Annotated in this window: 208 protein-coding genes, 6 pseudogenes and 1 riboswitch (2 of these 215 cut by a window edge); of the genes and pseudogenes, 123 read left to right on the top strand and 91 right to left on the bottom strand. The window is 69.0% G+C overall.

Features of this window, described 5'->3' with window-relative positions; all coding sequences use genetic code 11:
- The 13 genes from V1460_RS25250 to V1460_RS25190 all read left to right on the top strand — a co-directional run.
- Positions 1–696, top strand: the final stretch of a protein-coding gene (locus V1460_RS25250; RefSeq protein ID WP_338675900.1) for an AAA family ATPase. 1,212 nt of this gene lie to the left of the window's left edge; the window shows 696 of its 1,908 coding nt (coding positions 1,213–1,908); its start codon lies beyond the left edge, outside the window; its stop codon occupies positions 694–696.
- A gap of 308 nt (positions 697–1,004) precedes the next feature.
- Positions 1,005–1,217, top strand: a complete 213-nt coding sequence (locus V1460_RS25245) for a hypothetical protein (protein ID WP_338675899.1) — start codon at positions 1,005–1,007, stop codon at positions 1,215–1,217.
- Positions 1,218–1,653: 436 nt separating this feature from the next.
- Positions 1,654–4,458, top strand: coding sequence for an ATP-dependent helicase (locus V1460_RS25240; protein ID WP_338675898.1), 2,805 nt, complete (start codon positions 1,654–1,656; stop codon positions 4,456–4,458).
- Positions 4,459–4,552: 94 nt separating this feature from the next.
- Entirely contained in the window at positions 4,553–4,819 is a 267-nt protein-coding gene (locus V1460_RS25235) for a hypothetical protein (RefSeq protein WP_338675897.1), read from the top strand.
- Positions 4,795–5,208 carry an SsgA family sporulation/cell division regulator gene (locus V1460_RS25230; protein ID WP_338675896.1) on the top strand — a complete coding sequence of 138 codons (414 nt, stop codon included), beginning with the start codon at positions 4,795–4,797 and terminating at the stop codon, positions 5,206–5,208. Before V1460_RS25235 ends, V1460_RS25230 begins: the two co-directional genes overlap by 25 nt.
- Positions 5,209–5,408: 200 nt before the next feature.
- Positions 5,409–6,839, top strand: coding sequence for a hypothetical protein (locus V1460_RS25225; RefSeq protein WP_338675895.1), 1,431 nt, complete (start codon positions 5,409–5,411; stop codon positions 6,837–6,839).
- 127 nt (positions 6,840–6,966) lie between these two features.
- Complete coding sequence (locus tag V1460_RS25220; protein ID WP_338675894.1) at positions 6,967–7,155, top strand: hypothetical protein; 189 nt, start codon at positions 6,967–6,969, stop codon at positions 7,153–7,155.
- 224 nt (positions 7,156–7,379) lie between these two features.
- Positions 7,380–8,372, top strand: a complete 993-nt coding sequence (locus tag V1460_RS25215) for an AAA family ATPase (RefSeq protein ID WP_338675893.1) — start codon at positions 7,380–7,382, stop codon at positions 8,370–8,372.
- Positions 8,373–8,558: 186 nt separating this feature from the next.
- Positions 8,559–8,726 carry a hypothetical protein gene (locus tag V1460_RS25210; RefSeq protein WP_338675892.1) on the top strand — a complete coding sequence of 56 codons (168 nt, stop codon included), beginning with the start codon at positions 8,559–8,561 and terminating at the stop codon, positions 8,724–8,726.
- 5 nt (positions 8,727–8,731) lie between these two features.
- On the top strand, positions 8,732–11,644 hold the full coding sequence (locus V1460_RS25205; protein ID WP_338675891.1) for a hypothetical protein: 2,913 nt from the start codon (positions 8,732–8,734) through the stop codon (positions 11,642–11,644).
- A gap of 67 nt (positions 11,645–11,711) precedes the next feature.
- Positions 11,712–12,140, top strand: a complete 429-nt coding sequence (locus tag V1460_RS25200) for a hypothetical protein (RefSeq protein WP_338675890.1) — start codon at positions 11,712–11,714, stop codon at positions 12,138–12,140.
- 9 nt (positions 12,141–12,149) lie between these two features.
- On the top strand, positions 12,150–12,764 hold the full coding sequence (locus V1460_RS25195; RefSeq protein WP_338678196.1) for a thiopeptide-type bacteriocin biosynthesis protein: 615 nt from the start codon (positions 12,150–12,152) through the stop codon (positions 12,762–12,764).
- An 879-nt stretch (positions 12,765–13,643) separates the two neighbouring features.
- Entirely contained in the window at positions 13,644–13,898 is a 255-nt protein-coding gene (locus tag V1460_RS25190) for a hypothetical protein (RefSeq protein WP_338675889.1), read from the top strand.
- A 91-nt stretch (positions 13,899–13,989) separates the two neighbouring features.
- Here the strand turns inward: V1460_RS25190 and V1460_RS25185 are convergent, their stop codons facing one another.
- From V1460_RS25185 to V1460_RS25150, 8 genes are all read right to left on the bottom strand, one after another.
- Positions 13,990–14,373: an HU family DNA-binding protein gene (locus tag V1460_RS25185; RefSeq protein WP_338675888.1), complete on the bottom strand. Its 384-nt coding sequence runs from the start codon at positions 14,371–14,373 to the stop codon at positions 13,990–13,992.
- A gap of 132 nt (positions 14,374–14,505) precedes the next feature.
- Positions 14,506–14,871, bottom strand: coding sequence for a hypothetical protein (locus V1460_RS25180; protein WP_338675887.1), 366 nt, complete (start codon positions 14,869–14,871; stop codon positions 14,506–14,508).
- A 41-nt stretch (positions 14,872–14,912) separates the two neighbouring features.
- On the bottom strand, positions 14,913–16,640 hold the full coding sequence (locus tag V1460_RS25175) for a hypothetical protein (protein ID WP_338675886.1): 1,728 nt from the start codon (positions 16,638–16,640) through the stop codon (positions 14,913–14,915).
- Positions 16,641–16,653: 13 nt separating this feature from the next.
- Positions 16,654–22,200, bottom strand: a complete 5,547-nt coding sequence (locus V1460_RS25170; RefSeq protein WP_338675885.1) for a hypothetical protein — start codon at positions 22,198–22,200, stop codon at positions 16,654–16,656.
- Positions 22,201–22,366: 166 nt separating this feature from the next.
- A complete protein-coding gene (locus V1460_RS25165) occupies positions 22,367–27,493 on the bottom strand; it encodes a type IV secretory system conjugative DNA transfer family protein (RefSeq protein ID WP_338675884.1) in 5,127 nt (1,708 codons plus the stop codon).
- Between the two features lie 136 nt (positions 27,494–27,629).
- Entirely contained in the window at positions 27,630–29,711 is a 2,082-nt protein-coding gene (locus V1460_RS25160) for a hypothetical protein (RefSeq protein ID WP_338675883.1), read from the bottom strand.
- Between the two features lie 143 nt (positions 29,712–29,854).
- The gene (locus V1460_RS25155; protein ID WP_338675882.1) at positions 29,855–32,764 is read right to left on the bottom strand and encodes an AAA family ATPase; all 2,910 of its coding nucleotides are present in this window, start codon (positions 32,762–32,764) and stop codon (positions 29,855–29,857) included.
- A 257-nt stretch (positions 32,765–33,021) separates the two neighbouring features.
- A complete protein-coding gene (locus V1460_RS25150; protein ID WP_338675881.1) occupies positions 33,022–34,260 on the bottom strand; it encodes an ATP-grasp domain-containing protein in 1,239 nt (412 codons plus the stop codon).
- A gap of 157 nt (positions 34,261–34,417) precedes the next feature.
- On the opposite strand from V1460_RS25150, the gene V1460_RS25145 reads away from it, so the two are divergent.
- A complete protein-coding gene (locus V1460_RS25145; RefSeq protein WP_338675880.1) occupies positions 34,418–34,699 on the top strand; it encodes a hypothetical protein in 282 nt (93 codons plus the stop codon).
- Between the two features lie 42 nt (positions 34,700–34,741).
- Here V1460_RS25145 and V1460_RS25140 read toward each other — a convergent pair whose 3' ends face one another.
- The 12 genes from V1460_RS25140 to V1460_RS25085 all read right to left on the bottom strand — a co-directional run bounded on the left by V1460_RS25140 (position 34,742) and on the right by V1460_RS25085 (position 46,713).
- Positions 34,742–35,284, bottom strand: a complete 543-nt coding sequence (locus tag V1460_RS25140; protein ID WP_338675879.1) for a hypothetical protein — start codon at positions 35,282–35,284, stop codon at positions 34,742–34,744.
- 137 nt (positions 35,285–35,421) lie between these two features.
- Complete coding sequence (gene mobL, locus V1460_RS25135) at positions 35,422–37,710, bottom strand: relaxase MobL (protein ID WP_338675878.1); 2,289 nt, start codon at positions 37,708–37,710, stop codon at positions 35,422–35,424.
- A 94-nt stretch (positions 37,711–37,804) separates the two neighbouring features.
- The gene (locus tag V1460_RS25130; protein WP_338675877.1) at positions 37,805–38,842 is read right to left on the bottom strand and encodes a hypothetical protein; all 1,038 of its coding nucleotides are present in this window, start codon (positions 38,840–38,842) and stop codon (positions 37,805–37,807) included.
- Complete coding sequence (locus V1460_RS25125; protein WP_338675876.1) at positions 38,842–39,366, bottom strand: hypothetical protein; 525 nt, start codon at positions 39,364–39,366, stop codon at positions 38,842–38,844. Before V1460_RS25125 ends, V1460_RS25130 begins: the two co-directional genes overlap by 1 nt.
- Before the next feature lie 10 nt (positions 39,367–39,376).
- Complete coding sequence (locus V1460_RS25120) at positions 39,377–40,003, bottom strand: hypothetical protein (RefSeq protein WP_338675875.1); 627 nt, start codon at positions 40,001–40,003, stop codon at positions 39,377–39,379.
- Positions 40,000–40,215, bottom strand: a complete 216-nt coding sequence (locus V1460_RS25115) for a hypothetical protein (protein ID WP_338675874.1) — start codon at positions 40,213–40,215, stop codon at positions 40,000–40,002. Before V1460_RS25115 ends, V1460_RS25120 begins: the two co-directional genes overlap by 4 nt.
- Positions 40,203–40,628 carry a hypothetical protein gene (locus tag V1460_RS25110; RefSeq protein WP_338675873.1) on the bottom strand — a complete coding sequence of 142 codons (426 nt, stop codon included), beginning with the start codon at positions 40,626–40,628 and terminating at the stop codon, positions 40,203–40,205. Before V1460_RS25110 ends, V1460_RS25115 begins: the two co-directional genes overlap by 13 nt.
- Before the next feature lie 114 nt (positions 40,629–40,742).
- A complete protein-coding gene (locus V1460_RS25105) occupies positions 40,743–41,444 on the bottom strand; it encodes a hypothetical protein (protein WP_338675872.1) in 702 nt (233 codons plus the stop codon).
- On the bottom strand, positions 41,441–42,421 hold the full coding sequence (locus tag V1460_RS25100) for a hypothetical protein (RefSeq protein ID WP_338675871.1): 981 nt from the start codon (positions 42,419–42,421) through the stop codon (positions 41,441–41,443). Before V1460_RS25100 ends, V1460_RS25105 begins: the two co-directional genes overlap by 4 nt.
- Before the next feature lie 196 nt (positions 42,422–42,617).
- Entirely contained in the window at positions 42,618–44,819 is a 2,202-nt protein-coding gene (locus tag V1460_RS25095) for a phage tail tip lysozyme (protein ID WP_338675870.1), read from the bottom strand.
- Between the two features lie 58 nt (positions 44,820–44,877).
- Entirely contained in the window at positions 44,878–46,182 is a 1,305-nt protein-coding gene (locus tag V1460_RS25090) for a hypothetical protein (protein WP_338675869.1), read from the bottom strand.
- 138 nt (positions 46,183–46,320) lie between these two features.
- Positions 46,321–46,713, bottom strand: coding sequence for a hypothetical protein (locus V1460_RS25085; RefSeq protein WP_338675868.1), 393 nt, complete (start codon positions 46,711–46,713; stop codon positions 46,321–46,323).
- Positions 46,714–47,139: 426 nt separating this feature from the next.
- Here V1460_RS25085 and V1460_RS25080 point away from each other — a divergent pair, with 426 nt between their 5' ends.
- The 6 genes and pseudogenes from V1460_RS25080 to V1460_RS25055 all read left to right on the top strand — a co-directional run bounded on the left by V1460_RS25080 (position 47,140) and on the right by V1460_RS25055 (position 52,798).
- On the top strand, positions 47,140–47,649 hold the full coding sequence (locus tag V1460_RS25080; RefSeq protein WP_338675867.1) for a helix-turn-helix transcriptional regulator: 510 nt from the start codon (positions 47,140–47,142) through the stop codon (positions 47,647–47,649).
- A gap of 554 nt (positions 47,650–48,203) precedes the next feature.
- Positions 48,204–48,662: pseudogene (locus V1460_RS25075) on the top strand (IS5 family transposase); the annotation flags it as partial.
- Positions 48,663–49,205: 543 nt separating this feature from the next.
- Positions 49,206–49,433 (top strand): hypothetical protein, encoded by a 228-nt coding sequence (locus V1460_RS25070; protein WP_338678402.1) that lies wholly within the window; start codon positions 49,206–49,208, stop codon positions 49,431–49,433.
- 352 nt (positions 49,434–49,785) lie between these two features.
- Entirely contained in the window at positions 49,786–50,163 is a 378-nt protein-coding gene (locus V1460_RS25065; RefSeq protein WP_338675866.1) for a hypothetical protein, read from the top strand.
- The gene (locus V1460_RS25060) at positions 50,157–51,437 is read left to right on the top strand and encodes a tyrosine-type recombinase/integrase (protein ID WP_338675865.1); all 1,281 of its coding nucleotides are present in this window, start codon (positions 50,157–50,159) and stop codon (positions 51,435–51,437) included. The genes V1460_RS25065 and V1460_RS25060 overlap by 7 nt, the downstream gene beginning before the upstream one ends.
- A gap of 209 nt (positions 51,438–51,646) precedes the next feature.
- Positions 51,647–52,798, top strand: a complete 1,152-nt coding sequence (locus V1460_RS25055; protein ID WP_338675864.1) for a methyltransferase domain-containing protein — start codon at positions 51,647–51,649, stop codon at positions 52,796–52,798.
- A gap of 62 nt (positions 52,799–52,860) precedes the next feature.
- Here the strand turns inward: V1460_RS25055 and V1460_RS25050 are convergent, their stop codons facing one another.
- Together V1460_RS25050 and V1460_RS25045 are read right to left on the bottom strand one after the other, a co-directional pair.
- On the bottom strand, positions 52,861–53,160 hold the full coding sequence (locus tag V1460_RS25050; protein ID WP_338675863.1) for a DUF397 domain-containing protein: 300 nt from the start codon (positions 53,158–53,160) through the stop codon (positions 52,861–52,863).
- Entirely contained in the window at positions 53,099–53,953 is an 855-nt protein-coding gene (locus tag V1460_RS25045; protein ID WP_338675862.1) for a helix-turn-helix transcriptional regulator, read from the bottom strand. Before V1460_RS25045 ends, V1460_RS25050 begins: the two co-directional genes overlap by 62 nt.
- Before the next feature lie 362 nt (positions 53,954–54,315).
- Here V1460_RS25045 and V1460_RS25040 point away from each other — a divergent pair, with 362 nt between their 5' ends.
- The 12 genes from V1460_RS25040 to V1460_RS24985 all read left to right on the top strand — a co-directional run bounded on the left by V1460_RS25040 (position 54,316) and on the right by V1460_RS24985 (position 67,052).
- The gene (locus V1460_RS25040) at positions 54,316–54,705 is read left to right on the top strand and encodes an ATP-binding protein (protein ID WP_338675861.1); all 390 of its coding nucleotides are present in this window, start codon (positions 54,316–54,318) and stop codon (positions 54,703–54,705) included.
- A 152-nt stretch (positions 54,706–54,857) separates the two neighbouring features.
- Positions 54,858–55,157, top strand: coding sequence for a hypothetical protein (locus V1460_RS25035; protein ID WP_338675860.1), 300 nt, complete (start codon positions 54,858–54,860; stop codon positions 55,155–55,157).
- Positions 55,154–55,711 carry a hypothetical protein gene (locus V1460_RS25030; RefSeq protein WP_338675859.1) on the top strand — a complete coding sequence of 186 codons (558 nt, stop codon included), beginning with the start codon at positions 55,154–55,156 and terminating at the stop codon, positions 55,709–55,711. Before V1460_RS25035 ends, V1460_RS25030 begins: the two co-directional genes overlap by 4 nt.
- Before the next feature lie 823 nt (positions 55,712–56,534).
- Positions 56,535–57,395: a radical SAM protein gene (locus V1460_RS25025; RefSeq protein ID WP_338675858.1), complete on the top strand. Its 861-nt coding sequence runs from the start codon at positions 56,535–56,537 to the stop codon at positions 57,393–57,395.
- Between the two features lie 31 nt (positions 57,396–57,426).
- A complete protein-coding gene (locus tag V1460_RS25020; protein WP_338675857.1) occupies positions 57,427–58,569 on the top strand; it encodes a protein-L-isoaspartate(D-aspartate) O-methyltransferase in 1,143 nt (380 codons plus the stop codon).
- Between the two features lie 429 nt (positions 58,570–58,998).
- Positions 58,999–60,246, top strand: coding sequence for a methyltransferase domain-containing protein (locus V1460_RS25015; protein ID WP_338675856.1), 1,248 nt, complete (start codon positions 58,999–59,001; stop codon positions 60,244–60,246).
- Between the two features lie 120 nt (positions 60,247–60,366).
- Positions 60,367–61,086 (top strand): uracil-DNA glycosylase family protein, encoded by a 720-nt coding sequence (locus V1460_RS25010; RefSeq protein WP_338675855.1) that lies wholly within the window; start codon positions 60,367–60,369, stop codon positions 61,084–61,086.
- Positions 61,087–61,180: 94 nt separating this feature from the next.
- The gene (locus tag V1460_RS25005) at positions 61,181–61,957 is read left to right on the top strand and encodes a nucleoside 2-deoxyribosyltransferase (RefSeq protein WP_338675854.1); all 777 of its coding nucleotides are present in this window, start codon (positions 61,181–61,183) and stop codon (positions 61,955–61,957) included.
- A gap of 160 nt (positions 61,958–62,117) precedes the next feature.
- Positions 62,118–63,902, top strand: a complete 1,785-nt coding sequence (locus V1460_RS25000) for an AMP-binding protein (RefSeq protein ID WP_338675853.1) — start codon at positions 62,118–62,120, stop codon at positions 63,900–63,902.
- The gene (locus tag V1460_RS24995) at positions 63,899–65,032 is read left to right on the top strand and encodes a beta-ketoacyl synthase N-terminal-like domain-containing protein (RefSeq protein ID WP_338675852.1); all 1,134 of its coding nucleotides are present in this window, start codon (positions 63,899–63,901) and stop codon (positions 65,030–65,032) included. The genes V1460_RS25000 and V1460_RS24995 overlap by 4 nt, the downstream gene beginning before the upstream one ends.
- Positions 65,029–66,054, top strand: a complete 1,026-nt coding sequence (locus V1460_RS24990) for a beta-ketoacyl synthase N-terminal-like domain-containing protein (protein WP_338675851.1) — start codon at positions 65,029–65,031, stop codon at positions 66,052–66,054. Before V1460_RS24995 ends, V1460_RS24990 begins: the two co-directional genes overlap by 4 nt.
- Complete coding sequence (locus V1460_RS24985; protein ID WP_338675850.1) at positions 66,051–67,052, top strand: thioesterase domain-containing protein; 1,002 nt, start codon at positions 66,051–66,053, stop codon at positions 67,050–67,052. The genes V1460_RS24990 and V1460_RS24985 overlap by 4 nt, the downstream gene beginning before the upstream one ends.
- Positions 67,053–67,129: 77 nt before the next feature.
- Here the strand turns inward: V1460_RS24985 and V1460_RS24980 are convergent, their stop codons facing one another.
- On the bottom strand, positions 67,130–67,519 hold the full coding sequence (locus V1460_RS24980; protein ID WP_338675849.1) for a hypothetical protein: 390 nt from the start codon (positions 67,517–67,519) through the stop codon (positions 67,130–67,132).
- Positions 67,520–68,043: 524 nt separating this feature from the next.
- Here V1460_RS24980 and V1460_RS24975 point away from each other — a divergent pair.
- The 3 genes and pseudogenes from V1460_RS24975 to V1460_RS24965 all read left to right on the top strand — a co-directional run.
- Complete coding sequence (locus V1460_RS24975) at positions 68,044–69,144, top strand: phosphotransferase (protein ID WP_338675848.1); 1,101 nt, start codon at positions 68,044–68,046, stop codon at positions 69,142–69,144.
- The gene (locus tag V1460_RS24970) at positions 69,128–69,292 is read left to right on the top strand and encodes a hypothetical protein (RefSeq protein ID WP_338675847.1); all 165 of its coding nucleotides are present in this window, start codon (positions 69,128–69,130) and stop codon (positions 69,290–69,292) included. The genes V1460_RS24975 and V1460_RS24970 overlap by 17 nt, the downstream gene beginning before the upstream one ends.
- Positions 69,293–69,694: 402 nt before the next feature.
- Positions 69,695–70,066, top strand: a pseudogene (locus V1460_RS24965) (ATP-binding protein); the annotation flags it as partial.
- Between the two features lie 224 nt (positions 70,067–70,290).
- On the opposite strand, the gene V1460_RS24960 reads toward V1460_RS24965, so the two are convergent.
- From V1460_RS24960 to V1460_RS24950, 3 genes are all read right to left on the bottom strand, one after another.
- A complete protein-coding gene (locus V1460_RS24960) occupies positions 70,291–72,171 on the bottom strand; it encodes a hypothetical protein (RefSeq protein WP_338675846.1) in 1,881 nt (626 codons plus the stop codon).
- A 259-nt stretch (positions 72,172–72,430) separates the two neighbouring features.
- Positions 72,431–72,634 (bottom strand): hypothetical protein, encoded by a 204-nt coding sequence (locus V1460_RS24955; protein ID WP_338675845.1) that lies wholly within the window; start codon positions 72,632–72,634, stop codon positions 72,431–72,433.
- A gap of 412 nt (positions 72,635–73,046) precedes the next feature.
- A complete protein-coding gene (locus V1460_RS24950) occupies positions 73,047–73,169 on the bottom strand; it encodes a hypothetical protein (RefSeq protein ID WP_338675844.1) in 123 nt (40 codons plus the stop codon).
- A 164-nt stretch (positions 73,170–73,333) separates the two neighbouring features.
- On the opposite strand from V1460_RS24950, the gene V1460_RS24945 reads away from it, so the two are divergent.
- A complete protein-coding gene (locus tag V1460_RS24945) occupies positions 73,334–75,430 on the top strand; it encodes a hypothetical protein (protein ID WP_338675843.1) in 2,097 nt (698 codons plus the stop codon).
- Positions 75,431–75,614: 184 nt separating this feature from the next.
- Here the strand turns inward: V1460_RS24945 and V1460_RS24940 are convergent, their stop codons facing one another.
- Together V1460_RS24940 and V1460_RS24935 are read right to left on the bottom strand one after the other, a co-directional pair.
- Positions 75,615–76,268 carry an MBL fold metallo-hydrolase gene (locus V1460_RS24940; protein ID WP_338675842.1) on the bottom strand — a complete coding sequence of 218 codons (654 nt, stop codon included), beginning with the start codon at positions 76,266–76,268 and terminating at the stop codon, positions 75,615–75,617.
- 114 nt (positions 76,269–76,382) lie between these two features.
- Entirely contained in the window at positions 76,383–77,084 is a 702-nt protein-coding gene (locus V1460_RS24935; RefSeq protein WP_338675841.1) for a maleylpyruvate isomerase family mycothiol-dependent enzyme, read from the bottom strand.
- Between the two features lie 220 nt (positions 77,085–77,304).
- Here V1460_RS24935 and uvrA point away from each other — a divergent pair, with 220 nt between their 5' ends.
- Entirely contained in the window at positions 77,305–80,367 is a 3,063-nt protein-coding gene (gene uvrA / locus V1460_RS24930) for an excinuclease ABC subunit UvrA (RefSeq protein ID WP_338675840.1), read from the top strand.
- A gap of 113 nt (positions 80,368–80,480) precedes the next feature.
- Here the strand turns inward: uvrA and V1460_RS24925 are convergent, their stop codons facing one another.
- Positions 80,481–81,401 carry a carbohydrate kinase gene (locus V1460_RS24925; RefSeq protein ID WP_338675839.1) on the bottom strand — a complete coding sequence of 307 codons (921 nt, stop codon included), beginning with the start codon at positions 81,399–81,401 and terminating at the stop codon, positions 80,481–80,483.
- 184 nt (positions 81,402–81,585) lie between these two features.
- On the opposite strand from V1460_RS24925, the gene V1460_RS24920 reads away from it, so the two are divergent.
- The 14 genes from V1460_RS24920 to V1460_RS24855 all read left to right on the top strand — a co-directional run bounded on the left by V1460_RS24920 (position 81,586) and on the right by V1460_RS24855 (position 98,565).
- Complete coding sequence (locus tag V1460_RS24920) at positions 81,586–82,014, top strand: Rieske (2Fe-2S) protein (RefSeq protein ID WP_338675838.1); 429 nt, start codon at positions 81,586–81,588, stop codon at positions 82,012–82,014.
- A 125-nt stretch (positions 82,015–82,139) separates the two neighbouring features.
- Positions 82,140–84,281 carry an excinuclease ABC subunit UvrC gene (gene uvrC, locus V1460_RS24915; protein ID WP_407077524.1) on the top strand — a complete coding sequence of 714 codons (2,142 nt, stop codon included), beginning with the start codon at positions 82,140–82,142 and terminating at the stop codon, positions 84,279–84,281.
- Positions 84,278–85,252, top strand: a complete 975-nt coding sequence (gene rapZ / locus V1460_RS24910; protein ID WP_338675837.1) for an RNase adapter RapZ — start codon at positions 84,278–84,280, stop codon at positions 85,250–85,252. Before uvrC ends, rapZ begins: the two co-directional genes overlap by 4 nt.
- Positions 85,249–86,316: a uridine diphosphate-N-acetylglucosamine-binding protein YvcK gene (yvcK, locus tag V1460_RS24905; RefSeq protein ID WP_338675836.1), complete on the top strand. Its 1,068-nt coding sequence runs from the start codon at positions 85,249–85,251 to the stop codon at positions 86,314–86,316. Before rapZ ends, yvcK begins: the two co-directional genes overlap by 4 nt.
- Positions 86,307–87,296: a DNA-binding protein WhiA gene (whiA, locus tag V1460_RS24900; protein WP_093653140.1), complete on the top strand. Its 990-nt coding sequence runs from the start codon at positions 86,307–86,309 to the stop codon at positions 87,294–87,296. Before yvcK ends, whiA begins: the two co-directional genes overlap by 10 nt.
- A gap of 183 nt (positions 87,297–87,479) precedes the next feature.
- Positions 87,480–90,419, top strand: a complete 2,940-nt coding sequence (locus tag V1460_RS24895; protein ID WP_338675835.1) for a M14 family zinc carboxypeptidase — start codon at positions 87,480–87,482, stop codon at positions 90,417–90,419.
- A 197-nt stretch (positions 90,420–90,616) separates the two neighbouring features.
- Positions 90,617–91,621, top strand: a complete 1,005-nt coding sequence (gap, locus tag V1460_RS24890; protein WP_338675834.1) for a type I glyceraldehyde-3-phosphate dehydrogenase — start codon at positions 90,617–90,619, stop codon at positions 91,619–91,621.
- Between the two features lie 107 nt (positions 91,622–91,728).
- Positions 91,729–92,940, top strand: coding sequence for a phosphoglycerate kinase (locus tag V1460_RS24885; RefSeq protein ID WP_338675833.1), 1,212 nt, complete (start codon positions 91,729–91,731; stop codon positions 92,938–92,940).
- Positions 92,941–92,947: 7 nt separating this feature from the next.
- Positions 92,948–93,724 (top strand): triose-phosphate isomerase, encoded by a 777-nt coding sequence (gene tpiA / locus V1460_RS24880; RefSeq protein WP_338675832.1) that lies wholly within the window; start codon positions 92,948–92,950, stop codon positions 93,722–93,724.
- A 151-nt stretch (positions 93,725–93,875) separates the two neighbouring features.
- A complete protein-coding gene (secG, locus tag V1460_RS24875) occupies positions 93,876–94,106 on the top strand; it encodes a preprotein translocase subunit SecG (RefSeq protein WP_338678195.1) in 231 nt (76 codons plus the stop codon).
- A 110-nt stretch (positions 94,107–94,216) separates the two neighbouring features.
- Positions 94,217–94,552: an RNA polymerase-binding protein RbpA gene (locus tag V1460_RS24870; RefSeq protein ID WP_338675831.1), complete on the top strand. Its 336-nt coding sequence runs from the start codon at positions 94,217–94,219 to the stop codon at positions 94,550–94,552.
- Positions 94,553–94,755: 203 nt separating this feature from the next.
- Positions 94,756–96,435 carry a glucose-6-phosphate isomerase gene (gene pgi, locus V1460_RS24865; RefSeq protein WP_338675830.1) on the top strand — a complete coding sequence of 560 codons (1,680 nt, stop codon included), beginning with the start codon at positions 94,756–94,758 and terminating at the stop codon, positions 96,433–96,435.
- Between the two features lie 13 nt (positions 96,436–96,448).
- Positions 96,449–96,949 (top strand): PH domain-containing protein, encoded by a 501-nt coding sequence (locus V1460_RS24860; RefSeq protein WP_338675829.1) that lies wholly within the window; start codon positions 96,449–96,451, stop codon positions 96,947–96,949.
- A complete protein-coding gene (locus V1460_RS24855; RefSeq protein WP_338675828.1) occupies positions 96,946–98,565 on the top strand; it encodes a PH domain-containing protein in 1,620 nt (539 codons plus the stop codon). Before V1460_RS24860 ends, V1460_RS24855 begins: the two co-directional genes overlap by 4 nt.
- 88 nt (positions 98,566–98,653) lie before the next feature.
- On the opposite strand, the gene V1460_RS24850 is transcribed toward V1460_RS24855, so the two are convergent.
- Positions 98,654–99,043, bottom strand: a complete 390-nt coding sequence (locus V1460_RS24850) for a hypothetical protein (protein WP_338675827.1) — start codon at positions 99,041–99,043, stop codon at positions 98,654–98,656.
- A 735-nt stretch (positions 99,044–99,778) separates the two neighbouring features.
- Between V1460_RS24850 and V1460_RS24845 the strand changes: the two genes are divergently transcribed.
- From V1460_RS24845 to V1460_RS24815, 7 genes are read left to right on the top strand one after another with little or no spacing between them, the layout of a single operon-like run.
- Complete coding sequence (locus V1460_RS24845) at positions 99,779–100,909, top strand: inositol-3-phosphate synthase (protein ID WP_338675826.1); 1,131 nt, start codon at positions 99,779–99,781, stop codon at positions 100,907–100,909.
- Positions 100,906–101,970, top strand: a complete 1,065-nt coding sequence (locus V1460_RS24840) for an SCO3242 family prenyltransferase (protein WP_407077523.1) — start codon at positions 100,906–100,908, stop codon at positions 101,968–101,970. Before V1460_RS24845 ends, V1460_RS24840 begins: the two co-directional genes overlap by 4 nt.
- A complete protein-coding gene (locus V1460_RS24835; protein ID WP_338675824.1) occupies positions 101,967–102,929 on the top strand; it encodes a sugar phosphate isomerase/epimerase family protein in 963 nt (320 codons plus the stop codon). The genes V1460_RS24840 and V1460_RS24835 overlap by 4 nt, the downstream gene beginning before the upstream one ends.
- Entirely contained in the window at positions 102,926–103,612 is a 687-nt protein-coding gene (locus tag V1460_RS24830; RefSeq protein WP_338675823.1) for an EboA domain-containing protein, read from the top strand. The genes V1460_RS24835 and V1460_RS24830 overlap by 4 nt, the downstream gene beginning before the upstream one ends.
- Positions 103,612–104,460: a TatD family hydrolase gene (locus V1460_RS24825; RefSeq protein ID WP_338675822.1), complete on the top strand. Its 849-nt coding sequence runs from the start codon at positions 103,612–103,614 to the stop codon at positions 104,458–104,460. The genes V1460_RS24830 and V1460_RS24825 overlap by 1 nt, the downstream gene beginning before the upstream one ends.
- A 3-nt stretch (positions 104,461–104,463) precedes the next feature.
- Entirely contained in the window at positions 104,464–105,630 is a 1,167-nt protein-coding gene (gene eboE, locus V1460_RS24820; RefSeq protein ID WP_338675821.1) for a metabolite traffic protein EboE, read from the top strand.
- The gene (locus V1460_RS24815) at positions 105,627–107,027 is read left to right on the top strand and encodes a nucleotide pyrophosphatase/phosphodiesterase family protein (RefSeq protein ID WP_338675820.1); all 1,401 of its coding nucleotides are present in this window, start codon (positions 105,627–105,629) and stop codon (positions 107,025–107,027) included. Before eboE ends, V1460_RS24815 begins: the two co-directional genes overlap by 4 nt.
- 12 nt (positions 107,028–107,039) lie before the next feature.
- Here the strand turns inward: V1460_RS24815 and V1460_RS24810 are convergent, their stop codons facing one another.
- Both V1460_RS24810 and V1460_RS24805 read right to left on the bottom strand, forming a co-directional pair.
- The gene (locus V1460_RS24810; RefSeq protein ID WP_338675819.1) at positions 107,040–108,113 is read right to left on the bottom strand and encodes a polyprenyl synthetase family protein; all 1,074 of its coding nucleotides are present in this window, start codon (positions 108,111–108,113) and stop codon (positions 107,040–107,042) included.
- A 4-nt stretch (positions 108,114–108,117) separates the two neighbouring features.
- Entirely contained in the window at positions 108,118–108,984 is an 867-nt protein-coding gene (locus V1460_RS24805) for a methyltransferase domain-containing protein (RefSeq protein ID WP_338675818.1), read from the bottom strand.
- A 422-nt stretch (positions 108,985–109,406) separates the two neighbouring features.
- On the opposite strand from V1460_RS24805, the gene V1460_RS24800 reads away from it, so the two are divergent.
- Entirely contained in the window at positions 109,407–110,498 is a 1,092-nt protein-coding gene (locus tag V1460_RS24800; protein ID WP_338675817.1) for a cytochrome P450, read from the top strand.
- Positions 110,499–110,581: 83 nt separating this feature from the next.
- On the opposite strand, the gene pgl is transcribed toward V1460_RS24800, so the two are convergent.
- From pgl to tkt, 5 genes are read right to left on the bottom strand one after another with little or no spacing between them, the layout of a single operon-like run.
- A complete protein-coding gene (gene pgl / locus V1460_RS24795; protein WP_338675816.1) occupies positions 110,582–111,388 on the bottom strand; it encodes a 6-phosphogluconolactonase in 807 nt (268 codons plus the stop codon).
- Positions 111,385–112,419: a glucose-6-phosphate dehydrogenase assembly protein OpcA gene (gene opcA, locus V1460_RS24790; RefSeq protein WP_338675815.1), complete on the bottom strand. Its 1,035-nt coding sequence runs from the start codon at positions 112,417–112,419 to the stop codon at positions 111,385–111,387. Before opcA ends, pgl begins: the two co-directional genes overlap by 4 nt.
- On the bottom strand, positions 112,416–113,948 hold the full coding sequence (zwf, locus tag V1460_RS24785; RefSeq protein WP_338675814.1) for a glucose-6-phosphate dehydrogenase: 1,533 nt from the start codon (positions 113,946–113,948) through the stop codon (positions 112,416–112,418). Before zwf ends, opcA begins: the two co-directional genes overlap by 4 nt.
- Positions 113,949–113,953: 5 nt before the next feature.
- Positions 113,954–115,072, bottom strand: a complete 1,119-nt coding sequence (gene tal / locus V1460_RS24780; protein WP_338675813.1) for a transaldolase — start codon at positions 115,070–115,072, stop codon at positions 113,954–113,956.
- A 34-nt stretch (positions 115,073–115,106) separates the two neighbouring features.
- Complete coding sequence (tkt, locus tag V1460_RS24775; RefSeq protein WP_338675812.1) at positions 115,107–117,209, bottom strand: transketolase; 2,103 nt, start codon at positions 117,207–117,209, stop codon at positions 115,107–115,109.
- Between the two features lie 465 nt (positions 117,210–117,674).
- On the opposite strand from tkt, the gene V1460_RS24770 reads away from it, so the two are divergent.
- From V1460_RS24770 to V1460_RS24760, 3 genes are all read left to right on the top strand, one after another.
- Positions 117,675–118,622, top strand: a complete 948-nt coding sequence (locus V1460_RS24770; protein WP_338675811.1) for a heme o synthase — start codon at positions 117,675–117,677, stop codon at positions 118,620–118,622.
- A gap of 198 nt (positions 118,623–118,820) precedes the next feature.
- Positions 118,821–119,177, top strand: coding sequence for a hypothetical protein (locus V1460_RS24765; protein WP_338675810.1), 357 nt, complete (start codon positions 118,821–118,823; stop codon positions 119,175–119,177).
- A 135-nt stretch (positions 119,178–119,312) separates the two neighbouring features.
- On the top strand, positions 119,313–120,479 hold the full coding sequence (locus V1460_RS24760) for an amidohydrolase family protein (protein WP_338675809.1): 1,167 nt from the start codon (positions 119,313–119,315) through the stop codon (positions 120,477–120,479).
- 15 nt (positions 120,480–120,494) lie between these two features.
- Here the strand turns inward: V1460_RS24760 and V1460_RS24755 are convergent, their stop codons facing one another.
- The 3 genes from V1460_RS24755 to V1460_RS24745 form a co-directional block, all read right to left on the bottom strand.
- A complete protein-coding gene (locus V1460_RS24755) occupies positions 120,495–121,466 on the bottom strand; it encodes a COX15/CtaA family protein (protein ID WP_338678194.1) in 972 nt (323 codons plus the stop codon).
- Between the two features lie 105 nt (positions 121,467–121,571).
- Positions 121,572–122,396 (bottom strand): ABC transporter permease, encoded by an 825-nt coding sequence (locus V1460_RS24750; protein ID WP_407077522.1) that lies wholly within the window; start codon positions 122,394–122,396, stop codon positions 121,572–121,574.
- Entirely contained in the window at positions 122,393–123,319 is a 927-nt protein-coding gene (locus V1460_RS24745) for an ABC transporter ATP-binding protein (protein ID WP_338675808.1), read from the bottom strand. Before V1460_RS24745 ends, V1460_RS24750 begins: the two co-directional genes overlap by 4 nt.
- A gap of 211 nt (positions 123,320–123,530) precedes the next feature.
- Between V1460_RS24745 and V1460_RS24740 the strand changes: the two genes are divergently transcribed.
- The 9 genes from V1460_RS24740 (at position 123,531) to V1460_RS24700 (ending at position 130,872) form a co-directional block, all read left to right on the top strand.
- Positions 123,531–123,971, top strand: a complete 441-nt coding sequence (locus V1460_RS24740; RefSeq protein ID WP_338675807.1) for a YidB family protein — start codon at positions 123,531–123,533, stop codon at positions 123,969–123,971.
- Between the two features lie 171 nt (positions 123,972–124,142).
- Complete coding sequence (locus tag V1460_RS24735) at positions 124,143–124,949, top strand: metalloregulator ArsR/SmtB family transcription factor (protein WP_338675806.1); 807 nt, start codon at positions 124,143–124,145, stop codon at positions 124,947–124,949.
- Complete coding sequence (gene sufB / locus V1460_RS24730; RefSeq protein ID WP_338675805.1) at positions 124,946–126,367, top strand: Fe-S cluster assembly protein SufB; 1,422 nt, start codon at positions 124,946–124,948, stop codon at positions 126,365–126,367. The genes V1460_RS24735 and sufB overlap by 4 nt, the downstream gene beginning before the upstream one ends.
- A gap of 62 nt (positions 126,368–126,429) precedes the next feature.
- Positions 126,430–127,611 (top strand): Fe-S cluster assembly protein SufD, encoded by a 1,182-nt coding sequence (gene sufD / locus V1460_RS24725; RefSeq protein ID WP_338675804.1) that lies wholly within the window; start codon positions 126,430–126,432, stop codon positions 127,609–127,611.
- Positions 127,611–127,928 (top strand): non-heme iron oxygenase ferredoxin subunit, encoded by a 318-nt coding sequence (locus V1460_RS24720; RefSeq protein ID WP_338675803.1) that lies wholly within the window; start codon positions 127,611–127,613, stop codon positions 127,926–127,928. Before sufD ends, V1460_RS24720 begins: the two co-directional genes overlap by 1 nt.
- Before the next feature lie 7 nt (positions 127,929–127,935).
- Positions 127,936–128,700 carry a Fe-S cluster assembly ATPase SufC gene (gene sufC / locus V1460_RS24715; protein WP_338675802.1) on the top strand — a complete coding sequence of 255 codons (765 nt, stop codon included), beginning with the start codon at positions 127,936–127,938 and terminating at the stop codon, positions 128,698–128,700.
- Positions 128,697–129,965 carry a cysteine desulfurase gene (locus tag V1460_RS24710; protein ID WP_338675801.1) on the top strand — a complete coding sequence of 423 codons (1,269 nt, stop codon included), beginning with the start codon at positions 128,697–128,699 and terminating at the stop codon, positions 129,963–129,965. The genes sufC and V1460_RS24710 overlap by 4 nt, the downstream gene beginning before the upstream one ends.
- 11 nt (positions 129,966–129,976) lie before the next feature.
- A complete protein-coding gene (gene sufU / locus V1460_RS24705) occupies positions 129,977–130,450 on the top strand; it encodes a Fe-S cluster assembly sulfur transfer protein SufU (protein ID WP_338675800.1) in 474 nt (157 codons plus the stop codon).
- Positions 130,447–130,872, top strand: a complete 426-nt coding sequence (locus tag V1460_RS24700; RefSeq protein ID WP_338675799.1) for a metal-sulfur cluster assembly factor — start codon at positions 130,447–130,449, stop codon at positions 130,870–130,872. Before sufU ends, V1460_RS24700 begins: the two co-directional genes overlap by 4 nt.
- A gap of 128 nt (positions 130,873–131,000) precedes the next feature.
- Here the strand turns inward: V1460_RS24700 and V1460_RS24695 are convergent, their stop codons facing one another.
- Positions 131,001–132,146 carry a hypothetical protein gene (locus V1460_RS24695; RefSeq protein ID WP_338675798.1) on the bottom strand — a complete coding sequence of 382 codons (1,146 nt, stop codon included), beginning with the start codon at positions 132,144–132,146 and terminating at the stop codon, positions 131,001–131,003.
- A 115-nt stretch (positions 132,147–132,261) separates the two neighbouring features.
- Here V1460_RS24695 and V1460_RS24690 point away from each other — a divergent pair, with 115 nt between their 5' ends.
- From V1460_RS24690 to dapD, 3 genes are all read left to right on the top strand, one after another.
- Positions 132,262–132,582 carry a multidrug efflux SMR transporter gene (locus V1460_RS24690; protein WP_338675797.1) on the top strand — a complete coding sequence of 107 codons (321 nt, stop codon included), beginning with the start codon at positions 132,262–132,264 and terminating at the stop codon, positions 132,580–132,582.
- Positions 132,582–133,130 (top strand): TetR family transcriptional regulator, encoded by a 549-nt coding sequence (locus V1460_RS24685; protein ID WP_338675796.1) that lies wholly within the window; start codon positions 132,582–132,584, stop codon positions 133,128–133,130. Before V1460_RS24690 ends, V1460_RS24685 begins: the two co-directional genes overlap by 1 nt.
- Positions 133,131–133,382: 252 nt before the next feature.
- Positions 133,383–134,384 carry a 2,3,4,5-tetrahydropyridine-2,6-dicarboxylate N-succinyltransferase gene (gene dapD, locus V1460_RS24680; protein WP_338675795.1) on the top strand — a complete coding sequence of 334 codons (1,002 nt, stop codon included), beginning with the start codon at positions 133,383–133,385 and terminating at the stop codon, positions 134,382–134,384.
- Between the two features lie 15 nt (positions 134,385–134,399).
- Here dapD and dapA read toward each other — a convergent pair whose 3' ends face one another.
- On the bottom strand, positions 134,400–135,320 hold the full coding sequence (gene dapA, locus V1460_RS24675; protein WP_338675794.1) for a 4-hydroxy-tetrahydrodipicolinate synthase: 921 nt from the start codon (positions 135,318–135,320) through the stop codon (positions 134,400–134,402).
- A 274-nt stretch (positions 135,321–135,594) separates the two neighbouring features.
- Positions 135,595–137,445 (bottom strand): endonuclease/exonuclease/phosphatase family protein, encoded by a 1,851-nt coding sequence (locus tag V1460_RS24670; protein WP_338675793.1) that lies wholly within the window; start codon positions 137,443–137,445, stop codon positions 135,595–135,597.
- Positions 137,446–137,648: 203 nt separating this feature from the next.
- Between V1460_RS24670 and V1460_RS24665 the strand changes: the two genes are divergently transcribed.
- Positions 137,649–139,214, top strand: coding sequence for a hypothetical protein (locus V1460_RS24665; protein WP_338675792.1), 1,566 nt, complete (start codon positions 137,649–137,651; stop codon positions 139,212–139,214).
- Between the two features lie 257 nt (positions 139,215–139,471).
- Here the strand turns inward: V1460_RS24665 and V1460_RS24660 are convergent, their stop codons facing one another.
- From V1460_RS24660 to V1460_RS24650, 3 genes are all read right to left on the bottom strand, one after another.
- A complete protein-coding gene (locus V1460_RS24660; protein ID WP_338678192.1) occupies positions 139,472–140,644 on the bottom strand; it encodes a TerD family protein in 1,173 nt (390 codons plus the stop codon).
- An 82-nt stretch (positions 140,645–140,726) separates the two neighbouring features.
- Complete coding sequence (locus tag V1460_RS24655) at positions 140,727–140,957, bottom strand: hypothetical protein (RefSeq protein WP_338675791.1); 231 nt, start codon at positions 140,955–140,957, stop codon at positions 140,727–140,729.
- 59 nt (positions 140,958–141,016) lie between these two features.
- Positions 141,017–141,226 (bottom strand): hypothetical protein, encoded by a 210-nt coding sequence (locus V1460_RS24650; protein ID WP_338675790.1) that lies wholly within the window; start codon positions 141,224–141,226, stop codon positions 141,017–141,019.
- 266 nt (positions 141,227–141,492) lie between these two features.
- Between V1460_RS24650 and V1460_RS24645 the strand changes: the two genes are divergently transcribed.
- Positions 141,493–142,914, top strand: a complete 1,422-nt coding sequence (locus V1460_RS24645) for an NCS2 family permease (protein WP_338675789.1) — start codon at positions 141,493–141,495, stop codon at positions 142,912–142,914.
- Here the strand turns inward: V1460_RS24645 and V1460_RS24640 are convergent.
- From V1460_RS24640 to V1460_RS24630, 3 genes are all read right to left on the bottom strand, one after another.
- The gene (locus V1460_RS24640; protein ID WP_338678191.1) at positions 142,907–143,323 is read right to left on the bottom strand and encodes a hypothetical protein; all 417 of its coding nucleotides are present in this window, start codon (positions 143,321–143,323) and stop codon (positions 142,907–142,909) included. The genes V1460_RS24645 and V1460_RS24640 overlap by 8 nt on opposite strands.
- Positions 143,324–143,520: 197 nt before the next feature.
- The gene (locus tag V1460_RS24635; RefSeq protein WP_338675788.1) at positions 143,521–144,291 is read right to left on the bottom strand and encodes a hypothetical protein; all 771 of its coding nucleotides are present in this window, start codon (positions 144,289–144,291) and stop codon (positions 143,521–143,523) included.
- Positions 144,292–144,411: 120 nt separating this feature from the next.
- Complete coding sequence (locus V1460_RS24630) at positions 144,412–145,224, bottom strand: polysaccharide deacetylase family protein (protein ID WP_338675787.1); 813 nt, start codon at positions 145,222–145,224, stop codon at positions 144,412–144,414.
- 163 nt (positions 145,225–145,387) lie between these two features.
- On the opposite strand from V1460_RS24630, the gene V1460_RS24625 reads away from it, so the two are divergent.
- Positions 145,388–146,235, top strand: a protein-coding gene (locus V1460_RS24625) for an IS5 family transposase (RefSeq protein WP_407077521.1) whose coding sequence is annotated in 2 segments (ribosomal slippage) — positions 145,388–145,730 and positions 145,730–146,235 — 849 coding nt in all. Because the reading frame shifts where the segments join, the coding sequence is not laid out codon by codon here.
- Positions 146,236–146,254: 19 nt separating this feature from the next.
- Here the strand turns inward: V1460_RS24625 and V1460_RS24620 are convergent.
- Positions 146,255–147,604 (bottom strand): IS110 family transposase, encoded by a 1,350-nt coding sequence (locus V1460_RS24620; RefSeq protein WP_338671540.1) that lies wholly within the window; start codon positions 147,602–147,604, stop codon positions 146,255–146,257.
- 285 nt (positions 147,605–147,889) lie between these two features.
- A pseudogene (locus tag V1460_RS36490) lies at positions 147,890–148,225 on the bottom strand (response regulator transcription factor); the annotation flags it as partial.
- Positions 148,226–148,321: 96 nt separating this feature from the next.
- Here V1460_RS36490 and V1460_RS24610 point away from each other — a divergent pair.
- The 4 genes from V1460_RS24610 to V1460_RS24595 all read left to right on the top strand — a co-directional run bounded on the left by V1460_RS24610 (position 148,322) and on the right by V1460_RS24595 (position 151,988).
- The gene (locus V1460_RS24610) at positions 148,322–148,498 is read left to right on the top strand and encodes a hypothetical protein (RefSeq protein WP_338675785.1); all 177 of its coding nucleotides are present in this window, start codon (positions 148,322–148,324) and stop codon (positions 148,496–148,498) included.
- A 192-nt stretch (positions 148,499–148,690) separates the two neighbouring features.
- Positions 148,691–150,226 (top strand): aldehyde dehydrogenase (NADP(+)), encoded by a 1,536-nt coding sequence (locus tag V1460_RS24605; protein WP_338678190.1) that lies wholly within the window; start codon positions 148,691–148,693, stop codon positions 150,224–150,226.
- A 4-nt stretch (positions 150,227–150,230) separates the two neighbouring features.
- Positions 150,231–150,845, top strand: coding sequence for a DUF1349 domain-containing protein (locus V1460_RS24600; RefSeq protein WP_338675784.1), 615 nt, complete (start codon positions 150,231–150,233; stop codon positions 150,843–150,845).
- A 96-nt stretch (positions 150,846–150,941) separates the two neighbouring features.
- A complete protein-coding gene (locus V1460_RS24595; protein ID WP_338675783.1) occupies positions 150,942–151,988 on the top strand; it encodes an aminotransferase class V-fold PLP-dependent enzyme in 1,047 nt (348 codons plus the stop codon).
- Here V1460_RS24595 and V1460_RS24590 read toward each other — a convergent pair.
- Entirely contained in the window at positions 151,937–152,497 is a 561-nt protein-coding gene (locus V1460_RS24590) for a MarR family winged helix-turn-helix transcriptional regulator (protein ID WP_338675782.1), read from the bottom strand. The genes V1460_RS24595 and V1460_RS24590 overlap by 52 nt on opposite strands.
- Positions 152,498–152,684: 187 nt before the next feature.
- Between V1460_RS24590 and V1460_RS24585 the strand changes: the two genes are divergently transcribed.
- Positions 152,685–153,764, top strand: coding sequence for an alkene reductase (locus tag V1460_RS24585; RefSeq protein WP_338675781.1), 1,080 nt, complete (start codon positions 152,685–152,687; stop codon positions 153,762–153,764).
- An 81-nt stretch (positions 153,765–153,845) separates the two neighbouring features.
- On the opposite strand, the gene thpD is transcribed toward V1460_RS24585, so the two are convergent.
- The 4 genes from thpD to ectA form a co-directional block, all read right to left on the bottom strand.
- The gene (thpD, locus tag V1460_RS24580) at positions 153,846–154,736 is read right to left on the bottom strand and encodes an ectoine hydroxylase (RefSeq protein WP_338675780.1); all 891 of its coding nucleotides are present in this window, start codon (positions 154,734–154,736) and stop codon (positions 153,846–153,848) included.
- 3 nt (positions 154,737–154,739) lie between these two features.
- Positions 154,740–155,138 carry an ectoine synthase gene (locus V1460_RS24575; RefSeq protein ID WP_338675779.1) on the bottom strand — a complete coding sequence of 133 codons (399 nt, stop codon included), beginning with the start codon at positions 155,136–155,138 and terminating at the stop codon, positions 154,740–154,742.
- Positions 155,139–155,215: 77 nt separating this feature from the next.
- Positions 155,216–156,484 carry a diaminobutyrate--2-oxoglutarate transaminase gene (ectB, locus tag V1460_RS24570; protein WP_338675778.1) on the bottom strand — a complete coding sequence of 423 codons (1,269 nt, stop codon included), beginning with the start codon at positions 156,482–156,484 and terminating at the stop codon, positions 155,216–155,218.
- An 80-nt stretch (positions 156,485–156,564) separates the two neighbouring features.
- Complete coding sequence (gene ectA / locus V1460_RS24565; RefSeq protein ID WP_338675777.1) at positions 156,565–157,068, bottom strand: diaminobutyrate acetyltransferase; 504 nt, start codon at positions 157,066–157,068, stop codon at positions 156,565–156,567.
- Between the two features lie 457 nt (positions 157,069–157,525).
- Between ectA and V1460_RS24560 the strand changes: the two genes are divergently transcribed.
- The gene (locus V1460_RS24560) at positions 157,526–158,614 is read left to right on the top strand and encodes an amidohydrolase family protein (protein ID WP_338675776.1); all 1,089 of its coding nucleotides are present in this window, start codon (positions 157,526–157,528) and stop codon (positions 158,612–158,614) included.
- Positions 158,615–158,723: 109 nt separating this feature from the next.
- Here V1460_RS24560 and V1460_RS24555 read toward each other — a convergent pair whose 3' ends face one another.
- On the bottom strand, positions 158,724–159,056 hold the full coding sequence (locus V1460_RS24555; RefSeq protein WP_338675775.1) for a DUF6191 domain-containing protein: 333 nt from the start codon (positions 159,054–159,056) through the stop codon (positions 158,724–158,726).
- A gap of 319 nt (positions 159,057–159,375) precedes the next feature.
- Between V1460_RS24555 and V1460_RS24550 the strand changes: the two genes are divergently transcribed.
- On the top strand, positions 159,376–160,296 hold the full coding sequence (locus tag V1460_RS24550) for an SCO1860 family LAETG-anchored protein (RefSeq protein WP_338675774.1): 921 nt from the start codon (positions 159,376–159,378) through the stop codon (positions 160,294–160,296).
- A 265-nt stretch (positions 160,297–160,561) separates the two neighbouring features.
- Here the strand turns inward: V1460_RS24550 and cobC are convergent, their stop codons facing one another.
- Together cobC and V1460_RS24540 are read right to left on the bottom strand one after the other, a co-directional pair.
- Positions 160,562–161,686: an Rv2231c family pyridoxal phosphate-dependent protein CobC gene (gene cobC, locus V1460_RS24545; RefSeq protein ID WP_407077520.1), complete on the bottom strand. Its 1,125-nt coding sequence runs from the start codon at positions 161,684–161,686 to the stop codon at positions 160,562–160,564.
- Positions 161,687–161,877: 191 nt separating this feature from the next.
- Positions 161,878–162,261, bottom strand: a pseudogene (locus V1460_RS24540) (cobalamin biosynthesis protein); the annotation flags it as partial.
- Positions 162,262–162,308: 47 nt separating this feature from the next.
- Between V1460_RS24540 and V1460_RS24535 the strand changes: the two are divergent.
- On the top strand, positions 162,309–163,064 hold the full coding sequence (locus V1460_RS24535) for a ZIP family metal transporter (RefSeq protein ID WP_338675773.1): 756 nt from the start codon (positions 162,309–162,311) through the stop codon (positions 163,062–163,064).
- Between the two features lie 20 nt (positions 163,065–163,084).
- Here the strand turns inward: V1460_RS24535 and V1460_RS24530 are convergent, their stop codons facing one another.
- The 7 genes from V1460_RS24530 to V1460_RS24500 form a co-directional block, all read right to left on the bottom strand.
- A complete protein-coding gene (locus V1460_RS24530; RefSeq protein WP_338675772.1) occupies positions 163,085–164,470 on the bottom strand; it encodes a cobyrinate a,c-diamide synthase in 1,386 nt (461 codons plus the stop codon).
- Positions 164,464–165,072, bottom strand: coding sequence for a cob(I)yrinic acid a,c-diamide adenosyltransferase (cobO, locus tag V1460_RS24525; protein ID WP_338675771.1), 609 nt, complete (start codon positions 165,070–165,072; stop codon positions 164,464–164,466). The genes V1460_RS24530 and cobO overlap by 7 nt, the downstream gene beginning before the upstream one ends.
- Complete coding sequence (locus V1460_RS24520) at positions 165,072–167,153, bottom strand: putative cobaltochelatase (RefSeq protein WP_338675770.1); 2,082 nt, start codon at positions 167,151–167,153, stop codon at positions 165,072–165,074. The genes cobO and V1460_RS24520 overlap by 1 nt, the downstream gene beginning before the upstream one ends.
- Positions 167,154–167,247: 94 nt before the next feature.
- Positions 167,248–168,756 (bottom strand): cobyric acid synthase, encoded by a 1,509-nt coding sequence (locus tag V1460_RS24515; protein ID WP_338675769.1) that lies wholly within the window; start codon positions 168,754–168,756, stop codon positions 167,248–167,250.
- Positions 168,753–169,757 (bottom strand): cobalamin biosynthesis protein, encoded by a 1,005-nt coding sequence (locus V1460_RS24510; protein ID WP_338675768.1) that lies wholly within the window; start codon positions 169,755–169,757, stop codon positions 168,753–168,755. Before V1460_RS24510 ends, V1460_RS24515 begins: the two co-directional genes overlap by 4 nt.
- Before the next feature lie 31 nt (positions 169,758–169,788).
- Positions 169,789–169,943, bottom strand: a riboswitch (cobalamin riboswitch).
- A gap of 163 nt (positions 169,944–170,106) precedes the next feature.
- The gene (locus V1460_RS24505) at positions 170,107–170,328 is read right to left on the bottom strand and encodes a hypothetical protein (protein ID WP_338675767.1); all 222 of its coding nucleotides are present in this window, start codon (positions 170,326–170,328) and stop codon (positions 170,107–170,109) included.
- Between the two features lie 34 nt (positions 170,329–170,362).
- Positions 170,363–171,613, bottom strand: a complete 1,251-nt coding sequence (locus tag V1460_RS24500; RefSeq protein WP_338675766.1) for an inorganic phosphate transporter — start codon at positions 171,611–171,613, stop codon at positions 170,363–170,365.
- Between the two features lie 171 nt (positions 171,614–171,784).
- Between V1460_RS24500 and V1460_RS24495 the strand changes: the two genes are divergently transcribed.
- From V1460_RS24495 to V1460_RS24485, 3 genes are all read left to right on the top strand, one after another.
- Positions 171,785–172,492 carry a class II aldolase/adducin family protein gene (locus tag V1460_RS24495; protein ID WP_338675765.1) on the top strand — a complete coding sequence of 236 codons (708 nt, stop codon included), beginning with the start codon at positions 171,785–171,787 and terminating at the stop codon, positions 172,490–172,492.
- A gap of 80 nt (positions 172,493–172,572) precedes the next feature.
- Entirely contained in the window at positions 172,573–173,697 is a 1,125-nt protein-coding gene (locus tag V1460_RS24490) for an alpha/beta fold hydrolase (RefSeq protein WP_338675764.1), read from the top strand.
- Positions 173,698–173,896: 199 nt separating this feature from the next.
- On the top strand, positions 173,897–175,342 hold the full coding sequence (locus V1460_RS24485) for a hypothetical protein (RefSeq protein WP_338675763.1): 1,446 nt from the start codon (positions 173,897–173,899) through the stop codon (positions 175,340–175,342).
- 24 nt (positions 175,343–175,366) lie between these two features.
- On the opposite strand, the gene V1460_RS24480 is transcribed toward V1460_RS24485, so the two are convergent.
- Together V1460_RS24480 and V1460_RS24475 are read right to left on the bottom strand one after the other, a co-directional pair.
- Entirely contained in the window at positions 175,367–175,771 is a 405-nt protein-coding gene (locus tag V1460_RS24480) for a VOC family protein (RefSeq protein ID WP_338675762.1), read from the bottom strand.
- 206 nt (positions 175,772–175,977) lie between these two features.
- Positions 175,978–176,539: pseudogene (locus V1460_RS24475) on the bottom strand (neutral zinc metallopeptidase); the annotation flags it as partial.
- A 245-nt stretch (positions 176,540–176,784) separates the two neighbouring features.
- Here V1460_RS24475 and V1460_RS24470 point away from each other — a divergent pair.
- The 9 genes from V1460_RS24470 to V1460_RS24430 all read left to right on the top strand — a co-directional run bounded on the left by V1460_RS24470 (position 176,785) and on the right by V1460_RS24430 (position 182,750).
- Positions 176,785–178,383, top strand: coding sequence for an ABC-F family ATP-binding cassette domain-containing protein (locus V1460_RS24470; RefSeq protein WP_338675761.1), 1,599 nt, complete (start codon positions 176,785–176,787; stop codon positions 178,381–178,383).
- A gap of 383 nt (positions 178,384–178,766) precedes the next feature.
- Positions 178,767–178,982 (top strand): helix-turn-helix domain-containing protein, encoded by a 216-nt coding sequence (locus V1460_RS24465; protein WP_338675760.1) that lies wholly within the window; start codon positions 178,767–178,769, stop codon positions 178,980–178,982.
- 161 nt (positions 178,983–179,143) lie between these two features.
- On the top strand, positions 179,144–179,944 hold the full coding sequence (locus tag V1460_RS24460) for an enoyl-CoA hydratase/isomerase family protein (RefSeq protein ID WP_338675759.1): 801 nt from the start codon (positions 179,144–179,146) through the stop codon (positions 179,942–179,944).
- Between the two features lie 219 nt (positions 179,945–180,163).
- Complete coding sequence (locus V1460_RS24455) at positions 180,164–180,667, top strand: Asp23/Gls24 family envelope stress response protein (protein ID WP_338675758.1); 504 nt, start codon at positions 180,164–180,166, stop codon at positions 180,665–180,667.
- 25 nt (positions 180,668–180,692) lie between these two features.
- A complete protein-coding gene (locus V1460_RS24450; RefSeq protein ID WP_338675757.1) occupies positions 180,693–180,881 on the top strand; it encodes a hypothetical protein in 189 nt (62 codons plus the stop codon).
- A gap of 42 nt (positions 180,882–180,923) precedes the next feature.
- Positions 180,924–181,271, top strand: coding sequence for a hypothetical protein (locus V1460_RS24445; protein WP_338678187.1), 348 nt, complete (start codon positions 180,924–180,926; stop codon positions 181,269–181,271).
- A complete protein-coding gene (locus V1460_RS24440; protein WP_338675756.1) occupies positions 181,268–181,879 on the top strand; it encodes a DUF6286 domain-containing protein in 612 nt (203 codons plus the stop codon). The genes V1460_RS24445 and V1460_RS24440 overlap by 4 nt, the downstream gene beginning before the upstream one ends.
- Before the next feature lie 5 nt (positions 181,880–181,884).
- Positions 181,885–182,472 (top strand): alkaline shock response membrane anchor protein AmaP, encoded by a 588-nt coding sequence (gene amaP / locus V1460_RS24435; RefSeq protein ID WP_338675755.1) that lies wholly within the window; start codon positions 181,885–181,887, stop codon positions 182,470–182,472.
- A gap of 86 nt (positions 182,473–182,558) precedes the next feature.
- Positions 182,559–182,750 (top strand): DUF6381 family protein, encoded by a 192-nt coding sequence (locus tag V1460_RS24430; protein WP_338675754.1) that lies wholly within the window; start codon positions 182,559–182,561, stop codon positions 182,748–182,750.
- Positions 182,751–183,232: 482 nt separating this feature from the next.
- Here V1460_RS24430 and V1460_RS24425 read toward each other — a convergent pair whose 3' ends face one another.
- The 6 genes from V1460_RS24425 to V1460_RS24400 form a co-directional block, all read right to left on the bottom strand.
- Entirely contained in the window at positions 183,233–184,816 is a 1,584-nt protein-coding gene (locus V1460_RS24425) for an IS1182 family transposase (RefSeq protein ID WP_338674102.1), read from the bottom strand.
- 93 nt (positions 184,817–184,909) lie between these two features.
- Positions 184,910–185,665, bottom strand: a complete 756-nt coding sequence (locus V1460_RS24420) for an SDR family oxidoreductase (RefSeq protein WP_338675753.1) — start codon at positions 185,663–185,665, stop codon at positions 184,910–184,912.
- A gap of 55 nt (positions 185,666–185,720) precedes the next feature.
- Positions 185,721–186,557 (bottom strand): SURF1 family protein, encoded by an 837-nt coding sequence (locus tag V1460_RS24415; RefSeq protein WP_338678186.1) that lies wholly within the window; start codon positions 186,555–186,557, stop codon positions 185,721–185,723.
- Positions 186,558–186,629: 72 nt separating this feature from the next.
- Positions 186,630–186,863, bottom strand: a complete 234-nt coding sequence (locus tag V1460_RS24410; RefSeq protein ID WP_338675752.1) for a hypothetical protein — start codon at positions 186,861–186,863, stop codon at positions 186,630–186,632.
- A 108-nt stretch (positions 186,864–186,971) separates the two neighbouring features.
- Positions 186,972–187,949: a DEDDh family exonuclease gene (locus tag V1460_RS24405; RefSeq protein ID WP_338675751.1), complete on the bottom strand. Its 978-nt coding sequence runs from the start codon at positions 187,947–187,949 to the stop codon at positions 186,972–186,974.
- Between the two features lie 134 nt (positions 187,950–188,083).
- Positions 188,084–188,725 (bottom strand): TetR family transcriptional regulator, encoded by a 642-nt coding sequence (locus tag V1460_RS24400; protein ID WP_338675750.1) that lies wholly within the window; start codon positions 188,723–188,725, stop codon positions 188,084–188,086.
- A gap of 97 nt (positions 188,726–188,822) precedes the next feature.
- Here V1460_RS24400 and V1460_RS24395 point away from each other — a divergent pair, with 97 nt between their 5' ends.
- The 5 genes from V1460_RS24395 (at position 188,823) to V1460_RS24375 (ending at position 193,887) form a co-directional block, all read left to right on the top strand.
- A complete protein-coding gene (locus V1460_RS24395) occupies positions 188,823–189,629 on the top strand; it encodes an acetoacetate decarboxylase family protein (protein WP_338675749.1) in 807 nt (268 codons plus the stop codon).
- The gene (locus V1460_RS24390) at positions 189,626–190,510 is read left to right on the top strand and encodes an SDR family NAD(P)-dependent oxidoreductase (RefSeq protein WP_338675748.1); all 885 of its coding nucleotides are present in this window, start codon (positions 189,626–189,628) and stop codon (positions 190,508–190,510) included. The genes V1460_RS24395 and V1460_RS24390 overlap by 4 nt, the downstream gene beginning before the upstream one ends.
- Positions 190,511–190,585: 75 nt before the next feature.
- Positions 190,586–191,887 (top strand): amidohydrolase family protein, encoded by a 1,302-nt coding sequence (locus V1460_RS24385; RefSeq protein ID WP_338675747.1) that lies wholly within the window; start codon positions 190,586–190,588, stop codon positions 191,885–191,887.
- Positions 191,884–193,113 carry an amidohydrolase family protein gene (locus V1460_RS24380; RefSeq protein WP_338675746.1) on the top strand — a complete coding sequence of 410 codons (1,230 nt, stop codon included), beginning with the start codon at positions 191,884–191,886 and terminating at the stop codon, positions 193,111–193,113. Before V1460_RS24385 ends, V1460_RS24380 begins: the two co-directional genes overlap by 4 nt.
- A 36-nt stretch (positions 193,114–193,149) precedes the next feature.
- Entirely contained in the window at positions 193,150–193,887 is a 738-nt protein-coding gene (locus V1460_RS24375) for a VIT family protein (protein WP_407077519.1), read from the top strand.
- Between the two features lie 465 nt (positions 193,888–194,352).
- On the opposite strand, the gene V1460_RS24365 is transcribed toward V1460_RS24375, so the two are convergent.
- Together V1460_RS24365 and V1460_RS24360 are read right to left on the bottom strand one after the other, a co-directional pair.
- Positions 194,353–195,690 (bottom strand): CoA transferase, encoded by a 1,338-nt coding sequence (locus tag V1460_RS24365; RefSeq protein WP_338675745.1) that lies wholly within the window; start codon positions 195,688–195,690, stop codon positions 194,353–194,355.
- Positions 195,691–195,802: 112 nt separating this feature from the next.
- Positions 195,803–197,335 carry a S8 family serine peptidase gene (locus tag V1460_RS24360; RefSeq protein WP_338675744.1) on the bottom strand — a complete coding sequence of 511 codons (1,533 nt, stop codon included), beginning with the start codon at positions 197,333–197,335 and terminating at the stop codon, positions 195,803–195,805.
- A gap of 267 nt (positions 197,336–197,602) precedes the next feature.
- Here V1460_RS24360 and V1460_RS24355 point away from each other — a divergent pair, with 267 nt between their 5' ends.
- From V1460_RS24355 to moaA, 3 genes are all read left to right on the top strand, one after another.
- The gene (locus V1460_RS24355; RefSeq protein WP_338675743.1) at positions 197,603–197,989 is read left to right on the top strand and encodes a DUF485 domain-containing protein; all 387 of its coding nucleotides are present in this window, start codon (positions 197,603–197,605) and stop codon (positions 197,987–197,989) included.
- Complete coding sequence (locus tag V1460_RS24350) at positions 197,986–199,629, top strand: cation acetate symporter (protein WP_338675742.1); 1,644 nt, start codon at positions 197,986–197,988, stop codon at positions 199,627–199,629. Before V1460_RS24355 ends, V1460_RS24350 begins: the two co-directional genes overlap by 4 nt.
- A 176-nt stretch (positions 199,630–199,805) precedes the next feature.
- Positions 199,806–200,795, top strand: coding sequence for a GTP 3',8-cyclase MoaA (gene moaA, locus V1460_RS24345; RefSeq protein WP_338675741.1), 990 nt, complete (start codon positions 199,806–199,808; stop codon positions 200,793–200,795).
- 25 nt (positions 200,796–200,820) lie between these two features.
- Here moaA and V1460_RS24340 read toward each other — a convergent pair whose 3' ends face one another.
- Together V1460_RS24340 and V1460_RS24335 are read right to left on the bottom strand one after the other, a co-directional pair.
- On the bottom strand, positions 200,821–201,060 hold the full coding sequence (locus V1460_RS24340; RefSeq protein WP_338675740.1) for a hypothetical protein: 240 nt from the start codon (positions 201,058–201,060) through the stop codon (positions 200,821–200,823).
- 277 nt (positions 201,061–201,337) lie between these two features.
- Positions 201,338–201,682: a DUF3099 domain-containing protein gene (locus V1460_RS24335; RefSeq protein ID WP_338675739.1), complete on the bottom strand. Its 345-nt coding sequence runs from the start codon at positions 201,680–201,682 to the stop codon at positions 201,338–201,340.
- A 240-nt stretch (positions 201,683–201,922) separates the two neighbouring features.
- On the opposite strand from V1460_RS24335, the gene V1460_RS24330 reads away from it, so the two are divergent.
- Positions 201,923–202,198, top strand: a complete 276-nt coding sequence (locus V1460_RS24330) for a GlsB/YeaQ/YmgE family stress response membrane protein (RefSeq protein ID WP_338675738.1) — start codon at positions 201,923–201,925, stop codon at positions 202,196–202,198.
- Between the two features lie 192 nt (positions 202,199–202,390).
- On the opposite strand, the gene tyrS is transcribed toward V1460_RS24330, so the two are convergent.
- The 3 genes from tyrS to V1460_RS24315 all read right to left on the bottom strand — a co-directional run bounded on the left by tyrS (position 202,391) and on the right by V1460_RS24315 (position 206,647).
- Entirely contained in the window at positions 202,391–203,662 is a 1,272-nt protein-coding gene (gene tyrS, locus V1460_RS24325; protein ID WP_338675737.1) for a tyrosine--tRNA ligase, read from the bottom strand.
- A gap of 64 nt (positions 203,663–203,726) precedes the next feature.
- Positions 203,727–205,127: a metallopeptidase TldD-related protein gene (locus V1460_RS24320; RefSeq protein ID WP_338675736.1), complete on the bottom strand. Its 1,401-nt coding sequence runs from the start codon at positions 205,125–205,127 to the stop codon at positions 203,727–203,729.
- A complete protein-coding gene (locus tag V1460_RS24315) occupies positions 205,124–206,647 on the bottom strand; it encodes a TldD/PmbA family protein (RefSeq protein ID WP_338675735.1) in 1,524 nt (507 codons plus the stop codon). The genes V1460_RS24320 and V1460_RS24315 overlap by 4 nt, the downstream gene beginning before the upstream one ends.
- Before the next feature lie 309 nt (positions 206,648–206,956).
- Between V1460_RS24315 and fabG the strand changes: the two genes are divergently transcribed.
- The 3 genes from fabG to V1460_RS24300 all read left to right on the top strand — a co-directional run bounded on the left by fabG (position 206,957) and on the right by V1460_RS24300 (position 209,015).
- The gene (gene fabG / locus V1460_RS24310; RefSeq protein ID WP_338675734.1) at positions 206,957–207,676 is read left to right on the top strand and encodes a 3-oxoacyl-[acyl-carrier-protein] reductase; all 720 of its coding nucleotides are present in this window, start codon (positions 206,957–206,959) and stop codon (positions 207,674–207,676) included.
- Positions 207,677–207,680: 4 nt separating this feature from the next.
- Positions 207,681–208,448, top strand: a complete 768-nt coding sequence (gene fabI / locus V1460_RS24305) for an enoyl-ACP reductase FabI (protein ID WP_338675733.1) — start codon at positions 207,681–207,683, stop codon at positions 208,446–208,448.
- Between the two features lie 228 nt (positions 208,449–208,676).
- Complete coding sequence (locus V1460_RS24300; RefSeq protein ID WP_338675732.1) at positions 208,677–209,015, top strand: hypothetical protein; 339 nt, start codon at positions 208,677–208,679, stop codon at positions 209,013–209,015.
- A 65-nt stretch (positions 209,016–209,080) separates the two neighbouring features.
- Here V1460_RS24300 and V1460_RS24295 read toward each other — a convergent pair whose 3' ends face one another.
- Complete coding sequence (locus tag V1460_RS24295; protein WP_338675731.1) at positions 209,081–209,767, bottom strand: FadR/GntR family transcriptional regulator; 687 nt, start codon at positions 209,765–209,767, stop codon at positions 209,081–209,083.
- Positions 209,768–209,945: 178 nt separating this feature from the next.
- Between V1460_RS24295 and V1460_RS24290 the strand changes: the two are divergent.
- From V1460_RS24290 to V1460_RS24275, 4 genes and pseudogenes are all read left to right on the top strand, one after another.
- Positions 209,946–210,798: pseudogene (locus V1460_RS24290) on the top strand (hypothetical protein).
- Between the two features lie 4 nt (positions 210,799–210,802).
- Positions 210,803–210,919 carry an SGM_5486 family transporter-associated protein gene (locus V1460_RS24285; RefSeq protein WP_338675730.1) on the top strand — a complete coding sequence of 39 codons (117 nt, stop codon included), beginning with the start codon at positions 210,803–210,805 and terminating at the stop codon, positions 210,917–210,919.
- Positions 210,920–211,087: 168 nt separating this feature from the next.
- Positions 211,088–211,288 (top strand): hypothetical protein, encoded by a 201-nt coding sequence (locus V1460_RS24280; protein ID WP_338675729.1) that lies wholly within the window; start codon positions 211,088–211,090, stop codon positions 211,286–211,288.
- Between the two features lie 90 nt (positions 211,289–211,378).
- Positions 211,379–211,921: a histidine phosphatase family protein gene (locus V1460_RS24275; protein WP_338675728.1), complete on the top strand. Its 543-nt coding sequence runs from the start codon at positions 211,379–211,381 to the stop codon at positions 211,919–211,921.
- 223 nt (positions 211,922–212,144) lie between these two features.
- Here the strand turns inward: V1460_RS24275 and serB are convergent, their stop codons facing one another.
- Entirely contained in the window at positions 212,145–213,359 is a 1,215-nt protein-coding gene (gene serB / locus V1460_RS24270) for a phosphoserine phosphatase SerB (protein WP_338675727.1), read from the bottom strand.
- 178 nt (positions 213,360–213,537) lie between these two features.
- Positions 213,538–215,334, bottom strand: a complete 1,797-nt coding sequence (locus V1460_RS24265) for a streptophobe family protein (protein ID WP_338675726.1) — start codon at positions 215,332–215,334, stop codon at positions 213,538–213,540.
- Positions 215,335–215,560: 226 nt separating this feature from the next.
- Between V1460_RS24265 and V1460_RS24260 the strand changes: the two genes are divergently transcribed.
- Positions 215,561–218,134, top strand: a complete 2,574-nt coding sequence (locus tag V1460_RS24260; RefSeq protein WP_338675725.1) for an FHA domain-containing protein — start codon at positions 215,561–215,563, stop codon at positions 218,132–218,134.
- A 105-nt stretch (positions 218,135–218,239) separates the two neighbouring features.
- Here the strand turns inward: V1460_RS24260 and V1460_RS24255 are convergent, their stop codons facing one another.
- The 3 genes from V1460_RS24255 to V1460_RS24245 all read right to left on the bottom strand — a co-directional run bounded on the left by V1460_RS24255 (position 218,240) and on the right by V1460_RS24245 (position 221,098).
- Positions 218,240–218,974, bottom strand: coding sequence for a transglycosylase SLT domain-containing protein (locus V1460_RS24255; RefSeq protein WP_338675724.1), 735 nt, complete (start codon positions 218,972–218,974; stop codon positions 218,240–218,242).
- Positions 218,975–219,251: 277 nt separating this feature from the next.
- Positions 219,252–220,379, bottom strand: a complete 1,128-nt coding sequence (locus V1460_RS24250) for an S-adenosylmethionine:tRNA ribosyltransferase-isomerase (RefSeq protein ID WP_338675723.1) — start codon at positions 220,377–220,379, stop codon at positions 219,252–219,254.
- Between the two features lie 5 nt (positions 220,380–220,384).
- Entirely contained in the window at positions 220,385–221,098 is a 714-nt protein-coding gene (locus V1460_RS24245; RefSeq protein WP_338675722.1) for an SDR family NAD(P)-dependent oxidoreductase, read from the bottom strand.
- Between the two features lie 168 nt (positions 221,099–221,266).
- Between V1460_RS24245 and V1460_RS24240 the strand changes: the two genes are divergently transcribed.
- From V1460_RS24240 to V1460_RS24230, 3 genes are all read left to right on the top strand, one after another.
- The gene (locus V1460_RS24240) at positions 221,267–222,424 is read left to right on the top strand and encodes a GAF domain-containing sensor histidine kinase (RefSeq protein WP_338675721.1); all 1,158 of its coding nucleotides are present in this window, start codon (positions 221,267–221,269) and stop codon (positions 222,422–222,424) included.
- A complete protein-coding gene (locus tag V1460_RS24235; protein WP_338675720.1) occupies positions 222,417–223,061 on the top strand; it encodes a response regulator transcription factor in 645 nt (214 codons plus the stop codon). The genes V1460_RS24240 and V1460_RS24235 overlap by 8 nt, the downstream gene beginning before the upstream one ends.
- A gap of 172 nt (positions 223,062–223,233) precedes the next feature.
- Positions 223,234–223,476, top strand: coding sequence for a chaplin family protein (locus V1460_RS24230; RefSeq protein ID WP_338675719.1), 243 nt, complete (start codon positions 223,234–223,236; stop codon positions 223,474–223,476).
- An 83-nt stretch (positions 223,477–223,559) separates the two neighbouring features.
- Here the strand turns inward: V1460_RS24230 and V1460_RS24225 are convergent, their stop codons facing one another.
- Entirely contained in the window at positions 223,560–224,357 is a 798-nt protein-coding gene (locus tag V1460_RS24225) for a hypothetical protein (protein ID WP_338675718.1), read from the bottom strand.
- Between the two features lie 133 nt (positions 224,358–224,490).
- Here V1460_RS24225 and V1460_RS24220 point away from each other — a divergent pair, with 133 nt between their 5' ends.
- From V1460_RS24220 to V1460_RS24205, 4 genes are all read left to right on the top strand, one after another.
- Positions 224,491–225,285, top strand: a complete 795-nt coding sequence (locus tag V1460_RS24220; RefSeq protein ID WP_338675717.1) for an ABC transporter ATP-binding protein — start codon at positions 224,491–224,493, stop codon at positions 225,283–225,285.
- 80 nt (positions 225,286–225,365) lie between these two features.
- Positions 225,366–225,794, top strand: coding sequence for an NfeD family protein (locus V1460_RS24215; protein ID WP_338675716.1), 429 nt, complete (start codon positions 225,366–225,368; stop codon positions 225,792–225,794).
- A 102-nt stretch (positions 225,795–225,896) separates the two neighbouring features.
- Entirely contained in the window at positions 225,897–226,865 is a 969-nt protein-coding gene (locus V1460_RS24210) for an SPFH domain-containing protein (RefSeq protein ID WP_338675715.1), read from the top strand.
- 85 nt (positions 226,866–226,950) lie between these two features.
- On the top strand, positions 226,951–227,721 hold the full coding sequence (locus tag V1460_RS24205; RefSeq protein WP_338675714.1) for a sulfite exporter TauE/SafE family protein: 771 nt from the start codon (positions 226,951–226,953) through the stop codon (positions 227,719–227,721).
- A 79-nt stretch (positions 227,722–227,800) separates the two neighbouring features.
- Here V1460_RS24205 and V1460_RS24200 read toward each other — a convergent pair whose 3' ends face one another.
- The 3 genes from V1460_RS24200 to V1460_RS24190 form a co-directional block, all read right to left on the bottom strand.
- On the bottom strand, positions 227,801–228,334 hold the full coding sequence (locus V1460_RS24200) for an HNH endonuclease (RefSeq protein ID WP_338675713.1): 534 nt from the start codon (positions 228,332–228,334) through the stop codon (positions 227,801–227,803).
- A 182-nt stretch (positions 228,335–228,516) separates the two neighbouring features.
- Positions 228,517–229,053, bottom strand: coding sequence for a YbhB/YbcL family Raf kinase inhibitor-like protein (locus V1460_RS24195; RefSeq protein ID WP_338675712.1), 537 nt, complete (start codon positions 229,051–229,053; stop codon positions 228,517–228,519).
- A 55-nt stretch (positions 229,054–229,108) separates the two neighbouring features.
- Positions 229,109–229,891: a sporulation protein gene (locus V1460_RS24190; protein ID WP_338675711.1), complete on the bottom strand. Its 783-nt coding sequence runs from the start codon at positions 229,889–229,891 to the stop codon at positions 229,109–229,111.
- Positions 229,892–229,980: 89 nt separating this feature from the next.
- Here V1460_RS24190 and V1460_RS24185 point away from each other — a divergent pair, with 89 nt between their 5' ends.
- Together V1460_RS24185 and V1460_RS24180 are read left to right on the top strand one after the other, a co-directional pair.
- Positions 229,981–230,256, top strand: coding sequence for a DNA-3-methyladenine glycosylase (locus V1460_RS24185; RefSeq protein WP_407077518.1), 276 nt, complete (start codon positions 229,981–229,983; stop codon positions 230,254–230,256).
- A protein-coding gene (locus tag V1460_RS24180) for a DNA-3-methyladenine glycosylase (RefSeq protein ID WP_338675710.1) crosses the window boundary here: on the top strand, positions 230,253–230,686 show its 5' portion. 178 nt of this gene lie beyond the right edge of the window; only the first 434 of its 612 coding nucleotides appear in the window; it begins with the start codon at positions 230,253–230,255; the stop codon falls past the right edge of the window. The genes V1460_RS24185 and V1460_RS24180 overlap by 4 nt, the downstream gene beginning before the upstream one ends.

Raw genomic sequence — 230,686 nt, 5'->3', positions numbered from 1 at the left:
ACCGGCACCGAGCCGATCATCCTCAACATGACCGAATTCCACAGCGAGTGGTCGACGTCGAAGATCATCGGCGCACCTCCCGGCTATGTCGGATCGGACTCCAACCAGGAGCTCCCGTTCGACACGCTGGAGTCCAATCCCCACCGGGTGATCCTGCTCGACGAGTTCGAGAAGGCTGACAAGGCCGTGCAGCGCCTGTTCCTCTCGGCATTCGACGAGGGCTACATCCGCAATGCCCACGGCAAGATGCTGGACTTCTCCAAGGCCCTGGTCATCTGCACGACCAACGCCGCCCGTGATTCGCTCGACGGCAAGATGATCGGCTTTGGCGACAACCCGAAGACCATCTCGAACCAGAGCCTCAACAAGGCACTGGAGCAGTTCTTCGACGCCGAGCTGCTGGGCCGGTTCTCACTGGTCGTGGGGTTCAACCCCATCGACCGGCAGACCTACCGGCAGATCATGGCCGCCGACTACGAGCGGCAGCGTGAGCGGATCGTCGAGGCCAAGCCGCGGCTGGCCCAGGTGCTGCCCGTTTCGATGCTCGACGACGAACTGCGCGCCATCGAAGAGACCACCTACGTGGACTCCCAGGGTGCGCGGCCGGCGCGCAAGGCTGTTCGCACCTGGATCGAGGACCATCTCCTCGCTGCCCAGACCGGCGGCACAGCCTCGGCATCACCGTCGGACGACTGAGCAGTCGTCCGCATCGCACCGGGCGTACCTCACCCATACACCCTCATTGCTCAGGAAGGGCGGTCTCTGTTCGCTATGACCTGGATAAGGACTCTCAACGCGACGTCCCCGCAAGGGCAGCGAGTGGAGTACTGGCAGAACCCGGGAGGGGGATACTCCCTGGCCGAGTCCCCTGCGCAGGTGCGGGTGTCCGGTCGCACCGTGGTTAACGGCTGGTCATGCGATGGCGAGACGTATGCGGAGTATGCGCGCATCGTGCGTGAGGGGCACGCCCCTGTCAGCACCGACGCCTACAGAGAGGCGTGATCATGAAGTGGAACGAGTGCGAGAGCGGCATGGCCGTGCGGGACACCCGCACCGGAGAGGTGTTCAAGGTCGTCGGTCGTCGTGGAGTTACCGACGACGGCATCGCCACCGCCACCGACTGCGGTGCGTGGGTCGAGCAGATCGAGCCGGACTCTGACGGCATCAAGGAACTGTGGGTCGTTCACTGGTCGCACCTTGAACACGTAGCCGACTGATCCGCCGGCACATCGGGCGCACTCTCACTGGGTGCGCCATCCTTGTCTGCCCATGGGATCTCGATGTCGGCGATGCTGCCGTCGAAGGTCCCGACCGGTGCTCGGACTCGCCATCGAAGTGAGGTGAGCTGCCGCTGATGAACGACCACGCGCCTGGGCAGCGCGCGGTGTCCGGGGCGTGGCTTCGCCACATACCCCGGACTCAGGAGCCTAACGGCCCCTGACGGGTGGGTTGAGAGGAACGCGGGCGGGGCTCGTCGGCTGACGAGAGCCCCGCCCGCCTTCGCACCTGCGCCCATGACCCAGCCCTGTCGCTGTGCTCTTCGCTCGCCTTCGAGTAGGCGACTGGCTATTGACCTCTTGTCAGAATCGCTATGCGATGCTAATTGTGCGTTCTCTCAATCTGCCTCTCTACCCATTGAAGAAAGGCAACGACATGCCTGTCCTGCTTGATGATCTCGACCTCTCGGCCAATGCCGTTGCTCAGAAGGCCGTCGACCCGAAGTTCTTCTCCTCGAAGCTCACCGGCAACGGCAAGAAGCTCGGCCTGCTCAACGAGTCCCTGCTGCCGATTAACACTGCCACCAACACCGCCTACGCCATGGCCACCGACATCGAGGTCAAGCAGAGCTCGACGCAGCACGACATCACCACGACGTCGATCCCGCTCGCGCCGATCACGCGCCGCGCCCTGAACGCCGGCGCGTCCTTCACCCTGCCGAGCCCGCACGCCGACGACCGCTTCGCCGTTGACACCTCGTCCAGCCGATTCGACAACTGGGACGTTGCCTTCGACATGACCCCGCAGGCCCTCGTGTTCTACGAGGACAAGTCCGGCGACAAGTCCACGCGCGACCTCGTCATCCAGTATCGGATGGAGCTGTACTTCTTCAAGAAGGGGCTCTCCGAGCCCGAGTACGCGACTGCCGTCCCGCGCTCGGCCGGCAACGGCAACCACGACGCTGCCGTCTTCCTGCAGTGGGACACCAGCCCGCTGGAGAACGCCCGTGACTACGTCCAGGACGTGCTCGCATCCGCCGGCCTAGCGGCCTCCAACCTCGGTGATGAGTTCGACGAGTGGATGCGCCAGTACTCGATCTACGAGCGCATCACGCGCCTGGCCCAGATCTGGGACTCCGAGACGATCGCCGACGAGGTCTGCCGCTACATCCAGGACATGCCCGCGAGCCCGACGGAGCAGCACCTGAACATGCTCGCCGTCCAACTGCGCTACCTGGAGAACCACAACGTTCCGCTGGAGGCCTACCGTCAGATCCACAAGCAGTTGGATGCGACCTTCTCCGACCAGATCACCATGAAGCTGTCGAAGCAGAACCTCAGCCTGCTGATGAACCATACGCTCGACCACCTGGAGCAGATGAAGCCTCAGCTGATCGTGCCTGCGCAGCCGGCCACGCCTCCGAATCTGCCGCCCCACCTGTCCAAGCAGCAGCTCGACGCGCTCACCACGCACGAGCCGCTGGTGATGACGCAGGCAGGAGCCGGCACCGGCAAGTCGACCGTGATCCTCGAACGGATCAAGTACCTCGAAGCCTGCGGCGTCCCCGCCTCGGACATCACGGTGCTCTCGTTCACCAACGCCGCAGCCGACAACATCACGGAGAAGAATCCGGACGTCGGCTCGATGACGATCGCCAAGATGATCATCGACATCTACTCGATGAACCACCCGAGGCACAAGGTCTCGGCGATCGACACGATCATCAACTCGATCGACATCTTCTACCCGAACAGCCAGTTCGCGGCGACGTTCCGCCACCGCCTGCTGGAGGTCGACCAGAACAGGACTGGTGCCTTCACGGCACTGAACACTTTCGTCGAGAGCCACTTCGACGAGGTGATCGCCCTGCTCGACCGCATCGAGCAGACGTCGCTGGAGCTGCAGATCATCATCTGTTACCAGAAGATCGACGACATGGCCGAGCCGGCCCACGTGCAGTCGAAATACCTCATCATCGACGAGGTGCAGGACAACAGCGTGTTTGAGTTCATCTACGTGCTGAAGTACATCACCAAGCACGCTCAGTCCCTGTTCATCGTCGGCGATGCCTCGCAGACGCTGTACGAGTTCCGCTCAGCGAACCCGCGCGCGCTCAACACGCTGGAGGGCTCGGGGGTCTTCGCGATCTTCAAGCTCACGACGAACTACCGGAGCAACCAGGAGATCCTGGACTTCGCGAACGTCGTGCTCGGCGGGCTGGAGACCAACCAGTTCGCCAACATCCAACTGCAGGCGAACTCGCTCGCCATGCCCACTGCGGACTCGTTCCAGGAGAAGGTCACCCTGGAGTACCGCGAAGTGGCCAGACTCACCGGGTTCGTCACCCAGGACCTGCAGGCGATCGTAGGCAACACGGTCATCCCCGACTACGTGGACAAGTGCCTGGACCGGGGCGAGCAGGTGGCCTTCCTGGCCTACTCGCGCCGCGAGGTGTCCTTGATCCAGCATGTGCTCGAAAAGCGCTACCCGAACCGCCACGTCGCCTCTCTGGTCAGCGATCGCGTCTACGCCACGGACATCTTCTCGAAGTACATCAAGTTCTTCTGGAACGACGTCCGGCAGGCACCGCCGGCCAACGCCGCGTTCGTGGTCTCCCAGGGGATCAAGGACAACATGGACAAGCTGACGAAGAACGCTGCCAACACCAGCGTGGAGAAGGCGATCCTGCGCACGATCTCCGAGTGGTGGATCGAGAACAGCGCGATCATCAACGGTTGGGTCACGCTCTGCCACCAGGGCACGCTCACACACAATGCGCTCTTCGATCGGCTGCGCGACAACCTGCTCTCCTTCGAGATTCAGCGGAACCAGCAGAAGCTGAACATCAACAAGCAGAAGAACCAGGAGCGCAAGCGGAAGAACCTCGAGTCCAAGGCCGACCTGATCGTTTCGACGATCCACGGTGCCAAGGGTCTCGAATTCGACAACGCGGTCGTCCTCTACAGGGAGGACACGAAGATGACCCAAGATGCCAAGCGGATGTTCTACGTCGCCTTCACCCGTGCCATGAAGAGCCAGTACGTACTCGGCTACGGCACCGTGAAGAACCCTCCGATCCAGAGCAGCTACGAGCAGATCGTGACGGCTCTGACCGAGCGCGACAAAAGGAACGCCGCTCGCGCCCTCGGCATCGATCCGGACCTCCTGGACGACAACGACAACGACAGCGCTGCTCCCGGCAACACCGACGATCGCTCCGCGGTCGCTGCGGCCGTCTGACCAACCGCCGCCACCCCATGGCGCAGGGGCGGGTGTCTCGTTCGTCGAGAACACCCGCCCCTGCGGATTTCAGCATTTCAGACACCTGCCCAGGGTGCCCGGTACGGAGGCATACGGCGAACCGCTCGCCGAAGCCTGGCACTCCCTCGACCAATGGGCCGTCCGCGGCGAGGTCCTCTTCGCCGTCAACGTCCTGGCAGAACGCCAGGCGAAGCAAGCCGCACCCGCCATGTCCCCTCACGACCTCGGCGGGACGGCGGTGTTCGGGTATCACCGGGCGTTGCCGCCCGCCGCCTGCCTCCACCGCGCTCTTCGCCGAAGAACAGGAATCCACCCATGGACTTTCCCGGCCTGGAACTGACGATCCGCATGACGCTCGTGGCTGGCCCGGACATGCGTGTATTCGTCCCCGTACGGCTGTATTACAAGAATACCGACCCCTATGCGGTGCAGTTCTCCTTCGACATCACGCCCGACACGATGGTCCGCTGGGCGTTCGCCCGGGAACTACTGGCCCAGGGCCTCACCGCACCCGCTGGAATCGGTGACGTGAAGATCACCCCAGTCGGCCCGCTCCATAACCGCAGCCTCAGCATTGAATTGGAGTCCCTCGACGGATACGCACGCCTTGAAGGACCGGCAGCCCCCATCAAGGAGTGGCTCACCGAGACCTTCGAGGTCGTCGCCGCAGGCCAGGAGTCCAAAGTCGTCGACATCGACGGCTTCCTCGACGAGATTCTTCCCCGCTGACAGCGAAAGCCGCGCACGGCCCGGAGACCCACGGGGCCCGGGGCCCGGTGCAGGAAAACCCACGCCGCCATGTCGCACCAGTGGCGCCGCACACCTCTGCACATGCCCCATCCGCTCACGTCCCGGACAAGGAGCAAACCTGTGGCCACGCACTGAAGAAGACCTCGGATGTCAGCCTGGAGAAGGTAGGAGCACCGACCATGAACATCACTCGCGACATGCGGACCGTGATGCGGCAGTACGAACTTACGGAGCCGATGGTCCGCGCCATCTACACCGGCGAGAGCGACGAGGTCATCGACTGCAACTGGCGTACCGAAGCCGCCCTCATCGAGCGCCGCCTGATGCACCGCACTATGTCGAACCTGACCCTAAGGGGACGCGACGTCCTCGCCGCGCTCAAGGCCGCCGAGGGTGTCGTCGCGCCGGCCGCGGTCGAGACGCCGGCCCCGAAGGTCGTCGCGGGCCGCATCGTCGGCCATGCCGGCGTCACGAAGGGCTCCCTCCCGAAGCACTCCGACGACCCCCACGTCCGCGCCGCAATCGGGGCCCTGGGCGACCTCGAGCTCGCTGAGCTGACCGACGACTTCGACCCGGAGGCGGGCGCAGACGTCCGGGGCTTCATGGTCGAGCCGCGTGGACACGGCTGGGTTGCCGTGTACTGGGTTTTCGGCGGCCTCCTACGCGACCACAACGATAAGCCCTTCAGGGTCGAACTCCAGATCGCCGCCGACAACCTGCGCGACGCCTGCTGGCACGTCGAGCCGACCGCGAAGTCGTCGCTCTGCATGTTCGCCTGGGGGCCTATCGACGAGTTCAGCATGGGTATCGGCAATCAGCAGGGGGCCGACGCGGTCGCCCGGCTGCCCAAGATCCAGGCCGGCGACGTCGTCGAGGCCGAGACGGTGCCCCCCGTGCCGGACCCCATACGGGTCCGCGTCACCGGTGAGCCGCAGCACAGCCCCGCGCACTTCGGCACCGTTCTCAGCACCGCGGAGGGCACGATCGTGGTCGAGACCGACAGCGTCCGTGTCGCCGACGGGACGCCGGCCTCGCTGGCCCCAATGTCCGAGGCGTTCGAGCGGAACATCGCGGCCGCCAACGACGTCCTCGCCGGTATCGACTTCGGGGAGGACGAGCCGCTGGCTCCGGCGCCCGAGCTTCTGCGCGACGACGTCTCGTACGCGATCCAGTGGCGCAAGGACGGCGGGAAGTGGCACGGTGACATCATCACATCCGCACTCCACGGCCGGGACGAGGCCGACGCGTACGTCGCTGACGTGCAGGCCCTCGCCGAGCCCGGCGTCGAGGTCAGGGCGGTCGAGTACCGGCTGACGCACACCGCCCTCCCGATGCCCGGCGAGGCGAAGCCGTCCGACGTCGGCCACGGGCCCGTCGACGCCCGAACGCTGCGCTCCGGCTGCCGTGTCGACCTGTATGGCGCCGAGCGCCTGATCTGGAAGGTCGAGTACCTGTACGCCGGTAACTACCTGCGGCTCCACACCGTCCCGCCAGCCGGCGAGCGCCCCAGATACTTCGTCTTCACCAAGTCGCCTGGCGAGAAGGTCGAGCTGATCTCCCGCAGCCCGGCTGTCGACGTCACCGGCCGGCCCGTCGTCGACGCCCGCTGACCCCGGCACGGACCGGGTCGAGCGGTCCGTGCCGGGGTCAGCGGTTGAGCGACCAAGTCCTCAGCCTGTCGGCGAACCTTGACGACGACGGCAAGGTCTTGGTCGGCGCGGCTTCTTCGCCAGCGGAATGCGCACCCTCACGCAAGGCGGCCTGTTCCGCCGCTCCCAGACCTTCGTCGATGTGGTACTCGGCGCCCACCAGGGCCGCAGCGCCGAGCCGCACAACTCCCTGGGGCATTCCCCCATTACCCCTGGACAGCAGCGGGCTTTCGATCCGCTGAGCGCCGCATGCTGCCTCCACCACCCACTCAACTGATGGCGTCCCGCCGGGTGGTGCAGCCGATCAACGGACCGGAACTCGCAGGTCACGCCGGGCGCTTCGACCGGCTGGGGCACTCCCGGCGTCTGACCGGGCGCTTTTGCGTGATGCGCTGACGGGGGAGATTGTCGCGAGCCAGGTACCGGAGGGCGGAGCGTGTGATCCCTTGCACCACCTCGCGGGACGCGACCACTCAACTCCCGCGAAAGCGAGAAGTCTTCATGCCCGCATCTACGATCGTTGCTTCCGGCGGGGAGTTCCGCCTCTACGGGGACTCCGTGCTGACTTTCGCCGATCTGCCCGTGGCCACCTATGCGATCGCCTTTTCCCAGGTGGCCGGCTACAGCCTGCGCCAGACGGAGGCGCTGGCTTCCGCCGAGGAGACCGTCTACGGCAGCCACGCTTCCCGTGTACAGCGGATCGTCACCGGCTACTCCGCCATGGATCGCTCGCTCGGCATCATCCTCTCCGGCGACAAGGGCATGGGTAAGAGCCTCATGCTCCGCCTGCTCGCCGGGCGGATGCGCGAGGAACACCACCTGCCCACCGTGCTCGTGCAGCACAACACGCCGGGGCTGGCTGCGTTCCTCGACGAGCTGGGTGAAGTCGTCGTCGTCTTCGACGAGTTCGAAAAGATCTTCTCCAACGAGGACGACGAGTCGCAGAACCAGTTCCTGAGCCTGTTCGACGGGCTGAGCACGACGAAGCGCCTCTACGTCCTGTCGGTCAACGAGTTGCACCGCGTGAACGACTACATGCTCAACCGACCCGGCCGCTTCCACTACCACATGCGCTTTTCCTACCCCGAGCCTGAGACGGTGGCCACCTACCTGCGCGACCAGGTGCCCGGAGTGGCCGAGAAGCAGGTGGCCGAGATCGTCGACTTCTCCCGAAAGTACGACATCAACTTCGACCACCTGCGGGCGATCGCCTTCGAGCTGCGCCTGGGCGAGTCGTTCGCTGAGGTGATCGGTGACCTGAACATCAAGCGCAGCGAGCACGCCAGCTCGCGGATCGAGGCCCACATCACCTGGAAGAACGGCGACACCGACGTCTTCGATGGCCGTGTCGATCTGTTCGACAGCGACAGCCTGCAGACCATCAACGACTGGGACACCGGCACCGGGCTGCAGTTCCGCATGTGCGACGCCGTCCCGTCCAAGGACGGCTACCAGTCCGGATGGTGCCTTCACGCTCACCGACCTCCGCGATGAGGACGACAGGTCGCCCGACGACGAGAAGGACCTGCGTGCCGCCGCGGTGACCCTGCGTCGTTGCCCGCAGTACTCCATCGACTTCTGAGGACACCCCCCATCCGAACCGCCGAGGAAGCCACTCCGGTCTCCTCGGCGGTTCGCTGTCCGGCTCACGCGTTCCTGTACAGAAAGCAGCCTTCGACCATGCTCAAGTACCGCATCGTCTCCGAGCCCGACCCTGGCGCAGAGCATCGTGAGCCCCGAGGGGCCAACCTGTGCCTCGGCACGGCCCGTCTCGTCACGGTCATCGACCCCGAGGACCTGTTCTGGGCGACCAGCGAGCTGATCTCCTTCGGCAACGACCCGCATTGATCGCCATGCAGCCAGATCCGACTGTGCTGCTCGTCTGCCTGGCTGTCGCTGCGCTCGGCATCCTGTGCCTCGCCATCGGCGTTGGCCGTAAGCGGCGCTGGCGGGACCCCACCCGGCTTTTCACCTGGTCCCAGAAGAAGCAGCTCATCCGCCAGGCCAACGGCCGGTGCGAGTACAAGCCACTCCTCTGGTTCCGGTGCCCGGCAGCGGGGGCCGAGGCCGACTGCGGATACGGCATCACGCAGGTCACCGACCACATGCGCCTGGCTGGTAAGGAAGACGGCCACGGTGGTGCCGCCTGGCCTTACCAGACGCAGCGCGCCGTCGCCCTCGACTACACCGCGAACGTCGCCGCTGGTCTCCAGATCCTGATCTCCAAGTGGAACGAGACCCGCCAGGCCGGTATGCAGGTGAACAATGGCAACCCCGCCAAACTGGAGAACTGGACGTTCGCTCTGTGGGCGTACAACTCCGGCTTCTACGCGAACGCGGGCGACGGCTCGCCGTGGGGTGTGGGCTGGGCGAACAACCCCGCCAACCCCGAGTGGGACGCCGGCCGGTCCCCGTTCATGGAGGACTCCGCAGGCAACGAAGAAGCCTCTGACGCCGCGCACCCGCAGGACTGGCCCTACCAGGAGAAGGTCCTCGGCTTCGCCGCACACCCGCCAGCCTTCCTGGAGGCACCTGGAAAGATGGTGCCCGCCTTCCGTGCCGCGTGGTGGAACGGCACCGAGGGTGGCGCTTCCATCGACGGCAGCGCCGTGCAGAACCGTGCCAAGGTCAAGCCGCCGGAGGGCACCTTCTGCACCACCGCCAACAGTTGCAACCCCGGCATGATCAGCGACGGCGCCCAGAACGAGGTCGGCGCCGGCCCTTGCACCCGCAGCGACTTCAAGTGCTGGTGGAACCAGTCAGTGCAGTGGAAGGACGACTGCGACTACTCCTGCGGCAACGACTTCACCCGCTTCCCCGCCAGCTGGGCTGAGGAAGCCGACGGCACCGCCTACCCGCCGAACTGCACCACCAGCGGCCTGCCTGCCGGCGCTATGATCATCGACGATCTGCCTGAGGGCACCCCGGTGGTGAGAGCGGGCTGCAGCAACAGTTCCTGGACCAATCAAGGCTCCTTCAGCATCGACTTCGGAGATGGCGAGACCGCATGCGCTCTGTGCTATGTGCGCTGGCCCGCCAAGGTCGATCTGCACCAGCTCGGTGCCGGATTCGGCGGCCACTTCTACTTCGGCCACTCCCGCTCGGATGACGCCAAGGGCGGACGGCTCGAGTTCACAGGCACCTGGACCCTGAACCAAGCCGTGAACGGCCCGGCAAAGATCTGGGTCCATCTGCCCGACCACGGCGCCCAGGAGAAGAACGCCACCTACAAGATCCACACCGCCCGTGGCGTGAAGACCCGAGTGGTGGACCAGAACGGCGGCACCAACCGATGGGTGCCCATCGGTGCGTTCATGTTCAAGGGCAAACCCAAGGTGTCCCTTTCGACGACCACCCCGAACGGCACCGGCGACAAGGACATCGCCTACGACGCCATTGCGGTCCAGCCGATAGACGGCGAGTTCGTGGAGAGGACCCTGACCGCTGCGGCGATCTTCGATCCGAACCAGAACATCGACACCAGCATGCCCACTGAGATGGTCACGCCGTTGCGTACCCGCACTACCCTGTACCACTGGGCACAGGGTCTGGCGTACAAGGGCCCGTACTGGGACAACCCCGACGCCGACGTGACGGGCATCTCCGGTGCGGCACGCTGCCCCACGGCCACACCCGCGGGCGAGTGCTCCGGGCAGAAGACCTGGGATGCCGCCGACGCCTGGTACAAGGACATCAAGGCCGGCGGCATCGCGACCGCCCCGGAAGGTTCCGCCGCGCCGTCCATGTCCATTCCGATCTGGATGGCCATGGCCAACAAGCGACCCGACCCGAGCCAGCCGGCCAGCGTCGCGTTGCAGAACAACAACAGCTACAAGATCAAGTCAGATGTCGAGGTGAGTTTCATCGTCGACGACTCCACCGGCAAGATCGTAGCCGGGAGCGAGTCGGCGGACTACCAGGTGAAGGTCGGCAACGCGCACTTGCCGCACTTCGTGACCGACATCATCAAGGCCATCGAAGCCGACTACGGCATCACCCGGCCCTACATCGACTACCAGACCCACGACGCCCTTGAGTACGGGCGGGACCAGGTTTCCCACCCCTACGCAGACGGCGACACTCCCGGACAGGCGTACTTCCCGCACCTGCGCGGAGCGCGCCTGAACACCGACAACACCTGTGTCGACATCCGGGCCGTGGGCGGCGGTGTGCACGGCTACCGGCCGATGATCGCCAACAAGCACGTCAACGACAACGTCAAGGCGTGGGTGGACAAGGTCAAGGCCCACCCGGACACCAACATCGGTATCCGGAACTTCGCCGGAGACGTGTACTCGATGTTCTTCAAGAACTCCGGGGACAACAACGTCTACGGCTCGCTGATCGGCAACGCTCCGCCGATCTGGCAGGAGATCGCCGCAGAGTTCTGCGCCGACGGCTCGGTGAAGCCCACGCACCTGGTGGACAACCGTGACGCCACCCCGACCAACGGGATCGTCTACCAGTCCTACATGCCGGATCTGTATCTGTATGTCGATGATAAAATGACCGATAATCTCGGCCGCCCGTCGAACAAGCGGATCAGTGGGGGCGACTGGAGGAACTTCTCCAACATGCCCGTCGTCAATGGCGTCAACGGACAGGCGTATGGCAAGTGCGACGTGTACGAACGTGGCAGTGGCGGCAACCCGTGGGCAATCGACCCGCCCATACCCTTCGTGGGTGACGGACCCGGTGAGCGTCCTGGGGGCGTCGTGCACTGTGACGACGACACCAATGGATTCGTAGAGAACCGCACACCGTAGGGTCGGCGAATCTGGCCGGGGGCCGCCGAGCGGGCGGCCCCCGGCTTCACGGAAAGGAGGACCACGCATGGCGCTCGGCATCGCCGTCATCTTCGGCCTTCTCGTCCTGCTCCCACTGATGGCACTGCTGTCCTACGGGGTAGGGCGCAAGACCTCAACCGGGGTGGGCTGGTGGTGGGCAGCCGCCACCATGGGCATTCCGACAGTCCTGGTCGTCGGCTGGCTCATCACCACGAACACCGGCAGCAACTCCGAGCCGGAGCCGAAGGCGGACAGCTACGTCGTCGGCAACCCCTACGAGCCGGGCACGAAAGCAGCAGCGGACTACGACTTCGGACGGGACCTCGCCACCGAGCTCGTTGACAAGGGCGAGGGCCCCGGATCCGGCATGGCAGACGACGTGACTCGCTGGTGTACCGAGCAACTGGACCAGGCCGTCGCCAGCGGCGAGGAAGTCACCGAGGCGATGGCCAAGGGCTGCATCTCTGCGGCCTAATACTCCAGCATATTTCGCTGTCTGACCTGGTCTTTCGCCGGGTGGCGGGAGTCGTGGTGGTTCCTCCGCAAGGCCCCATGCTGGCGCCTGCGCTGCCAGCCCGGCGACACGGCCACCCTCGCCGGTATGCAGAACCACCTCAGCCACGCGCTCGATGAACTAGCGGCACACGGACGGATCGTGAGGTGGCGGGAGACGATCTACGAGCCGGAGACGTACATCTTCGGCGGCCCGGAAGGGATCAAGGCCGCCCACGCACTGTTCCACGCCGACAGTTGGGGCATCCTCAACTACCTTCATACCCAGGGTGCAACGACAACCGGCGAGCGGCGCATCGGCCGCCGTGAGGTATCCGTCCTGATGATGAGCGTCCTGCTCCGCAGCGCCCGACAGGAATGGGCAGGGCAGGGCGACATCTGGCACCAGGCGGCACAGATGCGGCCTCTTCCTTTCGACGCCCCGCTGAGCCGACTACAGGAGATGACACCCCGCATCCGGCACCTCATGACCGTGGGCGCGAGCGCCACCAGCCCGTTGATCCGCGACAGCGGACCCCTCGCGTATATCGCTGATTCCTGGGTTCGACAGAATTCCCATCACCTAGAGTCACAAGATGAGGTCTGACCAGGGAGGATGCACTAGGTCATGGAGAGGGGGCGTGTCTCTAGGCTCTGACATTCTTGCTGGTCAGCGCGGTGACGACCGCTAAGGGCCCCTTGATGCTGGGGCGTTGCAACCACGCTATCCGATCACATAGCGGGTTTCGAGCCCCGTCGCGCTGCGCCGAGGCAAGCCCGCAAAAGTGGCGAAAGGTGATGAATCACCCTCGGATCTTGTGGCATTGTCAGAGAATCATGCCTCTCTCGCCAGCTCCTTGACCAGCGGGAATGTCAGCGCCTAGAGACACGGGCAATTCGGGCGTGAGGCGATGAAGCCGCAGGTCATGGCCCACTTTGCGTCTCTAGGCGAACCGGCTTCTGTCGAACGCAGGTGATTGGATCGCCGGCGTAGAAGCAGCCGGGCACACCCTCGGGCGCCTTGCGCAGGCGGGAAAGCTCACCCAAGGCGTCCGCGCGACCCTGGCCCGCCACATCATCTTCCATTGGAACCGGATCGGCCTGACCGCTCGTACCCAGAGCATCCTGGCTCGGGCAGCACGGGATGCCGTGACACGTGGCTGAGGAACCCCATACGCAAGGTTCGTGATGTGCGTCACGGTACGCTTGTGGAGCTGGTGTCTCATGCCGAGGCTGTAGCATCTGGTGATGCTGTTGTTCCGAGCGCATGAATGAGCACAGAATGCTCGCCCTCAATGCCTCATGAGACATGCGGATTGTGGAGAACACTTCCATGCTGCCCATGGCCGTCCGCGACGAGCAGGCCGCCCGCCCCTGACTCCTACCCCCGGCCGGGCCTGCCGACCTGGATGACGAGGTTCTGTCCGCGGCGCTCGTCGCGACCGTCCATCCTGCTCTTCGAGGACCGGAAGTAGGACGGGGCATCATGTTCGGGACTGTCTTCAAGAGCGCTCGTGCCATCATCGCCCTCAGTCTGATCGGCGGTGTCAGCCTGGCGGTCGTCGTCGGATGGGTCACCGGCTTCCTCGCCTCGATCACGAGCGCCGTCGCCGGCCTGTGGAACAACTTCATGGGCTGGATCAACTCGCCGCTGGGGTGGGAGCACCTCCTCGCCGGGACCGGCGTGCTCATCGTCCCGGTCATCGTGCTCGTGCTGATCTTTGCCATCGCCGACGGCTGAGCCTCGCAACTGGGCTCGTCCCGCGATAAAGAGAACCCCCGTGATGCCTGTGCATCACGGGGGTTCTCTTTTTCTGCTGGCTCCTCGTTGCCTACGATGCGGCCTGTAGCTCACGATCCTCAATGGCGTTCTCGAACTCGTCGGCATCCTCGATCATCCCGTAGGTCTCCGGTGAGATCTCGTCCTCCTCGCCGCCGAGCCGGCGGTTGAAGCTGCTCGACGCGGAGAACTTCAGCACCACGTAGTCGTCGACGTTGCTCTTGCCGAAGCGGACCTTGTGGCCCTTGTGGTCCTGTCGGTAGAAGCGGCCGAAGCTCGTGAGCACGACCGTCTCCCCGCAGCTGACCGCGCCCGTGAGTTCACCGAGCAGCGACTCGTACACCTTGTTCACCACCCGGACCGGCAACTCGCTGCGAGTCGCGACCCGAGAGATGAACTCGCGCTTACTGACACGCGGATTCGTCGTCGTCTCCATGCCTGCACCCTGTCCTGTCGTCCTTCATGCCGCGGTTTCGCTTGGAAACCAGTCTATCGAAGAAAGTCGCGAGTCTAAAAGGAGGGGATGGCTTATCGAGTGCCGTTCGCAACGCTATCGTGGTCCATTCGGCTAGAGCTCCAGGTCCGGATCGATCTCCTCCCGGTCGTCCTTGGGTTCGTAGTCGACCGACTCGATGATGTTCCGCGTGTTCGGATCGCGGCGCTGGTTCACGACCTTGTCGTGGGATTCCTCGAACCGCTGCTGCGCCGCCACGCGGTGGGCCGCATCGAGCTTCGCGCCGATGTTGCGCTCCCCGAACTCCATCATCGAGCCCAGCAATGACTTTGTGCCCTGCTTGATCGCGTTGACGTGCGGCTTGTTCTGCGCCCGCTGCTGCTCCCATCGGCTCCGGTCCTCCGGCGTGACGTAGCCGAACATCCGCGCGAAACGCGATCCGAACCTGACCTGCTGTCCCTCATTCTGTTCCTGGTTCATAGCCCTTCCCCGCGCTCCTTGTTTGTGTTCTCGGATCGCCCTCAGGCGGGCTGGTAGTCCTCGGCATCGGCCTCAGCGTTCGGGCTCTCGTTCTGCGGGCCGGCCTCCTGCTCGGACGACGGGCCGGTAGGGCGCGACCGCGGCTTGAGCCGCTGCTCCTCGAAGAAGGCACCTGGGTCGTTGACCGCCGTCTGCAGCGTCTGCTGCCAGTTCTCTCCGAGGCTCTGCTTCAGCTCGGCCTCGAGATCCGGGTACTTCTCGTTCACTGCCTCCATCGCGTCGACGTAGGCGTTGGAATAGACCCGCTGCTGCTCCTCGGGCGGCAGGCCGTCGATGTCCATGCTCGCGATCATCACCTCGGACTGGTCCAGGCGGTGCTGGAGCATGTCGGGCAGCCCGCTGGTGTCCAAGCCCTGCTTCTGTGCTGCGAAGCCGACCAGGTAGCCGAGCATGTTGCCCCCGTAGCCCTCCTGATCGCCGCGGCCTAGCGCGTCGAGCATCGAGGTCTTCATTGTCTCGGCGAGCTGGACCTGGTGGGCGTCCGCGTCCATGGGCCGGCGCAGCGTGAACATCCCGTCCTCAGGCAGACGCTGGCCCAGCTGGTCGTCGAACTCCCCGCTCCAGACCGTGCGGACTCTGTCCGAGCCCGCGATCCGCTCCTCGTGCGCAGGGGCCTTGACGATCCGGCCGTGGGCCACGCCGTTGAACATCGTGCGCAGCTCGGGCTCGTACTCCATCCGCTCGCCGATGATCATTCGCGCGCGCTGGACGACCTCCTGGCGCTCCAGGCCGTCTTCACTCATCTGCTCGTGCAGCCGCTTGCGCATCGCCCGGTAGCTGTCGCGGATCAGGCCGGCGTCTGCGCCTGGCTCACGCATCTTCCAGAAGACGTTCTCCATGAGCGCGACCTCGGTCATGGCTGCCGAATCCGGGGTGAACATCTCCCGGTGGCCGCGCTCACGGTGCTGCATGGCGTCGAAGCGCTTGCGCCACTTCTTCGTCAGGTGATCACGCGGATCCGTGCTGCCGACGAGGCGCTCGCGCCGGGCGTCGCTCGGCACGTCCTTGAAGATCCTCTGCCGGCACGCGATGCCGCTCTCGGCAGAGGCGACCATGCCGCGGGTCCTGGTGTCGATGCGCTCCTGGATCTTGTCCTTGAGGGGCTGGAGGTAGCTGTCCATCTCCTTCTTGAAGTCCGGGGCGAGCATCCGCATCGTCATCACCATGCCGACGGCCTGGATGATCGAGTTGGCATTCACTCCGCGCGAGAGCGGCTTGAGACACGACTGCATCATCATCTGCATGTAGACGTGGTGCATGACGCCGAGCTCCTGCGTCCGTTCCTCGTCGTTGAAGCCGGGCACCAGCAGCCTCGAGTCCCGCAGTGAGGCCATGTACTTCTCGCCGGCCAGCCGCGTCTCCGCCCGGAGCTTGAGCAGCTGCTCGCGCTGGTCCAGGCCCTCGGTCTCGTCCTCGGCCCGGTCGACGTCGATCCAGTGCACGCGCTCGCGGTCGGCCATCCGCTCCTGGGTCTTCGCGCCGAAGAACCCGCGCGCGCGGTCCCGGAGCCGCTCGCGCCAGGCGCGCGAACCGTCTGTGTCCTCCGGTCCGGGCTCGTCGATCACCTCGGCGTCGATCGGCTCGTCCGAGCGTGAGTTCCAGTAGGCGTAAGCGCTGCTCTGCGGTTCGTCGGCCTGCTGCCGATCGTCGTCCACCGGAAGCACCTTGGTCGCGCGCGGGCGGCCCGCGGGTCCCGTTCCCAGTTCCATGCGCTGTGCCACCTCAGTACCCCACCCCGTAGTCGTCGTTGCCCTGTGGCTGATCGATCTCGATACTCGGCGTGTAGACCGGGCGCGAGGCGCCCACACGCACGGCATGCGCAGAGCGGCGATGCGAGCCGCGGGTGCGCGAGGCCTCCGCGTCCTGAGAGATCACGTCGGGCTTGACCACCGAGTCATCGACGGCAATCGCAGCGCTGTCCAGACTGCGCGTCTCGCCGGAGCCCAGCTGTTCGAGCTGCCGGGACATCTCCGCTCGGGCCTTCCGAGTCCCCAAGGCCGCGAACTGCTCGTTCTTCTCGCCGTCGTAGACACTCTCGCGGTTCTTGGCTGCCTCGACCAGGTCGGCGAACGCGCCACCATAGGCCATCCGGTCCATCACGGTGCCCCGCAGCGACGGGTCCTCTTCGAGGTTGCGGATGAGCCCGGTTCTCGGGTCCTCCAGCGCCTTTGCCACGCGGGCCACATAGTCCGGGTTGACCGTGACTGCGAAGCCCTCCTTGGACTCGTAGAACTCAATGAACTGCTTCTCCCACTCCTCGGCCGTAGCCTGGACGGGCTCACCGTCGAGGAATGCCGTGCGCCACTGGCCCGGGCCGACGCGCTCGATGCTGCGGCCCCTCCAGAGATCGCGGCCGGGGCCCTGGAGCATCGCGTACTTGTGCCGGGCCTCGGCGGCGTCGTGCTTGGCCTGCAGGATCGACTGGGTCACCGGGTAGGTGACCTCCAGGACGGCCTTGAGGTCCTCGCCGCGCAGCGCGCGTACGGCGCGCTGGCTGAACGAGCCGCCCAGGCCGGTGCCGTGGGCCTTGATCGCCGTGGCGAACATGGAGGCTTCCTGGTCGGCTTGCGTGATGCCGGGCGTGCCCTGCGCATCGCCCAGGTTCCGGGCGTAGTCGGTGAGCTTCTTCTCGCTCCCCTTGGCGCCGGTCTCGACACAGACCTCGCGCACGCTCTGCAGGTGCGCCTCGCGATCCGAGAACGTCAGTGCCGCACCGAACTCGCCACGCTGCGCCTGGCGGTACAGCCCGCTCAGCTCCTCCGTCACGACCTGCTGGGCGAGCTTGATGTCCCCCGGCCCCTGTGCGCCGGTGAGTGCCTGCAGCCGGAGCCGGTTCGCCTCGTTCCGCGAACTCTCCAGCTCATCGGCCAGTCCGGCGTCCTTGGAGAGCGCGACCTGGGTGTCCAGCGAGACCTGCATGGCGAGCGGGTGCGAGCCGTCGCCCTTGACCACTCCGGTGTCCAACAGGTTGGCCGGCACCGAGAGCTTCGCCAGGGCCTCGGCCTTCGCGGCTTCGCTGTGCAACTTCACCACGGCGACGGCGTCGCCGTCGAAGTCGCCGTCGAAGCAAGCGTCCATCACCGGGTTGATCGCGGCACCGGTGAGCCGGTCGTCGATCGCGACCCGCATGTAGCGCACGCCGGCGTCACGGAGCACCGGGTCACGCCACACCAGCGCGTGTTCGCCCTCGGCCAGCCCCAGCTGCTCGGCCTTGACCGAGCTGAGCGCAACCTGGTCGACATCCAGCCGTGGATCTGAGGTCCACACCATCGTCGCCGAGTCGGTCAGCCGCGAGGCCATCAGCCCGGTCTTGAAGATGTTGTTCTTGCCTGTCAGCACCCGGTTCTGCACCTCGGTCGTGATCGCCTCGAAGGCGCGCTGAGCGCGCGAGACCGACTCGCTCATGTCGCGACGCACCTCGGCACGCTTCTCCGCAGGCAGACGCTGGCCGGTCAGCTGCTCGGCCATGTAGCGGTAGCGGCAGGCCGCGACGAAGACGTCCTGATAGCTGCGGGTGTGGTCGTGAGTGACGGAGGACCCGTCCTCGAACTCCTGACCACTGCGCAGATGCGAGGACATCACCGGCAGCTTCCACGAGCTCGCACTCACCATCTCGGTCTGCTCACCGGTCGGATACGTGAGCGGAAACGGGATCTCCATGTCGCCGCCGCGGTCGCCGATGAGATCGCCGAAGGATTTGCGCATCGCCGTGGCGTTGAGCCCCGGGAGCTGACCCTCCTTGCGCGGCTGGGTGCGCATCAGCTCGGGCATCGGGATGAACCGGCGCTCGGGGCGCTCGTCGAGGTCCTCGGCCTGGCCGATCACCCGCAGTGTGCCGTCAGCGTCCATGTCCATGCCGGTCACCAGCAGGCACTCGCGCAGGTTCGACTCGGCCCCGCTGTTGTGGCCGTAGAACTCGCGCATGATCGACGGGCAGTTCTGAGACTGCAGCGCCCAGGCCAGCTGCGAGGATGCCTTACGGCCCTTACCGGCACGCACCTGCTCGTCGTCGTAGATCTTCGTCTTCTCGTCGACGGCCATATGGGTGACCACGAAGCGCATCTCACCCAGGGCACTCGGCCGCAGTTCTCCGTTAGGGGAGCGCAGGTCGGAGACATTCCCGCTCATCAGCTCGCGCGCCGAGCCCGCGTTGCGCCGGGAGATCAGGCTGAACGGGCTCATCACCACGTCCAGGCCCGGGTTGGCCCGGAACCAGCTGACCTCTTCGACGACATCCTGCTCCCGTGCGTCCTGCAGAAGCATGCCCCGGTCGACGATCAGCGAGATCACACCCTTGTTGCCGTGCAGATCCGAGATCTTGTCGCCCACGACGAGATCGCGCTCCTGACCACCGGCCCCGCGGATGCGGTGGCGCTCCGCGAACTCCTTCGACACCACGATCGGGTCATCAGCTGTCCAGCCGCCGAAGGTCATCAGAGCCGTACCGGTGGGCTGGGTGACCTCGGAAGACTGCATGATCGTCGAGGCCGTCATCTGCTGGCGGTCGAAAGGGTCGTACTGCAGCGTCTCGAGCTCGGGGAGAGCCATGAGCGGCGCACGCTGTCCGGCCACGCTTTCGTCGCCTGGCACGATCCGGCCATCGGCGTCGACCTGGGCCTGAGTGGTCAGGTACCGCACGATGCCCTGGTTGGTCGCGCCTCCGGTCATCACCGGGTCGAAGTAGCCGCTGGGCGCAGCGACGTTGTTCCGGTCCTTGCCGGTGAGCACCGTCATGTTCCGCCCGCCGGTGAGCCGCCAGGCGTCGAAGCGGTTGTCGTCAGCCGGATCAGTTCGGTCGCGCTGGGCCCGGTACTCGGCGTAGACCGTCGAGCCGGCCTTGATCTCGTTGGGGTAGCGCACACGGCGCGCCTCGGTCCGCAGGATCGCGGCCGTCCATTGGTCCAAGTGCGCCTTGATCTCGCCGGTGGACTCGTCGAGCCGGTACGTGGTGGCGCGCTCGATGAAGTCGACTGGGTGCTTCGTGCCGTACAGCTGCGAGTAGACCGCGTTGAGCGAGGAGGGCTCGCCGGTCTCGCTGCGCCCGGCGATGAGGTCGCCGGCGATCTGGTACTGGATGCGCTCGTGCATAAGCTGCTCGTAGCCGCGCAGGCGCGTGCGTTCCTCGACCGAGGTCGGCGCCTCGCCCGGAGCCTGGGCCGTGATCGTGGCTTCGTAGCCCGGCACGATAAGGGCGTTCTGCCCGCTGGCGAAGGCGGTGGTGATCTCGCCGTACTCGCCGACATCGAAGACCTGGCCGATCTCACCCGAGATCGGAGTCCCCTTGCCGTCACGGCGCAGTTTCTCGCCACTCCAGCGGATGACGCCCTGCTCGTCGACCAGGATCTCGGAGACCGTCGCCGCGTTGCGCTCGATGCTCTCACGCACGGTGATCCCGATGCGCCGAATGAACGCAGATTCATGATCGGCGATCGGCACGCAGCGCTCGGCGTCGAAGCGGACGAGCCGGTCCTTGAACCGGGTCGTCTGGAAGGTTGAGCCCATCATCTCGACAGGAGGGATCCCACAACGACGAAGCGCCGAGGCAAGGTTGTCGAGATTCGACCACTGCCCGGTGGGGCTGGTCATGTACCGCGCCACCCGCTCCGGGTTGAAGCGCTGATCGACCCACTCGCCGTCGACGTCGTGGGGCTCCGCCTCCCAGGTCCCGATGAGTTCGAAGGGAACGTCCTCGGCGTGCTGCCGGACCTTCTCGACGACGGTGCCGCTGTAGACGAGGTTGCCCATATCTGGTGCCTCGTCGGCCTGCAGCTCGCCGATCTTCTCCAGCCGTTCCTGGTACATCTCTTCGGTCGCACCCGGGCGCAGCAGATCGCTGTGCGCGCCGGTGAGTACGTCCCAGTACGAGCGCTGGATCGCAGCGATCTCAGAGTCAGCCGAATACTCCGGCGGTTCGATCGCATCCAAATGTCCGCCGGTTCGCTCCAGCTCCGCCTCGGCACGAGCAATGAGATCCTCGACGCCAAGGGCTGCCTGTAGGTTCGCCCGAGCACTCTCGACGGCGGCCTTCGCATAGGCCTCGGCCGGCTCAGCGTCGACGAAGAAGGCCGGCAGTGAGCGGTTCTTCGCGTCCCGGCGCAGCATCACCTTCGAGCCGGGCCGGGGACCGGACTCACCGGGCGCCACGTAGTCGCCGACCACGAACATCGTCTCGCGGTCAACGTGATAGCTGTCGGGTACATCCACCACCGTGCGGCCACGGCCGCGCTCCTGGTGCGTCGTGCCGGTCTCGCCGACGGCGTGCCCCGGCAGATCCGTGCGCTCGACGCGATGGCCCTGCGCGAAGCGCAGCAACTGAACGGCCTCCGCCGGCGAGGGGGAGTAGACCGCCACGCCGCCGGGAACCCGGTAATTCGTCGAGTAGCGCAGCACGGTGCCGTTGTCGTAGATCCGAGCTCCGGCGTACCCCTCCTGACGTGCGTCGGTCAGGCGAATCTCCATGCCGGTCCTGGCGATCTTCGCCTTGATCTGCCCTGGCTCGCGGTCGCGCATCACCTCGTAGGACACGCCCTGGGCCTTCAGCTCTTCGAGCAGTGCTGCCGAGCGCTCCACGGCGCGCTGGGACATGAAGCGGTTGCGGTCGACACGGTTCGTCTGCGGGTCCCGGCCGCCATCGATGACCCACTCGCGCACCTGGTCGTACTCCTGCCGGCTCATCTTGTCCATCAGCGCAGTGAGTCCAGCGGCGTCGTCGTTCGTCATCGCGCGGCCTGCCTCAAACGGCTTGCCCTCGTTGTCGATGCGCCAGAGCACCATGTTTCCGCGCCGCGGGTCGGCCAGGGTCTCCACCTCGCCGCCGGCCACGCGTGCGATCGTCTCGTCCGGCAGGTACACCAGCGCGGTCCCGGCGCGCTTCACGGTCGCGCGTTCGGACCAGTCGGGGTCATAGGGGCTGATCGGCAGCCGGGCCGACTTCGGGTCTACCCGGGCACCGACACCGGTGACGCGGGTGAACTCCCGCTGCGATTGCTGGTAGCGCTCGTTCTGCGGGGAATGGTCACCGAACTGCGGCTCGTAGTCGGACACCTTCTCCGCGAACGCCTGGTCGATGGCGGAGAGGCAGTCCGTGACGCCCAGCCGCGGGTCGGCCAGCGCAGTGCCCCGCTGGCCGAGGATCTCGTCGATGCGGGCGCGGATCTCCTTGGCCTGAGAGATCGGAACGACCTGTCCGGCCTGTTCCCGGGCCTGCTCGACTGCCTTGTAGTAGACGTATTCGTAGAAGTACCCGCGCAGTCCGTGCGCCTTCTTCATGATTAATCAGCCTCCTGTGGATGCTCCGGGTTGCATAGAGCCTACCTCGCCTATCGAAAGAGAGTGAGAGGCTATTAGAAAGGCCAGTGCTGAGGCTGTCTCTCTTAGTCGAGAGATGGCCTCGGCACTGGCCGTGATCCTTGTATGGCCCCCAAGCGGCCGTCGGCTACTTCGAGTTCATCTCGATGGCCATGGCCCGGTCGAACCGGCCGTCGGCCAGCACCTCCCAGCTCGGCAGCGAGGCCAGGTACTGGTAGAAGGCCGAGTGGACCTTCACCGTCGCCAGCGACTTCAGGTCCTCCTCGGTGACATCCTCCTCCGCGAACACCCGGGAGTCCTCGTCGTTCACATGGCCGTTGATCCGGCGGGCCGCATGGGCGTACGCGTCCGAGCGGATCTGGCTGATGTACGTCTGGGACCCATCGGCGCTGCGCAGCTCGCCGTCGCCGCCGACAGAGAAGTGCTCGCGATCCTGTTCCAACTCGGTCTGCGCCGACTTGTAGGCCTCACCGATCTCGATGTCCAGGCTCTTGACCTTCGCCGAGCCGTCGGGGTTGACCAGCATCTCCTTGCTGATCGTCCCCTCGGCGTAGAGCAGACGCTGCCGCTCGGCGCTGACCGCCTGACTCTCGGCGATCGCAACCCCGACCTCGACGTTCTCGATGAACTGGTCCTCGTCGAACATGCTCATCCCCTCGTACTCGTCGGGGTCGACGACCACCGGGGCGCCTGGGTCCTGGCCCTCGTCGACCGTGGTCATCGTCGTGATGACCTCCATGACCTCGTCGGCGTAGACATCCGGGTCCAGGCGCTCGATGTCGACCTCCTGGTAGCCGTAGATCTCCTTGTACTGCGCCTTCGCGTCCGCGGCCTTGACCGCCTGCCGCATGCGCTTGTCCAGCATCTTCACGAAGTCCGGCTGGTTCATCCGGACGTCGAAGTCCATGGCGCTGGACAGGGTCGGGATCGTCTGCAGTGAGTACGTGTGCCCCGGGTGCTTGATCGTGTTCCCCAGCAGCCGGTAGGACATCGGCAGGATCGTCTGGTTGCGGTTCCATATCGGCGCGTCGCCGGCCCGGAAGACGATCGAATTGCGCGGCGAGAGGAACGCCATGTCGTTGTAGCTGATCAGCGGCTCCTCCTTGGTGTTCATCGTGTAGGAGACCCGGCCCTCGGTCTTGCCGCCGATGACCTTGTCGAGATCCTGGCTGATCTGCTTGCTGTCCCGGTACGACCGGTGCGTCTTGCCGCTCATCTTCTCCAGCGTCTCGATCATCGAATCGTCCGTGGACTTGAGGAAGACGATGTTCGAGGTGTTGTGCGTCGGGATGAAGTCGTCGGTGAGGTAGAGATGCCGCTCGTCGGCGACGCGGACGCACTGCACCTCCTCGTCTCGCACGTACTCGACGCTGACGACACGATTGAATCCGCGTGCACGGTCGCGCCAGCGCTCCGCCTTGCGTGAGAGCAGGAAGGGGTTGATCTCGGGCAGCCGGATGTTTTGCACGCGGTAGGCGTCCCTGGCCTCCTTCGGCGTCGGCTGGTTCGGCGAGGTGTACTTGACGTTCGTCTTGACGTTGATCGCCACACGACCGCCCAAGGAGCGCACGAGCTTCTGGACGTCCTCAGCCAGCTCGCGGCTCGCGGAGGTGAACTCCATCTCGCCCTTGCGGCTGATCGTGCCGTCGGTGTCCATGAGACCGCGCAGCAGGTCGGTCCGCTGCTGCACCGAACCGAACAGGTAAGCGGCCGGGATCGACTTCTCCCACGAGCGCTTACCCGCGATGCCGAGCTCGCGCAGGTGCTTGCTGACTCCAAGGACGCTGTACGTCGAGCAGTGTCCGTCCTTGACCTTGTACTCCGAGACCGTGTGGTCACGACGACGAATCTCCTCCACGATCTCCTCGTCGTTGCACGAGAGCAAGGAGAAACCAGCCTTGCCGATATGCCCGTCCCCGATGAGAGCACCCAGAACGTAAGGGTCGATCGGAAGGTCGGCCTTCGGGTAAGCCACCGGCATGATTCGAGGCAGGTCGACCTGACGACCCTTGTCGACGCGCGACTTCAGCTCATCGGTGGTGACGACCTCGGTGACACGCTCGGCGGTCTTGCCATCATTGCCGCCGATGTACGCCCTCGTGCCGTCCTCGGTCTTCCCTCCCAGGTACTTCACGCTGGACTTCCAGCGCTCAATCGGCCACAGATGCTCGTTGCACGACTCGGCCGAAGAGCCGTCACGCAGGGTGAGCCGGTAGACCGGGCGCACACCTCGCGGATAGACCCCGGTCACCGTGGTGACCGTGCCGAACGGCGTGAGCACCTCGTCGCCGACCTTGATGTCGCCCATGCGCTTCCACCCATTAGGGACGGCGATGAGAGAGCGAAGCGGGGCAGCATTGCCCTGCACGATCTTGTCGACGCTCTCGCCGTAGACGTCGCGCAACTGCTGCAGGGTCTGCAGGATGAGCGTGAACTGCTGCTCCTGGCCCAGGCCGATGGAGAGCATCGTCTCGAAGCCGTCGATGCCCTTGCCCTCCGACTGCAGGTTGCCGAGCTCGTCGAGCATGAACCGCGTGCGGTAGAGCGGCTTCTGGTTCGACTTCGTCATGTACGCCTGGTCGGCGCTCACGTCGAACAGCTGCTTGACCAGAATCAGGATCAGCTTCGCGTACTTCATCAGGTGAGGCGGAGTCACCAGGAACAGCGCCTTGGGGGACTCCGAGTAGCGCGACAGCGTCTGCGTGATCGCCCGTGCCTGATACGAGACCTTCTCCGGGTTGCCGCCGCCGGAGAAGTCGAGTCGCGTGTCCGGGTAGAGCGTGTCCCCGGGCTGGAAGGAAAGAATCTTCCCGTCCCGGGTGCCGCCCTCACGTACCGGCTTCAGCTCACGCATCACGCCGTTCTTCACGATCTTCTTGCCCGTCACCGGCTCGACCACGTAGTGCCGGCCGTTGAGCGAGACCTGGTAGTTCTTCGTGAAGCTGAAGTAGAAGGTCCGCACCAGCATCTTCGTCTGCGGGTTGACCAGCTCCAGCTTGAGCCAGGCATCGTCGCCAGGGAACTTGCCCTTGAAGTTGTACCGGGCCCAACCCTCGCGGCCGACGATCTCCTCGTGCTCGAAGTCCTCACCCAGGTTCTCGGTGAACATCGGGTCTGCGTAGGCCGACCACACGGCCTGCTGACCGACGAGGTGGTCGCGCTTGACGTAGTTCGGCGCGAAGCGCACGCCGAGGCGACGCGGGAAGCTCAGGCCGGCCAGGTCGGTGTTCTGCGAGGGCTTGCCCGAGGTCAGCGTCGAGATCGTGGGGTCGGTGAAGAACGACATGGCGGTGATCGCGATGCCGTACACCGAGGCCAGCATCTTCTCCGCGCCGGCCATCGAGCGCAGCGCGTTGTGGGCGTTGCCCACCAGCGTGCGCATGTTGTTGCGGGGCAGCTCCTCGCTCGCGTTGAAGTACAGGCTGAGCATGTCCTGATCGGCTTTGCCCTCCCACATGAAGGCCTGGGCCGCCGCCTTCTCCTGCTCCTCGGCCAGGGCGTCCTCGTTGTTCTCGAACTCGCCGGCCTTGACCCGCTTCTCCAGCTCGGCCTCAGGGTTCTTGATCTTCTTCGAGCTCATCTGCACGAAGAGCTGGTAGCAGTTGTAGAGCGTGACCTTGCCCCAGAGGTCATCGAGCTTCTGCTCCAGCAGCGCCGGGTCCATATTCAGCACGGCTGCGGCGCTGCGCAGCTCCCGCTCCTCCTCCAGGTAGAAGTCGATGAGTCCGTAGGCCGCGCGCTTGAAGGCGTTGTTGGCGGCATTGGGCCAGACCGGGTCCTCGCCGCCGTCGAGCGGAAAGAAGATCCCGGCGATGTTCTCCACGTACAGTGCGCACTTGGTGAAGTTGCCCTCACGCGCCGCGTCGGCCGCCAGCCCAAGGGGGCTGTAGATGTCGGTCTTCATGGAGTTGATCAGGTTGAACTGCACCGGCTCGAACCCGCGTGTGACCAGGGGCACGTAGTTCTTCACCAACAACTCACCCTTGGGGTCGTTGATGACCATGTTCGAGGGCTTCTTCTCCCGCGACCACATGTCGATGATCGGCTCGATGTATGTCTGGCCCTTACCGGCTCGGGTGATGGCCAGCACCATGGTGTTCACCGGCGCGGTATCGACCACGTACGCCCCGGCCGGGCGCTGGACCTCGTACGCGGGGAACGTCCAGTCCTCCTTGATCAGGGCAGCGACGGTCTTGTACGTGTCCGACCTGAAGCCGAGCTTGTCCCGGTTCTTGCCGTCAGGGTTGTACGGGATCCGCGTCGTGTCGTACTTCTGCCGCAGGGCCTTGTCATGGGGGAGCCCGGATGCCTCGAACAGCTCGTCGCCGAAGTCTTCGTCGATGATCGGCAGGGTCTGCGTCAGCGGATCGCTCTCGTCGTCGTCCATGACCTCGCCGGCGTAGTAGACGAGGTTCCCCTCCTCATCGATGACGTCGTTCTTGGCGCGCTGGGCGACCTCGACGGTGCCCAGACCCTTCTTCTTGAGCATCATGTGGCTGAGCATCGAGCTGACCTGCACGCTCGAGTGAGCACCGGCGTCGGGGAACCAGTCGTAGTTCTGCTGGATCTCTTCCGGCAGAGCGATGTGCTGGTCGTTCTGGTACTGGTTGATGTCGCTCGTGGTGTTCATCAGGTTTGCCGCGGCGACCTTCCGCGAGAACCACGTGCCGATGATGAGGGCGACCATCAGACCCGAGCCGAGCGTGATGAAAAGCTTGAACCCCGAGACGTCGGCCAGCTGCTTGCCGACCGTCGTCGCGTTCTTCTCGGGCTCAGCCGGCCTCTCGGCGCTGGGCTTGCCGTCCTTGGCCGCGGTGTACCAGCTGGGGACCGGAACAGCCTCAGCGCTGGGGTAGCACGTCGCCTTCACGTCCGGGTTGCCGTCCTTGGTCAGGGGCCGGTAGCACTTCATGACCGAGCCGCCCGCGCCCGTCGTGGTGTCCTGGACGTAGTACGTGCTCGGCTTGCCGGTGCCGCTGCCGGACACACCCGAACTCACGGACGCGCCCACCGAGAGCGCCGCCGTGGCGATGAGCGAGTAGAAGACCCAGGCGACGATCGTCACCAGCACGCCGGTCATCACCGCGATGCCGATGCCCGGTCTGGTCGACCTCAGGGTCAGGAACTTGCTGCGGTCCAGCTGCTGGTTGTCGTGGACGTCTCGGTTCGTCAGCGTCTCGCCGGGCGTCCGCGCCGAGATCTTGTCCCAGCTGCTCGCCTTCGGCCGTGCCGCCTGCCGCCTGTTCGTGGCCATCGTGATCCCTTACTCTCGAGCCTCGCTCGTTCTGCTGTCCTGCCGTCCGGTGCGCCTGCCTGCGCAGACGACGACGGCGCATGGGGAACGCGCCCCATGCGCCGTTAGATCACCCCGTCGGTCATGACCGGTCCGCTCAACGGGTCAAGACCACCCCGACGATGAAGCCGGCCACGCCCATCAGGAGCGAGAGCGTGACGATCATGACGACGAGGATCTTGTTCGATCGGCTCTGCATCTCCGAGGCCCGAGCCAGCTCGTTGGCGTAGGACTCCTTGTCGGCCTGCATCTCCGCCAGGCGCACCTCATACCGCCTGGCCACTGAATCCTCGACCGTCGACAGCTGCTGGAGCAGGTCGGTGACCCGCGCCACCTGGGAGTTGGTCTTCTCCTTCTCCAGGTCGATGTTGTGCTGCCACTCGGCGTCCCGAGCCGTCATCTGCGTGATGGCGTCCTTGCGGTTGCGTTCGAGCTCGTCCTCCATCCGGCGGATCCGGTCGGCGTGCTCAGAGCGCACCGACTCCAGGAGGTCCTGCTGCTCCCGGCGCAGGACGCCGATCTCGTCCGTGGTCCGCAGGTGCTCGGCCAGTGCCTCGGACTGGGCGATGTCGGCCTTGCGGTTGTCGTCGACGATTCGCTGGATCTCGGACTTCCACTGGTTCAGGCACTCTTCCTCGGCCGCCAGGTACTCCGACTGCCGTTCGGCCAGTACCTCGAAGATCCGTGTCTGCCCGGTCTGCATCTTCAGCGTCGCGTCCGAACGCCGGACCCGCAGGATTTCCTGCTGGTTGTGCGCGTGGGTATCCTCGATGTCCCGCTCGATCTCGGCGACGGAGTCGATCTGCTCGCGCTCCATCTTCGAGCGGTTGCGCTCCTTGTACTGCAGTTCCGCCGAGAGCGCCGCCTGCTGGGCCACCTTGGAGGCCTGCGACTCGTAGTCCTTGGCGATCTCCGCCCGGCGGGCCCGGATCTTCTCATCCTTCTCTGTCTGCCGTTGCCGGTGCTCGGCCTCGGCGGCGTCCTTCAGCAGCTTGTACCGGGAGCCCGCCCGATCGGTGGCTACATCGCGGATGACCTGCTCGGTGTGCGCCGACATGAGGTTGACGTAGAGCGCACGCAGCTCATCCTCGTGCGCGGAACGGAGCTGCATCAGGTCTGCGTTGGCCTGCCGGTTGAGCTGGGCTATCTGGTCCCCGAGCCACTCCGTCGAGCCCTCGGGCACAGCGATCCGCACGACGGGCGCGCCGATGGCGAAGGTCGCGTTGAACTCATCGAGCCGGACGTCCAGGCCCAGTTCCTCGGAGAGGAACCGGCGGGCGATGACGTCGCGCACCTGGGCCTGATCGGCCAGCAGCACAGTGTCGCCGGCCTCCTGGTAGCCGTCGCCCCCGTCGCCCTCGATACCGTGGCCGACGTCGGTCTCGTCGAAGCCCTCGTAGCCGGCCACCTCGCCTCCGTCGTAGTCCGGCTCCGACTCGACCGGGACGGTGCCCGCGTCGTCGATACCTGCGGCGCCTTCGTCGAACATGGGTGCGTTTGCCCCTTCATTCGCGTCGATGACGTCGCTGAAGAGCGGCTCGTCGTCCAAGCCCTCGTCAGCCCCCTCGACACCGGGGATCTCGTCGAAGATCGCATCCCCCTCGTCCTCCCCGAGGACGGCGGGGACGGGACCAGTGGCTCCAGCCGCGTCGACCAGGCCGCTGTGCTCCTCCCATGCCTTCTTGCCCACGGCTTCTTCGAGGCTCGTGGTACCTGCAGCGACAAAGCGCGCCTGTGCGAAGGTCGCATCGTTCACCAGGTCGATGAGCAGGTCGCCGCTGGGCTTCTGCCACACGACGGCCCAGGCGTAGGTGGCACCGGTGAGCAGCGAGTACTCCTCCATGCGCGCGAGAGTCTCGTCGGTGGGGATGATGCCAAAGACCTCCTCTTCGAGCATCTCCGCCGTGGCCACCGTGCGGATCTGGTCGGAGCTGATGAGCTCGATGATCGAGCCCTTCGCCTCGTCCCGGCCGTGCCGCTTGCTCAAGCCGCCGATCGAGTCGGCTGCAAGCACGAGCATCACCCAGGCCGTACCGCTGGGAAAGACGAACCGCGTGTTCGACCGCAGCAACTCGACCGCCGCCGGGATCGCCGTCTCCCTCACGACGGAGGCCAGAAGCTCGTCGGGCTTCTTCCTCCGTTCCTTCTTGTGGCTGACCGCCGCTCCCAGAATGCCCATTGATGCTCGATCCCTTCGCTGATGCGACACGGTTCGACTGATTTATGAGTATCTTATCGTCCTCTTATGAAAGTGGGCAATCATGAGGGCGTGAAATGGCTATCGATGCACGAGTCGACTCGCTCCAGCTGTACTCGACCGGTTCATCGCACAGCGCTGACCTCGACGTAGGCGTCGGAACTCAGCAGGTTCTTGTTGTCGCTGACCAGGTCGCCGACGACGTCGATGCGGATCCGTCGTTCCGAGGGGTGCTCGTTGAGGAAGGTCGCCACCGCAGTGGTGACCTCGTCGGTCAGCTTCGCCACAGCCGCACGCGCACCGCCGGCATCAGAGTCGGTGTCACCCTTGTCCTCGATGAGGTACTGCAGGACCGTCGCATCGACGTCGACCCGCACGTTGTGCTTGACGAACACCTCCTGCACCATCTGGCGCAGCTTCTTCCGCACGATCTTTTGCTGCGTCGGCAGGGACAGCGGCTGGAAAGGCACGATCGCGTCAATACGGCCCAGCAGCTCGGGCGGAAACCGGTTGTCGCCCGTCGTCGAGGAGATCGAGCGGCGGATGAGCTTCTCGTACTCCAGCAGATGCTTGCCCGAACCGGTGTCGTCCGCCGCGTACTGCGCGATGTCCTTGTAAATCTCCGAGCCGGCGTTCGTCGTCAGCACGATGTAGGTGTTGAGGAAGCTCACCTCGCGGTTGTTGTCGTCGTTGAGCCGGCCGTCGTCGAGCACCTGCAGCAGTACGCGCGTGACCAACGCCGAAGCCTTCTCGACCTCGTCGAAGAGCAGCACCGCGTGGGAGAGGTCCCACACGCGCTTGGTGAGCTCAGAACGGAACGCCGTGAACGACGAGTCCTCGGCGTACTCCGTCATGTCGAACCGGATCAGGTGCCGCTGGTCGTCACCGAACAGCAGTCGCGCCAGCTGCTTCGTGAGCTCAGTGTTGTGCGTGACCACGAACCGACCAGCCTGGTAGAGGTGCTCCTCGTCGTTGACGTAGATGCACGACGAGCTCTGCTGCTCCGGCAGCTTCTCGATCGACTTGACGCCCACCATGTCGAACTTCTTCACGCGCTCGCGACCCGACGTCTCTCGCGCCGCCCGCGCAGCGATCTCACGTTTGCGCGGGAGCTCGAAGAACTGCACCTTGTCCGCGTTGCCCACCTTGACGTGGACGCTGTACTCGACCAGTTCGCGACGATCCTCCTTGGTACGCCGCGATGTCTTCAGAGAGTTCGAGATGCCGAGAGAGAAGAGCACGTCCTGCAGATCCTCGGCCAGGCCCTTCGAAACGGTCGAGTACGACACGTTGAAGCGCCCAGATGTGCCGTCGATAGTCCCATCGGTGTCGAACAGGCCCCTCACCAACGCCCAGCGCTGCTTGACCGAGGCGTGCTTGTACGCCTCCGGGATGCGGCGGTCAGCGGAGTAGGTGCCCACGAGTTCCGGGACGGAGGCCAGAACGTCCTTCGTCTGATGCAGAGCCTCGCCCCGGCCGTTGGGATGCGCCCATCCGGCCGGGAAGTGCCAGTTGTAGCCGTTGCCTGCCTGCTTCGGCTCCGACCCCAGCCACTCGCCGACCGTCCACACGGTCTGATCCGCGTCGTCTGTGGCCGAGGACAGCGTCAGCTGCGACTCCCTAAGGCACCCATTGCCGATGAGCACACCGAGGACGTAAGGGTCGACCCCCAAGTCTCGCTCGGTCCATTCGACCGCCTCGTTGGCGGGAATGAAGAACTTGAGGTGCTCGCGAAGGTCCCCGGCGTACGTGCGCACCACGCCACGCTCGAGCATCTCCAGGGTCGTCAACGTCACCGGCTCCACGTCCTTGCCAGCGTGTTTGTTGGAGCGCTGCTTAGCCGTGTAGACCGTCCACAGGTGCGGACCGCCGACGTCGAGTGTGCGGCCATCCCACAGCGTGACCTGGTAGACGTCCTGCATGCCCTGCGGGAAGTGTCCGAGCACCTCGATCGGTCGACCATGACGACCGAACACGAAGTCCCCGGGAACCAGATCCCCATGACGCTTCCACGCGACCGCGCCATCCCGCGAATAGACTGGAACACGCGTCGAATCGACGCAGAGCTTGCCGACGCCCGTTGAGCCCGTGAACAGCAGGCTCGCCATCGGTTTTCCCTTGTCGTTGAGGTCCGCCACCGACAGCTGCAGCCGTCTTGCCACCGCATGTGTTGCCAGGTCCTGGCTGAACACCTTCGTATCCAGATGCTTCTTGATCTTCGCGCCGTCGACCCGGAATGCGACGTTCACGTTCAGGGACTCCATGAGCACGTCCGAGAGCAGGTCCCGGTCCATCGGCCGGTGCGTCAGGCGATGCCAGCCGACCATGGAGTCGAGTACGAGGATCGACTTGCGCGGCTGGGCGCTGGCCGGCATGTAGCGCTGGGTGTACTCGTAGATCTGCCGGAAGATGTGGTCGTCGTAGAACTCGTCGGCCACCCCGTAGCGCTCGGCCATCCCCTTGAGGATGGTAATCGTCGTCTCCTGGCCCGGCGGGTTGAGGTTGATGCGCTGCAAGCGCTCGACAAGCGGCTGGTTCGACGAGATGTGCTGGTGGAACTCCTCGTAAGTCGTCGCCGCGATGATCCTGATACCACGAGGTCCCGAGGCGGCGAGGACCGGCTTGATCGCCTCGACCGCGGCGTCGGAGAGCTGGATGATCTGGTGGAACTCGTCGATGAAAAGGACCAGTTCGTGCGCTTCGTCCTTGACGAAGCGCTCAGCCTCGTCGAAGAAGCCCTTGAGCATCGCGGCCATGGTCTCGGCGTCGCCCGCCTCGGAGATCATGCGTGCCGGGTCCGCTTCAAGATAGAGGCGATCCGGATCCACGAGCATCGTGGCCTGGACCAACGCGGTCTTGCCCGCTCCGGCTTCGGCCAGCAGAAGCGCATTGCACAGCTCGGGGCGACACATCGAGGCCAGTAGCTGCATCGTCTCGCGCTCACGGCCGACGATGTCGCGCTCGGCCTTCTTCAGTGGCTGCGAGAGCTTGGACAGGAGTGGGTAGCGCTCATCGAGCTGTGCCTCGTGGAACATGCCGCGCAAGACCTCTCGACTGGATTGATGATTCGACTGGAAAATCAGTTAAAATCCTATCACGAGTCGAATTCGATAGGGCATTGAATAGGTAATGCGAGAGTCTCTGAAGTCGACTCCGGGGCCTTTCGTTCCGTGCGCTGGTCGCGGGTCGCTTATCCGCCGTACGCGGATTCGCTGCCCTCCGGCGTCGGGGGTCGCTCGAACTGGTGGTTGAAGCGCTCGCCTTCAAGCAGCGGGCGGCGAGCCGGAGTTGCTCACGCGGCGCGGGGGACGGTGGAGGTGACCTTCACCTCGGCGCGGGCGAGGATATCGGCGAGGTGCTGCTGGGCGTCGTGCGCGCTGTCGCCGCTGACGACCGCGTACCCGGCGCGGATGTTGTTCGGCGTGGTGCTGGAGGGGGTGAGGGTGGCGGTGTCACCGACATCGCACAGCCACTGGAAGTGCTCCAGATGCTGGTCGCTGCCGGGCCGCAGGCCGCGGTGGGTGACGATGCCCTCGGCGGGCGGGTAGATCATGCCGATGGCGGCGCTGCGCCGCCGGGTGGGGCGCAGGTTAGGGATTTCGCCGCAGGCGAGGGCGGCGGCGGCCAGGGGCAGGGAGATCCCGGTCGCCAGGCGCACGAGTTCGCCGATGAGGTCGCCGCCGTGGCGGGCGTTGACCTCGATGACTTTCGGCCCCTGTGGAGTGAGGCGGAGTTCGGTGTGGCTGACGCCGTGGGTGATGCCGAGCGCCTCCAGGGCGGCCGCGGCGACGGGGGCGACCTCGTACAGGAGCGGGTCGCCGACGCTGACGCTGTGCCCGGTCTCCAGGAAGTAGGGGGCGAAGCCGACCGCTTTGCGGGTGACGGCCACGGCGCTGGTGACGCCGCGGTGGGTGACGCTTTCCACGGAGATCTCGTCTCCGTGGAGGTACTCCTCCACGAGGACGCCGTCTCCGTCCGGGCCTTGGTGGACGGCGCCGGCGGAGGCGATGGCCCAGGCTGCGGGCAGATCGGCGATGGTGTCCACGCGGATGACGCCGATGCTGCCGGTGTAGGCGGCGGGCTTGATGACGACCGGGTAGCCGACGCGTTCTGCCGCCGAGGCCGCGGCGTCCAGGGAGTGCACCCAGGTGGAGGCGGCGGAGGGTACTCCGGCGGCGGCGAAGCGCTGGCGGGATGTGGCCTTGTCCCGGGCGGCGGCGACGGCCGCGAGGGTGTTGCCGGGCAGTCCGCCGAGGCTGTGTGCGAGCCGGGCAGCGGCCATCAGGTGGAACTCGTCCCAGGTCAGTACGCCGACGATGGGCCATCGCACGGCGAGGGAGGCGGCGGCGGTGTTCACCGCGATCGGGTCGCTGAGATCGGCGATCTCGTGGTCGATGACGTAGGGCTTCTGCCAGGTCAGGGGCGCGTCGTTGATCAGCAGCAGCGGGTAGTGGGCGGCGGTCTGCTCCAGCAGGTAGCCGCGCATGGGGCGCGGGCCGGAGCCGATGGCAAGGAGCATGGGATGGGACACGGTGAACTCCCCCAAGAGGCGGGCGGGTTGGAGGCGAGGTCAGGCTGTGCGCGGCGCGTCGGCCTGGGCAACGGCCGGGTGGCCGGTGCCCGCGGGATCGGCGGCTGTTCGGCTCGGCGTGTAGGAGGCGCGATGGTGCCACAGGCCGCGGAAGACGATGGGCCGTGGCCGCGCCCTGCAGTACGGCGCAGGCCAGGAGCAGGCAGGGCAGGGCGCCGGCCACGGGCATCGGCAGCACGACGAGCACGATGCTCACGCTGAGCGTGCTGCCGAAGACGGCGGCGGGGATGAGGCGGACGCGCTGGGGATCCGTGGATCAGCCGTGCGAGGCCGGCTGATCGCCCTGACGGGAGCGGCGCCGCAAGTACATCGAGGCACCCACGGCAGCGAGGCCTACGGCGAGCATTCTGCTTGCGGCGACGGCGAGTTCGCCCAGTGACATCCAGGGGCCTTTCGGATAAGGCTTGACGCGACCTCGGTCTCAGCCGACCGCCGGCTCATCGACCTCGGCTGCCTGCTCCTGCTTGGCCTCGGGAGCCGGGGCCTGAGCCTGCGATTCCTTGGCCGCCGCCCGTGCCTCGCATGCGGCGCGCATGGACGCGAACTGGTTTTCCAGCGTCTTGTCGTCGACCTTGAACTCGGAGGCCTCGACGGACTTGGTGTTGACCACCAGGCCAGTGCCGCGCGTCGCGGGCATCACGTTGCCCTTGAAGCCGTAGACGGTACCGACCTCGTTGCCGTCCCTGTTCAGGATCGGCTCGGTGTTCGGACCCGCGGCCTTGACGATCTCCTCGATCTGGCCGGTGGAGTACGGAGCGCCGTTGTTGTAGCGGACCTTGCCGTCCCCACCCTGATCCCGATCGGACTTCAGATGCAGGTTCGTCTGCTCCGGACCGCGCGGATCTCGAGCGTCGACCTGGACATCGGCGTACCGGGACTTGCCGTCCTTGGTGACGCCGTTCTTGTAGACCCTTGCGATGAGGTTGACTCCGGTCATCGCGCCCTTGCCCTTCAGGAGTACCATGATCTCTTCCTTCCGCTTGTTCCGACTGTCATCTGACAAGTCGGCCGCGAGCAGTCACATCGTCCGGACAGGGCATCGAGTCCCGTCGAACGCCCTTCACGCTAATACTCTCATAGAGCATTCGACAAGATCGGCGACTAGTCTTTCTGTTCGCTCCGAAAGTCAGTCTGGATAGTGGGTTGCTGCGAGTCGAATTCGATTCCGGCGTCCGCTGTGATCACAGCCTGGTCGACCTGGGCCTGGACCCGCACGGCGAGGTCGGCGTCCAGTGACGAAGCCTTGGATCGCCGCATCCGCTCGGCCTGCTCGCGCTCGGCGCGCAGCTCCGCGATTCGGGAGCGCAGCACAAGGGTGCTGGATTCCTCGTCCGTCTGCTGAGGTGTCAGCTCCTGGGAGACCCGTGTCATCGCCGCGACATCGTCCACCGGCAGATCGGGAATCGCCTCGGCCTGGCCGGACTGGTCCAGGTAGTCCATCGCCGCCAGCAGCAGCCGCCGGCGGTTCCTGGTCGTCTCGGCGAAGGTATGGTGTGCGTGCGGCCCGATCGCGACGTCGGTGACGAAGTCGTAGCCCAGGTGGTGCAGGTCCAGAGCCTTGACCTCGTCGAAGTCATACGCGGCACCGGCGACGATTTTGAAGTCCGTGCTGGCCGCGTCGGTCTCGGTACTCGCTTGGTCATCGGCGCTCGGCCCCACGCGCAGCACCAGGCCGCAGGACGCGAGATCAGCCCGCAGGCCGTCCAGCTTCTGGTCATAGGACTGCTTCATCGTCCGGATGCGCGCATCCAGCACCGCCCGGCCGCGGTTGCCTTCGGTCAGAAGTCGGCCGCCGGGCTGATCGTAGATCGTCCGGCCCAGGTTCTCAGCCATCTCAGGGTCTTTCGTCTGCTGCAGGGAGGCATCCGCGCGCAGCGCCATGAGCGAGAGCAGCCGCTGGCCGTAGGTCGCCACGTCCTGCTGCTGCTCGTACCACTGGCCGGCGTCCCCGAGGAAGGGCAGGAAGTGCCGGTACTTGCTCATCAGCCGCCGGTGGTAGTTCTCCTCGAAGCGGTAGAAGTCGTAGAGCGGGCGCGAGTCCTCGGCGGCGACGCCGGCGTTCTCGGCCTGTTCCCACTGGCGTGTGAGGTCGCGGTAGACCCCGGCCTTCTCCCGGTGATGCTGCAGGCGTGAGGCGTAGCTGCGCAGCCGGAAGCCGAAGGAGAGCAAGTCGGCCTCAGCATTCTCGTCTTCGCCCTGCCGGTCCGCGGCGAGCGCCGCCATCTGCTGGTAGTCCATCCCCATGACTTCGAGCATCGGCGTGCGCACCCGCAGCTCCGATTCCGGCAAGGCCCGCAGCATCTGGTAGATGCCGTTGACGGCGCGCTCCATGATCTGCGTGCGTCCCCGCTCGACCAGCTTCTGCCATTCCTCCGTGCTCAGAGACTCTTTCGCGCGGCGCTCGTTGGCGTAGTCGACGATGCGCTCCATCGCCTCCGGCATCGGGGACCCGGCACGGTCGAGTTGCTCCTTCACCAGTTCGGTCACCAGTTGGTTCGCCTTGCGCATGCGGGCGTCATTCGAGCCGGCGCGCCACAATGTTCGGTCTGCTGGCAGGCAAGCAAGCAGGAACTGCGGCAGGGACTCGGCGCGGATCCGCTCGTGAGCCCACCGCTTGATGAAGGTGGTGACGTTGCGCCGTTCGTAGCCGACGGCGCTGGAGAGATGAGCCACCGCCTGCTTCTCATCGAGCCAGGCGTCAATACCGCGGCGGAGCCTGGACTTGTGCCGGTCCAGGAGCTTGCCGCGCTGCGTACCGGTCTTCGTCACCTGGCCCCGGCCGGCGTCGACCATGGCCAGGTGGCAGTGCACGTGCTCGGTGTCGATCTGGATGACCCCGACGTAGCGCAGGTCGTCGAAGCCGCCGGTGCCCGAGCTCATCCGCTCCAGACCGTGCATGATCGCCATGCGCAGCTTCATCTGGTCGATGTGGCCGCGGTAGTCGCCGCGTGCCTCGCAGTGGAAGTCCTGATCGACGATGCGGTGCTTCCTCAGGTACTCCTCGTCGAAGGACAGCACCGTCTTGAGCACGGTGTGCCCAGCGTCGAAGTAGTGCTGGATGTCTTTGCTGGCCGCCTTGAGCTGCTCATCGGAGAGTGAGACTGAGCCGTAGCCGAAGGCCACACCGCCGTCGCCCTGGGCCTGGCGCATCTCATGCTTCGCCGCACTCCGCGAGATGCAGGCGCGCTCGACGGCGGACTCCCGCGCCATGTAGCGCATGATGAAGTCGTCGGTGCGCAGGCGCTGGATCGGAGCCAGCGACTCGGTTGCCTGCTCGCGGGCCATGTACCGGGTGACGTAGTCACCCGGCGTCGCACCGCGCGACCCCTTGCCGCCGGGCAGTGGCACGCTGAACTCATTGACGATCACGATGTCCTGCTTCAGGCCCATCGTCGCTCTCCTTCCTGTCTCGGTACCGATGCACTACGGCCCCGGCTGCCGCTCGCCAGCAACCGGGGCCGCGCTCGTCATGCCTGATCCGCCCTCAAGACCCCAGGCTCTGCTCGCCGTCCTCGCCGACATCCAGACCGGCCGCACGCTGGGCCACCTGGCGCTTGCGCTCGTCCAGACTCGGAACGGGTTTGACCTCACGCCGCCGGGACTCCTGCTCCTGCTCCTCTCGCTCCAAGAGATCCAGGTTCAGGTCGCGCTGCGCCTCACAGGTCGGAACCGGGGGAGTGAACGGCTCCTCAGCCGTCTGCAACGTTGCCGCCACGCGATCCCGGTAGAGGTTCTCCGTGGTGCCCTCGGTGCTCGCGCGCTCGGTCTGGTACTGCTCCCGTTCGGCGGCGATCTCCGCCTCGATCTGCTGCAGACGCGCGCTGATGCTGTCAGCGACCGGCGCTGCCTCAGGTACGGGCGCTCCGACGACCTGCTTGACCTCGGTGTCCAGGCCCAGCTCGTCCTCGGTGAACAGCGAGTTGATCGCGTCCGAGCGTGCCTTCAGCCCGCGCGCATCGACTACGGCTTCAGCCCGCGGGACGCCGTCCTTGGCGTGGTCGGCGAAGTAGCCCGCGAGGTCGTAGCCGCTGGACTCGAGATCGATCTCTAGGCCTCCGATGTCGTGGATCTGGGTGAAGACCACGGGCACATCGCCTTCGGTCTGCGCCCCCGACGGAGCGAGTACGAGCATGTCCGCCGTGGCCGGCAGCTCCCATTCGATCCCGGTGACCTGTTCGGGCACTGCGAAGCCGCTCGTGAAGTAGCCCTTGCTGGCGAGCACGACCAGCTGCTCGTCGTCGAACTCGTAGAAGGCGTCTACCTTCTCGCCCTGGCCGGGGGAGTAGGTCACCTGGGAGATGCCGAACGGCAGGGCCTTGGCCGGGGTGACCGAGCGGAGCTCGCCCGCCATGTGCAGATAGGGGCGGTAGTTCTCCTCCTTGCCCCGGTGCTTGAGGTCGAGCGATTCGACCATGACGCCGAGCTCGGCGGTCACCCCCTCCAGCCGGTACGTCTCCACTCCTCGTTCACGCAGGACACGGTGGGCCCATACGTCGTTCATCGTCAGTCCTGCGGTGCGCATCACTTGCTCCTCTTGCCGTTGGTCTTGCTCTGGTTGGTGGTCCTGGTCGTGGACTTCGGTGTGACGTCAGCGCCGGTCGACTCACCCCGGGCGTGCCGGATCTTCGCGATCATCCGCGTTGCCCAGCGCCACATGCCGCGCATCACGACGATCTCGCCCGCGGCGAGCAGTGCGACCAGGAAGAGGAGCGGCATCAGCCACATGGCGATGGTTCCGTCCGCACTGAGCGCACCCCGGGATGCGCCCGACTGCTGGTGCAGCCATGCGCCCAGCAGCGGAATGATGACCGTGGCCGTGATGAACGCCAGCAGGTAGTCGGCGAGAATGATGATGGCCCGGAAGAACCCCGCCCACACCACAACGGAGAACCTGCCGGTCTCCTTCTTCGGGGCCAGACGCCGCCATCCGGTGCGCAGCTTCGAGTCCTTCTGTTCCTTCGCGGGCTTCGCCATGGTCTTCTTCGCTGTCACGGCCGTGCTTGTCGGGGCGGTCGTCTCGGTCTTCTCCAGGGTCTGGGTCGACATGTTCGTGTCCTTATGTCTCGTCGGGGTCCTCTGGGGTGCGTGCTGAAGCGGTGGCCGCTTTGCTCACCCGGTCGGCTTGGGGGAGGGCTGTTCCTCGCTGTGAGAGGTGGAGTAGGTGAAGACCAGGAACTCGCTCTTGGCAGCGCTGTTCTGATCCGGTCCGACGCGGACTGGATCGAGCCGAGCCACCCCCGTGTGCGAGTAGTTCAGGTCCTGCAGCCGACTCACACACTCTGGTACGAATGGTGAGCACCCGGGACCTGTGGTCGAGGAAGCCGTGGCACGCGTCGAGCAGCACCTGCTGCTCCTTGACGGTCCGGGTTGACGTCGAGCTGTCGGTGAGGCTGAGCAGGAGGGACCGGCCCGTCGCCCTGTCACGGTTCACTCGCTCGATGTCCATGCCGGGCAGCTGAACCAGCCGCGCCGTGTGCTGTGTTGCGAGCTTGGCCTGGGCGTCGCCGAGGTTGCCTTCGAGTTTCTGAACAACCGCATCGGCCTGGGTGTCCGACGCGGCCGGGCCGTCGCTGAGCAGGCCGGTTCCGAGCGTGACCACCCAGAGCACGAGCAGCGCCCCGGCACCGCCGAGCAGGATCTTCCCGGCGGGTCGGCGCAACTTGTCCTTGATCTCCCCCTTCATGGTGCCGTCACCTCCTGCTTCAGGGCCTCGCCGGTGGCCGTCGTGCCGGTCTGGATGTTCACGAACGACTTGCGGACCAGGTCGTAGTCGGCGCGGGCCCAGGCCAGCAGTGCGCCGGCTTCTCGCCCGTACCGGTCCTGGTCTCCATCGCCAGCCAGGTCGCGGCGATGGTGCTGTCGTCGTTGACTAGGTAGGGCACCTAGGCGGCCCACTCAAAGCCGGAGCTGAAGCTCATCGGGATCCCGACGCCGGCTGCCACGCCCTTGTCACTGGCGAGCAGGTACCACGGTTTTAGGTTCGTCCAGTGCGCCGAGGGCGTGAAGTAGGGGATGAGGTTGCGCAGTGTCGACTGACTCGTCGCCGTGACGAGCGTGCCGCCGTCTGCCGCCACGCTGGGCGTCAGGTAGCGGTAGTCGTTCTGCAGCTTGGCGACCTGGCCAGCCGCCGTCAGAGCCGCGGTCAGACCACGCTCGGCGTCGTCGGCCTTCGGTAGCGCCGCCGTCTTCGCCTCGGTGATCCTGATCTGCTCCTGCAGAGAGGAGATCTCCGATGCAGCCCTATCGCTCACCGCGCTATGACCGCCGGAGAACCCCGCGGAGAGTACGAAGCACAGCAGCGCACCCACATGCGCTCCCACCTGACTCATCGATCTGTGTCGATTCCATTGGTCCTCAACTCACCGCTTCACTTGAATGTCAGTGCAACTCTATCAATGAGGCTAGTCGAAAGGGAGTCATGTCTATCCGGAATGGCGGGTCTCGCCGCTTGCCGGGATGCCGGAGAGATTCGAGACCTTGCCCCGGGCGTCGAACGTGACGAAGAGCAGCGCGCGCCGGTGCGCCGTGACACTGGCTTTGCTCGACTTGTTCTGGTTCGCTGCGTCGGAGGTGACCTCGATATCGGCCAGGGCGGCGTAGGTGTAGACACCCGCCTTGACGTCAACGACTTCGATGTCCGGATCCGCGCCGAGGGCCGAGTTCAGGCCGACTGTGTCGATGTAGTAGTAACGCCGCCCCTGGGAGTCCTCGTTGAATCTCGACGAAGGCATGAACGACCTCAGGAACATATCGCTCTCAATGAGACCGAACCGGCTCTTCAGACCCTCGCGCGCCGCCTCGTAGCTCTGTCCCGAGTCCCACGTGAAAGCCATCGAGAGCAGCGACCTGATGCGCTCACTGTCGGCACTCAGCCGGTTCCGGCTGACACCCAGGGCCGCCATAACGTCCGCGTTCACCTGCTCGGCATTCCTCTTCTGGATGCCTGCCAGATGTCCCTCGGCATCGTTGACCTGGGCTTCCTGCTCAGCCAGGGCCGCGTGCTGGCTGCTCCAAGTCACACTGGCAACTGTCGCGACGACCGTGAGGACCGCTGCCGTCGCCAGGACCGAGACGTTGCGCCGGAAGAATCCCCGTCGTGTGGGTGCTGCCGTCTGCTCCGTCATCGCTTCCCGCCCTTCTTCTGTGTGCCCGTGTCGCTGAGTTCAGGGGCTCCGGACCCGGCCGGCATCTTGATCGCGGGGCTCTCGTACTGAGCACCGGCCGCGGTCACCACGAGCGCCAAGCGATCGAAGGCCCCCGCCGTGCCGTTGCGCACGTAGCGCGCGCTCGCCCAGGCGAGCACCTCGCCGCTCTTCGTGTCCCGGCACAGCCAGACGACCTTTGCCTCGTTCGTCGCGCCCGAGCCGTCCTTCACTCTTAGATCGGGCATCACCGTTTCGACCTTCCACGCGTACGTGCTCGGGGCAGCTGCGTTCTGGCCCGCGTAGCGGATGTACCAGGCGTGGCGCGGATCGATCTCGGTGGTCGCATCGAACGGCGTCAGCGACGAAGTGCTGTACGCCTCCTTGTCACTGACCAGGAAGGAGCTCTTGCTGAACAATGGGGCCATGTCCCGGCGGTGCTTGATGATCTCCAGCGTGGCCCGGTTCGGTGCCCCGTTGCGCGGGCTGGGCTGAACGCCGGCCTGGTGGTACAACGTGGCGAAGGCCTGCTCCCCGGACGCGACCTTCTTCGCGTCGACGGCTGCCGCCTCGGTGAGCTTGGACAACCGCGCGCCGACGTCCGCCTTCGCAGGCGTGGACCGGGCATCGTCCAACTGCCCCTTGAGCTGGACGATCCGGGCCTTGTTGTCCGCCGTGCTCGTCTTGTAGCTCTCGCCGGTTACGCCCGTGGCGACGACCAGGGCGAGGATCCCGGCCCCCATCACCGCGGTGACGCCGCGGCGGAACAGACGCGCGTTGCCCTCCGGAGCACGGGCCTGGACCCGTTCGCGTTGGCGCATCGTCCAGCCTGCGAAGCGCTCTTCGAGCTCAGCTCCGGTGAGCTTCTTGTGCGTCTTCGGTGCCGCGGGCTTCTCCTCGGGCATCGGCCCGGTCTCCTCGGGGCCCGTGCTTTCGGGCGCGTCATGGACTGTCGTCACCGAACACTCTCCTCACTCCACGTTGCTCTCATAAACGACTCAAGCCTATATCGAAAGAGATTCACCACCGAGTCTTAATCCATTCAATAAGAGTGCCGAAAGGTGAAGCTGGCACGACGGCCTGCACCGGACATGAAGAAGCCGGTGCCCGGATCGCCCGGCACCGGCTTCTCGCTCCCGGATCAGATGCAGCGCATCAGACCGTCTTGATCTTGTCGGAGGGGAGCATCGAGTCCGACATGTCCACGAACTTCCAGCCCTCGGCCGCCATCCGCGCCGCGCTGTCGACGCGGACCCGACCCATGTAGGCGCAGTAGCCGGCCTCGCCGAGGATGACCTTGTCGCCCTGGATGCCGAGTACCACGAGAGTGTGGCCGGCGGGGATGCTGCCCGGGGCGGAGCCCACCGAGTAGGCCGTCGGAGTCGAGGACATCTGCTTGTCGGTAACCCTCGCAATCGTGTAAGCCGTCTCCTTGCCGTCGCCGACCGGGTAGGTCTGGAACGTCGTGTACTTGTTCACGAAGTAGGTCGAGAAGCTCACGCAGTTCATCGCATGGTTGTCACCGCAGGAGCCGGGGCCACCGCGCGGACCGTACCGGTCGTCGAGGAACTTGTCGCCCTCCTTGTTGAAGAGGTCAACGAGGGCCTGGGCCTCGTCCTGCGTCATCCCGCCGTCCTTCAGTGAGACGGAACTACCAGCCTTGGAGGTGCAGTTCGCCAGGATCGTGTTGATTCCGTTCGCGATGTTCTCAATGATCCCGCCGACGATGCTCTCGACGCCGCCCACGATCGAGCTGTCGACCGACCAGCCACTCATCTTGCCGAACCACATCTCGGCGTTGTCGCCCCGTGCGGTGAGCCCGGCTGCGCCGTCAGCGGAACGCTCCCAGTTCTCGTGGAAGTACAGCGCCGCCGCGCGCGGCGAGCCCTGTGACTTCTTGAGCATGTCCTTGAAGACCGTGACATCGCCCGGGTTGTCACCATCGACCATGAAAGCCAACTGCGCCTTGATCGTGAACCAGTCGACGCCCCTGCTCTTCGCGTACTGGCGCAGCAGCGTGTTGCGGCCGAACGTCCACTGTCCAAGCCCGATGCCGTTGTCCGTGTTCTGCGCGGCGCTGGCCTTTGCGACGGTCATGGCATAAGTCCTCGTGGGAAAGTTCTGCACACTTGTCGGGTCGATCCCAGACTCCTGCGACCAGTTGCCCAGGATGCCCGCGATGTTCGCCTTCGGCATCCCCCAGCTGCTGAGTACCGAGTAGATCTCCTTGGCGTTCCTCTCTACGTCCGCAGGGACGGTGGCCCCAGAACCGTTGCCGACGCTACCCGCGTTGACGACGCACGCCGTCCCGTTCGCGTTGATGCTGCCCTCGGTCAGCGCCGTCGAGTTGAGGACGCCGGTCAAGACCGCGCCCAGCAGGGCTACGGTGGCAGTCGTCGCGACCGCACCCGACATCGCCGCCGCTACAGGTGTCATCGTCGCCGTGACGGTGACGCCCAGGACCGCGCCCGCCCCCTTGGCCATAAAGCTGCCGATTGCCATGAACGGCGCAGCGATCGCATGACCAACCGCTTTAACGATGTTGACGATGAGCGTCCACAGCAGCTTCCCGGCGTTGACGGCCATCGCCATGGCTGCGAAGAACATGGACTTGAGCCAGTTCAGGAAGGCCATGGCCATGACCATGCCTATGGCCGGCGGAGCGGCAGACGCGCCACCGCCGACGGCGACGCCCTTGACCGCCTTCGAGCCCAGACCCTCGTCGGCCTTCGACGCACCGCGCTCGTAGCCCGTGCCACCTGCACCCAGCTCGCGCTGGTCGGCGGACTTGGCGTCCGGGCTGCCACCGGTCACCTTGGACACGCCCTTGACCGCGTCCTGAGCCCCCTCGACGCTGACGTTCTTCGCTGCGCCGATGGCGGCTCCCGGAAGCCCGCCAGCCTGTGCGCCGGACACGGCACCGGAGACGGCAGCTCCCGCGTAGCGCCCGGCGTGACGACGGGTCGCGCTGCTGCCGTCTCCTTCGATCGCCTTCCGGGTCGCGCCTCCGGCCAGATTCCCGGCGACGCCGTTCAAGCCCTGATGGATCTTCGCACCGGCATTCGCGGCACCCGCCGCCTCGCCTGCGGTGTCTGCCGCGTCCGGCATCTTCGGCGCGGCCTCCGGCGCCTTCGGTGCAGTGTTCGCCGTGCCAGAAGGACCGGGAGAATCAACTCCCCGCCGGGGGAGTTGCTTGGGCACGCGGACCTTGTCCTCAGGAGGCTCCCTTATGCCCTGCTCTGGGCCGAGCTTCTTGGTCCCGCGACCTTGCCGGGGCATCTCCTGACTCACCGACGTGCTCGGCTGCTCCTTCGTCGCCCCCTTCTTGGGACTCCGATGCGGCTTGTCGGTGGCCATGTCGTTTTCCTTTCCGAATCAATGCAAGGTAGTGGGATGCGTCACTTCATCGCAGCACTCACTGGAGTGTGGTGAGGAATTCCTTGTCGTCGCGAATGGTGCCGTTGGTCTGGACATCCCGCAGGCTCACGTCCAGCCGGAGCAGGTCAAGCGACAGATCCGACTCGTACTGTGACTTGTTCCGGGAGTAGTTCTGATACGCCTGTGAAAGGTTGTTCATGATGTTCATGAGCGGGCGCATCGTCACGTCAGAGGACTGGTAGTCCTTGGTGAGGCTGGTGCCGTCCGACAGGATCCACTGCATGTCCGAGATCTGCTGGCTCGTCGGATCCGAGCCCCCGTCACGCTTCTTGGTGAAGAACTGGGCGTAGCTCTGGCCGACCGGCACCAGGGCGTCGAGGTAGCCGTCGTAGACGTTGCCTGAACGCCAGTTGAGGTCGAAGCCGCAGGAGACGACGTGCCTGGTCTGCAGCGCCAGCGTCGAGACGCCGTCCTCGGCCGCGGCTGCGGAGACCCCCGTAATCTTGTCGGTGGCGATCGAGACCGGGACGGTCGGCGGACGCAGGAACAGGCCGTCGATCTTCGTCGTCTGCAGGTCGGAGGTGTACGACTGAATCTGTGTCAGATTCGTGCGCATCTCGACGAGCTTCTGGTCCAGGGCATCCCTGGCCTCGGCCTCCTTCTCCTTGAGTGCGACCTCGTAGTAGGCCTGCGCAGGATCGAAGGTCAGAGCGTCGAGCGCCGCGATCTTCTGGACCCCGGATGCGCCGGGGTTGAAGAAGACCCGCCACTGGTCGTACTTGGAGAAGGTCTCGTCGCCAACCAGCTTGCCGCTGCTCTGCGCCTGCTCCGCTCCGGGCGTGGTGAGTTCGACGTTCGCACGGACCGTCAGGTTCAACACCTGGCGGTCGAAGGGCCGGTCGGCGTTCAGGAGGACCCCGATGTAGCCGGTCGAGCCGAAGGCGTAGAAGGAGCCCTTGATCCCGCTGGTGCTGACCGGCTCGCTGTTCAGCGAGGTGTCCGACCCGAGCAGGAACGCCCTGTAGTCCGCGGCGTTGTACGAGATCTGAGCGGTCGGACTGAAGTGCATCATCACGAGCGCCTTGTTGCCGCTCTCGTTGGTGTAGACCCCGTCGACGGTGCCGTCGAGATTCGTCTTCGACGTCTTGAAGTCGCTGGTGTACAGCGCCGTCTGCGACAGCGAGTCACGCTCCGCCTGGTACGCCGAGGCCCCCGATGCGCTGATCACGATCGCGCCCGTGACCGCGAAGATGCCGAAGAGCACCCCAAAACGCTCAATCGCGTGGTGCGAGTCGAGCTTGAACTTCCTGCTGAAGGCCAGTGCCTTGTCCTTGATCCCCATGCTCTGCTCTCTTTCGCGCCTGCACCGTGCTGCGGGCCCGGATATGGCGAACCAGGCCGGAAGAGGCCTTGCACCTCAACCGACCCGGTTCGCTCGACGCCTCTGTCCCCGGTCGTGTGCACGGTCTGTGACGGCCTCTTACTTGGAAAGGCGGCTCAGGAACCCGCTGAACTGATCGGCGGTCCGGACGATCACCGTGCCGCCGCCGAGATCCGTGATGGTCTGCTGGCCGCCGGAACCGACCGTCGAGATCAGCTGCCAACCGCCGGTGCCCAGGGCTCCGCCGACGAGAACGAGGAGCGCGATCGTGCCCCAGCCCTGCTGCTGACCCGCGGACTGCGGGTTGGCCATCAGCTTCTTGAGCAAGAGCACGCCGCCCCAGACCAGGCCGACAGCACCGAGCAGCATGAGCAGAAGACCGCCCCAGAGCTGAATCTGGGACTTGGCGTTCTGCAGGAAGCTGGTCAGGTCCCAGGCTGCACCTGGTAGGGAGGCATGTGTGAGGACGGCTGCCTCGTAGATCTTCGTCACAGTTCTTTCCTCTCGCCTTTCGAATCATTCGGTGGCTTGACAGTGAGTCACAACATAACAAGCGCAGTCCATCACCCGGTCGGGCAGCGATAGGAGCCAGAGTGATCATTAGGTGGGCTGTCGGCTCCCCCTACCGGCTCGTATACGTGCGCATCAACAGTGACCAATCTACCCCATTCAAATGATGAACCACAGAGGCGCGTGAAAGGTCTATTGACAAAGAGTCGAAAGATGCTTGAAAGCGAGGCGAATCGGCGTCGTGGTGCGCGACCGCAGGGTCATGGCGGATGCCTGTGGAATCCGCAGTGCGGGGTGTGTAATGTGCCGCTCCAGCACCGCTGCGGCGCCCGGTCTGCTCGATTCCGAGGCGGGCCACCCCCACACACCCCGTCGATCGCGATCTCGACCAGGAAGTGCCAAACCGCCATGAACCCACTGCCCGGGGACCTTTTCGCCCGCCGACTTCGCCAGGAACGCGAACGCCTCGGCATCAGCCAGGCAGAGCTAGCGCGCCGTATGGCGGCACTGCTCGGCACGAACGTCGACTCCACCGCCATCACACGCATCGAGCAGCAGACCCGCGCGGTCAGGCTCGACGAGGCGGTCACCGCTGCCGAGGCCCTCGGGGTTCCCCTGATCACACTGGTTAGCGACAACTACGCCCGGGAAAACGAGGCTGAGATCCAGAACCAGCTCGCCGAGCTCGCCCTCGCCGAGCAGGAGTGGGAGAGGCTGCGCCAGAAGGTCCACCGGATCACCCAGACCATCCAGCAACTCTCCGCCGAGCGGGAGGCCTTCCGCTCGCATGCGCTGGACATCAACCCGGAAGCCGCCGGCGACTACGAGCTCGCCCCTGAGACCCAGGCCGCGCTCGACACCCGGATGCGTGATGCCCACAACAAGCCGGCCGGGGATGGCCCAGGTCCAGGCGCGTGACGCTGTTGTGGGCGGCCGGGCTGCATTCCCGGTCGCAGGCGTTCACCGTCTCGGGTTCCCACCACCGGCGGGCGCGCACGTCTCCTTGGTGCTCGCGCCGTTTCGCCTTGCCTGAGTGACGTGACCAACTCGCAGACTGTGGAAGCCGTGCACCGACGGATCCATCTCCAAGGCCGCCGAGGGGGGCGTGACCGAAGGCGAAGGACTGGCAGGTCCAGGACCTCGACACCGACTTCTTCGGCACCATGCTGCAACAGCTCGTGGACGCGTGCGACGAGCAGTTCACCGGCACCCCGCAGTTCCGCTAGGCAGCCGGTATGCGACCGCCCGGGCCAGGGCGCCCCGGAGTCCGGTCGAGACGTTGACCGCGCTACAGCAGGAGTGCGATCACGGGCGGGTGGTCAAGGTGTTGATCACCCGCCGACCATTGAGGATGCCGTAGTCGGCACTGACGGAGTGATAGAGGGCTGTCCTGTGTCGCTGAGTCGTCCTCGGGCTAGGCCGTGTTTTAGGTCGGGGTTCCGGTTCACGCCTCGCGCTGTAATGATCATGGTGTGGGGCGTGGGGATCTGTCTAATGAGCAGTGGTCGGTGTTGGAGTCGTTGCTGCCTGCCGCTGGTGTGAGTCGCAGGTCGGCGTCCCGGCGGATGTTGGTGGACGGTGTGCGGTGGCGGGTGCGGACAGGTGTTCCGTGGCGTGACCTGCCGTGTGAGTACGGGCCCTGGCAGACCGTTTACGGACTGTTCCGTAGGTGGCAGCGCCAGGGCGTATGGGCGCGGCTGCTGACGTTGTTGCAGGCGAGGGCCGACTCGTTCGGGCTGATCGACTGGGAAGTCAACGTCGACTCCACGGTCTGCCGGGCCCATCAGCATGCGGCCGGTGCCCGCCGCAACGGTGCTGGGCAGAAGGAACCGCCCGGCGGGGTCGGCCACGAGCCAGACGATCATGGGCTGGGCAGGTCCCGCGGTGGCTTCACCACGAAGATCCATCTGGCGTGCGAGCAGGGCCAGAAGCCGCTGTCGCTGCTGGTAACGGCGGGCCAGCGGCGCGACAGCCCGCAGTTCGAGCGTCTCTACCTGACACGGGGCGGTTCAAAGACCGACTGTCACGGGACAAGCTGCGGCCGCTGCCTTGGACAGGGCTGGCCCTCCGGGCCGCCGCACACGGCCCTCGGCCCTGGGCCGGTCACCCGCCCTCGGGATGGTGATCGACCCCGCATCGTTGACCTCTCCGGGGCATCCGCCGCTCCGTATCACTGGCACGTCTTCGAGGAAGACGAAAGCACCATGGAAGGCACGCGGACTCGCTGGCTGGACGTCATCTCAATGAGACGCACGGGCAAAGAGGGCGCGGAGCAAAGGATGTTGCCACCCCTGTGGCGGGTGATGCCGCTGTGCTCTACTCGCCCCCCTGACCAGGGGGGCCGTCCCCTGTGGGCCTGTTGGCGTGTGCTTACAGTGCAGAGCAAGCCACATTCCGTGGTGGGGGAGGGCCCACTCGCCGAGTTCTGGCCGTTCGCGGCGAGCGGGCCCGGGGTCTGGACTTGGGAGGTCCCGATGACCCTTGTGGTCATTGTTGTGCTGGCCCTGGGGGGATTTGCAACCTGGGTCGCCTACCAGGACGAGAAGAAGGGCGCCGCCATCCTGGTCGGCGTCGCGGTCATAGGGCTGCTGTACGTGATTCTCGGGCCGGAGCTCACCGCTGACGACGTGCAGGTACCGACGACGCATCAGAGCCCGGCCGGTACCCCGTCGATGCCCGGGAACGCCCCGCCGGGCTACTGAGAGGAAAACTCCAGCTGTCCCCGATGAGGAGGCAGGGTGCAACTCGGCCCCGCACTTGACGGAGCCGCAGCAGACGGCGCTTGACCCGCACGAGCCTACGGCTGTCAGGACTGTTCAACAGTCCTGACAGCCGGTACGGCCACCTAGAACCCCCAGTGCGATTGCCCGCCCGACTAGGTTCACCGAGACGGAAAGCCGAACGACTGGGTTCCGTGAGTAAACGCCTCGATTGGATGAAAGCGGTCACCGGGGCTCATGTCGCCGAGCAAGGCTGTCCTTACCTCCTATTCTTGGCAGAATACGAGGTAGTGAGGGATGGTCAGGAAATCCCCGCGTCAGCAAGGGTGAACCTTTGAATCTTCATGAGGCCAACCATGTAGAGCCTGGCGTCCCGGACGCCCACGACCCCGAGCAGTTCGCGGTCGATGAGGCTCTGGTGGCGTTCGTCACCGCCCGGATGCACGAAGCCGGCCAGGACGGGCCCGTAACCGACGGAGTCCTCACCCTGCTCGCCGCCTACGACGAACTTCACCCGGTCACCGCCCCGTGGCGCCGCCATGACTGGCAGATCGGTGTCATCGACGGTCTCGGTCAGGCCCTGCGCCACATCGCCACCGGATGGGACCAGCATCCCGACTACCGGTACGACTTCGCCCCCGACGAGCTGGCCACCCGCGCCTCCGCCTGGACGGACCAGCCGCAGCCGGAACCCGCCGTCGCGGGGTGGTGACGACCAAGGCGGCGCTCGACGTGGCCGCTACCGGAGAAGTCGTCGACGCCGAACTCGTCGACGACGACGCCTCAACTCGGCTGCCCGCCGCCGCCGATGTCGAGTCGGCGCCCGCCTTCCGCGTCACCCGGCACACCATCCTCGCCGAGGGGGAGCTGCCGCCGCGCGCCGAGGAGGACCCGCCCTTCACCGCGAAGGACATCACCGTCCCGCCCAGTGTGAAGAAGCGGATCACCGAGCGCGGCGCCCGCACCACCCGGGTCAACCGCGACTCCACGCGCACCCGTTTCGAGCAGTGGTGCATCAAGGAGGGGCGCGTCGCCCGGCCCACCACCACGACGGCCAACGTCGCCGCGTACTTCGGCTACCTCATGGAGACGGGGAAGCCGGACGGCAGCAGGTACAGCCCGGACAGTCTGCTCGCCTACTGCTCCCGGATCGTCTCCTGGTACCCGAAGGGGGTGCGGCCGGACGCCTCCCTGGTCCGCGAGATGATCGAGGACTATCGGCTGGAGGAATTCATCCCGGCCGGAGGAGAGAAGGAGCAGTCGGCCGGTCTGACCATGAAGTACCTGGTCAGGGTGCTCGCCGAGATCGACGAGAGCACCCGGATCGGGCGCCGCGACGCGGCCATGCTCGTCCTGCACTACGGGATGCTCTACCGCTCCATCGAGGTCACGGACCTGCTGGTCAAGCAGATCCGGGTAGACACCGACGGGGTGTGGGTGTGGACCGCGAAGAGCAAGACGCGCCGCAAGGGCAAGGGCCGGTGGCGCTTCATCCGCGACCGCGACGACCTGCGGATCGTCGCCCGCGTACGCGCCTGGCTCGCTGATCTGCGCGAAATGCGCGAGCCCACCGAGCACGACCAGAACCCGGCGGACGGTGAGCCCGCGTACCTGCCGACCAAGCCGCTCCTCCGCGCCCTGACCACCACCGGCAACCTCAAGCGTCGGAAGAACGCGACCGTGCGGGGCCTCTTCCTCACCGGCCGGGCCGTCAACGAGATGGTCAAGGCCCGCGCGGAGGCCGCGGGCGTGGCCCTCATCAACGGCCTCAAGGTCACCTCCCACAGCCTGCGGGCGGGACCGAACACCGACATGGCCGAGGCCCTAGTCCCGCTGTCGGAGCGCAATACCGCCGGCGACTGGAGCGCCGAATCCACCCTCGCCGACGACGTCTACAACCGGCCCGACGGCACCATCGACACCAGCAAGAACGACCCGCTCGACGCGGTACCGCTCTATGGCCAGTTCGAAGCAGCCGCTCCGTGAAGCCACTTTCGGTCACCGAGGGGGAAGTACTGGCGAGTTGCCCTGGTATGCGGGACGATCGCTGTCGTCACTCATGCAGACCAGGAGGTCACTGTGGGCCAGCACGCCAGGCCGTCTCCGGACCCCTCGCAAGGCAAGCCGCCGCCTGGCAATTCTGACGGTCAGGTACCGTCTCCGCCTCCGTCAGACGGAAAGCACAAGAAGGGCTGATGGACACCGAAGCCCGCCGCTGGGCTGACCACATGGAGGCGTCCGGCTGCTGGCCTGATTCCTCCATGTGGATCCGTCCAGCCATGCTGGAGAGAGCACCCCGGCACGAGTACGCACCTGACCTGGTGTGGGTCTGGAACGGTGACCAATGGGCGGCCGTAGAACGGACCACAGAACCTGACCAGTGGGCGGCGGCGATCTACGGCAGCCCGTACGACTCAACCATCACCCAAATCACCGATAGCCTGCCCTCCTCCAGCCTGTCCTGCGGCTCGGTGGTGGCCGACATGCTCGACTCGCTCAGGCTCGCCCCCGGGGACCGGGTCCTCGAACTGGGGGCTGGCCTCGGCTGGAACGCCGCGCTCCTCGCGCTGCAGGCCGGACCCGGGCACGTCACCAGCGTGGAGGTCGACGCGACCCTGGCCGCCGAAGCACGCAAACGGCTGGACGCTGCGGGACTCGGTGTCGATGTACACGCCGGTGACGGGGCCGCCGGTTGGCTGGCGGGTGCGCCGTATGACCGGATCATCGCGACCTATGCGGTGGAAACGGTGCCGTGGACATGGGTGGAGCAGACCCGGCCTGGCGGGCGGATCGTCACCCCCTGGGGACGTCTCGGGCATGTCGCGCTCACCGTCGCCGACGACGGGCAGTCCGCTTCAGGTTGGGTGCAGGGCCTGGGTATGTTCATGCCCAGCCGGGGCGTCGACCAGGGCAGGGAGTGGGACCAGATCCCGCGGAACGGGCAAGTCGAGACCGAAAGCCCCTTCCCGCGAGCGGTAGAAGGTCTGGCGGACAGCAGCCTCCTGTTCGCGCTCCGCGTGCTGTTGCCGGACATCCGAATCACCAGCCGGACGGACCGCAGTCCGATGGCGTGGGTGCACGACGGCTACTCATCCTGGGCCACCATCTCCGTGACTGGCCCCGAAGGCGGCGCGGCTGTGGCGTCCCAGGGCGGGCCACGGCGCCTGGTAGATGAGATCGCCGTAGGTTGGGAGCGCTGGGTTCATGCAGGCAGTCCGTCGCTGTACGACTTCGGGATGACCCGCACGCCCGATGCGCAGTACCTCTGGGTCGAGGACGGAGAGGGCGGCCGTCAACGATGGGAGCCGTTGCAGAGCTCGCACCATCAGTCCGATCAGGCCGCCTGACGCCGCCAAGAGTTGGATGGCCCCCTCAATGGCGCTGAGGGGGCCATCCGCTGTGCTGCTGGTCAGGCCGTGAAGGCTTCCTCGCGAATACCAGCCACGAAGGAATGCCATGAGCGGCGCGGGAAGACGAGGGCGGGCCCCTGCTTGTCCTTGGAGTCACGGATGGCAACCGTGGCCGGGAGGTCAGCTGCCTCCACACAGTTGCCGGTGCCGTCGCTACTGTACGAGGACTTGTACCAGGCGCTTTCCGGGGCGGTCGCAGTCGAGGGCTGGTGCTGTCGGTGAGTGTTGATGGCTCCGCTACTTTCCGGTGAGTGCTTCCAGGAATTCGATGGTTTCTTCGAGGCCGAGGGCGGCCCCAACCATCGCGTTGAACCGGCGTGTGAACCGGTCGACTTCGCGGGGCTTGTCCGAGGTGGACACGGCCCCCCACGCATTGTCGGTCTGAACCCGCGAGGGAAGTTCGCCGAGGTCCAGGATGGCGAAGTCGTTGCTGGCTCGGTAGCCGCGTTTGAAGGGCAGGACCTGGACCTGAATGTGGTCCTCGCGTGCGAGCTTGACGATCTCGCGGCACTGGTCACGCATAGTTGCCTCGTCGCCGACGGGGATACACAGGGCCGCCTCGCCGAGGATCACGCGCAGGCGGACGTCATCGCGTTCAAGGACTCTGCGTTTACGGTCCATCCGAAGGTCCACGTTGCGGTTGATGAACTCGCTGGTGGTGTCCTCCACGGGCCGCTGAACCTCGAACAGCGCACGCGCGTAGTGCTCTGTTTGTAGGAGGCCATATACGACGGTCGGATGGTAGGCCAAGATCTCGTTGGCCTCCGCCTCCAGGCCGACGTAGTGCGGCATGCCCGCTGGCATGAATGCCCGGTACTGAGTGAGCCACTCATCGTTCGGCGCCTCGCGATTCAGCTCAACCAGTTGCTCGATCAGTTCATCATCATCCACGGCGTATCGCTTCAACAGCGTGCGCAGGTCTCCGACGTTGCGCCGGAAGTTGAGCTCGCCGTTTTCGACCCGCGCGAGAGACGCCTCGGACAACGCCCTGAGTCCGCGTACGGCAGCCTTGCGGGTCATCCCCCGGGCCCTGCCGTCCTCGACGGGCGGGCAGTTCTCGCGCAACTGTCTGAGTTGGATGCCGAGCTCCAAGCGCCGCCCGGTTGCCCCTCGCTTCGCCCCCACCTGTGCACCACCCCCATGTCTTTGCGCTGGTTGAGTACGACCCTGCGCAGAGTCTGACACCCGCTGAGCGCTCACCGCAGCCCCTTGTGCAGGTTCTGGCATAGTCCATTTACGCCTCCGCTGAATTTTCAGCGGCGATCCAGTTGCTTCTCAATGCCGCCTACCGCCACGGTAGTTGAGCCAACACACGCTGCGAGAGGCAAGCAGAGAAATGTGGCACAACAGTGCGACTTTCCTTCTGCTGCGCCGCAACGCACGGGACCGCTTGGAGGTCTGACATGACGTCTGCGTCACCAACTCACCGGGACGACGTCAGGCCGGCCTTCGAAATGTCCATCCAGCGAGACCCCTCCGAGGACACCGATGGCCTCTCCGAACGAGACGCTGCCTGGCCTGGAAGGCTCCGACAGCTCATTCGCGGCCGACTCATCCAGTGGGCACAGCCCGACGTGATCGAGACCGTGCAACTGCTGCTGACCGAACTGGCGACCAATGCCCTCCGGCACGGCCAAGGGCAGGACATCGATGTCCGGGTCCTCTTCTGTGGTGGTCAGTGCGTGATCGAGGTAGCCGACGGCACTCCGGACCCCGCTGAGCTCCGGGACGTGACTCCTGACGATGAGCATGGCCGCGGTCTGTTCCTTGTTGACGCCATCGCCGACGCCTGGGGCACCAGCCCGGACGGCACGACGACCTGGTGTTCCCTCTCCCTCTCGTAAAGGACTCTGACGTCATGCAACCCGTCGCGGTGGCCGCTCCGGTCTTACGCGGATCCCAGATCGCGCTCCCGGCCACGGCCAGAGCAGTGCACATCGCTCGGATCAGGCCCCGGGCCCACCTCACCATCCTCGACTGGCGGGGGTGCATCGACGTGGCCACGGCAGTCCTCGACCGGTTGGTCGACAACGCCGTCCGCCACGGAGTGACGCCGGGCTCTGCCGATCAGAGTCTCGCGGTTCGGCTCCGGGTGGCCGAGTCCGAGCGTCTCCTCCTGGACGTTGAGGACCCGAGCCCGTTGTTCAGGGACTTTGAAGCAGCGCTCCGGGGCGAGCAGGGACGGGGGCTCTGGGAAACTCGGCGCTTCGGCGCCGAAGTCGCGTGGTTTCTCCGCACGGGCGCTGTCGGCAAGACCGTCCGGGCGGCGTTGCTCGCGAAGGTGGGGCAACCGTGACCGCACCTGCGTTCGACGTTCACGAGACAATGACTCGGCTGGTGGAGCTGGCCGATTCCCTGTGCGAACCAGCAGCAGACATGCAGGATCTCGCGGCCCTCATCCGCAATCTGCTCGACGTCAGCGCACGCCGGGATACGCGCGTACGACTCGGCGGCACCCTGTTCGACGTCGTGATCACAGGCGGCGGATACCAGGCACGCGCGGCCCTCGCTGCAATGGACGAGATCCAAGGCGGGTGCGGTCCGGTCATCGAGGACCCTGACAGCGGATGGCTCTACTGGCTGGTCCCGCCCGGTACCTGCGGCCGGTGGGAGCCTTACGAGTTCGGCGTGTGCCTCGGCTCACCGCACACGATCACTTTGCCATCCCTCGACCGCAAGGCCCCGCCAGGTCCTTACTGGCTGCGGCCACCCGCGAGTGATCGGCTGGTCCCCACACAGCCGCTGCGAGATGTCCTGGCGTACTACCGTCCGCAGCCCACACCGCACCGTGACCTCGCGGCGATGCTCGGCATCACCGCGCCTCCAGGCCCCGTGCCCGCCGGCGGATAGTTCCCCCGCGACGCTGGCGGCCACGGCCTAAGACCCCAAGCTGCCGCGGTTGACCTGAGCGCGCGGCGGCGTGGGGCCCCGGACCGGAGTCGTGCGCTGGCGCTTGTGCCTTTGCACCTTCAGTCAACTGCCGAGGAGACAACACATGACCGTCTACGTGGAGGAGCCGGGAATCTCATGGTGACAAATAGGCTCGAATGGCTACGCCATGCCGCGGGACTTCCGGGGGCTCGGAGAAGGCGCAGTAGCGCGGGGAGCAACTACGAGCGCAATGTACAGAGACTTCTCAACCCACCGCCCCCCACGCTTCGCGACCGTGCCCACCAGGTCTTGTTCCAGATGGGAGAGTTCTGGAGGCGTCACGTAACTCACCGCGAGTTGTACCGGCAACTGGACAGTCTGCGGGCCCTGGTTCAGGCCGGCCTTCCTCAGAAACGGGAAACGGTGGAGGACACCGCGCGCAGCCTTCGGCGAATCATGGACGACCTCGAAGCTGAGCAGCGGTCCGGCTCGTCCTAGCCACCACAGTGCGGTTCGGCAGTCCTACGACTGGTCGTCTCCTCCCCCGCGGCTGGAGCCTGCGCGGAGATGGCCCACCTCGTGGCTTCCTCTGCATCCGGCTGATGACCCCCGCGCCCGCCGGACACGCGTACGGGCCGGTTCCGGGATGAAGGCCGTCCCCCGGCGGCGTAGGGAGCCGTGGGTCCCGTGCCCGCAGGCGGTTCATTCCCCCGCGACGTCGGCGGGCACGGCAACAGCCCCGTTCCACCCACACACCCGCCCCTGGCCCGGCATGCTGGGCCACACATACAGGGAGAACCCGATGACCGTGCTGGACGAACGCCCCTCTGCCACGTTGCTCGATCACCTCTCGCTGGAAATCACCTCCCGCTGCCAGTTGACCTGCCCGTCCCAGTGCTATGCCGAGGCCGGACCGACCCGGGACCACGGCAGCATGACGGCCGACGACTGGCACCGGCTCATCGATGAGGCCGCCGCTCTCGGGACGAGCACCGTGACGTTCATCGGCGGCGAGCCCACCCTGCACCCGCAGTTCGCCTTGCTCGTCGAACACGCCCTGCGCGTCGGCCTGAACGTCCGGGTCCACTCCAACTTCTACAAGGTCCGCGCCGAGCACTGGCGCCTCTTCGAGGACCCGCGGGTGCGCGTGGCGACCACCTATCACAGCGATACCGCCGCCGAGCACGACGCGATCACCGGCCGGGACGGGTCCCACGCGGCGACGCGCGCATCCATCGTCGAGGCGGTACGCCGGGGCGTTAGGCTGCGGGTCGCCATCGTCGACCACGGCAACGGCCAGCGGGCACAGCAGGCCCGCGCCGAGATGGAGGCCCTCGGGGTCGCCGCCACCGTCGACAAGGTCCGCGCGGTCGGGCGCGCCTCCGGCGGCCTTCTGCCGTCCACGTCGTCGCTGTGCGGGCGGTGCGCCGTTGGCAAGGCTGCCGTTCTGCCTGACGGTCGGGTGGCTCCCTGCGAGATCGGCCGTTTCCTGGCGATGGGCAGTGTCCGGGAGGTGCCGCTCGCGTCGGTCCTGGCCAGCCCCGAGTGGGCGCAGGCGTGCGCGAGCGTCCCGGCTCGGGCTTCGGCGGACCCGTGCGGGCCGGACTGCGGCCCTTCGGACGACAGTTCGTCCGGGGGCGGCTCCTGTGGCCCGATGGGCTGACGGCGTTCGGGGACGAAGAAAGGGAGCGGACGTGGACTGGCAGATGCACGCGAGGCGGTTGGCCGACGAGGTCGACCGGCCCGGATCCCGCTGGGGGGCCGTCGTCGCCGACACCCCCCGGCACCTACTCGTGCCACGCTGGTACGAGCGGGACCAGAATGCTGGCGGCCGGGTGGTGCGCGACGGTGCGGCCGCCCCCGAAGCATGGCTCGCCGCCGCGTACAGCGACACCACGCTGGTGACGCGGATCGGGGCCCTGCACGCCGACGACGCCGAGCCCGGCACCGTCGTCACATCAGGGGTATCGACGTCGTCCTCGACGGAGCCGGGCCTGGTCATCGGGATGTACCGGCACGCGGAACTGGTCGACGGGTGCCGTACGTTGGTGACGACCGGCACGGGCTATGGCACCGCCCTGGCCTGCCAACGCCTCGGCTCCGATCTGGTGACGAGTGTCGACGTCGACCCGTACCTCGTCGCCTCCGCCACCGACCGGCTCGCTTCCATCGGGCTGCGCCCCGAGACCGCCGTCTGCGACCTCACCCAGGGGCCGCTGCCCGGTGAGTACGACCGGATCGTGTCCACCGTGTCCGTGCCGACCATCCCGGCCGCCTGGCTGAAAGCCTTGCGCCCCGGCGGCCGGCTGGTCACCACGATCACCGGCACCGGTCTGATCCTCTACGCCGACAAGACCCCGGACGGCGGCGCCCGCGGCAAGACCTCGTTCGAGCCAGCCTTCTTCATGTCCGCCCGCCAGGGCAACGACTACGAGGAGACCGTCCCGGACTCCGTCTGGGTGGAGGCGAAGCACGGCGGCGGAGAGGTGACCACCAGCCGCCACCTGCTCGTGTTCGTGCCGGAAGCATGGAGCATCCGCTCCATGCTCGAGCTCCACACCCCCGGCATCGAGCACCGCCACCGGTGGCACCCGGACCGGAGCCACACCGTCTGGATGACCCATCCCGACGGCTCGTGGGCCCGCGCCCACGCCACCGCCCCCCGCGAAGCTGCCACCGTGTACCAGGGCGGCCCCCGCCGCCTGTGGGACCCCCTGGAGGACATCCTCGACCGCCTCAACTGGCTCGGGGAACTGCCCGTGTACGGCGCCCGGGTCAGCATCACCCCGAACGGCGAAACCACCCTGTCTCGCGGCGGGTGGTCGGCGACGCTGTAGTACGCACCGACCTCGTCAGCAGGCACTCAGGTTCGCAGCCATGACCGCGCTACGGGAGTGACTGCCGCCCGCCAGCACGATCTCCGTGACCCACGCCAGCGCGGGACGCAACGCCTCAGGCGATGCGTGCACTGGCTGGGATTACGCCGAAGCCGGTATCACCTTCCGCGGTCGCTCAACCCATCCGCGTGCTGCTCGCCCCTGGGCACCCCGCTCCCGGTGTAGTGCCCACGGGGCAGTGGTCGGGAGATGAGGTGTCCCCCTCCTCATACGCGTACGCCGCCGTCATCACCACCGACACGCAGGGATGCGGCACATGACCACGGACGCCGCCCACGCCCAGGCGCCGAGATGTTGAAGGGTCACACACCGGTCAGCGCTGTCCCGCTGTCCGCCCAACTCCACGGCTCGCACAGGATGAAGGCCCACATGAGCCTGAACAGTACCTATTGGATGAAATACGTCATTGGCGTTGCACAAAAGGCTCCGCAGCCAGGTCGACGGGTCGGCGTTGCGCTCGTTTCTGAGCACGACGAGTTGATTAGCTCCGCCTTCGAGGGTGAAGTACGCGGTGCATCTTGGTATCGCGTTCTACGGCGCAGGGTTCAAGAACTCAGGACGTCGAGCGCGCACAGCGCCTATCTGACGATCAACACCCTGTCGGCGGCCGGGTCGTTCGAACTGGCCGCGCTCTTGAACGACGTGCGGATCGACAAGGTGTACATCGGCCTGCCGGACCCCGCGCTGACCAGCTACCTCGATGGCGATCCAGCCACCGAGCGAGGACATGTACTCCGCTTCCCCGACGATTTGCAGCGCGAGATCCTGGAGCAGAACCGAGACCTCTACGCGGCGAGCGGGCAAAGCATCGAGTGCAACCCCCACTACTCCACACATCGCATCAGTGAAGCCGTGTCCACTGAGCTGAGATCGAAGGGATTCGCGCTGTCCAGGAGTGATGTCAACGCGCACAGGGGGAGGGTTGCGCTGGCCTCTCTCATCCGCCAGAGGTACGGGACAGAGTACAAAGAGGCTGACAGCGCCGTAGGCGACGCACTGGCCGCAGCGTTCGACGCGAAGTACGGCACCTATGACTACGCGTACGACGCTCGGACCACCAACGCGGGGTGGGCCGACGACTTCATGTCGGTCTACAGAAGGTCGTCCACGCGGCTTCTGTCTGCCGTCAACATCCTCAACGTCGGCGTCGGCGCCGGCCACGAAGCAGCAGTTCTCTTTTCAGACTGCCCGCAGATCACCTTCGCCGACATCGCGCAAAGCGGCCTTGCAAACATAAGCGGACGCATTCCGCAGTCGAGAACTGTCGTCTCCAGCGCCGAGGACCTGTCCGTCCTACCGGAGAAAAGTTTCGATCTTTATGTGTCATTAAGGACGTACAACTCGTCGTTCTTCGACACGTCTGCGGCGGCCGTGCAAGCGCACAGAGTACTGAAGCCTGGTGCGGTGATTATCGTCTCAGTGGCCAACGGATTTCTGTACACTCGGCGCGGCTGCGTCGTGCCGGGACTGATCATCCCCGGTACTGAATTCGTCGACCTCTACCGTGGGATGGACGCCGCCAATCGGATTGGCGCGGAGCTCGACGGCGCCGGTTTCAAAGATGTCCGGATGTTCCCAACAAGTACCGAGATTTATCTGTCGGCGGTCGCTGCCTGACGTTGCCACCGCCCTCCGGGCAGCCGTGGCTGCGGCGTCCCACCGGTTCCGCGGAGGATCGCAGACGGTCGGGGCGACGGGTCGGTCTGGAGCGACCAGCATGAAGGAAGGACTTCTGCCATGAACGGGCGAAAGACCGTTGCCGATCGGATCCTGCAGTTCAACGAGGAACTCGCGGAGACCACGCTTGAACTGCCACGCGGATTCGCGGTCATCAACCCGTTCAGCGGCCCCCAGAAGGAGCGCGTCCACGAGGTGACGACTGCGTTCTACCGCAAGTACTACGACGACGACAGGCCGCGCCGTCTGGTGCTGGGGAGTTCGCCCGCCCGACGGGGCACGGCCGTGACCGGGGTCCCGTTCGAAGACGCCGAGCTCCTCGAAAGCGACACAGGAGTCGACGTCGCCGACGGCTATGCGGTGAGTCGGCCCTCCGCCGGGTTCCTGCACGACGTCATCGCGAGCTACGGGGGCCGGACGAGGTTCTACGCAGACTTCGTCATGAGCTTTGTGTGCCCTCTCGGTCTGGTGAGAAGGAACGCCCAGGGGAGAGAGGTCAACTGCAACTTCTACGAGAATAGGAAGCTACTGGAGCTTTTGCATGCGTTCCTCGTGGATTCCCTGGAACGTCAGGTGGAATTTGGAACCGACACCTCGGTGTGCTACTGCATCGGCAGTGGCGAGAACTTCAAATTCCTCTCGAAGGTGAACGAGGTCCAGCGCTTTTTCAGGAAGATCATGCCCTTGGAGCACCCGCGTTTCATCACGCAATACAACGCGGCGAGGAAAGAGGAATTCGCCGAGAAGTACCTCAGTGCTCTGCGCGGAGAAGGCGACTGACTGTGCCGCTCTCCGCAGCGCCTACCTCGGCTGACTCCCCGCTGGCTGAGGGCTCTCAACGCGTCGGATCGAGAAGAAGGAGAACAGCACAGTGGTGACAGAGGGCAGGGTCCTGGTCCACTTCGGCTCGGAGCGCGTCAGTGTCTATCGTCTCCAGAGCGGCGAGCTGCAGCTGCTTACGAGGGAGCGGCTTCCGTTTGGAGCCGGCCTCGACGGTGAGGCGCTGGCGGACAGTGTCGGCGGGTTCTGCGCCGGGCTCAAGGAGTTCACCGAGGCCGTGGACAACAAGGGCACGCGGGTGCACGCCACCGGAGTCTTCCAGCAACTCGCGCAGCCGGAAGCGGCCGCGCTGGTCAACAGCTTCTACGTCGACACGGGCCTCTACTTCAACATCGTGGGGCCCGAGCTGGAGCGGTTCTACCTGGACACGGGCCTGTCCGCATGCGGTTCGAACGACATGGTGGAAGGTCTGATCCGGCAGGAGTTTCGGACTGCAGTCGTCTGCGGCAGCTTCCAGCAGTCCCTGGGGCATATCGAGGGCACCATCACCCAGCTGCGCGAATCCGGCACCGAGGTGCTCAGCCCCCGCAGCACCAGGATCAAGCCGGAAACCGAGGGCACGGATTTCATCCTCTTCGACTACCAGGACTTGCTGAAGAACGAGCGCGACACGTGGCGGCACAAGTTCGTGCACATGGACGCGTTCCGGCGAGCCGACGCTGTCGTCGTGTGCAACCCGGGCGGTCGCGTGGGAAGCGGCACCGTCTTCGAGCTCGGCTTCATGTCGGCGCTCGGCAAGAGGGTCATCTTCACGGAGGAGCCCCTGGGTGTGTCTGTCTCTTTCCCCTGCGAGGTGGGCCTGGGCGCCTGAGCCCAACCCCTCGAGGACTGCCGCACCGCTCCGTTCCCGCATCTTCGCCCGGATCGCGTCTCGGTGAACGGCGCAGTCCCCGGAAGCGGGTTGCCTGCTCGTCCTCTCTGTCCACCCCCGATCCCGCTCGGCTACGAAGATTCGGAAAGGACTCCCGCCGGTGGAACACATCGACATTGCGCGCGACAGGCTGCGAGAGATCGTGGCGTCTGTCCTTGAGGTGGAGAAGGAAGCCATCGAGCCTGGTGCCCAGTTCTATGAGGAACTCGGCATGACCTCCTTGGAGAAGGGCGAGGTCGTGGCCGCGGTCGAGCGCGAGTTCGGAGCCCTGTCCGCGCAGGAAGCGGCAGCCTTCACCAGCCTGGACGCCGCGGTGGTCGTGCTCGACGAGCGGGCAAGGAGCCTCCACCGTGTCGACCTGATCGCCCTCCTGGTGGCGGGCCATGTCGCCGCCGGCCGGGGTGACCGGGTCAGCTACCTCGACCCCCAGGCCGGGGAGATCACCTACGCGGTCCTCCTGGAGGCAGCCCGCGGATACGCGGGCGCCCTGCAGGCAGCAGGCGTGCCCGAGGGCGCCCGCGGGCTCCTGGTCGCCGATGACTCCGTGGCGACCGTGGTCGCCGTCCTCGGCCTGTGGTGGCACGGCTGCGTCCCCGTGGTGATCAGCCCGATGCTCACGGACGACGAAGTCCGCTACATCGCCGCCGACTGCGCCGCCGCGATGGTGCACCTGGACGCGGCCCCCGCGCGGCAACGCGCCCTGGAGGAGTTGTTCGCCACGACCACCCGGTTCACCGGCGCTGACGTCCTCGCCGCTCTGGCGACGGCCGAGGCCGGTCCCGCGCACCGCCCGCAGGAGGCCGGGACCTCGGCCGCGTGGAGCACGGGCCGTGAGGCGCTCTTGCAGTACACCTCCGGAAGCACCGGCATGCCCAAGGGGGTGCGGCACTCGGCGGGTGCGATCGCGGCCATGGCCGAGGGCATCGGCACGGTACTGGCGCTGACGCCCGAGGACACCGTGCTGTCCACCGCCCGGATGAGCTTCGGCTACGGCTTCGGCAACTCCGTCCTATGCCCCCTGGCGGCCGGCGCCCGCATCGCGCTCATCAGCGGCACCGTCGACGTCCACTCCCTCGCCGCCGCGCTGCAGCACCACCGGCCAACCGTCCTCTTCTCCGTCCCCCGGCTGTACGCGGCGCTGTTGAACGCTCCCGGGACGGCGCTCGCCTCCGACGACGTCGACTTCGTGCGGCTGTGCGTGGCGGCGGGCGAGAATCTGCCGGGTCCGCTCAGCGAGCGGATCCGCACCGCCTTCCAGGCCCAGTTACTCAACGGTCTCGGCGCGACCGAGGTGCTCTACATCGTCGTCGGCACACCGCCGAGGGAGGATCGGCCAGGGACCTTCGGGGTCCCGGTGCCCGGGGTCACCGCGACCGTCCGCGCCGCTGACGGCGCGCCCGTCGCCGACGGAAAGGAGGGCCGACTGCACATCGCAGGCCCGACCGTTGCCCTCGGCTACATCGGCCGGCCAGATGCCGCAGCGGTCACCTTCGCCGACGGCGGCGCCTACACCGGCGACGTGGTGCGCCGTGCGCCGGACGGCACGTTCACCCATCTGTGCCGCGCCGATGACCTGCTCAACCTGGGCGGCTACAAGGTCTATCCGCGTGAGATCGAGAGCGTCATCCGCTGCGTGGAAGGGGTCCAGGACTGCGTGGTGGTCGGCGGCCGCGATGCCGACGGCCTGGAGCAGGCCGTGGCGTACCTGGTGGCCCGGCCGGGATCCGACGAGGCCGTGGTACGGCGCGCGGTGACCGCCGCGATCCGTGGGGGCCTCGCCGCCTACAAGCGCCCCGCCCGTCTGGAGTTCCTCGACGAGCTCCCGACCACGTCGACCGGCAAGCTGGCCGCCAGCGAGCTGAGGAAGGCGGCTACCCGACCGTGACCTGGGACATCACGGGCATGGCCGCCATCGCGAACATCGGCGCCAGCCCCCAGGAGATCTTCGCCGCGCTGTGCGCAGGCCAGGAGAGCCGCAAGCCCCTGAAGGCGTTCGACCCGGACAAGTACCGGGCGGCCTACGCCTACGAGATCGACGACCGGCCCCAGGGCGGCGACATACCGCGGCGAGCCACTCGCTGGCTCACCGCTGTTGTCCGCCAGGCAGTCGCCGACGCGGGCCTGGGTGAGGATCTCTCCCATGTACCCGTGCTGGTCGGGACGACCATGCGCGAACAGCGCAGCCTCGAACTGTGGTGGCGCGACGACGCGGATGTCGCCCTTGAGGACCTGCACTTCGGCACCGCCCTGCAGGCGGCCTTCGGGGCGTCCACCACGTACACCTTCGCCAACGCCTGCTCCGCCTCGCTGTACGCGCTCGGCCTGACGACCGACATGGTCGAGGCTGGCATGGCTGACACGGTCGTCGTCGCGGGCACTGACGCCGCCACGGAGAGCGGCTTCGGCACGCTCGACCGGGTGCAGAACGGCATCCCCGACGCGCTGCGCCCCTTCGATGCCACGCACAGGGGCATGCTGATGGGGGAGGGCGCGGCGGCCGTCGTCGTCCAGCGCGCCGGCACCGGGAGCGGGCCCGTGCACGCCCGGGTGCGCGGTGTGTCCATGAACTGCGACGCCCACCACGCCACCGCGCCCGACCCCGACGGCGTTACCCGGACGGTGCTGGACGCCTACCGCAGAGCGGGGGTGCGGGCGAGCGACATCGACCTGGTGATGCTGCACGGCAGCGGCACCCCCCTCAACGACGCGACGGAGTCGAGCGTCCTGCGCCGCATCTTCGCCGGTGCCGGACCCGGTCCGCGGATGACCGCGATCAAGGCGATGACCGGCCACACCCTGGGTGGTTCGGGACTGCTCAGCCTCGTGATGGCGGTGCTCGCTATGAAGATCGGGACGGTACCCCCGGTCCTGGGACTCGCCGATCCGATCCCCGAGGCCACGGGGCTGGGCCTGGTGCAGGGCTCCCCCTCCTCCGGCGACCTGGCCATCGCGCAGATCGACGCGTTCGGCTTCGGAGGGATCAACGCCGTCGCGATCGTGGAGGCAGCCCGGTGAACGCGACGAGCACCGCGCACACGAGAAACCCGAGCGCCCGGGGAGTCGTCGTCACGGGCATCGGACTCGCGCTCCCGGGTGTCGCGACGTACGGCGACCTCCTCGGACCCCTGCCCGGCGAGGGCGGCTTCGACCCGGCAACCGGGCTCAGCGGACGCGAGCTGCGCCACAAGGACCGTGCGTCCCGGCTCGCCCTGCGGGCCGCCGAGTTCGCCCTCCACGACGGCGGTCTCACCGACGCCGACGCCGACGCCGACGCCACGTTCACGGGCGCGGCCGATGCGACCGCCGTCGTGGTCAGCACCAACATGGGCAACGCGGACAGCGTCTGCGCTGCCACCGACACGATCGCCAGGGAAGGCGTCAGGGGCCTCAGCCCGCTGGGTCTGCCCCAGACCTCCAGCAACGTCATCGCTGGCTGGGTGGCCATCCGCTACCGGCTGCGCGGCCCCAACGTGACCGTCTGCAACGGCGTCACGAGCGGTCTGGACGCCCTCGCCTGGGCCCGGAACCTCATCGTGGCCGGGCGCGCCGACGGGGCCGTCGTCGTCGGCGTCGAACCGGCCAACGCCGTGACGGAGAAGCTGCTCGGCGAGCAGTCCACCGACGCGGCGGTCGCCGTCGTCCTCGAACCGGCGGACGCAGCCGCTTGTCGTGGCGCACGGCCTCGCGCCACGATCGCCGGGTACGCACGGGTCCGGGACCTTCCCGCCGCGCTGACCTGCGCCGGTGTGGCGGAGCAGGAAACCGTCGGACTGTGGCTCGGGGACGAGGCGGCTGCCGGGGCGGGCCGGCTGCTCGCAGCCACGCGCCGGATCGACCTGGAAGCCCAGCTGGGCCCGCTGTCCGGGGCACTGGGCGTCCTCCAGTGCGCCGCCGCAGCTGCCCACTTCGAGAGCAGCGCCACTGGGAACGTGCTCGCCACGGCCGGAGGCCCCCGCCACGACGCGGCCGCCGCCCTGCTGCTGACCCCTTCACCGACCACTCGTCCATCCACGCAGGAGCCGGGGGAACACCCATGACCAGTGCGACCGTGACCATGGAGGATCTCCGCGCCCTGATAGCCGGCGTACTGGAGATCGAGCCCGAGGAGATGACCGACGAGGCACTCTTCGCCGAAGAGCTCGACATCGACTCGCTGCTGATGCTCGAGATCTCCACCCGCGTGGAAACCGCGTACGGTCTCCCGGAGAACACCGTGGCCGTCAGCGGTGCCAGGACCCTCGCCGAGTTGCACGCCTTCGCCATCTCCAAGCGCGTCGGAGCAATTCCGGTCGGGCCGGTCATCCGCCCGAGGCCGCTGAGCGACCCGGCGGCGCGCCTGTTCCTGTTCCACCACGCCGGCGGCTCAAGTCTGCTCTACCGAGGCTGGGCGGAGCACTTCCCCCAGGACTGGGAACTCTGCCTCCTGGAGGCCCCCGGCCGAGGCCAGCTGCAGGCGCTGCCGCTGATCGACGACTGCGACCGGCTGGTCGACTACTTCCACACCGCCATCGCTCCCCTACTCGACCGGCCCTTCGGGTTCTTCGGCCACAGCCTGGGCGCCCTCATCGCCTACCAGCTCACCCGCCGACTCCACCATGAGGGGAGCCCGCTCCCCACCTGGCTGGGTGTGTCCGCCTATGGTGTCCCGCGAGTCGAGGCTGGCACCGACGACCGCCCTCACCTGATGTCCGACGACGAACTGCGCGGCTGGCTGCGGGACGTCGACGGCAGCACCCCGCAGCTCCTCGACAACGACGCCATCTGGCCCACGTTCGCCCCTGTGTTCCGCAGCGACTTCAGACTCCTGGACACCTGGGCGCCTCCCCACGAGTCCGAGCCGCTGCCCGTTCCCCTCTCGGTGTTCGGGGGCCGCCGCGACAAGCTGATCGGCGAGGAACGCCTGCTCTCTTGGCGCGCGTTCACCACGCGCTTCCGCGGACTCGAGATGTTCGAGGGCGACCACTTCTACGTGATGGACCACCGGCAGCCTCTCGCTGCCGCCATCACGGCCGCGATGCATTCCGCCGCTACATGAGCTCGCCTTCACCACCATGCCACCCGCTGGGTGACCAATCACAGAAGGGTGCCCGCGGATGACGCGGTAGCGGGCCCTCAGGCGTCCGGGTCGACTTCGGGGTGCGTGAATCGCACCGGCCTGCCCAGCTCCCGGGCGTAGGCGATCTCGGCCCGGGTGCTGTCTCCGATGTAGTCACCGACCACGAGCACCTCATCGGCGAGCCGGATCTTCGACCGGTGCAGCTCATCGAGTCGGATCTTCAGCACCTCAGCCTCGACAGGATCGGACCAGAGTTCGTGCGCAGACTTCAGATCGCAACCCGGCTTGACCACAATCCTCCCGGCCTTCGTCTCCCGCACATCGGCCTCGACCATCTCGGCCATGAAGCGAGTGGAGCCGCAGATCGCGACGATACGCGGGAAGCCCAGCTGCCTCTTCGCATCGGCGAGCATCTCCTCGGGGGTGATCACTTGCGGGGACGACACGTGTTCCTCCTGGTGGTGCGGCCCGAGGGGTACCTGCGGAGACTAGAACGAAGGCGTCCAAGATCACCTTCTGGTGAACGGCGTGGACACCCGCGCGCCCGCACTCTATGCGACGAGCACCCCCACCTGGTGCCGCGCCGCCCGCCAGCCGGCTCTACGCCCCGCCCACGCAATGCCGAACCGGTCGCCCTCGCCACGAAGAGCCGGTGGCGGTCACCGCGCTCAACGCCTCGATCAGCCGATACACGGGGCACGGCGCCGTGGAGCCGCTCGGTCGGACGGTCCCCCCGGCAGCTGGTGGTGCCGGGGTCGGGCTCGGGTACTGCCAACACCCGAACGAGGGTGGCGCAAGCAGATGACCGCATTGACGGAGCGCTGTCCGCCGGCGACCTTGCGGCCCCGCGCCGCGTGCGGCGCGGCCCGCCACAGCTGGCGGCCGCGGTTCAGGCCCGCGTCCTGATCGACCCGACCACCTTCCGCCCGCTCAGCATCCGAGCCCCTCGCTGCGCTTCGATGAGGAGACCATGTCCACCGCATCTCACCAGCCCGCCACCAACCCTGTCGCTGTGCCTTCCCCGCTCGGCCGCACCACAGAGGGGGAGCAGTTCAAGGCGGTCGCCGACACGCTGGTGCTCGCGTACGGGATGCACCCGGCAGGCATCACGCGTATTCCGGAGGGCACCGCGACGGACAACTACGCCGTCGTGGACCAGGCGGGCCGACGACACTTCGCCAAGGTCTACCGAACTCGGGAGCACTTGGATCTGGAGCGGGCGTCGGTCGAGCTGTCCGAGTACTGCGCCGACGGAGGTGTCGCGACGGCGCGGGCAACCCGCACGCGCGAGCACGAACTCATCGCGGCCGACGGCCTTCTGCCGATGTCTCTGTGGTCGTTCGTGCCCCACACCGCGACCGGCGAAGGCGGCCTGAGGGGTGCACGGTGGGCAGCCGTGGGCACTGCGTTGGGCCGCCTCCACCGTCGGCTCGCCGCTCACCCCGCGGCCGCACCCACCCTGAAACCTGGCGCCGCGGTGTGTGACGTGGCTACCGCACGAGACAGCTATGAGGGTCTGATTGCCGCGTTCCAGAGCAAGCCCAGGCTTGGGGAGTTCGAGGCATGGTCGCTGCAGGCGACGCGTGAACGGCAGGCTCTCTTCGGTGGCGTCGAGTGCATCCTTGCTTCGCTTCCACCGCTGACGGTCCAGATCCTGCACGGCGATCTGTCCGGTCCCAACGTCTTGTTGAAGGACGACGATTTCGCCGCGTTCGTGGACTTCCGGCCGCCCACACCCGGGTACCTCGCCTGGGAAATCGCTCGTCTGGGCTGTGACCCCAGCAGCGTGCTGACCAACGGTGCGGAGGGCTGGCTCACCGGATACACCGATCTCGCTCTGGCCTACCGGGATGCCAACCCCAAGGCGTCCGCGAACGACCTCGTGTCCTCGCTCCGTGTGGGCTGTGCAGCCGTGCTCTGCTCGACGTTTCCGTTCTCGGCACCAGTGAAGCGTCCGCACATCGTCGACGCCGCACTTGAGTCCTACGGCAGGGCACGGTACGAGGCCGATCTGATGCTGCTGGACCAGCTACCTGCCTTGGAGGAGGCCCTGCGTGACATTCTTCGCTGAGTTCATGACCCCGCAAGCCGCAGGCCCGGCCCTGACCGGCGGCCTCGGCGTCCTGCATCGGGGCCCGCACCCCCCCGCTCAGCAGACTGCCCAGCTCGACACGGTCAAGACCGTAGACGTCATGAGACTCACGCCGTCCATGCGGTGATCCGAAGCACCGGAACCCCCATACGGCACATGCGTTACGGACACCGGCGATTCGGTCAACCCCCGGCGCCTGACGGCCGCCCCAGGGCTGCGACCGCACCTTCGACCCCTTGCGATTCAAGGGCTCCAGCACGACCGGAATCGAGCACGTTCGATTCGTCGGCCGCCTCGTTATGCCGTGCACTGCCGAGCCACCCAGGTGCGGCACCAATCCCCAGGAGGGACGCAGGTGACTGTGACTGACACCTCGACTGCACACGCGGAGATGCCACCCCCTCCACCCCCTGCCGCCATCACCTTCGAGGGCAAGCACGCCCATAACCCGCTGGCAGAGGCCAGTTTCGCGGCGATGTGCAGGCGGCTCCCCTCGGTGATGCGGCACACCGCCCGCATGGCCTGGGCCGCGGCCATGGCCGACTGCCGCGTCCGCTATGCCCTGGCCGCCAAGCTTGTCAACGAGCTCGTCGAGGCCGCAGACGAGAAGCAGCTGTCTAAGACGATCGCCCGCTACGGGCGTGTCGATCTTCTCTGCATCGACGAGCTGGGCTATCTCGAGCTTGACCGGCGGGGCGCCGAGATGCTGTTCCAGGTTCTGGCCGAGAGGGAGGAGAAGAACAGCGTGGCCATCGCCTCGAACGAATCGTTCGGAAAAGCGCACATGTTCCGGCGGACCTGTGCCAGGTACTGCCGAAACTCCACAGGTTCAAGCGGAGGGCGAGATGCCTGTGGTCACCGCGTCGGGGATCAGCGGGTCGTGTCCCCTCATGTGGTGTAACGGGATCAAGGTGAAGAGCACAGGCCGCGGTCACAATCGGCCCGTCCGCGATCACCCCGTGCCTGATGGACAGTCAGTTTCGATGCCGGTAGCCGCGCACCTCATCTGACTGGCCTCGGGCTACATCGCGACCAAGAACGCGGCGGACGGCTCGCGGCCCATTCTGCTGACATGCCGTCAGAAAGCGGTGCGGCGGCCGCCCAGATCCGCGCCTTGACCAGGGGCTATGCGGAGATCGCTGTTACACCACTCGGCGGGACACCATCGATCAGCGCGATCAGCTGTTGAGACCAGCAATCCGACTGCTGAGTTGCGACCTCGGCTCCGCAGGCATCGCAGACGAGGTTGGGGCCGTCCAAGCCGTCCAGTCCGCAGCATCCGTTGAGACGCCCAGGGCTTGGGTGTCTGGCCATCCCCGAGACGTCGTCGGGATTGAGGACGAACACGCCGGTGTGAGGGCTGATCGCATACGACCCGCGCGGCATCAACGGTGGCAGGAACCTGTGCCCCGGGGCTTCCTCTGTCACCGGAGGCGGCATCGCCACTTTCCGGAGGTCGGGGCTGATTCGCTGCTGACAGGCAGTGCAGAAGAAGGCGGTCATGGCCGCAATTCTGTGTGTGTCGGCGTACAGGGTTGTCTCCCCGGCCAGGTACGAGCGACGCTCCCAGGCTGAGTAGCCGAGGGCCTTCAGGTCGTTGGGGTGGGCGTGGTGGGCGGCTGCGGTCCAGAAGTCGATGGGCGGGATCTCGCGGGCGCGGTGGTGCCGGCCGTGCTGGTCGAGGTAGTCGGCCAGCAGGTAGTGCGGCCCTCGCGGGCTGTGGGCTGGCCCGCCGGTGGGTGTAGCGCTCGCGGCGGGTCGGCGCTGGTTGCGGGGTCGGCCCATGTTGACGGGGGTGAGGATGCCAGGAATGCCGTTGCAGGGCTGGGTGGCGTAGGCGAGGGCTTTGGCCAGCCAGTCGCCTTCGAGGGCGTTGTCCTCGGCGTCGGTGAGGTAGCCGCGGGCGGCGTCGGCGAGCCAGTCCAACGGGATGTGAGGGCCGGCGCCCATGCGGCGGGCGTCCATCGCGGCGTGGATGAGGGCCCGTTCGGTGCTCCGTGCCTTGCTGTAGCGGGCCATGAGAACGGGCACTCCGGCCAGATACTGGGTGATCTGCGCATGGTCCGCGCGCTGGACGGCCTCCGTGAGCCGGGGGTCGGCCTCGGCCGTGGTGTCGAGTGCGGCTATGTTGGCGCGGCTGAACGAGTCCGGCACGTCAATCTCGTGCCCGACCAGGAGATCCCGTGCCTGGGCATGCCGGTCCGGGTCGCTGCGGGTGGTCAGCGTGGCCCAGTGTTCGGGCCACAGGGTGGCCAGGACCAGCACCGGGGCCCGCGACGGGTCGTGCAGCAACTCCCGCAGGCCCGCCGCGACCTGCTCACCGAGCTGTTCCGGGCCCAGGTAGTGTTGCGCCTCGTTCAGCCACACCACCGTGTGCGGGGCGATGTCCGTCAGGCTGGCCAGGGCGGCATTGGGACGTGTGGGACTGAGGGGATGCCATAGCCGCCAGGGGGCAGGCAGCTCCCGGACCGCTTCCCACAGGGCACGGGTCTTGCCCGTGGACGATCCCTCGACGAGGACCGCGATCCCGCTTCGTCCCGCCACGGCGGCATCGACCACCGCCTTCAGGCATGCGTCGTGCTCTCGCACAAGGTAGGCGGGCAGGACGCCGAACCGGTCACGGGCACCATCGGTGTCCAAGGACGGGTGGATTTCCAGGTCGTCCAGGACCAGCTGATCGGAACCGCGGAAACCGCTGATCAGCCGCCCCGCACCCTGCGCCATCCGTGCCTGCACCCACAGTTCACGCACCCGCCCGGCCAGGTCCGGTTCACCCCAGGCGGCCCGGCGGGCCAGGACAGTGGCCACGGCCACCACGTCAGCCTGGCTGGGCGGCAGAGATGGGGCGCTGACGACGCGGCCGACGGTGTCCCGGCTGGGTGACCCCGCCAGGCCGTCATCGGCTGCAACGTCCTCGGCGATCTCATCCAGGCTGGGCGCGCCTGCCGCCAGGTACACCTCGTACAACAGGTCCTTCAGATCCCGCAGCGCACGCGGCCACCCCACCTGAGGCCGCCTCAACCCCCGCGGCGCCCGCCTCGCGCTCTCCCCAGCCGACCCATACCCCAGGCCGCCCCCCGTGTCGCCATTCATCGCACCATCCTCCCCGAACCCCGCCTCCCCGGATGGCATGAGCAGGAGCAATTCCCGTAACGGCTGACGACTCGTCGCAACTGGGAGTTGTTCACTCCAGGGGCCCCAGCGTGGACAGCAGGCCGGCCATCTTCCCACTCGCCCACCACCATCCCGTGGAGGACCCCCAATGTCACGCACACGCCTGACCCGCCGTGAGCGCCTCACCCTGGCCGGAGCAGCTCTGCGCGGACTCCGTGGCCCACTCCAGATACGTCAGCAGCCCTTCGAAGGCGCTGCCGTACGGCCGTTGCAGGTTCATCGCCGTGGTGTGGACGCCGCTGAGCGCCTGCCGGATGTTCTTCCGGTCTGCGCCGGGGCGCGGTGTGATGAGCATGCGGTGATCCTGCCAGCGCGGCCCGCTGGTGCGCCTTCGGTTTCCGAGGTCGCGGCCCTCTCTCTGCAGACCCGCGCCATACTCGCCGAACCGCTGGTACCGCATCGCCCCCCCATGACCCGGCACGGCCGCATCGTCGGGACCCGGCCGGGTCGATGACCACCGAGGCCGCCGCCGAGGACGTCGAGCGCCTGGCCGTCGTCGCCGGCGTCTCCTGCGACTGGTCCGGACACTCGCTGCGCCGTGGCTTCGCCACCGCCGCCCCAGCCGCCGACCGGAAACGGCCCGCTGGAGATCGCGCGGGCAGGCAGCTCCTGCACGGGCGGGGAACTCGGGCTCCACTCCGCTGCCGATGCGACAGCCAAGCAGACGAGTCCGGGGGCCGCCTGGACAGGAGGCCCCCGGATGGGAATTAGAAGGAGAGGTGGCCCAGCAGCCAGGCGACGAAAGTTCCGGCGGCACCGGAGGCGACTCCGCCCAGGACGGCGTAGACAAGGGCCAGGCGCTCGGGGCGCGTCAGGTGCTTACGGGACATGGGACCTCCATGGGTCGCGATCAGCGGGTAGGCAGCTGGCCAGCTCGCTCTCCACACTCGGCCCCGCACAAAGATCGACTCCCAGTTGCGACGAGCGCCCCGCCTGCGGCGGTATCGGTGCTGTTCAGGCTGTACCCGGGACCGGAGCGGGGGATGATGGTGCGATGAGTCGCGACAAGGGGGGCGGGCCCACCAGGCGGCCGCGAAGGCTGGAGCGGGCACGGGTGAAATGGCCGCGTCCGTTGCGGGAGTTGAAAGATCTGCTGTACGAGGCGTACCTGGCGGCGAATACCCCGAGCCTGGGCGACATGACTGCGGACATCGAGGCCGACGACAACCTCTCAGGGGCGCCGAGCCGGGACACCATCAGCCGCATCATCAGCTCCCCGAACCTGCCGCCCAGCCAGGCTGACGCGGTCTCCATCGCCATGGTGCTCGCCCGCCGCGCCGCGTGGGACGAGGGCGATCTGGCCGCGCGGGTGCGCAAGCTGTGGACCGAGGCCGGGATGTACACCCCTGCGGGTCGGCCGATCAGCGAGTTCGACGACCTGCTTGTCCTGGACCGTCTGGAGGTGCACCCGGCCCTTGACGTCGGCGCTGCCATCGGCAAGCTCGGCGCGCTGCCGGCCTACGTCCCGCGGGAGTTCGACGCGCGGCTGCGTTCGGTGGTGTCCGCCGCCGAGAGCGGGCAGAGCGGCATCGCGGTCCTGGTCGGCGGGTCCTCCACGGGCAAGACCCGGGCCTGCTGGGAAGCGGTGAAGCAACTGTCGGACGGATGGCGGCTGTGGCACCCGATCGAGCCGGACCGCCCCTCAGCGGTGATCGGGCAATTGGACCTGGTGGCGCCGCAGACCGTGGTGTGGCTCAACGAAGCCCAGGACTACCTCCTCGACCAGGAGCACAGCGCGCAGGTCGCCTCCGGCCTCCGTGAGCTGCTGAACACCCCCGAGCGCGGCCCTGTGCTGGTCCTGGGCACCATCTGGCCCGAGCAGTGGGACGCACTCGCCTACGTCCCCGTTCCCGCGACGGGGTCGGACCCGTACTCGCAGGCCCGCCAACTGGTCACGAACAAGAGCATCACAGTCCCCGAGGTCTTCACCGTCGATGAGCTGAAGACCGCAGAGGTCACCGCCACCAGCGACCCCCGCCTGGCCGAAGCCCTTCGACACTCAGAGCAAGGGCAGGTCACCCAGTATCTGGCTGGCGTCCCCGCCCTGGTCGAGCGGTACCGCACTGCGCCCCCGGCGGCGAAAGCGCTGATCGAGGCCGCCATGGACGTCCGCCGCCTCGGTCACGGCACTGCCCTGCCCCTGGCTCTGCTGGAAGCCGCTGCCGAGGGCTACCTCACCGACACCCAGTGGGACTTACTGGACGACGACTGGCTCGAACAAGCCCTCGCTCATGTCGCCCGCCCGGTGCGCGGCACCCGCGGCCCGCTGACCCGCATCCGCCCCCGGCGCGGCCAAGCCGCTCCTGCACAGCCCCACTACCGCCTCGCCGACTACCTCGAACAACACGGCCGACGTTCCATCGGCACCGTTCTTCCGGCTCCCGACGCCCGCGATGCTTCCGTTGTCCCCTTTCCGGCTCACACGTGGGACGCTCTGATTGATCACAGTATTCCCGCAGCCCGCGCATCACTGGCCCGCGCAGCCCACGCCCGTGGTCTTCTCCGCATCGCCATGCTTCTCTACCGGAGCGCCGCCGAGACCGGCGACACCCGTGCGCTGAGACCGGCGGCCGACCTCTTGCGGGTGGCTGACCGGATGGAGGAGGCGATTGCCTGGTACCAGCGCGGCGCCGAGTCTGGCGACCTTCTCGCCCTCGGATGGGCAGTCTTGTTGCTGACGAGGCACGGCAGGACGGACGAAGCATTCACGTGCCACCAGCGTGCTACCGAGGCAAGTGATTCCGCCCCCTTGGGGATGGACACCCTGCCGGAGAAGATGGAACAAATCGAGGCTGCGGATGCCTGGGTCCAGCGCAACGTCGTCGACGGCGCGAGGGTTACCACGGAGTGGGCCCCACTGATGTTGAGGGACGACTATGCCTGGTTGTTGCAGAAGCCCACACGGATAGCCGAGGCCTTGGAGCGGCTGCGGCTCCACGCTGAAGCTGGCAATACCGGCGCCATGACGCTGGCGGCCGATCTGCTGTGCGCGGCCGGACGGGTGGAAGAGGGGAGAAGGCTGAGGCAGTACGGCTGGGAGCCAAAGGGATGGATTGCGGAGAGGTGGGAGGTTCCGCTGCCTGCCAGGTGAACCCCGCCCAGCAGACCGCAGCCCATGCAACAGTCCCCCGACCCTGGCGGTCACTGCTGCCGGCGTCGGTGACGGTGCTCTGGAGGCCACCGTCCGTGGGGCATGACCCTCCCGAGCGTTGAACGGGCCTGAACGCGCGACCGCCCCTCTTCGGTTTCGAAACAGGGGCGGTCGTCGTGGACGGTTACCAGCCTCGTGCGCGCCACTCCGGCAGATGCGGACGCTCGGCGCCCAGAGTGGTGTCGCCGCCATGCCCCGGGTAGACCCAGGTCTCGTCGGGAAGCCGTCCGAAGATCTTGGTCTCCAGGTCGTTCATCAGCGAGTTGAACTCTTCCGGCCGTGTTGTCCGGCCAGGACCGCCCGGGAACAGGCAGTCGCCGGTGAACACGTGCGGATGGCCGTGCGGGTCGTCGTAGACCAGGGCGATCGACCCGGGGGTGTGGCCGACGAGGTGGCGGGCGGTCAGCTCGACCCGGCCCACCCTGATGACATCGCCGTCGTCGACGAGCACATCCGTCGCCACCGGAATGCCGCCCGCGTCGTCGCGGCCCGTGTAGGTCCGGGCCCCGGTCGCGTCGACCACCTCCCTGAGCGCCTGCCAGTGGTCACCGTGCTGATGGGTGGTGACGACGGACGCGATGCCGTCGTCACCGATCAGCGAGAGCAGGGTCCGGGGTTCGTTGGCGGCGTCGATCAGCAGCTGCTCGCCGGTCGCCCGGCAGCGCAGCAGATACGCGTTGTTGTCCATCGGGCCGACCGCGACCTTGGAGATCATCAGCTCGCTGAGCTCATGGACATCCGCCGGGCCGCCGACCTTCACCGCTCCGCTGTAAGTCATGGAGGCAGCGTACTCAGGTGATCACCGGGTCGGCAGCATGATCGCCGGGACCGAAGTGCACCCGGAGCCCCCGGAGCGTGACCGAAGCCCGCCTCGAACCGCGCACGGATGCGATCACAGCGGCGGCAGCGCGGGAAGGGTTCCCCCCGAGGCCTTGAGGGTCGCGCCGTCGCGCCGGCCGGCCAGCCAGCCGAGGAGATCGGCCGGGGACCCCGTGACGGTCACCGCCGCGCCGTCGGCCCCGCCGCCCGTGTCCCACGTACGGCCGTCGTCCGCGACGACCGTGGTCGCCGGTACGTCCGCGTGCCCGGCGAACCGCCGGGTGAGGAAGTCGATCTCGCGCTCGGTGAAGCTGCCCGGGAGGTCCTCCAGCTCGTATCCGATGCCGAGGTCGACATGGTGCAGCTCCACCTCGACGAGGCGCCGGAAGGGCACCCGTGAGGCCGTGTCCGTGACGCCGTTGCGCAGCTCGACCGTGCGATCCCAGCCACCCTCCACCGCGTCCTGGCCCGCGGCCACGGTCCGGAACCGGGCGCCGCTCTCGCGTACGTCGTCGAGCTGGGCCCCGAGCGGCCGGGGCGCGTCCCGCTCGATGTCGGCCTTCCGGGCCTCGCCGCTCGGGTACATGGGGCGGCCTTCGAGGGCATTGACGAGGGCGTCGGCGTTGCGGGCGACATGGGCCAGCACATGGCCGCGGCTCCAGCCCGGAAGCCGTGACGGCTCCGAGACGGCCGCGTTGTCGAGTTCGGCGGCTGCGATGAGCAGCCGCTCGGTCGCTTCGTGTACAGAGGCCAGGTCACGCAGGGGATCGATCATGGGTCCGACGATAGCCCCGCCACACGTTCGGGTGAAGCTCGCAACGCATCCCGAAAATCGAATGCGCGTGCTATAGGCTCGGTCGAGGCATCCTTGGTAGTCAGGCATTCATCCGTCAGGCGGCCATCGATCTCGTGGCCCCCCTAGCCTGGAGCAGTCCGGGGCGAGGGCCGTCCCCCGCTCTTCCCCACGACCCCCTCAAGAAAGGTGCGGACCCGGCGTGGCCGACCGTCTCATCGTCCGTGGCGCTCGCGAGCACAACCTCAAGAACGTCTCGCTCGACCTCCCGCGTGACTCACTCATCGTCTTCACCGGGCTCTCGGGGTCGGGCAAGTCGTCGCTCGCGTTCGACACGATCTTCGCCGAGGGACAGCGCCGCTACGTCGAGTCGCTGTCCTCGTACGCACGGCAGTTCCTCGGGCAGATGGACAAGCCGGACGTCGACTTCATCGAGGGCCTCTCACCGGCCGTCTCGATCGACCAGAAGTCCACCTCGCGCAACCCGCGCTCCACCGTGGGCACCATCACAGAGGTCTACGACTACCTCCGGCTGCTGTTCGCCCGGATCGGCAAGCCGCACTGCCCCGAGTGCCGCCGTCCCATCTCACGCCAGTCGCCGCAGGCCATCGTGGACAAGGTGCTGGAGCTGCCGGAGGGCAGCCGCTTCCAGGTGCTGTCGCCGCTGGTGCGCGAGCGCAAGGGCGAGTTCGTGGACCTCTTCGCCGATCTCCAGACCAAGGGGTACGCCCGGGCGCGGGTGGACGGGCAGACGATCCAGCTCTCGGAGCCGCCCACGCTCAAGAAGCAGGAAAAGCACACCATCGAGGTGGTGGTCGACCGCCTCACGGTCAAGGACAGCGCCAAGCGGCGGCTCACCGACTCCGTCGAGACCGCGCTCGGCCTCTCCGGCGGCATGGTCGTGCTCGACTTCGTGGATCTCCCAGAGGACGATCCCGAGCGGGAGCGGATGTACTCGGAGCATCTGTACTGCCCGTACGACGACCTCTCCTTCGAAGAGCTCGAACCGCGTTCGTTCTCCTTCAACTCTCCCTTCGGCGCCTGCCCGGACTGCACCGGCATCGGCACGCGCATGGAGGTCGACCCCGAGCTGATCATCCCGGACGAGGAGCGCTCACTGGACGAGGGCGCCATCCATCCCTGGTCGCACGGCCACACCAAGGAGTACTTCGGGCGCCTGATCGGCGGGCTGGCCGAAGGGCTCGGCTTTCGCACCGACATCCCCTGGGCAGGGCTGCCGCAGCGCGCCAGGAAGGCCCTGCTGTACGGACACAAGACCCAGGTCGAGGTGCGCTACCGCAACCGTTATGGGCGCGAGCGCTCCTACACCACCCCCGCGTTCGAGGGCGCCGTCTCCTTCGTCAAGAGGCGCCACAGCGAGGCCGAGAGCGACTCAAGCCGTGAGCGCTTCGAGGGCTATATGCGCGAGGTGCCCTGCCCCACCTGCGAGGGCACCCGCCTCAAGCCGATCGTGCTCGCCGTCACGGTGATGGAGAAGTCCATCGCCGAGGTCTCCGCGATGTCGATCAGCGAGTGCGCCGACTTCCTCGGCAGGCTCACCCTGAACGCCCGTGACAAGAGGATCGCGGAGCGGGTGCTCAAGGAGGTCAACGAACGGCTGCGCTTCCTGGTCGACGTCGGACTCGACTACCTCTCTCTGAACCGCGCGGCGGGCACCCTCTCCGGCGGCGAGGCGCAGCGGATCCGGCTCGCCACCCAGATCGGCTCCGGGCTCGTCGGCGTGCTGTACGTGCTGGACGAGCCTTCCATCGGGCTGCACCAGCGTGACAACCACCGGCTCATCGAGACCCTGGTCCGCCTCCGGGACATGGGCAACACCCTGATCGTGGTCGAGCACGACGAGGACACGATCAAGGTGGCCGACTGGGTGGTCGACATCGGTCCGGGCGCCGGCGAGCACGGCGGCAAGGTGGTCCACTCCGGACCGCTGAAGCAACTGCTGGCCAACAAGGAGTCGATGACCGGGCAGTATCTGTCCGGCAAGAAGTCCATTGCGACCCCGGACATCCGGCGGCCGGTGGATCCGGCCAGGCACCTCACCGTGCATGGCGCCCGTGAGAACAACCTGCGGGACATCGACGTGTCCTTCCCGCTCGGGGTGCTCACCGCCGTCACCGGTGTCTCCGGATCCGGCAAGTCCACCCTGGTCAACGACATCCTGTACACGCACCTGGCCCGCGAGCTCAACGGCGCCAAGTCGGTGCCCGGGCGGCACACCCGGGTGGACGGCGACGACCTGGTAGACAAGGTCGTGCATGTCGACCAGTCACCCATCGGGCGTACCCCCCGGTCCAACCCGGCCACGTACACCGGGGTCTTCGACAACGTCCGCAAGCTGTTCGCGGAGACCATGGAGGCGAAGGTGCGGGGCTATCTGCCGGGCCGCTTCTCCTTCAACGTCAAGGGCGGTCGCTGCGAGAACTGCTCGGGTGACGGCACGATCAAGATCGAGATGAACTTCCTGCCGGACGTCTACGTCCCGTGCGAGGTCTGCCACGGCGCGCGCTACAACCGGGAGACCCTGGAGGTCCACTACAAGGGCAAGTCCATCGCCGAGGTGCTGGACATGCCGATCGAGGAGGCGCTGGACTTCTTCGAGGCCGTGCCGACCATCGCACGCCATCTGAGGACGCTGAACGAGGTGGGCCTCGGATACGTCCGGCTCGGGCAGTCGGCGCCGACGCTGTCGGGTGGCGAAGCGCAGCGGGTGAAGCTGGCCAGCGAGCTCCAGAAGCGGTCCACGGGCCGCACGGTCTACGTTCTCGACGAGCCGACCACCGGCCTGCACTTCGAGGACATCTCCAAGCTGATCAAGGTTCTGTCCGGGCTGGTGGACAAGGGCAACACGGTGATCGTCATCGAGCACAACCTGGATGTGATCAAGACCGCGGACTGGGTGGTCGACATGGGTCCCGAGGGCGGCGGTGGCGGCGGTCTCGTGATCGCCGAAGGCACCCCGGAGCAGGTCGCGGGCGTCCCCGCGAGCCACACCGGCAAGTTCCTGCGCGACATCCTGGATGCGGACCGGGTCAGCGACGCGGTGCCGCCACAGTCGCGCAAGTCCGCGGCCGGCCGGAAGACGGCGACGGCGAAGAAGGTGGTGGCGGCGAACTCCACCGCCATCAGGAAGGGCGCCACGGTCCAGACGTCCACAGGAGGGAAGACCACGGCGAAGAAGGCCGCGGCGAAGAAGACCGCGGCGAAGAAGACCGTCACGGGCGCCACCAGGGCTGGCAAGACCTGAGGGAGGCCGGGCCGCGCGGAGGCGGGCCCCGGCCCATACGGCGACCCGGTGTCCGGCCACCGCTCGGGGTGGCGGGACACCGGGCAGGGCGCTCGCGATTCCGAGTACGGCTGTCAGCCCAGCTCATGGGCGTACGGCGGCTCGGCTCCGGTGCGCGAGCAGGTCAGTGCTGCCGCCCGGGCCGCGAATTCGAGTATCTCGGCCCAGTCGGACGGGCCGAGGGCGTCCAGAGCGTCCCGCGAGAGTGCGTTTCGGTACTCCAGGGCGTGCAGCAGCGCGGCGTTCACGGTGTCACCGGCGCCGATGCTGTCCACCACCGTGACCGGCTCAGCCGGCACGGAGACAACCTCGCCATTCCGGGTGAAAGCCGACAACCCCCGGCTGCCACGGGTCAGTACCACTGCTGCCGGGCCGCGCCCTGCGAGCCACCGCGTGGGATCGCCGCCCAGCCAGGCGGCGTCGTCCTCGGAGAGCTTCAGTAGCGACACCGAGGTGAGCCAGCCGTCGAACCGGGACTGGTAGGCGTCCCCGTCCGGGATCAGTCCTGGACGCACATTCGGATCGATCAGGGTGAAGCGCCCCCTGCCGGCCTCGCGCCGCAGCAGCTCCGCGTAGGCGCTCGCCCCTGGTTCCAGTGCCAGCGAGCAGGTGCCGAAAGCCAACGCCCTGACCTCGTCGGGGAGTTCCTCCGGCAGTTCGAAGAGCCGGTCCGCGCTGCCGTTCACATAGAAGTCGTAATGAGCCGATCCGTCCTGTCCGACCGAGGCCACCGCGAGTGTCGTGGGCTCAGGCCCGCGCTGCACCAGCGAGGTTCGGACACCCGCCGCACGCAGCCCGCCGAGCAGGGCCTCGCCGAAACCGTCAGTGGACACCCGAGAGCAGAAGGCGACCGGTGTGCCGAGCCGCCCCAGGGCCACCGCCGTGTTGTACGGGCCGCCACCGAGACGGGGCAGCAGCGGAGGCAGCGGCCTGCCGTCGGCAGCCGCCCGCTGCGGGACCAGATCGATCAGGGACTCACCTGCGACGACGATCACGCCGGGAAACGTAGCCCATGGTTCCGGTCGGGCGACAGCGCACCAATGCGAGGCGCCCACCCGCTCGCGGTGGCCGCGAACTGCGCCGGTATCGTCACTTCTGTCACCCGAGTGGCGCACCGGCACCGCACACCCGCGGCCGAGTCCCGCCCGCCTTCGCCCCGACCCGACCCGTGGAGTGCCCATGTCCGGCCAGTCTCCCGCCCGCCGCACCGTGCTGAAGGGCGCCGCGCTCGCCGGAGCCGCAGGACTGGGAGCCGCCGCCTGCTCCACCGAATCCAAGCTCGGCCACGCCGAGGTGCCCACCCCGACCGCCCCCGTCGACCTCGGCGCCGCCGACGCGGTCCCGGTCGGCGGCGCGAAGCTGTACCGCGAGCAGCGGCTGGTCGTCCACTGCCCGGCGAAGGGCCAGTACAAGGCGTTCAGCGCGCAGTGCACCCACGCGGGCTGCGTCCTGGACAAGCTGGAGGGCACCGAGGGCAACTGCCCCTGTCATGGCAGCCGCTTCGACGTCACGTCCGGCGAGGCCCTCAAGGGCCCGGCGACCGTGCCCCTGCCGGAAGTGCCCGTCAGTGTGCGGGACGGAAAACTCGTCGCGGGTCCGCAGGCCTGACCGAGTCGGACCCACGCCCCGTCTCGGACCCGTGCCCCGTCGGCGGGGGCGGACCATGGCGTGAAGGTGTCCCGGGCTGCTGAGGTGAGGCCCGGTTGTCGGCGCCCGCCAGTAGGGTGGGCGGCATGGCAGACCCCTCCAGCTACCGTCCCGAGCCGGGACAGATCCCCGACTTGCCAGGGGTCTACAAGTTCCGTGACGAACACCGCCGCGTGATCTACGTCGGCAAGGCGAAGAGCCTGCGACAGCGTCTCGCCAACTACTTCCAGGACCTCGCGGGTCTGCATCCGCGCACCCGCACCATGGTGACCACGGCGGCTTCCGTGGAGTGGACCGTCGTGTCCACGGAGGTGGAGGCGCTGCAGCTGGAGTACTCCTGGATCAAGGAGTTCGATCCCAGGTTCAACGTCAAGTACCGCGACGACAAGAGCTATCCGTATCTCGCGGTGACGATGAACGAGGAGTTCCCCCGGGTCCAGGTCATGCGTGGGGCCAAGCGCAAGGGGGTGCGCTACTTCGGCCCGTACGGCCATGCCTGGGCGATCCGCGAGACCGTGGACCTGATGCTCCGGGTCTTCCCGGTACGCACCTGCTCCGCCGGGGTCTTCAAGAACGCGGCGCGCACCGGCCGCCCCTGCCTCCTCGGTTACATCGGGAAGTGCTCGGCGCCCTGCGTGCGGCGGGTCACCCCGGACGAGCACCGCGAACTGGCCGAGGGTTTCTGCGACTTCATGACCGGTCGCACCGGCACCTATATCCGCCGCCTGGAGAAGGACATGGTGGAGGCGGCCGAGGACCTGGAATACGAGAAGGCGGCCAGACTCCGCGATGACATAGAGGCCCTCAAGCGGGCGATGGAGAAGAACGCGGTCGTGCTCGCCGACGCGACCGACGCCGATCTGATCGCGGTCGCCGAGGACGAGCTGGAGGCGGCCGTCCAGATCTTCCATGTCAGGGGCGGCAGGGTGCGCGGTCAGCGCGGCTGGGTCACCGACAAGGTGGAAGCCGTGGACACCGCGGGTCTGGTCGAGCACGCTCTGCAACAGCTCTACGGGGAGGAGAGCGGCGACGCCGTCCCCAAGGAGGTGCTCGTACCCGCCCTGCCGGACGATCTCGACGCGGTCACCCAGTGGCTCAGTGGCAGGCGTGGGGCGAACGTGTCGCTGCGCATCCCCCAGCGCGGCGACAAGAAGGACCTGATGGCCACGGTCGCGCGCAATGCCCAGCAGGCCCTTGTACTGCACAAGACCAAGCGCGCCAGCGATCTCACCACCCGCTCCCGGGCCCTGGAGGAGATCGCCGCCGCGCTGGACCTGGACTCCGCGCCGCTGCGCATCGAGTGCTTCGACATCTCGCACCTCCAAGGCGAGGACGTGGTCGCGTCCATGGTCGTCTTCGAGGACGGACTGCCCCGCAAGAGCGAGTACCGGCGGTTCCAGATCAAGGGGTTCGAGGGACAGGACGACGTCCGCTCGATGCACGAGGTGATCAGCCGGAGGTTCAAGCGCTATCTGGCCGAGAAGGAGAAGACGGGGGAGTGGGACCTGGCGGCCGGCGGCGGTGACGGTCCGGTCACCGGTGAGATCCAGGCCCCGGCTGCCGTCGAGGACGACGGCAGACCCAAGAAGTTCGCGTACCCGCCCCAGCTCGTGCTGGTCGACGGCGGTCGGCCGCAGGTCGCCGCCGCCCAGCGGGCGCTGGACGAGCTGGGCATCGACGATGTCGCGGTCTGCGGCATCGCCAAGCGCATGGAGGAGGTCTGGCTACCGGACGAGGACGATCCGGTGGTGCTGCCACGCTCCAGTGAGGGGCTCTATCTCATCCAGCGCGTCCGCGACACCGCGCATGACTTCGCGATCCGCTACCAGCGCGCCAAGCGCGGGAAGCGGCTGCGCACCAGCCCCCTGGACGCCGTACCCGGTCTCGGCGAAACCCGGAAGCAGGCGCTGATCAAGCATTTCGGCTCGGTGAAACGCCTGCGGCAGGCGACAATCGAGCAGATCTGCGAGGTGCCGGGAATGGGCCGCAAGACGGCGGCGTCCGTCGTCCTCGCGCTCTCCGAGGCGCCTCCGGCCGCGCCCGCCGTGAACACGGCCACAGGAGAGATCATTGAGGAGGAAGCGGACCATGTGATCCCGGATCGCGGGATCTCCGGTCCGGAGATATCCGGCGCTGGTACAGCGGACCGCGGTACACCGACGGACGGTGCACCGGACGTCGGAACACCGACACAGCGCACGACCCAGAACGGGGCCGGCACGGAATGAGCGGTCAGGACAGAACCGGGCGCACGAACCGTGCAGACCGCCTTGAAGAACACGGAGCAGGAGACGTGAGTACGGGAACGACCCCCGAAGCCGGGCCGGCCGCTGAGGCAGCCATCCCCGAGCTGGTGATCATCTCAGGTATGTCGGGCGCGGGCCGCAGCACCGCGGCCAAGTGCCTGGAGGACCTCGGCTGGTTCGTCGTCGACAACCTCCCGCCCGCGCTGATCCCCACCATGGTGGAGCTCGGCGCGCGGTCCCAGGGCAATGTGGCGCGTATCGCCGTCGTCGTGGACGTCCGCGGCCGGCGCTTCTTCGACAACCTCCGCGAGTCGCTCGCGGACCTCGACTCCAAGCAGGTCACTCGTCGGATCGTCTTCCTTGAGTCGTCCGACGAGGTTCTGGTACGCCGCTTCGAGTCCGTGCGCCGTCCGCACCCGCTCCAAGGCGACGGCCGGATCGTGGACGGTATCGCCGCCGAGCGGGACCTGCTGCGGGAGCTGCGCGGAGACGCCGATCTGGTGATCGACACCTCCGGCCTCAACGTCCACGAGCTGCGCGCCAAGATGGACGCCCAGTTCGCGGGGGACGAGGAGCCGGAGCTGCGGGCCACAGTGATGTCGTTCGGCTACAAGTACGGGCTGCCGGTTGACGCCGACCTCGTGGTGGACTGCCGCTTCCTGCCCAACCCGCACTGGGTTCCGGAGCTGCGCCCGTTCACGGGACTCAACGAGGAGGTGTCCGGTTATGTCTTCGACCAGCCGGGTGCCAAGGAGTTCCTGAACCAGTACACCGAGCTGCTCCAGCTGATCGCGGCGGGTTACCGCCGCGAAGGCAAGCGCTATGTGACCATCGCCGTCGGCTGCACCGGCGGCAAGCACCGTTCCGTCGCCATGTCGGAGAGGCTCGCCGCACGTCTCGGCTCCGAGGGCATCGAGACCGTGGTCGTCCACCGTGACATGGGGCGCGAGTGACCGGACGCACACTCCGGCTGCGTCGGCTGCGGGGCACCGACGCCCCCGGCTCCGGCCGCAGGCGCGGCACCCAGCCCAAGGTCGTCGCGCTCGGCGGCGGGATGGGTCTGTCGGCCTCGCTCGCAGCCCTGCGCCGGATCACCGGCGACCTCACCGCCGTCGTCACGGTCGCCGACGACGGCGGCTCCAGCGGTCGGCTCCGCGAGGAACTGGGCGTGCTGCCTCCCGGCGATCTCCGCAAGGCGCTGGCGGCGCTCTGCGGCGACGACGACTGGGGGCAGACCTGGGCGCGGGTCATCCAGCACCGTTTCCAGTCGCAGGGCGAACTGCACGAGCACGCGGTCGGCAACCTGCTGATCGTCGCGCTCTGGGAGCAGCTCGGCGATCATGTCCAGGCACTCGACCTGGTCGGTCGGCTGCTCGGGGCCCACGGCCGGGTGCTGCCCATGTCCGCGGTCCCACTGGAACTCCAGGCGCTGGTCAGGGGACATGATCCACGGCGGTCGGAGGAGATCACCACGGTCCGTGGGCAGGCGACGGTGGCGCTCACCCCGGGCGAGGTGCAGTCCGTGCATCTCGTTCCGCACGATCCGCCGGCCGTCCCGGAGGCCGTCGAGGCCGTACTCGACGCCGACTGGGTGGTGCTGGGGCCGGGTTCGTGGTTCTCCTCGGTGATCCCGCATCTGCTGGTGCCCGAGCTGCTCGATGCGCTGGTGGAGACCAAGGCGCGCCGTGTTCTGTCCCTGAATCTCGCGCCGCAGCCGGGAGAAACGGAAGGCTTTTCCCCGCAGCGTCATGTGGAGGTTTTGGCACGACACGCCCCTAAACTCGCCCTGGACGTGGTGCTGGCCGACGAGGCGGCCGTGCCCGACCGCGAGTCCCTCGCCGATGCGGCGAAGCGGCTCGGTGCCGCGGTCGAGCTGGCTCCGGTGGCATTGCGCGTGAGTGCCGCCCAAGCCGAGGAAGGCTCAGGGGCCGGCACGGCGCGGCATGACCCGGAGCTGCTGGCCGCCGCGTACGACCGTATTTTTCGGATGCATGGAAGGATCGGCCCATGGCGATGACGGCAGCGGTGAAGGACGAGATCTCCCGGCTTCCCGTCACCCGGACCTGCTGTAGGAAGGCGGAGGTCTCGGCGATCCTGCGGTTCGCCGGCGGGCTGCACCTGGTGAGCGGGCGCATCGTGATCGAGGCGGAGCTGGACACGGGTATCGCGGCGCGCAGGCTCCGCAAGGACATCCTGGAGATCTTCGGGCATTCGTCCGACCTGGTGGTGATGGCTCCCGGAGGGCTCCGGCGCGGATCGCGCTATGTCGTACGGGTGGTGGCGGGCGGTGATCAACTGGCCCGCCAGACCGGTCTGGTGGACGGCCGGGGCCGCCCCATCCGTGGGCTGCCCCCGCAGGTGGTGTCCGGCGCGACCTGTGACGCGGAGGCGGCTTGGCGAGGGGCCTTCCTGGCGCACGGTTCGCTCACCGAGCCCGGCCGCTCGTCGTCCCTGGAGGTGACCTGCCCGGGCCCGGAGGCCGCGCTGGCGCTGGTGGGCGCCGCTCGCCGGCTGTCCATCGCGGCGAAGGCGCGCGAGGTGCGCGGGGTCGACCGGGTGGTGGTTCGCGACGGTGACGCGATCGGCGCGCTGCTGACCCGGCTCGGCGCCCATGAGTCGGTGCTGGCGTGGGAGGAGCGGCGGATGCGGCGCGAGGTCCGGGCCACCGCCAACCGGCTCGCCAATTTCGATGACGCCAACCTTCGCCGCTCGGCCCGTGCGGCGGTGGCCGCGGGCGCCCGGGTGCAGCGTGCTCTGGAGATCCTCGGCGAGGAGGTGCCCGAGCACCTCGCCGCGGCGGGCAGACTGCGGATGGAGCACAAGCAGGCGTCTCTGGAAGAGCTGGGGGCGCTCGCGGATCCGCCACTGACCAAGGACGCCGTGGCGGGGCGCATCCGCCGACTGCTGGCGATGGCCGACAAGCGCGCCCAGGATCTGGGTATCCCGGGTACGGAGTCGAATCTGACGGAGGAGATGGCCGACGGCCTCGTCGGCTGAGCCCCGGGCCGCACCCGCCGACCTCCGCTCATACGCTCAACGAGTGAATTTCCCGCTGCCGGCACCCCGAAGGGGCGCCGGCAGCGGCGTGTCGCTGGACCCCTCGCCTTCTTGACATGATCATGAACAGTCATGAGCCTGGCATCTGTTTTCTTTCGCCACAGACGAAAGCAAGAGGGGCCAATGAGACGACGCACGAGATCGATCCTGGCCGCGACCTCCCTCCTGATCGCGGGACTGGCAGCCGCACCACTCGCCCGAGCGGATCAGGGCGCGGCCGGTGACGGTCTGTCGGTTTGGCAAGCGAAAGTCACGAAGGCACAAGTGCCGCTGCTCCTCGCGGCCGGTGCCGACGGTCATGAACTGACCGCCCAGGTGCCCGACAAGGGCACTGCCACCGTCGAGCTGTACCTCACCGATGAGCAGGCCGGGGAGCTGCGGGCCCAACGCATCGACCTCACCGAGCACACCGTCCCTTCCTCCACGGTCCGGCGTCTCGCCGCCGCGGGTGACGGTGTCTTCCGCCCCTACGGCGGTGAAGGCGGCATCAAGGAGGAGATCCTCGCCGCCGCCGCGGCCCATCCCTCCATCACCAAGGTGGAGAGCATCGGCAAGACCGTGCGGGGCCAGGACATGCTCGCCCTCAAGGTCACCAAGGGAGCCAAGAAACACGCCGACGGGGCCAAGCCCGCCACGCTGTACATGTCCAACCAGCACGCCCGTGAGTGGATCACCCCGGAGATGACCCGCCGGCTGATGCACCACTATCTGACGGGGTACGGCAAGGACCCCCGTATCACGAACATCCTGAACACCACCGAGGTGTGGTTCCTGATCTCCGCGAACCCCGACGGCTACGACCACACCCACGCCTCGCCGGCCAACCGCCTGTGGCGCAAGAACCTCCGGGACAACAACGGGGACGGCAGGATCACCACCGGTGACGGCGTCGACCTCAACCGGAACTTCGCCTACAAGTGGGGATACGACAACGAGGGCTCGTCGCCCAACCCCGCCAGCGAGACCTACCGCGGACCCGGCGCCTCGTCCGAGCCCGAGACCCTCGCGCTCGACCGCTTCCAGAAACGCATCGGCTTCGCCTACGGCATCAACTACCACTCCGCCGCCGAACTGCTGCTGTACGGCGTCGGCTGGCAGGTGGCGACCCCGACCCCCGACGACGTCCTCTACACCGCACTCGCCGGCACACCGGACAACTCCGCCGTCCCCGGCTACTACCCGCAGGTCTCCTCCGAGCTCTACACCACCAACGGCGAGGCTGACGGTCACGCGGCCAACGCCAACGGGATCATGATGTTCACTCCGGAGATGAGTACCTGCCAGACGGTCTCCGACATCGACCCGGACGACGCCTGGAAGGCCCAGGACTGCCAGTCGGGCTTCAACTTCCCCGATGACGAGAAGCTGATCCAGGCGGAGTTCGCCAAGAACATCGACTTCGCGCTCTCCGTCGCCGAGACCGCGGCACACCCCGACCAGCCGTCCTCGTCGGTCGGCCTCACGGCGGCGGATTTCACCGTCGACCCGTTCACCACCTCCTACGCACGCGGCGGCAACCAGGAGGTGGCGGTCACCGTACGCAAGTCGGTTCGCGACAAGGAGCTCAAGTACCGCGTCAACGGGGGGCGTACGCACGACATGGCCCTGCGGCCGTGGCGGGGCGGCGAGACCTACGGTGGTGAGGACAACATCCGCTTCGACGAGTACCGGGCCAAGGTCATGGACGGCGATGTCGGGGACAAGGTCGAGGTCTGGTTCACCGGAGAGACCCGCGCCGGAAAGCGCACCTCCAGTGAGCGCTTCACCTACACCGTCGCGCCCCGGCCCAAGGCCGACACCGTCGTGATCGCCGAAGAGGGCGCGCCCGCCCGTCACGCCCGGACGTACGTCGACGCGCTGAAGGCCAACGGCCGCAAGGCCGTTGTCTGGGACGTGGCCACTCAGGGCGCGCCGCATCCGCTCGGCGTACTCGGCCACTTCACCACCGCCGTCCACTACACCGGTGCCCAGGCGCCCGGCGGGCCGACCCAACTGGCCCTGCGCGACTTCATCAACGAGGGCGGCAAGCTGATCGAGGCCGGTGAACTGGCCGGTGGCAACGCCCAGGTCGGCAGAGCGTCGACCAATGACTTCAGCCAGTACTACCTCGGCGCCTACGGACGCTCATCGGCCTCCACCGCCGACGGCTTCACCGGCGCGGGAGGCCTGCTGGGAACCACCGGCGCGCTCGGCGCGGCCGCGGACAACCCGCTGAACGCAGCCGGTCTGTACACGGTCACCTCCGACACCCTGCCCGCCGCCGGGTTCCCCCAGTTCGCGAGCGCGCAGGCGGGCCGGTACAGCGGAGTGACCAATCCGTACGCCCCATACGCCGGACAGGGGATGGCATCGGCCACCCACAGCGACAACGACTGGAAGCGCCTGAGCCGCACCGTCGACCTCACCGGGGTCACTGCGGCCGACCAGCCGAGGCTGAAGCTCGCCCTCAGCTGGAACACCGAGCCGGGCTACGACCACGCAGTGCTCGAAGCCCGCACGGCGGGCGCCGACGACTGGACCACCCTGCCCGAGGCGAACGGGCTGACCAGCACCACCGTGCCCGAGGAGTGCGAAGCGGGATTCTTCATCAACGGCCATCCCTTCCTGCGCCACTACCTCACCCTTGACTCCGGAGGCTGCACCGCGAGCGGCGGCAGCGGCCAGTGGAACAGCCTCACCGGTTCATCGGGCGGTTGGAAGCAGGCCGCGTTCGATCTGAGCGCCTACGCGGGCAAGGCGGTCGAGCTGTCGCTCAGCTACATCACCGACCCCGGCAGTGCCGGACGCGGAGTCTTCGCCGACAACACCGCCCTGGTGATCGGTGGCACCGAGCGGGACAGCGAGGGCTTCGAGACCTCGCTCGGCGGTTGGACCACCCCCGGTGCGCCCGAGGGCAGTCCGGCGGTCGAGGGCGACTGGGCGCGCACGGGCGAGCTTTTCGCCTCCTACGCGGCCGTCACCACCCGCGACACCGTCCTGCTGGGCTTCGGTCTGGAGCACATCACCGACCCCGCGGCCCGCGCGCAGCTCGCGGGTAGGGCGCTGAGAGCACTGCACCGCTGACACAGGGTGGTCACATCCCCGTCCGAGGAAGGCGGCCCGCATCCTACTTGTCGGTACGGGCCGTCGTCTCGCTTCCGCTCCGTGGCCGATGTCACTGCAAGGCCCGTCGGGGAGGTAGGGTCGTAGGCGGTCGGGGACATCCCTATACATGCTCGCCGGGCGCTGAAACCCGGCGTACCTCACGAGGAGATCGGTTCGTGACGATCCGCGTAGGCATCAACGGCTTCGGCCGCATCGGTCGTAACTACTTCCGCGCGCTGCTGGAGCAGGGTGCTGACATCGAGATCGTGGCTGTCAACGACCTGGGAGACACCGCGACCACGGCCCACCTGCTGAAGTACGACACCATCCTCGGCCGGCTCAAGGCGGAGGTCAGCCACACCGCCGACACGATCACGGTCGACGGCCACACGATCAAGGTGCTCTCCGAGCGCAACCCCGCCGACATCCCCTGGGGTGACCTGGGTGTCGACATCGTCATCGAGTCGACCGGCATCTTCACGAAGAAGGCCGACGCCGAGAAGCACATCGCCGGCGGCGCCAAGAAGGTCCTGATCTCCGCCCCGGCATCCGGCGAGGACATCACCATCGTCATGGGCGTCAACCAGGACAAGTACGACGCGGCCAACCACCACGTCATCTCCAACGCGTCCTGCACCACCAACTGCGTGGCCCCGATGGCCAAGGTCCTGGACGAGAACTTCGGCGTCGTCAAGGGCCTGATGACCACCGTCCACGCCTACACCAACGACCAGCGGATCCTGGACTTCCCGCACAAGGACCTGCGCCGCGCCCGCGCTGCCGCGGAGAACATCATCCCGACCTCCACCGGTGCCGCCAAGGCCACCGCCCTGGTGCTGCCGCAGCTCAAGGGCAAGCTGGACGGTATCGCCATGCGCGTCCCGGTCCCGACCGGCTCCGTCACCGACCTCGTCGTGGAGCTCGAGCGCGAGGTCACCAGGGACGAGATCAACAGCGCCTTCCAGAAGGCCGCCGAAGGCGAACTCAAGGGCATCCTGGAGTACACCGAGGACCCGATCGTCTCCTCGGACATCGTCAACTGGCCCGCGTCCTGCACCTTCGACTCGAAGCTCACCATGTCCCAGGGCAAGCAGATCAAGATCGTCGGCTGGTACGACAACGAGTGGGGCTACTCCAACCGCCTCGTCGACCTGACCGTGTTCGTCGGCAACCAGCTCTGATCCGCGGCCGGTAGCACACCGATGTGAGCAGCAGGGCCCGGGCAGCGCGAAGAAGCGCTGACCGGGCCCTGTAGCGTGTTCCCGCCCTCTTTAGGAGTCATCACAGCATGAAGACGATCGACGAACTCCTCGCCGAAGGAGTCACCGGCAAGCGGGTCTTCGTCCGCGCCGATCTCAATGTGCCGCTCGACGGCACCACCATCACCGACGACGGTCGTATCCGGGCCGTGCTGCCCACCGTGAAGGCCCTCGCGGACGCGGGCGCCCGGGTCGTCGTCGCCTCCCACCTCGGCCGCCCCAAGGGCGCGCCCGACCCGGCCTTCTCGCTGGCCCCGGCCGCCGCGCGCCTCGGGCAGTTGCTCGGGACCGATGTCGCCTTCGCGACCGACACGGTCGGCGCTTCGGCCCGTGCGACGGTGGACGGCCTTGCCGACGGCCGGGTCGCCGTGATCGAGAACCTGCGCTTCAACGCCGGCGAGACGTCGAAGGACGACGCGGAGCGCGCCGCGTTCGCCGAGCAGCTCGCCGCACTGGCCGACGTCTATGTCGGTGACGGTTTCGGGGCCGTGCACCGCAAGCACGCCTCGGTCTTCGACCTCCCGGCCCGGCTGCCGCACGCCGCCGGCTATCTGATCGCCACCGAGGTGGGCGTGCTGAAGAAGCTCACCGACGATGTCCGGCGCCCCTATGTCGTGGTGCTCGGCGGTGCCAAGGTCTCCGACAAGCTCGCCGTCATCGACCAGCTCCTCGGCAAGGCGGACCGTCTGCTGATCGGCGGCGGAATGGCGTACACCTTCCTGAAGGCGAAGGGGTACGAGGTCGGTATCTCCCTCCTCCAGGAGGACCAGATCCCGGTGGTCACCGAGTACATGGAGCGCGCCGAGAAGAGCGGTGTCGAACTGGTGCTGCCGGTCGACGTGCTCGCCGCATCGGAGTTCCCCGACCTGAAGACCAAGGCGCCGGCCGACTACGATGTCGTGGACGCCGACAGCATTCCCTCCGACAGGGAGGGCCTGGACATCGGCCCCAAGACCCGCGAGCTGTACGCGTCGAAGATCGCCGACGCCGAGACCGTCTTCTGGAACGGCCCGGTGGGCGTCTTCGAGCACCCCGACTACGCGGGCGGCTGCCGCGCCATCGCGCAGGCGCTCGTCGACAGCAAGGCCTTCACCGTCGTCGGCGGCGGTGACTCGGCCGCTGCCGTCCGTACCCTCGGCTTCGACGAGAACGCTTTCGGCCACATCTCGACCGGCGGCGGCGCGAGCCTCGAATACCTCGAAGGCAAGACGCTTCCCGGCCTCGCCGCACTGGAGGACTGATCCACCGATGAGCACCCGCACCCCGCTGATGGCGGGCAACTGGAAGATGAACCTCAACCACCTCGAGGCCATCGCCCACGTCCAGAAGCTCGCGTTCGCCCTCGCGGACAAGGACTACGACGCCGTCGAGGTCGCCGTACTGGCGCCCTTCACCGATCTGCGCTCCGTGCAGACGCTGGTGGACGGTGACAAGCTGAAGATCAAGTACGGTGCCCAGGACATCTCGGCGCATGACTCCGGTGCCTACACCGGCGAGATCTCAGGCCCCATGCTGGCCAAGCTGAAGTGCGCCTATGTCACCGTCGGCCACTCCGAGCGACGCCAGTACCACGGTGAGTCCGACGAGCTCTGCAACGCCAAGGTCAAGGCCGCCTTCAAGCACGGCCTGACCCCGATCCTCTGCGTCGGCGAGGGTCTGGAGATCCGCAAGGCCGGACAGCAGGTCGAATACACCCTGAAGCAACTCGACGGCGGTCTCGAGGACATCCCGGCCGAGCGTGCCGAGACCATCGTGATCGCCTACGAGCCGGTGTGGGCCATCGGCACCGGCGAGGTCGCGACCCCAGAGGACGCCCAGGAGGTCTGCGCGGCGATCCGCGGCCGGTTGGCGGAGCTGTACGGCCAGGACGTGGCCGACAAGGTCCGGATCCAGTACGGCGGCTCGGTGAAGGCCGGGAACGTCGCCGCGATCATGGCGCAGCCCGATGTGGACGGCGCCCTGGTGGGCGGCGCGGCACTGGACGCGGACGAGTTCGTGAGGATCGTCCGTTTCCGTGACCAGTGAGTAGGCCGTAGCGGCGATCCCGTCGTACCCTTGCGGGGGCCGGGCCCTGGGGTCCGGCCCCCGGTTACTTGATCAGCAACCGGGTTTGATCAGTTGCTTTGTGTTCCTGTCCAGTCGTGTCCTGTCCGAGGAAGTTGGTCCAGCCGTGATTATGGGGTTCTCGATCGCCCTGATCGTCTTCAGCCTGCTGCTGATGCTGCTGGTGCTGATGCACAAGGGGAAGGGCGGCGGCCTCTCCGACATGTTCGGTGGCGGTATGCAGTCGTCCGTCGGCGGCTCCTCGGTCGCCGAGCGCAACCTCGACCGCATCACCGTCGTGGTCGGTCTGATGTGGTTCGCGTGCATTGTCGTGCTTGGTCTGTTGATGAAGCTGGACAGCTGAAGCACATCGGGCGCTCCTGAGGTGGGGGTGTAACTCCAATCACTGGACGCGCGTTGGGCCTTACGTAGACTGGGGCATCCTCGAGCACCATCACGCAGGGAGTTACAACCGTGGCAAGTGGCAACGCGATCCGGGGAAGCCGGGTCGGAGCGGGGCCGATGGGGGAGGCCGAGCGGGGAGAATCCGCGCCGCGTCTCCGCATCTCCTTCTGGTGCTCGAACGGGCACGAGACGCAGCCGAGCTTCGCCAGCGACGCGCAGGTACCGGAGCACTGGGACTGTCCGCGCTGCGGGTTCCCGGCCGGCCAGGACCGGGACAACCCGCCGGACCCGCCGCGTACCGAGCCTTACAAGACGCACCTGGCGTACGTACGCGAGCGACGCAGCGACGCGGACGGCGAGGCGATCCTCGCGGAGGCTCTCGCCAAGCTCCGGGGCGAGATCTGAGCGGCCGGCGCTCCGAGACTGACAGCGGGCCCGGCTTTTGCAGGAAACCACGGTTTCCTGCAAAAGCCGGGCCCGCTGCCGTATTTCTGTGGGAGCGGGATCTGTTCACGCTCGCCGTCGCCTCGCTCGCCTCGTCCGCTGTCCGGATCAATTAGGTTGGTGGGGCAGCGGGGCACCCATGCAGGCAAGAAAGAAGTGGGCTGATGTCAGACAACACAGCAAGCCGTGACCGGCTGGGCCGGATGCCCGAATGGGCCGCTCTGGGGCGCCACCGCGAGCAACTCGGGGGCATGGATCTGCGAGAGCTGTTCGCCGCCGACGCGGGGCGCGGCGGCCGGTACACCCTTCGGGTCGGCGGTCTGCACCTCGACTACTCCAAGCACCTGGTGACCGACGAGACTCTGGAGCTGCTTCGGGAGCTGGCGACGGCCGCCGGCGTCGCCGGGCTCCGGGACGCCATGTTCCGAGGCGAGAAGATCAATGTCACCGAGCGGCGCGCCGTGCTGCACACCGCGCTGCGTGCCCCGCGCGACGCCGTCATCGAGGTCGACGGTGAGAACGTGGTGCCCCAGGTGCACGCGGTGCTCGACAAGATGAGTGTGTTCGCCGGGGAGATCCGCTCCGGCAGGCGGACCGGATTCACCGGAAAGCCCATCAGGAACGTGGTGAACATCGGCATCGGGGGCTCCGACCTCGGTCCGGCCATGGCCTACGAGACACTCCGTGCCCACAGCGCACGGAATCTGACGTTCCGCTTCGTGTCCAACGTGGACGGGGCCGATCTGCACGAGGCGATTCGGGATCTCGACCCGGCCGAGACGCTGTTCATCGTCGCCTCCAAGACGTTCACCACCATCGAAACCATCACCAACGCCACTTCGGCCCGTGACTGGCTACTCACCGAGCTGAAGGCTGGCCCGGAGGCGGTCGCCCGGCACTTCGTGGCGTTGTCGACCAATGCGGGGAAGGTCGCGGAGTTCGGCATCGACACCGCCGACATGTTCGAGTTCTGGGACTGGGTCGGCGGGCGGTACTCCTATGACTCGGCCATCGGGCTCCCCCTGATGATCGCCATCGGCCCCGAGCGCTTCCGGGAGATGCTCGACGGCTTCCACCTCGTGGACGAGCACTTCCGTACCGCACCGCCCGCCGAGAACGCACCGCTGCTGCTCGGTCTGCTCGGCGTCTGGTACGGCGCCTTCTTCGACGCCCACTCCCACGCGGTGCTGCCGTACTCGCACTACCTGGGCAAGTTCACGGCGTATCTCCAGCAGCTCGACATGGAGTCCAACGGCAAGTCAGTGGACCGCGAGGGAAACAGGGTCGACTGGGCGACCGGCCCCGTCGTCTGGGGCACCTCCGGCACCAACGGGCAGCACGCGTACTACCAGTTGCTCCACCAGGGCACCCGGTTCATCCCGGCCGACTTCATCGGCTTCGCGCGGCCCGTGCACGAGTTGTCCCCGCCGCTCGCCGCCCAGCACGACCTGCTGATGGCCAACTTCTTCGCCCAGACGCAGGCTCTGGCCTTCGGGAAGACCGCGGACGAGGTACGGGCCGAGGGCGTCCCGGAGGAGTTGGTGGCGCACAAGACGTTCACCGGCAACCACCCCACGACCACGATCCTGGCGGCTGAGCTCACCCCGTCCGTGCTGGGGCAGCTCGTCGCGCTCTACGAGCACAAGGTGTTCGTGCAGGGTGCGATCTGGAACATCAACTCCTTCGACCAGTGGGGGGTCGAGCTCGGCAAGGTGCTCGCCAAGCGCATCGAGCCGATGCTGACCGAAGGCACCGGCGTCGAGGAACTGGACAGCTCGACCGCCTCACTCGTGGGCACCTACCGCGATCTGCGCGGCAGGGCGTGCGAAGCCTCGGAGCGGTAGGGGGCAGGAGCCGATGACGGGGGAGGGGACCGTGCGGCTGAGACCGCCGAACAACACGCTGAGCGAACGGGCCATCGGCTGGTGGCGCACCCAGTGGCTGGTGGCCGCGTTCGTCCCGGTGGCTGTGCTGGGGGTGCTGGCCGCGTCCATCGCACCGGCCAGGACCTGGCTGCTCGTCGCCGCGGTGGCGGTGGCGGTGATCGGCGTGGCGGGCGCGGTCCTCTTCCCGGGCTGGTGGTACCGGCTGCACCGGTGGGAGGTCACGGGCGAGGCCGTGTACATCCGGACCGGCGCCTTCTGGCAGGAGTGGCGGATCGCGCCGATGTCCCGGATCCAGACCGTGGACACCGTACGCGGCCCCCTGGAGCGGGCCTTCGGACTGTCCACCGTCACGGTCACCACCGCGTCATCCAAGGGCGCGCTCAGGATCGAGGGGCTCGACCACGAGCTCGCTGCGGAGCTGTCCGCCCAGCTGACCCGGGTCACCCAGGCCACTCCGGGCGATGCCACATGACCGAAGGTCCGGAGACGAACGAGGACGCCGCGGTGGACGAGGACGCCGCGGTGGACGCCGAGCCGGTCGTGGACGCCGGCTCGGTCGCGGACGAGGCATGGCGCAGCCTCGACCGGCGTACGGTCGTGCTCACGGCGGTCGTCATGACCGGCGTTGCGGGCGGTGCCGCCCTACCGGTGTTCGCCGGGCTGACCGGCGCCCTGCCTTGGTGGCAGGCGCTCGGCTGGGTGTTCGGCGGGGTCGTCCTGCTGGTCGGGGCGGGCACCGCCGCCGACCATGTGCGCTGGCGGCGTACCCGGTACCGCGTCGGACCTGAGCGCGCCGAGCTCCACACCGGACTGCTGCTGACCAGGCGTCGCTCGCTCGCCCGGGAGCGCATCCGCAGTGTCGATCTGACGGCCAATCCGCTCCAGCGCGTGCTCGGCCTCGTCAAGGTCCGTATCGGCACCGGTGAGCACACGGGCGACGGCCAGTCCACACTGGAACTCGACCCGGTCACCACAGCCGAGGGCGAGCGGCTGCGGCGCGAGCTGCTGGCCCATACGGCGGCGTCCGGAGCCGAGGCGCGCACGGACGGGGTGTTGGCCGCCTTCGACCCGCGCTGGATGCGGTACGCGCCCCTGTCCTTCGTTGCCCCGCTGCTGGGCGGGGCTGCCGTGGGCGCGGTGATGCAGATCAGCGAGTGGTTCGGGGTCCAGGGCGAGGTGATCGACTGGACCGTCGAGCGCTTCGCGGCCACCCCGCTGCTGTGGGCGGTCGGCGTGATCGCGGCCGGGGTCCTGGTGGCAGGTGTGGTGGGCGCACTCGGCCTCTGGACCGAGATGTGGTTCGGCTACCGGCTCGAACGAGAGCCGGGCGGCACCCTGCGGCTGCGCCGGGGGCTGCTGACCGCCCGCTCGCTGTCCATAGAGGAGCGGCGGCTGCGCGGCGTCGAACTGGTCGAGCCGCTGGGCGTACGCCTGTTCGGCGCGGCGCGCGTGGACGCCGTAGCGACCGGTCTCACGAACGACGAGGACGACACTCACACCGACATCAAGACCCTGCTGCCGCCCGTGCCGAGAACCGTGGCGGACGGCGCGGTCGCCGATGTGCTGCGGGAGCACCGCGCCCCGACGAGCGCCCCCCTGACCCCGCACCCCCCGGCCGCCCGCAGTCGCAGACTGCGCTGGGCGCTGACCGGTGCGTTGCTGCCGGCGGTCGTCATCGCCGTCCTGGGCGGCGCGCTGCGCGACGACACCCTGCTCTACGCGGCTGCGCTCTGCGCGCTGCTCCTCCCGCCTCCCGCCGTACTGCTCGCCCTGGACGCCTACCGGAGCCTCGGGCACACGATCGGCGGGCCCTATCTGCTGGCCCGCTCGGGCACCGTGCGGCGTAGCACGGTCGCCCTCCAGAGATCAGGGATCATCGGCTGGACCCTCAAGCAGTCCTGGTTCCAGCGCCGTGCCGGGCTGCTCACCCTGATTGCCACCACGGCGGCCGGAGCCGGGGCCTACGCGGTGTACGACGCCGGCGAACACGAACTGCTGCACTTCGCCGACCACGCGGTCCCGGGGCTGCTGGAGCCGTTCCTCGCCACCCCTGAGCAGGGCCGGGAACGAGAGCCGTCCGGAGAATGACCGGGGCGCGCCGCCCGCTGTGGACGGGCGGCGCCGAGGCCATGCGGCGTGCCGGTTCGCCGAGCCCACGACCGCTGGTGAACCGCGGTCAGCGCTCAAGCAGATGGACGACCACTTGCGTGCCGTCTTCACGTGCTTCGATGTAGCCCCGCACATTGCTGAAACGGCCCGTTCCGCCGGTGATCGCGCTCGTCTGCCGGTCCGACGGGTCCCGTGACTCCACGTTCTGGTCAAGGAGCTGGGTGGTGATCTGCCCGTCCGGGGTGTTGAAGGTCCCCACCACCTGCTGCTGCCGGACATCCCCGTCCACGGCCAGAACCACACCTTGGTAGCCCCACGTTCCGAAGGGCTCGCCGTTTCTGGTCAGGGTCGTGGTCCCGAACTCGACCCAGGTCGATCCGGCGACGGGGTCGGGTAGCGTCCCGTCGGTCTCGGTCAGCGTGAGCTTGATGAGGCGCTCGCCGGAGGGCCGAGGCATCGACACAGCCGGCGGCGACGAGGCTGTCGCCAGTCCAAGTACCGTAACTGCCATGCCAGCTACGCATCCGGCTGCTCGCTTCGTGAACATGTACGCGATGCTCCTTCACTGCTCGTTGTCTCAGGTGGACCGGGTTGATGGGAACGCCGAACCATCCGTGGCATTCGGGTGGAGGTATTCGTCAGATGACCGCCATATCCGCTGCTGAGGCGGCGGTGGCGAGCGAACCCACGCGACTGATTTCAATATAAATATTCTCAACCGATTTAAGTGTTCACGGTGTTGTTTCGTTCGAGAACGTACCCGCATGGAGTACGGATTCGAAAGGGCTGGGACTTTCGGGTGACCACCGTTCGGTGGATGTCACGGGCCGGTCGTCGCCCGAGAGGCGGGACCCGCCGAATGATCCGCCTTGCCGGCCGGACTCCGCGGCCCCGAACGGGCCTTTCGGCGGACGCCCCCGTGGGACCCGGTCGGCTTCGATCCCGAATTCGGTCCGCGGTGCGGAGTGAATAGCCGGTCATTCCCTTGCGCCGGTGGCGTACTGCTGCCTCTGCGTCATGAGTCTCCAGGCGTTAGCGTACGCCTGTGAATCACTCGAAATGATAAGAAGCGGGCCTTTGGCGTCCACGAACGGTTTGTCGGGTCGTACACGGCTCAGGACAGCAGCCGTGGGGTCAGGGGCAATCCGGCCCGTCGGCATTTCACGCAAGGAGACTAGTTGTGCATGCGTCCATGTCTCGCCGTCAGGTCGGGGTCTGGCTGATCGGAGCACGCGGTTCCGTCGCCACCACCTCGGTCGCGGGGTGCGCGGCTGTCGCCACCGGTCTGCATCCCCCGACAGGACTGGTGACCGAGACGCCCGTCTTCGCCGGCGCCGGTCTGCCCGCGTTGTCCTCCCTCGTCTTCGGAGGCCACGACATCGCGGACGGTCCCTTGCCCAAGCGGGCCGAGATGCTGACGGCCGACGGTGTACTGACCCACGATGTCGTGAACGCGGTGGCCACCGAACTGGCCGCAGCGGACGCGGAAATCAGGCCGGGCGGTCCCGGGCGAGGCGGTACGCGGAACGAGGAGCAGCTGGTCAGCGCCTTCGCCGCCGACATCGAGGACTTCCTGCGCCGCCGAGGACTGGCGCGAGCTGTGGTGGTGAACGTGGCGTCGGCCGAGCCGCCGGCCATCGGCGACGGACTTCCCGCGAGTTCGCTGTACGCGGCGGCTGCCATGCGGGCGGGCTGCCCGTACGTGAACTTCACCTCGTCGACGGGCTTGCACCATCCGGCCCTGGCGCGAACGGCGGCGACGAGCGGGCTGCCGTACGCGGGGCGCGACGGCAAGACCGGCCAGACACTGCTGCGCTCCGCGCTCGGCCCGATGTTCGCGCAGCGGGCGCTCGCGGTACGGGCCTGGTCGGGAAGCAATCTGCTGGGTGGCGGCGACGGCGCCTCCCTGGCGGACCCCGCCGCGGCTTCCGCCAAGGAGGCGGGCAAGGAAAGGGTCCTCGCCGACACCCTCGGTACGGCTCCCGAGGGTGAGGTGCACATCGACAACGTGCCGGCCCTCGGCGAGTGGAAGACCGCCTGGGACCATGTCGCCTTCGACGGCTTCCTCGGCACGCGCATGGTGTTGCAGACCATCTGGCAGGGATGCGATTCGGCGCTGGCCGCGCCGCTGGTGCTGGACCTGGTCCGGATTGTCGCCCGTGCCCACGAGGCGGGCATGTCGGGACCGCTGCGCGAGCTGGGCTTCTACTTCAAGGATCCGGTCGGAGACGGTCCTTCGGGGCTGCCTGAGCAGTACGCGGAACTCGCCGGACTCGCCGGACGACTGCGGTCTTGTGCTGCTCGGCAGGATGAGGGGTCATGAGGCGGACAGGTTCGGCTGAGCCGTCACGGGTGACTGGACACACCGGGCTGCTGAGCCGGATCTGCGAGGTGCCCGGGGGTGAGAAGGGACGGCGGGGGCCGGGGCGCGCCAAGCGCACGACCGTACTCGGCGACTGGGCCGAACTGCTTCGCCTGCCGGCCGTGTGCACGGTGCCAGGGGACGCACTGGCCGGCGCGGCCGTGGTGGCCGGGCGCCCCAACCCGCGCACGATACTGGCCGTCGGATGCTCCTTGTGCCTGTACGAAGCGGCCATGGCCCTCAACGGCTGGGCCGACCGCGCCGAGGACGCTGTCGAGCGACCGCACCGCCCGATTCCCTCCGGACGTATCCGCCCGGACGACGCGCTCGTGGCGGCCTCCGCTCTCACGGCGGCGGGCCTCGCCATGGCCTGGCCGGCGGGACGTCCCGCATTCGCTCTCGCGACCGCCCTCGCGGTCACCGTCTGGGCGTATGACCTGGTTCTGAAGGACGGTGCGCTGGGCCCGGCGGCCACGGCCGCCGCCCGGGGCCTGGACGTGCTCCTGGGCGCCGCGGCCACCGGGGGACCGCTCCGTCCGGCGATCGCACCGGCGGCTCTGCTGGGCAGCCATACCCTGGCGGTGGCCTTCATGTCCCGCCAGGAGACGACAGGCGGATCCGCCCTGCCCGCGTGGGCGGCTCTGGGCACGGTCGCCGCGGTGACCGGCCTGCTGTCCCGCCGTCCGGCGGCCCCGCGCGGCTTCCACGCCGAAGAGAACGCGGGTTCCGGAGGCCTCACGGGCACGACCGCGACGGCCGGAACGCTCGCCGGCTCCCTGCACGGCGCGGTGAGAGCGGTCTTCGCCACCGCGTACGCCGCCGCCGCCTCCCGGCCCTACGCGCACGCTGCCCTCGACCCCTCCTCCTCACTCATCCAGCGCGCCGTGGGAAGGGGCATCCACGCCACCATCCCGCTCCAGGCAGCGCTCGCGGCCCGCTCTGGCGCCGTGGTCACCGGCGTGCTGACCGCCGCTCTCGCTCCCGTCGCGGCGAAGTACATGAAGAAGGTGAGCGTGACATGAACCCCGGCGCAGCCCTTTCGCGGGCAGCCGAGGGGACCGCGCGGGCGGCCTCCGGCACGCTGCGCTTCGGCTACGGCACCAACGGCCTGACCGACCTGCGCCTGGACGACGCCCTGGACCTGCTCGCCGAGCTCGGCTACGACGGGGTCGGGTTGACCCTCGACCACATGCATCTCGATCCGCTGGCCGCGGATCTCGCGGCCCGCACCCGCGAGGTCGCCCGCCGACTCGATGCGCTCGGCCTCGAAGTCACCGTGGAGACCGGTGCGCGCTATGTGCTCGACCCACGCCGCAAACACGGCCCGTCCCTCCTGTCCCCGGACCCGGAGGAACGCGCGCGCCGCGCGGGGCTGCTGACCCGGGCGATCAGGGTCGCGGCCGAACTCGGCGCGCACGCGGTGCACTGCTTCAGCGGATCCAGACCGGTCGGGACGGATGAGAGCACGGCATGGCACCGCTTCGCCGACGCCCTCGCGCCCGTCCTCGCGTACGCCGCCGACGCGGGCGTCCCGCTCGCCGTCGAGCCCGAACCCGGCCACCTCCTCGCCACCCTCGGCGACTTCCACCGTCTCCGCGGTCTGCTCGGTGACCCCGCCCACCTCGGCCTCACCCTGGACATCGGCCACTGCCAGTGCCTCGAACCGCTCCCGCCCGCCGACTGCGTCCGCGCAGCCGCCCCCTGGCTGCGGCACGTACAGATCGAGGACATGCGGCGCGGAGTCCATGAGCACCTTCCCTTCGGGGAGGGCGACATCGACTTCCCAGCCGTGCTCGCGGCCCTGGCCGCCACCGGCTACCGGGGACTGACCGTCGTCGAGCTGCCGCGTCACGCCCATGCCGGGCCCCACTTCGCGGAACGCTCCCTGCCGTTTCTCCGAAGAGCCGCGGCGGGTGCCTCCGCTCCGACACGGGGAGCCCGTGGAGCGCTGCCGGACGGCCTGGAAGGCAGCCCCGTATGACACCTCCGCACACCGCCCCCGGCTCCGGGGCTCCCGACGTGCCCACCATCGCCCGGGGACATGAAGCGCGGGACGGGCTCCGCGCGAGCCTGCCCGATGCGGCCCGTGCTTGGCTGGACCAGGCCCTTGACGAAGCGGCCGCCGAACAGGTCGAGCCGGGGCGCGTCCCCGGCTGGGAAGTACGGCTCGCGGAGGCGGCACGCCGCTGCGGGACCACCCACGGCGACTCCGTACGCGTCCTCATCCTCATCGCCGCCCGCGCCGACACCGCCGTACTCACCAGGGTCTACCGCCACGGCACAGCCGATGAGCGCCGCGCCGTCCTGCACGCCCTGCCTCATCTCGTGTCCGGCCCCGAGGCCGTCCCACTCGTCGAGGACGCGCTGCGTGCCAACGACCCACGGCTGCTGGCCGCGGCCGTCGGTCCCTATGCCGCCCGCCACCTGGCTCCGCACCTGTGGCGGCACGCCCTGCTGAAGTGCCTGTTCACCGGTGTGCCGGTCGACGCGATCGCCGATCTGCCGAGGCGGGCCGACGGCGACGCCGAACTCGCCCGCATGCTGGACGACTACGCCGCCGAGCGCGATGCCGCAGGCCGTGGCGTGCCCGAAGGCCTGTACCGGGTCCTCGCCCTCACCCGAACCGCGGCCGACACGGCCGGGCTCCCTGCCAAGGAATCCTGATGCGCATCTTCGACCCCCATATCCATATGACATCGAGAACCACGGACGACTACGAGGCGATGTACTCCGCAGGCGTCCGCGCCGTCGTCGAGCCCTCCTTCTGGCAGGGGCAGGCGCGTACTTCCGTTGGCTCGTTCGTCGACTACTTCGACTCCCTGCTCGGCTGGGAGCCGTTCCGTGCCGCCCAGCACGGCATCGCCCATCACTGCACGCTCGCCCTCAACCCCAAGGAGGCCAACGACCCCCGCTGTGTGCCCGTCCTGGACGAACTGCCCCGGTATCTCGTCAAGGATCGGGTCGTGGCGGTCGGCGAGATCGGCTACGACTCCATGACACCCGCCGAGGACACCGCCCTCGCCACCCAGCTGCAGCTCGCCGCAGACCACGGGCTGCCCGCGCTGGTGCACACACCGCATCGCGACAAGCTCGCCGGTCTTCGCCGCACCATCGACGTCATCCGGGAGTCCGTGCTTCCGCCGGAGCGGGTCGTGGTCGACCACCTCAACGAGACCACCGTCGATGAGGCCGAAGCCAGCGGATGCTGGCTCGGCTTCTCCGTCTACCCGGACACGAAGATGGACGAGAAGCGGATGGTCGTGCTTCTGCGCAGGTACGGGCTTGAGCGCGTGCTGGTGAACTCCGCCGCCGACTGGGGCCGGAGCGACCCCCTCAAGACCCGCAAGGTGGCGGACCTGATGCTCGCCGAGGGATTCAGCGAGGACGATGTCGACCAGGTGCTCTGGCGCAACCCCGTCGCCTTCTACGGGCTCAGCGGGCGCCTCGACCTGAAGCCTCCCGCGACCGGGGCCACACACGAGGGCAACTCCGTCCTGCGCGGCGTGGAGTGACGTATGCGATTCCGCCATCCCGACGGTTCCACCATCCACCTGGCGTACTGCACCAATGTGCATCCGGCCGAGACCCTCGACGGCGTCCTGGCCCAGCTCCGCGACTACTGCGAACCCGTACGGCGCCGTCTGGGCCGCGACCGTCTGGGCATCGGCCTGTGGCTGGCCGAAGACGCCGCTCGTGTCCTCGCGGACACCCCATCCGCCCTGCGCGGTCTGCGCACCGAACTCGACCGCCGAGGCCTCGAAGTCGTCAGCCTCAACGGCTTCCCCTACCGGGGGTTCGGCGACGAACAGGTCAAGTACCGCGTCTACAAGCCCGACTGGGCGGATCCCGAGCGCCTTGAGTACACCGCCGCTCTGGCGCTCATTCTCACGCGGCTGCTTCCCGACGACGTCGAGGAGGGCAGCGTCTCCACCCTGCCGCTCGCCTGGCGCACCGCCGACCCGGACAGCGTGAAGGCAGGGTGCGCCGCCCTGCGTGCGCTCGGCGGAAGGCTCGACACCCTCGCCGACCGGACCGGCCGTTCCGTGCGCATCGGCCTTGAACCGGAACCGGGCTGTGTGATCGAGACCACCGGGGACGCCATCGCCCCGCTCAGGGCGATCGGCCATCACCGCATCGGCATCTGTGTCGACATCTGCCACCTCGCCACCTCGTTCGAAGAGCCGCACCACGCCTTCGGCGAACTCGCCCGAGCGGGCGTCTCCGTCGTCAAGTCCCAGCTGTCCGCGGCGTTGCACGTCGAACACCCGCACCTGCCTGAGGTCCGCGCCCGGCTCGCCGCCTTCGACGAGCCCCGCTTCCTGCACCAGACCCGCACCGTCACCGGCACCGGGGTGCGGGGCACCGACGACATCGGCCAAGCCGTCGACGGCGAGGCGCTGCCCACCGACTCCAGCTGGCGTGCCCATTTCCACGTTCCCCTGCACGAGCCCCCGGCGCTGCCCTTGACCTCGACTCTCTCCGTGCTGAAGACGTCTCTGACCCGGCTCGTCGGCGGTCCGCGTCCGATCACTCGCCACCTGGAGGTCGAGACCTACACCTGGCAGGCGCTCCCGCCGGAGCTGCGCCCCGGCACGGCGGCCCGGCTCGTCGACGGCATCGCCGCCGAACTCACCCTCGCCCACGACCTGCTGACCGACCTCGGCCTGAAGGAGATCCCGTGACCACGCAACGGACCAGCGCCCCGCCGACTCCGCTCCTCCTTCTCGACGTCGTCGGTCTGACTCCTCGCCTCCTCGGCCGTATGCCCCACCTCGACGCGCTCGCGCGGTCCGGTTCGCACACACCGCTGGACACGGTCCTACCGGCCGTCACCTGCTCCGTCCAGTCCACCTTCCTGACCGGAGCCCCGCCCTCCGACCACGGCGTCGTGGGCAACGGCTGGTACTTCCGCGAGCTCGGTGACGTCCTCCTGTGGCGGCAGCACAACGGTCTGGTCGGCGGCGACAAGATCTGGGACGCGGCCCGGCGGGCGCACCCGGGCTACACCGTCGCCAACATCTGCTGGTGGTACGCCATGGGCGCGGACACCGACATCACCGTCACCCCTCGGCCCGTCTACTACGCGGACGGCCGCAAGGAGCCGGACTGCTACACCCGCCCCCCGGAGCTGCACGACGAACTCACCGGGAGATTCGGCACCTTCCCCCTCTTCCAGTACTGGGGACCCGGCGCCGGCCTCACCTCCAGCCGGTGGATCATCGACGCCACCCGCCACATCAACCGCACCCGGCACCCCGACCTCACGCTCTGCTATCTCCCGCACCTCGACTACGACCTGCAGCGCTTCGGACCCGACGACCCGCGCTCGCTGAAGGCCGCCGCGGACCTGGACGAGGCCTTGGCGCCCCTGCTCGAAGACGCCGAGGCCGAGGGGCGCACCGTCGTCGCGCTCTCCGAGTACGGCATCGCACCCGTGGACCACCCCGTCGACATCAACCGCGCCCTGCGACGTGCCGGACTGCTCGAGGTACACACCCAGGACGGCATGGAGTACCTCGATCCCATGGCCTCCCGGGCCTTCGCGGTCGCCGACCACCAGATCGCCCATGTCTACGTGCGGCGCCCCGATGACCTGGCGGTCACCCGGGCGGCACTGGAAGGCATGCCCGGCATCGAGCGGATCCTGGCGGATGACGGCAAGAAGCGTAGCGGTCTCGACCACCCCCGCTCCGGGGAGCTCGTGGCCATCGCCGAGCCCAACGCCTGGTTCACGTACTACTACTGGCTCGATGACGCCCGCGCCCCCGACTTCGCGCGACTCGTCGACATCCACCGCAAACCCGGCTACGACCCGGCCGAGCTCTTCATGGACCCCTCCGACCCCTATGTGAAGGTGAGGGCGGCCACGGCACTGGCCCGGAAGAGGCTCGGCCTGCGCTACCGCATGGCCGTCGTGCCGCTGGACCCCTCGGCTGTCCGCGGCAGCCACGGCCGCCTTCCCCTCGGCGACGACGAAGGCCCGCTCGTCATCTGCTCGATCCCGCACGCGCTCGGCGACCGCCTCGCGGCCACCGATGTGAAGCCCCTCCTTCTCCGTCTGGCGGGCCTGTCCACCTGAGGAGGGCCTCGATCACGGTGCGGCGGTGCCGTGCCCGCCATGCCCCCCGCGCCCGCCGGTCCGGGGGCGGCGGGTCACGGCGAAGTCGAGCAGATCCACCAGGTCCTCGTGGACCGCGGGTGGCAGGGCAGCGCCGTCCAACAGGGCCACCGCTTGAGCGAGATGGGATCGGGCCACCTCCTGGGCGTACGCGCGCCCGCCGGCGGCGTCGATGAGACTGGCCGCCCGCGCCAGGCCGTCTTCGTCCAGGTCTCCTTTGAGCAGGCAAGCCAGCTCGTCCGATGCCGGATGCCCGCTCTGGAGGGCCGCGATGACGGGAAGGGTGCGCTTGCGGCTGCGGAGGTCCTGGAACCCGGGCTTGCCGACCAGGACGGTGTCACCCCAGATGTTCTCCAGGTCGTTCGCGGCCTGCCAGGCCGTTCCCGCCCTGTGCGCCGCTTCCCGCAGTACCTCCGCCTGAGCGGCGGGGGCTCCCGCCAGCACGGAGCCGATCACCGCGGCCGACCCCAGAAGTGCCCCGCCCTTGCCCTCGCAGACGTGCAGGTAGTCATCGATGGAGAGCGAGTCCACCGGGCCGTCGTCGAACTCGCACTCCCGGGCGGCGGCGTGGATCATGCGGGTGAGGGCGTTGTTGAGTTCCCTGGCCGCCGCAGCCCCCGCCGGACCGTCGACGGCGAACAGGCCCTCGGCAGCCGCGGCCCACAACGCGTCGCCGGACAGCAGCGACGTACCGGTGCCGTACACGACCCAGGCGGTCGGCCGGCCGCGACGGATGTCGTCGCCGTCGATGATGTCGTCGTGCAGCAGGGAGAAGTTGTGGATCAACTCCACGGCCACGGCTCCCGGGAGCGCCACCTCGGCTTCGGCGCCCGCGGCCTCGGCGGAGAGCATGGCCATGCACGCCTGGAGGGACCGGCTGCCGCGTCCGGCGACAGGGCTGCCGTCTGCGTCCCACCAGCCGAAGTAGTAGCCCGCGGCTCGTTCGAGACCGGCGGGGAAGCGCGCGATCGCCTGGGCGAGAGCCGGACGGACGAAGACGCGGGCTCGCTCGACGACAGCGGGAACCGCGGGCTGCGCGGAGGACATCGGATCACCCCGCCTTGCGGGAGACGATGCGGATATAGCTGATCCGGCCGCTGCGGTAGCCGTCAAGGTAGGTCTGTTCGATGCCCGTGGTCAGCTCGGAGCGGGAGCGCAGTTCCCAGTACGGGATGGCCGCCTGAGTGAGATCGTCGACCTGGTACGGAACGAAACCGGCGTCGAGCAGGGCACGCAGGTAGCCGCGCCGGCTGTGGGTACGGCAGCGGTAGTGGGCGTCGATCGTCGCCTCCACCGGTTGCCCGGGCACGACCGTGTCGTTGACGCACCAGGTGAGCAGCACGTACCGGCCATCCGTTTCGAGGACCCGGGCGAATTCGGAGAACGCCTCGTCGAGTTCCACGTACATCGTCGTCTCGTTGGTGACGACGGCGTCGAAGGACTCCGCCGGGAAGCGCGTGTGAGTCATGTTGAGATCATGGAAGTGCACCATGTCCGCCACACCTCGTTCGAGCGCCTGGGCGCGGGCAAAGCGGTTCTGGTACGCGGAGAAATTCACTCCGTCCACACGGCACCCCAGTACGTGGTGCAGGAGGAAGGCGGTTCCCCCGCGCCCCGATCCGGCGTCCAGAATCCGGGAGTGTGCTCCCGATTGCGTCAGAGCGCCCAATACCGAGTCCACCTGCCTGGTTTCGAGCCGATGGATCTCATGGCTGATCGCACTCTGCTGTGCGTGGCCGGTCAATTCCAGAACTGACCGGTCGAAATCACCCACGGCAAAATGATGGTGGTAGAGCCCGTCGAGATGTCCCAGATGCAGGTTCAGTGCGTCGTCGCGCTTGGTGTCGTAGTAGGCAAAAGCCTCGGCCTCGAAGGGATTACGCACCAAAGTCTCCACCGGCAGGCTCATCGCGACCATCCCGTCATGTATCGGTATGCAGTCAGGGCTCGAATCAGCGACGACACCGTGAGGACCCCGGCGTCCTCGCCCCCTACGCATGGGACAGCCTCCCTCCCCTTTCTGCACCTCAGTGCCCTCCGGACGGGTGAGCGGGAACCCGGTTGACCCGATCGTGCCCGATCGTGCCCGGTCGGCCGTCGGAGGGCACAGCCGCTTTCGATGGTCCGACAAGCTGAAAAATCGCATCCGATGAACCCATGGCGATAGAGGGGATCGACATATGGACATCCTGAGAAAGGGAGGACCCAGAGACGGAACATCCGGGAGAAACGATGGAGACCGAAGAGCTTCCCGTCTGCCCTTTCCCTGCGGGGCCGCGGGGTGGGCCACCGGCCGTTCTCGAACGACTCCGGGAGGACGATCCACTCGGTTGGGTCCGCATGCCCAGCGGAGTCGCCGCTCGTCTCGCCGTACGTTACGCGGACGTCGCGCAGGTCCTCTCGGACAGCCGTTTCTCGCGAGATCTGAACGGCAGCGCCGCCCCGCGCTTCCTCCCGGGGTTCGACTTCATGGCGTACAACCTCGGCCTTCTCGTCAACCTGGAAGGTGAGCGCCATCAACGACTGCGCGGATTCGTCACCAAGGCGTTCAGCCGCGGACGGATGGACCGCTGGCGGCCGAGGATCCATCAGCTCGTCGACGACCTGATCACCGACTTCGTCTCCCAGGGATCGCCGGCCGACTTCGTCAGCCGGTTCGCCGACCCGCTCGCGGGCATCGCCATGGCCGAGATTCTCGGTATCCCGCCCGAGAGCGGTGCCGAGCTGCGTGCCGGGGCGGGTGCCCTGGCCTCCTTCGCCGCCGGTGAGGGCGAGGCGGCCAGGGAACAGGCGGCCGCCTACGCGCAGCGCGTCCAGGAGATCGTGCGCCACGTGGAGAAGTCTCCTGGCGAGGGTCTGATCAGCGAACTGATCAGGGTCAGGGACGAGACCGCCGGACTGTCCGAGTCCGAGGTGTGCGACCTGGCACTGATGATGATCATCGCAGGGCACACCCCGGCCGGCATCCTCACCCGAGCGGCCGTCACCGTGCTGGCTGATCCCGATCTCTACCGCTTCTTCGGCGGTTCCACCGGGCTGTCGTCCGCTGCCGACGAGCTGCTCCGTTGCCACTCGGTGGCGCTGTCCAACGTGCGGGTGGCGACAGAGGACGTCGACCTGCCGTCCGGGACGATCCGCAAGGGGGAAGCGGTTCTCGCCTCGATCGAAGCGGCCAACCACGACGCACAGGTCTATCCCACGCCACTGTCCTGTCGGCTGTCGCGGGACGCGGAGGCATCGACCGAGCGTCATCTCGCCTTCGGACGGGGCCCGCACTACTGCCTCGGCGCCCACCTCGCGCGCCTCCAGATCGAAGCGGCCTTCTCCGGCCTGGCACGCAGGCTTCCCACCCTGCGGCTTGATGTCGACCCCGACGACATCAAGTGGGGCGCCCTGATGCGAAGCCCGGAGAAGCTCCCTGTGGTGTGGTGACGTCCACAACCGCCGACGGCCCGGTTCCACAACGGAACCGGGCCGTCGGCCGAGGATGCCTGGAGCCCGAGCGGCTCAGCCGCTCAGGCCGAAGCCGGTGGGTAGAGCCCGCGCGGAAGCTGGGACGCCGCGGCCGAGTCGAGCAGCCACAGCGTCCTCGCCCGCCCGTACGCACCGGCTGCCGGAGCCTGGATCTCACCCGCGCCGGACAGCGCGATCCGAGCCGCGTTCGCCTTGTCGTCGCCCGCCGCGAGCAGCCACACCTCGCGTGCTGCGCGGATCGCCGGAAGGGTCAGCGAGATCCTGGTGGGCGGCGGCTTGGGCGCGCCGTGCACGCCGACCACCGTCCGCTCGGTCTCCCGAACCCCCGGATGCTCCGGGAACAGGGAGGCGACATGCGTGTCCGGGCCGACGCCCAGCATCAGCACGTCGAAGGTCGGCACATCGCCGCCCGCGGCGGCAGCCGCTGACCGATAGTGCTCCGGACCCGCGGCGGCCGCCAGCTCCTGCGCGTACGCCGCGGCCGCGGTGTCCGCGTCATTGCCGTACGGGCCGTCGGACGCCGGCATCGGGTGCACCCGGGACGGGTCCAGCGGCACCGAGTCCAGCAGGACCTGGCGGGCCTGGGTGACATTGCGCTCCGGGTCGCCCTCCGGCAGGAAGCGCTCGTCGCCCCACCACAGCTCCAGCCGTGACCAGTCGATGGCGTCCCGGGCAGGCGCGGCGGCCAGTGCGGCCAGCAGGCCGTTCCCGTTGCGCCCGCCGGTGAGGACCACCGACGCCGAACCGCGCGCGGCCTGGGCGTCCACGATCTTCGTGATCAGCCGGGCCGCGGCGGCCTGCGCCATCAGCTCCTTGTCGCGGTGGACGACCAGCTGGGGAGCGCTCATTTCGACGCCGCCTTCCTGGCCGGGGGCTTCGCCGCGGCCTTCTTCCGCGGCGCGGCTCCCTCCGCGGCGGCCTGCGCGGGAGCGGGCCCCGGAAGCTCGCCGGAACCGATGTCCAGTCGGTCGACGCCGTACCGCAGCGCCGAGGCGTAGATGTCGTCCGGGTCGAGCCGTCGCAGCTCCTCCGCGATCAGCTCCGCCGTGTCCCGCCGCTTCAGTGCCACCGCCCGGTCCGGCTGGCCCTCGATGGAGAGGGTGGCGACGGAGCCGTCGGACCGGCCCAGCTCGATGGGGCCCTGCTTGGTGTCCATCCTCACGGAGGTCAGTCCGGGGCCCGTCGAAACCGAGCGCTGCACCGGCACCTTGAGCCGGTCGGCGAGCCACATGGCGAGCAGCTCGCAGCTGGGGTTGTGCTCCTCGCCCTCCACCTCGACCGAGGTCACCTTCCAGGGCGCCTGGTCCAGTGCCGCGGCGAGCATCGAGCGCCACGGGGTGATCCGGGTCCATGCCAGATCCGTGTCACCCGGGGTGTAGGCGTCGGCCCTGGCCGTGAGCTCGGCGATCGGCTGCTCGCAGGCGTAGGTGTCGGTGACCCGGCGCTGCGCCAACGCGCCCAGCGGGTCCGATGCCGGGTCGGCCGGTGCGTGCACCGGCCACCACACCACCACCGGGGCGTCCGGCAGCAGCAACGGCAGCACGACCGAGTTGGCGTGGTCGGCGACCTCGCCGTACAGCCGCAGTACGACCGTCTCACCGGTGCCGGCGTCGGCGCCGACCCGCACCTCCGCGTCGAGACGCGCCTTGGCCTTGTCACGCGGCGACCGGGAGACCCTCTTGATCACCACAAGGGTGCGTGAAGGGTGCTCGCGGGACGCGTCGTTGGCGGCCTTGAGCGCGTCGTAGGCGTTCTCCTCGTCGGTGACGATGACCAGGGTGAGCACCATGCCGACGGCCGGGGTGCCGATTGCCCGGCGTCCCTTCACCAGAGCCTTGTTGATCTTTCCTGACGTGGTGTCCGTGAGGTCGATCTTCATGGCCGACGCCAGCTCCGTCCGTCTCGTGCGAGCATTTCGTCCGCCTCGGCCGGTCCCCAGGTCCCGGCGGGGTACCGCGCGGGCTTGCCGTGCCGGTCCCAGAACTCCTCGATCGGGTCGAGGATCTTCCAGGACAGTTCGACTTCCTCGACCCTCGGGAAGAGGTTGGAGTCACCGAGCAGCACATCGAGGATCAGCCGCTCGTACGCCTCCGGGCTGGACTCCGTGAAGGACTCTCCGTAGGCGAAGTCCATCGAGACGTCCCGGACCTCCAGCGAGGTGCCCGGCACTTTGGAGCCGAACCGCAGGGTGACGCCCTCGTCCGGCTGAACCCGGATGACCAGGGCGTTCTGCCCCAGCTCCTGGGTGGCGGTCCGGTCGAAGGGGGAGTGCGGGGCACGCTGGAACACCACCGCGATCTCGGTGACACGGCGCCCGAGCCGCTTGCCGGTACGCAGATAGAAGGGGACACCCGCCCAGCGGCGGTTGTCGATCTCCACCTTGATGGCCGCATAGGTGTCGGTCTTGGAGTTCGGGTCGGTGCCCTCCTCCTCCAGATAGCCGACGACCTTCTCGCCGCCCTGCCAGCCCGCCGTGTACTGGGCACGCACGGTGCCCGCCGCCAGGTCCTTCGGCAGCTTCACGGCACCCAGCACCTTGGTCTTCTCCGCCGCGAGCGCGTCCGCCTCGAAGGAGGCGGGCTCCTCCATGGCGGTCAGCGCGAGCAGCTGGAGCAGATGGTTCTGGATCACGTCGCGGGCGGCGCCGATGCCGTCGTAGTAGCCCGCCCGGCCGCCGATACCGATGTCCTCGGCCATGGTGATCTGGACATGGTCCACATACGACCGGTTCCAGATCGGCTCGAAGAGGGTGTTGGCGAAACGCAGAGCCAGGATGTTCTGGACGGTTTCCTTGCCGAGGTAGTGGTCGATCCGGAACACCTGGTCCGGGTCGAACACTTCGTGGACGATCGAGTTGAGCTCCTTGGCCGAGGCGAGGTCGTGGCCGAACGGCTTCTCGATGACGGCACGCCGCCAGGAGCCGTCCTTCTGGTCGGCCAGACCGTGCTTCTTGAGCTGCTTGACGACCTTGGGGAAGAACTTCGGCGGCACCGACAGGTAGAACGCGAAGTTGCCGCCGGTGCCCTGCTCCTGGTCCAGCTCGGTGATCGTCTTCTTCAGGTTCTCGAAGGCGGTGTCATCGTCGAAGTCGCCCTGGACGAAGCGCATCCCCTGGATCAGCTGCTGCCAGACCTCCTCGCGGAAGGGGGTGCGGGCGTGCTGCTTGACCGCGTCGTGCACCTCCTGCGCGAAGTCCTCGTCGTCCCACTCGCGGCGGGCGTAGCCGACGAGCGAGAAGCCCGGCGGCAGCAGACCGCGGTTGGCGAGGTCGTAAACAGCAGGCATCAACTTCTTACGTGACAAATCGCCCGTGACGCCGAAAATCACCAGGCCCGACGGCCCCGCGATACGCGGGAGCCGCCGGTCCGCGGCGTCACGGAGCGGATTGGCTCCGTGTGCGGGAGTCAAGACGCTCAGCCCTCCGAAGGCGCGAGGCGGTCGAGCTCCGCCTGCGTCGACTTGAGCAGGTCGTTCCAGGCCGCCTCGAACTTCTCGACGCCCTCGTCCTCGAGCAGCTGCACCACGTCGTCGTACGAGATCCCGAGCTTCGCGAGCCCGTCGAGCTCGGCACGCGACTGCTCGTAGGTGCCGCGCACGGTGTCCCCGGTGATCTGCCCGTGGTCCGCCGTGGCCTGGAGCGTGGCCTCCGGCATGGTGTTCACGGTGCCCGTGGCGACCAGCTCGTCCACGTACAGCGTGTCCTTGTACGCCGGGTCCTTGACGCCGGTCGACGCCCACAGCGGACGCTGCTTGTTGGCGCCCGCCTTGTCCAGCGCGGTCCAGCGTGCGGTGGCGAACACCTCCTCGTAGGCCTCGTAGGCGAGGCGGGCGTTGGCGAGTGCCGCCTTCCCGCGCAGTGCCTTGGCCTCGTCCGTGCCGAGCGAGTCCAGGCGCTTGTCGATCTCGGTGTCCACCCGGGACACGAAGAAAGACGCCACCGAACGGATCTTCGACAGGTCGAGTCCGGCGGCCTTCGCCTTCTCCAGGCCGGCCAGGTAGGCGTCCATCACCTCGCGGTAGCGCTCCAGCGAGAAGATCAGCGTGACATTGACGCTGATGCCCTGCCCGATGACCTCGGTGATCGCGGGCAGGCCTGCCTTCGTCGCCGGGATCTTGATGAACGTGTTCGGGCGGTCCACCAGCCAGGCCAACTGCTTGGCCTCCGCGATGGTCGCGGCGGTGTTGTGCGCGAGCCGCGGGTCCACCTCGATGGACACTCGGCCGTCCTGCCCGCCGGTGGCGTCGAACACCGGACGCAGCACGTCGGCGGCGTCCCGGACGTCGGCCGTCGTGATCATCCGCAGGGCTTCCTCTACCGTCAGCCTGCGTGCGGCCAGGTCGGCGAGCTGCTGCTCGTAGCCGTCACCGGACGAGATCGCCTTCTGGAAGATCGACGGGTTGGTCGTGACACCCACCACGTGGTGCTGGTCGATCAGCTCGGCGAGATTGCCGGAGGTGATCCGCTTGCGCGACAGGTCGTCGAGCCAGATCGCCACGCCCTCGTCGGAGAGGCGCTTGAGTGCGTCTGTCATGGGAATTGCATCTCCTACTGGTCGTATACCGGCGTCAGCGCCCGGCGGCGTCGATCGATTCCCGGGCGGCGGCGGCCACCGCCTCCGGGGTGAACCCGAACTCGCGGAACAGGAGCTTGCCGTCCGCCGACGCACCGAAGTGCTCCAGCGAGACGATCCGCCCGGCGTCGCCCACGTAGCGGTGCCAGGTCAGGCCGATACCGGCCTCGACCGCGACCCGGGCCTTGAGCGACGGCGGAAGCACGCTGTCCTTGTACGCCTGCTCCTGCTCCTCGAACCACTCGGTGGACGGCATCGAGACCACCCGCGTCGGGGTGCCCGCGGCCTGGAGCTGCTCGCGAGCCTCCACCGCGAGGTGCACCTCGGAGCCGGTGGCGATCAGCACCACCTCGGCATCGGCGGCCTGCCCGTCGGGACCCTCGGCCTCGAACATGATGTAACCGCCCCTGGCGGTGTCCTCGTTGGGCTCGTAGGTCGGCACGCCCTGACGGGTCAGCGCCAGGCCGTGCGGGGTGCCGACACCGAACGCCTTCGTCCAGCGCCGCAGGATCTCCCGCCAGGCGATGGCCGTCTCGTTGGCGTCGGCGGGGCGCACGATGGACAGACCCGGGATCGCGCGCAGCGAGGCGAGCTGCTCGACGGGCTGGTGGGTCGGGCCGTCCTCGCCCAGACCGATCGAGTCATGCGTCCAGACGTAGGTCACCGGCAGGTGCATCAGCGCGGACAGCCGCACCGCGTTGCGCATGTAGTCGGAGAACACCAGGAAGGTGCCGCCGTAGACGCGGGTGTTGCCGTGCAGCGTGATGCCGTTCATCACGGCAGCCATCGCGTGCTCGCGGATGCCGAAGTGGATCGTCCGGCCGTAGGGGTCGGCCTCCGGCAGGGGGTTGCCCTTCGGCAGGAAGGACGACGACTTGTCGATGGTGGTGTTGTTCGAGCCGGCCAGGTCGGCGGAACCGCCCCACAGCTCGGGGATGACACCGCCCAGCGCCTGGAGCACCTTGCCGGAAGCGGCACGGGTCGCGACGCCCTTGCCGGCCTCGAACACCGGGAGCTTCTCCTCCCAGCCGGCCGGCAGCTCGCCCGCGCGCACGCGGTCGAACTCGGCGGCGCGCTCCGGGTTGGATGCCCGCCACTCGGCGAATCCCTTCTCCCACTCCTCGCGTGCGTCACGGCCCCGGTCAAGGGCCTTGCGGGTGTGCCCGATGACCTCGTCGGAGACCTCGAAGGTCTGCTCGGGGTCGAAGCCGAGCACCCGCTTGGTGGCCGCGACCTCGTCGTCGCCGAGCGCCGAGCCGTGCGAGGCCTCGGTGTTCTGGGCGTTCGGGGCCGGCCAGGCGATGATCGAACGGGCCGCGATGAAGGAAGGCCGCTCGGTCTCCTCCTGAGCAGCCCTCAGCGCGCGGTACAGACCGGCCGGGTCGAGGTCTCCGCTCGGCAGCTGCGCCACACGCTGCACGTGCCAGCCGTAGGACTCGTACCGCTTCAGGGTGTCCTCGGAGACCGCGGTCTCGGTGTCGCCCTCGATGGAGATGTGGTTGTCGTCCCACAGCAGCACCAGATTGCCGAGCTTCTGGTGCCCGGCCAGAGCGGACGCCTCGTGGGAGATGCCCTCCTGGAGGCAGCCGTCGCCCGCGATGGCCCAGATGGTGTGGTCGAACGGAGAGGTGCCGGGCGCGGCGTCCGGGTCGAACAGGCCGCGCTCGTAACGGGCGGCCATGGCCATGCCCACGGCATTGGCGACACCCTGGCCCAGCGGGCCGGTCGTGGTCTCGACGCCGACGGTGTGGCCGTACTCCGGGTGCCCGGGGGTCTTGGAGCCCCAGGTGCGAAACGCCTTCAGATCGTCCAGCTCCAGGCCGTATCCGGCCAGGTAGAGCTGGATGTACAGAGTCAGGCTTGAGTGGCCTGCGGAGAGGACGAACCGGTCGCGACCGGTCCAGTCCGCATCGGCGGGGTCGTGCCGCATCAGCTTCTGGAAGAGGACGTACGCCGCGGGGGCCAGGCTCATGGCCGTACCGGGATGGCCGTTGCCGACCTTCTGTACGGCGTCAGCGGCGAGGACACGGACGGTGTCCACGGCCCGCTGGTCCAATGCGGTCCACTCGAGATCTGTGGTGGTCGGCTTGGTGCTCACCCTGGGTCAGGGCTCCTCTCCACATGTTCGGGTCCCGGTGACTGAACGGGTGTACCGGGCGCTGTCGAGCCTACCCTCGCAGCAGCGGGCGTCCTTTCGAGAGCACGTCTCTCCCCTCGGACAGCGCCGGTCTTCCTTCCGGTGCCGCCACTGCCAGGGTGCGCTCACGAGCCGGACTTCGCCTCCTGTCGGTGATCGGCTCGGTGTTCGGCCCGGTCACCGCTCCGGTGACCGGTTCGTGATCGGTCCGGTGTCCGGTCACGTCGACGGGTCGCGTCAATCCGTGAATACGCGCCCCCGTCCCGGACCGCTCAACACGACCCCACCCCCGCGAAGATCGGCATGCGGCCAACGTCTAGAGTGGCGTGGTACGCGCGAGCCTCCACGGGTGTCCATGCCCCCGCAACCACCGGGTGCGGGAGGCGTCCTCGTGGGCTCGCTGGGAATTCTCTGTCAGGGGTGTGCGTGACGGCCGTCGAGTCCCGGCCCGCAGGGGCCGTCTTGACCACCGGTCCAAGGGGCCATCGGCCATTCGGGGCCCGCGTCAAGGCATTCGTGGCGCTCACCAAGCCGCGGATCATCGAGCTGTTGCTGATCACCACGGTCCCCGTGATGTTCCTGGCCGCCCAAGGGGTGCCGGACCTCTGGCTGGTGGTGGCCACCTGCGTCGGAGGCTATCTCTCCGCCGGTGGCGCCAACGCGCTCAACATGTACATCGACCGCGACATCGACGCGCTGATGGACCGCACATCGCAGCGTCCGCTGGTCACCGGGATGGTCTCGCCCCGCGAGTGCCTGGTCTTCGGACTGTCGCTCGCGGTGGTCTCCACCCTCTGGTTCGGACTGCTCGTCAACTGGCTGTCCGCGGTGCTCGCGCTCGGCGCGCTCCTCTTCTACGTCGTCGTCTACACGATGCTGCTGAAGCGGCGCACCGCGCAGAACATCGTCTGGGGCGGCATCGCAGGCTGCATGCCCGTGCTCATCGGCTGGTCAGCCGTCACCGACTCGATGTCCTGGGCGGCCGTCATCCTCTTCCTGGTCATCTTCTTCTGGACGCCGCCGCACTACTGGCCGCTGTCGATGAAGGTCAAGGAGGACTACGCGCGCGTCGGCGTGCCGATGCTTCCCGTGATCGCCTCCAACAAGGCCGTCGCCCGCCAGATCGTCCTCTACAGCTGGGTGATGGTCGCGGTCTCGCTGCTGCTCACCCCGCTCGGCTACACCGGCTGGTTCTACACGGCGGTCGCGCTGGCCACCGGCGGCTGGTGGCTGTGGGAGGCGCACGCCCTCCAGAGCCGGGCGAAGGCCGGGGCCACGGGCGGAAAGCTCAAGGAGATGCGCCTCTTCCACTGGTCGATCACCTATGTGTCGCTGCTGTTCGTGGCGGTGGCCGTGGATCCGTTCCTGCGCTGACCGGTCGACCGGTTGATCAGTCGATCCGCTGGTCGGTCAGGGGCTGTCCCGGACTTCCCGGCGGAAGGATCCCGGGTCCGGCCCGGGCGATACGGGACTGCCCGGTGGCGCCCGGGACCGTACGGCCGGGCGAGGCGTGGCCCAGACCACGTGGCCTGGCGGTCGCCAGTGGATCTACTCGCGAGTAGCATCGCTGTCATGGCAGAAACCCAGGTCGACGAGACCACGCCCCAGGTCAAGCAGGACGCCCGCGCCGACCGCAAGGCCGCCAAGCTCGCCAAGCAGATCGGCGCCTTCGCCAAGGCTCACGGCGGAGCCGAGGGTCAGCTCGCCTACATCGGGGAGCGCGGCAGCCGCATCGTGCTCGTGGGCGAGGACGGCGGCTGGGGCGACATCGTGGCCCCCACCCACGCCATCGCGGTCAGCGCGGCGGAGAAGTCGGGCATCACGATGCATGAGTCCTTCGACGGCGACTTCGCCGCGAAGGTGCGCACCGGACCGTACGAGTGGACCCGCATGGCGGGCATCCAGGTCGGCGGCCCGTCGAACGGCTGACGAAGGTCCGGCACAGGGCCCGCCGCGGTCCGGTGCCCGCCGCACGGACGGCACATCGGGCTCCGGGGGCAACACCTCATGCCCGGCTCACCCGTTAGGACGTGTGCAAGCACGCCCACCGCGGGGAGGTCCCGGATGATCGATACGCCGTCCTTGGTGGACCAGTACTGCCACGGCGTCCTGCGTACCGAACTCGGCCTTGGCACCTTCGAGGCGCACCTGGGCAGGACCGCCGGGGCACCCGCGCCCGGCACCACCTTCTTCGACACCCAGACGGGCTTCGCGGTACGGCGCTGGTGTCCCCCCTTGCTCGGACTCGAACCGCACTGCCCACCCGCGTACTATCTCGCCCGGCGCAGGGAGCTGGGCGTCCTCGAGTCCGGCCGACGGCTGCTGCGGGCCACCGGGATCTCCACCTACCTCGTGGACACCGGACTGCCGGGAGACATCACCGGGATCCCCGAGATCGCCGCGGCGGGTGAGGCGGAGGCCCATGAGATCGCCCGCCTGGAACAGCTCGCCGAACACGTGGCCGACACCTCGGGCACCGTCGACGGCTTTCTGGCCAATCTCGCCGAGGCCGTCCACGGGGCGGCTGCGACGGCGGTGGCCCTCACCTCGGTCGCGGGTGTGCGGCACGGGCTCGCACTCGCCCCCGAACCGCCGGGCCCCGGCGAGGTGAGAGGTGCCACGGGGCGTTGGCTGTCGGCGCGCCGGGTGGGCGACCGCCTCACCGATCCCGTACTGCTGCGCCATCTGCTCTGGATCGCCGTCACCGCGGGGAGGCCGCTGCAACTGCATGTGGGCGTGGACGATCCGCTGCTGCTCACCGGGTTCGCGGCGGCCACGACCGGCCTCGGCACCGATCTCGTCCTGTTGCACGGTTACCCGTACCACCGTCACGCCGCGCACCTGGCGAGCGTCTTCCCGCATGTGTACGCCGACGTCGGGCCCGCGCTCGCGTACACGGGAGCGGGCGCGGCGTCCGTGCTCGCGGAGATCCTGGAGCTCGCGCCGTTCGGGAAGCTGCTCTTCTCCAGCGGATCGCGAGGGCTGCCCGAACTCCATGTGGTCGGTGCGCGGATCTTCCGGGAGGCGCTGGTGCGGGTGCTGAGCGGCTGGGTCACCGACGGCGCCTGGTCCCGGGCGGACGCCCAGCGGGTGGCCGAGATGATCGCCGCCGGCAATGCCCGCCGCGTCTACGGACTGCCGGTCCAGCCCACCACCCCACCGACCCCCGTCCGGGTGCCCGCGGTTCGTGGCTCGGAACTGCCGGCCCGGATCCAGCGGCGCCACGTCTGAGCCCGTGCTCCGCTCTCAGGCGGTGGTGAGCGCCGCGTCCTGCCGTGCCGACGCCCCCGCCGGGTCATCGAACGGCCGCTCCCGCAGGCTGAGTGCGAGCCGCAGGGCGGCGACCCACATCAGCGAGGAGCCGAGCATATGGGCGCCCACCAGCAGCTCGGGCACATCGGTGAAGAACTGCACATAGCCGATGGCGCCTTGGGCGAGCAACACGATCAGCAGCTCCCGGGCGCGGGCTCGAGTGTCGTCGGGGGCGTCCACCACCCGCAGGGACAGCCACATCGCAAGGGCCAGCAGACACACCAGCCAGGCCAGAGCCGCATGTACGTGCGCGGCGTCCACCCAGTTGAACGGCATCCGCGGCACATCGCTGCTGTCGCCCGCGTGCTTCCCGGAGCCGGTCACCGCCGTCCCCACGGCGATCAGCAGCGCGGACGAGCCCAGTAGCGCCCAGGACAGCTTCCGCACCGGACGCGGTACCCGGCGCCGCACCGCGGCGTCGCCCTCACCGGACCTGACCCAGGTGACGGTGGCCACCGTCAGCAGCGCGTTGGCGGCCAGGAAGTGCCCGGCGACGGTCCACGGGTTGAGGCCGGCCCATACGGTGATCCCGCCGAGGACGGCGTTGCTCATCACCACCCAGAACTGGGCCCAGCCCAGCCGGGTGAGTCCGCGCCGCCACGGCTTGGTGGAGCGCGCGGCGATGATCGCCCAGCCGACCGCGGCCGACAGCACGTAGGTCAGCATGCGGTTGCCGAACTCGATCGCGCCGTGGATGCCCTGCTCGGGTGTGGCGAAGAGGCTGTCGTCCGTGCACTTCGGCCAGGTGTCGCAGCCGAGACCGGAGCCGGTCAGCCGGACCGCGCCACCGGTGACGATGATGACGACGCTCATCACGACAGCGGAGAGCGCGGCACGCCGGACGGTCGCGGGGGACGGTGTCCAGCGCTGGGCGATGAAGGCGAGGGGGGTCTGCACGGCGACTATCGTAGGCGGCCGCTTGTGCGCGCTTTCACGAGGGGGACGACCGGGCGCGGACGAACATGCCCCGGACAGCGCACCGCGCACCCGCACCGCACCCACGCCGCGTGCTCACTCCCAGCGGAAGAACTTCGCCGCCGCACCGAGCCCGAGCACCGCCCAGCCGGCCAGGATCCCGAGATCCGCCCAGGGCATCCCGGAACCGTGCTGCAGCACGTCGCGCAGCCCGTCCGACAGTGCGGATATCGGCAGCAGCCCGAGCGGCGACTGAGCCGCTTCGGGGAACTTGTCGAGCGGTACGACCACCCCGCCGCCCACCAGCAGCAGCAGGAACACCAGGTTCGCGGCGGCCAGCGTGGCCTCCGCCCGGAGCGTGCCCGCCATCAGCAACCCGAGTCCGGAGAAGGCCGCCGTGCCGAGTACCAGCAGCGCCAGGACCGGAACGGGACCCCCTTCCGGGGACCAGCCGAGCGCGAAGGCGAGCACGGTCAGCAACGCCACCTGGAGGATCTCGGTCACCAGGACCGCGAGTGTCTTGGCCGTCATCAGCGCCCACCGCGGCAGTGGTGAGGCGCCGAGCCGCTTGAGCACCCCGTAGCGCCGCTCGAAGCCGGTGGCGATGGCCTGACCGGTGAAGGCGGTGGACAGAACCGCGAGCGCGAGGATGCCGGGAGTGAGGAAGTCCACGGTCCGGCCGGCACCCGTGTCCACGATGTCGACCGTCGAGAACAGCACCAGCAGCAGCGACGGAATGATCACCGTCAGCAGCAGCTGCTCGCCGTTGCGCAGCAGCATCCGGGTCTCCAGCGCCGCCTGCGCCGCGATCATCCGCCCGAGCGGTGCCGCGCCCGGCTTCGGGGCGTAGCGGCCCGAAGCGCCCCGCCCCGCCGCCGCGCCCGCCCTCGTGCCCATGCCTTCGCCCACCTCAGCGGTCATGACCGCAGCTCCTTCCCGGTCAGCTCCAAGAAGACGTCCTCCAGGGTGTGCCGTTCCACCGCGATCCCGTCCGGCATCACCCCGTGCTGTGCGCACCAGGAAGCGACGGTGGCCAGCAGCTGCGGATCGACGGTGCCCGATATCCGGTACGCACCGGGGACCACCTCGACCGCCGATGTGCCGTCCGGCAGCGCCTTCAGCAGCGAGCCCAGGTCGAGCCCCGGACGGCCGGTGAAGCGCAGGGTGTTCTCCGCGCCGCCGCGGCAGAGCTGCTCGGGGCTGCCTTGGGCGACCACACGGCCCGCGTCGATGATCGCGATGTCGTCGCAGAGCTCCTGTGCCTCGTCCATGAAGTGAGTGGTGAGCACCACGGTCACCCCGTCCGAGCGCAGCTCGCGCACCAGCTCCCAGGTGGCCCTGCGTGCCTGCGGGTCGAGGCCCGCTGTCGGCTCGTCCAGGAACACCAGCTCGGGGCGGCCGACCACGGCCATGGCCAGCGCGAGCCGCTGCTGCTGTCCACCGGACAGCCTCCGGTAGGCGGTACGACCGCAGGAGCCGAGGCCGAGCCGCTCGATCAGGGCGTCCACGTCCAGCGGGTGCGCGTGCAATCCGGCCATGTGGCGGAGCATCTCGTCGGCGCGAGCGCCCGAGTAGACGCCGCCGGACTGGAGCATCACGCCGATCCGGGGACGCAGCCGCGCCGCGTCGGCCACCGGGTCGAGCCCCAGTACCCGGACGCTGCCCGAGTCGGGACGGCGGTAGCCCTCGCAGGTCTCGACCGTGGTGGTCTTCCCCGCGCCGTTGGGGCCCAGGACGGCGGTCACCGTACCGGCGCGGACTTCGAGGTCGAGCCCGTCCACCGCGGTCTTCGCTCCATACCGCTTGACCAGGCCGCGCACCTGGACGACGGACTCGTTCTTCATGCCGGGAAGTCTAAGGAGCCCCGGGCGCCCTCCGGGCCCCGGGTCCGGAACCCGCCACTACCGGAAGCTCCGGTTTCGTTTCGCCGTCCTGGCGCGCGGGCGCGGTGCCACCCGCACCCCGTGATCGGCCGGCGCGTCGCCCGCTGGCCCGGGCTCAAGCGGGTGAACCATCCGGCCCTGGGTCCCGAGCGAGTGCGCCGGAGGGTAGGGCTTGGGTGCCCTGGGAGGTACCTCCCGTACGGGCGACGGCTTCGGAAAGGCGGCAGCGGTGGCGGAGAACGATCTGGAACGCCGGCTGGGCGTTCTGCTGGGCGATGAGCTGACCGGGGACGGGAGGGGCGGGTTGCTCGCCTCGCTGTTCAGCGAGGTCGGCGACAGCGGTCAGGGCGGCGGGAACCCGCTCCAGGGTCTGGTGAACGAGCTCAATGAGGGAGGTCTCGCGGACAAGGTCGGTTCCTGGGTCGGTCCCGGCGGCAACGAGCCCGTCAGCGGTCCGGAGCTCGCTCAGGCGCTGCCGTACCAGGTGCTCGACCGTGTGGCGCGGCAGGCCGATGTGGCACCCGAGCAGGCCGCCGACCTGCTTGCCGAGGCGCTGCCGCAGGCCGTGGACAGGCTGACTCCGGAGGGGCAGGTCCCGCAGGGGCTGCTGTAGGGCCCCATGGAGGCAGACGGACATCCGGGTGATCACCCGGAACGGCCCGGCAGGGAGCGGCGAGGTGATCGTTTCCGCAGGTCAGGTTAGGTTTCCCTAAGTGATGCACGGCACCGTCCGCGGAGCGGGCGCGGCTTGTCACTGTCCTCGGAATTACGCAACAATGGCGTTGTGAAAAACGGTGAGGCGGGGCATCAGGCCCCCCAGGAAGAGCTCGCTACCGGGGAGCGCTCGACGCGCAACCGGGTCGCGCGGTCGATCCTGGACCACGGTCCCTCCACCGTCGCCGACCTCGCGAAACGACTCGGCCTCACCCAGGCCGCCGTCCGCCGCCACCTGGACGCGCTCGTGAGCGACGATGTCGTCGCCCCCCACGAGCAGCGCGTGTACGGGACGCGCACCCGGGGCCGGCCCGCCAAGGTGTTCGCGCTCACGGACTGCGGTCGTGATGCCTTCGAGCAGTCGTACGACAAGCTGGCCGTCGACGCCCTGCGCTGGATCGAGCGTGCGGCCGGGGGTGGAGCCGCCGGTGAGGCTGCCGTCGCGGACTTCGCCCGGGCCCGGATCGAGGCGCAGGCCGACGCGTACCGCAAGGCCGTCGACGCCGCCGATCCCGAGCACAGGACCGAGGCTCTGGCCAAGGCCCTGAGCGCCGATGGGTACGCTGCTACGGCCCGTGACGCCCCGGTCGGCGAGCAGCTCTGCCAGCACCACTGCCCCGTCGCCCACGCCGCCGAGCGCTACCCGCAGCTGTGCGAAGCGGAGACGGAACTCTTCTCGCGCCTGCTCGGGACCCATGTGCAACGGCTGGCCACCATCGCCCACGGCGACGGAGTGTGCACCACCTTCATCCCGAAGGTGGGCCGTGGCCCGAGCGGCAGCGGCAGGGCCGGCAGTCACAGAACCAGCAGCAGTCACATCTCAAAAACGTCAGACACATCAGCATCTGCAAGCAAGGCCGGGAGGAACCCCGCATGACTCTCCCCACGGAGACTGCCCACCCTGAGCTCGAGGGCCTGGGCAAGTACGAATACGGCTGGGCCGACTCCGACGCCGCCGGCTCCGCCGCCAAGCGCGGCCTCTCCGAGGAGGTCGTCCGTGACATCTCCGCGAAGAAGTCCGAGCCCGAGTGGATGCTGAAGCTGCGTCTGAAGGGTCTGCGGCTCTTCGACAAGAAGCCCATGCCGAACTGGGGCTCCGACCTCTCCGGCATCGACTTCGACAACATCAAGTACTTCGTACGGTCCACCGAGAAGCAGGCCGCCAGCTGGGAGGACCTGCCCGAGGACATCAAGAACACGTACGACAAGCTCGGCATCCCCGAGGCCGAGAAGCAGCGCCTGGTCGCCGGTGTCGCGGCGCAGTACGAGTCCGAGGTCGTCTACCACCAGATCCGTGAGGACCTGGAGGCCCAGGGCGTCATCTTCCTGGACACCGACACCGCGCTGAAGGAGCACCCGGAGCTCTTCCAGGAGTACTTCGGCACCGTCATCCCGGTCGGCGACAACAAGTTCGCCTCGCTGAACAGCGCCGTGTGGTCCGGTGGCTCGTTCATCTACGTACCGAAGGGCGTGCACGTCGACATCCCGCTCCAGGCCTACTTCCGGATCAACACCGAGAACATGGGCCAGTTCGAGCGGACGCTGATCATCGTGGACGAGGACGCCTACGTCCACTACGTCGAGGGCTGCACCGCACCGATCTACAGCTCGGACTCGCTGCACAGCGCCGTGGTGGAGATCATCGTCAAGAAGGGCGCCCGCTGCCGCTACACGACCATCCAGAACTGGTCGAACAACGTCTACAACCTCGTCACCAAGCGTGCTGTGGCCTATGAGGGCGCGACCATGGAGTGGGTCGACGGCAACATCGGCTCCAAGGTGACGATGAAGTACCCGGCCGTCTACCTGATGGGCGAGCACGCCAAGGGCGAGACGCTGTCCATCGCGTTCGCGGGTGAGGGCCAGCACCAGGACGCCGGCGCCAAGATGGTCCACATGGCGCCGAACACCTCATCGAACATCATCTCCAAGTCGGTGGCGCGAGGCGGAGGCCGCACGTCCTACCGCGGCCTGATCGAGATCGGCGAGGGCGCCCCGGGCGCCAAGTCCAACGTGCTCTGCGACGCGCTGCTGGTCGACACGATCTCGCGCTCCGACACCTACCCGTACGTGGACGTCCGCGAGGACGACGTGTCCATGGGCCACGAGGCCACGGTCTCCAAGGTCTCCGAGGACCAGCTCTTCTACCTGATGAGCCGGGGTCTGTCCGAGGACGAGGCGATGGCGATGATCGTGCGCGGCTTCGTCGAGCCGATCGCCAAGGAGCTGCCCATGGAGTACGCCCTCGAACTCAACCGGCTGATCGAGCTCCAGATGGAAGGAGCGGTCGGCTAGCGCCACCGCCGCATCCGACCGTCAGTACCGACTTATCCGAGAAAGCGAGCACTACGACAGCCATGGCTGAGGCTCAGAGCATCCCGGTGGGCTCCACCACCGCCGGTTCGATCGCGGTGGCCGCGGAGTCCACCGTCGCCACGCGCATGAGCGCCCCCCCGTCCTACGACGTGGCGGACTTCCCCGTCCCGCACGGGCGCGAGGAGGAGTGGCGATTCACCCCGCTTGACCGCCTCGCCGGGCTGCACGACGGCACCGCCGTCGCCACCCACGGCGGAGTGACGGTCGAGGTCAGCGCCCCCGAGGGCGTCGTGGTGGAGACCGTCGGCCGCGACGACGCACGGCTCGGCAAGGCCGGCACGCCCGTGGACCGGGTCGCCGCGCAGGCATACTCCGCCTTCGAGAAGGCCTCCGTCATCACCGTCCCCAAGGAGACCGTGCTGACCGAGCCGATCCGGGTCTCGGTGCGCGGTGAGGGCGGTGTCGCCTTCGGCCACCAGCACATCGAGCTGGGTGCCTTCGCCGAAGCCGTCGTCGTCATCGACCACACCGGTGAGGCGGCCGTCGCGGCCAACGTCGACTTCGTGCTCGGCGACGGTGCCAAGCTGACCGTCGTCTCCGTCCAGGACTGGGACGACAAGGCCGTCCACCTCGGCCAGCACAACGCGCTGGTCGGTCGGGACGCCTCCTTCAAGTCCGTCGTCGTCACCTTCGGCGGCGACGTCGTGCGGCTCCACCCGCGTGTGGCGTACGCGGGCACGGGCGGCGAGGCCGAGCTGTTCGGCCTCTACTTCACCGACGCGGGCCAGCACCAGGAGCACCGCCTCCTGGTCGACCACAACACCCCGCACTGCAAGTCCAACGTCGTCTACAAGGGCGCGCTCCAGGGTGACAACGCCCATGCGGTCTGGATCGGCGATGTGCTCATCGAGGCCAAGGCCGAGGGCACCGACACCTACGAGATGAACCGCAACCTCGTCCTCACCGACGGCGCGCGGGTCGACTCGGTGCCGAACCTGGAGATCGAGACCGGTGAGATCGTCGGTGCCGGACACGCCTCCGCCACCGGCCGTTTCGACGACGAGCAGCTGTTCTACCTGATGGCCCGCGGCATCCCGGAGACCGAGGCCCGCCGTCTGGTCGTCCGCGGCTTCTTCGCCGAGCTGGTCCAGCAGATCGGTCTGCCGGACGTCGAGGAGCGCCTCATCGCCAAGATCGAGGCCGAGCTGGAGGCGTCCGTCTGATGGCCTTCGTCCGAGCCTGCGGGCTGAGCGAGCTGGAGGAGGACACCCCGAAGCGGGTGGAACTCGACGGCACGCCGGTCTCCGTCGTGCGCACCGAGGGCGAGGTGTTCGCGATCAACGACATCTGCTCGCACGCCAACGTCTCCCTCTCGGAGGGCGAGGTCGAGGACTGCCACATCGAGTGCTGGTTGCACGGCTCCAGCTTCGACCTCCGCACCGGCAAGCCCGACAGCCTTCCCGCGACGGCACCCGTCCCCGTATACCCCGTAAAGATCGAAGGGGACGATGTGCTCGTCTCCGTCACCCAGGAGTCCTGAGTCACCCATGGCAACGCTTGAAATCCGCGACCTGCACGTCTCCGTCGAGGCCGAGAACGGCCCCCGGGAGATCCTCAAGGGCGTCGACCTGACCGTGAAGCAGGGCGAGACCCACGCCATCATGGGCCCCAACGGCTCCGGCAAGTCGACCCTCGCCTACTCCCTCGCGGGCCACCCCAAGTACACGATCACCGGCGGCACCGTGACCCTGGACGGCGAGGACGTCCTGGAGATGTCCGTCGACGAGCGCGCCCGCGCCGGTGTCTTCCTCGCCATGCAGTACCCGGTCGAGGTCCCGGGTGTCTCGGTCTCCAACTTCCTGCGCACCTCCGCCACCGCCATCCGCGGCGAAGCCCCCAAGCTGCGCACCTGGGTGAAGGAGGTCAAGGAGGCCATGGAGCGTCTCCAGATGGACCCCGCCTTCGCCGAGCGCAACGTCAACGAAGGCTTCTCCGGTGGTGAGAAGAAGCGCCACGAGATCCTCCAGCTCGAACTGCTCAAGCCGAAGATCGCCATCCTGGACGAGACCGACTCCGGTCTGGACGTCGACGCCCTGCGCGTCGTCTCCGAGGGCGTCAACCGGGTGCGTGAGACCGGCGAGGTCGGCACCCTGCTGATCACGCACTACACCCGGATCCTCCGTTACATCAAGCCCGACCACGTCCACGTGTTCGCGAACGGCCGGATCGCCGAGTCCGGCGGCCCCGAGCTGGCGGACAAGCTGGAGGCCGAGGGCTACGAGGCATATGTGAAGGGTGGCGTATCAGCGTGACCCATCCCCGCCAGGGGCTCCCCGGCCTCCTCGACACCGAGGCGCTCCGCAAGGACTTCCCGATCCTGGACCGCGTCCTGCATGACGGCAAGAAGCTCGTCTACCTGGACAACGCGGCGACCTCGCAGACCCCGCGCCAGGTGCTCGACGTGCTCAGCGAGTACTACGAGCAGCACAACGCCAATGTCCACCGCGGTGTGCACGTGCTCGCCGAGGAGGCCACCGCGCTGTACGAGGGCGCCCGCGACAAGGTCGCCGCCTTCGTCAACGCGCCCAGCCGCGACGAGGTGATCTTCACCAAGAACGCCTCGGAGTCGCTGAACCTCGTCGCGAACATGCTGGGTTGGGCCGATGAGCCCTACCGCGTGGACCACGAGACCGAAATAGTCATCACGGAGATGGAGCACCACTCCAACATCGTTCCGTGGCAGCTGCTCGCGCAGCGCACCGGTGCGAAGCTGAAGTGGTTCGGTCTCACCGACGACGGCAGGCTCGACCTGTCCGGCATCGACGAGATCATCACCGAGAAGACGAAGATCGTCTCCTTCGTGCTGGTGTCCAACATCCTGGGCACGCTCAATCCGGTGGAGCAGATCGTCCGCCGTGCGCAGGAGGTCGGCGCGCTCGTCCTCGTCGACGCCTCGCAGGCGGCCCCGCACATGCCCCTGGACGTCCAGGCCCTCGGCGCCGACTTCGTGGCCTTCACCGGTCACAAGATGTGCGGACCGACCGGTATCGGCGTGCTCTGGGGGCGCCAGGAGCTGCTGGAGGACCTCCCGCCGTTCCTGGGCGGTGGCGAGATGATCGAGACCGTCTCGATGCACTCGTCCACCTACGCCCCGGCGCCGCACAAGTTCGAGGCGGGCACGCCCCCGATCGCCCAGGCGGTCGGTCTCGGCGCGGCCGTGGACTACCTCACCTCGATCGGCATGGACAAGATCGCGCGGCATGAGCATGCGATCACCGAATACGCCGTCCAGCGCCTCCAGGAGGTCCCCGGCCTGAGGATCATCGGCCCGGTGACGGCCGAGGACCGCGGCGCTGCGATCTCTTTCGTACTCGGTGACATCCACCCGCACGATGTGGGCCAGGTGCTGGACGAACAGGGCATCGCGGTCCGGGTCGGCCACCACTGCGCGCGGCCGGTCTGCCTGCGGTACGGAATTCCTGCGACCACGCGGGCGTCGTTCTATCTGTACTCCACGCCGGCCGAGGTGGACGCCCTGGTCAACGGCCTGGAGCACGTCCGTGACTTCTTCGGATGAGGGACTGACGCGTGAAGCTTGATTCGATGTACCAGGACGTCATCCTGGACCACTACAAGCACCCCCACGGGCGGGGCTTGCGGGACGGCGACGCCGAGGTGCACCACGTCAACCCGACCTGCGGCGACGAGATCACCCTTCGCGTGAAGTACGACGGATCGCGTATCGAGGACATCTCCTACGAGGGCCAGGGCTGCTCCATCAGCCAGGCATCGGCCTCCGTGCTGAACGAGCTGCTGGTCGGCAAGGAGCTGGCCGAGGCGCAGAAGATCCAGGGCACCTTCCTGGAGCTGATGCAGTCCAAGGGCCAGATCGAGCCGGATGACGCGATGGAGGAGGTGCTGGAGGACGCGGTGGCGTTCGCCGGTGTCTCGAAGTATCCGGCGCGGGTGAAGTGCGCGCTGCTGAGCTGGATGGCGTGGAAGGACGCGACGGCTCAGGCGCTGTCCGAGTCGCCTGACCCGTCTGAAGGGAAGACCGCATGACCGAGAACGCCGACACGACGGCGGCCTCCGCAGGCTCCGCCGAGCAGGAGTGGCCGACCGAGGAGACCTACGCGTCCCAGGACACCGCAGCGGCGGAGCGTCCGGCGGGCTCGAAGGCGTCCGAAGAGGAGGTCCGCGAGGCTCTGTACGACGTCGTGGACCCCGAGCTGGGCATCGACGTGGTCAACCTCGGGTTGATCTACGGCATCCACATCGACGACTCCAACATCGCCACCCTGGATATGACGCTGACGTCGGCGGCCTGCCCGCTGACCGATGTCATCGAGGACCAGGCGAAGGCTGCGACGGACGGCATCGTCAACGAGCTGAAGATCAACTGGGTCTGGATGCCGCCGTGGGGTCCGGACAAGATCACGGATGACGGTCGAGAACAGCTCCGCGCTCTGGGCTTCAACGTCTGACCGCTTCTGCGTCTGATCGCTCCGGCACCTCTGGTGCGCGGTACCGCCCGGACGAAGGCAACGGCCCTGCCCGCCAGTGTGACTGGCGGGCAGGGCCGTTGCCTTCGTCCGGGCAGCCGATCAGGCGCTCAACCTGCGTGCGGGCTTTCCGGGGCTCCGGGGTGCGGTCCCGTCGGCGGCTGCTGCGGTGCCGTCGGCGGCTGGGTCACTCCCGCCGCCTCGGCCAGGACCGGGCCGAGGTTCTCCTTGCGGAGCCGCTGGTCCACGTAGAGCAGACTCGTCACCAGGCAGGGGAAGGTCGTGGTGATGATCTGGGAGATCAGACCGCCGATCATCGAGATGACGATGGCGGTGCCGAGCCCGGTGAAGATCTCGGCGAGCTCGGGCTCGGAGCCGTAGCTGCCGGGCATCATCATCAGCGTCGGGAACATGCCGAGGAACTGTGTGAAGTACTGCACGATGCCGCCCACGGTCGCCGCGACCAGGGTTGCCAGGATCGTGACGCCGAGGACGCGCCACCAGTCTCCGCGTACCAGATCGGACGAGCGGCGCAGGGCCCGGATCGGCCCCTGCGACTCGAAGACGACAGCCGCCGACGCCAGGCTGAACCTGCCCCACAGCCAGATGGCCACCGGGGCGGTCACCGCGGCTCCCAGCAAGCCCAGCGCTGCCAGCCAACCTGCCGCGGGCACCTCGTTCTGGGCGGCCAGGGCGACGAACATGCTGATGAAGCCCAGCGTGGCGAAGCCCACCGGGACCACTGCGATGAGGCCGTTGAGCACGACGGTGCCCAGGGCTGCGGGAACCCGGGGTGCGATGCGCCGCCATACCGCGCCGAAGGTCGTGGGACGGCCGAGAACGGCGTTCTGGACGACGGCCGGGATGCTCGTCTGCACCACCACCGTGGCCAGCACCGAGGCCAGCATGGTGATGAGCCAGAAGCAGATGAAGGCGGTGAGCAGCGGACCGCCCTCGTCCCAGTCCGGGGGCGAATCGCGGTTCGCGTCCACCACGGCACGGATCTCGTCCTCGACGGCCAGGTAGGCGACGGCGACTGCCGCGACCACGACCAGGGCCAAGGCCCCGTAAACGGCCGCGGCCATACCGAGCAGCTGCTTCCAGTGGCGACCGATCGTGCTGAAGGCACCGCCGAACAGTTCGCCCACCGTGAGCGGCCGTAGAGGTATGACGCCCGGTTTCGGTGCCGGGGGCGGGCCCCAGCCACCCCAGCCCGGCGGCACGCCGTACGGTCCCCACTCGGTGTTCTGCGACATTCGTCGCCCCCCGCCCTATTTTCGTACTGCGTCTCGGTGTGACTCGAACACGGTAGCGGTACGGGGTGGCGGCTGGTGCGTACGGTCGTACGTATCGATGGGTACACTCGTACGCATGGGATACGCACTGCTGGCCGCGGCGATCGCGGCAGAGGTGGCCGGCACCACGGCGATGAAGTACAGCGACGGCTTCACCAGATTGTGGCCGTCGGTGGTCACCATCGTGGGATATGTGATCGCCTTCGCGCTGCTGGCGCAGACACTGAAGACGCTGTCGGTCGGCACGGCCTACGCGATCTGGGCAGGAGTGGGCACCGCCGCGGTGGCGGCGATCGGCATGGTGTTCCTCGGCGAGCCCGCGAACGCCATGAAGATCGCCGGTATCGCCCTGGTCGTGGTCGGGGTCATCGTGCTCAACCTGGGCGGCGCACACTGATGCCGCGCCGCAGGCGGTATGACCCCGAACGGCGCCAGCGCCTCATCGACGCCGCGATCCGGGTGGTCGGACGGGACGGCATCGCAGGGCTGAGCCATCGCACGGTCGCGGCCGAAGCCGACGTACCGCTCGGCTCGACCACCTACCACTTCGCCTCCCTGGACGAACTGCTCATCGCCGCGCTGCGGCAGACGAACGAGGGCTTCGCCGAACTGCTGCGCACCAGCGAGGTGCTCGCCGACCCGGAAGCCGATCTCGCCGGGGGGCTCGCCCGGCTGGTGGGGGAGTGGCTCGCCGGTGAACGGACCGGTGTGGAGCTCGAGTACGAGCTCTACCTGGCGGCTCTGCGCAGACCCGCCCTTCGGACGGTCGCCGCCGAGTGGACCGATGACGTCATCGAGGTGCTGTCCCGCCGGACCGACCCGGTGACGGCGCGGGCGCTGATGGCCCTGATGGACGGAATCTGCGTACAGGTGCTGCTGACGGGCACCGGTTACGACGAGGCGTTCGCCCGGGAGATGCTGGCCCGCGTACTGGGCGGCGGCTGACGGCGCGTGGTGCGCGTCCCTCTCCCGGCAGTCCTCGTGAACCGCTCGGGAGGTACGGGTAACAACGGGGTGACCCGACCGACAGCAGATACGGAGCGGGTATGACCCGCATGGCCTGAACCTGACGGGGTCGGTCGGACCACGCCGCACCCGGGCCCGTGCGGCGGAGAGGTGTGTCGTACCGGACCGTGCGGCGGATCGGCACCTGAGACCGGTTCGCACCCGCCCTGCCCCGCCGGTTAGGTTCTGCGTATGACTGACTCGCCCGACAGCACCACCGCACCCCGCACCACCGGCGCCGTCGCCGCCGGCCTCGCCACCATCGCCGGCGACGGCAGCGTGCTCGACACCTGGTTCCCTGCCCCCGAGCTCTCAGCCGAAGCCGGTCCGGCCGGTACCGAACGCCTCTCCGCCGACCAGGCGGTCACCCTTCTGGGTTCGGGCGCAGCCAAGGCCGTCGGCGTGGACGCGCGCCGCGGGGTCGAGATCATCGCCGTCCGCACGGTCATCGCTTCCCTGGACGACAAGCCGCTGGACGCCCATGACGCCTATCTCCGGCTGCACCTGCTCTCGCACCGCCTGGTGAAGCCGCACGGCCAGAACCTCGACGGTGTCTTCGGGCTCCTCTCCAACGTCGCGTGGACCTCGCTGGGGCCGGTCGCGGTCGACGACATCGAGAAGGTCCGGCTCAACGCACGCGCGGAGGGCCTGCACCTCCAGGTGACCTCGATCGACAAGTTCCCGCGGATGACGGACTACGTCGTGCCCAAGGGCGTCCGGATCGCCGATGCCGACCGTGTCCGACTCGGTGCGCACCTCGCCGAGGGCACCACCGTGATGCACGAGGGCTTTGTCAACTTCAACGCCGGCACGCTCGGCACCTCCATGGTCGAAGGCCGGATCTCCGCCGGTGTGGTGGTGGGCAACGGCTCTGACATCGGCGGCGGCGCCTCCACCATGGGCACCCTCTCGGGCGGCGGCAACGTCATCATCGCGATCGGCGAGCGCTGCCTCGTCGGCGCCGAGGCGGGTGTCGGGATCGCGCTCGGCGACGAGTGTGTCGTCGAAGCCGGTCTGTACGTGACCGCCGGTACGCGGATCACCATGCCGGACGGCCAGGTCGTCAAGGCCCGCGAGCTCTCCGGCGCCTCGAACATCCTCTTCCGCCGCAACTCGGTCACCGGAGCCGTCGAGGCCCGCCCGAACAACGCGGTGTGGGGCGGCCTCAACGAGGTGCTGCACAGCCACAACTGAGGGTCCGCCGTCGGATCACGCGGCGGGACGGATTGCGCCTCGCAGTTCGTCGTACGCCGCCAGCAGCCCGTCGACCGTCTCCCGGTCGGCGGGCTGCAGCGGTGCCCGTACCGCCCCCGCGGGCAGGCCCAGTTCGGCCAGCAGGGCCTTCGCGGTGACCGTGCCCGGCAGGCCCGAGGCCATCATCAGCTCGGCGAGCGGCAGGGTGAGCCGGTGGAGGCGGGCGGCCTCGGCCGGGCGGCCCGCGTCATGGGCGTCGAGCACCGCTCGCAGCGGGGCCGCGGCGACGTTCGCGACCGTGCTGACGAAACCCGTGCCGCCGATCGCGTACAGCGGCAGATGCAGTTCCTCGCATCCCGCGTAGTAGGCGAGGGACGTGGTGCGGGCCAGTACCTTGCCGCTGCCGAGCAGGTCGTAGGCGCAGTCCTTCACGGCCACGATCCGCGGATGGTCCGCGAGCCGCAGCATCGTCTCGGGGGCGATCTTGGTGCCGGTGCGGACCGGGATGTCGTAGAGCATCAGCGGGATACCGACCGAGTCCGCGACCTGCCGGAAGTGCGCCTCCACGGCGGCCTGCGGCGGACGGCTGTAGTAGGGGGTGACGACCAGCAGGCCGTCGGCGCCGGCGACTTCGGCCGAGCGGGCCAGCTCGACGGTGTGCAGGGTGCTCGCGCTTCCGACACCCGCCACGATGCTCGCCGAGTCCCCGATCTCCTCGCGGATCGCGCCGACGAGCGCGGTCTTCTCGGCGTCCGTGGTGGTGGGGGATTCGCCTGTGGTCCCGTTCAGCACCAACCCGTCACAGCCCTCGGCCACCAGGTGCCCGGCGAGCTTGCGTGCTCCGGCGAGGTCCGGGGCGCCATCGGCGGTGAAGGGCGTGATCATGGCGCAGAGAGCGCGCCCGAAAGGGGATGCGGGCAGGTGAGGCGTCGTCATGTCCGCAGTGTCCGCCGGTCGCACCGCGTAGGTCTACTTAGATCTGCTTCGGTTCAAGGGTTAGGTCCGGTTGACAAACAGGTGCGGCGAGTACGTGCCAGGAGGGTGTGCGGGCGTTCGGTCGCCGGGCAGGACGAGGTCATGATGCGCATCGCACACCCTGGTTCCGAGGGTGGTACGGAGCCTGTCCGGCGCGACGGGGCGGGTGCGGGACGCGCCGCACGCCCGTGCTCGGTGCGAGCACGGGCGTGCGGCGGTCGTCATTGGCCGGGTGCTACGGGCGGAAGCGCAGCACCTGCGGGTCGTGGTCGCTGTTCTGGTCGGCGAACTCCGCGTTGATGTGCACGCTGTCGTAGTCGAAGTCGCAGATCGACGGGCTGACCAGGATCTGGTCCAGCACCTGGCTGTTGCCCTGGTAGACGTACGAGTAACGCTCGGCGCGCGGCAGGGACTTGATGCCCGAGTACAGCACACCGCCGTCGGACAGCGCCTTGGTGGTGCCCGAGAACTCGAAGTCGTTGATGTCGCCGAGGGTCACGACGTGCGCGTTGCGCTGTGCCTTCAGGATGTCCTTGACGAAGGCGTTGACGGCCTTGGCCTGCTCCAGGCGCTCGGTCTCGGAGGAGCGGGCCGGCGGCTGGTGCTGAGAGGTCAGGCTCTCGTCACCGCCCTTCGAACCGAAGTGGTTGGCGATGACGAACACCGTCCGGCCGCGGAAGACGAACTCGCCCACGAGCGGCTTGCGGCTGGCTTCCCAGGCGGCGTTCGCGGGGTCGATGCGGCCGGGGGAGAGGGTGAGCGCGGCCTTGCGGCCTTCCTTGGCGACCGCGGTCGCGGTGGTCGCGTCGCCACCGGCACGGTCGGTGAAGGAGACCCGCTCCGGGTTGAAGAGGAAGACCTGGCGGATGTTGCCGCCCGGCTGGCCACCGTCCTTGTTGTTCTCCGGGTCGACCGTGCGGTAGTCGTAGGCCGGGCCTCCGGCCGCCACGATCGCGTCGGTGAACTTCTTGATCGTCTGGTCGGCGGCGACCACACCGTCGTTCTTGGCGCCGGTGTTGTCCTGGATCTCCTCCAGGGTGAGGATGTCCGGGGAGGCGAGGTTCGCGACCACGGCCTTGGCCAGTGCGTCGAACTTCTCCTGGGGGTCGGACGGGTCCAGGTTCTCCACGTTGTAGGTGGCGATCGCCAGCTCACCGCGGCGCTGCGGGCGGGTGGCCTCGCGCTCCAGCTCGTTGTCGGTGACCGTGCCCATGGTGCGGGCGGTGATGGTGTAGCCGCCGAACTGGTTGAAGTCCAGCGGGCCCTCGGTCGTGCCGGAGAGCACATCGCCCACGTTCGCCTTGGGGAACGCCTGCTGGGAGGTCGGCACCAGGGACTGGATCTGGAGCCGGCCGGTGTTCTGGGACTTGTACGAGCCGTAGCGGGTGCCGCCCCGCACGGTGGCGTTCTCTCGGGGCTTCACGGTGACCCAGAGCTCGGAGTACGGGTCGGTGGCGCCGACGACACGCGAGGTGCCGATGCTCACGTTGGTGCCCTCGAGCGACTCGTAGTAGTCCAGGGCGTAGGTGCCGGGCTCCAGCGCCAGGCCGTTGATGCTGTTCGCGGCCGCCGGGTCGCCCTGGGGCGCGTAGGCCGACGGGACGGTCCTGGCGGTGATGGTGGTCGGGGCCGGCAGCGCGTTGCCCGAGGACACCACCGTGATGGTGGGCTTGGAGATCTGGGTGATCGACTGGTTGCCCGAGTTCAGACCGCCCGGGACGTACTCGCCGACCGTGCCGGAGACCTTTACCGAGTCGCCGACGGCGACGGTCGGCGTGGAGCTGGTGAACACGAACAGGCCCTCGCTGGTGGCCGGGTTGCCGTCCGCCTGCGTGTCCTGGATCCAGAAGCCGCGGGAAGAGCCGTAGGTGCGCACGCCGATGACGATGCCCTCGACATCCTTCACCTGCTGGCCGACGAGCGGGCTGGTGCGGGTACTGCCCTGGATGTCGTGAATGCGTACGCCGGCGGTGTCGGCCGTGATGTCGGCATCGGCGGCGGCCGAGGAGGAACCGGCGAGGAGCCCGGCGGCCAGGGCGGAGGCCATGACGGACGCGACGGCGGCTGATCTCGGGATCGAAGGCATCGGGAAAACTCCGGAAAATGAGGGTGTGAGGGTGGTGTTGCTGGTTCTACGCGCGTCAATGTCCTGGGTGGACATGTCATTTGTCAAGGGCTTCCTGGTGTACGGCGTTTGACGGGTGTATGAACCGGTCGGCATGGGGTGAAATGCGTCTACGCTGGGGGCGCCGCCAGAGCCGGTACGCGCTTGCCGAGGAGAATCGCCAGATGTCAGCAGACCGCCCCGCCGTAAGCCCCGCAGTGCCTCCGGTGAGGCTGCGCCCGGAGGCGGAGTTGGCCAGGGACGCACTGAGTACCCCGTTGCTGTCACGAGCCGTGCGTCTCGCCCGCTGGGCGGGTCCCGGGACGAGGGTCGACGCGGGCGGCATGCTGGTGGACGAACAGCTTCCGGATGCGGCCGAGGCCTTGGGGTTCGCTGCCGACGAAGAGGGGACCGCCGACGCCAGCGCGGCCTGGCGGGTTGCCGTGGACACCGGACTGGCCGAGGTCGTCGTGCCCGACGACGGAACCGACGACGCCTACGGTGGTGGCGAGACGGCGGGATCCGTCACAGCGGGCGGCAGTCTGCCGCTGGTCACGGGCGGCAGCCCCAGGGATGTGCTGGCTCTCTGGCAGGACGCCTTCGAGTCGGTTCGCGCCGATGCCATCGCGCCGCTGCTGGACGACCTGTCGGCGGTCGTCGACGAACACGGCGAGATCGACCTGGACGCCCTGGACTGGGATCCGGAGGCGGAGTCCGAGTTTCTCGACGGAGTGTTCGGCAGCCTGTATCTGCTGACTCTCACCGAGAGGGCGGCAGGCGGCGCTGTCGACGGCAGCCTCGTCGGAACCGCCGGTGCCTACACGGCGTTCGCGGGGAGCGACGCGAAGCCGGTACCGCTCCCGGCACTCGCGGCGTCGATGATCGTGCCCGACGACATGGGGGAGCCCACCGACGACATCCTGGAGCAGGTGTCGGAAGCGATGATGCGACTCGACGACCAGTTCCGGCTGCTTGAGGCGATCGGGCTGGTGCGGTACCGGCCTGTTGACGGGGAGTTGATGCTGGAGCAGGAGAGCGGTGCCGCCCCCTCCCAGACCGGCCGGTCGTCCGACCGCTCGGATGACGACGTCTCGCGCTACGGGCTGGTGACGCTCACACCGCTCGGGTTCTACGGAATCAGGGCGCGACTGCTGGAGGCGGGCGTCCCGGCCCCGGCCATCGGCGACCTCGCTGCCCAGGGCGCGGACACGCTGTTCGACGGGGTGGCGTGCTACTCCGAGCAGGCGGCCCGGGCGGAGATCGCCGAATGGCTGTCCCGCCGCGGCCCGGGCGCCGCGGCCACCGAACTGCTCCACGCGGCACGCGGCACGGACAGCGGCGCGCCGCTGCGGCGCCTGCACTGCCAGCAGGCGCTGTCCCTGGCAGGCGCGGACGCCGAGTCCGCCGTACGGGAGGTGCTCGACGACCCTGAGTTGGGCGGGCTCGCCCGGGTGTGGCTCGCGGAGCACGGCACCGCCGATGTCCCGGTGCCTCCGCAGTCCATGGTCCTCTGGCTGGCGATCGACACGATTGCGGCGCAGCTCGACGCCGAGGGGGAGTCGGACGAACTGAGCGGACTCGTGGCCGGTCTCGTCGGGCAGCACAGCGGGTTCTTCGAGGAGGCATGGCGCGTGGAGCATCCCGCGACGGCTGAGGTGCTGCAGGCGATGGGACGACTGCACCCGGATCGCAAGACGGGCAAGGAGGCGCGTAAGGCCGCGTTCAAGGCTCGTTCCCGGCCGGGTGTCTGAGGGGAATGAGGGGGCTTCCATTTCGCCGCCCAGCGCCCGCCCATCGGTGGGAGTCCCCGGGGCGCCGGCCCGGGGAGCGGAAGTCGACCGGCCGCGCACCGGCACGTTCCGCCGTCGCGCCGGGCGTGCCCGCTGGAGCAGGCGCTCGGGCACTCACCGGTGAGACGTGCCCGCCCTGCCCGGGGGAAGTGTCGGCACTCGGCCCCGGCCATCGCGCGAGCGGCGACCGGGGCCGGATGGTCGCGGTACTCGGATCGTCAGAGCGCCTGTGCTGCTGGCTTGACCATGCCCCGGACCGTGCGTGACTTCACGAACTCGCCCATCGCGGTCATCTCCCACTCACCGGAGAACTGCCGGATGAGCTTGGCCATCATGACACCGGTCTGCGGCTCCGCACTGGTCAGGTCGAACCTGACCAGTTCCTCGCCGGTCGCGGCATCGAGCAGTCGGCAGTACGCCTTCGCCACTTCGGTGAACTTCTGGCCCGTGAAGGAGTTGACCGTGAAGACCAGGCCGGTGGCATCGGCCGGGAGCCTGCCCAGGTCCACTACGATCACCTCGTCGTCGCCCGCGCCCTCACCGGTGAGATTGTCACCCGAGTGCTTGATCGCGCCGTTCAGGATGGAGAGCTTGCCGAAGTAGCAGCTGTCCAGGTGGTTGCGCTGGGGGCCGTAGGCGATCACCGACGCGTCCAGATCGATGTCCTTGCCGCGGAAGGCCGGCTCCCAGCCGAGGCCCATCTTGACCTGGGAGAGGAGCGGACGACCGCCCTTGACCAGGGACACCGTCTGGTTCTTCTGGAGGTCTACCCGGCCCTTGTCCAGGTTGATCTTCCCTCCCGTGGCCGCGGGCGCGGCCACGGGAGCGGAGGCGGGCGCCACCGGAGCCGCTGCGGCCACGGGCGCCGCCGGTTCCGCAACGGGCGCGGCGGCCGGCTCCTCGTCGACCGACACCCCGAAGTCGGTGGCGATGCCCGCCAGGCCGTTCGCATACCCCTGGCCCACGGCGCGGGCCTTCCAGGCGCCGCCCCGCAGATAGATCTCCACGATCACCAGCGCGGTCTCGGTGCCCAACCGGGGCGGGGTGAAGGTGGCCAGTACGGAGTCGCCATCGGCGTCCCTGATCGTGGCCGTGGGCTCGATGCCCTGGAAGGTCTGGCCCGCGGCGTCCGGGCTCGCGGTGACGACGATCTTCTCGATCCCTGCCGGGACGGCCGCCGTGTCCACGATGATCGCGTCGGGCGCCGCGCCCCCGCCCGATCGGTAGGTCACACCGGGCCCCGATGGCTGGTTGTAGAAGATGAAATCGTCGTCGGAACGCACCTTGCCGTCGGCCGTGAGCAGCAGGCCCGAGACGTCGAGCCGTACGGGGGCGGTGACGTCGACCGCCACGCGCGCGGCGGCCAGGGGGATGTTCGAGCCGGGGGTCATAGCTGTCATGCCGGGGGTAACGAGTGAGACGCCTTTGCCGTTCCCTTACCTTCGGCCGAAAAGGTTCGGCCGAACCGGTGGTCTACCGCCGACCGGAACGGTTTCTCGGATGCTGGCGGGCCTGGCGCTCGTTCCCGAACCGGTACGCCCCGGTCCAGCGGGCCATCACGAGCTGTGCGTCCCCCGACTCGACCTCGGCCAGGAACCTGTCGGCCCGCGCTCCGCGCAGTGTTGCGGCGGAGCGGCCGTGGTGGGTGATGGCGACGGTGCCGTCACCGCGCTGCTCGTAGTGGAATCCAGAAGGTCTCGGCATGACGGGAATGATGCCCGCGGCCTGCCCCGCCCGTCATCCGGTTTCTGCGGGCGGCGGTCTCAGCGTGCGCTCGGCTCACCGGCGGCCGGTGCGCCGATCGGATGGGCCTTTCTCGCCGTCGGCTGCGGCACCGGCGGCACCGACGGCACCGACGGTGTGTCGCGCATCGAGCGCGCGGCCGCACCCACCTGGCGGAGTCGACCCACGTAGGGGCCGTCGGCAAGTCGGAACCGGTCGGTGACTTCACCCGGATATCCGAGACCAGCCACATCGTGGTGGTACCGAATCCGCAGACGACCACTCCGGTGGGATGCAGCGCCGTGTCGCGACGCTGAAGGAACCGTCGGCTTGTTCATGCGGGCATGTCGGCAGGGTGAATGGCCTGCCCGGATGGGGAAGCCGCCCCAGATCCGTGCCGGTGGAAGCCTTAGATGGCAGGTGATGTCACACGGCCCCGGTCTGAGCAGGTCCCGCGCATCGAACGATGCCCCACCGGAACCAGCGCATCCGCGGTGCCGCCATGCCGAGGAGAGCCATGCCGACTTCGCAGCATCACCACGTCCTCGACCGGTACTTCCGGATCGGCGCACGGGGATCGACCGTCGCCCGGGAAGTACGCGGTGGCTTCGCCACCTTCTTCACGATGGCCTACATCCTCGTGCTCAACCCGATCATCCTGGGCGGCGTCGAGGACAAGTACGGTCATACGCTCTCCGGCCCGGCGCTGGTGACTTCGACGACGCTGGTCGCCGCCGTGATGACCGCGATCCTGGGCCTCGGCGGCAATCTGCCGATCGCCATCGCCGCCGGTCTCGGGCTGAACGCCGTGGTCGCCTTTCAGCTCGCCCCATTGATGAGTTGGGCCGATGCCATGGGCCTGGTGGTCCTGGAAGGCATCGTCATCTGTGTGCTGGTCGTCACCGGACTGCGCGAGTCCGTGATGCATGCCATCCCGCAGCCGCTCAAGCAGGCGATCAGCGTCGGCATCGGGCTGTTCATCGCGTTCATCGGCTTCATCGACGCCGGATTCGTCAGCCGTATCCCGGGAGAGACCGGCCTCGTGCCCGTGCAACTCGGCTCCACGGGGCAGCTCTCCGGCTGGCCGGTGCTCGTCTTCTGCCTGGGCCTGCTGTTCACCTGCGCGCTGATGGCCCGCGGGGTGCGCGGCGCGATTCTCATCTCGATCGTGGTGATGACACTGGTAGCGATCGTCATCGACCTGCTGGCCGAGATCGACCGCAACGCCTGGGGACTGACCGTCCCCGACGTCCCCTCGAACATCATCGCCGCTCCTGACTTCCAGCTCATCGGCCAGTTCAGCCTCTTCGGTGCCTTCGGCGAGGCCGGGGCGGTGACCATCGTCCTGCTGGTGTTCACCCTGCTGTTGAGCGACTTCTTCGACAGCATGGGCACGATCGTCGGAGTCACCAACGAGGCGGGGCTGCTGGACGAGAACGGTGACGTCCCCAACCTCGGGCGGGTACTGCTGATCGACGGCGCCGCGGCGGTCGCGGGCGGTGTGGCCTCCTCCTCGTCCGCCACCTGCTACATCGAGTCGGCCGCCGGCGTCGGCGAGGGCGCCCGTACCGGGTTCGCCTCCGTCGTCACCGGCGCCCTCTTCGGCTTCGCGCTGCTCTTCACCCCGTTGGCGACGGTCGTCCCGGCCCAGGCCGCCGCCCCCGCCCTGGTCGTGGTGGGTTTCCTGCTGATGACCCAGGTGCGGCACATCGACTGGCCGCGCTACGAGGTCGCCATCCCCGCCTTCCTGACGATCGCCATCATGCCCTTCACCTACTCCATCACCAATGGAATCGGAGCCGGGTTCCTCTCCTACGTGGTCATCAAGATCGTGCTGGGCAAGGCGCGTGAAGTGCACTGGCTGCTGTGGACCGTGTCGGCGCTGTTCGTGGTCTACTTCGCGATCGGGCCGGTCGAGCAACTGCTCGGCATCAACTGAGGGCTGTCCGGGTGGCCGTGTCCTGGCCGCCCCGGCGGCGGGCCTCGTACCACAGTGCCGCACCGGTGATCGCCGCCCCGAGGCCCTCCCAGAGGCCCACACCGAGAAAGCCGGTCGGCGCCCGCCCGGTGACCACGGCGACGGTGAACACCGTGCAGGTCAGCAGCCGAAAGGGCACCGTCCAGCGGAAGAAGGCCCGCCAGTCCGCCAGGGAGGCCAGGATGTAGTACACGCCCATGTTGACCGCGGCCATCGAGGACGCGGTGAGGAACACCAGGGTGTGATCGCCCGGCGCGCGGTGGCCGCCGGGGCCCGGTGCGGGGGCGAAGCCCAGCAGACGGGTCAGTGCGTCCGGATCGACCAACCCCACCACACCCATGGCCGCGGCGAGCACACCGAACACCGCCATGGTCCAGCCGGACACGGAACGAGGCAGTGGGCGCACGGAAGTCCTCCGGTGGACAAGGAAGTTGAAAGAGAGCGGCCAGCCTCCTGCATATCGTGTGACCGCCGCCGCCCGCGCACCGGGGTGCTCGAAGCAGGGCGTCCGCGGATTCCGAGCGACGAAGAGGACAGCCGCGCAGCGCGGTCCGGGACCGTCGCCGCTCAGCCCGAGGCAGCGGCTGTGCCGTCACCGGTGTCGTCGGAGCGCAGCAGACGCAGGAACGCCTTCACACCGGCGATGATCTCCTGGTTGTCGGTGAGGCGGTTCACCGTGGACTCGAACTCCCTGCCCAGCGCGGCGATCCTGCGGTCCGACTCCTCGGCCCGTGCGTGCGCGCCCATGGACACCGCGTCCATGGTGCGGCGCAGTTCGGCGAGGGCGCGGTACTGCTCCTCAGCCTTCTCCTCCAGGGCACGCGTACCGGCCTCGGCGCGGTCCACCCGGGCGCGCAGCGCGACGACATCGTCCCGCGGATACATGACGTCCGTGAGCAGCGTGCCGAGGCGCCGCCGCAGCTGGGCGAAGTAGGCGCCTGCCGGGCGGAAGAAGGTGCTCAGCAGGAAGAACGCGGCGAACCAGTATCCCGTGAACTCCCCCGTCGCCCAGGTGACCGCGACGACGACCGACGCTGTCACGACATGGCCGGCCACCGCCGTCCGGAGCATCATGCGGGCGATCCGCGCGGCCTCGGCGTCCCGAACCGGGGAGACCACCAGCCCCTTCTCGCGACTCACCGCGATCTCGGCGAGCACGGAATGTGCCCGGAAGTACAGGTTCCAGGGCAGGGTGAGCAGGAGCAGCAGCCACAGAAGGCTCAGTACACCCGCGCTGACGCCGAGCACCACAGCGGTCGGTGCCCCCGCCGCGTAGGCGAAGACCAGCGCGGCGGCAGCCGCCGCCACGGCCGCCACGGCTATCGGAAACCTGCCCATACGCCCCCGCCTTCCGCCCCGATACCGGCCGAACACCGGCACGGCCCATCGTCCTCGGCCCGGACCCGATGGGCATGAGTAGGCGTACTCAGTGGAGGGCGTGGCGCAGGCCGGTCGGCGTCAGCGCACCGGGAATCCGAAGACGTACCCCTGCTCCCGGAGCCACGGCACGACCTCGCGCAGGGCGGCGACCGACTGGCTACGGTCCCCGCCCGCGTCGTGGAACAGGATGGTGGGCCCGTTGGAGATCTCGTTCTTCACGGTCGTCACCATCGCGGCCGTCCCCGGTTGCTTGAAGTCCTTGGAGTCCACGTTCCAGCCCAGCGGCCGCATTCCCCGAGAGGCCGCGATCTGGCGGCTGTAAGGAGTGAAAGCGCCGCCGGGAGCGCGGTAGTAGAGCGGCTTGACGCCTCCTGAGGCCTCGGTGATCATCCGCGCAGCGTCCAGGATCTCCTCGGACTGGCGGGCACGCGACGACCTGTCCATGGCCGTGTCGTGCGACACGGAGTGGTCGCACAGCCGGTGGCCGTCCGCGACCACGGCCTTGACGAGGTCGGGATGAGCCTTGGCCTGTGTTGCGACCATGCAGAAGGTCGCCTTGACACCATGCTCCTTGAGCAGGTCGAGGACCTGTGGCGTCCATGTCGGGTCCGGGCCGTCGTCGATCGTCAGGTTGACGCCCTTGGCACCCTTGTCCGAGGCGTGCGCGATGTCCATGCTGACGACGGGAGCGGGGAGCTTGGGGTCCGGAACGGAGGTCTGGCTCACGATCGGCTTCGGCTCCGGTGCCTCCTTGGCGGGCGGCGCGGCCGACTCGGTCGCGGGTGGGGTCGCTTGACTCGTCCACGCGGCCGCGAGCGCGGCGACCCCCGCCACGCCGATGGCCGCCGCCATTATGCGGCCGTTCATCCCCAGGTTCCGGTGCCGCGCCATGTCCGCTCCCCGCTCTCCCCCTGTGCCCGTTTGCCACCCGGGAGGACGGGAGCGGCGGCGTGGCGGATCCGCTTGTTACGGTTCCCGGACATTCCGTGTGCGGGACAGCCCTTAGAGGCTGTCTCATGTGGTGGTGTCGTAACGTGCGGCATCATGGCTGCTTGTGGGTGCTGATCTATCGCGGCGGCTGGTTCCTGACGGGCTGTGGGAATTGGTTGGACCGTTGCTACCGTCGTTCAAGTCCCGTCCGCAGGGCGGCGGGACTGCTCCGTGTGATGAGCGGGCCGTGTTCACCGCGGTCGTGTATGTACTGACCAGCGGGTGCGCCTGGCGGCACCTTCCCGAGACGTTCGGCGTGTCGCCCGCGACAGCCCATCGCCGGTTCACCGTATGGACCGAGGCGGGCCTGTGGCGCCGACTGCACCGCGCGGTACTGGACCAACTCGGCGCCCGGGGCGAGGTGGACTGGTCTTCAGCGATCGCCGACGCGGCGAGTGTGCGGGCGAAAAGGGGGGTTCGCTGACCGGACCGAATCCGGTCGATCGCGGCAAGAAGGGCAGCAAACTGCACGTGCTGTCCGAAGCCCAAGGCATCCCCCTTGTCGTCGCGGTGTCCGCCGCGAACACGAACGACACGCTGGGACTGAAGCCGCTGATCCGCGGGATACCAGCGGTCCGCTCCCGACGAGGCCCCCGCCGGCACCGCCCGGGAAAGCTCCGCGCGGACAAGGCGTACTTCTCCGCCGAACACCTCGCCTGGCTCCGCGAGCGCCGCATCGTCCCGCGCATCGCACGGCCAGGCATCGAATCGAGCGAACGGCTCGGCCGCCACCGCTGGAAGATCGAACGATCCATCGCCTGGCTCTTCGGCTACCGCCGCCTCACCGTCCGGTACGAACGCAAGGGCTCCCACTTTCTCGCATTCCTTGGTCTTGCAGCCGCCCTGACCGGAAAACTCGGGGGTTCGACGGGCATGGCGATGTGGCCCCTGGGGCTGTGCCGACGGGGTTGAGGGGCGGTGCGGTGGTGTGTCAGGCGCCTGCCGGGGTGAGGGTGACGTCGTGGCCGAGGGCGGTGAGCTGGCGGACGAGGTCGCGGGTCTTGCGGGCGGGATCGAGGTTCTTGGTGTGCCAGTCGGGGCCGAGGTCGCGGTAGCGGGCGGTGGGGTCGTTCAGGAGGTGCCAGACCGTGACCAGGATGGAGCGGGCGACGGCGACCAGTGCTTTGAGGTGGCCTCGGCGTTTGACGATGCGGCGGTAGCGGGCGCCGAGGAAGGTGTCGGTGCGGGCGGCGGAGATGGCGGCTTCGCCGAGTGCTCCGCGCAGCCAGGGGTTGCCTTTGCCGGCGGGTCCGGAGGTGTTCTTCGGGCCGGACTGGAAGGTGCGTGGGGATAGGCGGGCCCAGGAGGCCAGGTGGTCGGCGGTGGGGAACACGCTCATGTCGGTGCCGATCTCGGCGAGGATGACCTGGGCGGTGGCCGGTCCCACCCCGGGGATCTCGTCCAGGCGCTCGACGTCGGTCAGCGGCATCAGCATGCCCTGACCGGGCCGGTCGTCGTCCCTGTCACCGTCCCTGTCGTCGTGGGTCGTGGACAGCTCGGTGAGACGGGTGGTGATGCGGGCGGTGAGCTTGTCGATCTGCATGGTGAGGTAGTCGACGGTGTCCAGCAGCATCCGCAGCATGAACGCGTGGTGTTCCTCGAACCCGCCCGCCAGTGCCTCTTGAAGGGCCTGGGGGCTGGCTTTGATGGTGCCGTGTGCCAGGTCGGCCAGGGCCCTGGGGCTGCGTTCGCCCGCGATCAGCGCCTCGAGCATCGCGCGGCCGGAGACGCCGAAGATGTCGGAGATCACCGAGGACAGCTTGATCTGCGCGTCCTCCAGGAGCTTCTCCGCGCGCTGCTTGTGCCGGGTGCGCTCGTGGGTGAGGACCGCGCGGGAACGGGTCAGGTCCCGCAGCTCCCGCACCGGCTTTGGCGGCACGAACGAGGCTCTGAGCATGCCGCGTTCGGCGAGCTTGGCCAGCCACACCGCATCGAGCCTGTCGGTCTTCGGGCGGCCAGGCACGTTCTTCACGTCACGCGCGTTGACCAGCCAGCATTCAAGCCCCCGCGCCTCCAGGAGAAAGAAGAACGGCTTCCAGTACGTCGAGGTCGCTTCCATGACCACCCGGGTGACGCCCTGGCATATCAGGTGGTCCGCGAGATCCAGGATGGCGCCGCTGGTCGCGGCCACGTGCCACACACGCTGTACTCTCCGGCCGGGCTTGTCCTCGTGCGGCACCCGGGTGCACACCATCCCGGATGCCTTGGCGATATCGATCGCCGCGACCCGCTCCACCAGCTCCGGTCCCTGCTCGCTCTCCTCGGCATCCGTCTCCGCCACGGGCGCGTGCCCCTTCCCCCTCGTTCCGTTCGTACAGGCGGCGCCCGCCCCAAGGGGCCACGGGGAAGACGAAATCTGACCGGCGTGCTCTACGGCAACAAGGCAAGGCCCCGCAGCGGCCCCTGCACCAGACTGACCTACGGGCTTGGTGTCCCAACGAGCAACCGGAGTCGGCGAGCGGGCGCCGCGATCATGTTTTCACGCCGGCAAGGCGTTCCCCGACAGGGACCAGAAGGGCTGACCTGCTACAAGAAACTCACCAAGATCACCACGTGAGACGTCCTCTTAGCCGGGGTTGGGGGTGATGAAGCCCGACTCGTACGCCGCGATGACGGCTTGGGTGCGGTCGCGCGTGCCGGACTTCGCGAGCACCGCCGCAACATGTGTCTTGGCCGTGGCATGGCCCACTCCGAGACGTTCCCCGATCTCCGTGTTCGTCAGGCCCGCGCAGCCTGCCAGGGCCGGCAGCATCGCGGCCGCGGCGAACGGAGTGAGCGCGATGACCCAGGGCCGGTCCAGCGACGCGGGCAGCCGAGCCCACTCGCGGATCCCGGCGGACAGTGGCAGCAGCGCCGTGGTCACGGCGAACGGCGGCAGGGCCGGTGACGCCCCGCTGACCAGTGCGCCCACACCGACGTGCAGGGTGAGCCAGACCGCTGTGCGCAGTCTGGCCGCCCATCGACGTCGAATACCCATGGACGGAGGAAGCTCTCGTCCATGGTGCTCCTGGCGCCCGCCCCGTCGTTCGCGGCGTGGGCGGGGTACGGGACGCAGGAGGCGATCGTGACGGCCCGCAGCACCTCTCGTACCCGGTTGGGCGGCGGGACCGAGGTGCTGGAGCCGGGGGAGGCCGGGGAGGCGGAAGCGGCGGTGAGCGGTTCGGTCTCATGGTGACCACCCTCGTGGAGCCGCTCGCTCGCGGACCTCCCGGTCGCCGACGATCCGTCTCCGCCGTGCGGGTGATCCCGGGTCGGCCCTTGGTATCCCTTGACCCCTCCAAACGCCCCGAAATAGGGTCCGCACCGTCGCGGACATCAACCCGCGCATCAACCCCGGGGAAGGAAAGCCGTGGTCGGAGCAGCACCGGTGTGGAGCGTGGACCCCCGGACCGGGGCGCGGCGCGAACAAGTCGCGGTCGAGGCCACGGCCGAAGAGCTCGACCAGGTGGTGCGTGCCGCACACGCCGCCCGCGCCGCCCTCGCCGACCGTGGGGCCCGCGCCGCTCTGCTGCGCACCGCCGCCGAGCTGCTCGACGAGGCGGGCGAGCACGTCATCGAGGCCGCCGACGCCGAGACCGCCCTGGGCCCGGTGCGGCTCACCGGCGAACTTGCCCGGACCACAGCCCAGTTGCGGGCGTTCGCCGCTGCCGTGGACGAAGGGTCCTTCCTGGACGTCCGCATCGACCACCCTGATGCGGACCGCACCCCGCCCTGGCCGGATCTGCGCCGCTGGCGCATCCCGCTCGGAGTGGTCGCCGTCTACGCGGCGAGCAACTTCCCACTGGCCTTCTCGGTGCCCGGTGGCGACACCGCGAGTGCCCTCGCGGCCGGCTGCCCGGTCGTCATCAAGGCCCACCCCGACCACCCGGCCACCTCCGAACTGTGCCTGTCGGTGTTGCGGCGCGCCGCCCACCGGGTCGGCCTGCCCGAGGACCTCGTCTCCCTGGTGCACGGGTTCGACGCCGGTGTGGAGTTGGTGCGGCATCCGCTCGTGGCGGCCGCCGGGTTCACCGGTTCGGTACGCGGCGGGCGGGTGCTCTTCGACGCCGCCGCGGCCCGGCCCGTACCGATCCCGTTCCACGGCGAGCTCGGCTCGCTCAACCCGGTGGTGGTCACCAGGGCTGCGGCGGCCGAGCGGGCCGAGGCGATCGGCGCCGGCCTGGCCGGATCCATGACCCTGGGCGAAGGCCAGTTCTGCACCAAGCCCGGCTTCGTACTCGCGCCGGCGGGCGACGCGGGGGACAGGCTGCTGAAGTCCCTGACGGAGGCGGTGAGCGAGACCGAGCCCGGGGTGATGCTCGACCACCGGATGCGGGACGCCTTCGTCGCGGGCGTCGCCGAACGGGCCGCGTTGGACGGCGTCGAGACGCCTGTCACGCCCGGCGCCGGCGGGAAGCACACCGTCAGCGCGGGTTTCCTGACCGTACCGGCCGGGCTGATGGCCGCCGAGGGCCCGCACGACCTGCTCCTGGAGGAGTGCTTCGGCCCGGTCACCGTGATCGCCCGCTACGAGTCGCGTGCCGAGATCGAGGCCGTGATCGCCCGGCTGTCCGGCAACCTCACCGCGACCGTGCACCTCGGCCAGGACGAGGCGGACGCGGAGGGCGCCGGGTACCCCGCGGCGGCCGAGCTGCTCGCGTCGCTCGTGCCGCTCGCGGGCCGGGTCCTGGTCGACGGATGGCCGACCGGAGTGGCCGTCACTCCCGCTCAGTACCACGGCGGCCCCTACCCGGCGGCCACCTCCGCGTTCACTTCCGTGGGGGTCACCGCCATCGAGCGCTGGCTGCGGCCGGTCACCTATCAGTCCGTCCCGCCCGCGCTGCTCCCCCCTGAGTTGCGCGACGAGAACCCGCTCGGCCTGCCGCGCCTGGTCGACGGCCGACGGGAGGGTCTGGAAAGCTGACCCGGTGACCGAGGAGATCACCCTGCCGGAACTCCCCTTCCCGCTCCGTCCGTACGGCCCCGACGCCCACTGGGCGTACGAGAACGGCACGCTCACCGGCTGGGCGGGTGCCCGCCAGGACCGTTTCGTCCCGCCCACCGGCGAGTCCCTTGCCCCGGTCTCCGACGCGCCCCGCCTGCTCGGCGCACCCGAGGGCGACTTCCAGCTGATCGCCCGGGTGAAGGCAGGCCTCGGAGCAGCCTTCGACGCGGGCGCCCTCTATCTCCAAGCCGCCGAACGCGAATGGGCCAAGCTCTGCCTGGAACTGTCGCCGGACACCCCGACCATCAGCACGGTCGTCACCCGGGGCCACTCCGACGACGCCAACTCATTCGTGGTGGACGGCGATCGCGCCTGGCTCCGTATCAGCCGCACCGGCGGCGCCTTCGCCTTCCACGCGTCCACGGACGGCGTTCACTGGACCTTCGTCCGGATCTTCAGCCTGGGCACCCGTGAACAGGCCGACGCGGCGCTGGTCGGATTCCTGGTCCAGTCGCCGGTGGGCGAGGGCTGTGTCGCCGCCTTCGACCACATCGAGTTCCGCACGTCCTGGCCGGACGGACTGCGCGACGGGTCCTGATGCGGAACGGGCCGCTGCGGTCGCCCGCACACCAGACACCGCGCGCCCGCCCTCCCGGCGGTCGGCGCCACTTTCGCAACACGTTCGAGGAGACTGGTGGACACTCTGGGAGGCGCCGAGTTCGCGCCCGCATCGACGTATCTGAACACCTCCAGCTGCGGGCTCTTGCCCCGACGTTCGGTCGAGGCCGTCAGACGACTCGCCGAGCAGGTTGCTTCCGGGTGGACCGGGGGCTCGGGCAGCTTCGAGACCACTGAGGCGGTCCGTGCCTCCTTCGGCCGGATCGCCGGTGTCGCGGCCGAGCGGGTGGCGCTCGGCGGATCGGTGGCCGTGCATGTCGGGCTGATCGCGGCCTCGTTGCCGGCCGGGGCGGAAGTGGTTTCAGTCGAGGGGGAGTTCAGCTCGGTGGTCACCCCCTTCGCTGCTCGCGGCGATCTGAAGGTGCGGTATGCGCCGCTGGAGCGGATCGCCGATGCGGTCGGTCCGGGGACGGCACTGGTCGCGTTGTCCGCCGTGCAGTCGGCGGACGGGAGGGTCGCCGATCTCACCGCCGTACGGGAGGCGGCGCGTGGCCATGGAGCCCGTGTCCTGCTCGATGCCAGCCAGTCCGCGGGCTGGTTGCCGCTGGACGCGGGGGAGTACGACTACACCGTCACGGCCGCGTTCAAGTACCTGCTCTGCCCGCGCGGGGCGTCGTTCCTCACGGTCACGGAGGAGGCGCAGCGGTCGCTGCTCCCGCTCCACGCGGGGTGGCTGGCGGCCGAGGATCTGTCGCGGGGCACCTATGGGCCGGTGGAGGAGTTCGCCCGGTCGGCACGGCGCTACGACGAGCCGCCGGCCTTCCTCTCGTACCACGCGGCGGAGCACTCACTCGCGCTGGTGGAGCGATCCGGGGTGGAGCGGATCCACGCGCACGACACCGCGCTCGCGGCTCGCTTCCGCCGGGGGTTGATCGAGCTCGGGCACTCGCCCGTGCCGGGTGATTCCGCCATCGTGGCCGTGCCGGGGCTCGGCGACCGGGGGCCGGAGCTGGCCCGTGCCGGGGTCGTCGTGTCGGCCCGCGCGGGGAACATGCGGGCCTCGTTCCACCTCTACAACTCGGAGGCGGACGTGGACAGGGCGCTCGACGTGCTGTCCGGCTGAGCCCCTGCCTCCGGGCCGCAGAACGTCTCCGGGCAGAGGTTCTCCTCGACCTTGGCCAGAAGCCGGCCGAGCTCGGCGCGCTCGGTCGGGTCAAGGCCGGCGAGGGTGTGTTCCTCCAGCTCGCGCCAGGCCCGGTTGACATCGGTGAACAGCGCGCAGCTGGTCTCCGTCGCCTCGACCAGCACCGCACGCCGGTCGGCCGGGTCGGGTCTGCGGCGGACATGCCCCGACTGCTCGAGGCGCTGGAGCATCTTGGTGATGGTCGAGGGGTCGAGCTCGCAGATCTTGATGAGCTCCGACTGCCGTACCGGCCCCTTCTGCCACAGCAGCATCATCACGGCCTCCTGGCCGGGATAGAGCCCGACCTGCCGCAGCAGCTTGCCGGCGGCCATCCGGTGCAGCCGGGCCACCCGGGTGACCGCATGGGTCACCGGGCCGCTCCGGGCGGCCAGCGGCAGCAGGCCGTCGGTGCAGGCGGCACCGGTCTCAGGGTTGGCCTCGGGTTTCATCGGGCCTCCTTGTCGGGCTTCGTCGGGTTCCGGGGAGCTTGAGGGGCTCTGGCGGGTGGAGTGCCAGGTAGCCCCGACGCTCCCATATATTCCCTCCTCCAGATTACTTTGGTCGGCCAAGCAATGAGGTACAGTGAATCTCGAGCCAATTATTTGGCCGACCAATATTCTCGCCAGGGAGGCCCCCATGACCACCGCCTTCGACCCGATCGACCTGTCCGGCACCCGGCTCGCCAACCGCATCGCGATGGCCCCGATGACCCGCAGCCGCGCGTTCGGTCCCGGTCTCACGCCGACCGGATCGACCGTGGAGTACTACACCCAGCGCGCCTCGGCCGGGCTGATCATCTCCGAGGGGATCCAGCCGTCGGTCGTCGGTCAGGGCTACCCCGACACCCCCGGTCTGTACAGCGCGGAGCAGGTCGCGGCCTGGCGCCTGGTCACCGACGCCGTGCACGCCGAGGGCGGCCGGATCTTCGCGCAGCTGATGCACGCGGGCCGCATCGGCCACCCGGATGTGCTGCCCGGTGAGCTCGTACCGGTCGGCCCCTCCGCGGTTGCCGCCGAAGGCCAGGTGTTCACCCACGAAGGCCCCAAGGCCATCGGAACCCCGCGGGAGTTGACCGCCGACGAAGTGCGCGCCACCATCGAGGACTTCGCCGCCGCCGCGCGACGCGCCGTGGAGGCCGGCTTCGACGGGGTCGAACTGCACGGCGCCAACGGCTATCTCATCCACCAGTTCATCGCGCCGAACACCAACCGCCGCACCGACGAGTGGGGCGGCGACGCCGAGTCCAGGATCCGCTTCGCCGCCGAGGTCACCAAGGCCGTCGCCGAGGCCATCGGTCCCGAGCGCACGGCCATCCGGCTCTCGCCGACCAACCCGTACAACGACATCGCCGAGCCGCTGGAGGAGGCGGAGCGGGCCTATCCGGCGCTGCTCCGCGAGCTGGACGGGCTGGGTCTCGCGTATGTGCACATCCTGGAGGCCACCCCCGCGCTGCGCCCGCTGATCCTCGATCTGCGCAAGGAGTTCTCCGGCACCCTCGTCCTCAACCCCGCGACCGACGGGCCCACCGGCCACGACGCGCTCACCCTGGTCGAGGACGGGATCGCCGACATCCTGGCGTACGGCGCCCTCTTCCTCGCCAACCCGGACCTCCCGGCCAGGCTCGCGGCGGGCGGACCGTACAACACCCCCGACCCGGCCACCTTCTTCGGCGGGGACGAGAAGGGGTACACCGACTACCCCGCGCTCACCGGCTGAGCGCATCGGGCGGACGGGCCGTATACGGCCGGCGGGCCGGTCGCGCGACATACGCGACCGGCCCGCCCTTCGGCGAGGTGATCAGCGCACCGGGGTGAAGTCCCGGGCTCCGATGAACGAAGGCCGGGGCACCGGCGCCGCGAACGGCTCTTCAGCCGTGTTCTCCACGCTGTTGAACACGATGAAGACGTTGCTGCGCGGATACGGGGTGATGTTGTCCCCCGACCCGTGCATCGCGTTGCAGTCGAACCAGGTCGCGGATCCGGCCTTGCCCGTGAACAGCCGGATGCCGTGCCGGTCGGCGAACGCGGTCAGCATCTCGTCCGACGGCGTGCCCGCGTCCTGCATCTGCAGCGACTTCTTGTAGTTGTCCTTCGGCGTCTCGCCCGCGCAGCCGAGGAACGTCCTGTGCGACCCGGGCATGATCATCAGGCCGCCGTTGGTGTCGAAGTTCTCGGTCAGTGCGATCGACACCGACACGGTCCGCATCCGGGGCAGCCCGTCCTCGGCGTGCCAGGTCTCGAAGTCCGAGTGCCAGTAGAAGCCCGAGGCTCCGAAGCCCGGCTTGACGTTGATCCGCGACTGGTGCACGTACACGTCGGAGCCGAGTATCTGGCGCGCCCGGCCGACCACCCGCTCATCGCGCACCAGACCGGCGAACAGCTCGCTGATCCTGTGCACCTCGAACACGGTGCGCACGTCCTGGGACTTCGGCTCGATGATTGAGCGCTCGTCGGCCCTGACCGCCGGGTCCGAGACCAGCCGGTTGAGCTCGGCGCGGTAGGTCGCCACCTCGGCCGGTGTGATGAGCTCCTCGATGGCGAGGAAGCCGTCACGTTCATACGACTGGAGGGCCGACGGAGCGATCGGCCCGGGAGCGCCGGGCGCCGACCAGACGACCGGGTCCTGACGGGGGACGGCCGCCTCGGTGGTCCCGCGGGTCGGGTAGAGATCGGTGATCGCGGTGGTCATGTGTCAGCCCTCCTCGGTCAGCAGGGGGTAGACGCCGTTCTCGTCGTGGTCCTCCCGTCCGGTCACGGGCGGGTTGAACACGCAGACACAGCGGAAGTCGGTCTTGGGGCGCAGTGTGTGACGCTCGTGGCCGTTCAGCAGGTACATGGTGCCGGGCTCGATCCAGTGCGATTCGCCGGTCTCGTCGTCGGTGAGTTCCGCCTCACCCTCGACGCACAGCACGGCCTCGATGTGGTTGGCATACCACATCGACGTCTCCGTACCCGCGTACAGCACGGTCTCGTGCAGTGAGAAGCCGACCTTCTCCTTGGCGAGCACGATGCGCTTGCTCTCCCAGGTGCCCGATTTGGCCCTGACATGCCGGTCGGTGTCCTCGATGGCCTTGAGCGAACGGACGATCACGGTGGGTTCAGAACCTCTCTATTCCGGGCTTTCGGGTCTTTTCCGGTCGATGCCGGGTGCGCACATGTGTGCGGGGGTCAGGCTGTCTCGCGGACGGCACGGGCGAGCGTGCTGAGACCCTCGTCCAGCTCGTCGGGCGTCACGGTGAGCGGCGGCAGCAGCTTGACCACCTCGCTCTCCGGTCCCGAGGTCTCCAGCAGCAGGCCCAGCTCGAAGGCGCGGGCGCAGACGGCGGACGCGCGGCTCTTCTCGGCGAACTCCATGCCCCAGACGAGCCCGCGACCGCGGAAGTGGACCCCGGCCGCCGAGTTCTCGTCGGCGATCGACAGCAGGGTCTGCTCGACCTGCTCGCTGCGGGCGATGGTCTGCTTCTCCATCTGGCCGTCGGCCCAGTATGTGTCCAGCGCGGCGGCGGCGGTCACGAAGGCCGGGTTGTTGCCGCGGAACGTGCCGTTGTGCTCGCCCGGCTCCCAGATGTCCAGCTCCGGCGCGAACAGGCACAGCGACATGGGCAGCCCGTAGCCGCTGATCGACTTGGACAGCGTGACGATGTCCGGCGTGATGCCCGCTTCCTCGAAGGAGAAGAAGGCGCCGGTGCGGCCGCAGCCCATCTGGATGTCGTCCACGATGAGCAGCATGTCCTGGCGGTGGCACAGGTCGGCCAGCGCCCGCAGCCACTCGGCGCGCGCCACGTTGACACCGCCCTCGCCCTGCACGGTCTCGACGATGACTGCGGCGGGCTTGTTGAGGCCGGAGCCCTGGTCCTCCAGCAGCCGCTCGAACCACAGGAAGTCCGGTACCTGACCGTCGAAGTAGTTGTCGAACGGCATCGGGGTGCCGTGGACCAGCGGTATGCCGGCGCCGGCCCGCTTGAAGGCGTTGCCCGTCACGGCGAGCGAACCGAGGGACATCCCGTGGAACGCGTTGGTGAACGAGACGATCGCCTCGCGGCCCTTCACCTTGCGGGCCAGTTTGAGGGCGGCCTCCACGGCGTTGGTGCCGGTCGGGCCGGGGAACATCACCTTGTACGGCAGATCGCGCGGGCGCAGCACGATGTTCTGGAACGACTCCAGGAAGGCACGCTTCGCCGTCGTCGCCATGTCGAGGCCGTGGGTGATGCCGTCGCGCTCCAGGTAGTCCAGCAGCGCGCGTTTGAGCACGGGGTTGTTGTGCCCGTAGTTGAGTGACCCTGCGCCGGCGAAGAAGTCGAGGTAGGAGTGGCCGTCCTCGTCGGTGAGGCGGGCGCCCTGCGCACGGTCGAACACGGCGGGCCAACCGCGGCAGTAGCTGCGCACCTCCGACTCCAGGGTCTCGAAGACACTCAGGGCGGGCGGGGTGATGGTCACAGCGATTTCTCCTGGTGTGGGTGTTCGGGCTGGAACGCGGGCTGGTAGCCCTGTCTGGCCGGCAGCGGCGGTGGTGCCGCTCAGCCGGAGGCGGGCGTGATCGGGCCGATTCGGTACAGCACTTCCGGCTGGTGACCTCCGTCGGGGAACAGCCCGCCGTCGAAGAGCACCTCGCGTTCCAGGCTCGCCCCCCGACGGGCGGCGAAAGAGGCGAAGAGGCGGTCGGACGCGGTGTTGTCGGGCGTGACGGTGGTCTCGATCATGCGTACACCGTGCGCGGCGCCCCGCGTGGCGAGCGCCTCCAGGAGCGTCCCGGCCAGTCCGCGGCCCCGGTGCGCCTCGTCGACGGCGACCTGCCAGACGACCAGGGTCTCCGGGCGCTCGGGCCGGATGTAGCCGGTGATGAACGCGATCGGTTCGCCGTCCACGCCGCGGGCCACCACGGATGTCGCGGCGAAATCGCGGCACCACAGCAGATAGCTGTACGAGGAGTTCAGGTCCAGGACCTCGGAGTCGCGGGCAATTCGCCAGATCGCGGCTCCGTCCTCCACTCGTGGGCTGTCGATGCTCAATGCGGTGGTCATGCGAATTGAATTTACCGAGCAAATTGCGAGATCGCATGTGTCCAGGGGGTTGGGTGAGGCATGAGTCTGTGTTATCGCGCGTGCGCGCGCTGGCGCGAGGGTTCCCGAACTGGCCCTCTTTGTCTGGGAGTTATCGGGGCAAAAAACCGCCGATGTGGAGTCGGTCACATGTCGGGCGACCTGCGGAGCATGACTGGAATGGTGGAGTTGCACCCCAGTGAAATCTTGGCGTTTAGGGTGGGGAAAACGGGGCAGAAGAATACGGGGAGCTACTCTGAATAAAATGCATCCCGTATTCTTGAATTCACTCTCTATTTGCCTCCTGCGAGAGTGGTCGATTGAGTTGATGGGTAGTGTCCGAGGTCGTGCGGGAGTGCAGGGAATTTCCTCGCGCCCGAACGCCGATGCACGTGCATGCTCTGCCGGAGGCGTCACCGGTGCTCGTAGAGTGCCTGCCATGAGCGATGGCGTGGTGCTGCATGTGAGAGGTCGGGTGCTCGTCGGTCCGCAGGAGGTGCGAGACGAGCTGTGGGTGGTCGGTGGACGCGTCACCTTCCGACGCCCCGTGGCCGGGGACGTACGGACGGTGGACGGCTGGGCGCTGCCCGGTCTGGTCGACGCCCACTGCCATGTGGGCCTCGACGCGCACGGTGCCGTGGACGAGGTGACCAGCGAGAAGCAGGCGCTCGCCGACCGTGACGCGGGCACCCTGCTCATCAGGGACGCCGGCTCACCCGCCGACACCCGCTGGATCGACGACCGTGACGACCTCCCCAAGGTCATCAGGGCAGGACGCCATATCGCGCGCACCCGCCGCTACATCCGCAACTACGGCCATGAGATCGAGCCCGACGAACTTGTCGCCTATGTGGCGCGGGAGGCGCGCCGGGGCGACGGCTGGGTCAAGCTGGTCGGCGACTGGCTCGATCGCGAGGCGGGTGATCTGGGCGCCTGCTGGCCGCGCGAGGCCGCCGAGGCGGCCATCGCCGAGGCACATCGGCTGGGTGCCCGGGTCACCGCCCACTGCTTCGCCGAGGACTCGCTCCGGGACCTCGTCGAGGCGGGTATCGACTGCGTCGAGCATGCGACCGGGCTGACCGAGGAGACCATTCCGCTGTTCGCGGAGCGTGGTGTCGCGATCGTTCCCACGCTGGTCAACATCGCGACCTTCCCGGGACTCGCGGCGGGCGGCGAGGGGAAGTTCCCGCGCTGGGCCGCGCATATGCGGCGACTGCACGAGCGCCGCTACGACACCGTGCGTGCGGCGTACGACGCCGGAGTCCCGGTCTTCGTCGGCACGGACGCGGGCGGGTCGCTGCCGCATGGGCTTGTCGCCGCTGAGGTCGCGGAGCTGGTGAAGGCGGGCATCCCGGCGGTGGAGGCGCTCTCCGCGACGGCATGGGGTGCCCGGAGCTGGCTCGGGCGCCCGGGCCTGGAGGAGGGAGCCCCCGCGGACCTCGTGGTGTACGAGGCGGATCCGCGGGCGGACGTGGCGGTGCTCGCCGCGCCGCGAAGGGTGGTCGTCAACGGCCGTACGGTCGTGTGACGGCTGTCCTGGGTCCTGGCCCACCGGGTCCTTCGGGGTCCTGGGCCGCCGGACCGGGGCCCTGTGGCGGCGGAGCCCGCGGTCTGTGGCCGCCGAAGGCCGGACGTCGCTACCGCCGTTGTCGCCGGCCGTCCGCCGGTATCCGGACGACCGCGGTCCCGCCGTCCAGATCCACCGTGGTCCGGTTCGGCGGGGCCCCGTCATCCTCGTCGTCGCGCAGCAACAGCGCCGACTGCCGCTCCTTCAGCTCGTTCTGCTTGCCCGGCGAGAGACCCGCGTGCAGCTGCTCGAAGCCGGTCGCCGATATCTGCCCCTGACGCGCGCTGTTCCGCCACGGCAGGAGACCGGAGCGGCCCATCCTCAGCAGGAGCTGATCGACGAGGGCCAGCACGGTCAGCAGGATGACCAGTCCGGGAAGGGTCAGGAAGACGAGGAACGGCATGCGCCCAGTATCCGGATGAGGCCGATTCCGGCGGCAGTCAGACCGGGGCCGCCCCCGTCAAGGGCCTGGTGCGGCCATCCGGCGCGTGGCGGTCCATCGGCGATTGCCGGGCAGCCCCGTGGAGCAGCGAATCGGATGAGGGCGCGAAACCACACTTTGGAGTGAACTCACCCCAGGTGTGCGCACGTTCACTCTCGGTACGTAAGTATGCGCATGTTCGAGTCGCCGCCGTCGTACACGAGTCCCCGTGGTGGACGGTCCCCGGCGATGCCGTGTCTCTTGTGGGGGTTCCACCACCGTGAACAGCACTACCTTCCGCATGCCCGCACGTCGTTCCGCAGCCGCCGTCTCCGCGGCTGCCGTCGTCGGGCTGGCCGTCGCGGGCCCACTTGCACTGACCGGGCCCGCCCATGCGTCGGGCGGCTCGGAAGGGCAGGCGAGTGCGGTCGTCATGCGCGCAGGACTGGATGTCTCCCTGTTGAACAAGACCCTCCAGGTGCCGCTCAGGACGAGTCTCAACGAGGTTCGGGCGCCGGGGAACGCGGACAGGACCGCGCTCACCGTTCAGCTGGAGGGCGTCGACGAGGGACGGCCGTTCAGCATGCTGAAGGCGGATGCTGCCGCTGCCAGGGCGACCGCGAACCGTGAGCGCGCCGAGGGCGTCGCCACGATCGCGCATGCCAAGGTGCACGTCCCCGGTCTCGCGCCGCTCTCGCTCATCGAGGTGGAGAACGTGACGGCGAAGGCGGTGTGCGCGGCGGGTGCGAAGCCGGTGGCCACGGCCAATGTGCTCGGCACCGTCCGGGCGTTGGGCAAGAAGGTCAGCATCACGTCGGGTGGTCCTTCGAAGGTCGAGGTGCCGGGTGTCGGCACGGTCACGCTCGACCTGTCCCGCACGGAGACGACCTCGCGTACGGCCGCGGCGACCGCGCTGGAGCTGAAGGTGTCCGTGAATCCGTTGAAGCTGAACGTCGCGGAGGTCGAGGGCACGGTGACACTGGCCGCAGCCGGCTGCGAGTCGCCGGAAGCCGGTGCCCCCGCACCGGACCTGCGGACCCAGACCGGCGCGGAACCCGAAGTGCCCCAAGCCCCGGCGTCCCCGGCGCCCGAACGGGGCTCCGACGGTCTCGCGGCGACGGGCGCAGACTCGACCACCCCGTACGCCGCTGTCGGTGCTGTCGCACTGCTGGCGGCCGGTGCCGCCGCGGTGGCCGTGTCCCGGCGTCGCGCCCGGGGCTGACGGCCCGGGCGACGAGACCGGCAGAACGGGCAGCCGGCAGAACGGGCAGGAGGCCCTCGGCCACACGTCGCCCGGTGCGACGCGTGGCCGAGGGACCGACTTGCCCGGCCCCCGCCCTCGGCGAGGTGCCGCGGGCCGGGGCCGGATCGCCCGGGCCGAAACGCAGTCGCTGCGGCCGGAGCCACCCCGGCGGCCGGGCGGCGGCAGCGACGGCGGCGCCAACGCTCCGCTCGATGGGCGGGGGGACACGGCGGCCCGCTGTCCGTCAGTTGCCGCTCGTGGTCGCGCCTACGGCCGACAGCGCCTGGTCCAAAGCCTGGAGGAAACGATTCGTCGTGGCGCGGTCGCGCACTGCCACCCGGAGCCAGTTCCGGTCCAGCCCGGGGAACGTGTCGCCGCGCCGCACCGCGAAGCCGAGGCGCCGCAGGAACTCACGCACCCGGTCCGCCTGCTCCGTGTGGAGCAGCACGAACGGGCCCTGCGACGTCGGCACGGTGCGCACCTCGTCGAACTCCGCGAGACCGGCCAGCAGATGTGCCCGTTCGGCGGCGATCCGCTCCGCGGCCCCGGCCGCCTCCACCAGCGCCCGCGACGAGACGCACGCCTCCGCCGCCACCAGCGCCGGCGTCGACACCGGCCACAACGGCTGCGCCCGCTCCAGCGCGGCGATCGTCTCCGGTGCGGCGAGGACATAGCCGATCCGCAGTCCGGCGAGCCCCCAGGTCTTGGTGAGGCTGCGCAGCACCACGAGCCCCGGTACATCCGCCGCCGAAGCCAGAGTCTCGCGCTCGCCGGGCACCGCGTCCATGAACGCCTCGTCGACCACCAGGGTCCGCCCCGGACGGGCCAGTCGACTGATCGTCGCGGCCGGGTGCAGCACCGAGGTGGGGTTCGTCGGGTTGCCCAGCACCACCAGGTCCGCGTCCTCCGGGACGGCGCGCGGATCGAGTCGGAAGCCGTCCTCCTCGCGCAGCACCACGCGGGTCACCCGGTGGCCCGCGTCCCGCAGCGCCGCCTCCGGCTCCGTGAACTGCGGGTGGACCACGGCAGGCCGGCTCACCGGCAGCCCGCGGGCCAGCAGCACGAAGGCCTCGGCGGCGCCGGCCGTCAGCAGTACGCGCTCCACGGGCAGCCCGTGCCGGGCCGCCACCGCCGCCCGCGCCGCCCGCTCGTCTGGATAGGCGGCGAGCGAGGTCAGGGACGCGGCGATCCGCTCACGCAGCCAGCGCGGCGGAGTGTTGGCACGGACGTTGACCGCGAGATCGGTCAGCCGGGCGTCGCGTATCTCCGCGTCGCCGTGGTGCCGCAGATCGTGCGGGTCATCCGGATCGTGGGCGTCGTGCCTTCCAGTGGAGCCGGTGGCGTCGGCCGAGTCGTTCGGTCCGGTCACGGGTGACCCACCGCTCCCGCGGCGTTACGGGCTCCGCTGCCGGCCGCGGCCTCACATCCGGCGCGGGGAGCCGCGATGCGCAATGCGGGCGGGGAAATCACACGTTCTCCTCGAAGGTGCGGCGGCGACGCCGGCGGTGGTGTCCGGTGCTCCGGCTCCGCAATCGGAGGCTTCGGATCCAGCGGTACTGAACGCCGTACGATCGCACACGTGACTGTGCCAGGTCGTCCCCCCTCCCCTGATGTGCGCTTCGACACGACCAGTTCGCCCCCTTCCGCGAGTGCTGCGGCTTCTGCCACCGACGCCGTGCCCACCGCGCCCCGTACCGCACCCGACGGATGCGGTACCGGCACCGCGGCCAGTACCCGTGCCGGGTAGGCCCGCAGGGGTACGCCGAGCGCCGCCGCGGCGGCGACGAGCCCCGGCTCGTCCGCCTTGGTGTCCAAGGTAGCCAGTGCCACCACTGCTTCGGACCCGTGCCCGGGTACCTCCCGCAGCGCGGCCCCGATCAGCCCCAGCACCTCGGCGGCCGGAGCGCCGCGCCGTGCACCGACCCCGATGACGAGGGGGCTCATGGCGTGGCGCCCGGCACAGGGGCAGCCGTATCCGCTAGCAAGAACCCATGGCGGTGTTCGTCGCGCTCGGCGCGTTCCTGATGACGCTGTTCGGCGGGTGGATGGCGCAGCGCGTGACCGACCGCAGGCACCTCGTCCTCGGTGTCGCGGGTGGGCTGATGCTCGGTGCGGCGGGGCTCGATCTGCTGCCCGAGGCGATGGCCGCCGCAGGACATGAGGTCTTCGGAGTGCCGCAGGCGCTGCTGCTGTTCGTGGGCGGTTTCCTGGTCGCCCACCTCGTCGAGCGGATGCTGGCGGCCCGCCATGCCGCGCACGGTGCCTACGTCGGGACACGGGACGGCGCGGGCAACAGCCACGACCATCGCGCACCGCGGGTCGGCATGGCGGTGGCCGCGGCGATGGTGGGTCACAGCCTCATGGACGGGATCGCCATCGGGGCGGCCTTCCAGGCGGGGGGCGGGATGGGCGTCACGGTGGCACTCGCCGTCATCAGCCATGACTTCGCCGACGGCTTCAACACCTACACCGTCACCAGCATCTACGGGAACGACCGCCGCAAGGCCCTCGCCATGCTGGTCGCCGCCGCGCTCGCGCCCGTAGCCGGCGCCGCGTCGGCCACGGTTTTCACCCTGCCCCCGGAACTGCTGGGCAGCTACCTCGGCTTCTTCGCCGGTGTGCTGGTCTACCTCGCGGCGGCCGAGATCCTGCCCGAGGCGCACCACCGCCATCCCGCACACTCCACACTGCTGTGCACGGTGGGCGCAGTGGCGTTCATCTGGTTGGTGACGGGCGTCGCGGAGTGACCCCGGGGAGGCGCCGGTCCTCATGCCCGGGCGACCGGGCGGTGACCGGGCCACCGGGCGCAGTGCCGCACGAAGCGGTACGCCGTGTCCGGAGCGCCCGCCCAGTGGGTGTGGACATAGCTCGCATGCACCCCGCCTCGGACGAAGCCCTCCACGCGCCGCTCCGGCTGCCGCAGCCCCCAGGCCGCCTGTGCGCCCGCGCCGGGCTCGATGACCGTGCGGTGGAACTCATGGCCCCGCATCCGGGTGCCCACCGGGGCAAGGGCACTGTCGCTCACCGCCACCGCGTCCCGGTAGCCGAGGGTGAGGCGCGGAGACATCCTCGCATCGGCCTCAAGCACCCCGCACATCGGCTTCCCATCCAGCGAACGCGCCAGATAGAGCAGTCCGGCGCACTCCGCCGCGACGGGTGCACCCGCCCGGGCCAGCTCCGCGACCGCCTTGCGCAGCCGGGAGTTCGCGGACAACTCAGGCGCGTACACCTCGGGGAAGCCACCGCCGACGACCACGCCTCGGGTGCCTTCGGGCAGATCCTCGTCGCGCAGCGGGTCGAAGGGCACGACCTGCGCACCGGCGGCCATGAGCAGCTCCGCGTGCTCGGCGTACGAGAACGTGAACGCCGCGCCGCCCGCCACGGCGATCACCGGGGCAGCCCCGGCGACCGGCGCGGCCGGTCCCCCGCAGGGGGCCGGGCTCCACGGCTCCGCACCCAGCGGCGGCGCGCTGCGCGCCAGCGCCAGCAGAGCCTCCAGATCGCAGCCCGCCCGCACCTGCTCCGCCTGCGCCCTTACCGCGTCCAGGGCCTCCGTGTGCCGTTCGGCCACCGGCACCAGACCCAGGTGCCGCGACGGGGTGCTGACGGCGGGCGCTCGGCGCAGCACACCGAGCACCGGCACGCCCGACTCCTCCAGCGCCTCCCGCAGCAGCGCCTCATGGCGGTCCGTGGCCACCTTGTTGAGGATCACCCCGCCGAGCCGCACCCCCGGGTCCCAGGAGGCGAAACCGTGCACGAGCGCGGCGACCGACCTGGACTGCGACGAGGCGTCCACGACCAGCACCACCGGCGCCCGCAGCAGCTTCGCCACCTGTGCCGTGGAAGCCAGCTCGCCCTCGCCCGCCGCACCGTCGTAGAGCCCCATCACGCCCTCGACCACGGCCAGATCACAGCCGCGCGCGCCATGCGCGAGGAGCGGCGCGATCAGTTCCGTGCCGCACATGTACGAGTCGAGATTGCGCCCCGGGCGGCCCGTGGCGAGCGCGTGATAGCCCGGATCGATGTAGTCGGGGCCCACCTTGTGCGGTGACACGGCGAGACCGCCCGCCGTGAACGCGGCCATCAGGCCGGTCGCGACGGTGGTCTTGCCGCTGCCCGACGCCGGTGCGGCGATGACGAGACGTGCTACCACTCGATGCCCCGCTGGCCCTTCTGACCGGCGTCCATCGGGTGCTTGACCTTGGACATGTCGGTGACGAGATCGGCGAAGTCCCGGAGCTTCAGAGGGGCGTTGCGGCCGGTGATCACCACATGCTGGTTGCCGGGCCGCTCACGCAGCACCTCGACCACCTCGGCTGTGTCGACCCAGCCCCAGTGCAACAGGTACGCGAACTCGTCGAGCACGTAGAACTTGTACTTCTCCGCCGCGAGGTCACGCTTGACCTGCTCCCAGCCCTCGCGTGCCTTCTCCTCGTGCGACGGCTCGCCCTCGCCCGGCGGGCGCTGGATCCAGGACCAGCCCTCGCCCATCTTGTGCCAGTCGACAGTGCCTCCCTCGCCGGTCGCACCGAGTACCTTGAGCGCGTTCTCCTCGCCGACCTTCCACTTGGCAGACTTGACGAACTGGAACACCCCGACCGGCCAGCCCTGGTTCCAGGCGCGCAGCGCCATCCCGAACGCCGCCGTCGACTTCCCCTTGCCGACTCCCGTGTGCACCATCACCAGCGCGCGGTTGCGGCGCTGACGGGTGGTGAGTCCGTCGTCCGGCACCACGCTCGGCTGTCCCTGCGGCATTACGCGGCCCTCCTGTTGGTTCCCGTGGCCTGGCCGACGGCCCGCTCGTCCCTGAAGTTCCTGAAGTCCCTGACGAGTCCGGCGATGCTGTCCGCCCGCAGCTCGTCGAGGGTGACGGCGCTGCCGCCCAGTTCACCCGCGAGCCGTCCGGCGAGGCCCAGCCGCACCGGTCCGCTCTCGCAGTCCACGACCACACCGGCCGTGCCGTCGGCCGCATGCAGCCGGGCGGCCCGCGCGGCCAGCCCCACGGCGTCCTCGCCGCGCGCCCCGGTGGCGCGCCCGTCGGTCACGACGACCAGCAGAGCGCGGCGCGACGGGTCACGCAACCGCTCGATGCGCAGCACGTCGTGAGCCTTCAGCAGACCGGCGGCGAGCGGGGTACGCCCGCCCGTCGGCAACTGCTCCAGGCGCGCGGCGGCGGCGTCGACCGACGACGTCGGCGGCAGCGCCACCTCCGCACCCCGGCCGCGGAACGTCACCAGACCCACCTTGTCCCGCCGCTGGTACGCGTCGAGCAGCAGGGACAGTACAGCCCCCTTGACCGCGCTCATCCGGCGACGGGCCGCCATCGACCCGGACGCGTCCACGACGAACAGCACCAGATTGCCCTCGCGGCCCTCGCGTACCGCCTGGCGAAGGTCGTCACGCCGCACGACAAGCCCAGGGCCCGAGCGCCCGCGTGCCCGCTGGTGTGGTGCCGCGGCCTGCACGGTCGCCGCGAGGTGCAGCTTGCCCAGCGCGCCCCGGGGCCGCCGGGCGCCGGTGGTCCGGCCGTGTTCGGTCCGGGCGCGTGACCGGCGTCCCGCCACCCCGTCGCCGAGACCCGGGACGCTCAGCGTCTTCGTACGGAACGGCTCGGCCGCGGCCACGGGGGACCGCTCCCCGCCGCCGGGACCGCCGACGGGCGGCGTGGCGTACGGCGCTGCGGAAGGCTCGGGGGGGTCGGACTCGTGCCCGTCGGCCTGGGGCGGGATTCCCCCGCCGTCAGGGCCCTCGGGACCACCGCCAGGACCGTCGGGGCCGTTTCCAGGGTCCGGGTCCGGCTCGGGGTCCGGATCGTCGTCCCCGCCGCACTGCTCCAGAGTCTCGTCGAGCTTGTCCTCGTCAAGACCCGGCGCGTCGAAGGGATTGCGCCGCCGCCGATGGGGGAGTGCCAGCAGTGCGGCCTGCCGCACATCCTCCTCGCGCACCTCCGTGCGCCCGGCCCAGGCGGCCAGCGCCGTCGCCGTGCGCGCCATCACGATGTCGGCGCGCATCCCGTCCACCTCGAACACCGCGCAGGTCGCCGCGATCCGGCGCAGCGCCGCGTCGCCGAGCACCACGGACGGCAGCAGTGCTCGCGCGGCGACGATCCGCTCGCGCAGCGCCGCCTCCTCGTCGGCCCACCGTGCGGCGAAACCGGCCGGGTCGTCGTCGTACGCCAGCCTGCGCCGTACGACCTCGACCCGCTGCTCGGGCTCGCGCGACGCGGCGACCTCCACCGTGAGGCCGAAGCGGTCGAGCAACTGGGGCCGCAGCTCACCCTCCTCGGGATTCATCGTCCCGACGAGCAGGAAACGCGCGGCATGCCGCACGGAGACGCCTTCGCGCTCCACATACGAGGCACCCATCGCCGCCGCGTCCAGCAGCAGATCCACCAGGTGGTCGTGCAGCAGGTTGACCTCGTCGACGTAGAGCACGCCGCGGTGCGCGTCCGCGAGCAGTCCCGGCTCGAACGCCTTGACGCCGTCCGCGAGTGCCCGCTCGATGTCGAGCGCGCCGACCAGCCGGTCCTCCGACGCGCCGACCGGCAGCTCCACCATGCGGGTCGGGCGTGCCGTTCCGGTCCCCTCCGCATGCGGCCCGTCCGGGCAGCCGGGGTCCGGCGCGCCGGGCGCGCAGGAGAAACGGCAGCCCGCGACCACCTCCACATCGGGCATCAGCGCCGCGAGGGCGCGTACGGCGGTGGACTTGGCGGTGCCCTTCTCACCGCGTACGAGAACCCCGCCGACCGCGGGCGAGACCGCGTTCAGCAGCAGTCCCAGGCGCAGATCGTCCATGCCGACGATCGCGGTGAAGGGGTAGTGCACAGCGCCACTCATACGTTCCGGTCCTCCCATGTCTCCCGCTCGCACCGAGTGGGCACGTGGTTGCGTTCGTCGGTCTTCGCCCACACCGGGCCGGAAGTTCCCCGCCTCATGGCGCTCCCGGAGGGATGAAGGGCAGGCCGGCGGGCGCGCCGCGCTCGATCAGTTCGAGCAGCGCGGCGGTGTCGGCGTGTTCCTCGATCAGATCGCCGAGACGGTCGAGCTGCTCCTCGCGCAGCAACCCGAACCGGGTGTCCGTCGCCGGTATGAACCTGCGGCCGGCCGCCGCGGCGACCTCCCGGAGGAAAGCCCGCCGAAAACCGTCGCTCTCCAGCGAGCCGTGCCAGTGGGTGCCCCAGACGGCACCGACCCGGCAGCCGTCCAGGAAGGGCTCACCGCCCAGTACTTCGGCGACGCCATGGTGGATCTCATAGCCATCGACCCGCTCGCCGAGTGCCTCGCCCGTCGGCCGGGCCAGGGTCTTCTCGCGGTGGAACCGCACGCGCACGGGGAGCAGCCCGAGCGCGTCGACCTCGCCCGCGTGTGACTCCACCTCGTCCTCGATGCGTTCACCGAGCGCCTGGAACCCACCGCAGATACCCAGCACCGGCCTGCCCTCCGCGGCCCGCCTGGCGATCGCGTCCGCGAGCCCGCGCTCACGCAGCCAGGCGAGCGCCTTCACCGTGCCGCGGGTGCCGGGCACCACCACCAGGTCCGCGTCCGCGAGTTCCTCGGCGCGGTCCCCGAACCGCACGATCACACCGGGTTCGGCCGCCAGCGCGTCCACATCGGTGAAGTTGGACATCAGCGGTACGGCGCACACCGCGACCCGCAGCACGTCATCGCCCAGCGGTGCCGCGGTCACCGACTCGCGTACGGCGCCGCGCAGCGAGACCCGCAGCCCGTCCTCCTCGTCGATGCCGAGGCCGTGGGCGTACGGCAGCACACCGAACGTCCGCCGTCCGGTCAGCCCGTACAGCATCTCCAAACCAGGCTCCAGCAGGGTCACATCGCCGCGGAACTTGTTGACCAGATAGCCCGCGACCAACTCCTGGTCCTCGGGCGCCAGCAGCGCGGTGGTCCCGAAGAACTGTGCGAACACCCCGCCCCGGTCGATGTCCCCGACCACGATCACGGGAAGCCGGGCGGCCCGGGCGATGCCCATGTTCACGATGTCGGTGCGCCGCAGATTGATCTCGGCGGGGCTGCCGGCGCCTTCGCAGATCACGGCGTCATAGGTGCTGCGCAGCTTCTCCAGACACTCCACGACCGGCTCGAACAGCGTCTGCTGCCTCCCCCCGTGGTACCCGCGTGCGCTCAGCTCGCCCACCGGCTTGCCCATCAGCACGACCTGGCTCGAGCGGTCGCTCCCCGGTTTGAGCAGCACCGGGTTCATCAGCGCCGACGGCTCCACGCGCGCCGCCTGGGCCTGCATGGCCTGGGCGCGCCCGATCTCGGCTCCCTCGCGGGTGACGAAGGAGTTGAGCGACATGTTCTGCCCCTTGAAAGGGGCGACCTTCACTCCCCGGCGCACCAGCCAGCGGCAGATCCCCGCCGTGACGACGCTCTTGCCCGCGTCCGACGTGGTCCCCGCGATCAGCAGTCCTCCGCCGCTCACTTCCGCCTCCCCCTCATGGTCGCCGCCGCTCCCAGACCGAGTCGTGCGCCTGCGCACACCGCGAGGGCCAGCAGCCCCACGCGGCGCGACAGCCGCACCGCGCGCTCGATGTCCGCCACCCCGACGGACCTGCCCGGGGCGTTGAGCACGGGCCGGTGCTCGACGCGCCCGCCGTACGAGAGCGTCCCCCCGAGACGTACCCCGAGCGCGCCCGCGAACGACGCTTCCACCGGACCCGCGTTGGGACTGGGATGCTTCGCGGCATCCGCACGCCAGGCGCGTACGGCACCGCGCGGGTCGTCGCCCGCCAGCACCGCGAGGCCCGCGGTCAGCCGGGCGCCGGGCCAGCCCGACACGTCGTCGAGCCGGGCCGACGCCCAGCCGTAGCGCCGGTAGCGGGGCGACTTGTGGCCCACCATGGCGTCCAGGGTGTTCACGGCACGGAAGCCCACGAGGCCGGGCACTCCCGCGACCGCGCCCCACACCAGCGCGCCGACCACGGCGTCCGAGGTGTTCTCGGCGACGGATTCCACGACGGCGCGGGCGATTCCCGGACCGTCCAGGGCTTGCGGATCACGGCCGCACAGATGAGGCAGCCTTTCCCGTGCGGTCTCGATGTCGCCCGCTTCGAGTGCTCCGCCGATCGCCCTGGCCTCCCGGCCGAGCGTCGTACCGCCGACGACGGCCCAGGTGGCGGCGGCGGTCAGAGCCAGGGAAGCCGTACGGGAACGGCGTACGGAAGCGGCCGCCAGCGCAGCCGCGGTGATCGCGCCCCCGGCGCACACCGCTGTGTGCAGGGCGCCCCAGCCGCGATGGTCGCGCCAGAGCCCGCGCTCGACGGCACTCGCGGCCCGGCCGAAGACGGCGACCGGGTGGCCACGGCGGGGATCGCCGAAGAGCAGGTCGCCGGCGATTCCGGCCGTCGCACCGTACGCGAACGTGATGGCAGGGACAGCGACAGCAGGGACAAGTCCCCCCGGCGCCCGCTGCTCGGCAGGCATGTTCGTCCTCACTCAGGGTCCGCGCCCTGGCTCGACGTGATCCGACGGTAGAGAGTTCCTGGCTTCGGCACACGCCCCGGTGAGGGGGTGGATGCCGTGACAGTGGCGGGACCGCGCCGGATTCGCACCGGCTTCCTCTTCTGCCGCCGTAAGTGGCCCCGGAAGTCCACCATGGGCCGCGAACACCCGTCAACTCGCCGCTGACCTGCGACGGGACCGTGTGCGCAGGCCCACATCGGGGTTCCGACGGGTACATACACGCCGGGAGCCGGACACCCCTCGGGGGTGTCCGGCTCCCGGCGTGTTGCTGTGCCGACCGACCGTCGTTACCGGTCGCCCGGTCCGGTCGTCAGGCCACGATCAGATAGATCCCGTACGCCACGGCCGCTGCGCACAGAGCGAAGCAGGCGTACGCGCCCGTGCGCGCAAGGCCAGCGGAGCCTCCCTGCGCGGCGGCTGCCTCCTGCTTGGAGAGGCCCGCGATGCCCAGAGTGAACAGGCCCACCAGGGCGACGGTCACAACGAGACTCACGCCGAAGACGGAGCCCAGAGCTGCCCAGTCGATCTTCATGCTGATTCGCTTTCCCTTACTTCCCTTACTTCCCTCACACCGAAGCGGCGGGGGCGGGGGCGGACTCGCCGGCAGGAGCCGGGATGGTGGCCTTCAGCTCTTCGGCCGTCGCGACGGTGGGCGGCGGGGTCACGGCCGCGATGGCAGTGGTCACCACACCCGGAGCCCCGGTGTCCCCGGCGGTCTCGTCCGCGGTGACGTTGGTGTGGTCGATCGGCTTGCGGCGCGACACGGCCCAGATGGCGCCCGAGCCCGCGACCAACAGGACGGCGACGGCGACTGTGCCCCAGGTGCCCTGACTGGTGAGGAACTCGGCAGCGGCGGCGACCAGGCCGGCCGCCGGAAGGGTGAGGCCCCAGGCGACGAACATCCGGGTGGCGGTGGACCAGCGGACCACACCGCCCTTGCGGCCGAGGCCCGCGCCCATCACGGCGCCGGAGCACGACTGGGTGGTGGAGAGCGAGAAGCCCAGGTTCGAGGAAGCGAGGATGACCGTCGCGGCGCTGGTCTGGGCGGCGAAGCCCTGCTGCGGCTGGAGGTCGGTCAGTCCCTTGCCCATGGTGCGGATGATCCGCCAGCCGCCGAGGTAGGTGCCCAGTGCGATGGCCAGACCGGCGGAGACGATGACCCACATCGGGGGGTTGGAGCCCGGGACGAGGACGCCGCCGGTGACCAGAGCCAGGGTGATGACCCCCATGGTCTTCTGGGCGTCGTTGGTGCCGTGCGCCAGGGAGACCAGTCCGGCCGAGGCGATCTGACCCGTCCGGTAGCCCTTGGTGGTCGCCTTGTCGTTCGCCCCGTTGCCGATCTTGTACGTCAGCCTGGCGGCGAGGAACGCCGCGAGACCGGCGACCACCGGCGCTGCGACGGCGGGGATCAGCACCTTGGTGACGATCGTCCCGTAGTTGACGGCCGAGAAGCCTGCGGACATCACGGCTGCGCCGATGAGGCCGCCGAACAGGGCGTGCGACGAGCTGGACGGCAGACCGAGCAGCCAGGTGAGGAGGTTCCACAGGATCGCGCCGACGAGCGCGGCGAATATCACTTCCGTGCGGATGCCGTCTTCGCTGATGAGCCCGCCGGAGATCGTCTTGGCGACCTCGACGGACAGGAAGGCGCCGACGAGGTTCAGCACGGCGGACATGGCCACCGCCGTCTTCGGCTTGAGCGCCCCGGTCGAGATGGTTGTCGCCATCGCGTTGGCGGTGTCGTGGAAACCGTTCGTGAAATCGAACACGAGAGCGGTGATGATCACGATCCCGAGGAGAAGCGTGATGTTTTCCATTTACCCAGGCTTCTATTGGACGTCAGTGGCCGGTCGAACGTAGGCAACCTGAGTGAACGGAAGGTGAACTCAGCACGGCTCAGGAGTGACTCCTGGAAGGGTACGGCCGTTCCGCTTGCGGGGGGAGGCTCGTGCGGCGCGGATTTCCCTGGTCCCTGACATGATCAGCACATGAGTGGGCGGCAACGGGGTGAGTGGTGCGGGCAGGGCGATGAGGCCCAGGGCGGGCCGGTCGCGCGGGCGTGGGCGGGTCTCGTGGCCACCGCCCGCAGGACCGTCGCGGACGGACTCGTGGTCGGAACCTCCGGCAATGTCTCCGTGCGTGTGCCCGTTGACACGGGCGATGTCGTCCTGGTCACACCGAGCGGAGTGCCCTACGACCGGCTCGGGCCGCAGGATGCAGTCGGCGTGGATCTGCAGGGCCGCCGTGTGCTGGGTGAGCTGACCCCCACCAGCGAGCTGCCGATGCACTTGGCGATATACCGGGCCACCGATGCCGCCGCCGTCGTGCACACCCACGCCGTGCATGCCACCGCCGTGTCGACGCTTGTCACCGAGCTGCCGCTGATCCACTACATGGCGGCGGCACTCGGCGGGCCCGTCCGCGTGGCCCCGTACGCGCTCTACGGCACCGAAGAGCTCGCGACCCGAATGCTCGACGCCCTCGCGGACCGTACCGGCTGCCTGCTCGGGAATCACGGCACCGTGACCTACGGCGCCTCGCTCGACCAGGCGTACGACCGCACCGCCCAGCTGGAGTGGATGTGCCGGGTGTGGCTCACCGCGAGCTCCCTGCCGGGCAGTGCGCCGAGCCTGCTCTCGCGGGCTCAGGTGGAGGAGGTGCGCGACAAGCTCCGCACCTACGGTCAGCCCGGCTGATCCGGTGGTCGGCGCACGGCGCATCACTCACGGTGGCGCGCCCACTGGCAGCCCGGCGCGGACGTCACCACACTGGAACGGTGCGCCCGGTTACAGCGACGGCAGCTGCCGTCACCACCCTGCTCGGTATCGGAGCGGCCGCGTTCGCCGCGGGCCGGTACGCGAGCGATGCGGCACTCAAGGCAACGCCCGAACGCCCTGTGCCCGGCGAGCCCCGGCTCACCGTGCACGCCACGGGGCCGGGCCGGATCACGCTCACGCGCAGCCTCGCCTCACTCCGCCCCGGTGTGTACGGACTCGCCGGCACCGGGGTCCACGCAGTCGTCGGCCCGGTGCTCGAAGACGTCCCGCACGCCGCGGACACCGTCGTCCGCCGACTGGAGAGCGTGGGCCACGGCAGTCTCGACATCGGGACCAAGGTCCGCTTCACTCCGCGGTTGCACAGCGGAACGCCGTCCTCCCTCGGCATCGACCACGAGGACGTGGAGGTGCACGGAGAGTTGGGTCCGCTGCCCGCCTGGTTCGTCCCCGGGCCCCGCAGCACATGGATCATCGCCGTGCACGGCCTCGGCGCCACCCGCGAACACGTGCTGAACCTGATGCCGTTCCTCGCCGGGCGGCGTGTGCCGGTGCTGGCCGTCTCCTACCGCGGCGACCGCGGCGCACCCCGCCCACCCGACGGCCTCTGCCATCTCGGTGACTCCGAGTGGCGCGACCTCGACGCGGCCATCCGGTACGCCGTCCGCGCCGGTGCCGAGCGCGTGATCGTCCACGGCTGGTCCGTCGGAGCCGCGATGGCCCTGCACGCCGCCGCCAACTCGGCCGTACGGGACCGGATCGCCGGGCTCGTCCTGGACTCCCCGGTGCTCGACTGGGAAGCCACCCTGCGCGCCCTCGCGACCGCACGCCACACCCCGTCGGTGCTCCTTCCGCTCGCGGTCCGCGCCGCTCAGGGGCGCACCGGGCTGCACGGCGACCGGCTGCTGGAGGCCGCGGATCCGGACGGTCTCGGCGTACCCACGCTGATCTTCCACGGTCCCGACGACCGAATCGCGCCCTGGGCCCCCGCACGGGAGCTCGCGGCACGACGGCCGGACCTGGTCAGCCTCCACACCGTCACCGAAGCCCCGCACGCGGCGATGTGGAACGCCGACCCGGCACGCTACGAGGAAGCCCTCCGCCGCTTCCTCACCCCCTTGATCTGAGCGGCCGCCCTTCCGGCCGGTCGCTCGGATCGGCCGATCCCCGCATGGGCCGGCGCCTGCGGCGGGGCCCGAGCGCAGTCCGCGGTGGCCCGCGAACAGGCTCAGGACCCGACTCCGCCGCCGCCCCGCGACCGGGCCTCTCGGCAGGTTCCCGCTTTCCGATTGGGCTTTCGGGCCGACAGCGGGAAGACTGCTCCCCGTGACGTCCCGTAACGTGCGCGACTCCAGACTCCGTCTTGTCCGTCCTCGTCCCACCGCCACGGCCCGACGCGCCGTGGCGAACCGGCGTACGCGCCCCGCCCCGCGCCCGCCCGAGGGCACTCCACCGGCCGCCGAACTGGCCCGCCAGGCGCGTGGGGCGCTCGCCGACGCCGTCCGTATCGCCCGCTGGGCCGCGGCCGCCCCCGACGCCGCTGTTCGCACCGCCGTACGGGAACAGGCCGCGGTGGCGCTGGGGCTGACACCGGACCAGGCGGGCGCGAGCTGGGACCGCGCACGTCTCGCCGGGCTTGTGGAACTCCACGGCAACACCGCTCGCCCCGGTTGGCGGCTGAATGCCTGGGACCGCGACGACACCGCCGTGCTACGGGGCTGGGTCGCCCTGTTCGACGCCTGGTCGCTGATCCACCCCGCACCCGATGACGTGGCCCCGGCGGCCGTCGCCGAGGTGGTCGAAGCCATCCCCCAGGTCCTCACCCTCCTTCAGCTCTCCGCCGGCCCCGTCCTCGTGCCTGCCCTGCTGGACCTGCTTCAGCAGCGCGTCGCGGAACTGCGTGACGAGCGCTGCGAAGTGCCCGTCGCGCCCTGTCCTGACGCGGCCGTGCCCCTGCGGCGTGAGCCGGCCGCGCGCCCGGCAGCCGAGGCCGGGCCGAGCGCCGCGGCCCCGTTCCCGGCCGTCCCGGGGGGCCGGACCGTCTCCGACTCCCTGCTCCCCGCGCTGATGGACTGGGCGCTGGAAGGGCTCGCCGCGGTCGGTGCGCTCATCCTCGGCCAGGGGCAGGCCACCCTCACCCCCCTCGGCAACTGGGCGGTCTGGGTCAAGCTGGAGCAGATCTGCGTGGCGGCCCAGAGCCCCGCGGGCCACATCGAGCACTCGGCTGAGGATCTGCTCCGTGCCTGCGCCGGGCTCAGCCCGGGGCCCGCCAGGGACGAATACCGCGCGTGGCTGGCCGCGCGCACCATTTCCAGCGCCGTCTCCGAACTCCTCGCCGCGGCCCGTGGTGAGGACGCGCTGCTGCGCGGTCTCGCTTTCGAAGCGCTCCGGGTCGTAGGCGCCCCCGCCGAGGCAGCGGTGCGCGCAGCCGCCGACGAGCCGCCCCTGCGTCCCTACGCTCTGCTCTGGCTCGCCGAGTACGAAGGCGCTGACCCGGACGACGCCGCCGAAGCGCTGACCCGTGAGGAGTCGACCTGGCTCTGGGTCGACACCGCGGCAGCCGTCTCCGACCACGGTGAGGCCACGCTGCTGGTGCGTCACCTCGAAGCGGCAGTCCAGGGCACCATCCCCGCCCTGTTGGATGAGGTCAGGGCGGTCGGCCATCCGCGCACGGTGCAGGTCCTGGTCGCGCTGGCGGCAGCCCACCCCGATCCTGCCCTGGCCAAGGCCCTCCGCCGGGCGGCCTTCCAGGTGCACACCGGGGGGGCGTGACTCCCCGGGGGCCGGCCCTCCGCGTCATTCCGCGCTCGCGCCAGGACGATACGTCCCGAAGCTCCAGACGTTGCCTTCAAGGTCGCGCGCCATGTAGTCCCGGGAGCCGTAGTCCTGGTCGGTGGGCGGCAGCACGATGACCGCCCCGTGCTCCACCGCCCTGCGGTGGTGCGCGTCCACATCGTCGACCTGGACATAGACACCGACCGGGCCGCCGCTCTCCATCAACCTGTCGAACTCGCTGCCCGTGCCCTTGCTGCCCAGCATCACCATCCCGTTCCCATAGGACAGCTCCGCGTGCACCACCTTGCCGTTTCCGCCCTCGTACACGGCGTGCTCGGTGAAACCGAAGGCCTCGGTGAGCTGCTTGATCGCGGCCTTGGCGTCCACGTACAGCAGTGTCGGGCAGATGCTCGGTGCGTCCGCCATCTCGATCGCTCCTCCCTCACGCGCTCCAGGCACGTCCCGTCGCCGCGGGGCCACCGGAATGTGATCCGGATCTCAGTCTGGCAGGGGGCACCGACAATGCCCGGGATCATCGGCGCTCCTGTGGGCGAAGTCCCGTGAAGTCCCGTGAAGTCCCGTGAAGTCCCGTGAAGTCGGGACGGACTGCGGCGGAGCGTGGGCGGAGCGCTTCAGCGGAAGGTGTTGCACGCGGCCATGTCGCCCGTGCGGTAGCCGGTGTGGAACCACTGCTGACGCTGCGCCGCCGAGCCGTGCGTCCAGGTATCCGGAGTGACCCGCCCCTGCAACGCCTGCTGGATCCGGTCGTCGCCCGCCGCCGCCGCGTCGAGGCCTTCCCGGATGTCGGCGTCGGTCAGCCGTGTCAGCAGCGGTTTCCCGGTCTTCTCGTCCGGGGTCGTCGTGGCGTGGTGCGCCCACACTCCCGCGTAGCAGTCCGCCTGCAGCTCCAGCCTGACCGCGTTGCTCCCCGCACCTGCCCGGTCGTCCTGCGCCGCGGCCAGTGTGCCCATCTGGTTCTGGATGTGGTGGCCGTATTCATGGGCGACGACATACGCCTGCGCGAAGGGCCCGTCGGACGCCCCGAACCTGGTACGCAGCTCGTCGAAGAAGCTGAGGTCCAGGTAACACCTTGTGGTCGGCCGGGCAGTAGAACGGCCCGACCGCCGACGTGGCCGATCCGCACGCCGTCCCGACCCGCTCGGCGAACATCACCGTCGGCGCGTCGGAGTACCGCATCGATCAGCGCAGTACGGCCCGCCCGTTTTGCGTGTCGCTCGCGCACCGCCCCGCGTCCCTTCGGCGCGCGGCCGGATCGTGCGCGGCGCCGACCGAACCGTGGGCAGGGCCACAGAAATCCGGTTGCAGGAGCCCGGTAGACTGCCTCCCATGGCAATTCTCCTCGTGGACTAGACGGCGTCGAAGCCTCGTACGCACGCCCCGTCGTCCTTCCGCCGTCCGTCCCGTTCTGGAGTCTTTCCGTGATCACCGCTTCCGGCATCGAGTTGCGCGCCGGCGCCCGTGTCCTCATCGAGTCCACCACCTTCCGTATCGCCAAGGGCGACCGCATCGGCCTCGTCGGCCGCAACGGAGCGGGCAAGACCACGCTCACCAAGTGCCTCGCGGGTGAGGGCGTCCCCGCCGGCGGCCAGATCGCACGCTCGGGGCAGGTCGGCTACCTCCCGCAGGACCCGCGTACCGGCGACCTCGACGTCCTGGCCCGCGACCGCATCCTCTCCGCTCGCGGCCTCGACGTCCTGATCCGCAAGATGCGCGAGAACGAGCAGCGCATCGCCACCGGAAAGGGCGCCACTCAGGAGAAGGCGCTGAAGCAGTACGAGCGCCAGGAGACGGAATTCCTGACCAAGGGCGGCTATGCCGCCGAGTCGGAGGCCGCCACGATCGCCGCCGCGCTCAACCTGCCGGACCGGGTGCTCGGCCAGCCGCTGCACACCCTCTCCGGTGGCCAGCGCCGCCGCGTCGAGCTCGCCCGGATCCTCTTCTCCGACGCCGACACCCTGCTGCTGGACGAGCCGACCAACCACCTCGACGCCGACTCGATCGTCTGGCTGCGTGACTATCTGAAGACCTACCGTGGCGGATTCATCGTGATCTCCCATGACGTCGACCTCGTCGAGACCGTCGTCAACAAGGTCTTCTACCTCGACGCCAACCGCTCCACCATCGATGTCTACAACATGGGCTGGAAGCTCTACCAGCAGCAGCGCGAGGCCGACGAGAAGCGCCGCAAGCGGGAGCGCCAGAACGCCGAGAAGAAGGCCGCGGCGCTCAACGCCCAGGCCGACAAGATGCGCGCCAAGGCCACCAAGACCGTCGCCGCGCAGAACATGGCGCGCCGTGCCGAACGGCTGCTGTCCGGCCTTGAGGACGTCCGGGCCGCCGACAAGGTCGCCAAGCTGCGCTTCCCCGAGCCCGCCCCGTGCGGTAGGACCCCGCTGATGGCGGAGGGCCTGTCGAAGTCCTACGGCTCCCTGGAGATCTTCACCGATGTGGATCTCGCCATCGACAAGGGTTCGCGCGTGGTGATCCTCGGGCTGAACGGTGCCGGAAAGACCACCCTGCTGCGCCTGCTCGGCGGGGTCGAGAATCCCGACACCGGCGAGGTCGTCGAGGGCCACGGCCTCAAGCTCGGCTACTACGCCCAGGAGCACGAGACGCTCGACCCGGACCGCACGGTGCTGGAGAACATGCGCTCCGCCGCGCCCGATCTCGACCTGGTCGAGGTCCGCAAGGTACTCGGCTCGTTCCTGTTCTCCGGGGATGACGTCGAGAAGCCGGCCGGAGTGCTGTCCGGCGGTGAGAAGACCAGGCTCGCGTTGGCCACGCTGGTGGTCTCGGCGGCGAATGTGCTGCTGCTGGACGAGCCGACCAACAACCTCGACCCGGCCAGCCGTGAGGAGATCCTCGGCGCGTTGCGGACCTACAAGGGTGCGGTCGTCCTGGTGACGCACGACGAGGGTGCCGTCGAGGCGCTCCAGCCGGAGCGGATCATCCTGCTTCCGGACGGGGTCGAGGACCTCTGGGGCGCGGACTACGCGGATCTGGTGGCCCTCGCCTGACGGTCGCGGCCTGCCATGCGCTTGTCCGGACGGCCTTCGGAGTACCCGGTCCGCCCCGTATGGATCATTCGGCCCATCGCTTGTCCTTCATCTGAGTGAGGACGTCTCATATCCCGGCGTGGCGGTGGGCTCGGTCGGCCCGCGGTGCCCGCCCGGTGCACCGGAACCACTCCGTCCGGTGTGTACCCGGTCTGACCAGGACGTTCCCGATGCGGCTCGCGGAAACGTCTCGGCAGCCAGGACCGGAATCCGCCGCAGCCTCCGCGCTCGGACGCCTCGTGCGACCAAACCTCGTCGCACGGACCTTGTCGAATGGGTGGCCATGAGGCCCGGTAGGGGTGATCATGAGAAGTCCAGAGCGCACTTCCCATGAGGAGGCACGGGTGGCCGAGACTCTGAAGAAGGGCAGCCGGGTGACCGGCGCCGCGCGCGACAAGCTCGCGGCAGACCTGAAGCGAAAGTACGACTCCGGTTCGAGCATCCGGGCGCTGGCCGAAGAGACCGGCCGTTCCTACGGGTTCGTGCACCGGATGCTCAGCGAGTCCGGAGTCACGCTGCGAGGACGCGGCGGAGCTACGCGGGGCAAGAAGGCCGCATAGGCCTGATCGTTCCGCGTACAGCCGCCGATGTCGGCGGCGTCTGAGGTCGGCCGGACGGTTCCGGTGTCGGCCACTCCGCGACCGAATGGTCGACGGAGTGGTTACCGTGCAGTAACTTAGCTTCTCGCTGCACTGACACGCACCGGAACCGGAGGCTCTCCATGACTTCGCACGACTCGCTGGACTCTGTTCTCGACAAAGACGGCGTACGGCTCACCGTCGATGACGCGGTGGCCACGGTGACGCTCACCAATCCGGCCAAGCGCAATGCCCAGTCTCCCGCTCTCTGGCGGGCATTGACCGAAGCCGGGCGAATGCTCCCGGGCAGCGTCCGGGTGGTGGTGCTGCGCGGAGAGGGCAAGTCCTTCTCCGCCGGTCTCGACCGCCAGGCCTTCACTCCCGAAGGCTTCGACGGAGAGCCGTCGTTCCTGGACCTCGCGCGAAGCTCCACCGAGGAGCTGGACGCGGTCATCGCCGAGTACCAGGAGGCGTTCACCTGGTGGCGCCGCAACGACCTGGTGTCCATCGCGGCCGTGCAGGGTCATGCGATCGGGGCCGGGTTCCAGCTCGCCCTCGGCTGTGACCTGCGGATCGTCGCCCAGGACGTCCAGTTCGCCATGCGCGAGACGAGCCTGGGCCTGGTCCCCGACCTCACCGGTACGCATCCGCTCGTCTCCGCTGTCGGGTACGCCCGTGCGCTGGAGATCTGCGCCACGGGACGTTTCGTCCAAGCCGATGAGGCGGAGCGGATCGGCCTCGCCAATCTGGTGGTGCCCGCCGAGGAACTCGACGGGGCCGTACGCGACCTGGCGGCGGCCCTGCTGGCGGCGCCGCGTGACGCCGTGATCGAGACCAAGGCGCTGCTGCGCGGTGCGCAGGACCGCAGCTACGAGGAGCAGCGGAAGGCCGAGCGTGCGGCTCAGGCCCGGCGCCTTGCCGACCTCGCGGGTATCGCCGACTGACCGGACGCCCTTCGACCCGGACCTCCGCCTTCACCGGTGCGGCCCGGGGCCGCCGTCTTCACAGCGGTGGTCCCGGGCCGTTCTCCGTCATGGCGGTGGTGTCGCTGCCGCCCCCGGTTGCCCCCGCCTGCCGCATCCCCGGCGCGGGACGGGGCAAGCGCACTTAGTGTGGGCAGCGGAGCCAGGAGTTCACCACCTCCCGGGAAAGGACGTACGGCGATGACCGACACCGGCGTCAATGTCAGCAGGGAACCGTCGGGGGGCGGGGGAAGCACGAGCCCGGGGGGAGCGGCAGGGAGCGCGGGGACGGGCAAGCGGGGTGCTGTCGATCCGGCTGCCCGGGGGCGTACCACCATTGCCGACGGGGTCGTCCAGAAGATCGCCGGACTGGCTGCCCGGGATGTGATCGGAGTCCACGCGATGGGCAGCGGGACCTCCCGCACCTTCGGCGCCGTACGCGACCGGGTGCCGGGCGCCGGGAGCCGCTCCAGCGCCGCCCGCGGGGTGAAGGCCGAGGTCGGTGAGGTGCAGACCGCGCTCGACCTGGAGATCGTCGTCGACTACGGGGTGTCGATCGGCGATGTGGCCAGAGCCGTCCGCGAGAACGTCATCGCGGCTGTGGAGCGGATGACCGGCCTCGAAGTCGTGGAGGTCAACATCGCGGTGAGCGACGTGAAGCTGCCCGACGAGGAAGACGAAGAGCCGGAACCGCGGATCCAGTAGCGGAGCTCACGAGAGGAGCTCACCGATGAACATGGCGGTGGTCGGCCTGCTGGCCGGCATGGCGTTGGGCTTCGCCGGGTACTTCGGCGGCTTCGGAGCCTTCCTCCTGGTGGCCGCGCTCGGCGCGGTCGGGTTCGTCGCGGGCCGCTTCATGGAGGGTGACCTCGAACCGGGTGCCTTCTTCCGGGGCCGCGAACACGGCGACCGGAGGTGATCCGGAGTGTCCGCGGACTCGGCCCCGCCCCAGTCGGCGTCCATGCCGCCCCAGCGGATCACACCGGCGGAACGGGGGGAGACGACGATCGCCGACCGGGTGGTCTCGAAGATCGCGGCCCGGGCGGCGCGTGAGGCTCTGGGGGGAGTTCCCGAAGGATGCGCGCCCCCGCACGCCGTGGTCGTCGTCCACCACGACCACGCGCGTATCCGTATCAGTCTCGAACTCGACTATCCGACCGACCTCGGCGCCCGGTGCGGCGCGGTGCGCCACCGGGTGGCCGAACGGGTGGCGGCACTGGCCGGGATGGAGGTGTCCGAGGTCGCCGTACAGGTCGAACGGCTGCACTCCGTCCACACACGCCGAGCGGACCAGGGAAGGCTGCGATGACCGCGCCCGGACATGTGCCCGGGACCGAGGTCGCGGCTGTTCCCGCACCCGCGTCCCGGAGGGCTTCACGCTTCTGGTCGAAACGGCGGATCCCGTCCGGGTTGGTCGCCGCCTTGCTGACCGCGGCATCGGGACTCGTCCTGTACGACATCGCCGCCGTACGGACCGAGCGACCCGGTGTGGCATGGCGCCGCACCCTTGCCACCGAGTTGGAGCAACGCCCCCTCGACGACATCTGGGTCCTCGCCGGCGCGAGCGTCGCGGTGGCGCTCGGGCTGTCCCTGATCGTGCTCGCCGTGACCCCCGGACTGCGAGGGCTGCTGCCGATGCGGCGCCTCGAGGACGACACCGGACTGAGCGCGGGACTCGACCGGGACGCCGCGGCGCTCGCACTGCGCGACCGCGCCATGGAGGTGCCCGGTGTGCAGTCGGTACGGGTGCGGATGCGAAGGTCCCGCGTCCGTCTGAGGGCGGTGTCCCACTTCCGAGAGCTCGACGAGGTGCGGAGCGACCTGGACTCGGTGCTGGACGCCGGCATCCGGGAACTCGGCCTCGCGCATCCCCCGGCGCTGTCCGTGCGGGTCCGTCGAGCCCCCAGGAAGGGTTGAGCCGGATGCCTCGCACGCTTCCCGTCGCCAACCGTCTGCTGCTGGGACTCACCGGTCTGGTGCTGTTCGCCGCCGGGGGAGCGGTGCTCGCCGCCGCGCTGGGTGCCGGTGTGCCCTCCTGGTGGCCATGGTCGGGCCCCGGCGACGTGCTCCTCACCCAGCGCGCCCGTCAGCACTGGCGCGCCGAGAGCTGGTGGTGGCCCACGGTGATCGCGGCCCTCGCCGTGCTGCTGCTCCTCGGCCTGTGGTGGCTGCTGGCGCAGTTTCGCCGCTCGCGGCTCGCCGAGATCCTGGTGGAGAGCCCCGACGGCGAGGTCGCGTTGCTCAGGGGCCGGGCTCTGGAATCCGTGCTGATCGGTGAGGTGGAGGACCTCGACGGGGTGGCTCGTGCCCGGATCGGTATCCACGGCCGCCCCACGGCTCCCACGGTTCGCGTTCGGCTGCTCCTCGAACCGTATGCGTCCCCCGAGGAGACCCTTCGTCGGCTAGCGGCCGAGGCCTTGACCCACGCCCGCACATCCGCGGGGCTGGAGGCACTGCCGGCGGAGGTCCGCCTCCGCGCGGAGAAGCACCACGCCAGGCGCGTGGTGTGAACCGCTCCCACGTCGGGATGCGAGGTCGTGGAGGCACTGGTTCGCTGAGAGGTGCCCGCTCATCCGATGACGTATGAGGAGTGATCATGAGCGTTTCAGGCGAGGCAAGCGGACGCGTGCGCCAGATGCGTCAGAAGGCAGACGAACTGAAACAGGCCGCGGAACGGTCCTCCGACCCCGAGGAGCGCCGTCGGCTGGAGGAGAAGGCCCGCAAGCTGCGGGACCAGAGTGATCAGGAGAGCGCGATGGGGGCGGGGGACATATTCCCGGACGTGTGACGGGAGAACTGCGAAGCCCGCACCGGTGCGTTTCGTCGCACCGGTGCGGGCTTCGCGGTTCGCCGCGCATGGAGAAAGCCCGAAGCCCGAGAAAACAGAGCAGCTCGATGGGCCGGAGACCTAGGGTGTGTTGCGAAAGCAGCTCCGTCCGCCCGCAGGGCGGGGCCTGCGGCGTCTGGTGCGTGCGATCGCAAGGCGGAGGATCATCCTCGTACTGGACGTACGTGGATGACTCCGACAACGCAGCGAGCGTGCGTGCCAGGCGTCGCGGGTCAGGAGGGACTTTGGCAACACGCCCTAGGTGACTGGTGTTAAGCGGGTCGTCCTGGGCGTGCGGTGTCGCCGTTGGGGGTGTCAGGGTCGTGGTTGCTGGCTGGTGGTCGGGCGGCGTGTGGGCGGTTCGTGGCCGTCGTGGGGGCTGTTGAGGGCTTGGCACGGCCGCGTGCGGGTCGTTTGCATGGTCCAGGGCGCCCTCGGGACGGTCAGCCGGCGGCGACCGCCCACTTGTCACTGCCTGTGGACATGATTCCGAGCACGCCGAGCCGCGCGACGTTGACGGCGGCGGCCAGCAAGGAGAAGTCGGCGGCGATCTTGGCCCGGCCCCGCACCCGGGCGCGGCGTCCGCCGTGTCGCCGCCGCATCAGGTGGGCGATCTTGCGTTCGACCTTGGGGCGGGTGGCCCGGTAGGCGGCCAGCCAGACGGGGTCCGCACTGCGAGCCCGGCCCCGGGCCAGGTGTTCTTCGTGAGGGCCGATGGTGATGACGCGTCCGTTCCTGGCGGTAGTGCACTGCGCCGCAAGGGGGCAGGCGGCGCAGGCGGTCTTGAAGCAGGCCGTCCCACCGCCATCAGACTTCGGGCGGATCGCGGCGGTCACCTGGTTCGGGCAGGTGACCTGCCCTGCCTCCAGATCGATGGTGAAGGCGTCCTTGGAGAACCGCCCACCGGGCGCGTTGGCCGCCTGCACCTTGACCATCACCCGGGCGCCCGCGTCGTCCAGCTCGGCCAGCAGCGGCCCGGTCCCGTAAGCGGCGTCGCCGTAGACTTCGGCCCGCGCCTGGTCTGCCTGCTCGGCGGCAGGTGGTTGGAGAACGTCGGCGAGCAGGTCGGCGGCGGGCTCGGCATCGCCGGCGTTGCCCGCCGTGACCTCGGTCGCGGTGATGACCTCGCTGTCGGGTTCCTCGGCCACATGACCCTTGTAACCGTCGAAGGACCGGCGGACGGTCTTGTGGCCGTGCCGGGCCTCGGGATCAACCGTGGAGATGACCCGGTCCGCGGCCACCTTGCGGGCGATCTTGAAGACGCCCCCGTCCTGCTCCAGGTCCTGGCCCAGCACGGTGGCCAGCAACCGCGCGGCCTGGCCCACATCCCCGGGCACGGCCCGGCCGTCCAGCACGGTCAGCAGCGCGAACCCGTCACGGGCCCGCGAATCGATGAGGGCTTCCCGCTCGGCCGCGTCCGTCCAGTCGATGACCGGCTTGTCCGTGCTGGTGTAGGCGTCCCCGCTGGAGATCACCGCCCGCAGCTCGGCCCGCAGCACGTGATCGGCCGCCCGCAGCAGGCCGCGGATGGCCGAACGGATCAGCGTGATGGTGTCCTGCGTGGCCACCGCGTCATAGATCGGTGCCGAGTCCAGCACCCTCCTGCGGCCGACCAGTCCGGCCTGTGCAGCAACCTCTACCGTCCGCTCGAAGATCCGGTTCGGCCGGGCGGAAGCGGCAAGCCTCGCCCGCATGTCGACCAGCACGGTGTGCACGAACCCCGGATGGTCGAAGTCCAGCCCGCCGGCGGCGTACTTCCAGCGCACATCGAACGCGAACCGCTCGACCGCCTCGCGATCGGACAAACCCTCCAGACGCTGCAGGACCATCACGACCGCCACGATCATCGGCGGCACCGACCTGCGGCCGTCCTCGGCGAACAGATCGGCGAACATCTCATCGGGGAACAACGCCCGGCACTCGCGGTGCAGCACCGCGTAGATCGAGTTCGGCGCCAGCCGACCCTCGCAGAAACCCACTGTGGAGGAGAGCAACCCCGGCTGCATCGGAGTCCGGCCCACTGCCATCGCTCAACCTCTCCCCACACCCAGCGACCAACACCCCGCAGCCTGACACAGGACGAAGACCCAGCGCGAGCTCACACGATTAACACCAGTCACCTAGAACCCGTGGCGGGCGCCGCCGTCCACGGGGAGCATCACGCCGGTCACGTACGAGGCCGCGGGCGACAGCAGGAACGCAGCCGTGCGGCCGAACTCCTCAGGGGTGCCGTAGCGCCGCAGCGGAATGCGGTGCTCGTTCGCGGCCCGGGAGGCGTCCGCGTCGCCCGAGAGCTCGTCGAGTTGACGCATACGGTCGGTGGCGATGCGCCCCGGAAGCAGAGCGATGACGCGGATGCCGCGCGGTCCCAGCTCGTCGGCGAGGGACTTGGCGAACCCGGCCAGGCCCGGGCGCAGGCCGTTGGAGATGGTGAGACCGGGGATCGGCTCGTGGACCGATCCGGAGAGCACGAAGCCGATGACCCCACCGGGGCCCAGCGCCGCCGCGGCGGCCCGCGCCAGCCGGACCGCACCGAGGAACACCGTGTCGAACGCCGCCTGCCACTGCTCGTCCGTGTTGTCCGCGACGAAGCCGGGCGGCGGGCCGCCCACACTGATCAGGACGCCGTCGACGTGGCCGAAACGCTTACGCGCCGCCGCGATGAGCCGCTCGGCCGCGTCGGGGTCGGCGTTGTCCGCCGCGATACCGACGGCGTCGGCGCCCAGTTCGGCCGCCGCCGCTTCGGCCGTCCGCTGGTCCCGGCCGGTGACGACCAGCCGTGCGCCCTCGGCCGCCAGTGCGTGCGCCGACGCCTTGCCGAGTCCCCGTGTCGCGCCGGTGACGATGTAGACGCGGTCCTTCAGTCCAAGATCCATGCGCCTATCCTGCCGTGCGCCCTGCGGCCGGGGCGAGGGCCGGTTCGGGGCGACTTCAGACGCCCGCCGACCCCGGTGCGGCCACGGGCTCCCCGGCACCGGACGTCGTCTCGGCCGCCGCTTCGGCCCCGGCCGCGGCCGGGGCTGCGGCCACGCGATCGCGCTTCTCGCGGCGTACGAGGATCACCCAGCCCACGGGCACCCCGGCCGCGAACAGCCACCACTGGACGGCGTACGCCATGTGGGCGCCGATGGAATCGTGGTCTGGGTCGGGGATCAGCTCGGGTGTGCCGGCGGACGGCTCGGGCGCGGTCTGCTCGATATAGCCGCCGAGGAGGGTCAGGCCCATGGACTTCGCCTGCTGCTCGCTGTTGATCAGCATGATCTGGCGGGGCGGCAGCCCGGACAGGTCCTTGATGCCGCTGGCGTCGGTGGTCTGGTCGGCCATCAGCCGGCCAGTGACGGTGATACGTCCCTCGGGCGCGGGCGGCACCTCGGGGAACGCCGCCTGATCGGCCGCTGCGGGCACCCAGCCGCGGTTGACCAGGACCGCGCGGCCGTCGGCGAGGACGAGCGGCGTCAGGACGTGGAAGCCCACACGGTCGTCGGCGTTGGTGCGGCGGCGGACGACGACCTCATGGGTGGTGTCGAAGGTGCCGTCGGCCGTGACCTGCCGCCAGTAGTCGGCGCGGGGGATGGCGCGACCGGGCGAGGTCAGCTCCGTGACCGGCACGGGCGGTGCGGTGAGGTTGTCGGCGATCAGCTCGTTCTGGGTGACCCGGTGCTGATGCCGGTGCAGCTGCCAGAAGCCCAGCTCGACCATCACGGGAATGAGGACGAGGCCGATGAGGGTGAGAGTCACCCACTGCCGGGACAACAGGAAGCGGTACACCCCATGACCGTACAACTCGGCCATGGGGTGTTCGGAGTCAGGGGGTGCCGAGGAAGGCCCGGCCTCACGGGTTCAGACCCTGTCGACGATGCCGGTCCTCCCCTCGGCGCGGGCACAGTGGGCGCCGCAGTACCAGTGGCCCTCGGCTTCGACACCCTGGCCGATGATCTGGACCTTGCAGTGTTCGCAGATGGGGGCCATCCGGTGGATGGCGCAGGAAAAGCAGTCAAATACGTGTACGGCGCCCTGGGCGTGAACCTCGAAGGACATGCCGTAGTCGTTTCCGCAGACCTCGCAACGTGCCATGCGCCGCATGCTCCGGAGCGCGGGCGGTCTGGGCAAGGTCCATGGGGGCGGGTCGGTGCGGCAGCACCCGACCGGCGCAGCCTCCGCCCCGGGTGCCGCCTCTCCGAATCACTCTCCTGCCGGGCTCACATCGCGCAGCAGCTGGGCGAACGCCGCCTCGTCGATGACGGGCGTGCCGAAGGACTTCGCCTTGACGGTCTTGGACGTCCCCGCGTCCGGGTCGTTGGTGACCAGGAGGCTGGTGAGCCGCGACACGCTTGTCGCGATATGAAGCCCCGCCTCTATCGCGCGGTCCTCGAGCAACTCCCGCTCGATGGAGGTATCACCCGAGAAGGCGACCCGCATGCCCTGTTTGAGTGGTTTGTCTGGCTCGTAACGCCCCGGATTGGGGTAGGGGCAGGCGGGCCGCTTACGGGAGGGCCGCCAGCCGTACTGGCGGTATGACGATTCGGTCGCCTGTCGGCCGATGCGCGGCGCGGGCGCCGCGGTGGACCACTCGGTCAGCGCCCTGCACTCCAGCAGCGGCAGCCGCAGCCCGCGCTCCGCCGCGATGTGCAGACTGGGCCGGAACGCCTCGGCCAGCACCCGGGCGTCGTCCAGGGCGTGGTGCGCGCGCTGCTGGACGACACCGTAATGGGCGGCCAGCGACTCCAGCTTGTGGTTGGGCAACGGCAGCGCCAGCTCCTTGGACAGCGCGATGGTGCACAGCCGCTGCCGCACCGGCACGGTGTGATCCGCCCGGGCGTACTCCCTGGCGATCATCGACCAGTCGAAGATGGCGTTGTGCGCGACCAGGACCCTGCCGTCCAGCCGGTGCGCGAACTCCGCGGCGATATCGGTGAACAGCGGTGCACCTTCGAGCACATCGCTCGTCAGCCCGTGGATCCACACCGGCCCGGGATCCCGCTCGGGATTGACCAGCGTGTACCAGTGGTCCTCGACATCGCCCTGTGCGTCGAGGCGGTAGACGGCAGCAGAGACTATCCGGTCGTCGCGGGCGAGTCCGGTGGTCTCCACGTCGACGACCGCGTACCCCTCGGGATACGCGGTCGGCCACGCTGTTGCGGTCGTGCGGTCGTCGAGCATGGTCACAGAGCTTACGGGGCGCCACTGACAAACCGGTCGAGCGCCCCATGGGCGGCGGTCCGGCCGAGCGCCGTCCGCCAGGTCGCCTCGCGTCGGCGCGAGTTACGGTCGAGTCCCGGATCGGGCGCCGTGCGTCATGTCGCGGAAGTCCGCGTTCCGGCCTGCGTCAGCAGCGAGTCCACCAGTGCGCGTACCGAAGCGGCGAACAGCTTGTCCGGCCGGGCCGGCCGGGCGAGCGCACGAGCCAGACCCGGATCGTCCTCGGCCGTCTCCGTGTCCCACAGCGTGTCCTGCCCCGGCGACTGCACGGGCGCGCGCTCCTGGTTGCGTTCGACCAGGACGAAGCCGACTATCTGGAACTGTACGGCACGGACCGCCTCGGCCGCGCGTGCCCCGCGCAACCCTGCTGTGTGCACCTCATGGACCAAGGCGCGCTGCGCGGGCAGGAACATCCGCTCGGTCAGGCCCCGTTCATGGACCATGGCGATCAGATGCGGGCGAGCCAGCAGCTCCAGGCGCAGCTGCCGCGCCACCGAGACGATTCGGGTGGCCGGAGTGCGCCCGGTCGGCCGGATCGCGCCCATCTCCCTTACGGTCCGCTCCACCAGTGCGTCCAACAGCGACTCGCGGTTTCCGACATGCCAGTAGATGGATGTGACCGCGGTGCCGAGCCTCGCCGCGAGGCCCCGCATGGTGAGCGCGTCGGGGCCGTGCTGCCTGACGAGCTCCGCCGCGGTGTCCAGCACCTCTTCGCGGGTCAGGGCAGTGCGTGCCATGGATCCCCCAATTCCGTTATGTGCAAGGCTCTTTACCCTTCATCGGCAACGGTGTAACTCTGTTACAGATCCGTCCCCCGGCGAAGGGTGGTACGACATGGCACGAGTACGGTACGGAGCGCGTTCCGAGGCCGAGATCAGCGCGGCCCGCGCAGCCGCCGCCGCGATCCCCGAGATCTGGTCCACGGGCGTCACGGCGGTGTGGGAGACCGACCCGGACGTGATCGCGGCCGTGCTCCCGCCCCCGCTCAAACCGGCCGAACGGCCCCTGGTGAGGCTGAGCATCAGCCGGGTGGACCTTCCTGGACACCCCCTGGGCGCAGGGTCCGTCGCCGTCGCCGCCGCACACGGCGAGCAGCAGGGCTGGTATCCGCTCGTCATGCCGATGACCACCGAACGCGCCCTCGTCGGTGGTCGTGAGGTGTTCGGCGAGCCGAAGAAGTTGGGCGAGGTCACGGTCGAACGCGACGGCCTGGTCGTACGGGCCGCGCTCTCCCGGCACGGGATCGCCTTTGTCGAGGTGCGGGCCGCCGTGTCGGGCCCGCTGCCACTGCCCGAGCCCGTCGAGAAGCTCGACTTCTACTTCAAGTGCCTTCCCTCGGTGGACGGTACGGGCTCGGGCTTCGACGCCGACCCGGTGCTCGTGCACTGCGTGCGCAACGAGAAGTTCCGTACGCTCGAACGCCTCAGCGGCGACGTGGTGCTGCGCGAGTCGATGTACGACCCGGTCGCCGATCTGCCGGTACGGAAGCTGGTGGAGCTCGCCATCGGTGAGAAGACCAGCGACCAGAAGGGCCGCGTGGTCGAGCGGGTCAGTGCCCAGGCCCTGCTGCCGTACCTCCACCAGCGTTACGACGACATGGCGCAGATCCTCGACGGACCGCCACAGGGGAGGTCCCGGTGAGGCCCGCGCCCGGGCAGGTCGCCGTGGTCACCGGCGCCGCGAGCGGGATCGGCCGGGCCATGGTCCGCCGCTTCGCCGCCGAAGGCATGAAGGTCGTACTCGTCGATGTCGAGGAGGCCGCCCTGCACAAGACCGCCGACGAACTCGGCGCCGACGGCGCCGATGTGCTCGCCCGCGTGGTCGACGTTTCCGACCGGGACGCGGTGCACGCCCTCGCCGACGAGGTCTACGGGAGCTTCGGCGCCGTCCATGTGCTGTGCAACAACGCCGGGGTCGGTTCCGGGGCCGAAGGCCCCATGTGGCAGCACGAACCCAACGACTGGCAGTGGGCCTTCGCCGTCAACGTCTGGGGGGTGTTCCACGGCATCCAGGCCTTCGTCCCCCGGATGATCGACGGCGGCGAACCCGGGCACGTCGTCAACACCTCGTCAGGCGACGGCGGTATCGCCCCGCTGCCCACCGCCTCCGTGTACGCCGTCACCAAGGCGGCGGTCGTGACGATGACCGAGTCGTTGTACGCGCAGCTGCGTGCCGAGAATGCCCTGATCGGGGTCTCCGTCCTGTTCCCGGGCCCCCATATGCTCCGCACCGGCCTGTGGGAGTCGCACCGCAACAGACCCGCCCGCTATGCCAAGCAGCGGCCGCGCCGCACGCCCTACCGCAGTCTCGACCAGTGGGAGGCGGCGATGCGGGAGGCCGGCCACGAGGTGCGGTTCACCCCGGTCGACGAAGTCGCCGAGCATGTCCTGGAAGGCATCAGGGCGGACCGTTTCTGGATGCTCCCACCCGGCGAGCACAGCGACCGCCAGATCCGCGCACGCGCCCAGTCGATGCTAGACCGCGCCAACCCCGCCTACCTCGAGCGCTTCATCCTGGACTGACGGCCGCACCGGCCGCTGCCACCGCACTGCCCGTGGACCGATGGACCGACCGTAGGACCGTAGGAGTGACGTGCCATGACGGATCCGTACGCCCCGGCACCCGACGACCCATATCTGATCATCTCATCCGACTGTCATGCCGGTCTGCCCACCGAGCAGTACCGGCCCTATCTCGAAGCCCGGTTCCACCGGGACTTCGACGGGTTCCTCGCCGGACGCGACCGCCGTCGTGAGGAGATGACCCGGCTCGGCGTACGCAACGAGGCCTTCGCCGACAAGTGGTTCAGCGACAACGAGGAGGGGCTGCGCGGCGGCTGGGACTCCGCGCAGCGCATCAAGGAACTCGACGGGGACGGGGTGGCCGCCGAGGTGGTCTTCCCCGACGCGGACGCCGTCGACAGCGGCACGGCCGCACCCTTCGGCGTGGGGCTCGGGCTCTCCGGCGACCAGGACCCCGAGCTCGGCATGGCCGGAGCCCAGGCGCACAACCGCTGGCTCGCCGACTTCGTGTCCGAGCATCCGCAGCGGCACTGCGGAGTCGCCCTGCTGCCCGTCACCGGCGACGTGGACCGCGTCGTCGCCGAGATCCACCGGGCACGGGAGTCCGGGCTCGGTGCGCTGATGATCCCGTCCATGTGGGTGGACAAGGCTCCGTACCACGACCGGCGTTACGACCCGGTCTGGGCAGCCGCCGCGGCGACCGCCATGCCGCTGATCACCCACTCCGGCGCCGCACCGCGCCATGAGTACGGCGACCATCTGGGCATCTACGTCTCCGAGGTCACCTGGTGGCCGGCCCGGCCCCTGTGGTTCCTGCTCTGGTCCGGTGTGTTCGAACGCCACCCCGGCCTCAGGTTCGGGGTCGCCGAGTCCGGCTGCTGGTGGCTGCCCAACCTGCTCTGGTTCATGGACCGGCTCTATCTCGGCGCGCACGGCGGCAAGAAGCTGTCGCCGTTCGCCGAGATGAAGCGCCCGCCGAGCGAGTACCTCGACCGGCAGGTGTTCATCTGCGCCACCAACACCAAACGGCGCGAGCTCGCCCAGCGCTACGAGATAGGCGTCGACAACATCCTCTGGGGCTCCGACTTCCCCCACCCGGAGGGCACCTGGCCCCGAACCAGGGCGTGGCTGCGGGACACCTTCCACGACATCCCCGTCGCCGAGACCCGCCGCATGCTCGGTCTCGCCGCGGCCGAGGTCTTCGGCTTCGACATCGCGGCACTCGCACCGATCGCCCGCCGTATCGGGCCCACCCCGGCAGACCTGGGGCAGTCGCCCGACCAGGCCGAGGTTGAGGCGTCCTGGGCACGTTCGCGCGAGACGGGACGGCACTGGCTGACCGGCGGGGACTTCCCCGTACTGGGGGTGAACCGATGAGTCAGGACCGCTATACGGTCATCTCGGCCGACTGCCATGCCGGAGCCGACCTCCTCGACTACAAGCCGTACCTGGAGAAGTGCCACCACGACGAGTTCGACGCCTGGGCGGCCGGCTATGTCAACCCCTACGAGGACCTGCTGGCCGACACAGCCGACCGCAACTGGAACTCGGCCCGCAGGCTCGCCGAACTGGAAGCCGACGGCATCGTCGCCGAAGTCGTCTACCCGAACACCATCCCGCCGTTCTTCCCCTCCGCGTCCCTGATGGCCCCGGCGCCGACCGGGGAGGAGTACGAGCTGCGCTGGGCGGGCCTGCGCGCCCACAACCGCTGGCTCGCCGACTTCTGCTCACTCACCCCTGGGCGCCGGGCCGGCGTCGCGCAGATCCTGCTGAACGACGTGGAGGAGGCGGTCGCCGAGGTCCGCCGCACCAGGGAAGCCGGCCTCACCGGCGGGATCCTGTTGCCCGGCACCCCACCGGGTTCGGGCATCCCCGAGCTCTACTCGGCGGTGTACGACCCGCTGTGGGCGGTCTGCGAGGAACTCGGCGTGCCGGTCAACCACCATGGTGGCTCGGCATCCCCGCCGCTCGGCGACGAACCGGCCGCGCGAGCCGTGTTCATGGTGGAGACCACCTGGTTCTCCCACCGGGCGCTGTGGCACCTGATCTTCGGCGGCGCCTTCCGCCGCCATCCCGGGCTCACCCTGGTGCTCACCGAACAGGGCTCGGGCTGGATTCCCGGCGTGGTGGAGATGCTCGACTACTACCACGGGCGGCTGGTCTCCGCGGCATCCCGGGCCGTCACCGCCGAGTCCAAGTTCGGCGCCGGACTCGCCTCGTCGATGGGGAAGGGCCCCAGCGAGGTCTGGCGTGACAACTGCTTCGTCGGCGCCAGCTTCATGCGCCCGCACGAGGTGCCGCTACGCGACCGGATCGGTTTGGACAAGATCATGTGGGGCAGTGACTACCCCCACGACGAGGGCACGGCCCCCTACTCCCGCGAAGGCCTCCGCATCGCTTACGCGGGCCTGCCGCGAGATGAGACCACGGCGATGGTCGGTGGGAACGCCGCCCGTGTGTACGGCTTCGATCTGGGGTTGCTCGATGCCGTGGCGGCGCGAGTCGGCCCCACGGTCGAGGAGATCGCCGAGCCGCTGAAGGAGGTTCCCGCCGACGCCACCAGCCCGGCCTTCGCACCGGGCGGTTCGGTCCGCGTGTGGTGACCGCACCGGGGCCTCCGGGATGAGATCCTCCGTGGCGTGACGCAACCGACCGGGCCGACCCCCTCGCCGCAGCAGCCGCAGCACGAGCCGCACGAGGGCACCCTTGGCACCCGTCTCAACTGGCTGCGCGCCGCGGTACTCGGTGCCAACGACGGCATCGTCTCCACCGCGGGCCTCGTCGTCGGCGTCGCGGGCGCGACCAGCGAGCGGAGCGCCCTGCTCACGGCCGGACTCGCGGGACTGCTCGCCGGCTCCATGTCCATGGCGGCCGGCGAGTACGTCTCCGTCTCCACCCAGCGTGACTCGGAGAAGGCCGCCCTCGCCGACGAGAAGCGCGAGCTGCGCGAGCAGCCCGAGGCCGAACTCGACGAACTCACCGAGCTGCTGGAGGACCGCGGCCTCACCCGGGACGTCGCCCGTGAAGCCGCCGTCCAACTCACCCGGCGGGACGCGCTGCGCGCCCATGCCGGGGTCGAGCTCGGCATCAACCCCGACGAACTCGTCAACCCCTGGCACGCGGCGGGCGCCAGCTTCCTCGCCTTCACCGCCGGTGCCCTGCTGCCCCTGCTGGCCATCGTGCTGCCACCCGCGTCTGCCCGGCTGTGGGTCACCGTGCTCTCGGTGCTGACCGCGCTGACCTTCACCGGCTGGTGGAGCGCTCGCCTGGGCGCGGCACCCGCGAGGCGCGCGATGGCACGGAACGTCGCCGGGGGAGCGCTGGCGATGGGGGTGACCTACGTGGCGGGGTCACTGCTGGGGGCGGCGGGAGCCTGACGTGACTCTGTCAGGGATCCTCAAGATCCCTGACAGAGTCACGTCAGGCTCCCGCCGCCGGTTCGATACCGGGGAGTCGTGTGGCGGGCACCGTGGTGCACCGACGGGGCAGCCGAGGAAGCGGCTCGTGAACAGCGCCACCGCCGCGCCCGCACCAGCGCCTCTACGGTCCTCGTATGGCGCCCAACCTGCCCGATGTCGTGCTGTGGTCGATCCCTGCCTTCGTGCCGCTCACCATCGTGGAGGCGGTCGGCTACCCGCTCTTCCGCTCCCCCACCGCCGAGACCGAGCGGCCGGTGTACGGACTCACCAAGAGCATCGAGACCTGTGACCCGCTGCGGGTCGCCACCCACGAGCACGTCTCCATCGCCCGAGACCTGTGCAGCGCCGGCGGCTGGCCGGAGCGGGGCGGAAGAGCGTTCCGGGGCCCGGGTGGCAGCCGGCCGCAGGGCACCGGGAGCGGGGTCAGGACGTCGACCACTCCGGGGTGTCCGAGCCCCAGACTCCCGGGGGCCGCGACCAGTCCGCCGGGCTGCCCTCGTACGCCACCGGCGAGCGCGCGTAGCGGAGCGTGCCGAGCGGGCTCGCGGTCTCGGCGAGCCATGCGTCGGGCGCGTACGGCCCCGTGCCGGTGCCGGGCTCCCGAGGCAGCACTGCGGTCAGCAGACGCGCCGTACGTGCCAGCGCCAGCCGCAGCAGCCGGGTGCCGCCGTCGGTGTCCTGCTCGGTGAGGGAACGGAGCACGGCCGCCGCCAGCAGATAGCCGGTGGCATGGTCGAGGGCCTGGGCGGGCAGCGCGCCGGGCTGCTCGGGGGAGCCCTCGATCGCGGCGATCCCACTGGCCACCTGCACGAGGCTGTCGAAGCCGCGCCGACCGCCCCACGGACCCTCGTCACCCCAGGCCGAGATCTGCGCTACCACCAGGCCCGTACGCATCAGTCCATAGCGCTCCAACGCACCCGGACGGTAACCGGTGACCAGCACATCCGCCTGGTCGAGCAGAGCGTCGAAGGTGCGGCGGTCCGCGGGGTCGTCCAGGTCCAGCGTCGCCGAGCGCTTGCCGAAGCCGGTGTCGGCGTGTTGGCCGGCGAGTTCGGGCAGCCGAGGTGAGTCGATCCGCAGCACGTCCGCGCCGAGCAACGCGAGGGTCCGGGTGGCGACCGGACCCGCGATGACCCGGGTCAGGTCGAGTACCCGCAGCGGTCCGCCGGCGCGCCTGCGCCTCGGCGGTGCATCGTCCAGCCGCTCCCGGGTGAGCAGCGGCCGGCCTGCCACCAGCGCGCCCTGGGGATGCGCCGCCCACTCGGCCGGGGTGCGCAGCGCGACCGCAAGGCCCCCTGCCTCGCACACCGCTTCCTCGATGTCCTCCGCCCGCCGCTCACCGAGCGCGGCCTCCAGATCGTCCTCTCCGGCGCCCAGCGCGGTCAGCAACGCGGCCCGGTGGTGCGGGTAGTTGGCATGGGTGCGTACCCATCCGTCGGCGGCATGCCAGAACCGTGACAGCGGTGCGAAGGACACCGGAGCGCGTCTGTCCACCCGCAGGTGCCGCTCACTGACGAAGGCCGTGGCGACGGCTCCGTGATCGACTCGCACAGCGGGTACGGGTCCCCCGGAGAGGGTCGCGGCACGCTCGGCCGCCGCGAGCGAGCACACCGCCACCGCGGAGCGGGCCAGTTCCATCACGGGCAGCCGCGCGGGCAGCAGCCCGTGCGGTCCGCGGTAGGTGATGCGGCGGGTCAGTGCGGGCTCTCCGCCGAGTGCCGCCCAGAGGAGACCGGTGCCATGGGAAGGAGTGTCAGCCATGAGCACCAGTCTGGCACTCAGTGCCATTCGGGAGGGGATGGAACAAGAGGGCCCGGACGCGAAGATCGCGTCCGGGCCGCACTCGTTCCGGCTCAGCCGGATTCACCGCTGCTCAGCGGCGCACCGCGTCCAGCGCGTCCGCCATGCCGGCCCCGTAGAAGCCGTTCTTGCTCTTGCCGCCCTCGCACACCGCGTCGACGGTCCCGTCGCCGTTGATGTCGTACGGGCCACCGCACGCCTTGTCGTCGGCCTGCGCGTACAGCAGCGCCTTCACCTCGGCGGCCGAGGCGCGCGGGTGGGTGGACTTGATGAGCGCGGCGACGCCGGCGACATGCGGAGACGCCATCGACGTACCGGCCTTGTAGCCGTAGCCGCCGTTCATCACGGTGGACAGGATCAGCCCGCTGGTCGCCGGGGCGTCCGGCGTCTGGTAGGCCGTCGAGTCGCCGCCAGGGGCAGCGATGTCCACGACGCCCTTTCCGTAGTTCGAGTACGAGGACTTGAGGCCCTTCGCGCCCGTCGCGGAGACCGTCACGACACCCGGCAGCATGGCGGGGTAGTCGAGGCAGTCGCGCGGGTTGATGGCACGGGTCACCGGCGTGGTGTCATTGGGGCTGGTGGTGTCCGTGAGCTCGTCCGCCGCCAGGTCCATCCGGGAGTTGCCCGCCGCGGCCACGTTCACCGCGCCCTTGCGCTCCGCGTAGCGGGTGGCCCGGGTGACCGATTCCAGCAGGGCCTTCTGGTCCTCGTCGGTCTTGCAGGCGAAAAGCCACGGGTCGGTGTAGTAGCTGTTGTTGGTGACATCGACACCGTGTTCGGCGGCCCAGACGAATCCGCAGACGACCGACTCGGTGTAGAAGAAGCCGTCCGGGTTGGAGACCTTGATGCCGGACACCTTCACGCCCGGGGCCACACCGGTCACACCGATGCCGTTCTTGGCCGCGGCTATCGTGCCCGCCACATGGGTGCCGTGGTCGCTCTCACCGGCGGCCGGACGCCAGGCGCCGGGGGTGGTGTCCGGCTTTCCGGTCACGCAGTTCGCGGAGGCCCCGGTATCGAAGTTGGGTGCGAGATCGGGGTGGGTGTCATCGACACCGGTGTCGATCACGGCCACCGTGACCTTCTTGCTGCCCAGCGTCTTCTGGTGGGCCTTGTCCGCCTTGATGGCGGGCAGGTCCCACTGGAGCGGCTCGAACGGGTCCTGCTCGTCCGTGGCCTTCGCGCTCGCCTTGGCCGCCTCGGCTGCGCCGAGGGGCTGCTCCACACCGGTGGCGGTGTCGGCCTGCGGGGTGATCGGCGCGGTGCGGGTGGCGCCCGCCGAAGCGACGCCCCTGACCGTGCGGATCTGCCTGGCGAAGTCCGGATTCTGCGAGTGGACGACGATGACGCCGATCTGGTCGTACGCGATCACGATCGTGCCGCCGGCCTTCTCGATCGCCCGCTTCACCGACTTCGCGTTGCCGCGGCCACCGTGGGTGTTCACGACGTAGGACAGCAGCGGTCCGTCGGTCGACACGGCGGCCGGGGCCTCGTCGAGAGGGGCGGCCGTAGCGGCGCCCGTGGGCAGGAAACCGAGTGAGGCCGTGAGCGCCAGGCCGACGGGCAGCGCTATCGCGCGCGTGCGCCTGGAACGCAGATGAGCCATGGGTTCTCCACATCATCCGTGGTCCGCCCAGACACCCCTGTTGCGAATGGGCGGGTACATGACGAGTGAAGTTATCCCGATCATCGGAGCACATCAATGACTTCAGTGTGAAAACCCGGAGTGAACCCATGAATTGCGGACTGTGAGTGAACCCCAGGCCCCAGCGCGCCGTGTGTTGTCAGGGGAGCCGCACGAGCAGCACCCGCGCTCCCACCGCGAGACCCCCTCGCTCACAAGCCCACGACCCCCGAGTCACGAGGAGATTCCGTGGCCACCGACGCACCACCGCCACCGTCCGGCGGCACGGACACCGCCCCCGCCCCCGTCCCCGCGCAGCCAACGACCGAGGAGTTCACCGAGGTACAGGACAGCGCGGAGTTCGGCGAACTGCGCCGCACCTACCGCTCCTTCGCCTTTCCCCTGACCGTCGCCTTCATCGCCTGGTACCTGCTGTTCGTCCTGCTCTCCAACTACGCGGGCGGCTTCATGGGCACCAAGCTGCTCGGCAACGTCAACGTCGCGCTGGTCTTCGGTGTCGCCCAGTTCGCCAGCACCTTCCTGATCGCCTGGTTCTACGCGCGATACGCGGCCGGGAAGCTCGATCCCAAGGCGGAAGCCATCAAGTCCCGTATGGAGAGGGAGGCGGGCGCATGAGCGCCACCAGCACTGTGCTCGGGGCCGGGAGCCACCTCGCGGCGTCCAGTGCCACCGGCGAGCACCGGCCATTGATCATCTCGCTGTTCGCGGCCTTCGTCATCGCGACGCTCGCCATCACCGTCTGGGCCGGCCGCCAGACGAAGAGCGCCGCCGACTTCTACGCGGGCGGACGCCAGTTCACCGGCTTCCAGAACGGTCTGGCCATCTCCGGCGACTACATGTCAGCCGCCTCCTTCCTGGGTATCGCCGGAGCCATCGCCCTCTTCGGATACGACGGCTTCCTGTACTCCATCGGCTTCCTGGTCGCCTGGCTGGTCGCCCTGCTGCTGGTCGCCGAACCACTCCGCAACTCGGGCCGGTTCACGATGGGCGACGTCCTCGCCTACCGTATGCGCCAGCGCCCCGTGCGTACCGCGGCCGGCACCTCCACCATCGTCGTCTCGATCTTCTATCTGCTCGCCCAGATGGCCGGCGCCGGCGTGCTCGTCTCGCTGCTGCTGGGCATCACCAGCGATGCCGGCAAGATCGGGATCGTCGCCATGGTGGGCGTACTGATGATCCTCTACGTCACCGTCGGCGGGATGAAAGGCACCACCTGGGTGCAGATGGTCAAGGCCGTCCTGCTGATCGCAGGCACCCTGCTCATCACCTTCCTCGTCCTGCTGAAGTTCGGCTTCAACATCTCCGAACTGCTCGGCAAGGCGGCCGAGGAGAGCGGCAAGGGCGCGGCGTTCCTGGAACCGGGTCTCAAGTACGGAGCCACCGGCACCTCCAAGCTGGACTTCCTCTCGCTCGGTATCGCACTGGTCCTCGGCACCGCGGGTCTGCCCCACATCCTGATCCGCTTCTACACCGTGCCCACCGCGAAGGCGGCGCGGAAGTCCGTCATCTGGGCCATCGGCATCATCGGCGCCTTCTACCTGATGACGATCGCCCTCGGCTTCGGTGCGGCGGCCCTCGTCGGTCCCGACGAGATCAAGGCGTCCAACAAGGCGGGAAACACGGCGGCACCCCTGCTCGCCCTCCACCTCGGCGGCACGGACTCCGCGGGCGGGCCGATCCTGCTCGCAGTGATCTCCGCGGTCGCCTTCGCCACCATCCTCGCGGTCGTCGCCGGCCTCACCCTCGCCTCGTCGTCCTCCTTCGCCCATGACATCTACGCCAATGTCATCCGCAAGGGGAGGGCGACCGAGCAGGAGGAGGTACGGGCGGCTCGCTGGGCGACGGTCTTCATCGGCGTCGTCTCCATCGCCCTCGGCGCGATGGCCCGCGATCTGAACGTCGCCGGTCTGGTGGCCCTCGCCTTCGCGGTCGCCGCGTCCGCGAACCTGCCGACCCTCCTCTACAGCCTCTTCTGGAAGCGGTTCACCACCAGGGGCGCCCTCTGGTCCATCTACGGAGGGCTGGTCTCGTCCGTGCTGCTGGTGCTCTTCTCGCCGGTCGTCTCGGGCAAGGAGACCTCGATGTTCCCCTCGGCGGACTTCGCCTGGTTCCCGCTGGAGAACCCCGGTCTGGTCTCGATCCCACTCGGCTTCCTGCTCGGCTGGATCGGATCGCTGCTGTCCAAGGAAGAGCCGGACAAGGGCAAGTACGCGGAGCTGGAGGTCAAGTCCCTCACAGGCGTCGCCGCCCACTGAGGAGCGGACCGACACACGCCTGACCACGGCCGCGTCGTAGAGTCCTACGAAGACCTACGGCGTGCCCGTGCCGTTCCTCGTGGCAATCGGCACCTGTCACCGTCGGAGCTCTCACGTAGGCTCGGCGTTGTAAAGGATTCCTGTACACGCTTTCCGGACACAGGGAGGGAGCCGCAGTGCTGATCGACACCTATGGCCGAGTGGCCACCGACCTGAGGGTCTCGCTGACCGACCGGTGCAACCTGCGTTGCTCCTACTGCATGCCCGAAGAGGGCCTGCAGTGGCTCACCAAGCCCGAGCTGCTCAGCGACGACGAGATCGTGCGGCTGATCCGTGTCGCCGTGACCGACCTCGGTATCACCGAAGTCCGCTTCACGGGCGGGGAGCCGCTGCTCAGGCCGGGTCTCGTCGGAATCGTCCAGAGGTGCGCCGAGCTGGAGCCCCGGCCGAAGATGTCCCTGACCACCAACGGCATAGGCCTTCGGCGCACCGCGAGCGCGCTCAAGGCCGCCGGGCTCGACCGGGTCAACGTCTCCCTGGACACCTTGCGGCCCGAGGTCTTCAAGACCCTCACCCGCCGTGACCGCCACCACGATGTGCTGGACGGACTGCTCGCCGCCCAGGAGGCCGGGCTCACTCCCGTCAAGGTCAACACCGTCCTGATGCCCGGACTCAACGCCGACGAGGCCCCGGAACTGCTCGCCTGGGCCATCGACCACGGCTACGAGCTCCGCTTCATCGAACAGATGCCGCTTGACGCCCAGCACGGCTGGAAGCGCGACGGAATGATCACCGCGGGTGACATCCTCACCTCGCTGCGCACGCGCTTCGGTCTCATGCCCGAGGACGAGGGCGCCCGCGGCTCCGCTCCCGCCGAGCGCTGGATCGTCGACGGCGGACCGCACCGGGTCGGTGTCATCGGCTCAGTGACCCGCCCCTTCTGCGCGGCCTGCGACCGGACCCGGCTCACCGCGGACGGCCAGGTCCGTACGTGTCTGTTCGCCCAGGAGGAGACCGATCTGCGCGGGGCACTGCGCTCGGGTGCTCTCGACGAGGAGATCGCCCGTATATGGAAGGCCGCGATGTGGGGCAAGAAGGCCGGGTCGGGTCTGGACGACCCGTCCTTCCTCCAGCCTGCTCGTCCCATGTCGGCCATCGGCGGCTGAGCGCGACCATCCGGCGAATGCGAGGTCAGCCCTCGGAGGCTGACCGGGAGTTCCATTCGCCGAGTGTCACGACGTCTTTCAGGAAGCCCCGCACACCGAGGAACCGGGAGAGGTGCTCGCGGTGCTCCTCGCAGGCGAGCCAGGTCTTGCGGCGCTCCGGTGTATGCAGCTTCGGGTTGTTCCAGGCCAGCACCCAGACAGCGGGCGCACGGCAGCCCTTGGCGGAGCAGATCGGCGTGTCATCACTCACCCGGTCATTCTCCATGATCACCCATCACGGCGATCCGGCGCCGGCAGGCGGAGGGGCGGATGGTGGGCGGTGCGCCGAGCGCAATCCACCGTGGACAAAGCGACGCCGAGCAGCCACGGGGGGAGCTGCCCGGCGTCGGTCTGTCGCTCCGACGGGGGATGCGGAGCGCACACGAAGTATGTCACGGGGAACCCCCTGCAGTGCACTGGAACCGCATGATTTGATTTGAGCTTTTCTTGAGGTTGCCGTTCCGTATCCGGTCGCCGTCCGTGAGCGTCCCGCGCGACCCTCGTCAGTCCTGGTGGGCGTGCCGTTCCGCTTGCTCTTCCGGCTTGTGCGCGCCTGGCTCGATGGCCGGCTGCGCCGGCATGTGAACGAAGGCGGACGGCAGCGACGAAGGACGTTCCCGTCCGGCGTTGGCGATCACCACGGCGATGTAGGGCAGCAATGCGCCCAGTACCAGCGCCACGATCGCCACGTGCCGCTCGATGTTCCAGAGCACCGCGGCCAGGACCACGGACACGGTCCGGACCGCCATGGAGATCACATAGCGGCGCTGCCGCCCGCGCACATCGTCCGTCAGCCCCTGCCGAGCCCCGGTGATCCGGAAGACCTCGGTCGTAGCGTGCTTCCGCATGGCATTCCACCGTCCGACCACGTGCCGGACTCTCCCCGGCCCGATCCTGCTCCCACCGTACGCCGCGGCCGACACCGCCATGAGAGAGGGTCGCCGCTACCCGGCATAACAGCACCGTCACACCATGCGGGAAGCAGTCCGACATGCGGCGTATGGCGGATGGGATGAGACTGGCGGATATCCGCCGGATATCCGCGTATCCGCGTCACTGCTCACGTCAAGCCGAATCGGGAGGCAGCCATGGGCTGGTTGTGGGCGATCATCGTCGGGTTCGTGCTGGGACTCATTGCCAAATTGATCCTGCCAGGCAAGCAGCACAGCCCCCTCTGGCTGATCACGATCTTCGGCATCATCGGCGGGATCGTGGGCAACGCCCTCGCGAACGCCTTCGGGGTCGGGGAGACCGCGGGCATCGACTGGACCCGGCACATCCTCCAGATCGTCGCCGCCGTGGTCATCGTCGGCCTCGGCGACATGGCCTATATGAACGTACGCGCCAGAAGGCAGAAGGCCTGAAACAGCAGCGGCCGGGTGGAGGTCTCCCCACCCGGCCGCTGGACATGCCTCAGGGTCCGCTCCGCCCAGAGTTCGGTTTTCGCCTCAGAGCCCGACTCGCCCCGGGGCGGCCGTGGGTGTGCGCCGGCCCCTCTCCCTGCCGAAGCGGGGGAGAGAGCGATCGTGCCCGACCTCTCGCCCCCGGCGGGCGGCTCAGCCCGCCGCACCCACCTCGACCGCCGCCAGGTTCTTCTTGCCGCGGCGCAGCACCAGCCAGCGGCCGTGCAGCAGATCGCCGTCCGCCGCCATGGCGTCCTCGGCGGTCACCTTCACGTTGTTCACGTAGGCGCCGCCCTCCTTGATGGTGCGGCGGGCGGCCGACTTGCTCGCCACCAGGCCGACCTCCGCGAACAGGTCCGCCACCAGGCCCGGCTCGGACACCCGCGCGTGCGGCAGCTCGGAGAGCGCCGCGGCCAGTGTCGCCTCGTCCAGGTCCGCGAGCTCGCCCTGGCCGAACAGCGCCTTCGACGCCGCGATGACTGCCGCGCACTGGTCGGCGCCGTGCACCAGCGTCGTCAGCTCCTCGGCCAGGGCACGCTGTGCCGCCCGGGCCTGCGGGCGCTCCTCGGTCTGCTGCTCCAGCTCTTCGAGCTCCGCACGGCTTCGGAAGCTGAGGATGCGCATGTAGGTGGAGACGTCGCGGTCGTCCACGTTCAGCCAGAACTGGTAGAACGCGTACGGCGTGGTCATCTCCGGGTCCAGCCAGATGGCCCCGCCTTCGGTCTTGCCGAACTTGGTGCCGTCCGCCTTGGTCATCAGCGGGGTGGCCAGCGCGTGCGCGGTGGCGTGCGGCTCCAGCCGGTGGATCAGGTCCAGGCCCGCGGTGAGATTGCCCCACTGGTCGCTGCCGCCCTGCTGCAGGGTGCAGCCGTGGCGGCGGTACAGCTCGAGGAAGTCCATGCCCTGGAGCAGCTGGTAGCTGAACTCGGTGTAGCTGATGCCCTGGTCGGACTCCAGTCGGCGGGCGACCGAGTCCTTGGTGAGCATCTTGTTGACCCGGAAGTGCTTGCCGATGTCCCGCAGGAACTCGATGGCGGACATACCCGCCGTCCAGTCCAGGTTGTTGACCATGACCGCGGCGTTCTCGCCCTCGAAGGACAGGAACGGCTCGATCTGGGCGCGCACCCGCTGCACCCAGGCCCCGACGGTCTCGGGGTCGTTCAGCGTGCGCTCCGCGGTCGGCTTGGGGTCACCGATCTGACCCGTCGCGCCGCCCACCAGCGCCAGCGGGCGGTGACCCGCCTTCTGGAGCCGGCGCATGGTGAGCGCCTGCACCAGATGGCCCACGTGCAGGCTGGGCGCGGTCGGGTCGAAACCGCAATAGAACGTGACGGGACCGTCCGCGAACGCCTTGCGCAGTGCGTCCTCGTCAGTGGACAGGGCGAACAGCCCGCGCCACTTCAGTTCGTCGACGATGTCCGTCACGTCTCTCGCTTCTCCTCAGCTGGTTTCGACTGGTTCCCACCGGGTCCGATGAACAGCTACGAGGTTATACGCCCTGGCTGACCGAACTCATATTGAAGTCCGGCACCCGCAGCGGTGGCATCGCGGCCCGGGTGAACCAGTCGCTCCACTCGCGGGGCAGCGTCTTCTCCGTCCGCCCCGCCTCGGTCGCCCGCCGCAGCACGTCCACCGGCGACTCGTTGAACCGGAAGTTGTTCACCGCACCGGTCACCTCGCCGTTCTCGACGAGGTAGACACCGTCCCGGGTCAGCCCGGTCAGCAGCAGGGTCGCCGGATCGACCTCGCGGATGTACCAGAGGCAGGTCAGCAGCAGTCCGCGTTCGGTGGCCGCGACCATCTCCTCCAGAGAGCGCTCCCCGCCGCCGTCCAGGACCAGGTTGTCGATTTCGGGAGCCACCGGAAGCCCGGTCAGGTCCGCGCTGTGCCGGGTGGTGACCAGACGGTCCAGCGCACCGTCCCGCACCCACCGGGTCGGCTCCAGCGGAAGGCCGTTGTCGAAGACCGACGCGGTGTCGCCCGAGGCGTGCGCGATCACGAAGGGCGCGGACTCCAGACCCGGCTCGTTCGGATCGCTGCGCAGGGTGAGCGGCAGCTCGGTCAGGGACTCGCCGATCCGGGTGCCGCCGCCGGGCTTGGAGAAGACGGTCCGGCCCTCCGCGGCGTCCCGCCCCGCCGACGACCACAGCTGGTAGATGAGCAGATCCGCGACGGCGGTCGGCGGGAGCAGCGCCTCGTAACGTCCGGCGGGCAGGTCGATCCGCCGCTCCGCCCAACCGAGCCGGGTGGCGAGCTCCGCGTCGAGCGCGGTCGGGTCGATGTCCTTGAGGTCCCGGAAGTCCCGGGTGGAGCGGCCGACCCAGGCGGACCGCGTCCGGTCGGGGGACTTGGCGTTGAGCTCAAGGGTGCCGGTGGGCTGGTCATGGCGGAGTCGTAGGCCCGTGGAGGTGCCCAGGTACGTCGAGGTCAGCTCGTGGTTGGCGAAACCGTACAGCTCGCGGCCGGCCGCACGGGCCCTGGCGAACGCCTCCCCGAGCGCGGGTGCGAAATCGGCGAACACCGCCGACGAGGTCTCGGACGGGGCCTGGGTGAAGTCCGCGGCCGCCGGGATCCCGGTGACCAGCGGCTGGGCGTCCTCCGCGGGCCCGGCGGCCCGCGCGGCTGTCTCGGCGGCCCGCACCAGGGGCTCCAGATCACCGGCGGTCACCGCGGAACGCGACACCACTCCCGACGCGGTGCCCTGCGCCCCGTCGACCGTGGCGATCACGGTGAGCGTGCGCCCACGGGTCACACCATTCGTCGTCAGGGCGTTTCCGGCCCAGCGCAGATTGGCGGACGACTGCTCGTCGGCGATCACCACGCATCCGTCGGCGGTGGACAGTTCGAGGGCCCGCTCGACGATCTCGTGCGGCTTGCTGACGGGGCTCATCGACCGGCCTCCTGAGTGGTGTTCAAGATGTTGACGCCGCGGAACAGGGCGGACGGGCAGCCGTGCGACACCGCCGCCACCTGTCCGGGCTGGGCCTTCCCGCAGTTGAAGGCACCGCCGAGCACATACGTCCCCGGGCCGCCGACCTTCTCCATCGAGCCCCAGAAGTCCGTGGTCGTGGCCTGGTAGGCGACGTCGCGCAGCTGTCCGGCCAGTCGGCCGTTCTCGATCCGGTAGAAGCGCTGCGCGGTGAACTGGAAGTTGTAGCGCTGCATGTCGATCGACCAGGAGCGGTCACCGACCACGTAGATCCCGCGCTCCACCCCGCCGATCAGGTCCTCCGTCGACAGACCGCCAGGTTCCGGCAGCAGCGACACGTTCGCCATCCGCTGCACCGGGACATGTCCGGGGGAGTCAGCGAAGGCGCAGCCGTTGGAGCGTCCGAGTCCGGTGAGCCGGGCGATACGCCGGTCCAGCTGGTAGCCGACGAGCGTGCCGTCCTTGACCAGGTCCCAGCTCTGCGCCTCGACGCCCTCGTCGTCGTAGCCGATGGTGGCGAGACCGTGCTCGGCCGTCCTGTCCCCGGTCACGTTCATCACCGGGGAGCCGTAGGCCAGCTTGCCCAGCTGGTCGAAGGTCGCGAACGACGTGCCGGCGTACGCTGCCTCGTAGCCCAGCGCCCGGTCCAGTTCGGTGGCGTGGCCGATCGACTCATGGATGGTCAGCCACAGGTTGGACGGGTCCACGACCAGGTCGTACCGTCCTGCCTCGACACTCGGGGCGCGCATCTTCTCGGCGAGCTGGTCGGGGATCTCCTCCAACTCGGAGTCCCAGTCCCAGCCCGTGCCGGTCAGATACTCCCAGCCGCGGCCGACCGGTGGCGCGATCGTCCGCATCGAGTCGAACTCACCGGTCGACTCGTCCACCGCAACCGCGGTGAACTGGGGGTGGATCCGCACCCGCTGCTGGGTGGTGACCGTGCCCGCGGTGTCCGCGTAGAACTTGTTCTCGTGCACCGTGAGCAGGGATGTGTCCACATGCGCCACGCCCCGTGCCCTCAGCAGCCGCGCGCTCCAGTCGCTCAGCAACGCGGACTTGGCCTCGTCGGCCACGGTGAACGGATCGATCTCGTACGAGGAGACCCAAGTCCGGTCCGCGTGCACCGGCTCTTCGGCGAGCTCGACCCGTTCGTCGGACCCGGCCGCCGCGGTGACCTGCGCGGACAGCTTCGCCATCGCCACCGCCTGGCCGGCGACCCGGGCCGCGGCGTCCATGGTCAGATCCACCCCGGACGCGAACCCCCACGCACCGCCGTGCACCACCCGCACCGCGAAGCCGAGATCGGTCGTGTCGGAAGACCCTGCGGGCTTGGCGTCCTTCAGCCGCCAGGCCGCGCTGCGCACCCGCTCCATCCGGAAGTCGGCGTGCTCGGCGCCGAGTGCCCGCGCACGCGCGAGCGCGGCGTCTGCCAGCGCCCGCAGCGGGAGCGCCAGAAACGTCGGATCGATGTCATGGGGCACAGGCGGCCTCTCCTTCTCGTCTTCCTCGCGGATGCGTGCTCGATCACCGCTCGATCACCGAAAGAAGTCAAGCACGCGACGGCGGCGGTTCCGACGGGGATTCCGCCCTTGTGGCGGCCATACGCCAAGATCGATCGCCGAGGCGCCGGATCCCGGTCGTCCGACCGCTCCGACTGTAGGGTCCCCACAGCGTACGGGGGACGCCACTGTCGCAGGACGATTCCCTACCGCGGCTGCGGGAGGGATAGGTTTTCGCAGGACAGTACGTACACAGATCCGCAATCAGGCCGCTAACGAAAGGGTGATCCGTTGAGCCGCTCGGTTCTCGTCACCGGAGGAAACCGGGGCATCGGCCTCGCCATCGCCCGCGCTTTCGCCGAGGCGGGCGACAAGGTCGCGATCACCTACCGCTCGGGTGAGCCGCCGGAGGAGCTGACCGAACTGGGCTGCCTCGCCGTGCGCTGCGACATCACCGACGCGGACCAGGTGGAGCAGGCCTACAAGGAGATCGAGGGCAAGCACGGGAATGTGGAGGTGCTGGTGGCCAACGCCGGCGTCACCAAGGACCAGTTGCTGATGCGGATGTCCGAGGACGACTTCGTCTCCGTGCTCGACACCAACCTCACCGGCACCTTCCGGGTCGTCAAGCGAGCCAACCGCGGCATGCTGCGCGCCAAGAAGGGCCGCGTCGTGCTGATCTCGTCCGTCGTGGGTCTGCTCGGGTCGGCCGGACAGGCCAACTACGCCGCCTCCAAGGCCGGACTGGTCGGGTTCGCCCGGTCCCTCGCCCGCGAACTCGGGTCGCGGAACATCACCTTCAACGTCGTCACGCCCGGCTTCGTCGACACCGACATGACCAGGGCGCTCAACGACGAGCAGCGCGCGGGGATCGTCTCCCAGGTGCCGCTCGGCCGCTACGCGCAGCCCGAGGAGATCGCCGCCACGGTGAAGTTCCTCGCCTCCGACGACGCCTCGTACATCACTGGAGCCGTCATCCCCGTTGACGGCGGACTGGGAATGGGTCACTGATCACATGAGTGGAATCCTCGCCGGCAAGCGCATCCTCATCACGGGTGTGCTGATGGAGTCCTCCATCGCCTTCCACGCCGCGAAGCTGGCCCAGGAGCAGGGCGCCGAGGTCATCCTCACGGCCTTCCCCCGGCCTACCCTGACCGAGCGCATCGCCAAGAAGCTGCCCAAGCCCGTCAAGGTCATCGAGCTCGACGTCACCAACGACGAGCACCTGGCCCGGCTCGCCGACCTCGTCCGCGAGGAGCTCGGCAGCCTCGACGGCGTCGTGCACTCGATCGGCTTCGCACCGCAGGACGCGCTCGGCGGCAACTTCCTCAACACCCCCTTCGAGTCCGTCGCGACCGCGATGCACGTGTCCGCGTTCTCGCTGAAGTCGCTGACCATGGCCTGCCTGCCGCTGATGCAGAACGGCGGCTCGGTCGTCGGCCTCACCTTCGACGCGAAGTTCGCCTGGCCGCAGTACGACTGGATGGGACCCGCCAAGGCGGCGCTGGAGGCCACCTCCCGCTACCTCGCACGCGACCTGGGCAAGCAGAACATCCGCTGCAACCTGATCTCCGCCGGCCCGATCGGCTCCATGGCCGCCAAGTCCATCCCCGGCTTCGGCGAGCTGGCTTCCGTGTGGGACAACCGTTCCCCGCTGGAGTGGGACCTCAAGGACCCGGAGCCGACCGGCCGCGGCATCGTCGCCCTGCTGAGCGACTGGTTCCCGAAGACCACGGGCGAGATCATCCACGTGGACGGCGGCTTGCACGCCATCGGCGCCTGACCCCCGCGATGCCTGTTGCGCAGCGTAATGTAACGGTCGCGTAACGCCCGGTGTAACCCGTACGCCGTCGATGCCCCGGTCACCCGCCGTGCGCGGGTGACCGGGGCATCGCTCGTTCGGAGTAGCGGAACGGGCGGCAACCCCACTGGTGGGGGGAGGCTGGAGGAGCAATCCCTTCTTGTGGTGCAGCAGCGGCTTGTGCCGCCGTACGGCCGAGGAGGTCTGCTTATGCGTACGTCATGGTTTTCCGTGGCCGTGCTGGGGACGCTGACGAGTCTGCTCCTGCCGGCGTCGAGTGCGGCCTCCCTGCCGCGCGCCGAAGTGCCGCCGCGCCCCTTCGGAGCCGACTGCGACGTGGTGGTGCAGGGGTCGCGCGCCACCGCGTACTGCCGCAACTCCTATCTCGACACCGACCGGGTGCAACTGCACGTCGAGTGCGCGCGGTGGTGGGACATCGACGCGGACAGCGACCCCGTCGATGTGAACCCGACGGCCTACGCCACCCTCACCGAGCGCTGCTGGATGGAGATAGGCAACGCCTGGGTGACCCATGTGCGCGTGTCCTGACGGGTGTCCCGGGCGGCTCCGTCCCGAAGCGGTGGGCGCTGTGACGGGTGCCCCGTGCGCGGATGTCAGTCCCCGTCCCGAAGGCACATGACGGGATAGCTCGCGGCCTCGGACGCCGCGAGGTCCCCGTCGCGCGCCCGGATCGCCGCCACCAGCCGGGCGTGGTCCATGCGGTCCTCCGGGCGCATCTGGGAGCCCGGCCCCTCACGCAGCCAGTCGTGCAGCCATTCGCGCAGCAGGTCGCCGAGATCCGCGTAGAGCGCGGTCAGCACGTCGTTGTGGGATGCCGCGACCACGGCGAGGTGGAAGGTGGCGTCAGCGGCGGCGAACTGCTTCGGGTCGCCCGTGCGCCATGCCTCCTCACGGCGCGCCAGCAGCGCGTCCAGCTGCTTCAGATCCCGCTCGGTCCGGTTCCGTGCGGCCAACCGAGCCGCCGAGGACTCCAGGGTGCAGCGCACCTCGGCGACGTGGCGCGGGTCGGCGCCGGTGAACCTCCGGTGCATCACCCCGGCCAGCTCGCTGGTGGCGGTGACATAGGTGCCGGATCCCTGGCGGATGTCCAGCAGGCCGTTGTGCGCGAGCGCGCGGACGGCTTCGCGCACGGTGTTGCGGGCGACGCCGAGCTGCTCGACCAACTCGGGCTCGGTCGGGATGCGTGAGCCCACGGGCCATTCGCCCGAGGTGATCTGGTTCCTCAGCTCGGTGATCACCTGATCCGAGAGAGCGGAACGCCGGGGTGAGGTCAGCGCCATGGTGATCCCTGTGCTCCTTGTCGGCTCCGTGCCTCCGCCGTCGGGTTGCCGGCGGACACATGCTCCATCGTCATGTCGCATCCGTCATGTCACATCGTCCACTGTGACGACCGGCGCGGGGCACTTCGGACGTCCGACCGATGGAGAAATATTCATCCCATGATTCCATGATGGGCTCATGCCTGGAGAATGTGGAACCCCCGACCCGGCAGCCGCACGGACAAGCGAGCCCGCCCGGCCACGCGGCGGTCCGGCCCCCGGCGCGGCACTCCCATCGGAATCAGCGGCCTGGCTCCTGCGGCTCGTACTCGTAGGCCTCGTACTCGCCGCGCTGAATCTGCGCCCCGCGATCACCAGCCTCGGAGCGCTCCTCGACGAAGTGCGCGTCGGTCTGCACATGAGTGGTGCCGTGGCAGGCGTCCTCACCTCCGTTCCGGCGCTCTGCTTCGCCGTGTTCGGCCTCACCGCCCCCCGGTTGGCCCGGCGCTTCGGACCCGCCGCCGTCGTGGGCGCGGGGAAGGTGGCTGGATGCCGCTGATATTCCGCGACGCGGGCATCGCGGCGGGCGCGGCCGGTGTGCTGTCCGCCCTGGTCATGGTGATGGGCGTACCGCTGGCCTTCGCCATACCGCGGCTGGCCGCGCGGTTGCGGAACCAGGGCCCGATCGTCGTCGCGCTCGGCCTGTGCGGAATAGCCGGCTACATGGGCCTGATCCTCGCCCCCGCCGGGGGGCGTGGGGATGGGCGGTGCTGCTGGGCATCGCCAACTGCGCGTTCCCGCTCTCCCTGACGATGATCGGTATGCGCGCCCGCACCGGTGCGGGCGTCGTGCGGCTCTCCGCGTTCGCCCAGAGCATCGGATATCTGATCTCCATCCCCGGGCCGACCCTGGTCGGCGCGCTCTACGAACACAGCGGAGGATGGGCGCTGCCGCTGGCCCTGATGGCCGGGCTCATGGTGCCGCAGATGATCGCCGGCTGTCTGGCAGGCCGGGACCGGACCGTGGAGGACGAAACCGGGATGCGACACTGACGGCATGCCTGTGCTCGAACCGAACCCCCCGAACGGCCAGAAAAAGCTGCTGCTCGTCTTCGGCACGATGATCGCCATCACCGTGGTGATCGGGATCATCGCCTCGATCGCCTCGCCCTGAGACGGCGGCCGCCAGGGCTGTCCCCCCGTCCCTTAAGGGGCCGGGCTCAGGGTGAAGTGGGTGGATCACCGGATGGGATACCCGAGCCGCGATCCGTAGGTTGGAAGCAGCTCGGTGATTCGCCGGGCCACCCAGCCCCGTCCACCTGCTGCCCTCACGGAGGCGGTCATGTCGGCTCGTACGCGCACCCGGACGCCCGCCCCCGAACCGGGCGGTTCCGAGATACGGCTGCCCTGGTGGGCGCTTGTGCTGCCGGTGGTCGCCTTTGCCGCGCTGCTTGTGCTGATGACGGCCTCCGGCCAGGCGCATGCCGTCGGCGACCCGTCGTCCGACTTCCTGCTGGAGCGCATACAGTCGCTGACAGGCTGATGAGCGGCTCTTCGGTGGCCGCGCGGGCTTCCCGGCGGCAGTGGTCAACACCCTGCGCCCGATGGCCGAATTCATGCGAAGCTGGGGACCATGAGTGCCGCTGAGCTTTCCGGAGACACGCCCCCCGCAGAGCGAAGGATCGTCCTGCTCCGCCACGCCAAGGCCGACTGGCCCGAGGTCTCCGACCATGAGAGGCCACTCGCCGAACGGGGCCGCATGGACGCTCCCATCGCAGGACGCCGGCTCGCCGAGACCGGCATCTCCTTCGGCCTGGCCCTCTGCTCGACCGCGACGAGAACTCGCGAGACCTGGAAGCTGGCGGTCCACGAGCTGCCGCACCGGCCCCGCACCGTCTACGAGGAGCGGATGTACGAGGCGTCCCTCGGTGACCTCATCGCGCTGCTCAACGAGACCCCGGACGACATCGACGATCTGCTGCTGATCGGTCACAACCCGGGTATGCACGCACTCGCCGACGCCCTCGCCGGCACTGTCGAGGGCGACGCCCTGGCCAGGATGAGCCGGGGCGGCTTCCCCACCGCCGCGTTCGCCGTCATCGGCTTCTCCGGCTCCTGGAAGTCCGTCGAGCACGGTGTGGGAAGGCTCATCGATTTCTGGGCGCCGCACGCGTAGCGCGGAGTGCGTATCTGCCCCGCGCGCGACACGTACACGGGGCCGATACGCTGCGTCGCCGGTTCGTCGGCCGTGCGCTACTGCCTCTTCGGCATGGTGGGTGACCTTCGGGCGAGCCCTCGCAGAGCGCGGATCCGTCGGTGTTCGGCGCCGCGCGAGCCCCCGGCCGCTGCGGACGCCTCCCCGCCGTGGGGGGCCAGTGCACCCGATCTCCGGCGGCTGGTCAGTCCTCGTGCACGTCCGCGGCTTCGACCTCTTCACGCGTGATCCCGAGCAGATAGAGCACCGCGTCCAGGAACGGCACGTTCACCGCCGTGTCGGCCGCCTCGCGGACCACCGGCTTCGCGTTGAAGGCGACGCCGAGTCCCGCTGCATTGAGCATGTCGAGATCGTTCGCGCCGTCGCCGATCGCCACCGTCTGCGCCAGTGGTACACCCGCCTGCGAGGCGAACCGCCGCAGCAGCCGCGCCTTTCCGGCCCGGTCCACGATCTCCCCGGTGACCCGCCCGGTCAGCTTGCCGTCCACGATCTCCAGCGTGTTGGCAGAGGCGAAATCAAGGCCGAGTCGCTCCTTCAGGTCATCCGTGACCTGGGTGAACCCGCCAGACACCACACCGACTTGGTAGCCGAGGCGCTTCAGCGTACGGATGAGCGTGCGGGCGCCCGGGGTCAACCGCACCTCCGCCCGCACCTTGTCGACCACCGATGCGTCCAGCCCGGCCAGCAGCGCCACCCGCGCGTGCAGGGACTGCTCGAAGTCCAGCTCGCCGCGCATCGCCGCGGCGGTCACCTCCGCGACCCGGTCCTCGCACCCGGCGTGCGCCGCGAACAGCTCGATGACCTCGTCCTGGATCATGGTGGAGTCCACGTCCATCACCAGCAGACGCTGAGCCCTGCGGTGCAGTCCCGCGGAGACCACCGCCACATCCACACCGATCTCCGCCGCCTCCGTGGCCAGCGCGGTGCGCAGCGGCTCGGTCTCACAGCCGGACACCGCGAACTCGACCGCTGTGACGGGGTACTTCGCCAACCGGAAGATACGGTCGATGTTTCCCCCGCAGCCGGTGATCCTGGAGGCTATGGCCGCCGCCGACTCCGCCGTCAGAGGGTGTCCGAGCACGGTGACATGGGAGCGGCCACTGCCGCGCGGCCGGTTGTCACCGGTACCGGAGATGATCTCCGCCTGGAGCTTCAGCGACTCCGCCCAGCCGTGGACGGTGGATCGCAGCTCGCCCTCGACTCCCGAGGACGGAGCCGTGACGAGAACGCACAGCGTGATACGGCCACGCGTGACGATCTGCTCGATGTCGATCACATCGACCGCGTAGGCGGCCAGGGTGTCGAAAAGCCCGGCCGTGATCCCGGGACGGTCCTTCCCGAAGATCTTGACCAGAAGAGTAGGGACGGCGGACGTCTGAGGGGGCTGCGATGCGCTCATGGTACTTCCCACGTTATCGGGCACTCCGTGCCATGCGCCGCCCCGTCCCGCGGAGCGGACGGCCGCCGGTACAGCGGCAGGCGAAGGGCGGTGTCGGAAAGATGGCGTCCGGGTTTCGGCAGGTCGGCCCGGAGGTGAAGGGCAGGACGCCGGTCCCGCGTCGGGATCGGACGGGTGATCAGCGACGCGTTCGCGGCGCCCCGGGCGGCGGAGGCCCGTCGGGAGGCTCGTCCCGCGGACGGTCCCGTCGGCCGTCCGGGCGGGTCCCCCGGGGTCCGGGCGGTGCGGGAGGCCTCGGCGGCGGGGGCGGAGGCAGCGCAGGCCCGGCCACCGTCTCAGCCCCGTGCAGTCCCCGTCCCGGCGTCGCGCGCCGCCGCTGATCGGGTTGTTCCGGCCTCCGCTCGGGCGGCACCTGCCGCCGAGCGGACGGCTCCTGCCCGCCCGACAGCCTCAGATACGGGTTCGTATCCGCGTTCGGCGGGCGATACGGCGCAGACGGGTGATACGGGCCGGTGAGCGGTCCCAGGGGTGTGCCTCCCGCAACGGCGAGTGGTGCCGCGCGCGAACCGGCCACCCCCGACGCGCACGCCAGCAGCGCCCCCACACCGCCCGACACAGTGCCCCACACCGCACCCAGAACCACGGCCGCGCCCGGGTCCCCGCGCAGTTCGAGCCGTGCCCCGAACGCGTCGAACCCGAGCACCGACAGCGAGGCGTCCGCGGACACCCGGGTCAGCAGCACCACGGCCGCCAGCGCCACGGCCGACGCCGGCCCCAGTGCCGCCGCACACCGCCCCGTGAACCTCACCGCACCCATCCCCGGGGGCCTGGGCGTACGCACCGCGCTGAGCACCCCGGCGCACAGCATCAGCGCGGCACCGGCCACGGCGAGCAGCCACACCCGGCCGTCGTGTTCCGCGAGCCGCCCCACCGTGACCGGTTCGTCCGCCGCCACCCTCAGCAGTTCGCCCAGCGGATCCGGCAGCACCTTCGCCAGTTCGCCGCTCGCCCTGCCGCGCCAGGGCACCAACAAGCCGAGCGCGACACCCGTCCACGCACCGTTCGGTGTGCCGAGCAGCGCCGCGCCGACGACCGGTCCCGGCCGGTCGTCGGTGAACCCGGCGTACGCCGCCGCTGCCAGCCCCGCCGCCACCGCCGTCAGCAGCAGGGTCAGCACGGCGGACACGGCGGGCCGCACCAGCCGGTGCACCGCGTCCCAGCCCGCCGGCAGTGGCGTACGGCGTGAGGCGAGCAGAGCGATCAGCAGCACCCCGAGCACCCAGAACAACGCACCGGCCAAGGAGTCGGCGGTGTCCACGGTGAAGCCGACCGAGGCCTTCGCGTCCACCAGCTCACCGAGCCGGTCCGGCAGCAGCCCGCCGATCCCCCCGGTGCCGTCACCGAGGTCTCCGAGGTCCCCGAGGTCTCCCAGACCCGGCACATCCATCCGGGGACCGCCGCCCGCACCGGTGCCCGGCGCACCGTCGAGCCCCAGCGCCTCACCGTCGAAGGTGATCACGTCATGGCCCAGCCAGGCAAGCGCACCGACCGCCCCGAGGAACAGCCCCGCCGACATGCCTGCCCGAGCCGCCAGTTCCGCACCGGAGAACCCGCCGCCGGCCACGCGCAGCGGCCTCAGGAAGAAGTGACCCAGCAGCAGCGCACCGACCAGCGCCACCCCCAGCGGGACGACATGGACGGCGGTCGACGCCTGTGCACCCTCAAGTCCGAAGACCGACACATCGCCGTACGGTGTGACCGACCCACCGACCGCGAGCACCGTCACCGCCGCTGTCATGGGGCCCAGTGAGCCGCTCGCGTCGGCGTCCAGCAGATGCAGCCCCGCCGCCGCCGTGCCCGCCATCCCCGCCAGCGACCAGCTCACCGCCGCGATCGAGGCCAGCGCCACGTCACCCCAGGGCACGGGCCGTTCGCGGGCCCCGCCGTTCGACGCCATCAGGACCCCCCGATCCATGTGGACTTGCCCCATTCGTGCAGGATTCGTGTGCACTCATGGGCGCTTACCACTCTCCGGGCGCGTTTCGCTGCAGTCAACGGCGCGTTCGTGCACTCGGAAGCACACCGCCGGGAGGCCCGGCTTTTGGATACGGCAGCGGGCCTGAAATAGTTCCTCACGATGTTCGCCATCCCTAGACTCCCTGCGACGGGGGTAGCTCGGGGGACAACTAGTGGGGCATGGAGTGCCGGAACTCGTACTGGAATTGAACGGAAGGACCTGGAGCCTCGATCCGTCCAGGTCGTACACCATCGGGCGTGACCCACAGGGCGACGTGGTGGTCGACGACGCCAGAGTGTCGTGGCGGCACGCCACGATCAGCTGGGACGGCCGGAGTTGGGCCATCCAGGACCACGGAAGCACCAACGGCACCTATGCGCAGGGTCGGCGGATCCACCAGATGGAGGTCGGCCCCGGCTCCGCGGTCCATCTCGGAAACGCCAACGACGGCCCGCGGCTGAATCTGAGCGGTGCGGCGAACGGCGACCGCGGCGCTCGGGGCGCCGTCGCGCAGCAGCCACAGCAGTCCCAGTACGCCGCCCGGCAGGCCGCGGGCCAGGCCCCGGCCCAGCCGCAGTGGCAGCAGGCGCCCCAGGCGACGCCGCAGCAGCACTGGCAGCGGGAGCAGTCCCCGCAGCAGGCGCAGGTGCCGCATCAGCAGTCCCCGCAGACTCCGTATCAGCAGGGCGCCGCATCGTACGGACAGCAGTCCGCGGACCAGGCGCCGCCGGTGTACGGGGACCGCAGCCCCACCACGTTCCACCAGTTCTCGCTCGGTCACGTCATGCGCATCGGCCGTGCCCTGGAGAACGAGCTGGTGGTCTCGGACCTCCAAGTGTCCCGCCACCATGCCGAGTTCCACGCCACGCCGGACGGCCGCTACGAGATCCGCGACCTCGGCTCGCACAACGGCACCTACGTCAACGGCCAGCCGCTGGCGAAGTCCGGCTCCGCGCTCATCGGCCCGAACGACATCGTCGGCATCGGCCACTCCGCCTTCCGGCTGGTGGGCGACCGCCTCGAGGAGTTCGTCGACACCGGTGAGGTCTCTTTCTCCGCCCGTCACCTCACGGTCACCGTCGACGGCGGCAAGCAGATCCTCAAGGACGTCTCCTTCGGCGTCCCCGAGAAGTCCCTGATCGCGGTCATCGGCCCGTCCGGCTCCGGGAAGTCCACCCTGCTCAAGGCGCTCACCGGCTACCGGCCCGCCGACCAGGGCGATGTCCTATACGACAACCGGAACCTCTACAAGCAGTTCGCCGAGCTGCGCCAACGCATCGGCCTGGTGCCGCAGGACGACATCCTCCACAAGGAACTGACCGTCCGCAGCGCCCTCAAGTACGCCGCCAAGCTCCGCTTCCCCGCGGACACCAGTGCCGCCGAGCGCGAGGCGCGTATCGACGAGGTGCTGCGTGAGCTCAAGCTGGACATCCACAAGGGGAAGAAGGTCACCTCACTCTCCGGTGGCCAGCGCAAGCGTGTGTCGGTGGCCCTGGAGCTGCTGACGAAGCCGTCGCTGATATTCCTGGACGAGCCGACATCCGGCCTCGACCCGGGCATGGACCGCGATGTGATGCAGCTGCTGCGAGGTCTGGCCGACGACGGCCGCACCGTCCTGGTCGTCACCCACTCGGTGGCGGAACTGGCGCTGTGCGACAAGCTGCTGGTGATGGCGCCCGGCGGTTCCGTCGCGTACTTCGGGCCGCCGGAGGAGGCGCTGAACTTCTTCGGCTACGACACCTGGGCCGATGTCTTCTCCGCATTCGAGAACTACCGCGACTACGACTGGGCGGGCCGCTGGAAGGGCTCACAGCACTACCAGATGTACGCCGCGGACATCGACGCCGTCGCTCCGCAGTCGGTGAGCATGCCGCCCGCGCAGGCGATCAGACCCCCGAAACCGCAGAGCTGGTTCTCCCAGCTCGGCACGCTGATCCGGCGCTATGTCTCCGTGATCGCCTCCGACCGGGGCTTCCTCGCCCTGATGGTGGCACTGCCCGCCGTACTCGGTGCGGTGAGCCTGCTCATCGACGCGGACAAGGGACTGCTGCCCAACGGGGCGAACGCGCAGGGCAGGATCGTCCCGAACGGCACGGCCACGACCGTGCTGCTGATACTCGCGGTGGGTGCCTGCTTCGCCGGAGCCGCCAACTCGGTCCGTGAGCTGATCAAGGAGCGGGTGATCTATGAGCGCGAGCGTGCGACCGGTCTGTCACGCTCCGCGTATCTGATGTCCAAGGTGATCGTGCTCGGCATGATCACGGTGTTCCAGGGCGCACTGGTCGGTGTGATCGGCTTCTCCAGCCGGGATATCCCCGACGAGGGCCTGGTGCTCGGCTATACCCTCCTGGAGCTCTCGCTGCCTATCATGGCGCTCGGTTTCACCTCCATGATGTTCGGCCTGATCATCTCGGCGCTGGTGAAGACCGCGGAGAAGACGATGCCGCTGCTGGTGATGTTCGCGATCGTCCAGGTCGTATTCACCGGCTGTCTGTTCATTCTGAACGGCACGGTCGGTGTGAACGAGTTCTCGTATCTGATGCCGTCCCGCTGGGCGGTCGCCGCGGCCGGCGCCACGTTGGACTTCAACCGGATCAGCCCCAACCAGGACGACCCCGGCAACACCGACCCCCTCTGGGACCACGAGGTCGGAGCCTGGGTTATGGACATGGCGGCCCTGCTGGCGCTCGGCGCGCTGTGCGGCTTCCTCGTGGCCCGCTTCCTGCGCCGTCACGAGCCCGAGGTCATGCGCAAGTAGGCAGCCGTCCTCCGCCCACGCGGACGCCTGGAGGGCGGCACCCCGACCATGGGGTGCCGCCCTCCAGGCGTGTATGTTACGGGCCTTGCGGCTTTCGTGCGTCCGTCAGTAGGCGCTGTTCACGTTGTCCATCGAGCCGTAGCGGTCGGCCGCGTAGTTGCAGGACGCGACGATGTTGGCGACCGGGTCGTACTGGTCCTTGGCGGTGCCGGGGACGTGGTAAGCGTCGAAGGTGGGCTTGATGATCTGGAGCAGGCCCTTGGACGGGATGCCGTTCTGGGCGTTGATGTCCCAGTTGTTGATGGCCCGGGGGTTGCCGGAGGACTCACGCATGATGTTGCGGTGGATGCCCTCGTAGCTGCCCGGGATGTTGTGCTTCTTCATGATGTCCAGGGCCTCGCGGATCCAGCCGTCCAGGTTGTTCGGGTAGACGGCCTTGCGGACGGCGGCGCGGTTGGCGGCGGCCTCGGCGGCGGCGCGCTTCTTCGCGGCGGCCTTCGCCTTGGCGGCGGCCTGGGCCTCGGCCTTGGCCTTCAGTGCGGCGGCGGTGGCCTTCGTCTTCGCCTGCGCGGCGGCCTGGGTCTGGGCCTGGGCCTGGGCGTCGAGGAAAGCCGACTGGTTGGTGATGCTCGCCTGCAGGGCGGTGGCTTTCGCCGTGTCGACACCGGTGGACCAGGCGCCGTTGGCAGTGGACACGGCCCGCGTCTCGGTTTCGGCCGAAGCGCTGCCCGGGACGAGCGAGAACGCGAGGGCCGAGACGCCAACGGCGGCCACACCGGCGATCGAGATCTTGTGAGTCTTGGACATACGGGCGGAACCGGAAGTGCGGGACGCGAACATGCGAGACGTACCTCTTCGAATAGCGGGAGTCGCGAAAGGCCGGGCGGCTCAGCGCCTTCTCGGCGGCGACGAACGCAATTCTTAGCGGCAGCAAAATGCGGTGGCAAAGATGTGACGTACGATCCTGGTTAGTGGAGCAGGACCCCATAAGTCCGGACAAGTCCCCCAAGAACGCCAGTTCACATGTCCTTTACGTGGCTACTAGTGCGCTTCGTAAGTGACCTGCGCCCTATGCGCGGGCTCACATCGGGCCCCGCTCCACCTTGCAGAGAGTTGCTCAAGCAATCCGGACGGTCATGGGGTCGTCCCGCAGGATGAGGTGCACGTCCCCGAACTCATGCCACAGGTAGCCGTGCTCAAGCGCCTGGGTATACCCGCAGGCCAGCGCCTCCTCGCCGGTAATGGCCGCCAGCATGAGCAGATGGGAGGCCTCGGGCTCGTGCAGTCCCGTCAGCAGCCCGTCCACCGCCCGGACCCCGCGCCCCGGAGTGACCACCAGATCGGTCCAGCCCCTCGCCGCCCGCACCACACCGTCCGGCCCCGCCGCCGACTCCAGGGCCCGAACCGCGGTCGTCCCCACCGCGACGACCCGTCCCCCGCCCGCCCGCGCCGCGTTCACCAGCCATGCGGTCGCCTCGGACACCTCGAAGCGCTCCGGGTACGGAGGCTCGTGTGCCTCGGCCGACGCCACACCCGTGTGCAGTGTCAGCGGAGCGAACTGCACCCCACGCCGCACCAGCTCCATGACCAGGGCTTCGGTGAAGGGGCGGCCCGCACTCGGCATCTCCGCCGATCCCGAGCCGTCCGGAGCGGGCAGCGCGAACACCGTCTGGTGCGCGGTCATCGGCTGGTCACGCTCCGTGTAGCCGTACCGGATCGGCCTGCCGTACCGCCCCATCAGCTTCGTCACGTCCACCGAGGCCGTGGCCCACCACAGCCGTCCGCCCGCCGTGCCACCGCCGGACGCCAGCGGTTCCTCCAGTACGAGAAGCCCACCCCCGGGCAGCCGGATCCGAGCCCCCGCAGGACCACCGGGACGCTGCCGCGTGCTTCCGGCGCCGTCCGGGGTGCGCAGCTCCACCGCCCAGCGCTCACCCCTCCCGTCGAGGCGCGGGCCGGTGCCCAGGTCACCGCGCGTCGAGAAGTGCACGACCAGGCGCTCCGCGCCCAGCCGCCCGTCCACGGCGGCCGGCAGCGTGGGCGAGGTGTTCACCACCAGCACGTCACCCGCCCGCAGTTGCCCGGGCAGCTCGCGGAAGGAGCGGTGCGACACCGCCGTCCCGCGCGACACCAGCAGTCGTACGTCGTCCCTACCGCTGCCGCGGACCTCGGCCGGCACCCGCGCGAGCAGCGCGTCCGGCACCCTGAGACTCTCCAGCACACCCGCTCGGTCCAGCCCGTTCATCCGCCTCACCGTGCCGCCGGCAGCGCGGTCGCCTCGTACCGGCCGCTCGCCGGGCGTTCGTCCAGCAGCCTCAGCAACGCCGGTACTACCGACTCCGGCGCGGGCCGTGCCCCGGCGTCCCCGTCGCCTGGCACCGCGGCCTCGTACAGATCCGTACGCATGTCCCCGGGGTCCACCGCCCAGACCCTCAGTTCCGGCTCCTCGACCGCCAGCACCGCGGTGAGCAGGTCGAGCGCCGCCTTCGACGCCCCGTACCCGCCCCAGGTGGCATAGGCTTCCCGCCCGGCATCCGAACTCACCGCGACAACCGCACCCGGCTCCCCGCCCGGCGCGGTCGTGCGCAGCAGCGGCAGTGCCTGCTGTACCAGTCCGAGCGCCGCCACCACATTGGTCTCCAGCGCCTCCCTCAGCCCGGCCAGTGGCAGCGCCGCCAGCGGGACCAGCGGTTCGGCACCCAGCGCGCTGGCATTGCTCACCAGCAGATCGAGCGATCCCAGCTCCTGCGCCGCCGCCACCAGCTCCCCGCGGTGCCCGGCCCGGGTGACATCCCCGGGCAGCGCCACCACCCGGGTCCCATGGCGCCGCAGCCGCTCGGCCGTCTTCGCCAGCACGGATTCGGTACGCGCGTCGAGCACCAGGTCCCAGCCGCGGCGGGCCAGCGCTTCGGCCAGTGCCCGCCCCAGCCCCTTGGAGGCTCCCGTGATGATCGCTACCGGCATGGCTCCATCCCCTCTGTTCGGTTGCCCTCAGAGTGGCTCCGCGGCCCGGCCGTCCGCGTCGTCCCCGAGGCCCGGCCGTACGGGTACTTCGGCCTAAGTCCCGGGGCCCAGACAACGGCCGTCCGCAGCCCGATACGCACGGTGACCGCACACCGGTACCGTGATCGCATGAGCCATCGACCGCGCTCCGGCCTCGCCGCCGTGAGCACCGCCCTCCTTGAGATGAGCAGGCACCTCGAGGTGCGCGACGTCCTCAAGACGATCGTCGCCTCGGCGCGTGAGCTGCTCGACGCGGAGTACGCGGCACTGGGCGTGCCCGACGACCACGGCGGCTTCGCCCAGTTCGTCGTCGATGGCGTGAGCGACGAGCAGTGGCGGGCGATCGGACCGCTTCCGCGCCAGCACGGGATCCTCGCCGCAATGCTCAGGGACGCGAAACCCGAGCGGCTCGCGGACGTGCGCTTGGACCCCCGCTTCGAGGGCTGGCCGTCGGCCCACCCCGACATGTCCGACTTTCTGGGCCTGCCCGTCAAGGACGGCGACGAGACGATCGGCGCGCTCTTCCTCGCCAACAAGAGATGTCCCAAGCCTCCCGGCAGGAGAGGGGAGACCTGCGGGTTCACCGAGGAGGACGAGGAACTGCTCGCGATCCTGGCCCAACACGCGGCGATCGCTCTCACCAACGCCCGCCTCTACGAGCGCAGCCGCGAGCTCACCATCGCCGAGGAGCGCTCCAGACTGGCCCATGAGCTGCACGACGCGGTGAGCCAGAAGCTCTTTTCGCTACGGCTGACCGCCCAGGCAGCGGCCGCACTGGTGGACCGCGACCCGCTCCGGGCCAAGGGCGAGCTCCAGCAGGTGGCGGGGCTCGCCGCCGAGGCCGCCGACGAGCTGCGGGCGGCGGTGGTCGAGCTGCGCCCCGCGGCACTGGACGAGGACGGGCTCGTCAATACTCTCCGTACACAGATCCAGGTGCTCGACCGCGCCCACACCGCCCGCGTCACCTTCGAGGCACAGGGAGTGCGCGCCCTGCCCGCGTCCCAGGAGGAGGCCCTCCTGCGGGTCGCGCAGGAAGCCCTGCACAACGCGCTGCGCCACTCGGGCGCTGAGCGGGTCGCGGTCAGCCTGTGCCGCAAGGGGCAGGGGGCGGTGCTCAGCGTCACGGACGACGGCAGCGGCTTCGAGCCGGCGTCGGTGCGCAGGGCGGGGCGGCACCTCGGTCTGGTCTCGATGCGCGACCGGGCCGGTGGCGTCGGCGGCACACTCACGGTGGAATCGGCGCCCGGAGAGGGCACCGCGATCGAGATGGAGGTCCCCGGTGGGTGACAAGGGAATCCGCGTGCTGCTCGTGGACGATCACCAGGTCGTCCGCCGGGGTCTGCGCACCTTCCTCGAGGTGCAGGACGACATCGAGGTGGTGGGGGAGGCCGCCGACGGCGCCGAGGGTGTGGAGCAGGCCCAGGAACTGTGCCCTGACGTCGTGCTGATGGACGTGAAGATGCCGGGCATGGACGGGATCGAGGCCCTGCGCCGGCTGCGCGCCCTGGACAACCCGGTGAAGGTGCTGGTGGTCACGAGCTTCATGGAGCGGCGCACCGTGATCCCGGCGCTTCGCGCGGGTGCCTCCGGCTATGTGTACAAGGACATCGATCCGGATGCCCTGGCCGGTGCCGTCCGCTCCGTGTACGCGGGGCATGTACTGCTCCAGCCCGAGGTGGCCGACGTGCTGCTCTCGGAGGACGAGCCAGGCACGGGGCAGGGGAGGGGCACCTCGCTCACCGAGCGGGAGCGCGAGGTGCTCGCGCTGATCGCCGACGGTCGCTCCAACCGCGAGATAGCACGCGCGCTGGTCCTCTCGGAGAAGACGGTGAAGACCCATGTGTCGAACATTCTGATGAAGCTGGATCTGGCAGACCGTACACAGGCGGCGCTCTGGGCCGTACGCCATGGACTCAGCAGCTGATCAGAACGTTTCGGCAGGTCATGGAGCCGCTTCCGGTGACGGTTGCTGACCGGTCCGAGATTCATACCGTCGTGTGTATGTCGCCCATATGGCGTATCCGAAAGCGTTCGGTCGGCGTTCTCCAGTGCGTGCTGCGCTGAACGTCGCAGCCCATGACCAGGAGGAAGCAGAAGTGAAGAACCTGAAGAAGGCCGCCGTTGTCACCATGGTCGCCGGTGGACTGCTCGCCGCCGGCGCTGGTGCCGCGTCCGCGACCAGCGCGCATGCGGACGGCCGCGCGGTCAACTCCCCGGGCGTCGGCTCCGGCAACCTGGTCCAGGTCCCGGTCCACGTCCCGGTCAACGTCGTCGGCAACACCGTCAATGTCATCGGTGCGCTCAACCCGGCCTTCGGCAACGTAGGCGTCAACGGCTGACCAGACGCCGCGAGCCGCAACTGAGCCACGAGTCGACCCGCGCCGCCGCGCGGCCCGGGTCGACTCGTCCGCCGTCGGGGCACTCACGCCTCCCCGCGACGCTCCGACTCCTCCACGTAGGCGTTGTACGCCGCGACCTGCGCGCGCCGCGCCACCCGTTCCACCGGCCGCAATGCCTCGCCGCGCGCCGCCATCTCCGAAGCGCTCACGGCACCGCCGTGCCCGTTCTCGTACGCCAGCGAGACCAGCAGCTCGACCCGCTGCGCCAGCTCGAGCACCCGTACCGCGCGGGGCGGATACCCGGGCGCCAGCACATCCCGCCCCGCACCCGCCTCGGCCCGCGCCCGGTAGGCGTCCAGCGCCGCATCGGCCACCGGGCCGGACCCCGCGACGTCCAGGCGCGACAGCACCGCCGTCGCCTCCCGCATCGCCTCCGCCAGCTCGCGTTCGGCCTCGCCCAGCGACGGAACGTCAGCGGGCGGGGCATCACGTACCTGAAGACAGTGCCAGACCACCCGCACATGGGTGTCTCCGGCGGGCCCCACCTCGTGCACGTCCGGTACGATCCCGTACGCCGCCCCATGGCCGACGACAGCCTCTTCCGCCTCAAGGGCCCGCGCGTTGAACGCGGGGGGGCCGCTGAGTCCCAGCGGATGCCCCGGTGCGGGCAGCGCGACCCGGAAGCCCGTCACACCGAGGCCGCGCAGCCGTCCCAGCGCCAGGCTGAGTCCGACCGGCCCCGGCTCGTCCGGCAGCCCCTCCACACGGTGCACCGCGTCGTCCCCGACGATCGCGTGCACCGCGTCATCGGGTGATACAAAACCGGCCAACAGGGCATTTCCCCATGCGGCCAGTCGTCCTGAGCGTGGTTCCGAAAGCATGGACCCAGCCTAGGTATCGGACCGGGCCGTCGGGGGACCCGGCTGGTGGCGTAGGTTTTCCCTGGGAGCCTCGCCCGCGGGCACACCGGACTCCCGGGACCTCTCGACGATTGCATGGGGAGACAACGCGCTCATGAGCGATGTACTGGAGCTGGTGGACGTATCCGTGGTCCGCGACGGACGCGCTCTGGTGGACGACGTCTCCTGGTCGGTCAAGGAAGGCGAGCGCTGGGTGATCCTCGGCCCCAACGGCGCCGGCAAGACCACCCTGCTCAACATCGCTTCCAGCTACCTCTTCCCCACCACCGGCAGCACGACCATCCTCGGTGACCGCCTCGGCAAGGTGGACGTCTTCGAGCTGCGCCCGCGCATCGGCATGGCCGGCATCGCGATGGCCGAAAAACTCCCCAAGCGCCAGACGGTGCTCCAGACCGTGCTCACCGCCGCCTACGGAATGACCGCCAGCTGGCACGAGGACTACGACGCCGTCGACGAGCAGCGCGCCCGCGCCTTCCTCGACCGCCTCGGCATGTCGGACTACCTGGGCCGCAGGTTCGGTACCCTCTCCGAAGGCGAGCGCAAGCGCACCCTCATCGCCCGCGCCCTGATGACCGACCCCGAACTGCTACTGCTGGACGAGCCCGCCGCGGGGCTCGACCTCGGCGGCCGGGAGGACCTGGTCCGCCGACTCGGCCGACTCGCCAGGGACCCGCTGGCGCCCTCCATGATCATGGTGACCCACCATGTCGAGGAGATCGCACCCGGATTCACCCACGTGATGATGATCCGCCAGGGCAAGGTGGTCACCGCAGGTCCGATGGAGACCGAACTGACCTCCCGCAACCTCTCCCGCTGCTTCGGCCTGCCGCTCATCGTCGAGCGCAACGGCGAGCGCTGGAGCGCTCAGGGGCTCCCGCTCGGCCAGTGACCCGCAGACCCCGGACCGAGCCCCAACAGTCGGGCCCGCGCGCCCTGTCGGCGGGGCCGCAGTCGACCTACCATGCCTGTGTGGACATCGACGCATGGGTGTGGTGGCTCATCGCCGCGGTGGGACTCGGCATCCCACTCGTGCTCACCGCCATGCCCGAATTCGGCATGCTCTCCGCCGGAGCCGTCGCGGGAGCCGTCACCGCGGTACTCGGCTTCGGCGTGGTCGCCCAAGTGTGCGTGTTCGCCGCGGTGTCGGTCGCGCTCATCGCGGTCGTCCGCCCCATCGCGGCCCGCCACGGCTCACAGCGGCCCCAACTGGCCACCGGCATCGATGCCTTGAAAGGTCGTCAGGCCGTCGTCCTGGAACGGGTGGACGGCGACGGCGGGCGCATCAAGCTCGCGGGGGAGATCTGGTCGGCACGTTCCCTCGACACGGGGCGTGCCTTCGAACCCGGCGAGCAGGTCGACGTGGTCGAGATCGACGGTGCCACCGCCGTGGTCATCTGACCACACGTCAGCGTCAAGTGACGGAACGGGTCCCATCACCCCCCGCGGTCTGGGAAACTCGATCATCAGAATCATCCGGCAGCGAAGGGCACGGGGAGCACGATGCCATCGATCATCATCGTCCTGGTCATTCTGGTGGTGCTTGTCTTCATCGCCTTGATCAAGACGATCCAGGTCATCCCGCAGGCCAGTGCCGCCATCGTCGAACGCTTCGGCCGCTACACCCGTACGCTCAACGCGGGACTGAACATCGTGGTGCCGTTCATCGACTCGATCCGCAACCGGATCGACCTCCGTGAACAGGTCGTCCCCTTCCCGCCCCAGCCGGTGATCACCCAGGACAACCTCGTCGTCAATATCGACACCGTCATCTACTACCAGGTGACGGACGCCAGGGCGGCGACCTACGAAGTCGCCAGCTACATCCAGGCGATCGAGCAGCTCACCGTGACCACGCTGCGCAACATCATCGGCGGCATGGACCTGGAGCGGACCCTGACCTCCCGAGAGGAGATCAACGCGGCCCTGCGCGGCGTCCTCGACGAGGCCACCGGCAAGTGGGGCATCCGCGTCAACCGGGTCGAGCTCAAGGCCATCGAACCACCCACCTCCATCCAGGACTCGATGGAGAAGCAGATGCGCGCCGACCGTGACAAGCGCGCCGCGATCCTCACCGCGGAAGGCATCCGCCAGTCGCAGATCCTCACCGCCGAGGGTGAGAAGCAGTCCGCGATCCTGCGCGCCGAAGGTGAGGCCAAAGCAGCCGCCCTGCGCGCCGAGGGCGAGGCCCAGGCGATCCGCACCGTCTTCGAGTCCATCCACGCCGGTGACCCCGACCAGAAGCTGCTCTCGTACCAGTACCTCCAGATGCTGCCGAAGATCGCCGAAGGCGACGCCAACAAGCTCTGGATCGTGCCCAGCGAGATCGGCGACGCGCTCAAGGGCCTCTCCGGCGCCATCGGCAGCTTCGGCGGCCCGCTCACCGGAAACCACAACAGCGGAAACGGCAACGGCGGCAACATTCCGCCGCAGAGCGGCACGGAGCGACGCGAGCAGCCCCCGATCGACTGACGCGCACAGGCGGTCGGGCATGATCGGTGCGGCCCCTCGACCTTCATGGCGGGGAGGCGACACCTGATCATGTGAGGAGATGGCCTTGTCCATCTGGGAAGTACTCGCGGTCTTCGCCGCCGGTACGGCAGCAGGCACGATCAATACCATCGTCGGCTCGGGAACGCTCATCACGTTCCCGGTCCTTCTCGCCGCCGGACTGCCTCCTGTCACCGCCACCGTCTCGAACGCCATCGGACTGATACCGGGATCGATCAGCGGAGCCATCGGCTACCGCGAGGAACTCACCGGGCAGCGCCGCCGCGTCCTGCGCCTCGGACTCGCCTCACTCATCGGCGGGCTCGGCGGGGCGATGCTCCTGCTCCTGTTGCCGTCCACCGCCTTCGAGACCATCGTCCCCGCCCTGGTCGCGCTCGCCCTCGTCCTGGTGATCCTCCAGCCCCGGATCTCCGCGGCCGTCCAGCGCCGCAGGGAACGGGACACCACCGCTCAGCCGCACCCCGACGGAGGCCCGCTCCTCTTCGTCGCCCTGATGCTCGCCAGCGTCTACGGCGGCTACTTCACGGCCGCCCAGGGGGTCATCTACCTTTCCCTGCTGGGCATCCTGCTGGACGACACCCTCCAACGCCTCAACGCCGTGAAGAACGCCCTCGCCGCGGTCGTCAACAGCGTTGCGGCAATGTTCTTCGTGTTCGCCGCCGACATCGACTGGACCGCCGTCCTGCTGATCGCCATCGGCTCCACCATCGGCGGCCAGATCGGTGCCAAGGTCGGCCGGAAGCTCTCGCCCGTGATGCTGCGGACCGTGATCGTCATCGTCGGCACAGCCGCCATCGTCCAACTGCTGCTGCGCTGACTACGCACGGCCGCCGACACGCGTAAGCCCGCCTCCACGAGAAGGCGGGCTTACGCACCGGCATCGTTGCGTGACGTTCCTATGCCGCGGCGGATCGGACGCCCGGCTGTGCCCCGTGCTGAGTCAGCCACTCCGGCAGCTCCGAGCGCTCACCAGCCCGCAGAGTCAGCAGCATCGCGTCCGCCGGAGTCGGCACGAAAGGCTGATGCAGCAACGGCATGCCCGCCTGCTCGGGCGTACGGTCCGCCTTGCGGTGGTTGTCCTCGGCACAGGACGCCACCGTGTTCAGCCAGCTGTCCGAGCCACCCCGGGAACGCGGCACCACGTGGTCCACCGTCGTGGCCCGTCTACCGCAGTACGCACACCGGTGCTGGTCCCTGACCAGCACACCCCTCCGCGACCACGGCGCCTGTCTTCGGAACGGCACCCGTACGTATCTGCACAGCCTGATCACCCGCGGCACGGGTAGCTCCACCGCCGCGGCACGCACTCGGAGCGCGGGGTGGGCCTGCTCGACGACGGCCTTGTCCTGCAGCACCAGCACCACCGCACGGTTCAGCGTCACCGTCGACAGTGGCTCGAAGCTCGCGTTCAGTACCAGCGTGTCCCGCATTGGCCCCACCTCCCGTGTGCCGGCCCGGCCCTTCCGGCGGGCTCTGGGCTGGGATCAACTCTGGCCGGGCACGCCGCGATGGACAACGCAATATCCGCGTACAACGAAAGATGCCCGCTCCTGATCTCTTCCAAGACCAGGAGCGGGCAAACAGCAGGCGAAGCCTGAGATACCGGCTCGGGCTACTCGCCCTTGGCCTCGTACTCACCGATGAGCTGGGCACGCCCCAACGTATGGAAGCGCAGATTGAAGCCCACCACCGCCGGAGACGCATCGTCACCAGGACCCAGCTTCTCCTGGTCCACGGCGTACACCGTGAACACATAGCGATGCGGTCCGTCCCCGGGCGGCGGCGCGGCCCCGCCGAAGTCCTTCGACCCGTAGTCGTTGCGGACATGGACCGCGCCGGCCGGCAGGCCGTCGAAGTCTCCGCTGCCCGCGCCCTCGGGAAGCCCGGTCACCGACGACGGGATGTCGAACAACACCCAGTGCCAGAACCCGCTGCCCGTCGGCGCGTCCGGATCGAAGCACGTCACCGCGAAACTCTTCGTCTCCGCGGGGAAGCCCTCCCAGCGCAGGGCGGGCGATGTGTTGCCACCCGAGTAGACCTGGGCGTCCTTGAGGAAGGCTCCTGGCTCGACATCGGGACTCGTCACGGTGAACGACGGCACCGCCGGGTGGAAGTCATGAGGCAGTGGGGCCCTTTTCGCCTCGGTCACGTCTGAACCTCCGAATAGGCGTTCCTGCGCGTTTTTGCGCTTACCGAACCCGAGCCTAGAACCAGTTGCGCCGACCGCCGACATCGGCGAGCCACTGGTTCAGGTAGGCGGCGTAATCCGTCCCCTGGAAGTTGTGCAGGTCCACCTGGAAAGAACGGAAGGAGTCGCTGCCCTCGCTGAACAGCCCCGGCTTCTTGTCCATCTCCAGCACCACGTCCATCTCCCGGCCGTCCGCGACGAACGTCAGCTCGACCTGGTTCAGTCCCCGGTACTGGGACGGCGGGAAGAACTCGATCTCCTGGTAGAAGGGGAGCCGCTGCCGCGTCCCACGGATGTGACCGCGCTCCATGTCCGCGCTCTTGAAGCGGAAGCCGAGCTGGATGAACGCGTCGAGGATCGCCTGCTGAGCCGGAAGCGGATGGACATGGATCGGGTCCAGGTCGCCGGAGTCCACGGCGCGCGCGATCTCCAGCTCCGTGGTCACACCGATGTTCATCCCGCGCAGCTGCTGGCCGGCGATGGTCGTGACCGGCGTCTCCCAGGGGATCTCGAGTCCGAACGGGACCACGTGCACCGCACCGGCCTTCAGCTCGAAGGCACCGCCGAGCCGCTGCTTGGTGAACTCGATGTCCTGCTTCATCTCCTGGTCGCCGCCCTCGACCTCGACGCGCGCCTGGAGACCGACGGACAGCCCTTCGATCTGCTGGTCGACGGAACCACCCTGGATCCGCACCTCGCCCTGCACCACACCGCCGGGGACGACGTTCGCCTCCGTCAGCTCGGTCTCCACGGACGCCCCACCGGCGCCCAGACTCGCGAGCAGCTTCTTGAAGCCCATACTCCTACCTCCCTTGGTCCTGACCTCTACATACGCCCGACGACGGTAACCGGTTCCCGGGGCGAAGCCGGCGGGTACCCTCGGGCGCCATGCCCGACACCCCTGACCGCACGTCGACGACCCGGCGGTTCCTCGGCCGCCCGGTCACCGATGTCGCCCCCGATCCCCTCGGCCGCACACTGGTACGCCGGACCGACGACGGCCCGACCACGCTGCGGTTGACAGGGCCGGAGGCGTACGCCGGTGAAGCCGACCCGGCCTCGCACGCCGACTGGGGCCGCACGGCCCGGAACACGATGACGTCCGGTCCGCCCGGTCAGGCGCACGGCCACTTCACCCACGGCATGCCAAGGCGGTCGACATGAAGGCGGCTCTCCTCGCCCATCCCGCCGAAGAGGTCGCCCCCAGACTGCTCGGGACCGTCCTCACCTGCGAGACCCCTGAGGGAACCGTGAGCATCGCCATCACGGAGACCGAGGCGTACTCCGGAACGGCTGACCCGGCTTCCCATGCCTACCGCGGCCGGACACCCCGTAACGCCGTCATGTTCGGACCCGCAGGACACCTGTACGTCTACCGGTCCCACGGCCTCCACTGGTGCGCCAACGTCGTCACCGGGACGGACGGTATCGCCTCGGCTGTCCTGATCAGGGCAGGCAGGGTCATCGAGGGGGAAGACCTGGCACGCGTACGACGAGGAGAGAGGATCGAGAGTCCGCGGCTTGCCCGAGGTCCGGGGAACCTCTGCCAGGCGCTCGGCGTCACCGGAGAGCACAACGGCGCAGACCTGCTGAC

The organism is Streptomyces sp. SCSIO 30461, from assembly GCF_037023745.1.
Classification (GTDB): domain Bacteria; phylum Actinomycetota; class Actinomycetes; order Streptomycetales; family Streptomycetaceae; genus Streptomyces.
Note: the sequence above shows the minus strand (reverse complement) of the source record. Positions and strands in the feature narration are given on the sequence as shown.

Excerpts from the sequence above, each read along its gene's own strand:
- V1460_RS25245 (WP_338675899.1), top strand. The coding sequence starts at position 1,005 with ATGAAGTGGAACGAGTGCGAGAGCGGCATGGCCGTGCGGGACACCCGC.
- V1460_RS25240 (WP_338675898.1), top strand. The coding sequence starts at position 1,654 with ATGCCTGTCCTGCTTGATGATCTCGACCTCTCGGCCAATGCCGTTGCT.
- V1460_RS25230 (WP_338675896.1), top strand. The coding sequence starts at position 4,795 with ATGGACTTTCCCGGCCTGGAACTGACGATCCGCATGACGCTCGTGGCT.
- V1460_RS25225 (WP_338675895.1), top strand. The coding sequence starts at position 5,409 with ATGAACATCACTCGCGACATGCGGACCGTGATGCGGCAGTACGAACTT.
- V1460_RS25220 (WP_338675894.1), top strand. The coding sequence starts at position 6,967 with ATGCGCACCCTCACGCAAGGCGGCCTGTTCCGCCGCTCCCAGACCTTC.
- V1460_RS25215 (WP_338675893.1), top strand. The coding sequence starts at position 7,380 with ATGCCCGCATCTACGATCGTTGCTTCCGGCGGGGAGTTCCGCCTCTAC.
- V1460_RS25210 (WP_338675892.1), top strand. The coding sequence starts at position 8,559 with ATGCTCAAGTACCGCATCGTCTCCGAGCCCGACCCTGGCGCAGAGCAT.
- V1460_RS25205 (WP_338675891.1), top strand. The coding sequence starts at position 8,732 with ATGCAGCCAGATCCGACTGTGCTGCTCGTCTGCCTGGCTGTCGCTGCG.
- V1460_RS25200 (WP_338675890.1), top strand. The coding sequence starts at position 11,712 with ATGGCGCTCGGCATCGCCGTCATCTTCGGCCTTCTCGTCCTGCTCCCA.
- V1460_RS25190 (WP_338675889.1), top strand. The coding sequence starts at position 13,644 with ATGTTCGGGACTGTCTTCAAGAGCGCTCGTGCCATCATCGCCCTCAGT.
- V1460_RS25185 (WP_338675888.1), bottom strand. The coding sequence starts at position 14,373 with ATGGAGACGACGACGAATCCGCGTGTCAGTAAGCGCGAGTTCATCTCT.
- V1460_RS25180 (WP_338675887.1), bottom strand. The coding sequence starts at position 14,871 with ATGAACCAGGAACAGAATGAGGGACAGCAGGTCAGGTTCGGATCGCGT.
- V1460_RS25175 (WP_338675886.1), bottom strand. The coding sequence starts at position 16,640 with ATGGAACTGGGAACGGGACCCGCGGGCCGCCCGCGCGCGACCAAGGTG.
- V1460_RS25170 (WP_338675885.1), bottom strand. The coding sequence starts at position 22,200 with ATGAAGAAGGCGCACGGACTGCGCGGGTACTTCTACGAATACGTCTAC.
- V1460_RS25165 (WP_338675884.1), bottom strand. The coding sequence starts at position 27,493 with ATGGCCACGAACAGGCGGCAGGCGGCACGGCCGAAGGCGAGCAGCTGG.
- V1460_RS25160 (WP_338675883.1), bottom strand. The coding sequence starts at position 29,711 with ATGGGCATTCTGGGAGCGGCGGTCAGCCACAAGAAGGAACGGAGGAAG.
- V1460_RS25155 (WP_338675882.1), bottom strand. The coding sequence starts at position 32,764 with ATGTTCCACGAGGCACAGCTCGATGAGCGCTACCCACTCCTGTCCAAG.
- V1460_RS25145 (WP_338675880.1), top strand. The coding sequence starts at position 34,418 with ATGGGCCGTGGCCGCGCCCTGCAGTACGGCGCAGGCCAGGAGCAGGCA.
- V1460_RS25140 (WP_338675879.1), bottom strand. The coding sequence starts at position 35,284 with ATGGTACTCCTGAAGGGCAAGGGCGCGATGACCGGAGTCAACCTCATC.
- mobL (WP_338675878.1), bottom strand. The coding sequence starts at position 37,710 with ATGGGCCTGAAGCAGGACATCGTGATCGTCAATGAGTTCAGCGTGCCA.
- V1460_RS25130 (WP_338675877.1), bottom strand. The coding sequence starts at position 38,842 with ATGCGCACCGCAGGACTGACGATGAACGACGTATGGGCCCACCGTGTC.
- V1460_RS25125 (WP_338675876.1), bottom strand. The coding sequence starts at position 39,366 with ATGTCGACCCAGACCCTGGAGAAGACCGAGACGACCGCCCCGACAAGC.
- V1460_RS25120 (WP_338675875.1), bottom strand. The coding sequence starts at position 40,003 with ATGAAGGGGGAGATCAAGGACAAGTTGCGCCGACCCGCCGGGAAGATC.
- V1460_RS25105 (WP_338675872.1), bottom strand. The coding sequence starts at position 41,444 with ATGACGGAGCAGACGGCAGCACCCACACGACGGGGATTCTTCCGGCGC.
- V1460_RS25095 (WP_338675870.1), bottom strand. The coding sequence starts at position 44,819 with ATGGCCACCGACAAGCCGCATCGGAGTCCCAAGAAGGGGGCGACGAAG.
- V1460_RS25090 (WP_338675869.1), bottom strand. The coding sequence starts at position 46,182 with ATGGGGATCAAGGACAAGGCACTGGCCTTCAGCAGGAAGTTCAAGCTC.
- V1460_RS25080 (WP_338675867.1), top strand. The coding sequence starts at position 47,140 with ATGAACCCACTGCCCGGGGACCTTTTCGCCCGCCGACTTCGCCAGGAA.
- V1460_RS25070 (WP_338678402.1), top strand. The coding sequence starts at position 49,206 with ATGACCCTTGTGGTCATTGTTGTGCTGGCCCTGGGGGGATTTGCAACC.
- V1460_RS25055 (WP_338675864.1), top strand. The coding sequence starts at position 51,647 with ATGGACACCGAAGCCCGCCGCTGGGCTGACCACATGGAGGCGTCCGGC.
- V1460_RS25040 (WP_338675861.1), top strand. The coding sequence starts at position 54,316 with ATGTCCATCCAGCGAGACCCCTCCGAGGACACCGATGGCCTCTCCGAA.
- V1460_RS25025 (WP_338675858.1), top strand. The coding sequence starts at position 56,535 with ATGACCGTGCTGGACGAACGCCCCTCTGCCACGTTGCTCGATCACCTC.
- V1460_RS25015 (WP_338675856.1), top strand. The coding sequence starts at position 58,999 with ATGAGCCTGAACAGTACCTATTGGATGAAATACGTCATTGGCGTTGCA.
- V1460_RS25010 (WP_338675855.1), top strand. The coding sequence starts at position 60,367 with ATGAACGGGCGAAAGACCGTTGCCGATCGGATCCTGCAGTTCAACGAG.
- V1460_RS24985 (WP_338675850.1), top strand. The coding sequence starts at position 66,051 with ATGACCAGTGCGACCGTGACCATGGAGGATCTCCGCGCCCTGATAGCC.
- V1460_RS24975 (WP_338675848.1), top strand. The coding sequence starts at position 68,044 with ATGTCCACCGCATCTCACCAGCCCGCCACCAACCCTGTCGCTGTGCCT.
- V1460_RS24955 (WP_338675845.1), bottom strand. The coding sequence starts at position 72,634 with ATGCTCATCACACCGCGCCCCGGCGCAGACCGGAAGAACATCCGGCAG.
- V1460_RS24950 (WP_338675844.1), bottom strand. The coding sequence starts at position 73,169 with ATGTCCCGTAAGCACCTGACGCGCCCCGAGCGCCTGGCCCTTGTCTAC.
- V1460_RS24945 (WP_338675843.1), top strand. The coding sequence starts at position 73,334 with ATGAGTCGCGACAAGGGGGGCGGGCCCACCAGGCGGCCGCGAAGGCTG.
- V1460_RS24940 (WP_338675842.1), bottom strand. The coding sequence starts at position 76,268 with ATGACTTACAGCGGAGCGGTGAAGGTCGGCGGCCCGGCGGATGTCCAT.
- V1460_RS24935 (WP_338675841.1), bottom strand. The coding sequence starts at position 77,084 with ATGATCGATCCCCTGCGTGACCTGGCCTCTGTACACGAAGCGACCGAG.
- V1460_RS24920 (WP_338675838.1), top strand. The coding sequence starts at position 81,586 with ATGTCCGGCCAGTCTCCCGCCCGCCGCACCGTGCTGAAGGGCGCCGCG.
- uvrC (WP_407077524.1), top strand. The coding sequence starts at position 82,140 with ATGGCAGACCCCTCCAGCTACCGTCCCGAGCCGGGACAGATCCCCGAC.
- rapZ (WP_338675837.1), top strand. The coding sequence starts at position 84,278 with ATGAGCGGTCAGGACAGAACCGGGCGCACGAACCGTGCAGACCGCCTT.
- whiA (WP_093653140.1), top strand. The coding sequence starts at position 86,307 with ATGGCGATGACGGCAGCGGTGAAGGACGAGATCTCCCGGCTTCCCGTC.
- V1460_RS24895 (WP_338675835.1), top strand. The coding sequence starts at position 87,480 with ATGAGACGACGCACGAGATCGATCCTGGCCGCGACCTCCCTCCTGATC.
- V1460_RS24885 (WP_338675833.1), top strand. The coding sequence starts at position 91,729 with ATGAAGACGATCGACGAACTCCTCGCCGAAGGAGTCACCGGCAAGCGG.
- tpiA (WP_338675832.1), top strand. The coding sequence starts at position 92,948 with ATGAGCACCCGCACCCCGCTGATGGCGGGCAACTGGAAGATGAACCTC.
- secG (WP_338678195.1), top strand. The coding sequence starts at position 93,876 with ATGGGGTTCTCGATCGCCCTGATCGTCTTCAGCCTGCTGCTGATGCTG.
- pgi (WP_338675830.1), top strand. The coding sequence starts at position 94,756 with ATGTCAGACAACACAGCAAGCCGTGACCGGCTGGGCCGGATGCCCGAA.
- V1460_RS24860 (WP_338675829.1), top strand. The coding sequence starts at position 96,449 with ATGACGGGGGAGGGGACCGTGCGGCTGAGACCGCCGAACAACACGCTG.
- V1460_RS24855 (WP_338675828.1), top strand. The coding sequence starts at position 96,946 with ATGACCGAAGGTCCGGAGACGAACGAGGACGCCGCGGTGGACGAGGAC.
- V1460_RS24850 (WP_338675827.1), bottom strand. The coding sequence starts at position 99,043 with ATGCCTCGGCCCTCCGGCGAGCGCCTCATCAAGCTCACGCTGACCGAG.
- V1460_RS24845 (WP_338675826.1), top strand. The coding sequence starts at position 99,779 with ATGTCTCGCCGTCAGGTCGGGGTCTGGCTGATCGGAGCACGCGGTTCC.
- V1460_RS24840 (WP_407077523.1), top strand. The coding sequence starts at position 100,906 with ATGAGGCGGACAGGTTCGGCTGAGCCGTCACGGGTGACTGGACACACC.
- V1460_RS24835 (WP_338675824.1), top strand. The coding sequence starts at position 101,967 with ATGAACCCCGGCGCAGCCCTTTCGCGGGCAGCCGAGGGGACCGCGCGG.
- V1460_RS24830 (WP_338675823.1), top strand. The coding sequence starts at position 102,926 with ATGACACCTCCGCACACCGCCCCCGGCTCCGGGGCTCCCGACGTGCCC.
- V1460_RS24825 (WP_338675822.1), top strand. The coding sequence starts at position 103,612 with ATGCGCATCTTCGACCCCCATATCCATATGACATCGAGAACCACGGAC.
- eboE (WP_338675821.1), top strand. The coding sequence starts at position 104,464 with ATGCGATTCCGCCATCCCGACGGTTCCACCATCCACCTGGCGTACTGC.
- V1460_RS24810 (WP_338675819.1), bottom strand. The coding sequence starts at position 108,113 with ATGTCCTCCGCGCAGCCCGCGGTTCCCGCTGTCGTCGAGCGAGCCCGC.
- V1460_RS24805 (WP_338675818.1), bottom strand. The coding sequence starts at position 108,984 with ATGGTCGCGATGAGCCTGCCGGTGGAGACTTTGGTGCGTAATCCCTTC.
- V1460_RS24800 (WP_338675817.1), top strand. The coding sequence starts at position 109,407 with ATGCCCAGCGGAGTCGCCGCTCGTCTCGCCGTACGTTACGCGGACGTC.
- pgl (WP_338675816.1), bottom strand. The coding sequence starts at position 111,388 with ATGAGCGCTCCCCAGCTGGTCGTCCACCGCGACAAGGAGCTGATGGCG.
- opcA (WP_338675815.1), bottom strand. The coding sequence starts at position 112,419 with ATGAAGATCGACCTCACGGACACCACGTCAGGAAAGATCAACAAGGCT.
- tal (WP_338675813.1), bottom strand. The coding sequence starts at position 115,072 with ATGACAGACGCACTCAAGCGCCTCTCCGACGAGGGCGTGGCGATCTGG.
- V1460_RS24765 (WP_338675810.1), top strand. The coding sequence starts at position 118,821 with ATGGCAGAAACCCAGGTCGACGAGACCACGCCCCAGGTCAAGCAGGAC.
- V1460_RS24760 (WP_338675809.1), top strand. The coding sequence starts at position 119,313 with ATGATCGATACGCCGTCCTTGGTGGACCAGTACTGCCACGGCGTCCTG.
- V1460_RS24750 (WP_407077522.1), bottom strand. The coding sequence starts at position 122,396 with ATGACCGCTGAGGTGGGCGAAGGCATGGGCACGAGGGCGGGCGCGGCG.
- V1460_RS24745 (WP_338675808.1), bottom strand. The coding sequence starts at position 123,319 with ATGAAGAACGAGTCCGTCGTCCAGGTGCGCGGCCTGGTCAAGCGGTAT.
- sufB (WP_338675805.1), top strand. The coding sequence starts at position 124,946 with ATGACTCTCCCCACGGAGACTGCCCACCCTGAGCTCGAGGGCCTGGGC.
- sufD (WP_338675804.1), top strand. The coding sequence starts at position 126,430 with ATGGCTGAGGCTCAGAGCATCCCGGTGGGCTCCACCACCGCCGGTTCG.
- V1460_RS24720 (WP_338675803.1), top strand. The coding sequence starts at position 127,611 with ATGGCCTTCGTCCGAGCCTGCGGGCTGAGCGAGCTGGAGGAGGACACC.
- sufC (WP_338675802.1), top strand. The coding sequence starts at position 127,936 with ATGGCAACGCTTGAAATCCGCGACCTGCACGTCTCCGTCGAGGCCGAG.
- V1460_RS24700 (WP_338675799.1), top strand. The coding sequence starts at position 130,447 with ATGACCGAGAACGCCGACACGACGGCGGCCTCCGCAGGCTCCGCCGAG.
- V1460_RS24695 (WP_338675798.1), bottom strand. The coding sequence starts at position 132,146 with ATGTCGCAGAACACCGAGTGGGGACCGTACGGCGTGCCGCCGGGCTGG.
- V1460_RS24690 (WP_338675797.1), top strand. The coding sequence starts at position 132,262 with ATGGGATACGCACTGCTGGCCGCGGCGATCGCGGCAGAGGTGGCCGGC.
- V1460_RS24685 (WP_338675796.1), top strand. The coding sequence starts at position 132,582 with ATGCCGCGCCGCAGGCGGTATGACCCCGAACGGCGCCAGCGCCTCATC.
- dapD (WP_338675795.1), top strand. The coding sequence starts at position 133,383 with ATGACTGACTCGCCCGACAGCACCACCGCACCCCGCACCACCGGCGCC.
- dapA (WP_338675794.1), bottom strand. The coding sequence starts at position 135,320 with ATGACGACGCCTCACCTGCCCGCATCCCCTTTCGGGCGCGCTCTCTGC.
- V1460_RS24670 (WP_338675793.1), bottom strand. The coding sequence starts at position 137,445 with ATGCCTTCGATCCCGAGATCAGCCGCCGTCGCGTCCGTCATGGCCTCC.
- V1460_RS24665 (WP_338675792.1), top strand. The coding sequence starts at position 137,649 with ATGTCAGCAGACCGCCCCGCCGTAAGCCCCGCAGTGCCTCCGGTGAGG.
- V1460_RS24660 (WP_338678192.1), bottom strand. The coding sequence starts at position 140,644 with ATGACCCCCGGCTCGAACATCCCCCTGGCCGCCGCGCGCGTGGCGGTC.
- V1460_RS24655 (WP_338675791.1), bottom strand. The coding sequence starts at position 140,957 with ATGCCGAGACCTTCTGGATTCCACTACGAGCAGCGCGGTGACGGCACC.
- V1460_RS24645 (WP_338675789.1), top strand. The coding sequence starts at position 141,493 with ATGCCGACTTCGCAGCATCACCACGTCCTCGACCGGTACTTCCGGATC.
- V1460_RS24640 (WP_338678191.1), bottom strand. The coding sequence starts at position 143,323 with ATGGCGGTGTTCGGTGTGCTCGCCGCGGCCATGGGTGTGGTGGGGTTG.
- V1460_RS24635 (WP_338675788.1), bottom strand. The coding sequence starts at position 144,291 with ATGGGCAGGTTTCCGATAGCCGTGGCGGCCGTGGCGGCGGCTGCCGCC.
- V1460_RS24630 (WP_338675787.1), bottom strand. The coding sequence starts at position 145,224 with ATGGCGCGGCACCGGAACCTGGGGATGAACGGCCGCATAATGGCGGCG.
- V1460_RS24610 (WP_338675785.1), top strand. The coding sequence starts at position 148,322 with ATGGTGCTCCTGGCGCCCGCCCCGTCGTTCGCGGCGTGGGCGGGGTAC.
- V1460_RS24590 (WP_338675782.1), bottom strand. The coding sequence starts at position 152,497 with ATGAAACCCGAGGCCAACCCTGAGACCGGTGCCGCCTGCACCGACGGC.
- V1460_RS24585 (WP_338675781.1), top strand. The coding sequence starts at position 152,685 with ATGACCACCGCCTTCGACCCGATCGACCTGTCCGGCACCCGGCTCGCC.
- thpD (WP_338675780.1), bottom strand. The coding sequence starts at position 154,736 with ATGACCACCGCGATCACCGATCTCTACCCGACCCGCGGGACCACCGAG.
- ectA (WP_338675777.1), bottom strand. The coding sequence starts at position 157,068 with ATGACCACCGCATTGAGCATCGACAGCCCACGAGTGGAGGACGGAGCC.
- V1460_RS24560 (WP_338675776.1), top strand. The coding sequence starts at position 157,526 with ATGAGCGATGGCGTGGTGCTGCATGTGAGAGGTCGGGTGCTCGTCGGT.
- V1460_RS24555 (WP_338675775.1), bottom strand. The coding sequence starts at position 159,056 with ATGCCGTTCCTCGTCTTCCTGACCCTTCCCGGACTGGTCATCCTGCTG.
- V1460_RS24550 (WP_338675774.1), top strand. The coding sequence starts at position 159,376 with ATGCCCGCACGTCGTTCCGCAGCCGCCGTCTCCGCGGCTGCCGTCGTC.
- V1460_RS24535 (WP_338675773.1), top strand. The coding sequence starts at position 162,309 with ATGGCGGTGTTCGTCGCGCTCGGCGCGTTCCTGATGACGCTGTTCGGC.
- cobO (WP_338675771.1), bottom strand. The coding sequence starts at position 165,072 with ATGCCGCAGGGACAGCCGAGCGTGGTGCCGGACGACGGACTCACCACC.
- V1460_RS24520 (WP_338675770.1), bottom strand. The coding sequence starts at position 167,153 with ATGAGTGGCGCTGTGCACTACCCCTTCACCGCGATCGTCGGCATGGAC.
- V1460_RS24510 (WP_338675768.1), bottom strand. The coding sequence starts at position 169,757 with ATGCCTGCCGAGCAGCGGGCGCCGGGGGGACTTGTCCCTGCTGTCGCT.
- V1460_RS24505 (WP_338675767.1), bottom strand. The coding sequence starts at position 170,328 with ATGAAGATCGACTGGGCAGCTCTGGGCTCCGTCTTCGGCGTGAGTCTC.
- V1460_RS24500 (WP_338675766.1), bottom strand. The coding sequence starts at position 171,613 with ATGGAAAACATCACGCTTCTCCTCGGGATCGTGATCATCACCGCTCTC.
- V1460_RS24495 (WP_338675765.1), top strand. The coding sequence starts at position 171,785 with ATGAGTGGGCGGCAACGGGGTGAGTGGTGCGGGCAGGGCGATGAGGCC.
- V1460_RS24480 (WP_338675762.1), bottom strand. The coding sequence starts at position 175,771 with ATGGCGGACGCACCGAGCATCTGCCCGACACTGCTGTACGTGGACGCC.
- V1460_RS24460 (WP_338675759.1), top strand. The coding sequence starts at position 179,144 with ATGACTTCGCACGACTCGCTGGACTCTGTTCTCGACAAAGACGGCGTA.
- V1460_RS24455 (WP_338675758.1), top strand. The coding sequence starts at position 180,164 with ATGACCGACACCGGCGTCAATGTCAGCAGGGAACCGTCGGGGGGCGGG.
- V1460_RS24450 (WP_338675757.1), top strand. The coding sequence starts at position 180,693 with ATGAACATGGCGGTGGTCGGCCTGCTGGCCGGCATGGCGTTGGGCTTC.
- V1460_RS24445 (WP_338678187.1), top strand. The coding sequence starts at position 180,924 with ATGCCGCCCCAGCGGATCACACCGGCGGAACGGGGGGAGACGACGATC.
- V1460_RS24440 (WP_338675756.1), top strand. The coding sequence starts at position 181,268 with ATGACCGCGCCCGGACATGTGCCCGGGACCGAGGTCGCGGCTGTTCCC.
- amaP (WP_338675755.1), top strand. The coding sequence starts at position 181,885 with ATGCCTCGCACGCTTCCCGTCGCCAACCGTCTGCTGCTGGGACTCACC.
- V1460_RS24430 (WP_338675754.1), top strand. The coding sequence starts at position 182,559 with ATGAGCGTTTCAGGCGAGGCAAGCGGACGCGTGCGCCAGATGCGTCAG.
- V1460_RS24425 (WP_338674102.1), bottom strand. The coding sequence starts at position 184,816 with ATGGCAGTGGGCCGGACTCCGATGCAGCCGGGGTTGCTCTCCTCCACA.
- V1460_RS24420 (WP_338675753.1), bottom strand. The coding sequence starts at position 185,665 with ATGGATCTTGGACTGAAGGACCGCGTCTACATCGTCACCGGCGCGACA.
- V1460_RS24410 (WP_338675752.1), bottom strand. The coding sequence starts at position 186,863 with ATGGCACGTTGCGAGGTCTGCGGAAACGACTACGGCATGTCCTTCGAG.
- V1460_RS24405 (WP_338675751.1), bottom strand. The coding sequence starts at position 187,949 with ATGCTCGACGACCGCACGACCGCAACAGCGTGGCCGACCGCGTATCCC.
- V1460_RS24400 (WP_338675750.1), bottom strand. The coding sequence starts at position 188,725 with ATGGCACGCACTGCCCTGACCCGCGAAGAGGTGCTGGACACCGCGGCG.
- V1460_RS24395 (WP_338675749.1), top strand. The coding sequence starts at position 188,823 with ATGGCACGAGTACGGTACGGAGCGCGTTCCGAGGCCGAGATCAGCGCG.
- V1460_RS24385 (WP_338675747.1), top strand. The coding sequence starts at position 190,586 with ATGACGGATCCGTACGCCCCGGCACCCGACGACCCATATCTGATCATC.
- V1460_RS24380 (WP_338675746.1), top strand. The coding sequence starts at position 191,884 with ATGAGTCAGGACCGCTATACGGTCATCTCGGCCGACTGCCATGCCGGA.
- V1460_RS24365 (WP_338675745.1), bottom strand. The coding sequence starts at position 195,690 with ATGGCTGACACTCCTTCCCATGGCACCGGTCTCCTCTGGGCGGCACTC.
- V1460_RS24360 (WP_338675744.1), bottom strand. The coding sequence starts at position 197,335 with ATGGCTCATCTGCGTTCCAGGCGCACGCGCGCGATAGCGCTGCCCGTC.
- V1460_RS24350 (WP_338675742.1), top strand. The coding sequence starts at position 197,986 with ATGAGCGCCACCAGCACTGTGCTCGGGGCCGGGAGCCACCTCGCGGCG.
- V1460_RS24340 (WP_338675740.1), bottom strand. The coding sequence starts at position 201,060 with ATGGAGAATGACCGGGTGAGTGATGACACGCCGATCTGCTCCGCCAAG.
- V1460_RS24335 (WP_338675739.1), bottom strand. The coding sequence starts at position 201,682 with ATGCGGAAGCACGCTACGACCGAGGTCTTCCGGATCACCGGGGCTCGG.
- V1460_RS24330 (WP_338675738.1), top strand. The coding sequence starts at position 201,923 with ATGGGCTGGTTGTGGGCGATCATCGTCGGGTTCGTGCTGGGACTCATT.
- V1460_RS24320 (WP_338675736.1), bottom strand. The coding sequence starts at position 205,127 with ATGAGCCCCGTCAGCAAGCCGCACGAGATCGTCGAGCGGGCCCTCGAA.
- fabI (WP_338675733.1), top strand. The coding sequence starts at position 207,681 with ATGAGTGGAATCCTCGCCGGCAAGCGCATCCTCATCACGGGTGTGCTG.
- V1460_RS24300 (WP_338675732.1), top strand. The coding sequence starts at position 208,677 with ATGCGTACGTCATGGTTTTCCGTGGCCGTGCTGGGGACGCTGACGAGT.
- V1460_RS24295 (WP_338675731.1), bottom strand. The coding sequence starts at position 209,767 with ATGGCGCTGACCTCACCCCGGCGTTCCGCTCTCTCGGATCAGGTGATC.
- V1460_RS24285 (WP_338675730.1), top strand. The coding sequence starts at position 210,803 with ATGCCTGTGCTCGAACCGAACCCCCCGAACGGCCAGAAAAAGCTGCTG.
- V1460_RS24280 (WP_338675729.1), top strand. The coding sequence starts at position 211,088 with ATGTCGGCTCGTACGCGCACCCGGACGCCCGCCCCCGAACCGGGCGGT.
- V1460_RS24275 (WP_338675728.1), top strand. The coding sequence starts at position 211,379 with ATGAGTGCCGCTGAGCTTTCCGGAGACACGCCCCCCGCAGAGCGAAGG.
- serB (WP_338675727.1), bottom strand. The coding sequence starts at position 213,359 with ATGAGCGCATCGCAGCCCCCTCAGACGTCCGCCGTCCCTACTCTTCTG.
- V1460_RS24265 (WP_338675726.1), bottom strand. The coding sequence starts at position 215,334 with ATGGATCGGGGGGTCCTGATGGCGTCGAACGGCGGGGCCCGCGAACGG.
- V1460_RS24255 (WP_338675724.1), bottom strand. The coding sequence starts at position 218,974 with ATGTTCGCGTCCCGCACTTCCGGTTCCGCCCGTATGTCCAAGACTCAC.
- V1460_RS24250 (WP_338675723.1), bottom strand. The coding sequence starts at position 220,379 with ATGAACGGGCTGGACCGAGCGGGTGTGCTGGAGAGTCTCAGGGTGCCG.
- V1460_RS24245 (WP_338675722.1), bottom strand. The coding sequence starts at position 221,098 with ATGCCGGTAGCGATCATCACGGGAGCCTCCAAGGGGCTGGGGCGGGCA.
- V1460_RS24240 (WP_338675721.1), top strand. The coding sequence starts at position 221,267 with ATGAGCCATCGACCGCGCTCCGGCCTCGCCGCCGTGAGCACCGCCCTC.
- V1460_RS24225 (WP_338675718.1), bottom strand. The coding sequence starts at position 224,357 with ATGCTTTCGGAACCACGCTCAGGACGACTGGCCGCATGGGGAAATGCC.
- V1460_RS24220 (WP_338675717.1), top strand. The coding sequence starts at position 224,491 with ATGAGCGATGTACTGGAGCTGGTGGACGTATCCGTGGTCCGCGACGGA.
- V1460_RS24210 (WP_338675715.1), top strand. The coding sequence starts at position 225,897 with ATGCCATCGATCATCATCGTCCTGGTCATTCTGGTGGTGCTTGTCTTC.
- V1460_RS24200 (WP_338675713.1), bottom strand. The coding sequence starts at position 228,334 with ATGCGGGACACGCTGGTACTGAACGCGAGCTTCGAGCCACTGTCGACG.
- V1460_RS24190 (WP_338675711.1), bottom strand. The coding sequence starts at position 229,891 with ATGGGCTTCAAGAAGCTGCTCGCGAGTCTGGGCGCCGGTGGGGCGTCC.
- V1460_RS24185 (WP_407077518.1), top strand. The coding sequence starts at position 229,981 with ATGCCCGACACCCCTGACCGCACGTCGACGACCCGGCGGTTCCTCGGC.